This window comes from Pseudomonas sp. NFR09 (assembly GCF_900111535.1).
In the GTDB taxonomy this organism is placed as follows: domain Bacteria; phylum Pseudomonadota; class Gammaproteobacteria; order Pseudomonadales; family Pseudomonadaceae; genus Aquipseudomonas; species Aquipseudomonas extremorientalis.
Window position 1 is genome coordinate 1 of the sequence record NZ_FOIH01000001.1, and the last position, 230,686, is coordinate 230,686.

The window sequence follows — 230,686 nt, forward strand, 5'->3', positions numbered from 1 at the left end:
GCCAGTCGAACTCTGTGGAGGTCAAGGCGTGGCCCTTCTTCAATCGGCAACAAGCGGTTTTCATTCGCCTGAAAAGTTCTACTGACTTGTTCCTGCGCCCAGGCATCAAGGTAAGCGCCGCCGAGTTTACGGCACAGCGTACGCATGACTTGATACATGACTCCTATTTGAAAGGGCTAGCCAATGGCGCTACTGTGACCGTCGACGCGAGCGTTTCACTGGACGAAGCGGGGATTGAAAACAGTGCGATCAAGCTGAAGTCGGTTGCTTACAGGATTAATCGCCAGCCTGTGGTGTCAAAACACATCACTGTGGGTGCCGGTGAGCACCAGATTGTGATAACTAAAGACAGCAAAACTGCGTTTGTAAACAATCGCCAGTCAAAAACAGTGAGTGTTATTGACATAGAAAAAGCACTGGTCGTACATACAATACAAACGCCGAACAGCTTTGCAATCTCCTTAAACAATGACGGCACTAAGCTTTTAATAGGAGTAATAGCAGGCTACGCGTCAGCCGCTAATCTTGTTGCCGCTTACGACACCGCCTCCTACGCTTTGCTTAAACAAACTTTGCTATACTACAAAATGCCATTTGGCATTACCGGAATCAAGGGTACAGGCACTTATGCTTACACTTCAACCCATTACTATCATGCTGGTTCTGAACTTTATGAAATTGCAAAAATCAATACGCAAACCGGCAACGTTGAAAAATACATTCCTACGGGCACGGGGGCGGCAAGTAGCCGGCTCTGGATATCGCCCGAAAATGTCATTTACAGTTGGCTCGGCAATTGGGGGGTACGTCGACTCGATACAAGCTCAGACGCATTCATTTCCAGTGCACCTTTCCCCTCTCCTGTCAGCGACATTGCCTTCTCTAACACCGACAATAAAGGCTTCTACGTGTCGGGTTCTAGCGTGGGCACCTTTGATCGCCTGCTCAACAAGATAATAAATACAAATCAAGGCTTTAACTACGCTGTAGGAGTAGCCACTCACCCTTTTGAGGCGCTACTTTATTTAACAGAGAACGGCACTGATAAAGTACACATCTTCGACACCTCAGAAGACCAACCGAAACTTGTGAACACGCTAAGCGGCTTCAACGGCCCCCAATTTTTACAAGTGACGCCCAACGGAAAGCATCTGCTAGTCTCAAACTACCGATCGAGTACCATTGCGTTGGTCGACCTGTGACCTCCTATATGCTTGTACTCCAAAATGACAGCCCGCCCAGGACGGGACACCGCTAATAAATAAAGCCCCATATCAAAAGATACGGGGCTTTTTTACAGGTGGTGAGTTTAGGCACTCTTAGAAGTCATATCGCACCCCCACATTCACCCCCCACGGCTGGTCGACGCTCTTGCCCATGCTGCGCTCTACATCGGCGTGGACCTTCCAGTTCTTCGACACGGCCATGGCCAGACCAGCTGCCATTTCAACCCGGGTACCCGACAAATCGTTGTTGAAGCTGTGGCCGTTCACCGACACCTTGTTGCTCTGGTTGAACTCATGGGCAACGGCAGTCCGCAAGTACGGCTGCAGCACACTGCCTCCGTCCAGTTGGATGTCACGCCCGGCGGTCACACCGGCCTTGCCCACCACCGAAGCGGTACGCGCGCCCTTGGCTTGCAGGCCGTTATCCAGCTCGTAGCTCTGGCGCTGGATGATCGCCGTGGCCAACTGGCCGTAAGGTTCCACGAAGAAGCCGTCGTCCAGCTTGATGTGGCGGCCCACCTCTGCCGAAGCAGTCACTGCGTTTTGCGTGTAGTTGCCCTTGGCTTTCCTGCCGTCGCTCATCGCCACGTTGGACTCGTTGTGCAAGCGGTTGAACTTGAGCACGCCGTCGAAGTAGAAGCCGCTCTCAGCGTCCAGCCACGTGGCGTATCCACCGGCGTAGTAGCTGTTGACGGTGGCTTTGCTGCCACGGTTCAGGTCCAGGTCTGAGGTGCTGTGACCGGCCAGGAAGCCTGCCAGCCATTGGCCATCGCCACCGGACAACGGTACGTCGGCACCCAGGGTGAAACCACGCTGTGCCTGGTTGTACTGCACACCTTTATCGCGGTTGTTCACTTCAAACTTGTTGCCGTACGTTCGGCTCCACATGCCGCTCGACTTACCATCGCTGTGACGCAACTCACCCATGCGGGTACGCAGGTTGGTCATTTCACCGTAGAGCACGCTCGGCGCCGCGTTGGCCAGGGCCAGTACGGAGTGGGTGCTCGGGCTGATGACTTTATTGTCCGGGTCCAGGTACCAATCGTGGTCGCGGTTGTCACTGACCAGTCCGTAGGAATAGGTACCGACGTCCACCCGACCACCGACCAGGCTGAAGCTCGCACCGCCATCGGCAGTGCGCACGACATGCAAACGATCATCGGACAACGGGTCAGCACCGGTGCTGGCGATCAACAACTGGTGCGCGCCGGAGGAAGTACCGGTGACATTGAGAAAATCGCCGGTCAACGTCGAGAAATCCGCCTTCATGATGAAGGTACCGCCGGTGCCATTCAGGTTCGTCACGTTCAGTTGGTAAAACGCACCCGAATCGCCGAACTTGACGTTACCGCCATTCATCGACAGTTCCTTGAGTTCATCCTGGCCATCCACCAACACCCAGGTGGCGTCGCTGTTGACCGACAGCTTGTCGACGTTTTCCAGGCGACCGGTCAGGACCGCACCGTTGTTCAGGCCCACATTGGCGGTGCCACCGTTGTTGATGATGTCGCCTTTCATGGCGGCGAAATCCAGATTCAGGTCCAGGGCACTGCCGCTGCCTACCTGGATATTGCCGGCCAGGTTGCTGTTGTTGACCAGTACGTCAGCTGCGCCACCGTTGATCACCTCCAACATGTTGCCGTTGCCACCCTCCAGCGTGGTGCCATTGGCGATGGTGATAGGCGTAGTACCAACCCCCGGTGAATCCACCACGATGGCGGCACCGGTTTCCCCAACTACCCGGGTACCTTCAAGGTGAAAGCTGGCGGGTGTCGTGCCATCGGCAGTGCGGTACACATAGAGACCATTGGTGCCGCCAGTGATACTGCCGCCCTGGGCGGCCAGGTTGCCGTCGATGGCCAAAATACCGAATTCGCCACCAAGAACATCGGTACTCGTCATCTGCAGCGTACTTTCCCGCCCCAGGTTGACGCCATAGGTGGCACCTTCTATCCGGCTGTTGGACACTTGGGCGTGACTGCCTGCGGCAGCGTGCTCGCCCACGATCATCCCAATACCGCTGGCGCTGGAAATGTGAGCATCACGAATGGTTGCCTGGCTGCCGTACAATTGGACTCCGTGTTCGGAACCCGCTACGACCTCGCCGCCATTCATCTCAAAGGTCGAATTCTGCGAAGCGACGCTGAGAATCGCCGCCCCGTTGGAAATCAGTTGTGCACCGTCTTTCAAGGTGTAGCGATCAAAGTCGCTGCCTGCATCAATGACAAGCTTCTGACCTGCTCCAAGGTCCACGGCGGACACGTGAGTTGCCACCAGTGAAAAAGGCGCGATCGCCAGGATTTTGATTGCGGCAGACAAGCGCGAACGCTTGAAAAGTACATGGGTATTCATAGGGTAGAACCTCTAGTCGGATGACTGAACAAGCCAATCGATTACAGGACTCATCGACTCAGGCTTTCAGAGGCGCCGAGGTTACGTACCCGAGGAGGAACTTCATGTAGGCCGAATCTACGGCCTTGTAGGACTTTCCTTAATGAAGGATGGGCAAAGCGTTGACGCGAACCGTCAGGGCAAAACCAATAACCCCTGAGGCATTGACCTCAAGGGTTATTGGGAACGACTCAGTACATTCAGAACAGCTCGTCAGCCACAAGTACCACCGCCCAGGAGCTTACGGGTGATGTACAAAATGGAAGGATCGGACTCTCCCGGAGTGCCACCCGCTCCGACCACTTTGTAGTAAGCCTCGACACGCCCCTCGGTGACTGGGGAGATATAGGTGGCGAAAGGCACCGTAAACTCTTCGCCAGGGTGCCCGGCAAAGTGATCGATGGTGACCGTCACGGGAGGGAACTCGTATTCGTTTACTTTGACGTTCGAGTAGTAGTCATTAGGCCCATAGATCACCCACACCACGCTTACTTTGTCATCTTTCTTCAACTTGCCCGGGCTGATGATTTTGGTTTTGATACCTGACGCAACGCCATGTGCGCAATTCATGAAGCGGGTGTCGTCGCCGATACCGGAATCTATCGAATCTGGGTATTCAAGCAGTGCCAGATCTTCAATCACGAATGCTTGCACATCGATCTCGGTTGGCAATGAGTCGGTGACGTTATTGTTGGTTCCGTTATTGAGGCTGTAATGGGCGTCGTGCTCTCCATTACCGACCAAGGCAATGCCTGAGGCGGGAACCGTAATACTGAACTGTGTAGCCGTCTCATCCGGCAACGTGACGGTATAAGGCGGTGTCAACAGGGGGATGCCCTTCAGGTAGATCTGAATGCGATCACCCGCCGTTGCGCCGGTATACACATCAAAAGTGACCGTGGCATCACCCGTATCACCCGGGCCAATTTTGTTGGTCAGGCCGCCTGCCGAGGTGAGTGTGAGCAGGCCAAGGTTAGGGTTGACCGGCCCAGGACCGCCCGGATCGGGTATCAGGCCCGGTGCTGTAAGGTCCACTGAAACGTCGATCGTGGTGGAGTTCGGAGAGGGAGTACCGTTTCGAACGACATAGTAAAAAACCGCGGCAACATAGGGGGCAGTCACGCCTCCAGACGACAAAGCGGCCCATGTTATTGGAACGTCTTTAGGGAAATTTAGGTTGTTCACGGTTAAATAGAGCAGCTGCCCGTTAAAGCTGACAACGAGTTGATCGCCAATTTCATAGTTGTCGTAGCCCGTGATTTGAACATAGGCGCGATTGAGCTGAGCATCTTCCCGATCCAGCGGCGCTTCGGGCACGACAGGGTCTTGCAGGTTTGAAGGGTTGGGCTCAAGGGAAAGCGTTACATCCGTGAGGTACGGGGGAAAGGTCGTTTCATTGCCGGCGCGGTCGAGGTAGGTATACGCCATCTGATAGACGCCTGAGGACTTGGTCATTATGTCCGCGAGGGGCACGGTAACGTCTACCGGTAAATGATTGACGGGCAAATTGGTGAGAGTGGCAATCGGCGTCGAATCCGTGTAATGCCAGTAGACACGCACGCTATCGCCCACTTGAGGATCAAGCCGACCGCTGCAGGTTGCAATGAATGTGTTACCCGGCACCGCGAGCAACTCAACCGTCACTTTGCCATCGACTACCCAGGGCGGAAGCGTCGCTTTCGAAGGCCGGATCCTGGCGTGTGTGTCGTATCGGTCAATTGTAACGTTCACCGGCTCCCTCGAACTGTTAGTCGCCGGATTAAAAAACACCTCATAGGTCAGACTTTTGACACCGTGATCACCCACTTGGGCTTGAGTGAGCGTGTAAGGACGAGGCCACTGCAGGCTGGGATCGTTCAGGTTCGTGCCGAGGTCTTCACGTGGCATGATGAGCACATTATTGAGCCTGACCTCCAGTTGGTGACGCGCTCCCGGAGCGCCACCCCCTATGGTCCATTTGGGGATCTCGAACTTCAATCCTTCCAGGTAAAGCTTCTCGATATTCATCAGATTGGACTGGCCACCGGGTACATCATCCTCCGCATTCAGCACCGTTATTGGCGCAAGTGTCCCTGCTCGCGGGGCTCGGCGCGTGGATCGGGGCTCTGTCAAAACCGAGCGAACAGCCGTTTTGGAGTTTTTAGCTGCGTTGGGTGCCTTTGTACTCTTGGGTTTCTTTAAACTTGCCATCTCGGTTGACTCCGGAAGTTTAGATAACTTGTCCGTCTTGCTAACAGGTGCAAGGCCATTTCTATTAGGCACCTCCAGCATCCTTCGCACACCTGTCAACATTGACAGTTTTGAGTGTTATCGACTCAAGCATCGTCGCTGATGTTTCGCCGCACACCTTCGCAAAACGCCAAAAACAATAAGAACGTGCGCTATTTCTTTGTAAGGGGCCGGCAAACACACCTACCGAACCCCAGCATTAAGGTCGATTGTGTCCGCGTAATTTAAGCGGACGCAATTACCCTTAATATCAGGATCGCCATGCGTGAACGTAAGTCCTACTCAAAATCCTTTAAAGCCCAAGTGGTTCACGAATGCCAACAGCCCGGTGTTTCCGTGGCGGCCATCGCGATGAGTCACGGCATCAACGCTAATGTCGTGCGCCGTTGGTTACCGCTTTTTCGTGATCAGCAGGCAGTCGTGCTGCCTGCGTTTGTTCCCGTGAACGTCGCACCGGTAAATCCCAAGCCAAAGGCTCAAGCGTCGGCGGTTATTGAACTGCCATTTGGCGAGCAAACCATCACCGTGAAATGGCCTGCTTCCGACCCTGAGGGCTGCGCTCAGTTTGTCCGTGGACTTGCCCTATGATCCGCATCGACAGCATCTGGCTCGCCACCGAGCCCATGGATATGCGTGCTGGCACCGAGACCGCTCTGGCCAGGGTGATTGCGGTGTTCGGTGCGGCGAAGCCGCACTGCGCTTATCTGTTCGCCAATCGCCGTGCTACCCGCATGAAAGTCCTGGTGCATGATGGAATTGGTGTCTGGCTGGCCGCACGACGGTTGAACCAGGGTAAGTTTCACTGGCCAGGTATTCGACAAGGTTGCGAAATGGAACTGGACGCCGAACAACTTCAGGCCCTGGTGCTTGGCCTACCTTGGCAGCGTGTCGGCGCTGGAGGCACCATCACGCTGCTTTAAAATGTAATTCGCGTCTTGGCGAGCTGTCGCCAGCGATCTGCTTTGGTAAAATCCAGGGCATGACTTCCTTACCCGACCTCGACCAAATGACCCCCCGACCAACTGCGTGCGTTAGCAGCGCAGTTGATGTCGAAGGTCGACACCATGGGTAGGAAGATCCATCACGATCAGACCCTCATCGAACAGCTGACTCATGAAATCGCCGTCCTCAAGCGACACCGGTTTGCCAAGCGCAGTGAGCAGATCAGCCCGGAGCAAGGCCACTTGCTCGACGACTTGCTCAATACTGATCTTGAGGCTATCGACGCCGAATTGAGCGCACTCTTGCCGGCCCCGGCGCCAGAGCAAACACGTCAAAAACCCAAGCGTGCACCGCTGCCAGCGCAGTTTCCACGTACCGTGATTCATCACGAACAGGAAAACACGCAGTGCTCTTGCGGCTGCCAGCTTCAGCGCATCGGCGAAGATGTGAGCGAGAAGTTGGATTACACACCGGGCGTGTTCATCGTCGAACAGCATGTGCGTGGAAAATGGGCCTGCCGTCAGTGCGAAACACTGATCCAGGCGCCAGTTCCAGCTCAAGTGATCGACAAGGGGATTCCGACCGCAGGTTTGCTGGCTCATGTGATGGTGGCGAAGTTCGCTGATCACTTGCCGCTGTATCGGCAGGAGAAAATCTTTGGACGCGCCGGTTTAGCGATCCCGCGCTCAACACTGGCCCAATGGGTCGGACAGACCGGTGTACAGCTTCAAGCACTGGTTGATGCTTTGCGAGAAGCGGTTCTAGCGCAACGAGTTGTCCACGCCGACGAGACGCCGGTGCAGATGCTTGCGCCCGGTGAAAAGAAAACCCATCGAGCCTACGTTTGGGCTTACTGCACTACACCGTTTTCGGCACTTAAGGCAGTCGTCTATGACTTCAGCCCGAGTCGCGCCGGTGAGCATGCGCGTAACTTTCTGGGTTCCTGGAATGGCAAGCTGGTGTGCGATGACTTTGCTGGCTACAAAGCCGGTTCGAGAAGGGCATGACCGAAATTGGCTGCATGGCTCATGCGCGCCGCAAGTTTTTCGATCTGCACGCGGCGAATAAAAGCCAACTGGCCGAACAGGCACTGCACTCGATTGGCGGCCTGTACGAAGTTGAGCGCCAGGCACGTGAGATGAGTGACGAGGATCGCCGCCGAATACGGCAAGAAAAAGCAGCGCCGTTGGCGAAAGCACTGCACGAGTGGATGCTGACTCATCGCGATCTTGTGCCCAACGGATCAGCAACAGCCAAAGCCTTGGATTACAGCCTTAAACGCTGGGTAGCGCTGACGCGCTACTTGGAAGACGGTGCTGTGCCTATAGATAACAATGCCGTCGAAAACCAGATCAGGCCATGGGCTCTTGGGCGCTCCAACTGGTTGTTCGCCGGCTCGTTGCGCAGCGGTAAGCGGGCGGCGGCGATCATGACTCTGATCCAATCGGCGCGTATGAATGGGCATGATCCGTATGCTTATCTCAAAGATGTGCTGACGCGGCTACCGACACAGCGGGCGAGTGAGATTGACCAACTGCTGCCGCATCAGTGGGTATCTGCCTGAGTCATGCAAGGTGACTTCGGCAGACGCTTACATTTCTTTTATTAGCTCTAATGCTGCTAGTGCCGGCCCTGATTGATAACAACAAGGGGGCCTTAAGCCTAATGCCGATCAGTTAAGCCTTCTCGCTTGACCTTTGGCCGCAAGAAATCAAAATCCGATGCCTGTACTGGCATCGGATTTTTTTATGCGTCTCGCTCGGGCACTGGAACTGACCCACAACATCGCCTCCACTCCCCACTCAATCGAGGGTTTGGATTCTTTGCTCGATCCTTCTTTGGTCGAGCAGGCACTTGAGCAGGCCGGCGTAGCGACCCTGCGCAAGCGGCGCTTGCCGCTGGAAGTGATGCTTTGGTGTGTGATTTCCATGGCGTTCTTCCGGCGCATGTCGGCGTGGGATGTGGTCAGTCGCATGAACATCATGCTGCCAGGCCAGCGCCCGCTGGTTGCGCCCAGCGCCGTAGTCCAAGCCCGCCAGAGACTGGGCAGTGAGGCCGTACGACAAGTCTTCGATTTGACTCAGAAAAGTTGGCATGAGGCGGCTGGCCATCCCACTTGGGCCGGTTTGCGCCTGCTGGGTGTCGACGGGGTCGTCTGGCGAACGCCTGACACCCCCGAAAATCGAGCACGCTACGACTCGGCCAGCAACCAGCACGGCGACACCGGGTTCCCGCAGGTGCGTATGGTCTGCCAAATGGAGTTGACCAGCCATATGCTGATCGGCAGCGCGTTTGACGGTTACCGCAGCAACGAAATGAAGCTGGCTGAGCAATTGATCGAGACTACGCCAGATCACTCGCTGACTTTGTTGATCGCGGCTTCTATTCTTTGGGGCTGTTGCACCAATGGCAACAAGCGGGCACCGAGCGTCATTGGTTGATGCCACTGCGAAAAGGCGCGCAGTACGACGTTGTTCAGCGTTTGGGTCGTCAAGATGCGGTTGTCTCATTAAGCACATCGCCACAAGCCCGTAAACAATGGCCGGGGCTGCCGGAGCGTCTGATGGCGCGCCTCCTGAGCAAAACCGTCAAGGGCAAGGTATGTCAGATCCTGACGTCGATGGCCGATCCGCTGCGTTTTCCATCCGACGAAATCGTTGACCTGTACAGCCAGCGCTGGGAGATCGAGTTAGGGTTTCGGGAGATGAAGCAGACGCTGCTCAACAGCAGCTATACGTTGCGCAGCAAGACGCCCGAGATGATTGAGCAAGAGCTGTGGGGAGTGTTGCTGGGCTACAACTTGTTGCGCTATCAGATGGTGGAAATGAGTCGCCACTGTCCGGGAATCTACCCGTGTGAAATGAGCTTCACCGCATGCACCTGGGCAATTTTAGGCTTCATCAACAGTGTATCGGCCGACCGTTCCGGGAACATCCCAAAATACCTGGCCGAGCTGCATGCCTCTGCCCCGCATTATGTTCTTCCCCATCGACGGGAAGAGCGCATTTATCCTCGATCTATCAGGCTGAAATCGCCGAAATACCCGATCAAAAATAAAAATGCCAGTCAGCTTAACTGACTGGCATTAGGCCTTAAGCCCCCCTGTCATTCAACCTGTTTTCTATTGGGATTTTGATTTGCCAGGCTTCGACCGCTTACCTGCGGGCGGAGCGAGACACGTCGATCCACTAGGCCGGATAAGGTCAATCCGCGAGGGTCTGGCTGCTGACCTCCCAGTTGGGCCAGAGGCTTTATACAGGCGGTAGTAATGCAACCCAGAACCATTGGTTGGAATCAGCCCTGGCACCGTGATCAACGGGTCGAAAGGTTGGATATCCACCTCTACTACGCCGGCAATTCTGTGGGCGTCTGTCAGCTCCACTTCAAACCAGACCTGAGTCCCCGGAATAGGCGTCCCCCCACCATGGGTCGTGCGGTGACTGCTCCAGAACAACCTGACCTTATCCCCGACTTCAAAGTGAGTCGTGCTCCAGGGAATCCCCACAATGACCGCCTCATAGGGCTGAGGGACGGTGTCGCAGGTGATCCACTTATTCGGGTGATCGTTCAGCACGTTGGCTGCAAGCAGCCCCGTTAGCGTGTCCAACTCAACCCGCACTTCGGTGGCAGGGCTACGTTGATAATTGACGCCGTTGTAGGTCCAGTAATAAACGTCTACCAGTCCACCACCCGCTACGATCAAGGCCCATGGCACATACAACCGCACGTTCTGCCCGGCGACATCTCCGGGATCAACCACTTTGATATCGGCAAATGCACCGTCATTGCCCCAGAAAAGGCGCAGGTTTTCCCCCACCTCCGGATCGACGAACAAAGGCACCTCAACCAGAACAGGGCCGGGTGAGTCTGCCGGAGTGATCACGTTATCCTCAGTGACCCCTTTGACCGTTACACGCGGCAACATGGGGTTGATCGGATCGGGGCCGACCGGAGGATCACCTGCCACCGTAGCATCGACCTCAATGAAGGTGTCCGGTGAGTTTTTGGTGAGCGAACCGCGCGCAAACTGGTACCAGACCCGTACCGGGTACCGAGCGTCAAACCCGCCCGCCAGGAATATCGGCCACGCGACCTCCACAGGGATGGGCCAGATCTGTAGCGGACCTACGGTAATCGTCGCCAACACATGGGTGTTCCAACGCAGAGTAATGATATCTCCCTGCTCTGCGTCTACCACTTCGCGGATGGAGACGCTAACGCCTTGGCGGATATCATCCAGATCAATCAGGCCATCAGTTTCTGCCCGAGGCACCAAAGGCCGGAGCAAGTCTGGCAAGGAAACAAGGTTGATATCGAGCTTGACCGGATCGGAAAAAGGCCCAATGTTGCCGACACGGTCCATCAGCCGATACGACACCCACCGCTCACCGCCCCCACTGTTGCGAACAAAATCTTCGGGTATCAAGAACTGCAGCGGATCACCGTCTTCAATATGGCGCCGTTCAACGACCAAGCGGTCGACGTAATTGATATGGGGGAGGACTCCAAAGTAAACCATGACCACGTCCTCAGTGCGCATGATCATGTATCGCGGAACTTCACAGGGGATACCTGCGTCGGCGGTGAGTTCGGCATCACTCACGCCATCAAGCGTGTAGTCGTTGAATATCAATTCGGTACCCGGGTTATCCAGGTTGGGGGGGCTATCATCGACGTCAATCAGGGTTCGCTCAGACTCTCCCGTCGGCAACAATACCCCACTGATTTCGTAGTACAGCAGGCTGATACCGGGAGAATCCAACAACCATGCCGGCAGCTCTTGGGTGTAGGGGAACAGGACGGCAGGATCATAGGGACCGAAAATCTGCGCGGTATGCACATGATCGCCCTTCCAGAAGTATCGAATGTCGGTGCGCACGTTAGTGGCTGCATTATTGGGCATCCACACGCTTGGAATGGTAACTTTGAAGGGCTGGCCCCGAACTGAGAGGGGAATTTTGTGAGCGGCTTCGTCCCATAACAGCGGAAGGCCATCTTCCGGTAGTGGGCCGACCACCCCGGGTGAGGGAGCGGCACGTCCCGCTGCAGGAGTGTTCTTTTTTCTTTTGTTGGGACGGGTGTTTTTAGCGACGTTTTTTTTCTGTTGGCGCACCTTTGAGTCAGTCATCTCATTCTCCCAACGCAACCCATGATATGGCGACCTTGGGCTACTGCGCTGGCACGCACCCGCCGCCTACGGTCAGGAGAACAGTTAAAACAGAAATCGACGCCTTGGATACTGTCAGAACTAACAGGGTCCTACGGCGAAAACCTCGCTTGCGTCGTACCCAGGCGGACTCAAAGCTGCGGCACTACCCAATCAATTGCCGTTTCGCCATTCTGCTCAAGAAACTTGTTGGTCCGGCTGAAATGCCCGCAACCCAAAAACCCGCGATACGCCGACAACGGCGACGGGTGCACCGACGTCAGCACCAGGTGCTTGGTCGCGTCGATCAGCTTCTGCTTGCTCTGGGCATGCGCGCCCCACAGCAGAAACACCAGGTGCGGCTGATGTTCGCTGACCACTTCGATAATCCGATCGGTAAAGAACTGCCAGCCCTTGCCCGCATGGGCGTTGGCATTGGCGCGCTCGACGGTCATGGTGGTGTTGAGCATCAGCACGCCCTGGTCGGCCCAGCTTTGCAGGTAGCCGTGGTTGGGGATGTCGATGTTCAAGTCGCGCTTGAGCTCTTTGTAGATATTGAGCAGCGACGGCGGCGTCGGGATGCCCGGTTGCACCGAGAAGCACAAGCCGTGGGCCTGGCCGGGACCGTGGTACGGGTCCTGGCCGAGGATCACCACCTTGACCTTGTCCAGTGGCGTGGAGTTGAGCGCGTTGAAAATCAGCGGGCCGGGCGGGTAGATCTCTTTGCCGGCGGCATGTTCCTGGCGCAGGAACTCGCGCAACCGGGCCATGTACGGCAGCTCGAACTGATCCCGCAGGGCGTGTTTCCAGCTGGGTTCGAGTTTGATACGGTCGTCGTCGGTCATGGTTGAATGGTCTTGTCAAAAAGAATGAGGCGAACCCTAGGAAAGCCGACCCCGCTTGTCAATTGATCTGACACATCGACGCCACTTTCCTGCGAAGCGATCATACTCATCCTTCACCTTCTCGATTGAGGTCACGATGAACCTGCACTTCGAAGAGCTGACCGGCAGCGACGGTGCCCGCATCGGCATCGCCAGCCTCGACGCTGAAAAGTCCCTCAATGCCCTTTCCCTGCCGATGATCCTCGCCTTGAGCAGTCGCCTGGATACCTGGGCCAAAGACCCGAATATCGTCTGCGTGCTGTTGCGCGGCAACGGCCCCAAGGCCTTTTGCGCCGGTGGCGAAGTGCGCAGCCTGGCGCAGGCTTGTCGCGAAGAGCCCGGCGTGGTGCCGGCGCTGGCGGCGCAATTTTTTGCGGCGGAGTATCGCCTTGATTACCGCCTGCACACCTACCCGAAACCGGTGATTTGCTGGGGCCACGGCTATGTGCTGGGCGGCGGCATGGGTCTGCTGCAAAGTGCCGCGATCCGCATCGTCACCCCCAGCAGCCGGCTGGCCATGCCGGAGATCAGCATCGGCCTGTACCCGGACGTTGGCGCCAGTGGGTTCCTGTCGCGCCTGCCGGGCAAGCTCGGGTTGTTCCTCGGACTCACCGGTGCGCATATAAACGGGCGTGACGCGTTGGACCTGGGCCTGGCCGACCGTTTCCTGCGTGACGACCAGCAGAACGAATTGCTTGATGGCCTGCTGCAACTGAACTGGCAGGAACAGACCCCGATGCAGCTCAACAGCCTGCTCAAGGCGCTGGCCCAGGAAGCCGCCAGCCAGCAACCCGAAGCGCAATGGCTGCCGCGCCGGGCACAGATCGACGAATGGCTGGATGTAGGCGACGTGCGGTGTGCCTGGCGCGCCTTGAGCCTGCTGAGTGAGCATACCGATCCACTGTTCAGCCGTGCCGGCAAGACGTTGAGCGAAGGCTGCCCACTGACCGCCCATCTGGTGTGGGAACAGATCCAGCGCGCCCGTCACCTGTCCCTGGCCCAGGTGTTCCAGATGGAATACACCCTGAGCCTCAATTGCTGCCGTTATCCTGAATTCAGCGAAGGGGTGCGCGCGCGTTTGATCGACAAGGACCAGGCGCCCCATTGGCATTGGCCGGATATCAACGCCGTTCCTGAGGCGGTGGTGCAGGCCCACTTCGACAAGGCGTGGGAAGGTCGCCACCCGCTGGCCGACCTGTCCGATTACTGACGGCTGCGCCCCCAAAAAAAAGCGGCGCTTCATGCGCCGCTTGCCGTACAGGCCCGTCAACGGTGACCGCCGCGGCCACCTCCATGGTCGGAACCGCGACCGTGTCCACCACCATTCCCCCAATGACCTCCGCCCCAGCCCTGGTTTGGATACGGCCGGTAACCGGCACGCGGCCCGTAGTAACGCGGCGCCGGCTGGTAATAACGCGGGGCCGAGTAGTAGCGCGGTTGTGGCGCGTAGTAGCGCGGCGCGGGGTAGTAATCACGGCGGTACTGATACGCCGTGCCGCCGCCGTAGTAATACACCGGTGCCGGTGAGGTATAGACCTCGGATCGATAGTAGCTCTGGCCTCCATCGTAATAGGGCACGCAAGCGGAAAGGGTTAGACCGAGTAAAACGCTGAGCAGCAGTCGTCGATACATGGCGGCCTCCTGGACCGCGGAAGAGCGCCTCCAGCGACGCTGGAGGGCGGCACTCAACTTTCATTGAATGACGAAATATCTGACATCAAAAACTGAATCTGGTGCGTTTTCGTAATAGGTTGAAACATCTACGTGCGCTTTATCGATTCAGTAAATTTATCTGGCTCGCAACTTTCTCAATTGCGATGATGTCACTATGACATCGCCAAGGGCCAGGGAGGCTCTAGCGTGCACCCTTCGCTACCCTGCCCGGACCTGACTCATGAAAATCTCAACCAAACTGCTGCTCTCATTCCTACTGTGCGCGCTGGTCACCCTGGGGGTGGGCCTGCTGGGGATCAAAGGCGTGGTTCGCCTCTCGTCAGCGCTGGAGCTGACGTTCTCCAACAACCTGGTCTCGGTCAGCAACACGGCCGCCACCCTCAATGGCATAGTGGCCCATAACCGTGGCTTGTATCGCTTGCTGGATGCCAGCAAGGGCGACGTCTCCCCACAGGATCGCGACCGTGTGCGCCAGGATATCGCCCAGGAACTCAAGCGCAGCCAGGCTGCGTACGCCACCTACCGCGCTACGCCGCTGGAAGACGACGAACGGGCAGCGGGAGACAAGCTTGACCTGCTCTGGCCCAGCTACATCAGCAACTCCGAACGCATCATGGCGATGCTCGACGGCGGCCAGGTCGATCAGGCCCGCACCCAACTCAACACCAGCAATAACGAACTCTTCCGCCAGGCACGCGAGCTGATCCGCGTGATGATCGAGTCCAACAACCGCCAGATCAAGGAAGGCGCCATCGCTGCCGAGGAACTGCGCAACAGTGCATTGACCTGGATGATCAGCGGCATTGTGCTGGCCTTCATCATTGCGGTCATCATCGGTGTGTTGATCACCCGCCTGATCACCCGCCCCATCGCTCAAGCCGTGCAGAACGCGCAACGCATTGCCCAGGGCGACCTGACCCAGGCCATCGTCACCGAGCGCACCGACGAAGCCGGGCAACTGCTGATGGCCCTCTCGGATATGCAGGGCGGCCTGAAAAGCACCCTGGTGGAAATCGCCAACGCGTCCGACCAGCTTGCATCGGCGGCTGAAGAACTGAGTGCGGTCACCGATGAAAGCAGCCGTGGCCTGACCCGCCAGAACGATGAGATCCAACAGGCGGCCACCGCCGTCAACCAGATGACCGCCGCCGTGGACGAAGTGGCCAGCAACGCCGTCTCGACCTCTGAAGCCTCGCGCCAGGCCACCACCGAAGCCGAAGAGGGTCGCCAGCAAGTGGAACAGGCGGTGTCCGGCATGAGCTCGATGGTGGTTGAGATCAATGACTCCACGCAGTCGGTGGCAGACCTCGCCGGGCAGGTACGGGAGATCGGCAAGGTGATCGATGTGATCCGTGGTATCGCCGACCAGACCAACCTGCTGGCGCTCAATGCGGCCATTGAAGCGGCCCGTGCGGGTGAGCAAGGTCGCGGTTTTGCCGTGGTCGCCGATGAAGTGCGCGCCCTGGCCCATCGCACCCAGACGTCCACGGTCGATATCGAAAAGATGATTGGTGAAGTGCAGACCGGCGCCGACGACGCCGTCGCGGCGATGAACAAGAGCCTGACCTGGGCCAACAACACCCAGACCCTGGCGCAGAACGCCGGCGAAGCGCTGCAACGGATCACCACCAGCGTGGCGAAGATCAATGAACGCAACCTGGTGATCGCCTCGGCCTCGGAGGAACAGGCCCAGGTGGCCCGCGAAGTGGACCGCAACCTGCTGAACATCCAGGACCTGTCCACCCAGACGGCCGCCGGCGCCCATCAGACCAACGCCTCCAGCCAGGACCTGTCGCGCCTGGCCACCTCGTTCAACGTGCTGGTCAGCAAGTTCCAGCTCTGAGTGGCCTGGGCGGGGACGGCCCTGTATCGTACAGGGCCTGGCGGAATCATCCGCAACCTTGCCCGAACCAGCCCATGACCACACCCACCCTTTGCCCCGCCTGCGGTGCACGCAACGACTGCAGCCTGGCTGACCCACGTACGGTTGACCAGGCCTGCTGGTGCTACAGCGTCACCATCGACCCGGCGGTGCTCCAGGCCCTGCCCGATGAACTGCGCAACCAGGCCTGCCTGTGCCCGCGCTGTGCCCAGGTCGATGAGCAACTGCGTAGGGTTGAGCCGACGTAATGCGGGTGGATCGTTTCCTCAGTAACCTGCCGCGCTTCAATCGCAAGCAAGTGCGCCTGCTGTTGGTTGAGCGGCGTGTGGCGGTGGATGGCGTGGCCGTCAGCGACCCCCATCACGAGGTGCGGGAATTCAGCCGAGTGAGCGTTGACGATGAGGTGCTGCAGGCAGGCAAACCGGCGCGTTACTTCATGCTGCACAAGCCCCGGGGGTGCGTGAGCGCCACCTCTGATCCGCAACATCCGACGGTTCTGGATTTACTCGATGAGCCGGACAAAGGCGAATTGCACATTGCCGGTCGTCTGGACTTCAACACCACCGGCCTGATGCTGATCACCAACGACGGCCAATGGTCGCGGCGCCTGACGCAACCGCAGACCAAGTTGCCCAAGGTCTATCTCGTCGAGACCGAACAGGCTATCGGCCCCGAATACGCAATGACATTTGCCAAGGGGATGTACTTCGCCTTCGAAGACCTGACCACCCAACCTGCCGAGTTGGAGTTGCTCGGGCCGAGACGCGCTCGCTTGAGCATCATCGAAGGGCGTTATCACCAGGTGAAGCGCATGTTCGGGCACTTTGATAACAAGGTCATCGGCCTGCACCGCGAGCGCATGGGCCCCCTGGTGCTGGATGCGACCCTTGCGCCCGGCCAGTATCGGGCGCTGACTGACGACGAAATCCGACAGGTCTGACGACCGTTCAGCCGCTGATAGCAAAAAACCGCCAGGTCACCTTGCGAGGTACCGACTCGACTGCTTGAATCAGGATCACCAGTTCAAATATGACTGGCGAGTCGCCTATAACCTCCAAGAAACACCTTGCCCCGCCCGCGCTTGATCTACGGGCCTTCCAGGCAAACAGCCCGTCACAACAACACCCGTCGGCCAGCCGTCATCGGATCGACATGGGCCCTCCTTTTCCAGGCGTATGCCTACCTGTCACAAAGCTCGTGCAGAGTGATCTGCGCGCCCTACCCGCTTGCCAGGAGTCTTACGACATGAGGCCAGAAATCGCTGTGTTGGATATACAGGGTCAGTATCGGGTTTACACGGAGTTCTATCGCGCGGACGTTGCTGCAAAGACCATCATCCTGGTCAACGGCTCCATGGCCACCACGGCATCCTTCGCCCAAACCGTGAAAAGCCTGTACCCGCAGTTCAATGTGGTTTTGTACGACCAGCCCTACGCCGGTCGCTCCAAAATCCATAACCGCCATGAGCAGATGCTGACGAAGGAAGTCGAAGGCCAGATCCTGCTGGAGCTCATCGACCACTTTGCCGCTGTACATGTGCTGTCGTTTTCCTGGGGCGGTGCCGCCACCCTGGTCGCCCTCGCCCACCGGCCACGTCGCGTGGAAAAAGCCGTGATCAGCTCGTTCTCCCCAGTGATCAACGCGCCCATGCGCGACTACCTGGAACGCGGCGTCGACTACCTCGGCAACCTCGACCGCGATCGCGTCGGCCACCTGGTCAACAGCACCATCGGCAAACACCTGCCGTCACTGTTCAAGCGCTTCAACTACAAGCACGTGAGCAGCCTGGCCGAGCACGAGTATGGGCAGATGCACTTCCACATCAGCCATGTGCTCAACAGTGACCGCCTGTGCTACCTCAAGGCGGCCAGACAGATTGACATCCCGGTGTTGTTTTTGAACGGTGAATGGGACGAATACACCAGCGCCCAGGATGCCAAGCTGTTTGGCCAGCATGTGGCAAAAAGCAGCTTCAGCACGATCCAGGCCACGGGGCATTTCCTGGACATGGAGCACAAGGCCGCCTGTCGGGACAGCCGGGATGCGGTGGTGGGCTTCTTGAAACCGGAGCGCCAGGTCAGCCGATTGCGTTATCAGACCGGCCCGGCACAACATGCCTTTGCACTCTGAAACACGCCCCCTTGCAAGAGCGGGCTTGCCCGCGAAGAACGTCAACGATAACGCTCGTCTCCTGAGAGAACGTGGCGCTCTTGAGTCTTTCGCGAGCAAGCTCACTCCTGCAACGGGTTCGCTTGTCGATGTGTGAGACATCTGTAACCCACACATTTTTTTGAAGAAAAACTTCAAATCCCGGCGAACTTCTGGTACAAAGTCAGCCGCTCTGAGCGGGTATAGTTTAATGGTAGAACAGTAGCTTCCCAAGCTTCCGACGAGGGTTCGATTCCCTCTACCCGCTCCACTCAGACTCTCGTTCCGCGTCAGGTTGTCTCTGACGAGGGATGCAAAAAACCGGTCCTTTGGTGGCCGGTTTTTTTATGCGTTGAATTTGATGGGAGGGTGGCAACTGCACGCAGGCGAGTGAACCGGGTAGCTTTCGGGATACCGGCACACTTTATGCGTTGCGTGCAGTTGCCATCGAGCATGTAGCGGCTGAAAAACCATAAATAGCCTTCCCATGGTGTACAACCCAACGCGTTCCGATGAGCGTGTAGGCAACTTCGCAAGATCAGACTTCAGCGGTCAACGCGTAGATGCACATTGTGTTTTTCGGCTTTCCTCCCCCGTGGTATGGGCGGCCTGGAGTCTGTACAAGGCGTTGGCTCCTGGACCAACGCCGCCCGAGCTGGACATACCGCCAGACACTCAATCGCTTGAGTGAATTCCCCGCTGCACCACCCACGCCAACGGCAACGTCACCCCCAACATACCGGCCAGCAGCATCACCGCCACCGTCACGCCCAGCGCATCCCCCACCCCGCCGAACACCATCGGCGCCAATGCCCCGCCACCAATCGTGCCGGTGTAGAACACGGCGAACGCCTGTTCGCGTTTCTCTGCTGGTGCCAGATCGGGCACCGCACCGTACAACACCGAAGACGTGCCGTTGAGCACCAGCCCCAGCACCGGCAACATCACCATCAACCCGCTCAACGGCAGGTACACCGCCGCCACGATCAGCAGTGCCGTGCTGCCCTCCGTCAACCACACCGTCTTCATCATGCCGATGCGTGCGCCCAGGTAGCCGCAGAATAATTTGCCGAACGCACCGCCGATAAACAGCAGGGTCAGGGCCAGGCCAATACCGGCGGTGCCGGCCCCCTTGGCCTGCAGCAGAAACGGCAGGAAGGTGAGAAAACCCATGCGCACGGCGCTGTCGAGGGTGCCGGTGAGGATCAGTGCGCGTAGACCGGTGACGGAGCCTGTTCCGGTGAAGGGTTTGGCTTTTTTGGTCGAGGACGCTTCGGATGTTTGCGCAGGAATAAGCCACCACAGCAACCCCGCCGCCGCCAACCCCAGCAACCCCAGCAACGTGGCACTGGCGCGCCAACTGATCAGCGTGAGCAACAGGCCGACCAGACCGGGGATCAGGGTTTTGCCGATGTCGCCGGAGAAGTTGTACTGGGACAACGCCTGCTTGATTCCGCCACCGTCTTCGTAGGCATCGCTGATCATCGAAGACGCCAGCGGGTGTTGGCTACTGGCCCCCAGCCCACCGAGCAGCAGCGCCAGCAATAGCATCACCAGCCCGGTGGCCTGGCTCACCAACAGGTAAGCCGTGCCGGCGAGCGCGGTTCCGCCGACCAGCATCGGCACTCGACCCCAGCGTTTTGCGGCGCGGCTGGCCATGAGCTGGAACACCGCCATTATCCCGGAATAGGCACCGCGTAACAGCCCGACCTGGGCGTAGGACAAGGCGAACTGTGTTTGCCAGATCGGCAGCAGCACGTAGATGACATCGGTCAGGCCATCATGCACGGCGTGGGCGCTGCAGCCGGCGATCAGCGTGCGACGGCGGGGTGGGATGGCATTCATGGCGTCGGGATCAGTTGAGGTTTGGCGGGCCTCCAGCCGGTCAGGGCGATCAGCAAGGTCAACACCTGGAAGGTGATAATCAGCGCCACACACCCGGCCCAGCCCCAGCGTTCCCAGATCAATGCCGGGACAATGGCGCCGCAACTGCCGCCCAGGTAGTAACACGTGAGGTACACCCCCACAGCGCCTGCCTTATTGTCACGGGCCGTTGCCGTGGTGAACGCGTTGGCTGCCGACTGCGCGAGGAATACGCCGGTAGAACTGAGGGCCAGGCCCACCACGATGCACCACAAGGAAGGCACCAGCGTCAGCGCCGAGCCGCTGATGCCCAGCAGCGCAGCCACACTCAGCAGTTCGGCGTGGGGCCGGGATTTGCTGAGGCGCCCGGCGATGGGGATCACGATCAGCGCCAGCAAAAACACCATATACAGCGTGCCCAATGCAGCAGGCCCCAGGCTGAAGGGCGGTAATCCAAGGTACAAACCTGCGTAGGTAAACGCTGCGACCTGTGAGAACAACACACAAAATCCTACGGCGTAGGCAGCCAGCAAAGGCTTGCTAAAAACCGCCGAGAACGAGGGTTGAACCTTCTCTGATCGCGCACGACTCATCGGCAACAGAAACTGGATAAACCCACCCACCATCAGACTCAGCACCGCCAGCCATTCAAAGGCTTCGCGCCAGCCGACATATTCAGTCACGACGCCTGTGATGAAACGCCCGGCGAACCCACCCAGCACGGTCCCTGCCACATACAGGCTGGTGACTTCCGTCAGCGTACCGCCACGCCAGCGGTCGCCGATATACGCCACGCTGGTGGCGAATACCACCGGGATCAACACCCCCGCCACACACCGCCACACCAACACATCGGCAAAGCTGTCGGCCCAGGCGGTCATCAGTGACGGCAGCGCCAACAGCAAAGCCGCTGCGCTGATCACCGTGCGTGGTTCGAAGCGCCCGGTCAGGCGGCTGACCAACGGCGCAGTGATCGCCACGGCCAGCGTCGTCACGGTGATGCTCCACCCCGCCGCCTTGGCGCTGATGTGAAACTGCGTAGCAAATGTCTGGAGAATGCTCTGTGTGGCATACAGGTTGAGGAACGCCGCGCAGCCACACAGGAACAGGGCAAGACGGGCACAATGCAGGCGCGGTTTCATGAAACCTCTCGTTTTATTTTGTGAGGTCTTTATAGAATGGCCGGCAGGTCTTGAACCAATACCGATTTCGGACCGATCGATACCCAAGGACCAGGATGCTCGACCTACGCAAGCTGCGTTACTTTCTGACCGTCGCCGAAGAATTGCACTTCGGCCGCGCAGCCATTCGTCTGCACCTGGCGCAACCGCCGCTGACGCGACAGATCTCGGCGCTGGAAACCGAGCTGGGCTTCAAGCTGTTCGACCGCACCAGCCGCACGGTCACCCTCACCGCGCAAGGCCGCTCATTCCTGCCCTATGCACGCGGCGTACTGGAGCAGGTGGAATTGGCACAGGTGATCGCCGGCAAACTCGCGGCAGGTACGGCCGGGCAACTGGCGTTAGGCTATGTCAGCTCGATCGCACTGTCGGACCTGTTCAGCCAGGCGATCCAGGCGTTTGCCCAACGCTTTCCCGATGTGCAATTGACCCTGGTGGAATGCGCCTCGGGCAGCCTGGGTGCGCAGGTGGCAGATGGGCGGCTGGATATCGGCCTGAGTCGCCTGTTGCCCCAAGGCGAAGCGGTGCAAGCGCTGTCCCTGGGTGAAGAACGCCTGGTGGCCGCTGTGTCCAGCGACAGCCCGCTGGCCAGCCTTTCTAACGTCAGCCTGGCGCAGCTCTGTGCCTACCCGTTGATTCTGTTTCCAGCGGATTATGGCTCGGGGCTCAACCAGTCCATCGAACAGCTTTACCGGCACCACGGCCAGCCGTTACGCCCAGGCCCGACCGGGCGGCAGATCACCTCGATCATTGCGCTGGTGGCCGCCGGACAAGGCGTGGCGTTGGTGCCGGCGTGTACGCAGAGCCTGATGAATAAAGGCGTGACGTACAGGCCGTTGGTGGAAGCGGATGCGTGTGCGCAGCTGTTGGTACTGACCCGAACAGAATCAAAAAGTGTACTGGTTGATGCGTTTCTCGCAGTCATTGCACAGACGCTAAAGGTCCGGTAACGCCGCTGCAAAACCTCGCAATACCTCCTTGCGGCGCCATTCCGCCGCGCTCATACACTCTCTTGACCACCTGCCAAAACGCCGGTCATCGACCACTGGTAGGTAGAGTGTTGATAATTTCATTTCAGTGGTTATAGTCACCACCATCACACACCACAAGGAGGTGTTGTGGATAGCCGATATTTGATAGGTCACATCGTTGCGGACGGTTGGTATCTGGTACGCATCAGAGGCAGCCATCACCACTTCAAGCACCCGACAAAACCGGGGCTGGTGACGATTCCCCATCCAAAGAAGGACCTGTTGGACAAGACCGCCAAGAGCATTTTGAAACAGGCTCTGCTGAGTTAACCGTCCGTGGAGGACAACAGACATGCTTTACCCGATTGCAATTTCAACCGGCGACGACGACCACGCCTGGGGCGTGGAAGTCCCGGATATTCCCGGCTGCTACTCCGCCGGCGATGACCTGGACGACGCCATGGCCATGGCCCGCGAAGCCATTGAAGGACACTTCGAGATCTTGGCGGAAGACGGTGCACCGATTCCCAGCGCGCAAAAGGTCACCTTGCACGCCGCCAACCCTCAATATGCAGGTTGCACCTGGGCGGTGGTGGACATTGATGTCACCAAGTACCTGGGCAAGGCGCAGAAGCTGAACATCACGCTGCCCGGTTATCTGCTGAACCGCATCGATGAATATGTGCTGCACCACCCGGAAGAAAAAAGCCGTTCCGGCTTTCTGGCTTCAGCGGCACTTAAAGTGTTACAGCAGGACCACTGAACAAACCGAATTCAATCGCAAGAAACGTAGTTTCCAGTTGGGCGGCGTGGTCTAGATTCAACGCTACCCCGCCTACCCAGGAGCCCGCTCATGTCCTACGAATACAAGCTCATGCCTTCGCCTGTCGGCGTACTCACCCTCGTGGCGCGTGCTGGCAAACTCAGCGCCATCCTCTGGGCAGAAGAACGCGCCAACCGCGTGCGCCTGGGTGAACTGCACGAGGCCAATGACAGCCCGGTGTTGCTGGAGACCGAACGCCAGTTGCACGAGTACTTTGCCGGCAACCGTAACCAGTTCGAACTTGAGCTGGACTTTACCGGCACCGATTTTCAGAAGCAGGTCTGGCAGGCGCTGCTCACCATTCCCTTTGGCGAAACCCGCAGCTACAGCCAAATTGCCCAGCAGATCGGTAACCCTAAAGCCGTTCGCGCAGTGGGCGCGGCCAATGGACGTAACCCGATTTCGATCATTGCGCCGTGCCATCGGGTCATTGGCGCGTCGGGCGGCTTGACCGGGTTTGCCGGAGGGTTGAAAGCCAAGCAATATTTGCTCGCGCTTGAAGGTACTGGCCAGGTCGAATTGGCGTTTTAAGAAGCGTCGGTCAAATGTAAAAAGAAATTTCAAAGATTCCCTGCGGTCCATAACTTCATCACCCTTCCAAGGAAAACGGTCATGAAATTCTCCGCAGTCTCCCAATCCCTGTCCCGCTGGGCCGGCAGCCCGCGCACGTTCTACGCGGCAGTGGCGCTGATCCTGGCGTGGAGCTTGAGCGGGCCGTATTTCCACTACAACGACACCTGGCAACTGATCATCAATACCTCGACCACCATCATCACCTTCTTGATGGTGTTCCTGATCCAGAACACGCAGAACCGCGATAACGACATCCTGCATATCAAGATCGACGAGCTACTGCGTGTGTCCAAGGATGCACAGAATGCGGTACTTAGCCTGGATGGGCTGGATCGCAAGGAACTGGAAAAACTGCGCCAGGAATATCGCAGCATCGGCAACGCCGGCACGGTAAGCCTGAACAGCAGTTGTGGTCATGCCGCCGACGATGCGGCAGCGACCAAGACCGATTTGAACCAGGCATGAAAAAACGGCGGTTGGAGAAGATCCAGCCGCCGTTTTTTCAGTTCAGGAGACAGGCTCAACCGTCGCCTTGATGACCTTTGCCATAGGTCGACGCCAATTCACGGGCTTTTTGCAGACGCTCCTCCAGCTTGGGCAGCGTCTCATCGACCAGGGCTTTGATTTCCGGCACATCCGACGCCGCACCTTCCTGCTTGAACAGGGCGATGGCGTCTTCGTTTTCCTTCACTTGCTGCGCAGTGTAGGCCGCATCGAAGGAGTCGCCGTCCTTGAGTTCGGGCATCAGGGTTTCGGCTTTATCGACAATCTTTTCGCGCGGTGCCACGGGCAGGTCGAGCTTCTTGGCGATGGCCGCCAGGTGCTGGTTGGCCAGGGTGCGCTCGTTGATCACCTCGATGGTGTAGTCCTTGATTTCCTGGGACGAGGTCTTGGCGTGGGCCATGCGGCTGGTTTCGATATCGGCCATGCCTTTGGCCGAAGCCTGCTCGATGAATTCAGCAGGCGACTGGGCGAAAGCATTGCTGGCGCCGAGGCCCAGCAGCATCGCGAAACTGGCGGTGCGTAACCGGATAGCCATGCGGCTCATGATGGGTTCCTCCAGGGCAAAAATAGGGGCGGGGAATACACCCCGCCCTCATTTCGAATTTTGAGGGCGGTAAAGGTTTAGAAAAAACTTGTCAGTGCGACGAACGGTCATCACCGAATCAGGCGGGCTTGCCACCGTTGCAGTGTTCGCCCTCAATGGGCCGATCAGCCTTTATCGAGGGTGCGCAACTTCTGCGGCAGCCCCCACAGCAACAGCGCCGCCGCCAACAGCGCGCACACACCGATCACGTAAAGCGCCGGGGTGGTGCTGCCGGTGAGGTCCTTGATCCGCCCCACCATCACCGGGCTGACAATGCCGCCGAACTGCCCGAGGGTATTGATCACCGCAATGCCTCCCGCCGCGCCTGCACCGGCGCCGGCCAGCAACTTGGGTGGCAGGGTCCAGAAGGTCGGGATCGAGGCGATGATACCCGCGCCCAACATGCCCAGGGCGATGATCAGGAAGGTGGTGTGGTCGGCAAAAATCCCGGCACTGAAAAAGCCTATCGCCCCCAGCACCACCAGGCCGCAGACAAACTTGCGCCGCTCGCCGGTGGCATCCGACAGCCGCCCGATTACCACCATGCTGATGGCGCCGCACACATAAGGAATCGCCGTGAGCAGGCCGATCATCACCGGGCTCTGGGTGCCGGCGCTGCGGATCAATTGCGGCGCCCAGAAGTTGAGGCCGTAGGACGCCACCTGAATCAGGAAGTAGATAAAACCGAGCATCAGGAACCCGGGGATGCGGATCGCCGACAGCAGCGAACCGCCGTGCTGGTTCGGCTCATGCTTGGCGATACGGCTTGCCAGCAACGTCTTCTCTGCCGCCGTCAGCCAATGGGCGTCTTCGATGCGATCCTTGAGCAACGTCAGCACCAGCAAACCCAGGCCAATGCAAGGCAAGCCGCCGAGCAGGAACAGCCAGTGCCAGCCGCGCATTTGCAACACGCCGTCGAGGTGTTCCAGCACCAGGCCGGAGAACGGTGCACCGACCAGACCGGCAAACGCCGAGGCCAGGAACAACATCGACGTGATACGCCCACGGAAGTGCTGCGGGAACCATAAGGTCAGGTAATACAGCACGCCCGGCGCAAAACCCGCCTCCATCGCGCCGATGATGAAGCGCAGCCCATAGAACTGCCACTCCGCCGTGACAAACACCATGGCCGCCGTCGCCAGCCCCCACGACATCATGATCCGCGCAATCCAGCGCCGGGCGCCGACCTTGTACAGCATCATGTTGCTCGGCACTTCGAAGATCACATAACCCACCACGAATAGCCCGGCCCCCAGGCCATAGGCGGTGTCGCTCAGGCTCAGGTCGGCTTGCAGCTGGAACTTGGCGAAGCTGATGTTGATCCGGTCAAAAAACGCGAACAGGTAGCACACCATGATCAGCGGCATCAGGCGCCAGGCGACCTTGCTGACCAGGGCTTTTTCGGCATTGATTTCTGCGGCCGGGCGCGCGCCGGCCTGCAACGTATGAGTGCTCATGGTTTCTCTCCAGCGGGCTGCTCAGCGGCGCCCGATTGTTTTTGTTGTCTGGTACGGCGTTACAGCGTGGCGATGTAGGCCGGCGGCGCATGCAGGTCGCCGTTGCGCCCGGCCTTGGCGACCTGGCCGGGCAGGTCGTGGCCCAGCAGGGCCGGCAAGCGGCGGGACATGTGCAGCAGGTGCGGCAGATCGATCCCGGTGTGAATCCCGACTTCGTCGCACAGGTTCACCAGGTCTTCGGTGCAGATATTGCCCGACGCCCCCGGCGCAAACGGGCAGCCGCCCAAGCCGCCGAGCGCCGCGTCAAAGCGACGGGCACCGGCCTCATAAGCGGCCAGCACATTGCACAAACCCAGACCGCGAGTGTTGTGGAAATGCAGGGTCAGGTCACGGGCGGATACGCGCTGCAACACGCGCTTGACCAGGCGTTCGACCTGACGCGGATTGGCCATGCCCGTGGTGTCGGCCAGGCTGATGCCCTGGATGCCCAATTGGAGATAAGCGTCAACGATGCGCAGCACGCGGTCTTCATCGATCCTGCCCTCGAACGGGCAACCGAAGGTGGTGGCGATGCTGCCGTTGAGCCTTACCGGATGGTCGGCGGCAAAGCGCGTGATATCGCCAAACGCCGCCAACGACGCTTCACAACGCATACGCATATTGGCCAGGTTGTGGGTCTGGCTGGCGGACATCACCAGGTTCAATTCATCGGCACGGGACTCGATGGCGCGCTGCGCGCCCTTGAGGTTGGGGATCAGCGCCACGTAGATCACACCCGGTTTACGGTCGATGCCCTGGAACACCTGCTCGCCATCACGCAACGCAGGGATGGCCTTGGGCGACACGAATGAACCGGCTTCGATCCGTGAGAAACCGGCGAGGGAAAGCTGATCGATCAAGGCGATCTTGTCCGCTGTTTCGACCCAGGTCGGCTCGATTTGCAGGCCATCGCGCGGGGAGACTTCCTGCACGATCAGCGGGTCGCAATAGTCTGAAATCATTGCACCACTCCCGAGGTTTTCAGGCGTTGGATATCGGCACCGGCCAGGCCCAGGCTGCCAAGAATTTCGTCGGTGTGCTGGCCCAGGGTCGGGCCTTGCCAGTTCACGCCGCCGGGGGTTTCCGACAGTTTGGGTACGATGCCCGGCATCTTCACCGATACACCGCCGGGCAGCTCGGCATTGAGCAACATCTCACGCGCCTGGTAATGCGGGTCGCTGACGATATCCGCCACGGAGTAGATGCGTCCGGCCGGCACTTCGGCGGCTTCCAGGGCGCTGAGCACCTGCTCGATGGGCAGGTTGCTGGTCCAGTGGGTAATCGCGGCGTCGAGCAAACCGCTCTTGGCGGCGCGGCCATCGTTGTGGGCGAACTCGGGCGCTTCGGCCAGGTCGGCGCGGCCGATGGTGTGCATCAGGCGCTTGTAGATCGGGTCGCTGTTGCCGGCGATCACCACGTAGGCCCCGTCGGCGGTCAGGTAGGTGTTGGACGGCGCAATGCCCGGCAAGGCGCCGCCGCTGCGTTCACGCACATGGCCGAGCATGTCGTATTCCGGCACCAGGCTTTCCATCAGGTTGAACACGCTTTCGGCCAGGGACACATCGACAATCTGCCCATCGCCCTGGCCGGTCTTGACCCGCAGCAGCGACATCAGTGCGCCGATCACACCGTGCAGTGAAGCCAACGAATCCCCCAGGCTCACGCCGACCCGCGCCGGTGGCGAGTCCGGGTTGCCGGTGGTGTAGCGGATGCCGCCCATGGCTTCGCCGATCGCGCCGAAACCCGGACGGTCGCGATACGGGCCGGTCTGGCCATAGCCGGAGATACGCACCAGGGTCAGCTTCGGGTTGAGAGCGTGCAGCACGTCCCAGCCGAGGCCGAGCTTTTCCAGGCCGCCGGGGCGCAGGTTTTCGATGAGCACGTCGGCGTCGCCGAGCAATTGCTTGATCAGGTCCAGGCCTTCCGGGGACTTGAGGTCCAGCGCCAGGGACTTCTTGTTGCGCGATTGCAGGTACCACCACAGCGACGTGTCTTCGTACAGCTTTCGCCATTTGCGAAGTGGGTCGCCCTGGCCCATGGCTTCGATCTTGATCACCTCGGCGCCAAACTCGGCCATCAGCCGGGCGGCGAACGGCGCGGCAATCAGGGTGCCGATCTCGATCACCTTGATACCGCTCAGGGGAGCCGTCATCGGGTGTACCTCTTATTCTTGGAATGTGCGGCCAAGACTAGAGGGCCGATGCAGGAGAAATCCAACCGTCAGTTGGCAAGCAGCGTTCGCTAAACGCGAACGCTCAAATAATCGAACAACAATCGACTGACCGGTGACAGTTGGGTTTCATCGCGCACCACCAGGATCAGGCTGCGATCCGACCAATCGTCCGTCAGTGGTACGGCATGCAAACCCAGTGCGCGACCAAATAATTCATAGGCTTTCTGCGGCAGGATGCCGATGCCCATATTGGCCTGCACCATCCGGCACATCGCATCAAACCCCGGCACGTGAATGCGCAGGCGCAGCAGCTTGCCCGCCTCGCGTGCAGCCGCGTGGGTGCGCATATTGATGGAGCTGGCGGCGTGCAGGCCGACATAGTCGCTGTCGAGGGTTTCGGCGAAGGCCAGGCTTTCGCGGCTCGCCAGTGGATGATCCTTCGGCATCAGCACCACCAGTTTGTCGTGGCGATAGGTCACGCTGGGCAGGCCTTTGGTGTCGGTGTCACTGGAGCAGATCCCCAGGTCCGCGACGCCATCCAGTACGCCCTGCACCACGCCTTTGCTGGGGCGTTCTTCCAGATCGGTTTTGACTGCGGGGTGCAGTTCGGAAAAGTCCCGCAGGTCTTCCGGCAGGAACTCAATGATCGCCGACAGATTGGCCAACATCCGCACATAGCCGCGCACGCCATGGCTGTGTTCGCCCAGTTCCAGGCCCATCTTCTCGACGTTGAACAGCATCTGCCGCGCATGGTGCAGCAGGGTTTCACCGGCGGCCGTCAGGTCCATGCCCTTGGCCCGCCGCACGAACAGGCTCACGCCCAGCACCTGCTCCAGTTCCATCAAGCGCTTGCTGGCGGCGGACACGGCGATGGCTTCGCGGTTGGCGGCACGGGTCAGCGTGCCTTCCTCGAACACCGCGACGAACAACTGCAGCGTGATCAGGTCCAGCCGACGCACCAGACTCTTGTGCAGCATCAGCGACGCTCGCTGGCCAGCCGGTTGATCCCGGCCTGTTCCACCACCGGCTGCGGTGCGCCGTGGCTGGCCGCCTGCAACATGGCCCGGCCCACCGTCTCGGTACTCACCACCCAACCCGGTTTCAGCCGCCGTACAAACGACAGCAACGGCCCAAGCACGGAATAAAACCACTGATACAACGGCGTCTTCGAGCGCACGCCATGCAGCGGCTGGATCACCCCCGGCCGAAACACATACACCGCCTTGAACAGCAGGCGCAGCAAAGCGTTCTCGGTCTTGCCCTTGACCCGTGCCCACATCGACTTGCCCGCCTCGGAACTGTCGGTACCGGCGCCGGACACATAGATAAAGGTCATCTGCGGGTTGAGCCGCGCCAGGGTGCTGGCGGCGACCAGGGTGAGGTCGTAGGTGAGGTGGGTGTACCTGGCTTCATTCATGCCCGCCGATGAAACGCCGAGGCAGAAGAAACACGCATCAAAGCCTTGCAGCAGGTTTTCCAGGGGTTGGAAATCCAGCATGTCGCTGTGCAACACCTGGTGCAGCTTGCCGTGTTCCTGGGTCAGGGGCGTGCGACCGACGGCGACCACTTCCTGCACGTCGGCGGCCAGCAGGCACTCCCGCAGCACGCCCTGGCCGACCATGCCGGTGGCACCGAATAACAGAACTCTCATCCACTACTCCCTTCATCCCGCTGGTTTTGACTACCTGAGAGACAGGTCTTCGGAGGCTATCGTCACATTAGGCCCTTGCACTACCACCTTACTCAATATGGTGACAGGTGACTTCATCAAATCGTACGACGCCTCTGGGTATAGCTCGAAACACCACGATAAAAAACGCCTTGATCTCGTTACCCATTCAGTGCAGATGAATACACGCCAATGAAAATTGTAGGAAGTTACACACATCAAAATATCCGCCGACTGTCACCTCAAAAAGAAAGTCCTGACTTAACCTTCAAAAAAATTCCCATTAGTGTTATTTCTCTCCATCGCCAAGGACAGAAAAATGGAAAGCTCCAGGTCAACCAACAAATTCTCAAACTATAAAAAATCATTCAAACCTCCAACCAAGACTGGGAATCGGCCAAAGAAGGACTAACCTGTGAACTTAATGCAATCATCAAAAGCAACAACTGCTTTGTCGACCAATACGGCCGTGAACTTCAACATTTCTGCACCACCTCCTACCTCGGACTTGATTACAACCAGCAAATACTGGATGGCGCTATCGAAGGGATACTCAAAGCCAAGACCCTGCGAGTAGCGAACTCAAAAAATAGATGCAAGCTGGACATGCTCGAACAATATGAAACAGCGCTTTCAACGCTTTTCGACTCAATCTGTCTGAGCACCTTATCTTGCAGCGCGGCCAGCGCTGGATTACTGCCCTTACTTGCCAGCGGAGCGTTTACCAAAAACGTCCCCCCTACGATGATATTCGACAGACATTCTCACTATTCAATGAACTATATGAAGGCCTCCTGCGCGGATGAAACAGAAGTAATAACAGCGCCGCATAATGACATAGACTTCATTGAAGAATCATGTAAGAAACACAAGAAAGTCGCCTACGTAGCCGATGGCATCTACAGCATGGGTGGAAAAGCGGATATTGACGGTTTGATCTACCTTAAATCCCGCTATGGTCTATTTTTATATCTGGACGACTCGCATGCTCTGTCGGCTTTTGGGGAGAAAGGAAAAGGCTTCATCCGCCCTAATTTTCAAACGCTAGACGATCAAACCTTAATCGTTGCATCGCTCGGCAAATCATTCGGCGCTAGTGGAGGACTGGTTATGTTTGGTACCGAAAAACAAAAAAGTCTCATGCATCGATACGGTGGACCCAGCAACTGGTCCCAGAGTCTAAATTCTGCCGCTATTGGCGCTGGCTTTGCCTCTGTAAAAATTCACCAAACGAAGGAACTGACTCTTCTTCAAGATAAACTCCTCGCCAACATCCAATTATTTGACAGACTTATTGAAACTGCGCAGTACGGCACGAGTACTGCAATCCGTCTCGTGGCCTGCGGCGAGGCGCAACAAGCGAACACAATCGCAGCACAACTCGCCGACAGTGGCTTCTTCACGTCAGCTGTATTTTTCCCTGTTGTTCCCAGAGGAAAGGCCGCAATTCGTATAACGCTTCGAGCAGATATGACCCATGAAACAATACGTTTATTTTGCTCAAGGCTCCTGAGTCTGATAGAAGAAAATAAACGTGCTCGCTGAATTACACACGCTTCAAAAATGAAGAGTTTCAAACGGCACGATTCATATAACCCGACTTCCGACGATTTGTTCAGAACTCACGCTGGCGGTTTCCTCGTCTTGAAAAATACCACCACCCTTGTCATAGCCTGCAGTGCCGCCTTCCTCGCCCAAGTCGGCATCAGCAGCTACCTGCCCGCCGTCCCCACGATTGCACATGCACTCCCCGCCGCCGAAGACCACGTCGCGCTGGCGCTGGCGATCTACTTGGTCGGCATGGCATTGCCGATGTTGCTGTGGGGCAGCCTGGGCGAACGCTTTGGGCGTAAGCCGGTGCTGTTGGCGGCGCTCTGCGTGTATGCGCTAGCGAGTGCGGCGATTCCCTCGGCGTTCAGCGTTGAAGTCTTCTTGGCGTTGCGGCTGGTTCAAGGGTTGGGGGCAGGCGGTGTTTCGGTGATGGCGCGGGTGTTGGTGCGTGACAGCTTCAGCGGTGCATTGCTGGCAAAAGCGTTGACATGGCTGGGCATGACTTTCGTGATTGCTTTGGGCATCGGTCAATTCGTTGGGTCGTTGTTGCAGGTGGTCTTCGGCTGGGAGGCGATCTTCTACGGATTGGCGATTGGCGCAGTCGGTTTGATGCTGGTGTTGAACCGGGTGATATTCCCTGCACGGGTAAAGGTCGATACATCGGCATCTGCCTGGCGTATCTACGCCATGATCATGCAGCATCCGCCGTTTCTGCACGCGGCGTTGGTCGGTGGCCTGGGTTATGGGGTGATCATCGCCTTCAACACCTGTGCACCGTTGATTCTGCAAGGGCGTTTCGAGTGGAGCGCGGCGCAATATGGCTGGCTGGGTTGGCCAATCAGCGTGGCGTATCTGGCGGGGGCATTAATGGTCAATCGCTTCGTCGCTCGCACGGGGCGGCTGAAAATGATGGGTTGGGGCATGACCCTGGTTCTAACGGGAACGGCTGTGATGTTGCTGAGCAGTGTGTTTGCTGGCGGAATCGCTGTCTTGCTGTGGCTGCCTTACTGCGTGGCGGTGCTGGGCCAAGCGATGAGTTACCCGATCAGTTTGTCCCTGGCCAACGATGCCTCACCGGTTAGCGGCTCCTACGCCATGGCGTTGAGCGGCTTCATGCATCAGTTGATGGCCGCGTTGATCGGCGGCGTGGCGAGCCTGCTGGTGAGTCAACAGGCCTGGCCGTTGGCGGTTTTATGTGTGGTGTTGGCGGGCGCCGCATCGATATGCGTCGCCCGTTGTCGGATGGATTAAAACGCGCTGCGAAAGATCTCCTCGATCTGCCGCTGGTCCGCGCGGCGTGGGTTGGTGAGGCCGCATGCATCCTTCAACGCGTTGGTCGCCAGCAGTGGAATGTCCTGCAGTTTGGCGCCGAGTTCGCGCAACCCCGCCGGGATTTCGACGTCGTGGGCCAGGCTGCGAATCGCGGCGATGGCGGCCTGGGCGCCCTCTTCATCGGTGATGCCCTTGATGTCCGCACCCAACGCTCGGCCTACGTCGCTCAGGCGTTTGGCGCTGACGCTGGCGTTGAAGCTTTGTACGTGGGGCAACAACACCGCGTTGCACACGCCGTGGGGCAGGTCGTAGAAACCGCCCAGTTGGTGGGCCATGGCGTGTACGAAACCCAGGGATGCATTGTTGAACGCCATGCCGGCGAGGAACTGCGCGTACGCCATGTTTTCCCGTGCGGCCTTGTCGGTGCCGTCGCGAACGGCCAGGCGCAGGTTGGCGCTGATCAGTTCGATGGCCTTGATCGCACAGGCGTCGGTGATCGGTGTGGCGGCGGTGGACACGTAGGCTTCGATGGCGTGGGTCAACGCGTCCATGCCGGTGGCGGCGGTGAGGCCCTTGGGCATGCCGACCATCAGCGCCGGGTCGTTGACCGACAGCAGCGGCGTGACGTTGCGGTCGACAATGGCCATTTTCACGTGGCGGCTTTCGTCGGTGATGATGCAGAAGCGGGTCATCTCGCTGGCGGTGCCGGCGGTGGTGTTGATGGCCACCAGCGGCAGTTGCGGTTTGCTCGATTGGTCGACGCCTTCGTAGTCGCCGATATGCCCGCCGTTGGTGGCGCACAGCGCAATACCCTTGGCGCAGTCGTGGGGCGAGCCGCCGCCCAGGGACACCACGAAATCGCAGGCGCTCTGCTGCAACAGCGCCAGGCCTTTCTCGACGTTGTCCACATTGGGGTTGGGCTTGGCGCCGTCGTAGATCACCGAATCGATGTCCTGCATCGCCAGTTTCTCGGCGATCATGCTGGCTACGCCGGCCTTGGCCAGACCGGCATCGGTGACGATCAAGGCCTTGCGAAAACCGTAGTTGCGGATGGCGATCATGGCTTCGTCGAGGCAGTCGGTGCCCATGATGTTGACGGCGGGGATGAAGAAGGTGCTGCTCATGGTCAATCCTCAGAGGCTTTATGCCTACAGAATCAACCGATGACGCGTTCTGCATCTTGATCAGGATCAACGCTCGCTCGTGATAAAGTCACCGTCCAGCCGATTTCGAGTAGACCCGCCCCGATGAAGGATTTCCAGGATATAGACGCCCACCTTGAAGACTGGAGCGCACTGCGCGCGAGCCTCGACTTCAGCGGGATTCTGATCGGCAACGGCGCCAGCCGCACGATTTGGGAAGACTTTGCCTACGACTCGCTGTTCGAAAACGCTCGCACCGTCGAAGAAAAACCCCTCGGCCAATCCGAACTCAGCGTGTTCGATGCCCTGCAAACCCGCAGCTTCGAGCAGGCCCTGGGCGCGTTGAAGACCACCAGCCGGGTCAACAAGGCCCTGGCCGTCAGTTCGGCGGCACCGCGCAACCGCTATTACGCGATCAAGGAAGCGTTGATCAATACCATCCACGCCGTGCATATCCCCTGGCGCCTGGTGCAACCGTCGACGCTGGCGACCCTCAACACGGAGTTGCAGCACTACGCGACGGTGTTCACCAGCAACTACGACTTGCTCAACTACTGGGCGACCCTGCACGCGCCGGGCATCGACGATCTGTTCCGCAGCGCCGACGCCAGCTTCGACCTGCGCAACACCCGTACCGACGCCACGCGTATTTTGTACCTGCACGGCGGCCTGCACCTGGTGCGCAACCTCGACGGCACCGCGCGCAAACTGCCGACCACCGACAGCACCTTGCTCAGCAGTTTTGCGATCAACAACACCATCAAGACCCTGGACGATGTGCCGCTGTTCGTCAGCGAGGGCAAGGTGCAAGAGAAGCTCAAGACCATCCGCAGCTCGGATTACCTGTCGTTCTGTTATGAGCAACTGCTGAACCACCAGGGCGCGCTGTGCATCTTTGGCCACGAGCTGGGGGAGCAGGATCAGCACTTGGTGGATGCGATTCGCCAGGCCGATGTGACAACCCTGGCAATCTCGGTGTCGGGGCGCAGCGATGGGTTTATTCGTCAGCAGAAGCGGCGGTATTCGCAATTGTTCGACGGGGCTGGAGTGGCGCTGAAGTTCTTTGCGGCGCGTACCCATCCATTGGGTAATCCGGCGCTGTCAGTTCCTGTCGAACGCTGATCACTCTTCGCCGCTGTGCACCACCACCAATAGCTGCGCCTGCACCGGCCCCACCGAACGCAACCGATGGGGCTTCTGCGCATTGAAGTGCAATGCATCGCCCCGCTCCAGGATCACCCGTTCACTCATGAAGTCCACCTCCACCTGGCCTTCATGCACGAACAGAAACTCTTCGCCCAGATGCTCCTTGAAGGTCTTGTCGGTGAACTCCGCCGGCGGATAGATGATGAACGGCAGCAGGCTGCGTTCACTGACCTGATGGGCCAGCACCGCATAACCGGGCGAGGTGTCGGGCCGCTCATGGCTGCGCACCAGGCTGTAGCTGTCCAGGCTGACGCTGTCTTCGCTGAACAGTTCCTCGACCTTCACGTTCAATGCCTTGGCCAGTTTCAGCGCGGCGGCAATCGATGGCGTGTTGAGCCCGCGCTCGACCTTGGACAGGTAACTCTTGGTCATCCCGGACTTTTCGGCCAGGGCCTCCAGGGTGACGCCAAGTTTTTTTCTCAATAATTTCAAACGGATAGACATGCGCTGCGGTTAATCCATGCAGTAAGCGATGAGCTGTGCTTGCCAATGACACAAAGTGTCATATAGCATCTTTAGTGTCATTTGCCTTCACCCAACGACCTTGCGAGCAGCGGGAGACAGCAAATCCGACGTCCATTGAACCCTCCAAAGGACACCGATATGGCCAAGACATTAGCACTCCCGAAAGACCAACTGGTCAAGCAAGCGCTGACCCAGATGCAAAACACCCTGGCGGATAATACGTGGACCGACCGGCAAAAGCTGGCGCTCACGTGTCGCATCCTGTTCGAGAACGGCCACGACTCCGGCCTGGCCGGGCAGATCACCGCGCGCGGGCCGGAACAGGGCACCTATTACACCCAGCAACTGGGCCTGGGGTTTGACGAGATCACCGCCAGCAACCTGTTGCTGGTGAACGAGGATCTTGAGGTGCTGGAAGGCCACGGCATTCCCAACCCGGCCAACCGTTTTCACAGCTGGGTGTACCGTGGGCGGCCGGATGTGAACTGCATCATCCACACGCACCCCACGCACATCGCCGCGCTGTCGATGCTGGAAGTCCCGTTGCAGGTGTCCCATATGGATCTCTGCCCGCTATACGAAGACTGCGCGTTCCTGGAGACCTGGCCGGGTGTGCCGGTGGGCAACGAAGAAGGTGAAATCATCACCACGGCTTTGGGTGACAAACGCGCGATCCTGCTCTCGCACCACGGCCAGTTGTCCACCGGGGCGAGCATCGAGGAAGCCTGTGTGATCGCGCAGTTGATCGAGCGCGCGGCCAAGTTGCAGTTGCTGGCGATGGCGGCCGGCACCATCAAGCCGATCCTGCCGGCGCTGGGTCGCGAGGCCCATGCCTGGATTTCCCGGCCCAAGCGCCATGGCGCCGCGTTCAACTACTACGCACGGCAGAACCTGCGCCAACACGCCGATTGCCTGAACTGATCTGCCCTTTTTCGACCGGAGACTTTCCATGTCCAGCCCAACCATCCACGGCATCATCGGCTACACCATCACCCCGTTCAGCGCCGACGGCCAACGCATCGACCTCGACGCCCTGGGCCGTTCCATCGACCGCCTGATCGCCAGCGGCGTACACGCCATCGCGCCGTTGGGCAGCACCGGCGAAGGCGCCTACTTGAGTGATGCCGAGTGGGATGAAGTCAGCGCCTACAGCCTGGCCAAGATTGCCCGGCGCGTACCGACCATCGTCAGCGTGTCCGACCTGACCACCGCCAAGGCCGTGCGCCGCGCGCGCTACGCCGAGGCCAATGGCGCCGATGCGGTGATGGTGCTGCCGGCGTCTTACTGGAAGCTCAGCGAAGCGGAAATCCTCGCCCACTACGCCGCGATCGGCGACAGCATCGGCGTGCCGATCATGCTCTACAACAACCCGGCCACCAGTGGCACGGACATGTCGGTGGACTTGATCCTGCGCATCATCAAGCAAGTGGCCAACGTGACCATGGTCAAGGAGAGCACCGGGGATATCCAGCGCATGCACCAGTTGCATCGCCACAGCGACGTGCCGTTCTACAACGGCTGCAACCCGCTGGCGCTGGAGGCCTTCGTGGCGGGCGCCAAGGGTTGGTGTACGGCGGCGCCGAACCTGATCCCACAGCTCAACCTGGACTTGTACGATGCGGTATTGAGCAATGATCTGACCCAGGCCCAGGCGCTGTTTTACCGCCAGTTGCCATTGCTGGAGTTCATCCTCAAGGGCGGGTTACCGGCGACAATCAAGGCCGGGCTGCGGTTGACCGGGCTGGAAGCGGGTGATCCACGGTTGCCGGTGTTCCCATTGGCTGAAACAGCACGCAATCAATTGAAGGCGCTGCTGGACGTCGCCTGAAAAAACGCCCCGGTTCTTGCGAGCCGGGGCATTTTGGTTTTCGCGACACTTTCAAGTCTTGTCTTTGATCGTGGTCGTCGGGCCATTGGCCTTTACGCTTGCAATGCCATTGTCCCGTGCCGCTGTCGAGGAATACTGCTCGCTGGTACCAATCACTTGGTGATTGGCAGCCTTGAGGTTAAAAAACGGCTGGCCATTGCTGGCCACTTTTTTCTCATAGCGCTCGTCATGCGGGCTGTTGGTCTGCACGGAAACAATACCGTTTTCGGCTGCGTTGCGGGTGACGTAAAGCTCGCTGGTCAAAATGGTTTCTGCGTTCGCCGCCTTCAACTCGAAACGGAACTGCCCGTTGCCGCTTTTGCTTAACTCATACCATCCAGCCATGACTCTCTCCTTATCAAGTGGGATTTTGTTCACCTGCTTGTAGGATTAAAGGTCATACCCGGCTGATTACCAGCCATGGACTCAGTGAACTGTCATTTATCCGAATGACAAATGACAATAGTTCTCGATATCATTCACGACTTTTCCATGTCGTGCTTCGTCAAGAAGGATATCCATGTCTCGTCCCAAGCCCGACCCGTTGTCGGCCGATGCCTTTCGCAGGGTTTATACAGACATCCTGTATTTCCTGCGCAAACGCACGGACAACGCCAGCGACGCGGCGGACATGACCCAGGATGTCTTCACACAGTGGCTGGACTACCGCGACCGGGCCAAGGTCGAGCAGCCACGGGCGTTTCTGTTCCAGATGGCGCGCAACCTGCTGCGTGATCACTGGCGCAAACAGAAGGTACGGCACACCGTCCACTCTGATCAGGCCGAAATGGATGCGGAGCCTGTCACCGACGAGCAAAACGACCCCATGGCCGCCGCGCAACGCTTGCAACGCCTGGAACAGTTGAAAGAAGTCCTCGCCGAACTCTCGCCCCGCAGGCGAGAAGCCCTTATGCTGCACCGCTTCGAAGGCCTGAGCCAGGCGCAGATCGCCGAGCGCATGGGCATTTCGACCAGCATGGTGGAAAAGCACATCGCTTTTGCCCTGCTGCATTGCAAGCGACGCCTTCAACACGAACCCGGCACGGAGCAGCCAGAATGAACCGCCTGAGCGACACTGACGTGCAGGACATCGAAGACAGCGACGCCATCGATGCCCAAGCCGCCAGCTGGTTTGCGCGCAACCGCAATGGCGTGGGGCGTGCCGAGCGAAAAGCCTTTGCCGCCTGGCAGGCCGAGCCCGCCCATGCCCGCGCCTATGCCGAATTCGAGCAACTATGGGCAGACCTGGCCCAATTGCAGCAACTGAACAAACCCATGGCGCTGCCCAAGCGCAAACCGTCGGTGTGGCGCCCTGCCCTGGCCGTGGCCGCCGCGTTGCTGTGCGCGGTGTTGGCTACCCCTATCGGCGCGCCCCGCGAGCTGTATCACACCCAGGTCGCGGCCCATGCCAAAGGCATGCGCACCCTCAACCTGCCCGATGGCAGCACCTTGTATGTGAATGCCAACACCCGCGTACGCGTGGATTTCACCGCGCACCAGCGCATCCTGCATCTGGACAAGGGCCAGTTGTACATCGAAGTGGCCGCCGACAAGGAACGGCCGCTGTTCGTGCAAGCCGGCGAGGCCAATGTGCGCGTGGTCGGTACCGGCTTCGATGTGCGCCGCAGCCAGCAGCAACTGGTGGTCAGCGTCGCCCATGGCCAGGTCGCCTTCGAGCCGGACGCGAAAAGCCCCATCACCCTGCTGGGCGCCCGGCAACGTGCGATCTTCAGCTACGCCAAGGGCACATTGCAGCAGCAGACCCTCGCCCCCGAAGAGGTCGCCGACTGGCGCAGTGGTCACCTGGCGTTTCGCAACCGCGAGCTGGCCAGCCTGGTCGATGAGTTGAGCCTGTATCGCCCCCAGGCGCCACTGCAGGTCAGTAACACCGTGGCGCATCTGAAAGTCTCGGGCAATCTGGATGTGAATGATCCCGACGCCCTGCTCAACGCCCTGCCCGCCTTGCTGCCGGTGAAAACGGTGATGTCGACCGACGGCATCGTGAGGATCGAACCGAGCAAACAACCCCACTGAATTCTTATTTGAGAATATTTTGCATTCGCAGGTGTGGATTTTTTCAGCTGCACCGTCTTCCTCCGGTCTGAGTTCGATACGCACACCTTTTCGGCCAGTTGGCCATACCGGGGGATTTCATGTTTCGCGCGCCTTGCCACGCTTCGCACCTGTTTCTTCGACCGACCCTCTTCGCCAGCTGCCTGGTATTGAGCCTCAGTGCCCAGGCCGAGGCATTCACGCTGCCAGCCCAGGCGCTGGCCACATCCCTGAGCCAGGTGGCGCAGCAGGCTCAGCTCCAGTTGCTGTTCGACGAAGAGCTGCTCAAGAACGTGCAGGCGCCCGCGCTCAACGGCGACTTTACGCCGGAAGTGGCGATTCGTACCCTGCTGAAAAACGGCGAGTTCACCCTGATCAAGGTTGGCAGCACTTATGTCGTGCGCCCCGATGAGGGCAAGACCACCAACAGCGGCGCAATCCAACTGGACGCCTTGAGCGTGATAGGCACTGGTACCGAGGTCGACTCCAGCACCGTCGGCCGCTCGACCCTGAGCCAGGAAGACATCGACCGCTACCAGTCCAACAACATCCCCAGCCTGCTGCAGACCCTGCCCGGCGTGAGCCAGGGCGGTTCGCTGAAGCCTGGCGGCCAGACCATCAACATCCGTGGTTTTGGCGATGCCGAAGACGTGCCGCTGACCGTCGATGGCGCCACCAAGAGCGGCTTTGAGCGCTATCAACAAGGCACCGTATTCATCGAGCCCGAGCTGATCAAAAGCATTGAGGTGGAGAAAGGCCCCAACTCGCCATTCACTGGCAACGGCGGTTTCGGCGGCACGGTCAACATGACCACCAAGGACGCCCCCGACCTGCTCAAGGACGGCCGCAACAGCGGTGCGATGCTCAAATACGGTTACTCCAGCAACGACCACGAGCAGGTCTACAGCAGCGCCGTGTATGGTCGCACCGACGACGGACGCTTTGATGCCCTGGCTTACCTGACCCAACGCGACGGCGACGACATGAAGGTGGCCGCCAAATTACCCAACGAGAACAACCAATACCCGATCAACCCCCAGCGCCTGCCGAACTCCGCCCAGAACGTCGACGGCAAGCTGTTCAAGGTCAACGCCCACTTCACCGAAGAGCACGCCGTTGGCTTGTCCTACTCGCGTTCACACAGCGACCGCTGGACACCGTTTTCTGCCGCCAGCTATCCCACGCCGCCCACCCAGGCGAATATTGACCGCTATGGCTACGAAGCGGCACTCAAGCGTTTTCTGGCCCACCGCGACACCGTCGACACCACCTGGTCCGGCAAATATGAATACACCCCGCTGGACAACCCGCTGGTGGACCTGACCGTCAAGTACTCCCAGTCCAACACCGACCAGACCGACGAACGCGACGCCACGGCGTTTTTCCAACTGGCCACCGGCGGGCGCAAGATGGACACCGCCTACACCGACAAGAACCTCGACATACGCAACGTCAGCCTGTTTGATACAGGTCCCTTGCAGCATGCCGTCACGGTCGGCGGCCAAATCCGCAAGCACATCCGCGAAACCGAGATGTGGATGCCGGGTACCACGTACAACACCCCACGCTATAACTATGGGCATTTCCAGCCAGGCTTCATGCCCCATGGCAAGGTCGATACCAACAGTTTCTTCGTACAGGATGCCGTCACGCTGGGCGACGTCACCATCACGCCATCGATGCGCTACGACCATGTCCGCAACCGTGGCGAAGCCAACGATGCGCCGTACTACAGCAATCCCGACCCGTCCGTCGGCCACGATTACAGCGACCGCACCTACACCGGCTGGTCGCCGCGCGTGGCGGTGTTCTGGACCGTCAACCCGAACCTGGGGCTATTCGCCAACTGGAGCAAGACCTGGCGTGCGCCGGTGATCGACGAGCAGTACGAAGTTCAAGGCCTGGGCAACCGCACCGCCACCAGCGTCGACCTCGACCCGGAACGCATCACCTCGATCAGCGTGGGCAGCGTCAGCAGCTTCGACAACCTGATCGCCCATGACGACAACCTGCAGCTGCGCACCACCTTCTTCCACAACAAAGTCGAAGACGAGATTTTCAAGGCCACGGGTGTCGGCTGCCAGAACCAGGCCATCAATGGCGGGACCATCTCCACCGCCTGCCCGCCGGGGGCCATGTCCAACTACCGCAACATCGGCGGGCTGACCATCAAGGGCTTCGAGCTCGAATCGTTCTACAACTCCACCTACCTGTTCGGCTCGGTATCGTTCGCTTATGCCAAGGGTGACCACGAAGGTGCGTACACCAACCCGTGGGGCCCGGACGTGGCCGCGCGCGATATTCCGCCGACCAAATGGGTGCTGGTGGTGGGCACCAATATTCCGGCGTGGGATGCCCAGGTCGGCTGGACGGGCCAGTTCGTCGGGGCAACCACACGTTTGCCCAGTGATAAATACTCCGGCGGCCCTGGCAGTAGCGTGGGGGATCTGTTCTACGACCAGTACGGCAACAAGCGCTACAACACCCAGGGCCTGTTCGCCAAATGGAAACCCCAACAGGCCTATCTGAAAGGCACCGAGGTGAACTTCACCGTGGACAACCTGTTCAACAACAACTTCCGCCCGGCACTGAGCGGCGACCGCGCCTACACCAAGGGCCGTGATGCCAAGGTCAGCATCACCCGCTTCTTCTGAAAAACTGTACGGATAAATCCGCACCCAGCTGTAGGCCCGCAACCGGCGGGGGATGTGGCTAGATGGGCTTCCCTTGAAGCCCTCTCGTTTTGGTTGCCCCATGAGTTCGCGCGAAAATACCGGCATGGCCCTCGGCCTGCTGGGCGTCATCATCTTCAGCCTAACCCTGCCCTTCACCCGCATCGTGGTGCAGGAAATCCACCCGTTGCTCAACGGCCTGGGCCGAGCGTTGTTTGCGGCGATCCCGGCGGCGGCGCTGTTGTTGTGGCGCCGCGAACGCTGGCCGACCTGGCGCCAGGTGCGCGGGCTGTGCCTGGTGATCGCGGGGGTGATCCTCGGTTTCCCGGTGCTGTCAGCCTGGGCCATGCAGACCTTGCCGGCGTCCCACGGCGCATTGGTCAACGGCCTGCAACCACTGTGCGTGGCGCTGTATGCGGCGTGGCTGTCCCATGAGCGGCCATCGAAAGCTTTCTGGGCCTGCGCAGCGCTGGGCAGTGGATTGGTGTTGAGTTACGCGCTGATTACCGGCGCCGGTAGCATCCAGGCCGGTGATTTGCTGATGCTCGGTGCGATTGCGGTGGGCGGCCTGGGGTATGCAGAAGGCGGTCGATTGGCCAAGGAAATGGGCGGCTGGCAGGTGATCTGCTGGGCGCTGGTGCTGTCGACGCCGGTGCTGATCGGCCCGGTGTGGTACCTGGCGGCGCAGCATCAAGGCGCGATTTCGATGCGCGCGTGGTGGGCGTTTGGCTATGTGTCGCTGTTCTCGCAGTTCCTGGGGTTCTTTGCCTGGTACGCCGGGTTGGCCATGGGCGGGATTGCGCGGGTCAGCCAGATCCAGCTGTTGCAGATCTTCTTCACCATCGCGTTTTCGGCGCTGTTTTTTGGTGAACACATCGAGCCGATAACCTGGCTGTTTGCGTGTGGGGTAATCGTGACGGTGATGCTGGGGCGCAAGACGGCGGTGCGACCTGCGCCCGTAGCATTGGCCGATCAGGCCAGGTAACCCTCCGCGCGCAGCAGGGTTTCCAGGCAGTGTTCGGTGATGTGGTAGAACGCCTTGAGTTGCTGGATCTTCTCCAGCAACTGCGCGTTGTCCAGTGGCTCTGAGCGCTTTACGGCCAGGATCATCTTGTTCTTGTTGGTGTGCTCCAACGAGATGAACTCGAACACCTTGGTCTCATAACCGCAGGCTTCGAGGAACAACGCCCGCAAACTGTCGGTGACCATTTCGGCCTGCTGGCCCAGGTGCAGGCCGTATTGCAGCATCGGCTTGAGCAGCACCGGGCTCTGGATCTGCAGGCGGATCTGCTTGTGGCAGCACGGCGAGCACATGATGATCGACGCGCCGGAACGGATGCCGGTGTGGATCGCGTAGTCGGTGGCAATGTCGCAGGCATGCAGGGCGATCATCACCTCCAGTTCGCTGGGGGCCACGCTACGCACGTCGCCACACTTGAACACCAGCCCAGGGTGCTCAAGGCGGGCGGCGGCGGTGTTGCACAGGGCCACCATGTCTTCGCGCAATTCGACGCCGGTCACTTCGCCCTCGGCCTTGAGGGTGTTGCGCAGGTAGTCGTGGATGGCGAACGTCAGGTAGCCCTTGCCCGAGCCGAAGTCGGCAACGCGCACCGGCTGGTCCAGCTTCAGCGGTGACGAGGTCAGCGCATGGCTGAACACTTCGATGAACTTGTTGATCTGCTTCCATTTGCGCGACATCGACGGGATCAGCGCCTGCCGGGCATCAGTCACCCCCAGGTCGGCGAGGAACGGCCGGCTCAGGTCAAGGAAGCGGTTTTTCTCGCGGTTATGCTCAGCCGATGGCGCTTCGCGCAGTTGCTGCGGCTTGCTTCTGAACAGCGAGCTTTTGTTCTTCTTGCTGTATTCCAGCTGGGCTTCGTCGGTCAGCGACAGCAGGTGCGCGTTCTTGAACGGGGCCGGCAGCAACTCGGCAATCGCTGCCACACCCTCGGCCACCGGGAAGTTCTTGGTGATATCGCGGGTCTTGTAGCGGTAGACGAAGGACAGGCACGGCTGCTCCTTGACCGTTACCGGCTTGATGATCAGCCGTTGCAACTCGGCTTCATCGCCGACGTACTTGGCCAGCACCAGCTTGATAAAGGCATTCTGCGCGAGGCTTGCGCTCAGCAGTTCGATGAACTGGGCATGATGATCCGGTTGAGCAGTGACAGACATGAACAAAAACGCCTCGGGCAGGGAATGCCGGGCATTTTAGGGGGGATAGTGATTCAGGGCACGGGGTTATTTGATCAGTGGTCATTGGATGGAACACCACAGAACCCAATGTGGGAGGGGGCAAGTCGAACCGTCGCACCGCCCCTCCCACATTTTTTTGCCCAACACTGAGTTTTATTCGAGTACGACCAGGCGATTGGGCAGTTCATTGCGGGTTTGCGTCACCGGTACATGCACCTTCAACAACTCGCCACAGGCCTCGATGCACGCCACAAACCCCGCCAGCGTCTGCCCCTGCTTCACCTGCTGGGTAAACGCCTTGACGATCCCATCCCAGTTGCTGTCATCCAGGCGACTGGAAATGCCGTCATCCACCAGGATCTCCACGTACCGCTCGGCCTCGCTGACAAAAATCAGCACACCGGTGCTGCCCAGGGTGTGATGCAGGTTCTGCTCGAGGAACTGGCGTCGCGCCAGGTTGGAGGCGCGCCAGTGGCGCACCGAACGCGGGATCAACCGTGTCGTCACCTTGGGCAGGCGGAACACCAGGCACAGCACGATGAAGGTCGCCCATTGCGCCAGCAGCAAGGTGTACATGGTCAGGTAGCCCGACAGGTAATGCACCACTCCCGGCACCACCAACGCGATCAGGCTGGCCCACAGCAGCGGGATGTAGGCGTAGTCATCGGCGCGAGCGGCCAGCACGGTCACCAGCTCCGCGTCGGTGGTCTTTTCCACGCGGGCGATCGCCTCAGCGACTTGGCGCTGCTCGTGTTCAGTCAGTAATGCCATGGTTGTGCTTGCTCTCTCATTATTATCATCACCAGCCGCCTGAAGCCCCGCCACCGCCAAAGCCGCCACCGCCGCCGCGGAAACCACCGCCGCCGCCCCCGCCACCACCGCCGCGTCCGCTGCTGCTGAGAATCGCCAGCAGGATCGCGCCCACCGGCAGGCCCAGGCGATTGCACAGCCACAACACGCCGATCAGCAGGATAAACAGGCCGATGGAAAACCCGGGATTATCCTTGGCAAAGTTGGCGTCCGCCACATGGGCCGGCACGGCCAGCGGTTCGCCGCTCACCACCTGCACCATCGCCGCCACACCGTCGCTGATGCCCTGGCTGAAGTTGCCGGCCTTGAACTTGGGTGCAATCACCTGGTTGATGATCACCCACGACTGCGCATCGGTGAGCACACCTTCCAGGCCGTAGCCGACTTCGATGCGCAATTTGCGCTCATCGCGGGCGACGATCAACAGCGCGCCGTTGTCCTTGCCCTTTTGGCCGATGCCCCACTGGCGGCCCAGTTGATAACCGAAGTCCTCAATCGGCACGCCCTGCAGGTCGGGCACGGTGACCACCACGATCTGGTCGCCGGACGTCTGCTCCAGCGCCTGCAATTGCTGGGTCAGTTGCGCACGCGTGGCCGGGTCGATCATCTGGGCGTTGTCCACCACCCGCCCGGTCAGCGCCGGGAAAGTCAGCGCAGCCTGGGCCACGCCCACGCAGGCCAGAAGCCACAGCGCCAGGCCTATCCGTAATAAACGCATCGACACCTCAGCGCAGCCTTATTTGAACTTCACTTGCGGCGCTTTATCGGCATCGGCACTGGTGGCTTCAAACGTGGCGCGGACCGGCAAGTCGCTGTACATCACGCTGTGCCACAGGCGGCCAGGGAAGGTGCGGATCTCGGTGTTGTAGGCCTGCACCGCCTGGATGAAATCGCGACGGGCCACGGCGATACGGTTTTCGGTGCCTTCAAGCTGGGATTGCAGGGCCAGGAAGTTCTGGTTGGCCTTCAGGTCCGGGTAGCGCTCGGAGACCACCATCAAACGACTGAGCGCGCCGCTCAAGCCGTCCTGGGCCTGCTGGAACTGCTTGAGTTTTTCCGGGTTGTCGAGGGTGCTGGCATCCACCTGGATCGAGGTGGCCTTGGCCCGCGCTTCGATCACGGCGGTGAGGGTGTCCTGCTCATGGGCGGCATAGCCCTTGACCACTTCCACCAGGTTGGGGATCAGGTCGGCGCGGCGTTGGTACTGGTTCTGCACCTGGCCCCAGGCGGCCTTGGCCTGTTCGTCCAGGGTCGGGATGTTGTTGATGCCGCAACCGCTGAGCACCGTACCGATCAATAGCAAAACCGCGGCTTTCAAGCCCCAGCGGTAACCTTGTGCTGCTTGCATGGTGTTTCTCCTGGCGAACCTTGATGGAATTGGGCACCGGTAAGGCATAATCCGCTGCCACGACTGGATTGCATCGAATCAATCAGCTAAAAAGATGCCCACCGCTAATAAGAGTTCCGAAGTGTGCGGCATTTGTCGGTATAACACTCGAACAACAACATTACGTTCCCCACATTTTGGCAGAACAGCGCATTTTCGCTGTGCAGTGAGCCGAAAAAGGATATTCATGAAGAAGCTGTGTTTGCTCGGCCTTGTTGCCACGCTGGCCACCCACCCCGCCTGGGCAGAAACAAAGCCTGCTGCGCTCAAGGACAAGGACGCCTTCGTCAGCGACCTGCTCAAGCAGATGACCCTCGATGAGAAGATAGGCCAATTGCGCCTGATCAGCATCGGCCCCGAAATGCCCCGCGAGCTGATCCGCAAGGAAATCGCCGCCGGCCGCATCGGTGGCACGTTCAACTCCATCACCCGCCCGGAAAACCGTCCGATGCAGGACGCGGCCATGCGCAGCCGCTTGAAGATCCCGATGTTCTTCGCCTACGACGTGATCCACGGCCATCGCACCATCTTCCCGATCAGCCTGGCCCTGGCCTCCAGCTGGGACATGGACGCCATCGGCCGCTCCGGGCGCATCGCCGCCCAGGAAGCCGCCGCCGACAGCCTCGACATCACCTTCGCGCCGATGGTCGACATCTCCCGCGACCCGCGCTGGGGGCGTACCTCCGAAGGCTTCGGTGAAGACACCTATCTCGTTTCGCGCATTGCCGAAGTGATGGTCAAGGCCTTCCAGGGCGTCAGCCCCGCGAACGCCGACAGCATCATGGCCAGCGTCAAGCACTTCGCCCTGTATGGCGCGGTGGAAGGCGGCCGCGACTACAACGTGGTCGACATGAGCCCGGTCAAGATGTACCAGGATTACCTGCCGCCGTACCACGCGGCGATCAAGGCCGGTTCCGGCGGCGTGATGGTGGCGCTGAACTCGATCAACGGCGTGCCCGCCACCGCCAATACCTGGCTGATGAACGACCTGCTGCGCAAGGACTGGGGCTTCAAGGGCCTGGCCGTGAGCGACCATGGCGCGATCTTCGAGTTGATCAAGCATGGCGTGGCCAAGGATGGGCGTGAAGCCGCCAAGCTGGCGATCAAGGCCGGCATCGACATGAGCATGAACGACACGCTGTACGGCAAGGAACTGCCCGGCCTGCTCAAGTCCGGCGAGATCGAACAAAGTGACATCGACAACGCCGTGCGCGAAGTGCTCGGCGCCAAGTACGACATGGGCCTGTTCAAGGACCCGTACCTGCGCATCGGCAAGGCCGAGGATGACCCGGCCGACACCTACGCCGAAAGCCGCCTGCACCGCAGCGAGGCCCGCGACATCGCGCGCCGTAGCCTGGTGTTGCTGAAAAACCGGGACAACACCCTGCCGCTGAAAAAATCCGCGACCATCGCCCTGGTCGGTCCGTTGGCCAAGGCGCCGATCGACATGATGGGCAGCTGGGCCGCCGCCGGCAAACCCGAGCAATCGGTGACCCTGCTCGACGGCATGAACGCGGTGATCGGCGAAAAAGGCAAGATCATCTATGCCCGTGGCGCCAACATCACCAACGACAAGGCGGTGGTCGACTACCTGAACTTCCTCAACTTCGATGCGCCGGAAGTGGTCGATGACACCCGACCTGCCCAAGTGATGATTGACGAAGCGGTCAAGGCTGCCAAGGATGCCGATGTGGTGGTGGCCGCCGTGGGCGAGTCCCGTGGCATGTCCCACGAATCCTCCAGCCGCACCGACCTGAACATCCCGCAAAGCCAGCGCGACCTGATCAAAGCCCTCAAAGCCACCGGCAAGCCGCTGGTATTGGTGCTGATGAACGGTCGCCCGCTGTCGATTCTGGAAGAGAACCAACAGGCCGACGCCATCCTGGAAACCTGGTTCGCCGGCACCGAAGGCGGCAACGCCATCGCCGACGTGCTGTTCGGCGACTACAACCCGTCGGGCAAGCTGCCGATCACCTTCCCGCGTTCGGTGGGGCAGATCCCGACCTACTACAACCACCTGACCATCGGCCGACCATTCACCCCAGGCAAACCGGGCAACTACACTTCGCAGTACTTCGATGACACCACCGGGCCGCTGTTCCCGTTTGGATATGGCTTGAGCTACACCACATTCGGCCTGTCGGACATGGCGCTGTCGTCCACCACCCTGAACAAGACCGGCAAGCTCGACGCCAGCGTGACGGTGAAGAACACCGGCAAGGTCGATGGTGAAACCGTGGTGCAGCTGTATATCCAGGACGTGGCCGGTTCGATGATCCGCCCGATCAAGGAGCTGAAGAACTTCCAGAAGGTCATGCTCAAGGCTGGCGAAGAGCGCACCTTGCACTTCACCATCACCGAGGAAGACTTGAAGTTCTACAACACCCAGCTCAAGTACGCGGCGGAGCCAGGCGAGTTCAATGTGCAGATCGGGTTGGATTCCCAGGATGTGCAGCAGCAAACCTTCGAACTGCTGTAAACATGTGGGAGGGGGCTTGCCCCCGATAGCGGTGGTTCAGTCAATATTTTCAGTGACTGACACCCTGCAATCGGGGGCGAGCCCCCTCCCACATTTGCCTCCCAGTGAACTGGCTAGCCACGTCTATCCAGCAGGTTCACCACCAACCGATCAATCCACCCCCACACCCGCTGCTTCACCCGCCGCCACAACGGCCGCGACTTCCACACCTCCAGGCTCACCGCCTGGCTCTGGGCAAAATCCCGCTCGAAACTGCCCGCCACCGCCTGCGTCAATTCAGGGTCCAACGCCTCCAGGTTGGCATCCAGGTTGAAGCGCAGGTTCCAGTGGTCGAAGTTGCACGAGCCCACACTGACCCAGTCATCCACCAGCACCATCTTCAGGTGCAGGAAACACGGCTGATACTCAAAAATCTGCACGCCCGAACGCAGTAAACGTGGGTAATAACGATGCCCGGCATAGCGCACGGACGGGTGATCGGTACGCGGGCCGGTGAGCAGCAAACGCACTTCCACACCCCGCCCCGCCGCCCGGCGCAGAGCACGACGCACGCCCCAGGTCGGCAGGAAGTACGGAGTCGCCAACCAGATACGTGTCTTGCTGCTGTTCAAGGCACGGATCAACGATTGCAAAATGTCCCGGTGTTGGCGGGCATCGGCATAGGCCACACGACCCAGACCCGGTCCGGTGGCGGGCATCCTGGGTAACCGTGGCAAGCCGAAATGGGTGGCGGGTTTCCAGGCGCGGCGCGCGTTGTTGGCGTGCCATTGGCGGTCGAACAGGGCTTGCCAGTCGAGCACCAGGGGGCCGCTGATTTGCACCATCACTTCGTGCCAGTCGGCACTGTCGTTGCCCGGCGTCCAGAATTCATCGGTCACGCCGGTGCCGCCGACAAAGGCGATGTCCTGGTCGATCAACAGCAGTTTGCGATGGTCGCGGTACAGGTTGCGCATCCAGCGGCGCCAGCGCAGGCGATTGTAGAAGCGCAGTTCCACACCGGCATCGGTCAAGCGCCTGCGCAGCCCGAGGGTAAACGCCAGGCTGCCGTAATCATCGAACAGGCAGCGCACCTGCACACCGCGTTCGGCGGCCAGCACCAGCGCCTGCACCATGGCTTCGGCGCAGGCGCCGGCTTCCACCAGGTACAACTCCAGCTCGACTTGCCGCTCGGCGCGGGCGATACCCACCAGCATCTGCGGGAAAAAACTCGGCCCGTCGATCAACAACTCGAAACGGTTGGCGCTGCGCCACGGGAACACCGCGCCACTCACGTCAGCGCGCCGTAAAGATCAGCACCGCACCCACCGGCACCGACAGACTGATCGACTTGAGCCCCGCCGCCTTGCGCAGTGCGGCCACACCCGGCGCCAGGTCGAAGTCCTCGGCATGCACCACCAGCGGCTCCAGGGTGACCACCTGGAAACGCCGGTCATCCAGGCGCGTGGCCAGCAGCTCGGCGCTGTAGGTCTGGGTCTTGCCGTGCAGCGTCACCGATAACGGCAGGCGCAATTCAAGCTGCGCGCCGGGGGCCAGGTCGTTGATGGGTTGCAGGTTGATTTGCGCGTTGACCAGCGCCTCGGGGAACGTCTTGATCTCGAACAGCTGATTGCGCATGCGCTCGTCGCGCAGCGGGATGCCGCTGTTGACGGACTCCAGCTCCACCTCAAGCTGCGCCGCGCCCTTGCTGTCGACCTTGCCGTGCAACACCAGGAAGCGATGCACTTCGGCGATTTCGGTGTTCTTGGTGGTGACGAACGACAGCCGCGAGGACTCGTTATCCAGGTACCAGTCGGCATGGGCAGGCACGGCAGCGGCGGCCAACAGGGCGACAGCCAGGGGTTTGATCACAGAAGCGTTGAACATTGAAGACTCGTGGGGCGAAAAACCTGGACGAACCTTAACCGGATCGCGAGGGTTACGCCAATGCGCGCTGCACTTCGCGCACCGTCTCTTCCAGGCTGGCCATGTGCAGGTTCAACACCCGCTCAACCGGCGCCTGATGCATCGGCCAATGCAGCGCCATGCTCCCAACCAAGCGACCATTGGCGCGCACTGGCAAGGCCACGGCACGAATCAGAAACGGCAGGCGCACCGGATACTCCCAATACCCCTCGGTGCGCTGGCCAAAGCCCTGATGCTGGGTTTGTTCGCAGGCCTGGTACTGCTCGTCCGCCGCCACCTGGTCGCGGCCCGCCAAACGTTGAACCTCTTCGGCCGGCAATTGGGTCAGGCAGGCCTTGCCCATCGCTGAATGAAACAGGCTGGCGTGCTGGCCGACGATCTGGCAATTGTTCGGGTAGAGCTTGCGCAACACACTGGGAATCGCGCTTTCCATGACCTCCAGGCGCTCGCCATCAAAACAGGACAAATCCACCACCAACCCGGTGCGCTCACTGAGCTCCAGCAGCCAAGGCGCTGCGCTTTCCACCACCTGGCGCTTGAAGCGTTGCTGGGTGTCGCCGAACAAACGTTGGGCACGCAGGCGGTAACGACGATCGCTCAAGCCGCGATAGACCCAACCCTGCTCCTGCAACGTCAGCAACATGCGCGACACTGTGGCCTTGGGCAGACGTGTGAGGTAATGCAACTCCTCCAGCCCCAGGGCCTGGTGCTCGCCCAGCAACTCGACGATTGCCAGTGCGCGCTCGACCGAGCGTACGGTGCCTGTCTCCATGTTCGATCTCCCTGTTGCCGATGGATGATCATTGTTCACAGCAAGATACAGGCCCGGTCGTGGCTCAACCCGTCGATTCAAGGCACGTCGGCGGTCGACGCTGCACCCATTGCGTCAGCTGTTCATGAGCATAGGCCAATTGCAACACCGCCCGATCCGCCTGGGCCGGGCCGATTATCTGCATGCCCATGGGCAGGCCCTGGGGGTTGAAGCCCACCGGGATGCTCATGCTCGGCAGCCCCGCCAGGGTCGGGCCGATTACCACTTCCATCCAGCGGTGATAGGTGTCCATCTCACGCCCGCCAACGTGGCGCGGCCAGGGTTGCTGTGCCTCGAAAGGGAACACTTGGGCAGTCGGTAACAGCAGGAAATCGTAGTGCTCGAACAGTTTGGCGAGGGCGCGATACCACGCGCTGCGGTCCACCGACGCCTGGTACACCTGCTGGGCCGTCAGATTCAGGCCGCCCTCGACTTCCCATTGCGCTTCGGGCTTGAGCCGCGCACGTTTCTGAGGGTTGGCGTAGGCCGCGCCGAGGTTGCCGTGCACCAGCCAGTGGCGATGCACCAACCAGCTGCGCCACAGCCGCGCCATGGAAAAGTCCGGCTGACAGCTTTCCACCGTGCACCCCAACGCGATGAAATCATCGAGGGCTGATTCGCACAGGCTCAGCACACCGTCGTCCATCGGCAGGTAGCCGTTGTAATCCCCCAGCCAACCCAGGCGTGCGCCCTTGAAATCACGCTGCAAGGGCTGGCTGAACACCGTCGGATCGTCCTTGGACGACAATGGCACCCGAGGGTCATAACCCGCCTGGATACCCAGCAACCGAGCTACATCCGTCACGCTGCGGCCCATCGGGCCTTCGGTGCCCAACTGTTGCACGAACACTTCAGGCATAGGCCCGTGAGGTACGCGGCCTTGTGACGGACGCAAGCCAAACACATTGTTGAACGCCGCCGGGTTGCGCAGCGAGCCCATCATGTCGCTGCCATCGGCCACCGGCAGCATGCGCAGCGCCACGGCCACGGCCGCCCCGCCGCTGCTACCGCCGGCTACCAGGCTGGGGTCGTAGGCATTGACAGTGGTGCCGAACAGCGTGTTGTAGGTCTGCGAACCCAGGCCGAACTCCGGCACGTTGCTCTTGCCGATGATGATCGCGCCACTGGCACGCACCCGAGCCACGCTGATGGCGTCTTCAGTGGGCACGTGCTCGGCGAACAAGGGCGAACCCAGCGTCGTACGCAAGCCTTTGGTAGCCGCCAGATCCTTGATCGCCTGGGGCATGCCGTGCATCCAGCCACGTGACTGGCCCTGGTCCAACTCGCGATCACGTTCCCGCGCCTCGGCCAACACGTCATCGGCATCGCGCAGCGACACCAGCGCATTCACCCTCGGATTGAAGCGCTGAATCTGCGCCAGATAGGCCTGCACCACCTCTACGCACGACACTTGTCGCGCGTGGATTGCCCGCGACAGTTCGGTGGCATCCCAATCAACAATACTCAAGGCTTCACCTCTTTGGAAAACGGCAGTGGTCGCTTGGCCCGCGGTGCCTCATGCATGCAGTAAGTGCCCAGCAGCGTCAGCACGCAAGCGAACAAGACATAGAAGGATGGCGCGACGGGCGTGCCCAGCACTTTGGTCAGCCACGTGACGATCAACGGTGCGAAACCGCCGAACACCATGACCGCCACGTTATAGGCGACCGATACACCGGTCGAGCGAACTTCGATGGGAAACTGCTCGGCCAATGCCGTCGGTGCCGGCCCGAAAAAACCACCGATGGCTGTGCACAGCAGCACCTGCATCGCCAGCAGCCGCTCGATGGACGGTGCGGCGGCGACCCACACGTACAGCGGATAAACCATGACGAAGAATGCGAGGGTGAATGCCATCAACACCGGCCGCCGCCCCAGGCGATCCGAGAGCAGCCCGGACAGTGGAATCACCACGGTCATCAGCGCCACCGCAAACATCTGCACCATCAATACTTGGTCCAGTGGCAGACCAAGGCTTTTGTGGGCGAAGGTCGGCATGTTCACCAGCACCACATAGAACGACACCGTCGCACCACAGGCCAGGCCCATGGAGACGAGGATGCTGCGTCTGTGCTCGCGCACCACCTGCACCAGGCTCGGCGCCGGGCCGCTCGCCTGTTTGCGTGCCTCGATGAACTCCTCTGGATCTTCCATGTGCCGACGAATCCACAGGCCCACCGGGCCAATCAGCAAACCGAACACGAACGGCAAGCGCCACCCCCACAGGTCGAGGGTTTGCGGCGAAAAGAAATGCGTGACCGCCGCCACCATCGCTGCGCCGCCGAACACGGCCAGGCATTGCCCCACCAATTGCCAGGAGCCATATAAGCCCTTGCGATGGGCCGGAGCGCTTTCCACCAGAAACGCCGTTGCGCTCGCGTATTCACCGCCGGTGGCAAACCCTTGAAGCATGCGCGCCACCACGATCAACAACGGCGCGCCCATGCCGATGGCGGCGTAATTGGGCGCGAACGCGATCAATGCGATGGACACGGTCATCAGCCGGATAATCAACTGCATCGCGGCCTTGCGGCCTTTGCGGTCGGAATAGATCCCCAGCAGGATGCCCCCCACCGGGCGCATGAAAAAGCCCACGCCAAAAGTGGCCAAGGCCATCAACAGCGACGCGTACTCGTCATCCGAAGGAAAAAACTGCCGGGCAATGATGCTCGCCAGAAAGCCGTAGACAATGAAGTCATACCATTCCAGCGCATTGCCGATTACGGCTGCCACCACTTGGCGGGTGCGGGACACACCTGGTTTTGCAGTCTGCATGAGGAACACTCCATTCAACCGATCGAGGGAAAGGGTCCAGCGGCAGAAAAAGAAGATCGTCAGACAGGCTTGAGCCAGCTCTCGGCCAGCGCGCCCCAATAGGCGGCACCCGTCAGCAGGATATCGTCGTTGAAGTCATAGGCGGGGTTATGCACCATCGGCCGCGACACGCCATTGCCGATGAACAGATAGCTGCCGGGGCAGCGTTGCAGCATCCAGGCGAAGTCTTCGCTGCCCATCAGCGTGCGGGTGTTGCCGTCCACCGCATCGGCGCCTAGCAAGGCGACGCCAACCTGGCGAGCGAACTCGGTTTCTTCGGCGTGATTGACCAGCACCGGATAGGCCGGGCGGTGTTCGATCTGCGCCGTGCAGCCAAAGCTGGCAGCCTGGGTGTGGATGATGGCGAGCACGCGCTCCAGCATCTGTTCGCGCACCTTGGGGTTGAGCGCGCGCAGGCTCAGACGCAACAGCGCCTCTTGGGGAATCACATTGGCTGCCTGGCCCGCTTGCAGCGCGCCCACCGTGACCACGGCCGCTTCCTGAGTGTCGATATTGCGCGCCACCACCGTCTGCAACGCCATGACCAGGCTCGCCGCCGCTACCAACGGGTCCACCGTCAGATGTGGCATGGAGCCATGGCCGCCAACGCCTTCGAGGGTCACCGTGAGCAAGTCCTGCGACGCCATCATCGGCCCGACGCGCAACCCCAGATGCCCCGCCGGCAGCCCCGGCATGTTGTGCATGCCAAACAATCCATCGCAGGGGAAGCGCTCCAGCAAACCATCGGCCAACATGGCTTCGGCACCACCCTGGCCCTCTTCGGCAGGCTGGAAAATCAGGTTCAACGTGCCGTCGAATTGCCGCGTCGCCGCCAGGTAACGCGCGGCGCCAAGCAGCATGGTGGTGTGGCCGTCATGCCCGCAGGCATGCATGCAACCTGCGTGCTGGCTGGTGTAGGCCGCGCCGGTAGTTTCGATGATGGGCAACGCATCCATGTCAGCGCGGATGCCCAGGGTGCGCGAGCTGCTGCCATTGCGCAGCACGCCCACCACGCCGGTCTTGCCGATGCCGGTGTGCACCTCATAGCCCCATTCCCTCAGGCACTGCGCCACGAGGGCCGAGGTGCGGTTCTCTTCGAAACCGAGTTCAGGATGGGCGTGAATGTCGTGGCGCACGGCGCGCAAGTCGCCGGCAACGTCGCTGAGCCAATCCAGGATGTGCTGGTGTGGGCGCATGGTGATTCTCCTCACAGGCGGGTGTTCCCGTTCTTGTTTGCTGCACATCGCCAGATAACCGCGAAGTGTGCAGGAGGACAATCAAAGGTGGTTCCACCCTGTGGAACCTCAGGGCTCCAGGCGACACCCCTGGCGGTCGCCCAGCCACCTCGCCGTGTGCGTGCGCCCCAACCCGCTCGCCGCTACCTCACTGCGCTCCGGGTTATCACTGAACGCACTGGTCGGCACGTACTGCTTCACATACCCGCGGCAATACGCCGCCGGATTGTTCTGCACATACCGGCACGAACAGTATTCCTTGGCCGTATACGCCGCGATGATGTCGGGGAAGGCTTGCAGGTTGACGCGTTCGTGCCAGCCCCACCCCAGCAAGGCGAGCAACAGCAACAGCAACAGGCTGGTAAACGGCCGACGACGAATCATGGTTGCACCGCCGCCAGCACGCGCTTGAGCAGTTCGTTATGGCGATAGCTGCCGTCGCGGTCATCGCCGTAGCGCACGATCACCAGGTGTTCATCGGGCATCACGTATAACGCCTGGCCCCAGTGGCCGAGGGCGGCGAAGGTGTTGGCGGGGGCGTCAGGCCAGGGTCTCGACGCGCCGGTATTGAGCCACCAATGCCCACCCGGGACGGCTTCATCCTGGCCGACCTTGTATTTGTCGAAGGGCTGGCGATTGAAGGCGACCCAGTCTTTGGGCAGCAGTTGTTGATCGCCCCAACGCCCGTCCCGCGCCATCAGCAGGCCGACCCGTGCCAGGTCGCGGGCGGTGAGGTAGGCGTAGGACGAGGCGACGAAGGTTTCGTCGGCGTCGGTTTCCCAGGTGGCGTTGCGAATACCCAGCGGCTTGAACAGCGCATCCCACGGGTAACTCATATAGGCCTTGTGGCCGAGCATGCCCTTGAGGGTGGCGGACAGGATATTGGTGTCGCCGCTCGAATAACGGAACACCTGGCCCGGCTCAGCCGTCGCGTCGGTGTCAGCGGCAAAGTCGGCCATGTCACCGCGACCACGGGTGTAGAGCATCGCCACCACTGACGATTTCAGCGGGGCGTATTCGTAGTCTTCCTGCCAGTCCAGGCCCGAGGCCCAGTTCAGCAGGTCGGCCATGGTCACCTTGGGGTGTTGTTTCATCGGCGGGTAAAAGCGCGCGGCGGGATCGGAGAGTTTGAAGCGGTTCTCGCCGTAGGCCACGCCGAGCACCGTGGCCATCAGGCTTTTGCTGACCGACCAGGTCAGGTGCGGGGTGCTGGCGGTGGTGGGCGCGGCGTAGCGCTCATAGAGGATCACACCATCGCGGATCACCAACAGCGCATCGGTGCGGATGCCTTTGCGGGTGGTGTCGTCACGCGGCGGGAACGCGTAGGCATTTAGGGCATCGACAGCAGGGCCTTCGAGCGGCGTGGCCTTGAGCCAGTCCTTGTCAGGCCAGGTTTCGGCATGGGTGGCAACAGTGACAAACAGCAGGGCAACATACAACAGGCCTCTGACCATGGACGCAGACTCAAGGAACGATCAAACCCGGGAGGCTAGTCAATGCCAATGACCGTTTGAAGACACCGCTCTGTTCTTGAAGGCATACGCCACGTCAATAACCTTTGTTGGTGAAGGCCCTCCCCGCTTGCCCCAACGCTCCTCTCGCCCCTTAAACACCAAAGCGGCGTGACCGTTTGATTCAAAGACGCCCATCCGACCCTGGGCCAACTGCTCAGGCGGCACAGCCTCCACCTCGTCCCAAACACCTAGCCGCCTGAATGCATATTCAAGGCGGCCGCCGCTATTCAGCACGTGCATCGCCTCGGTAAAGCTCGCCGGGCCAGACTCCTGATACCGTTTGGCGCTGACCGCGAACATGAAATTGGCATACAACACCGTCATCGGATCTTCGCCTTTAAGCTGCGCAACAGCTGCGGCCTGTTTCAATTCGTCCTTCGTCAAGAACGTCGATTCCCCGTTTCTCAGCGTGACATGGTAGCCATCGGCCGTTTCACGCACCGAGTTGAATACGTCCGTAGGACGCTTGCCAAATTGCATCATCACCGCCTTGATCGCCGCAACAGTCGAGCAATTTGCTTTGTTCCACTGACTGAAATCGCCCCAGATATTTCCGACTTTCCCTCCACCGGTGGACGCCGCAGGTTTGTAGTCAAATAGTTTCTCTCCCGAAACATTGGGCTTTTGACTCATCTTTTCGCCATAGGTACGACCATCTTTAACCCGTGTGCCGGTATGCCCTTCCAGAGGCGCAGGGACTGAAAAGGAAGTCGGCGGGAAGGCCGATGGTGTCGTGTCAGGACGCGGGGGAAACTGCGTAGCAACGGGATTTGGCATAGGTGAGCGCTCTGAAAAGCGGAGCCTGTCTGAAGCTCCTGACAGCTTGAAGGCCCAACTGCCTTCAAACCCGGCCACTGGGTGACCAATACCCCTCATTGGGTTCCCGCGGTCTTCTGCCCTGCGGCTTGCAAGGCGCTGTCATCCAAGCGTCACCATAACTTCATGGAGATGACACCGAGCCTACATAGCCTGACTTTGGACAAACAAGTCGACCGGCCGAAAGGTGGCTGGCACTCGGAGATTCGCCATGACTCAGATCGCCCGCATCAGCGACACCGGCAATGAACGCCGTCTGCAAGCCGAACGCCTGGTTGGCGCGCAGGCGTTGCAGGAAGCCCAGGCCCTGCGGTTCAACGTGTTCAGCGGCGAGTTCAACGCCAAGCTGAAAGGCGCGGAACTGGGCCTGGACATGGATGACTATGATGTTCACTGCAGCCACATCGGTGTGCGGGACTTGAACAGCGGTCGACTGGTGGCCACCACCCGTTTGCTGGACCATCAGGCGGCCAGCACCCTGGGCCGGTTCTACAGCGAAGAAGAATTCAGCCTGCATGGCCTGCTGCACCTGCAAGGCCCGATCCTGGAGATCGGCCGCACCTGCGTCGACCCCGCTTACCGCAACGGCGGCACCATCGCGGTGTTGTGGGGCGAATTGGCCGAAGTGCTCAACCAGGGCGGCTACAGCTACCTGATGGGTTGCGCGAGCATCCCGATGCACGACGGCGGCATCCAGGCCCACGCGATCATGCAGCGCCTGCGCGAACGCTACCTGTGCAACGAACACCTGCGCGCCGAACCGAAAAAACCGCTGCCGGCGCTGGACTTGCCGTCCAACGTGATCGCCGAGATGCCGCCGTTGCTCAAGGCTTACATGCGCCTGGGTGCGAAGATCTGCGGCGAGCCGTGCTGGGATGAAGATTTCCAGGTGGCCGACGTGTTCATCCTGCTCAAGCGCGATGAACTGTGCCCGCGTTACGCGCGCCACTTCAAGGCTGCAATGTGATGAGCCGCCTGCGGGTTTACGGGCGCATTGCCCGCGTGCTGGTGGTGGTGGCGCTGGGCCTGAGCATGGCCAGTGTGTTTGGGGTGTTCGAGCGCTTGGGGATCGCCAATTCGATGGTGCGGCGCCAGCGTTGGTCGCGGTTTTTCATGGCGCGCCTGACCAACGCCCTGCCCTTTCGCGTGACGGTGCACGGCGAATTGCCAACGCAGCCGATGCTATGGGTGAGCAATCACGTGTCCTGGACCGATATTCCGCTGCTCGGCGCCGTGGCGCCGATGTCATTCCTGTCCAAGGCCGAAGTGCGCACCTGGCCGGTGGCGGGCTGGTTGGCGGCCAAGGCTGGCAGCTTGTTTATCCGCCGGGGTTCGGGCGACAGCCAGTTGATCCGCAAGCAGATGACCCGCCACCTGGAGCAACAGCACCCGCTGTTGATGTTCCCGGAAGGCACCACCACCGATGGGCGCAGCCTGCGTACGTTCCACGGGCGCCTGCTGGCCAGTGCGATCGATGCGGATGTGTCGCTGCAACCCGTGGCGATCCGTTACCTGCGTGATGGGCAAGTGGACCCGCTGGCACCCTTTATTGGCGACGATGATTTGCTCTCGCACTTGATGCGCTTGTTTGCCAATGACCAGGGCGATGTGGAAATCCATGTGCTCACGCCGATTGCCTGTGCCGGGCAGGAACGTGCGGCGCTGGCGTATCAAGCGCAGCAGGCAGTGCAGAAGGCGTTGTTCGGGCCGGTGCCGGAAGCGGAACATGTGGATGCTCGACCAGCATTCGCTGCCTGAACTCAAGTGAACACCGTTCAAATGTGGGAGGGGGCTTGCCCCCGATTGGGGTGTGTCAGTCACTGCATGCTTTGACTGAACCATTGCTATCGGGGGCAAGCCCCCTCCCACATTCAGCTTTACCTTGTCAGTTGGATCTGTGCGAATGCTTGCAGCTCGGGGTAGAACCGTCGGAAATCTTCACTCAGCGGCTCGTACAACTCTCGTAACTCGTGCACGGCATGCCCCAGTTCCTCGGGTTGTGTCAGCCGCCGCGAAATCCCCCGCAACACCTGCTCCATCACTGCAAACTCTCGGTACGAACCCAGCCAATCATCCGCCGCCATATACGGCGCAATCTGCGCCAGTCGCCCCGGCAATTGCGGTTCGGCGGCAAGCACGCGGTACACCTGCGAGGTGAAGTGTTCCAGTGGCTGGTCGGCATACAGCGCCCAATCCCGCGCCAGGCAGTGGTCGAAAAACACATCGAGGACGATCCCGGCATAACGCCTGCGGGTCAGGCTGAAGCGTGACAACGCCTCCCCCACCAGAGGGTGGCTGTCGGTGAAGCGGTCGATGGAACGATGCAGCTGGATCGCCGATTCGATTTGGGGGCTGAACTGGCCCTGCAGGCGGCCTTTGACAAAGTCGCCATAGAGGCTGCCCAGCAGTTGGGCAGGAAGTTGGCCGCCCAGGTGCAGATGTGCGAGATAATTCATGGCGCGCAGTCTACCACTGCCGTCAACGTATCGTTATAACCCGATATACCGAATGAGCCTAGGCTCAGACCAAAATCATATTGGTATATCGGGATAGACCGATTTAAAGTTCGCCTCATCGCGATATAACGCTGTACGCAACCGAGCACCTGCCATGTCCATCGACCTCGACGAAATAATAAAAGCCCTGGCACACCCAGTACGACGAGACATCCTCACCTGGCTGAAAGACCCGAAAGTGCAATTCCCCGAGCAACTGCACAACCACGAATACGGCATCTGCGCCGGGCAGATCGACCAGCGCTGCGGCTTGTCCCAGTCGACGGTATCGGCCCACCTGGCCACCCTGCAACGCGCCGGGTTGATCAGCAGCCAGAAGGCCGGCCAGTGGCACTTTTTCAAACGCAACGAGGACACCATCCAGGCCTTCCTCGCGGCGCTCACCACCGAACTCAGCGCGCACGACAGCGCCGCGTTGTAACAAGGAAACGCCAATGCCCCTCTCGCTCCTCATACTGGCCCTCAGCGCCTTCGCCATCGGCACCACCGAGTTCGTCATCATGGGCTTGTTGCCCGATGTGGCGACGGACCTGGGTGTGTCGATTCCCGGCGCCGGCTGGCTGGTGACCGGTTACGCCCTGGGCGTGGCCATCGGCGCGCCCTTCATGGCATTGGCCACCGCCAAATTGCCACGCAAGGCGGCGCTGGTAGCGTTGATGGGCATCTTCATTATCGGCAACCTGCTCTGCGCCCTGGCCAGCGACTACAACGTGCTGATGTTTGCCCGTGTGGTCACCGCGCTGTGCCACGGGGCGTTCTTCGGGATTGGTTCAGTGGTGGCGGCCAACCTGGTGCCGGCCAACAAGCGTGCTTCGGCCGTGGCCCTGATGTTCACCGGCCTGACCCTGGCCAATGTGCTCGGCGTGCCGCTGGGCACCGCGCTGGGCCAGGCAGCCGGCTGGCGCTCGACCTTCTGGGCAGTGACGGTGATTGGTGTGGTGGCGTTGATCGGCCTGATCCGCTTCCTGCCGGCCAGGCGTGACGAAGAAAAACTCGACATGCGCGCCGAACTCGCCGCCCTCAAGGGCGCCGGCATCTGGCTGTCGCTGAGCATGACCGCGCTGTTTGCCGCGTCCATGTTCACCCTATTCACCTACGTCGCGCCGCTGCTCGGCGATGTCACCGGCGTGTCGCCCAAGGGCGTGACCTGGACCCTGCTGCTGATCGGCCTGGGCCTCACCGTGGGTAACATCATCGGCGGCAAGCTGGCGGACAAGCGCCTGGGGGCCACCCTGGTCGGCGTGTTCATCAGCATGGCGGTGGTCTCCACGGCACTGACCTGGACCAGCGTCGCCGTGATCCCCACCGAAATCACCCTGTTCCTGTGGGCCACCGCCTCGTTTGCCGCCGTGCCTGCGTTGCAGATCAACGTGGTGACCTTCGGCAAGGCCGCACCGAACCTGGTGTCCACCCTGAACATCGGCGCGTTCAACATCGGCAACGCCCTGGGTGCCTGGGTGGGCGGCAGTGTGATTGCCCACGGTTTCGGCCTGACCAGCGTGCCCTTGGCCGCAGCGGCCCTGGCGATCCTCGCGCTGCTGGTGACGCTGATTACTTTCCGTCAGGGCGGCGATGCCGACCTGGCCCTCGCTACCCACCGATCAACCACTTATTAGAGAAAGGTGTTATCCCATGACGACTATTTTCGATCCGATCAAACTGGGCGACCTGGAACTGTCGAACCGCATCATCATGGCGCCGCTGACCCGCTGCCGTGCCGATGAAGGTCGCGTGCCCAACGCGCTGATGGCCGAGTACTACGTGCAACGCGCTTCCGCCGGGCTGATCCTCAGCGAAGCCACTTCCGTGACGCCGATGGGCGTGGGCTACCCGGACACCCCAGGCATCTGGTCCAACGACCAGGTGCGCGGCTGGGCCAACGTGACCAAGGCCGTGCACGGCGCGGGCGGCAAGATCTTCCTGCAACTGTGGCACGTGGGCCGTATCTCCCATGAGTCGTACCTGAACGGCGAAAGCCCGGTAGCCCCGAGCGCGATCCAGCCTAAAGGCCACGTCAGCCTGGTGCGTCCACTGGCGGACTACCCGACCCCACGCGCCCTGGAAACCGCGGAAATCGCCGACATCGTCGATGCCTACCGCACCGGTGCCGAGAACGCCAAGGCCGCGGGCTTCGACGGCGTGGAAATCCACGGCGCCAACGGTTACCTGCTCGACCAGTTCCTGCAAAGCAGCACCAACAAGCGCACCGACCAGTACGGCGGCTCCCTGGAAAACCGTGCACGCCTGCTGCTGGAAGTGACCGACGCCGCCATCGAAGTCTGGGGCGCTGGCCGCGTGGGTGTGCACCTGGCACCACGCGCCGACTCCCATGACATGGGCGATGACAACCTGGCGGAAACCTTTACCTACGTTGCCAGCGAACTGGGCAAGCGTGGCATCGCGTTTATCTGCTCCCGTGAGAAAGAAGCCGGCGACAGCCTCGGTCCACAACTCAAGAAGGCTTTCGGCGGCGTGTACATCGCCAACGAACGCTTCACCAAGGACAGCGCCAACGCCTGGCTGGCCGAAGGCAAAGCCGATGCCGTGGCGTGGGGTGTGCCGTTCATTGCCAACCCGGATTTGCCAGCGCGCTTGAAGGCTGATGCGCCATTGAATGAAGCCCGCCCAGATACTTTCTATAGCAAAGGCCCAGTGGGTTACATCGACTACCCGACGCTGGCGCTCTGATGTAATCCGCTGTTTGAGAGAGTCACGGCTTCAATGCCGTGGCACTCTTACTCCACCCTGCGTGCAGCCTCGTATACACAACTCTCCAACGGCCTTGCGCCTTCTTCAGACAGGTAATATCGAACATATCCCCGCACACGCGGATCTGACTTACACGCAGCGCGCACTTCATTATTCAGACTGGCATCCGCCTCGTAATTAAATGAAGGTTCGCTGCGGATGCTGAATATAAAAAGTCGCCCTCCTGCTTCACAAAAGACAAAAAAGCCGTCACCAGCCTTGAGCGTAGCCAACATCCTGGCCATGCTGGCAATTGTGTCGTTGATGCCGATTCAAGCTCAGGCTTATGCCGAACAGGGCCGCCTGAATGACGCCGCCAGTTGGCGCAGCGATGAGTTCAAGCTGAACTGGGGACTCGGCGCGATTGGGGCGGACTATGCTTACGCCCGTGGGTTAAGTGGCAGCGGCGTGCGCTTGGGTGTTTTTGACACCGGAACCGACTTGCGCCATGGCGAGTTTTCGGGGAAAGAGCATTACGGCTTACGCCTTGCCGAGCGAGGCTGTACCAGCGAGACGGCCTCTCGCATTGGTGATGGTTGCTATTTTACCGAAGGCGATCGCGCTCAAGTCCTGTACTTGGACAGTGCTGTCAGATACGAAGACCACGGCACTCATGTGGCTGGAACGATGGTTGCCAATCGAGACGGCAACGGCACACACGGTGTGGCCTACGCAAGTGATTTGAGCGCAATACGGCTAACCATGAATCTATTCTATGTCGGGGGAGAGTTCCTGGGCGGACGTGAGGTGCAATCCGCCCAGATACACGCCGCCTATGCGCAACTACGCGAACAGAATGCAAGGGTTGTCAACCACAGCTGGAGCTCAGGTTCGCCGCTGACTGAAGCTGAACTTGATGAAGAGCTGGCTCAGGTATACAACGCTGGTAACGATCTCGGCCAGGGTTCCAGGGACTTTGGAATCCTGCAAATCTGGGCAGCGGGCAATACCAATATTGCGAACGTATCACCTGAGAACGCGCCGCTTGCCAGCACCGAGGCCAGCCTGCCGAGGATACTGCCGGAATTGGAGCGGTACTGGCTGAGTGTGGTCAATCTGCGTCAGGACCTCACTCTGGATCTCAGCTCCAATCGTTGTGGATTCAGCAAAGAGTGGTGCCTGGCTGCCCCCGGCACAGACATCACCTCCACGACAGTCAGCGGTGACATACAGACAACATTGAGCTACGGAGCAGATGGCAAACCAAACGAACTGAAAGTCACAGGAGATCGCCCAGACTTTGATTACTCAGAGGGTACCGGTACCTCGTTCGCCGCCCCGCAGGTCAGCGGCGGCCTCGCCCTGCTGATAGAGCGTTTCCCCTACCTAGACAACCCACAAATCCGTGACGTGTTGCTCACCACCGCCACCGACCTGGGCGCGCCCGGTGTCGACGACGTGTACGGCTGGGGCATGATGAACCTGAAAAAAGCCATCGATGGCCCCGGCCAGTTGCGGGTCGACACCGACGTGAATATGGACCGTTACGCTGGTGGTACAAAAGTCTGGCAAGGCGGCGCCTGGGACGATTGGCGTAACGACATCGGCGGCCCTGGCCGTCTTGGCAAGTCCGGTGTGGGCTGGTTGCGTCTGAGCGGTGAAAACAGCTTTGCCGGGGCTACTCTCACGCAGGGTATTCTGGAGCTGGACGGCGTCAATCGCTTGAGCAGTGACGTCAAGGTAGAAGGCGGCGCGCTCATCCTCAACGGCACTCTGCACAACACTGACCTTAACGTCAGCGCGGGTCTTGCCCAGATCAACGGCAGCCAAACCGGTGCCAATACGCTGGTCGGCGCAAAAGGCACGCTAATGGGTGCCGGCACGCTGGCCAGCACTCGGGTTGAAGGCACGATCATGCCAGGTAGTGATCGCCAGGCCTTGAACATCAATGGTGATTATCAACAAGTCACCGGCTCGACGCTGGTTGCCTTGTCCCACGCGAACCCAGAGCAACCGGCGCTAAGCGTGACCGGCCAGGCCCGAGTCGACGGCGGCACGCTGCGCATGGTGCGCCAGGACGGCGCCCTGCCCTTGGGCCAGCGCTATACCATCCTGTATGCCGACAACGGTGTGAACGGTGGGTTTACGTCAATTGATCACAGCACACTTTCACCCTTCCTCAGCTTCAACCAACTACTGGACGCCAACAACCTGTGGGTCGATGTCGGGCGTGGCCGCTCACTGGCGTCGGCCGCCAACACGGCAAACCAGCGTGCCGTGGCGGATGCCGCTGACCGTGAGGCGATATCCGGGCCCTTGCCTCAGCGCCTCACTGCGCTGTTTGCTGAGCAAGCGCCGCACGCCCTGGATCAACTCAGCGGCGAATTGCATGCCAGCAGCCAGGCGGTGTTGATCGACAACAGCCGTATCGTGCGCGACGCGGCCTTGGATCGGGCCCGCAGCACGCCCGGTATGCGCAGTCGCGAGCCGCAGGCGCAACGGTCGGGCGCGTGGGTACAACTGCCTCGTCAATCAGGCGCAGCCGGCGGCGACGGCAACACAGCCCGAACAGCGCACACCACGACCGGCCTGCTGGTGGGTGTGGATCACGCCTTGGAACAAGGCACGAGGATGGGCGTGGTGCTCGGCAGTGACAATACAGACGTGAAAGCGGGCTCTCGAGGCAAGGCAAGTATTGACAGCTACCAGATCGGCCTGCACGTGGGCCATGCCTGGGACGCGTTCGGGCTGTATGCCGGCACGGCCTACGGCCAGCATGCGATTCAGACCAGACGGCGGGTCAACTTCCCCGGCATCAACGAACGCCTTTCGGCCGACTACAGTGCCCGCACCCTGCAACTGTTCACAGAAGCCAACTATCGTTTCGACCAAGGTGCCTGGGACTGGCAGCCGTATGTGCAACTGGCTCAGGTGCGCCAGCGCAGTGACGGTTTCAGTGAGCGCGGTGGCGTCAGCGCACTCAAAGGCAAAGGCTCAAAAGAAACCGTCAACCTGACCACCGGTGGCATGCGGTTCAACATTGACTTGGACAAAACGCAAATCGGCCCGTCATGGCTGAGCCTGCACGGTGGCGCAGCCTACACCCTGGCCAGCGGCGACCTGCAACCCACCACCGAGGCAGCCTGGGCCGGCGGGGCAAATCTGCAAGTGGGCGGTGCGCCGCTCAATCGCCGTACCACCCACCTCGAACTGGGCGCCACCGCCAGCCTGACCCGCGACAGCTCGCTGGAGCTGCGTTTGAGCCAGGAACGGGGCGAACGCTTGCGCGATCAAAACATCACTGCGCGGTACTCATTCAATTTTTAAGCAGCACGACTGCGCTCTAGAGTCTCAGGTCACGGTCAACGTCGCAAAATGCTGAAACGAAAAAGCCCCGGCTCGCAGGAACCGGGGCTTTTTCATGGGGCCTAGGAAACACTCCTTCACAGCCCTGCAACAAAATCGCTACAAAATACTTAGGCGGCTACCTATCAACCGCCCGCCAGCCCGTATATAAAGTCACCCCACCCATCAGTCAGAAGGACGATTGACGGTCCTTGGGCTTTACTGTTGACACAACCTGATGCAATTACGCATTTTGTCTTAATTGCGCAGGCTTGGGCTCCAGCGCAGCATGTCCAGCCCGGCGTCCACCCAGCGTTCGGCTTCCTGATGCAGTTGGAAGCTGTCGGGTACCAGCAGCCACTGGCCGATCAGCCCGTTGATGTAGGCGTGGATGCACACCGCGCCACGGGTGGTGTCGAGGTTTTCCGGAAGTTGCCCGCGATGGACCGCGTTACGCAATGTCAGGCCGATGCGCAGGTTGCATTCCTGGCTGTGGGTCTGGCGCTGGCGACGCATGTCGCACATTTCATCGGTGAATTCGCACTTATGGAACAAGATCTCGTTGATGCGCCGGGTTTTCGGGTCCAGGGCCACTTGATGGAACAAATGAATCAACAACTTGCGCATACAGCCCAGCGGGTCGAGTTCATCCTCGCTTTCACTGGCCCTGGCCAACTCGTCCAGCGGCTCATGCAGCGTGTCGAGCAGCGCCTGGAGCAAATCGGATTTATTGCTGAAATGCCAGTAGATAGCGCCCCGCGTCACACCGGCCAGCGCGGCGATATCCGCCAGCGTGGTCCGCGCCACGCCACGTTCATAGAAGGCTTGCTCGGCGGCCTGGAGAATCTGGCTGCGCGTTTCCTGAGCTTCCTCTTTGGTGCGACGAACCATGGCAGTAAAACCTCAATCGGGACACGGTGGGTGGTGGTTGGCCACCGTCTGAATCATTGTGGGACGACACCGTCATGGGCGCCGAACGTACTAAAATCGAGGCTTTGGGCGTTGCTTTGTCAACATTCCGCGAAGCCTGTCAAGAGTTTACAAACAACCATGAACGTAAGTATATTGCGTAGCAAGCTACTTATCTACTCACAGCTTGTTTTTTACCCTTCCACACTTCTTGTGCGCACCCTGCGCGCCTGACCCGAGGATCTTCATGCAACTTAAGCCAGCTGTTACCGCTCTGGTCACTGCCGTCGCCCTGGCATCGCTGCTCAGCGGATGTAAAAAGGAAGAAGCGGCTCCGCCCGCCCAAACCCCTCAGGTCGGCGTGGTCACCATTCAACCGCAAGCCTATACCCTGACGACCGAGCTGCCAGGCCGCACCACCGCCTACCGCATTGCGGAAGTTCGCCCACAGGTCAACGGCATCATTCTCAAGCGCCTGTTCAAGGAAGGTGGCGACGTGAAGGAAGGGCAACAGCTCTACCAGATCGACCCGTCGGTGTATGACGCCACCCTGAAAAGCGCACAGGCCAGCCTGACCCAGACCAAGTCCATCTCCGACCGCTACAAGCAGTTGGTCGATGAGCAGGCCGTCAGCCGTCAGGAATACGACACCGCCGTCGCCAACCGCATGACCGCGGAAGCCAACGTTCAAACCGCCCAGATCAACGTGCGCTACACCAAAGTGTTCGCGCCGATCTCCGGGCGTATCGGCCGTTCTTCGGTAACCGAAGGCGCGCTGGTCAGCAACGGCCAGGCCGATGCCATGGCCGTCATCCAGCAACTGGACCCGATCTACGTCGACGTCACGCAGTCTTCGGCCGAAATGCTGAAACTGCGCCGCGACCTGGAAAGCGGCCAGCTGGAAAAAGCCGGCGCCAACGCGGCCAAGGTCAAGCTGACCCTGGAAGACGGCACTGCCTATGGCCAGGACGGCAAGCTGGAGTTCTCCGAAGTATCGGTCGACCAGACCACCGGCTCCGTGACCCTGCGCGCCGTGTTCCCCAACCCTGACCACACCCTGCTGCCGGGCATGTTCGTGCACGCCCAGTTGCAAGCCGGCGTGAACAGCAAGGCCATCCTGGCACCGCAACAAGGCGTGACCCGTGATATCAAAGGTATCCCGACCGCCATGGTGGTGAACAAGGACAACAAGGTCGAGCAGCGTCAACTGGTGGCCAACCGCACTGCCGGCGCCTACTGGCTGGTGGAAAAAGGCCTGGACGCCGGTGACCGCGTGATCACCGAAGGCCTGCAATTCATCAAGCCGGGCATCGAAGTCAAGGTCAAGGACGCCGACAACGCCAAGCCTGCCGGTTCTGCTCCCGCTCCTGCCGCCGCTGCTGGCCAGGGGGAGTAACCCATGTCGAAATTTTTTATCGACCGTCCCATTTTCGCCTGGGTAATTGCCCTGGTGATCATGCTGGTCGGGGCATTGTCGATCCTGAAGTTGCCCATCAACCAATACCCGGCCATCGCGCCAACCGCCATCGACATCCAAGTGACCTACCCAGGCGCGTCCGCACAAACCGTGCAGGACACCGTGGTGCAGGTGATCGAGCAACAGCTCAACGGTATCGACAACCTGCGTTATGTCGCCTCGGACAGTAACTCCGACGGCAGCATGACCATCACCGCGACGTTCAACCAGGGTACCAACCCGGACATCGCCCAGGTCCAGGTGCAAAACAAGCTGAACCTGGCGACCCCGCTGCTGCCGCAAGAAGTGCAGCAGCAGGGTATCCGCGTGACCAAGTCGGTGAAGAACTTCCTGATGGTGATCGGTCTGGTGTCGGAAGACGGCAGCATGACCAAGGACGACCTGTCCAACTACATCGTGTCCAACATCCAGGACCCGATCTCGCGGACGGCAGGTGTAGGTGACTTCCAGGTGTTCGGTTCGCAGTACGCCATGCGTATCTGGCTCGACCCAGCCAAGTTGAACAACTACCAGTTGACCCCGGTCGACGTCAGCACCGCCATCGCGGCGCAGAACGTCCAGGTGGCCACCGGCCAATTGGGCGGCCTGCCTGCCCTGCCCGGTACCCAGCTGAACGCAACCATCATCGGCAAGACCCGCCTGCAGACCGCTGAAGAGTTCGGCAAGATCCTGATGAAGGTCAATACCGACGGTTCCCAGGTTCGCCTGCGTGACATCGCACGGATCGAACTGGGTGGCCAGAACTACAGCATCAGCGCACAGTTCAACGGCAAGCCGGCGTCGGGTATGGCGATCAAGCTCGCCTCGGGCGCCAACGCCCTGGACACCGCCAAGGCCATCCGTGCCACCGTGGCGTCCCTGGAACCGTTCTTCCCGCCAGGCATGAAGGCAGTGGTGCCGTATGACACCACGCCGGTGGTGACCGAATCGATCTCTGGTGTAGTCCACACCCTGGTCGAAGCGATCGTGCTGGTGTTCCTGGTGATGTTCCTGTTCCTGCAGAACTTCCGCGCCACCATCATCACCACCATGACCGTACCGGTGGTATTGCTGGGTACCTTCGGGATCCTGGCCGCGTTCGGTTTCACCATCAACACCCTGACCATGTTCGGCATGATCCTGGCCATCGGCCTGCTGGTGGACGATGCCATCGTCGTGGTGGAAAACGTCGAGCGGGTAATGGCCGAGGAACACCTGTCGCCCAAGGAGGCGACGGTCAAGTCCATGGGCCAGATCCAGGGTGCCCTGGTCGGTATTGCCCTGGTGCTGTCGGCGGTACTGTTGCCGATGGCATTCTTCGGTGGCTCCACCGGTGTGATCTACAAACAGTTCTCCATCACCATCGTTTCGGCCATGGCGTTGTCGGTACTGGTTGCCCTGATCTTCACCCCGGCCTTGTGCGCCACCATGCTCAAGCCGATCGACCCTGAGAAGCACGGCCAACCCAAGCGGGGTTTCTTCGGCTGGTTCAACCGCACCTTCGACCGTGGCGTACTGAGCTACGAGCGCGGCGTGGGCAACATGATCAAGCACAAGTTTCCAGCATTCTTCGTGTACCTGATCATCTTCGCCGGCATGATCTGGCTGTTCACCCGCATCCCGAGCGCGTTCCTGCCGGAAGAAGACCAGGGCGTGATCTTCGCCCAGGTGCAGACCCCGGTCGGTTCTTCGGCCGAACGTACGCAGAAAGTCATCGACGACATGCGTGCCTTCCTGCTCAACGACAAGGAAGGCGAGCCGGGCGAAGGCAAGGCGGTGAAGTCGGTATTCACCGTAAACGGCTTCAACTTCGCCGGTCGTGGCCAGAGTTCGGGCCTGGCGTTCGTGATGCTCAAGCCGTGGGATGAACGGGATGCGTCCACCTCGGTATTCGAAGTGGCCAAGCGTGCCCAGGGTTACTTCTTCGGAGCGTTCAAGGACGCCATGGTGTTCGCCATCGTGCCGCCTTCGGTACTGGAATTGGGTAACGCCACCGGTTTCGATGTGTTCCTGCAAGACCAGGGCGGCGTTGGCCACCAGAAGCTGATGGATGCACGCAACCAGTTCCTCGGGGCCGCCGCGCAAAGCAAGATCCTGGCGGGTGTGCGCCCCAACGGCGTGAACGATGAGCCGCAGTACGAGCTCACCGTCGACGACGAGAAGGCCAGTGCCCAGGGTATTTCGCTGTCGAGCATCAACCAGACCCTGGCGATCGCCCTGGGTGGCAGCTACGTCAACGACTTCATCGACCGTGGTCGGGTGAAGAAGGTGTACGTGCAGGGTGAAGCCGCTGGTCGCATGTCCCCAGAAGACCTGGACAAATGGTACGTGCGCAGCGACTCCGGGAAGATGGTGCCGATGTCGGCGATTTCCTCGGGCAAATGGATCTACGGTTCGCCCAAGCTCTCGCGCTACAACGGTGTAGCGGCAATGGAAATCCTCGGTACCCCGGCCCCGGGCTACAGTACCGGTGACGCCATGGCCGAAGTCGAACGTATCGCCAAGGAACTGCCGGCCGGTATCGGCTACGCGTGGACCGGGCTGTCGTACGAAGAACGTCTGTCCGGCTCCCAGGCGCCTGCGCTGTACGCGTTGTCGCTGCTGGTGGTATTCCTGTGCCTCGCGGCCCTGTACGAAAGCTGGTCTATCCCGATTGCCGTGGTGCTGGTCGTGCCGCTGGGTGTGGTAGGTGCGTTGATCGCCACCAGCATGCGCGGGTTGTCCAACGACGTGTTCTTCCAGGTGGGCCTGTTGGTGACGGTGGGCCTGGCGGCGAAAAACGCCATCCTGATCGTGGAGTTCGCCAAAGAACTTCACGAACAAGGCAAGGGCATCGTCGAGTCGGCCATCGAAGCCTCGCGGATGCGTCTGCGCCCGATCATCATGACCTCCATGGCGTTCATCCTCGGCGTATTGCCGCTGGCGATCTCCTCGGGCGCAGGTTCGGGCAGCCAGCATGCCATCGGTACCGGTGTAATCGGCGGTATGATCACGGCCACCGTGCTGGCGATCTTCTGGGTGCCGCTGTTCTTCGCAACCGTATCCGCCGCTGGCGAACGTAAAAAGACTGACACAACTGAAACCCCTAAAGAGGCTGGCCAATGAGCAAGTCGCTACTTTCCCTAGCCGTCACCGCATTCGTGCTCAGTGGCTGCTCGCTGATACCTGACTATCAGCGCCCCGAAGCGCCGGTGGCCGCACAGTTCCCGCAGGGGCCGGCGTATTCGTCGGCCCAGGCGCCGAGCCAGGCCGCTGTCGAGCAGGGCTGGAAGCAGTTTTTCCATGATCCTGCCCTGCAACAGCTGATCCAGACCGCGCTGGTGAACAACCGTGACCTGCGTGTCGCGGCCCTGAACATCGACGCCTATGCCGCGCAGTACCAGATCCAGCGCGCCGACCTGTTCCCAGCCGTGTCGGCCACGGGCAGCGGCAGCCGTTCGCGTACCCCGGCCCGCTTGTCGCAGACCGGCGAATCGACCATCAGCAGCCAATACTCGGCCGGTCTCGGGATCAGCTCGTATGAGCTGGACCTGTTCGGTCGCGTACGCAGCCTGAGTGAAGAAGCCCTGCAGAAGTACTTCGCCACCGAAGAAGCACGGCGCAGTACCCAGATCAGCCTGGTGGCCAGCGTGGCCAACGCCTACCTGACCTGGCAGGCCGACAAGGAACTGCTCAAGCTGACCCAGGACACCCTGGACGCGTACGAGCAAAGCTTCAAGCTCACCTCGCGCAGCAACGAAGTCGGCGTGGCCTCGGCCCTCGACCTGAGCCAATCGCGTACCTCGGTGGAAAACGCCCGGGTTGCCCTGGCGCGTTATACCCGCCAGGTGGCCCAGGACGAAAACAGCCTGACCCTGCTGCTGGGCACCGGCCTGCCGGCGAATATCGTCAGCAAGCCGCTGTCGGATAACCTGCTCAGCGAAGTGCCGGCCGGCTTGCCATCGGACCTGCTGCAACGTCGTCCCGACATCATGCAAGCCGAGTACAACCTCAAGGCCGCCAACGCCAACATCGGTGCGGCCCGTGCCGCGTTCTTCCCGAGCATCAGCCTGACCGCCAGCGCCGGTACCGCGAGCCCTAACCTGGGCGGCCTGTTCAAAGGCGGTTCGGGCACCTGGTCGTTCGCCCCGCAGATCAACATCCCGATCTTCAACGCCGGTAGCCTGCGCGCCAGCCTGGACTACTCGAAGATCCAGAAAGAGATCAACGTGGCCAACTACGAGAAGGCGATCCAGACCGGCTTCCAGGAAGTCTCCGACGGCCTTGCCGCACGTGAGACCTACAAGCAGCAACTGGACGCCCAGCGCGGCTTCGTCGCGGCCAACCAGGATTACTACCGCCTGGCCGAGCGTCGCTACCGCATTGGTGTCGACAGCAACCTGACGTTCCTCGATGCCCAGCGCCAACTGTTCAGTGCCCAGCAATCGCTGATCACCGACCGCCTGGCGCAACTCACCAGCGAGGTCAACCTGTACAAGGCCCTCGGCGGTGGCTGGAACGAGCAGACCGCGAAGAACGAACCGTTGAAAGAAGAAGCACCGCCACTGAAGTTGTTCTGATAACACCCGCGTCAACGAAGCCCACCTTTTGGTGGGCTTTTTGCTTTTCTGCACCGGACAACTTGCGTTCGATCATCGCCCACAACCCGCTCTCCCCCACTTTCATCGCCCCCGCGCCGCCGCGCACCATGGCCGCCACCTGCATAAACCCAATAACAACAGGTCCTTACGCCATGAGCACTTTCCACCCGCGCCAGCTTTTGCTGGCAACCGCTGTCGCCAGTCTTTCCCTGCCCGCCCTCGCCGAGGAACACGGCTTTCTCGAAGACGCCAGCGCCAACCTCAACCTGCGCAATTTCTTCTTCAACCGCAATTTCACCAACCCCACCAAGACCCAGGGCGGCGCGCAGGAGTGGACGCAGAGTTTCATCCTCGACGCCAAGTCCGGCTTTACCCAGGGCACGGTGGGTTTCGGCGTGGATGTGTTGGGGCTGTACTCGTTGAAGCTCGATGGCGGGCGTGGCACCGGGGGGACCCAACTGCTGCCGCTGGACCACGACGGCCGTCCGGCGGATGAATTCGGGCGTCTGGGCGTGGCGTTCAAGGCACGTATTTCCAAGACGGAAGTGAAAGTTGGCGAATGGATGCCGGTGCTGCCGATCCTGCGCTCGGACGATGGCCGTTCCCTGCCGCAAACCCTGCGCGGTGGCCAGATCACCTCAAAGGAGATCGACGGCCTGACGCTCTACGGTGGCCAGTTCCGCGCCAACAGCCCGCGTGACGACAGCAGCATGAGCGACCTGTCGATGTTCGGTAAAACCGCATTCACATCGGACCGCTTCAACTTCCAGGGCGGCGAATACCTGTTCAACGACAAACGCACCCAGATCGGCCTGTGGAATGCCCAGCTCAAGGACATCTACAGCCAGCAGTTCGTCAACCTGACCCACAGCCAGCCGTTGGGCGACTGGACCCTGGGCGCCAACCTCGGCTTCTTCTATGGCAAGGACGATGGCAGCGCCCGCGCCGGCGAGCTGGACAACAAGACCTGGTCCGGCCTGTTCTCCGCCAGATACGGCGGCAACACCTTCTACGTCGGCCTGCAAAAGCTCACCGGCAACAGCGCCTGGATGCGGGTCAATGGCACCAGCGGCGGCACCCTGGCCAACGACAGTTACAACAGCAGCTACGACAATGCCCAGGAGAAATCCTGGCAGGTGCGCCACGACTATAACTTCGCCGCCCTCGGCGTGCCCGGCCTGACCCTGATGAACCGCTATCTCAGCGGCAGCAACGTGCACACCGGCACCATCACCGATGGCAAGGAATGGGGCCGCGAAAGCGAATTGGGCTACACCGTGCAGAGCGGCAGCCTGAAGAACCTGACCGTGCGCTGGCGCAATTCCAGCATGCGCCGCGACTACAGTAACAACGAGTTCGATGAGAACCGATTGATCGTCAGTTACCCGATCAGCCTGCTGTAAAGCCTCATAACATTTATCCTGGGAACGATCTGAAGCGTCCGGGCAACTTCATGAGACAGGGCCAGCGCTGGCTCTCTCATAGGGATTACACATGGACGCTTCAAATCGCATTGCATGCCCCCAGATCTTCAGCAACAGCCACTACACACCCGACCCACCGCCTCAACTGACGTTCACGTCCGACAGCCCGGCTCAAGCTCATCGGCATCCCTTTCTGGATGACGGCAATTTGAAGGCCTGCGGGCAATCAGTCTGGGAGCACGACCATGGCGAAAGCATCAGCAACAGCCTGATCCTTGAAACCGGTGACAACGCGGACCAAGTCCACATCAGCCAGACCCTGCCAGGCCAGTTGGACGTGAAGGTCAATGGCCGGCTGTATCGCTTTGACAGCCACGATAAAAACGGCGAGCCACTGACCTTTCACCTCAAGACCCACGGCGGTAACGACAACATCCGCATTGACGCCAACGTGACCCAACCCATCACGGTGGATGCCGGGGACGGCAATGATCGGGTGCGCGCCGGCAGTGGCTACACCCGCCTGTTCGGCGGTCCTGGCAACGACGTACTTCACCTCGGCAGCGGCCTTGGCTACGCCGAAGGCAACGACGGCGATGACATGATCTTTGGCGGCAGCGGCGACAACGTGATCTATGGCAACAACGGCAATGACCGCCTTTACGCTGGTACCGGGCCAAAAAGCAAAACCAGCTACCTGGACGGCGGCAATGGCAATGACCGCCTGTATGCCGGCAACGGCCATACGGTGCTGCATGGCGGCGCCGATAATGACCGCTTGATCGGCCACGACCGTAGTACGTTCTATACCGGCAGCGGTCGCGACGCAGTGGTTGCCAATCACCCCGGCGACCTGATCTACGCTCAATCCGGCGATACGATCCGGCACCTCAACGACTCGATATTAACCACCGTCACACCTGACCACGCGCCGCTTGAAGGGCTTGTCATAAAAGGCTCGGCCGACTTTATCCAACGGGTCGAAGACGATCTGGCCTTGCTGCGCTGCTCCCCCCAGGGCAAACAGATGCTTGCCGAAATGAACGCGATAGCCAGGCGCAACGGCGCACCGGTGACCGTGGTGGAGGACCAGTTCGACACGGGAAGCGGCTACACCTATGGCAGCCAGGAACTTAAAACCTTGTTGCAAAACGAACGCCCGCCGGTGGTCGGCGACGATCCCAAGTGGGGTTTCATGGTGGACGGCATACCGGGGTCGCGGGCGGACCGGGCTGAAATCGTCTATAACCGCTCAGCCTTGGAAGTACTGTCCCGCAGGACATACTCACCTATCACCGTTCTCTATCACGAAATGGTCCACGCCTATAACGCCGGAAACGGCACCGCGTTGACGGGCTCGACCGTAGAGGTGGTCAACGGGGAGTCAGTTGATGTCTCCAACAGCGAACGTCAAGCCGTGGGGCTGCCGACCACCCCAGAGTATCCCCCCAACCCCAAGCCCTTCACTGAAAATGCCTTGAACGAAGAAATGGGCAAGCCGCTGCGTACCCACTATTTCGACTGAGCCTGAACACCGCTCGTTGGTCAGACGGTAACTCAACACCCGCCATCTTGCTGTATCGTGCGCGCCTGCCGCTGCTGATCCACCCAGCAGTGGCCTCCTATTCGAGCCCGCGCCCATCATGAAACCCTTCGCCATCGCATCCGCCATGCTTGCCCTGGCCCTGAGCCTCAGCGGCTGTATTGGCGCACCTGTCGCCCTGACACCCCAGACCGAGCAACGCCTGCAAGGCCAGGCGCCGATCCGTTTTCTGCTGACCTTCGATGACGGCCCCAGCGCATCGGGCTACAACAACCCGAGCCGCTCAGTGGTGGCTGACCTGGCACAAAACCCGGTACTGCCGGGGATCAAGGCGGTGTTCTTCCTGCAAACCGAAGCCTCACGCTCCGGGGGCAGCTCACGAGGCCGCAAGACCATGCAGCGCGAGTATGCGGCGGGTCACATCCTCGCCTTCCACACCGCTACGGCGTTTCATACCAACCATCGCTGGCTGAACGACGCCGAACTGGAACGCACCCTTACCCAAGGTGCCGCTGACATTGCGTCGATCACCGGCAACCCGCCGGTGCTGGTCCGCCCGCCGTTCTGGAATTACGACCGCCGCACCTTCGCCGCCTACCAGCGTCACGGCATGCAGGTGCTGCTCACGGATTTGAGTGCCAATGACGGCAAGATCTGGGGCTTCAACGGCAGCCCACGGCGCCGGGCCAATTTGTATCGGCAACTGTCGGTGGTGCGCGAACACATTGCGTTGGGCGAGTTGCCGACGGTGGATGGCGTGATCCCTGTGGTAGTGACCTTCCACGACATCAACCGCTACACCGCGCGGCATATGCAGGAGTACTTGCAGATCCTGCTGGACAGTGCACGGATCACCGGTATGAAGACCGCCGCTGAACCGTTCTACACCGACACGGCCGCCCTGCAACGTGCGGCGCTGGCACGCACGGTGAAGGACGTGAATGAACCGGTGCGTCTGCCGGGCGTGTGGAATTGGGTGTGGGATGCCGATTCCCACTGACCCCTATTCCCGCGACTCAACCCCCAACTCATCCCACACCGACTCGGCCAGATGAAAAGTGGCGTTCGCCGCCGGAATCCCGCAGTAGATCGCGCTCTGCATCAGCACTTCCTTGATCTCGGCGCGGGTCACGCCATTGCTGGCGGCGGCACGCAGGTGCAGCTTGAGTTCTTCACTGCGGTTCATGCCGATCAGCATCGCGATGGTGATCAGGCTGCGGGTATGCCGTGGCAGGCCGGGGCGGGTCCAGATATCACCCCAGGCGTGGCGGGTGATCATTTCCTGGAACTCGCTGTTGAACTCGGTCAGGGCATTGAGGCTGCGGTCGACATGGGCATCGCCCAGCACTTCGCGGCGCACTTGCAGGCCTTCGGCGTAACGTTGTTTCTCGTCCACAAACAGCTCCTCAGCGGGCCAGCAGGAATTCGATTACGCAGTCGCTGAACGCAGCGCCCGCCTGCACATTGGACAGGTGCGCCGCATAGAACTCGGCGTACTCGGCGCCCCGCACATGGTTCTGGATAAAGTGACCGCCAGCCGGTGGGGTGACCGCATCGTCGGTGCCGGCAATCACTAACGTCGGCACCTTGATCAAGGCCAGTTGCTCACGAAAATCCGCATCGCGCACCGCCGCGCAATTGGCGGCGTAACCTTCAGGCGAGGTCGCCGCGAGCATGTCGGTAATCTGCTTGGCCTGGTGCGGGTTGGCGGCTGCGAAATCAGCCGTGAACCAGCGTGCGATGGACGCATCGCGCAGCGCCACCATCGCCGCTGCGCCGTCACGCAACACCATCTCGATGCGAGGGTTCCACACCTCGGGCGTGCCGATCCTGGCGGCGGTGTTGCACACCACCAGACGGTTCAGGCGCTTGCCCGCGTTGATCCCCAGCCATTGGCCGATCAGGCCGCCCATGGACAAACCGCAGAAATGCGCGCGTTGGATATCCAGCGCATCCAGCAGCGCGATCACGTCGCGGCCGAGCTGTTCGATGCTGTACGGCCCCGGGGTGACCAGGGATTTGCCATGGCCACGGGTGTCGAAACGCAGCACGCGAAAGTGCTGGGTGAATGCCGCGATCTGGATGTCCCACATATGCAGGTCGGTGCCCAGTGAGTTGGACAACACCAGCACAGGCGCATCCACAGGCCCGTCCAGTTGGTAATGCAGGTCGCCTTCGGCGAGTTGTACAAATGCCACGGTGGTCTCCTCAAGCAAAGTGTTCGGCTACGGCGCGGGCGACCCAGGTGCAGGCCTGGCCCAGGTAGTGGGCCGGGTCGAGCAGGCGGTCCAGTTCGGCCGCCGACAGCTCGGCGGTGACTTGCGGCTCATCCGCCAGTACCGCACGCAACTGCCGTTGCTCGGTAACGGCACGCTTGCAGCAGTGTTCCAGCAAGTGGTGCGCCGTTTCCCGGCCCAGGCGTTGGGCGAGCACGCTGCTGACGGCTTCGGCCAGCACCAGGCCTTGGGTCAGGTCGAGGTTTTTGCCCATGCGCTCGGGGTCGACTTCCAACCCTTCGCTCACCAGCAGCGCCTGTTGCAGCGCGCCGGAAACCAGGCGGCAAATCTCGGGCAGGGTTTCCCATTCGGCATGCCACAGGCCCAGGCTGCGTTCGTGCTCCTGGGGCATGGCGCTGAACATCGTCGATACCAGGCCCGGCACGCGGGTGGCGGCGCCGATCAGCACGGCCGCGCCCACCGGGTTGCGCTTGTGCGGCATGGTGGACGAGCCACCCTTGCCCGGTGCCGACGGCTCGAACACCTCCGCCGCTTCGGTCTGCATCAACAGGCTGATATCGCGGCCCAGTTTGCCCAGGCTGCCGGCGATCAGGCCAAGCACGGCGGCGAACTCTACCAGCCGATCCCGCTGAGTGTGCCAGGGTTGTTCGGGCAAGGTCAGTTGCAGCTCGTCTGCCAAAGCTTCAGCCACCGGCATGGCCTGTTCGCCCAGTGCGGCCAGGGTTCCGGAGGCACCGCCGAACTGAAGCACCAGCAAGCGCGGCTTCAACTGCGTCAACCGTTGCCGACTGCGCGTCACCGCCCCCAGCCAACCGGCGATCTTCATCCCCAGGGTGACCGGCGTCGCATGTTGCAACCAGGTGCGGCCGGCCAAGGGCACGGCTGCGTAACGCTGGGCCTGGGCGGCCAGGATGTCGCCCAGGCGCGCCAGGTCGCTTTCGATCAACGCCAGCGCCCGGCGCAGTTGCAACACCAGGCCAGTGTCCATCACGTCCTGGCTGGTCGCGCCCAAATGCACATAACGTTCGGCCCCGGCGTCTTCACTGGCAATCAGCTTGCCCAGCGCCTTCACCAACGGGATCGCCGAATTCCCCGCCGTGGCAATCGCCACGCCGAGGGCATCCACGTCGTACAGCGACGCCAGGCAGGCCTGGGCAATCGGTGCGACAGCGGCCTGGGGAATCAACCCGACCCGGGCCTGGGCCCGGGCCAATCCGGCTTCGAAATCCAGCATGCCCTGCAGGCGTCCGCTGTCGCAGAACACCTCGGCCATGCTGTCCGCCGTGAAGTAAGCGTCGAACAATTGATTGCTCGTGCGCAGTGTCATAACGCGTCCCTTATAGATCGTGGTGCAGGTACGCCGCCTGTTTCGGCAGACGCAGGCTGAACAGGAAAGCGATGGCCATCATCGCCGTCACATACCAATAGAAACTGTTCTCCATGCCGATGGATTTCAGACTCAGGGCGACGAATTCCGCCGAGCCGCCGAAAATCGCATTGGCCACCGCATAGGCCAGGCCCACGCCCAAGGCGCGCACCTGAGGCGGGAACATCTCCGCTTTGACCAGGCCACTGATGGAGGTGTAGAAGCTGACAATTGCCAAAGCCAGGGTAATCAGCACAAAGGCCAGGAAAGGGCTGCTGACGGTTTTCAGGGTGAGCAGGATGGGCACGGTGAACAGCGTGCCGAGGCCCGCAAACCACAACATCGAGTTACGCCGGCCGATCTTGTCCGCCAACATGCCGAACACCGGCTGCATGCACATGTAGAGGAACAACGCACCGGTCATGATGTAGCTGGACGTCTTGGCGTGCATGCCCACCGTGTTCACCAGGTACTTCTGCATGTAGGTGGTGAAGGTATAGAAAATCAGCGAGCCGCCGGCGGTGTAACCCAGCACCGTGATGAACGCGGCCTTGTGATCGCGAAACAGCGCGGCAATGCTGCCGGCGTCCTTGTCTTCGCGGGTTTCCTTGCTGGTGGTTTCTTTCAACGTGCGCCGCAGCAACAGGGAGATCACCGCCGCAATGGCGCCGATCACGAATGGAATCCGCCAGCCCCAGGCGCGCAGTTCTTCTTCGGTAAGAAACTGCTGCAGGATCACCACCACCAGCACCGCCAGCAACTGGCCGCCGATGAGGGTCACGTACTGGAAGGACGCAAAGAACCCGCGCTGGCCCTTGAGAGCCACCTCACTCATGTAAGTCGCGGTAGTGCCGTACTCGCCACCCACGGACAAGCCTTGGAACAGTCGCGCAATCAGCAGCAGGATCGGCGCCCAGACGCCGATGTCGTTGTAGGTCGGCAAAAAGGCGATGACCAGGGAGCCGGCGCACATCATCAGCACCGAAATCATCATTGAGTTCTTACGGCCATGCTTGTCAGCCACCCGGCCAAACAGCCAGCCGCCGATGGGGCGCATCAGGAAACCGGCGGCGAATACCCCCGCCGTATTGACCAACTGGACGGTAGGGTTGTCCGACGGGAAAAACGCCGGGGCAAAGTAAATGGCACAGAAGGCGTAGACGTAGAAGTCGAACCATTCGACGAGGTTGCCGGAGGATGCCCCGACAATCGCAAAAATCCGTTTGCTGCGTTCTTCTCCGGTGTAGTGACTCGTTGTTGTTGTCATGTGGTTTCACTCAGTGGGAACGGTTATAGCCTAGACATACTTTGCAACAACCATGTTCCGCAAGAAGACTTTTGGGTAGGTGGTGCCTGAACCGGCCCCATCGGGGGCAAGCCCCCTCCCACATTTGAAAGGCGGTGCGGTCAACAGGTGGGAGGGGCTTGCCCCCGATGGGGCCCGGAAAAACCACTCAATAATCGAAGAACACCGTTTCCTTATCCGTCCCCTGCAAAATCACATTCCACTGATACACCCCCGCCGCATCCTGCCGGGCGATCAAGGTGCCACGACGCTCCGAGGGCACACACGCCAGCAACGGGTCCTGCCCATTCAGCGCCTCGCCCTCGAAATAAATCCGCGTGAGCAAGTGCTTCACCAACCCACGGGCAAACACCAGCACCACCAGGTGCGGCGCCTGGGTGGTGCCCTTCAGTCCCGGTACGGCGCCCGGCTTGATGGTGGTAAAGCGGAACCGCCCTTCGGCATCCACCGGTACCCGGCCGAACCCTTCGAAGTTCGGGTCCAGTGCCTTGTCCTGCTCATCCTCCGGGTGATCGTACTTGCCAGCGGCATTGGCCTGCCAGACTTCGAGCATGGCGTCGTTGACGACATCACCATTGCCATCCACCACCTGCCCGCTGATCGCCACGCGCTCGCCAAGGGTGGCAGCCACGGTGAGGTCTTCGCGGTTCAGCCAGGTCAGGCCGATGTGGTAATACGGCCCGACGGTGTGGGACGTGGTCGCATTGAGTGTCATCTCATTTCTCCATCGGCGTGGCGTCGCGGCCGCGCAGGACGATGTCCCAGCGGTAGCCGAGGGCATAGGAAGGAATGGTTTTTTCCAGGTCGAAACGGGCGATCAAGCGTTCCTTGGCCGAGGTGTCCGGCACGCAGTTGTAGATCGGGTCGTATTCCAGCAGCGGGTCTCCAGGGAAATACATCTGCGTGACCAGGCGCGTCAGCACGCTCGGGCCGAACAGCGAAAAGTGGACATGCGCCGGGCGCCACGCGTTGTGGTGGTTGCCCCAGGGATACGCGCCGGGCTTGATGGTCTGGAACTGGTACCAGCCGTCGGCGTCGGTGACCGTGCGGCCGGTGCCGGTGAAGTTCGGGTCCAGCGGTGCGTCGTGCAGGTCGCGCTTATGGTTGTAGCGGCCGGCGGCGTTGGCCTGCCAGATTTCCACGAGGATGCCCGGCACCGGCAGGCCGTTTTCGTCGAGCACGCGGCCGTGAATGATGATGCGTTCGCCTTGGGGCTCGCCTTCATGCTGGGCGGTGAGGTCATTGTCCTTCGGGTTGACCCGCTCGGCGCCGATGGTCGGGCCGGTGATTTCCGACAAGGAATGGGGCAGGAACACCAAGGGCTGCGACGGCGAACGCAGGTTCGTCGACTGGTAGGCCGGGTGCAGGTAATCCGGTTGAGTGCCCGCTTGCGGGCGCCGGTATCCGGGCTTGTCACTCATGGAGCAATCCTCTCTTGTTAGATGCGTTCAATCGCCAGGGCCAGGCCTTGGCCGACGCCCACGCACATGGTCGCCAGGCCTTTGCGGCCGCCGGTTTTTTCAAGCTGATGCAGCGCCGTCAGCACCAGCCGCGCGCCGCTCATGCCCAGCGGATGGCCAAGGGCAATGGCGCCGCCGTTCGGGTTGACCTGGGGTGCGTTGTCGGCAATGCCCAGCTCACGCAAGACGGCCAGGCCTTGGCTGGCGAAGGCCTCGTTGAGTTCGATCACGTCAAAGTCGGTGACGGCCAAGCCAAGGCGCTCGACCAGTTTGCGCACGGCCGGCACCGGGCCGATGCCCATCACCCGTGGCGCGACACCAGCGCTGGCCATGCCCAATACGCGAGCGCGAGCGGTCAGGCCATGTTTCTTGACCGCTTCGGCGGAAGCCAGGATCAGCGCCGCCGCACCGTCATTCACACCCGATGCATTGCCGGCGGTAACGGTCTTGTCGGGGCCATTGACTGGCTTGAGTTTGGCCAGGGCTTCCAGGGTGGTGTCCCGTGGATGCTCGTCCTGCTCTACCACGGTTTCGCCTTTTTTATGGGCGACCCGCACCGGCACGATTTCTTCGGCGAAGAAACCGGCGGCTTGCGCGGCGGCAGTGCGTTGCTGGCTGCGCAGGGCAAAGGCGTCCTGGTCGGCACGGGACACCTTGTAATCGTCGGCGACGTTATCGGCGGTCTGTGGCATCGCATCCACGCCGTACTGCTCTTTCATCAACGGGTTGATAAAACGCCAGCCGATGGTGGTGTCTTCCAGCTTCATGTTGCGCGAGAACGCCGCGTCGGCCTTGCCCATCACGAACGGCGCGCGGGACATCGACTCGACGCCGCCGGCAATCGCCAGCTCCATTTCGCCGCTGGCAATTGCACGGAAAGCGGTGCCAATCGCGTCCATCCCCGAGGCGCACAAACGGTTGAGGGTCACGCCCGGAATGCTTTCCGGCAAGCCCGCCAGCAACAGCGCCATGCGCGCCACGTTGCGGTTGTCTTCACCGGCCTGGTTGGCGCAGCCGAGGAAGACCTCATCGACTGCCGTCCAATCCACCGACGGGTTGCGCTCGATCAAGGCCTTGATCGGCAGCGCCGCCAGGTCATCAGCCCGCACGGTGGACAGGCCACCGCCAAAACGGCCGATGGGGGTACGAATGGCGTCACAGATAAATACATCGCGCATCAGGCTTCTCCCGGTGCTTGGCCATGGGCGGCCGCGGTGCGTGCTTCAAGGTCACGCAGGGCGGTCAGCTCTACATCAGTGGGTTCGGCGGTGGTGTCGACCTGCTCGGCAAACCGAATCGCCCAACCGGTGGCGGCCACCACTTGCTCGCGGGTCACGCCCGGATGCAGCGCGGTGACTACGAACTCATTTGTACCGGCTTCCGGCTCCATGATGCACAGGTCGGTAATGATCCCTACAGGCCCTGCGCCCGGCAGGCCCAGGCGCTTGCGCGAGTCGCCGCCTTCGCCGTGGCCGACCGAGGTGATGAAGTCCAGCTGGTCGACAAACGAACGCGCCGACTGCTTGAGGATGATCAGCACGCTCTTGGCCGAACCGGCGATCTCCGGCGCGCCACCGGCACCCGGCAGGCGCACTTTGGGCTGGTGGTAGTCACCCACCACGGTGGTGTTGATGTTGCCGAAGCGGTCGACCTGGGCGGCGCCGAGGAAGCCCACGTCGATGCGCCCGCCCTGCAGCCAGTAGCGGAAGATCTCGCCGGTCGGCACCACGGTGTCGGCGGTTTCCGCCAGTTCGCCATCACCGATGGACAGTGGCAGTACCGATGGCTTGGCGCCAATCGGGCCGGACTCGTAGATCAGCACCACATCTGGCGACGACGTCAGGCGCGCCAGGTTGGCCGCCTTGGACGGCAAGCCGATGCCAACGAAGCACACGGAGCCGTTCTTGAGGCGGCGCGCGGCGGCAACGGTCATCATTTCATTGGTCGAGTAAGCCATTACTTGGCCTCCTGCGCGGTGGCCAGCCTGGCCTGGAATTCGGTGAAGTCGGCGGTGCCGTGGATGTATTCGTTGATCCAGGCGGTAAAGGTCCCGCGGTCGCGGGCGATCGGGTCCCACGCCTGGTAGAAGCGGTTATCGCGCTCGTTGTAACCATGCGCGTAGGACGGGTGCGCGCCACCAGGTACATGGCACACCGCCGTCAGGGCCCAGGTCGGCAAGACGCAGCTGTTCATCGGTGCATTCAAGTCATCGACGATTTCTTCGACGGTGACGATGCAGCGCTTGGCCGCCAGGGCCGCTTCCTTCTGCACACCGAGGATGCCCCACAGCAACACATTGCCCTTGCGGTCGGCTTTTTGCGCGTGGATCACGGTGACGTCCGGTCGCACCGACGGCACCGCCGCCAGCACTTCGCCGGTGAATGGGCAGGTCACGGTCTTGATCAGCGGGTTGACCTTGGGCAGGTCGGAACCAGCGTAGGCACGCAACACCGCGAATGGCAGGCCCGACGCACCGGCGACGTAGGCATTGGCCAGGTCGGCGTGGCTGTGTTCTTCGATTTCCAGCGGTTGCGGCCATTGCTTCTCGACCGCGTCGCGCAAGCGATGCAGGGAACCCACGCCGGGGTTGCCGCCCCAGGAGAAAATCAACTTGCGGGCACAGCCGGCACCGATCAACTGGTCGTAGATCAGGTCAGGCGTCATACGCACCAGCGTCAGGTCTTTCTTGCCCTGACGAATGATTTCATGACCCGCTGCCGTAGGGATCAGATGGGTGAAGCCTTCGAGGGCGACGGTGTCGCCGTCGTTCACAAATTGCTTCACCGCGTCACGCAGCGCGAGGATTTCAGCCATGGGGTTCGGGCTCCCGGTGTGGATCGAAAAAGGCGCTGAGGTGGCGCCGAAGTGCTTGAAGATTAAGCCGGGGAAATGGGCCAAACAATCCGATAATCGACTCAGCGTTCGATTATCGAACGGATTGTTGCTTGGCTAAGCATTAGGCAAAACTCGATAACTGTGGGAGTGGGCTTACCCCCTCCCACAGGCCTCAGGTGGCGTCGGCATGGCTGACCATGCCTTTGATCACCACGGCCGTGGTGGCCAATGCGGCAGGGATCACCAGAGCGGTGAGCACTTGCTCGAAGTTCCAGCCCAGGCCCAGCAACGTCGCGCCCATCCACGCGCCGAGGATCGCGCCGAAACGGCCGATGCCGAGCATCCACGACACGCCCGTGGCACGGCCTTGAGTGGGGTAGAAACGTGCGGCCAGGGACGGCATCGCCGATTGCGCACCGTTGACACACATCCCGGCAATCAGCACCAGAGTCGCCAGTAAGGTGATACTGCCCAGGCTCTGCCCTACCGCGTAGGCAAACACCCCGGCCAGCAGGTAGAACGTGCCGATGACCTTGTGCGGATTGAACCGGTCCATCGCCCAGCCCACGCCCACCGCGCTCAACACACCACCGAACTGGAACAACGCGCCGATAAACGCGGCCTGCTCCATGCTCGCGCCGCTGTCGCGCATCAGGGTCGGCAGCCAGCTGGTGAGCAGGTACACGATCACCAGGCCCATGAAGTAGGTGAGCCACAGCAACAACGTACCGGCGCTGTAGGTGCCGGAGAAGATCACCGCAAACACGTTGCGCGCCTTGACGGTTTTTTGCTCGGGCACACTGAAACTGCTGGCTTGGGCGACGATGTTCGGCTCAATGGGCGACAAGGTTTTGCGCACCTTGTCGGTCCCCCGATTGCGCACCACCAGGTAGCGCGCCGATTCCGGCAGCCATACCAGCAACACCAGCGCCAGGATCAACGGCAGGATGCCGCCGATCAGCAGCAGGCTGTGCCAACCGAATGCCGGGATCAGCTTGGCCGAGATAAACCCGCCACCGGCCATGCCCAGGTTGAAGCCACAGAACATGCTGGTCACCAGCAACGACTTGTGGCGCTCAGGGGTGTATTCGGACAACAGCGTGGTGGCATTCGGCATGCCGGCGCCCAGGCCGAGCCCGGTCAGGAAGCGCAGCACCAGCAGTTGATCGACGTTGCTGCTGTAGGCCGACGCCAGACTGAATGCACCAAACACCAGCACCGCGCCCACCAGCACCACTTTGCGCCCGAAGCGATCCGCCAGCGGGCCGGAGCCGAGCGCGCCGAAGACCATGCCGATCAACGCGGCGCTCATCACCGGACCGAGGCTGGCGCGGTCGATGCCCCAATCCTGGGACAGCGCCGGCGCGATAAAGCCCATGGCGGCAGTGTCGAGGCCATCCAGGAAAACAATCAGGAAACACAGGATCACCACGCGCCACTGGTAACGGGACAGTGGCTGGGTGTTGATAAAGGACTGCACGTCCAAGGAAGTACCGACAGAGGGCTGATTCATTGTTTTTATTTCCACACCGATGGCGGGCTGACGACCTTGGGTCGTCGTTATTATTGAGCGCTCCCTGGAGCGCTGTCGCACAGTAATAAGCCAGGGAAAACAGCGCAATCGACCCAACCGGGATCTGTGCGGTCACCGAACAGCTTAGGCAAACAGCTGCGCACTCAACTCGCGGCTGGCACTGAGCATGCTCGGCAGGAAGCGCTGCTCCAGCTCGCTGCGGCTGACACGGCCGGCGTGGGTGCTGACGTTCAGCGCGGCCAGCACCTGGCCCGAGGCGTCATACACCGGCACCGCGATGGAGCGCAGGCCCTGCTCCAGTTCCTGGTCGACAATGCACCAGCCTTGCTGACGCACCTGTTGCAGGCAGTCGAACAGCGCGGCGGGCGTGGTCAGGGTGCGGCTGGTCTTGGTCTGCAGGTCGGCGTGGTCGAGATAATCCTGCAGCGAGGCGTCATCCAGCGCCGCGAGCAAGATGCGGCCCATGGAGGTGCAGTAGGCCGGCAGCCGTCCGCCCACCGACAGGTCCACCGAAATCAGGCGCTGGGTGGTGGCCGAACGGGCGATGTAGAGAATGTCGTCGCCTTCGAGGGTCGCCATGTTGCAGGCTTCGTGGAGTTGCTCGCTCATGCGGTCCAGATAAGGCTGGGCGGACACCGCCAGTGGCGTGGACGACAGATAGGCATGGCCCAGGGTCAGGACTTTGGGCAACAGCGAATAGGTACGCCCATCGGTAGTGGCGTAGCCGAGCTTGATCAAGGTGTGCAGGCAACGGCGCACGGCGGCGCGAGGGATTTCGGTGCGGTGGCTGATCTGGGCGATGGTGAGGTGGCGCTTGCGCTCCTGGAACGCCTGCACCACGGCCAGGCCACGGGCCAGGGAGGTCATGAAGTCCGGATCACCGGTAAACGCCTGGATACGCTTGGCCGGGGACGCAACGATCGGCGGCGCCACTGACGCGAAAGAGTTGCGCAATTGATCGTTCATGTCGAGATCCTTTGTCTTATTGTCAACCGCAGGGGAGGATTGGCCACTATTACAAGCTGCGTCAGCCGAGATGTACAAGGCAGGGCCGACAACATTGTGCGATTATCGGACGATCATTCGATTATCGCAATTTGCTCGCAACCTCCCCCTTCACCCACGACGGATTGAAAAAAAACGAGGCCTCTTATTAACGTTTGAAGTTTGGATGGATTCATGACACCCGAATGTGTGCAATTACCAATAGGCGCGTGTAACAAAACACTCATACAAAGTTGACGGTTTTTAACTTTATACCGATAGTGTTATTCAAATGCGCCGCTATAATGCACCCTGTGTACTGGTCCACCCGGTTTCATTATCGGCAACGGAGCTGGCCGCATGATGCACAGGCCGTGCATCGTCGATAGCAACTACCTGCCTTGAATGACGGCACTAGCAGTGTTCACCCATGTCTGTTTCAAACTTGAACGCTATGGCGGTTCGACTTGAAACACCCTGAGGGCGCATTCCGGCATAACGCTGCAACGTATTGACACTCAACTCAATTAGGTAACGATGTGACGAAAGATGAACTGCGCGCGGAACTTGAGCGCCAGGAGCAACGTTACAAGGACGTTTACGGCGGGGAAGTCACCACCTACGCCGCCCAGCCTGAACCTGAGCGCAAACCATGGCGCAAGCGCGCCAGCCTGCTTGACCAGGCCTTTGCACAGGAAATCCAAAAGATTGAACAGGAACTCAAAACCGAAGAGCCCTAGGCGATTCGGTTTGAGCCTCAAGGTCATGGCCCAGGTTGATGGCACTCAGCCATCAGCCAGAAATCTTGCACCCTACCAAGAACGGTAAAATTTCATACAAATGTTTCAGTCGTGACGTTTTTGTGACAATCCCCGCTTCTGGCGCCCTCTGCCATATAAATCAAAGACTTGCCCAAGCCCCGAAAACCCTGGGATGCACGCCCTTTCCGGGATTTTTTTCAGGGAAGATTGATACCGATGAGCAGCTAGTGCATCGATTACTGAGGTTTTCTGGCATAATCGCGCCCCCTTACGACCGGGTCAGAAAACCTTCATGATCGATTTATTCAGCGGACTGGATGCTTGGGTTCTCGTGAGCCTGTTGCTCGCCCTGGCCTTTGTCCTCGCCTTCGAGTTCATCAATGGCTTTCATGACACCGCTAACGCGGTGGCCACAGTCATCTATACCAAAGCCATGCCGCCGCACCTGGCCGTGTTCTTCTCCGGGGTGTTCAACTTCCTCGGCGTGTTGCTCGGTGGTGTCGGTGTCGCCTACGCCATCGTGCACTTGCTGCCGGTGGAGTTGCTGATCAATGTGAACACCGGCCATGGCCTGGCGATGGTCTTCTCTTTATTGGCGGCGGCGATCACCTGGAACCTGGGCACCTGGTACTTCGGTATCCCGGCCTCCAGCTCCCACACCCTGATCGGCTCGATCCTCGGGGTCGGCCTGGCCAACGCCCTGATCAACGACATTCCCCTGGCTGACGGTGTGAACTGGCAGAAAGCCGTGGATATCGGCGCTTCGCTGGTGTTCTCGCCGATGGCCGGCTTCCTGGTTGCAGCCCTGGTGCTGATCGGCCTGAAGTGGTGGCGTCCGCTGTCCAAGATGCACAAGACCCCGGACCAGCGCCGCAAGCTCGATGACAAGAAACACCCGCCGTTCTGGAACCGCCTGGTGCTGGTGATTTCCGCCATGGCCGTGAGTTTCGTGCACGGCTCCAACGACGGCCAGAAGGGTATCGGCCTGATCATGCTGGTGCTGATCGGTATCGTGCCGGCGCAGTTCGTGCTCGACCTGGGCAGCACCACCTACCAGATCGAACGGACCCGCGACGCCACCGTGCATTTGAGCCAGTTCTACCAGCGTAACAACGCCACGCTCGGCGAGTTCCTGGCCCTGGGCAAAAGCGTGCAGAACGACCTGCCTGGTAAGTTCCAGTGCAATCCACAGCAGACCGAGCCGACCATCAACGCGCTGGTCGACACACTCAAAGGCGTGTCCGACTATCACGCGCTGACGGCGGACCAGCGTATTGAAGTGCGCCGCTATCTGCTCTGCCTGGACGACACCGCGAAGAAAGTCGGCAAGCTGCCAGGCCTGGATGCCCGTGAGAAATCCGACCTCGACAAACTGCGCAAAGACCTGACCGCCACTACCGAATACGCCCCGTTCTGGGTGATCCTTGCCGTCGCACTGGCCTTGGGCCTGGGCACCATGGTGGGCTGGAAGCGTGTGGTACTGACCATCGGCGAGAAGATCGGCAAGCAAGGCATGACCTATGCCCAGGGCATGTCGGCACAGATCACCACCGCGACCATGATTGGCTTTGCCAACATCTTCGCGTTGCCGGTGTCGACTACCCACGTGCTGTCGTCGGGCGTGGCCGGCACCATGGTCGCCAACAAAAGCGGCCTGCAGGGCGGCACCGTGAAGACCATCCTGATGGCCTGGGTACTGACCCTGCCGGCAACCGTGGCCCTGTCGGCCGGGTTGTTCTGGTTGGCTTCCAAGGCGCTGGGCAGCTGATAAGCCGCCTGCGATAAAAAAGGTGCGATCCGCGAGGGTCGCACCTTTTTTTATGATCACTATTGGGTTAATTCAGGCGCAAAAAAAGGGCGACCGAAGTCGCCCAAAATGCCTTGCGTGCTCATGTAACCTGGAAAAACTATGGTTTTTTCCGCTTGTTCGCGTCTTTCCAGATAAAAATTCCAAACCCTACAAAAAACATCACCATCAGGCTTACCGTCAGCACTCCGGCGAACACCACATTATCGATAAACATGACCGGCCTCCTGCGCTTGCCCTGTTGCGATAGGGCTAAGTTAATGGAGAAGGCGGATTGGAAAATTGACGGGGATCAATGTCGCCCGCGACGGGGCGTAAAGAAGGGCAATAACTGACCTGCATCAATGGATGCAGGTACTTTCAACGCTTTTTTGGCTTGTTCTTCGGTTTCTTTTTAACTTTGCCGAGTGGCATTGCCTGTTCAAATGCCTGGCGGACTTCATTCAGGCGTTTGTCATTGAGGTCGTGAACGCGCTTGGCGCGCTCGGCATTCAGGTCGATCAGCTTGTCGTCTTCACTCATGGCTTGGCTTACGTCGTGGAGGGAATGACCCAATAATGCGGCCTCCCCCGCTCAACGGCAAATCAGCGGGCGACAAAAGGCAGGTCATCGCACAAAATCGCTGTTTTCCCGAACCAGGAGATTCCCCCAGGTGGCACTGCACAAGGACCTTCCGCCGCTGCTGGCGCTGCGCGCCTTCGAAGCCGTGGCGCGGCACTTGAGTTTTATCAAGGCCGCCAGCGAGTTGTCAGTGACTCAGAGCGCGCTGAGCCATCAGGTGCAAAAGCTTGAGCAGCACCTGGGCAAACCCTTGTTTATCCGACGCACCCGTGCGATCGATCTGACCACCGACGGCCAACAGTACTACGACGAAATCCGCCCAGCCCTCGATGCCATCGCCGCCGCCACACGCGCCCAACGGGTCACCCCCAGCGCCACCGTGCTGCGCATCGGCTTGCTGGCCTCCTTTGCGACCCTGTGGCTGGCGCCCCGCCTGGCAGGCTTCCTCAATCGCTACCCACATATCCAGGTGGAATTGTTGCCGGCCATTCAATTGGCAGACGTGGCAGGTGCGGAGGTCGACCTGGCCATCCGTTATGGCAAAGGCGACTGGCCCGATGTGCAGGCCACGCGACTGATGCCGGAAATCATCTCGCCGGTGTGCAGCCCGACGTTCAAGGCAACGCAAGACAGCCCATTGCTGATGGCCACTTCGCACCGCCCCTTTGAATGGACCGACTGGTCCGAGCACTATCAGGTCGACCTCGGTCACCACCCCCGCGTGATGCTGCACGACTACAACATCGTGGTCGAAGCCGCCGTGGCCGGCCAGGGCATCGCCATGGGCCGTCATCGCCTGATCGAGCGCAGGCTGCAGGACGGCAGCCTGGTGGAAGCCTTCGATTGGCCGCCCTATCACAGCGACATCGGCTACTGGTTGATCGCACCTCAAGGCACCACCAGCGAAGCCGCCGCGTGTTTCAGCCAATGGCTGAGGGAAGCCTGCACCGATACGTGAGCTTTTTCGATACATCGCGTGAGATCTATCCGTTTGTCGCGCCTCGATACAGCCAACATGCTGAAGCCTCCCGACCCAAGAGGATTCATCATGAGCGACTCCCTCCGCCAACGCGTGCAAGCCCTTGGCCTCACGCTGCCAACCCCCAGCCAGCCGATCGCCAACTACATCAACCACGTGGTCAGCCAGAATCACCTGTTCGTCTCCGGGCAAATCCCACTGGTGGATGGTAAACCCGCCTATGTGGGCCGGTTGGGCGAGTCGCTCAGCGATGCAGAAGGTGCTCAAGCAGCGGAACTCGCTGCGCTGGGCCTGCTGGGGCAGTTGAGCAATGCCCTCGGCGATGACCTGTCGCGCCTGGTGCGCACCGTGCGCCTGGGAGTATTCATCGCCAGCAGCGGCGACTTCACGCAACAGAGCGTGGTGGCCAACGGTGCCTCCAACCTGCTGGTCAATGCGCTTGGCGAGAAAGGCCGACATGTGCGCACCGCCGTTGGCGTGTCCAGCCTGCCGGCCGGTGTGGCCGTGGAGGTTGATGCGATTTTCGAGCTGCACCCATGAGCCCGCTTGAAGTCCAGCACCTGCGGGATGACACGCCCGGCTGCCAGTCCGGCATCGTGCACTTCAACCATGCCGGCGCCTCGCTGCCCAGCCAGGCAACCCTCGACGCGATCTTCGAACAACTGCAACGGGAGGCTCGCGACGGCCCGATGGAAGCCGGCGAACATGGCGCCGTGCTGGTGGAAAGAGCCCGCCGCGCCGCCGCACAACTGCTCAACGCTCCTGCCTCATCCATCGCGTTTGCCAGCAGTGGTTCGACCGCCTGGAGCCTGGCGTTCCAGGCCCTGGGCCCCTGGCAACCCGGCGACCGCATTTTGGTAGGCCGTCACGAATGGGGCGGCAACCTGGCCAGCATGGAACTGGCGGTGCAAGCGGGTGCCCGCGTGGAAGTCATCCCCTGCGATGCAAGCGGCGCGGTCTGCCCGGTGGCGTTGGAGTCGATGCTCGATGCCAGGGTAAAGCTGATCGACCTTACGTGGCTCCCGGCCAACGGCGGCCTGATCAACCCCGCCCAGGCCATCGGTGACCTGGCCAGGCGTCACGCCATCCCCTACTTCATCGACGCCGGCCAGGCCGTCGGCCAGGTGCCGGTGGACGTACAAGCATTGCAGTGCGATGTGCTCAAGTCCGCCGGAAGAAAGCACCTGCGCGGTCCACGCGGGACGGCGCTGTTGTATGTGCGGCCGGATTTCCTCGGGCGCCTGAACCCGGCCCAACGCGATGTGTTTTCGGCGCCCTGGACCGCCCAGGGTTTCGATCTGCGCAATGACGCACGGCGCTTTGAAACCAGCGAGGCATCCTTCGCCTTGCTGGCCGGGCTGGGCAATGCGCTGCAGGAGATGAATCGGCTGGGGGTCGAGCGCGCCTGGGAGAGGGTTTCGCAGACCAGCGCGCAAATCCGTGAAGCGTTGCGTGGGATTGCGGGCATTACCCTGCATGACCTGGGCACTTGCCAATCCGGCTTGATCGCCTTCAACCTCACCGGCTGGGATGCCTTTGAACTCAAGCGGCGCCTGGGCTTGAAACGCATCAATATCGGCGCCAACGGCGTGGCCTACACCCCGCTGGATATGCAGGCGCGTGGCCTGGAGAGCGTGGCGCGGATCTCGGTGAGCCCGCTCAACAACGAGCATGATATCGAGCTGCTGATAGCGGCTCTGCGTGAGTTGCGCGACTAAACCTCGACGTCCACCCAAAGGCCCTGGCGCGGTGCATCTTCGATCAGCGGCGCCACTGGCACGGTGTTGTCGGCATTCAACAAATCGCCCGGAATGGCCAGGTGCTGCTCCGGGTCTTCATCGGCTTCACGCCGGCGTCTCTGCTGTTCCTGCTGGCGGCGCTGTTCTTCGCGCAGCAAAAAGGTCGACGTCTCGGCATCGCCTTTTTTCAGGTCGATGGTGCTCTCGTTGGAGCCCGGCTGGACGGGCACCACGGGCGGGATGTCCGGCTTCTGGCGCACCGGATCGAGTTGTGACGTGACCGGCACAACGCTGACGGGCAGCATGGGTGGAAGCATAGTGATTATTCTCCTGATCAACAGGCTGTCGGCGGGTTGCAGGGTGACTTGAGCACAGGCTCGCCAACCTGTGACCCAGTCGACACTCCCAAGTGCCCGCCACCCGTCGATTCGGTTTCCGGCCCCCCACGCAAACGGAGTAGTTTTTGTCAGAGTCCTTGGGCGTGGGGGCTTGTTCCGTTAAGATAGTCGGCTTTTTCACGGCGGGAGTCAGGCAGCATGGCGCAGCAGTATCAACCGGGGCAACGCTGGATTAGTGACAGCGAAGCAGAGCTGGGGTTAGGCACCGTTCTGGCACAGGACGGGCGCTTGTTGACCGTGCTCTATCCGGCCACTGGCGACACTCGTCAGTATGCGCTACGGAATGCGCCACTCACCCGCGTGAGGTTCTCGCCGGGCGACAGCATCACCCATTTCGAAGGCTGGAAAATGACCGTGCAGGAAGTCGACGACGTCGACGGCCTGCTGGTGTACCACGGCCTCAATGGGCAGAACGAGCAGGTCACCCTGCCGGAAACCCAACTCTCCAACTTCATCCAGTTCCGCCTGGCCAGCGACCGTCTGTTCGCCGGGCAGATCGACCCGCTGGCCTGGTTCTCGCTGCGCTATCACACCCTGGAACACACCAGCCGCCAGTTGCAGTCCTCGTTGTGGGGCCTGGGTGGCGTGCGTGCGCAGCCTATCGCGCACCAACTGCACATCGCCCGTGAAGTCGCCGACCGTATCGCGCCACGGGTCTTGCTGGCGGACGAAGTGGGCCTGGGCAAGACCATCGAAGCCGGCCTGGTGATCCATCGCCAACTGTTGTCGGGCCGCGCCAACCGCGTGTTGATCCTGGTTCCGGAAAACCTGCAGCACCAATGGCTGGTGGAAATGCGCCGCCGTTTCAACCTGCAGGTGGCGCTGTTCGACGAAGAACGTTTTATCGAAAGCGATGCCACCAACCCGTTCGAAGACACCCAGCTTGCGTTGGTCGCCCTGGAGTGGCTGGTCGACGACGAGAAGGCCCAGGACGCGCTATTTGCCGCCGGCTGGGACCTGCTGGTGGTCGACGAAGCCCACCACCTGGTGTGGCATGAAGACAAGGCCAGCCCCGAGTACGCGCTGGTCGAGCAACTGGCCGAAGTGATTCCCGGCGTGCTGCTGCTCACCGCCACCCCGGAGCAATTGGGCCAGGACAGCCACTTCGCGCGCCTGCGCCTGCTCGACCCGAACCGCTTCCATGACCTCGCCGCCTTCCGCGCCGAGAGCGAGAACTATCGCCCGGTGGCCGAAGCCGTGCAGGAGCTGCTGGACAAGGGTCGCCTGTCACCTGCCGCACACAAGACCATCCAGGGTTTCCTCGGCGACGAAGGTGAAGCCCTGCTCACCGCCGTCAACGATGGCGACACCGAAGCCAGCGCGCGCCTGGTGCGTGAGCTGCTCGACCGCCACGGCACCGGCCGTGTGCTGTTCCGCAACACCCGCGCCGCCGTGCAGGGTTTCCCGGAGCGCAAGCTGCATGCCTACCCGCTGCCGAACCCGGACGAATACCTGGAGCTGCCGCTGGGCGAACACGCCGAGCTGTACCCCGAAGTCAGCTTCCAGGCGCAGCCGGACGTCGAAGAAGAAAACCGCTGGTGGCGCTTCGACCCTCGGGTCGAATGGCTGATCGACCAGCTGAAAATGCTCAAGCGCACCAAGGTCCTGGTGATCTGCGCCCACGCCGAAACTGCCATGGACCTGGAAGACGCCCTGCGCGTACGCTCCGGCATTCCGGCCACGGTGTTCCACGAGGGCATGAACATCCTCGAGCGTGACCGCGCCGCCGCCTACTTCGCCGATGAAGAGTTTGGCGCCCAGGTATTGATCTGCTCGGAAATCGGCAGTGAAGGCCGCAACTTCCAGTTCTCCCATCACCTGGTGCTGTTCGACCTGCCGTCCCACCCCGACCTGCTGGAACAGCGCATCGGCCGCCTGGACCGGATCGGCCAGAAACACGTGATCGAACTGCACGTGCCGTACCTGGAAACCAGCCCGCAAGAGCGCCTGTTCCAGTGGTACCACGAAGCGCTGAACGCGTTCCTCAACACCTGCCCGACCGGCAACGCCTTGCAGCATCAGTTCGGCCCGCGCCTGCTGCCGCTGCTGGAAAACGCCGACGACGGCGAGTGGCAAGCCCTGATCGACGAGGCCCGTGCCGAGCGCGAGCGCCTGGAAGAAGAGCTGCACACCGGTCGCGACCGCCTGCTGGAACTCAATTCCGGCGGCGCGGGTGAAGGTGATGCCCTGGTCGAAGACATCCTCGAGCAGGACGACCAGTTCGCCCTGCCGATCTACATGGAAACCCTGTTCGACGCGTTCGGTATCGACAGCGAAGACCATTCGGAAAACGCGCTGATCCTCAAGCCCAGCGAAAAAATGCTCGACGCCAGCTTCCCCCTGGGCGACGACGAAGGGGTGACCATCACCTACGACCGTAACCAGGCACTGTCCCGTGAAGACATGCAGTTCATCACCTGGGAACACCCGATGGTGCAGGGCGGCATGGACCTGGTGCTGTCCGGCTCCATGGGCAACACCGCCGTGGCGCTGATCAAGAACAAGGCGCTCAAGCCGGGCACCGTGTTGCTGGAACTGCTCTACGTCAGCGAAGTGGTTGCCCCGCGCTCCCTGCAACTGGGCCGTTACCTGCCGCCGGCCGCCCTGCGCTGCCTGTTGGATGCGAACGGCAACGACCTGTCCAGCCGCGTGTCGTTCGAAACCCTCAACGACCAGTTGGAAAGCGTGCCACGCGCCAGCGCCAACAAGTTCGTGCAGGCCCAGCGCGATCAACTCACGCCACGGATCAACGCCGGTGAAGAGAAGATCACCCCGCGCCACGCCGAGCGTGTGGCCGAAGCCAAGCGTCGCCTGGCGGCGGACACCGACGAAGAACTGGCGCGCCTGACGGCGTTGCAGGCGGTCAACCCGACCGTGCGTGACAGTGAGCTGGTGGCCCTGCGCAATCAGCGCGAGCAAGGTTTGGCCATGCTGGACAAGGCGGCGCTGCGGTTGGAAGCGATTCGGGTGTTGGTGGCGGGTTGATCACCGCCCTGCCCTGTTAAATGAAAAAGACCCGCGCAATGCGGGTCTTTTTCATTGGCCTTGGAGGCCCCATCGGGGGCAAGCCCCCTCCCACAACTGATCGGTGATCGACATGACAGCACCGTCAAATGTGGGAGGGTTCTACACCCCGATGGCGTCACCTCACTATCAGGCCGTTGCAGCAGCAGCCGGCACCTCAACCGCCCCCAACCCATCCTTCATCCGCTTGGAATCGCGCACAAAACTGCGCGACGCCTGGAACAGGAACAGCATGGTCAGGAACAACGCCACCGGAATCAGGTACATGGCATCGTGCAATCCCACCGCCTTGTAAGCCTCGGTCATCTGCTGCGCCCCCGCTGCATACATCGCCGAATGGGCAAAGTAGTCAGATAAGCCACCCACCACGATCGGCCCCATCCCGCCGCCCAGCAAATACAAGCCTGCGAAGAACAGCGCCATCGCCGTGGCCCGCAGGCGCGGCTCGACCACGTCCTGGATCGCTGTGTACACGCAGGTGTAGAAGTTGTAGGCAAACAACCAGCCCACGCTGAACAGCGCCACGAACACACCAATCTCGATGCGCCCGGCGTGCAATGCCCACGCGGTGGTCACGGTAGAGATGATCAGACTGAACGCCGCAAACAAGAGACGGCCATTGGCGACCCGCTGATGGATCTTGTCGGCAACCCAGCCGCCCAGGGTCAGGCCCACCAGGCCGGTCAGGCCAACGATCACCCCGGTGGCGACCGCAGCGTCCTGCAAGGGCATCAGGAAGTAACGCTGCAACATCGGCACCAGGAACGAATTGCAGGCGTAGGTGGCGAAGTTGAAGCACAACCCCGCCAACACCAGCCACAGGAAGGTCGGCACCGCCAGCACGCGACGGATCGGGCGGTCGACACGCTCCTGGGAAACCTGCACGGTTTCTGCCGCGCCGCGCTTGGGCTCCTTGATATAGAACATGAACACCGCCAGGATCAACCCCGGCACAGCGGCGATAAAGAACGGAGCGCGCCAGCTGTCGAACGCCTTGACCATCCAGCCGATGGTGAAGAATGCCAGCAGCAACCCCAACGGCAGGCCCAGCATGAAAATCCCCATGGCCCGCGCACGGCGGTGTGCCGGGAACAGATCGCCAATCAGCGAGTTGGCGGCCGGCGCATAGCTGGCCTCACCAATACCGATGCCCATGCGCACCAGCAGAAACGTCCAGAAACTGCCGACCAGGCCATTAACCGCCGTCAGCCCGCTCCAGGCGAACAGGCCCCAGCCCATCAGTTTGCTGCGTGAGCCGGTGTCGGCCAGCCGCCCGAGCGGTAGCCCGGCAATCGCGTAGACGATGGTGAAGGCGGTGCCGATAATCCCGAGCTGAAAGTCGCTCAGGTGCCATTCCATGCGGATTGGCTCGATGATGATCGCCGGGATGGTGCGGTCGAAGAAGTTGAACAGGTTGGCGAGGAACAGCAGGAACAGAATGCGCCAGGCATTCGCCGCTTGGGTCGAGTTCTGCATGGGTCCGTCTCTTTTATTGTTATGAGAGCTGCGATGCCCGATGCATCCTGCCCGGTACCTGCAACATAGTCAGGCAGGGCCCGGTTGTCTGTAATGATTCGTAAAGCTGATAGGGCATGATTTCGCCCGGCAACACGGGACTTTCCCCACAAAAATATAAGTGCGCGCCCCCCTTCCCAACGGCCATGGCACGGATAGAATGGCGAGCCTTCCGTAGCATCCCCAACCTACTTTTCTTATTGATGACGCCCATGTCCGAAGCCAGTCCGTGTCTGAATTGCGGTGCCTGCTGTTCACACTTTCGTGTGTCTTTCTTCTGGGGTGAGTGCGCCTCGTCGGGAGGCACGGTGCCCGATGACCTGGTGGTGCAGATCAACCCGACCCGCGTTGCAATGATCGGCACCGACCAGAAACCCGCGCGCTGCTGCAGCCTTGAGGGCGAAGTGGGCCAGGGCACCCGTTGCACGATCTACGAACAGCGCTCAAGCGTGTGCCGCGAGTTCGAGTCCTCGTGGTACGAGGGCGTGCACAACGCCGATTGTGATGCAGCCCGTGCCGCCTTTGGCCTGGCACCGCTGGAACAGCCTTTGGAACTGGCGTTGCCGATCAGCGCTTAGCATCAAACGCTATGGACGGCATGCCAAAATCGTAGCAAAGCAAAATGCCATTACTCCTTGCGCATTCTCCTATGCTTCTATACTCGACCTCATAGGTCATCGCCTCAGGCAGTGACGTGACTCTATGACGGGACATGCTATGGAATGGCTAGGTCTGCATTTTTTTACCGAGCTTCCAGAGAGCGGGCACTTATTACTCAATTGCAGTCATAACCCCTTCCTGGTGCTGCTCGCCTATCTGGTCGCTTGCGCGGCCGGCTTCGGTACGCTGGACATGGCCGAACGTGTCGGCCATGTCGAGGACGCTACCGCCAGACGTCATTGGCGCTGGCTCGGCGCCGGTTGCCTGGCAGGCGGGATCTGGTCCACCCATTTCATCAGCATGCTGGCCTTCCAGGCACCCATCGCAATCCACTACGAATTATTGATGACGTTTGCTTCGCTGTTGATTGCGTTGGTCGCCTCGTTGTTCGCCATGCAAACCCTCAGTCATTCCAACCTGCGTTTCCACCAGTACCTGCTGGCGTCGGTGTGGATGGGCATCGGCATCGCATTGATGCACTACGTCGGCATGTCTGCCATGCGCTCACAGGCCCAGGTCTATTTCGAGTCCGGACTGTTCATGGCCTCGGTGGGCATCGCCATCGGTGCCAGCCTGTCTGCGCTGTTGCTGTCGAGCTACCTGCGTACCGGCGCCGGTGTGTTCCATCAACTGCTCAAGTACGCTGCCAGCCTGGTACTCGGCGCCGGGATCCTGAGCATGCACTTTACCGGCATGGCGGCCATGCGACTCATCGTTCCCACCGGGGCCGACCTTTCGTTACCCCTGGATAACAACCCCATTCAACTGGGCCTGTCGGTGGCCGTCATCACCCTGCTGGTGATCGGCAGCAGCATCAGCGCCGCCCTGGCGGACAAGAAACTGCAGCACAAGGAACGCGACCTGCGGCGGGTCAACGCCCTGCTCAGCGAACTGGACCAGGCCCGAGCATCGCTGCAACAGGTGGCGCATTACGACGCCCTCACCAGCCTGCTCAATCGCCGCGGCTTCAACCAGATCTTTGCGGAGAAGCTCGCCGAAAAAACCGCGTCAAACGGCATGATGGCGGTGATCTTCCTCGATATCGACCACTTCAAGCGCATCAATGACAGCCTCGGGCATGACGCCGGCGACCAGTTGCTCACCGTGCTGGCCGGGCATATCAAGGGTTCGGTACGCAGCCACGCGGATGTAGTGGCGCGCTTTGGCGGCGATGAATTCTGCATCCTGATCAGCATCCACCACCGCGACGAAGCGCGGCACCTGGCCCAACGCATCATGCAGCAGATGAAAGAACCCATCGAACTGGCCGGCCGGCGCATGGTGATGACCACCAGTATTGGCATCAGCCTGTTCCCCGACGATGGCCTGACCTGCGAAGAGCTGCTGAAAACCGCCGACCTGGCGCTGTACCAGTCCAAGGACGCCGGGCGTAACAACCTGAATTTCTTCAGTTCAAACCTGAAGACCCGCGCGTTCCTCGAACTGCAACTGGAGGAAGAACTGCGCAGCGCCCTGCGCACCCGCAACCAACTGGTGTTGTTCTATCAACCGATCTTTGACATGAAACTCGGCAAGGTCACACGCCTGGAAGCCTTGGTGCGCTGGCAACATCCCCAGCATGGGTTGCTGGCGCCGGACCGGTTTATCGGTATCGCAGAAAGCAACGGGCTGATTGCCGAACTGGACCACTGGGTATTGCGCCAGGCCTGTCATGACCTGAGCCTGCTGTCTGACCGGGGCTACACCGATCTGACCATGGCGGTGAACTGCTCGGCCCTGAACCTGGCCCGTGACGAGCTGGCGGACGAAATCGAAGACGCCTTGCGCTTCAGTGGCATCGGCGCGAACCGCCTGGAACTGGAAGTCACCGAAAATGCACTGATGGGCAACATCAGCAGTACCCTGGCGTTACTGCGGCAAATCCGCGCGCTGGGCGTATCGCTGGCCATCGACGACTTTGGTACCGGCTACTCTTCCCTTGCCTACCTCAAGCGCCTGCCACTCAACACGTTGAAGATCGACCGCTCGTTTATCCAGGATATTCCCAGGTCCACCGCCGATATCGAGATTGTCCAGGCGGTTATCGGCATGGCCCATACCCTGCACCTGGAAGTCGTGACCGAAGGCGTGGAAACCCAGGCCCAGTTCGAGGTGCTGCTCAAGCATGGCTGCGATTTCGTCCAGGGTTACCTGCTGAGCCCGGCGGTGCCGGCCAGTGACATCGTTGGTGTGATGCAAGGCATCAACATGCGTAACCCGCTACACACAACCAGTACGCTGGCCGCCAAAGACATCAGTGCACCAAAGGAACCTGCCCCGGGTCGCGGTGGGTCCACGTCCATCGTCAGGCCAATTCGCTGACGCCGAATCTTTGGCATTTCGCCATCATTTGCCTAAAGAACCCCGACGAACGGCCGATTCATCAGAGTCCGGCCGTGTTCCCCCTGAAATCACAGGGGTAAAACCCAATCGTCCAGGACAAGGACGCACTGTAAAGTCGCGAACACCCATTCCGTGATGGCCCCTTGATCTGTTTCAGCCATCCGCCCAGGCACATGGCGCACAATGACTTCTAAAAATAACTCTGCCACCGTGGTATCCGATGTATTGCTCCCAGCGCCTGCGGACACCCCCCCAGGTTCAAAGTCATTGAGCACCGCCCGCCCGCTGGCCACCCAGCAATACCTGTACTTCACCGAAACCAATACCGACCGCATCCTCGACAACCTCGACGGCCTGCGCGACATGGTGTTCCCGCGCCCGCCCCACCTGGAAGGCGACAGCGACCCGCGCAACGAACAGGAATTCCCCTCGGTGTGCCTGATCGGCCTGGGCCGCTGCGGTTCGAACATCGCGCTGGACGTGGCGGAACTGGTGTACAACGCGCGCAAGTTCTACCTGAACGAATTCAGCAACGAAGATAAGTCACAGGACAAGGGTTACAGCCCGGCCCAGTGGATCCGCAACAACCTGCGCCTGGGCAGCGGCAAGGCCAGCAAACCGGTATTCCTCGTCGAGCCGCTGGTGATGCTGGGCGACCTGGACAAGGACATCGCCGGACGTATCCGCTTCTCGCGCAAGGGCGAGAAAAGCGGTTTCCTGCGCGACTACAGCAAGATGAAAATCATGGACCTGTCGGAAGTCCATGCTGGCGGCGCCGGTAACGCGCCAATCCTCGGCCAGTACCTGGCCAAGATCATCCTGAACAAAGACACCCAGCGTTTTTCCAGCCCCGACTGGAAGATGATCCACTCGTACCTGATCGACTCCTGCGGTATCAAAGCCAACCAGTCGCGCCTGTACTTCTCGATCTTCAGCGCCGGCGGCGGCACGGGTTCAGGCATGGCCTCGGAATTCGGCCTGGCCCAGCAACACTCGTACATGAACAAGACCTTCGACACCAAGCCCGCCGATGAGCACGACAGCAAGAGCGGTCACGCCTTTGTGTTCGAGCCGATCTTCACCAGCGGCATCTGCGTGCTGCCGAACATTTCCGACCACCGCAGCGAAATGTCCGAGGCGCTGCACATCAACGCCGGGCGACTGCTGTGCAAATACCTGTCGGAAGAATGGGATTTCTCGTACAACTTCGCCAATGAAGACAGCAGCGAAGCCAGCGTGAAGGGACGGATCCGGCCGTGGAACGCGATGATGCTGATCTCCAATGACATCATGCGTTATGCCGAAGAAAGCGATGACGGCAATATCCAGAACATTGACGTCAATGCCATGGAAAAACACGCCAACCAGTATATTTCCCAGCAGATCTTCAACATCCTCACCGCCCAGGCCGTGACCACCGACTACGACCAGAACTACTTCCGGCGCGCCGGCATCGACATCGGCGAAACCATTCGCCTGGATGCCAACGACCTGTTCATGAGCCTGGCCGGCCCGGTGGCGATTGCCTACGCCGAGTCCGTGGTCCCGGAAACCCCGGCGCCGTCGAACGACAAGTTCAAGGTGTTCGAGAAAGAGCCGCAGCGCCTGAACATCGACGACCTGTTCTTCCGCTCCATCGACCTGCCGCACTTCAACAAGATCACCCAGGCCATCGAAGGCATCAGCCTGTTGCCGATCGAATCCAAGCGCTACAAGGCGTCCCTGGAACAGTACAAGAACTCTGGCTACGACGCGGCCGCGCTGCATGACCTGCACTTCTTCAAGAACTGCTCGTCGGTGGTCTCGATTGTGTCGCTGCCCAAGGACTACAAGCTGTCCTACATGGACCTGAATCGGCTCAAGACCCACCTCAACAGCCTGTTCCCCAACACCACGCTCAAGCGCTACGCCCTGGTGATCGGCGCCTCGGCCAACCTGTCGCTGACCACCCTGATCGCCAAGAGCCCGTGCCTGTCGGATGACTTCCTCACATTGATCGTGGCCTTCATCAAACGCTGTTTTGCGCGCAACCCGTACCGCTTCGATGACACGCTGGATAACTCGATCCTGGACTTCATCATCCACGAGGACTTCGACGAAGATCGTATCGACGAGTTGCTCAACGAGTTCGAGAACCCGGCGAAGATCCTCGATACCAACTGGTACGCGATCAAGCCGATGTATGAGAAGAAGTACCGCGAGCTGATCAACGACAAGGAGAAGTTCGTGTCGATCAATGACATTCGCCTGTCACGGGATTGCGTGAAGAAGGCGATCAAGTACCTGCGTGAGATCTACCGCCACCGAATTGGCAAGACCAAAGTTATCTCCTTGAACAACCATACCGGCAAGACGGCTTAGACCGAGGCGCGCCCATCGCAGGCAAGCCAGCTCCCACACTTGGAATGCATTTCAAATGTGGGAGCTGGCTTGCCTGCGATGACGGCCTGTATTGCAAAAAAATGTATAGCCTTGCCACACCACGAAACAATTCTGCAGCCGTTTAGCCACCCGCCCAACTGTTCCCGTGACGCGCACGTCACCCTCGGCTGTGACCTTTCTCTACGGCAAGATGCCATCACCGCCTCAGCGGTTACTCCGCTACACACTTACCGCGGCAAAAAAGATGCACCTTTTTCGTGCGGGCTTTTATTGCGCCGCCCTTTCCTGGATCAGAATCCACGGCGAAACCACCACCGCCCACAGGCTCGGATCGCGCTCCACCAGGTCCAGCGCCCGCGTCGCAGACACTTCGCCAAGGCTCCCCGCAGCCAGCCACCCGGCGACTTTGTCGCGGTTATCCTCGGCCATGCCTTCGGCCGCTTCGATCAAATCCAGGCCAGCGTCGACCCACAATAGGGCACCCTTGGCAAAGAACGGCTCAAGCTCCTTCCAGGAAATTTCGGCAGTTTCACCGAGCAGCTTGGCATAGAGGGTGCTAGGTTCTTGCGTCATGGGAGTTCACCTGAATAAAAAATCGGCGCAATCATAACGTCGAGCGTCAGGCAGAAAAACCCAGTTGCAAATGCGTCATCGATTGAAAGGGTCAGGAAAGCCAAGGATTGCCCGGAACTCTGGCATCACCCCGCCGCAATTCTGTCTTTTTCTTTCATTTAAGCGACATACCCGGGTTTTGCCCCCAGCAGCCAGCTTTTCAAGCGATCAACCGGCGCTCTACACTGTACCGGTACAGTTGCCAGGGCACTGCCGGGGGGATATCCGAGATATCTGATCCGGTTCTGCAGCTCACAAGGCCGCTAGAACTATAAAAAATACAACAGTAAGAGTGGAGCACTATGAATAAGGCTACTAAGCAGATTTCCAAACTGTTTGCCGCTATGGTCCTGGCTGGGGTTGCCGGCCATTCGTTCGCAGCCGACACCATCAAGATCGGTATCGCAGGTCCTAAAACCGGTCCTGTGACGCAATACGGCGACATGCAATTCATGGGTGCCAAGCAAGCCATCGCCGACATCAACGCCAAGGGCGGCGTCGACGGCAAAATGCTTGAAGCCAAGGAGTACGACGACGCTTGCGATCCTAAACAAGCCGTTGCCGTGGCCAACAAAGTGGTCAACGACGGCGTCAAGTTCGTGGTCGGCCACCTCTGCTCCAGCTCCACTCAGCCAGCCTCCGACATCTATGAAGACGAAGGCGTGATCATGATCACCCCGGCTGCCACCAGCCCGGAAATCACTTCCCGTGGTTACAAACTGGTCTTCCGCACCATCGGCCTGGACAGCGCCCAAGGCCCTGCGGCCGGTAACTACATCGCCGACCACGTGAAGCCAAAAGTCGTTGCGGTCATTCACGACAAACAGCAGTACGGTGAAGGCATCGCCACCGCCGTTAAACAGACCCTCGAGAAGAAAGGCGTGAAAGTTGCCCTATTCGAAGGCATCAACGCCGGCGACAAAGACTTCGGTTCGCTCATTCAGAAGCTCAAGCAAGCCAACGTCGACTTCGTCTACTACGGCGGCTACCACCCTGAGCTGGGCCTGATCCTGCGCCAAGCCAAGGAAAAAGGCGTGAACGCCAAGTTCATGGGCCCGGAAGGTGTCGGCAACGACTCCATCTCGCAAATCGCCCAGAACGCTTCCGAAGGCCTGCTGGTTACCCTGCCGAAGTCGTTCGACACCGATCCGGCCAACAAGGCCATCGTTGAAGAGTTCACCAAGAACAAGCAGGACCCAACCGGTCCGTTCGTGTTCCCGGCCTACTCGGCTGTTGAAGTCATCGCCGGCGGTATCGCTGCCGCGAAGTCCGAAGACACCGCCAAAGTGGCTGCGGCCATCCACGCTGGCACCTTCAAGACCCCAACCGGCGACCTGAGCTTCGACGCCAAGGGCGACCTGAAGGACTTCAAGTTCGTGGTCTACGAATGGCACTTCGGTAAACCAAAAACCGAAGTTTCCCCTCAGTAAGCCAGGCGTTACTGGTCCAACAAGCCCACTGTGAGAGCAGTGGGCTTTGTTTTACGAGGTTTATGGGCCTGACACCCGCGATCCGGGCGCTGGCTCACCTGAAAATCTTAAAACCGTCACCAGCGGTTCGCTGGCAAACGCTTTGTGCAAATGTGCTCACAGAACACAGCACGGGGCCGGAACATGACTCCACCAGTGAAATGCGTATCGGGTTTTTAGGAGCGCTGTAATGCCTGAGATCTATCATTTTTTCCAAACGCTGGTTAACGGCATGACCGTTGGCAGCACCTATGCCTTGATAGCCATTGGCTACACAATGGTTTACGGCATCATTGGAATGATTAACTTCGCCCATGGCGAGGTGTACATGATTGGCTCCTACGTGGCCTTCATCGCCCTTGCCGGGCTGGCCATGCTGGGTATCCACTCCCTGCCGCTGTTGATGACCGCTGCGTTCCTTGCATCGATCGTCGTGACCAGTGCCTATGGCTACAGTATCGAGCGTGTTGCCTACCGTCCCTTGCGTGGCAGCAACCGTTTGATCCCGCTGATTTCCGCCATCGGCATGTCGATTTTCCTGCAGAACACTGTACTGCTGTCCCAGGACTCCAAGGACAAGTCCATTCCCAACCTGATTCCGGGGAGCTTCTCCTTCGGCCCGGGTGGCGCACAAGAAGTGCTGGTTTCGTACATGCAGGTCCTGGTCTTCGTCGTCACCCTGGTGGCGATGCTGGGCCTGACCCTGTTCATCTCCCGCTCCCGTCTGGGGCGTGCCTGCCGGGCCTGCGCCGAAGACATCAAGATGGCCAACCTGTTGGGCATCAACACCAACAACATCATTGCCCTGACCTTCGTGATCGGTGCTGCGCTGGCCGCCGTCGCGGCGGTGCTGCTGAGCATGCAGTACGGCGTGATCAACCCCAACGCCGGTTTCCTGGTAGGCCTAAAGGCTTTCACCGCGGCGGTATTGGGCGGCATCGGCAGTATCCCGGGCGCGATGCTCGGTGGCCTGGTGCTGGGTGTGGCTGAAGCCTTTGGTGCCGATATCTTCGGTGACCAATACAAGGACGTCGTGGCGTTCGGCCTGTTGGTTCTGGTGCTGTTGTTCCGTCCGACCGGCATCCTGGGCCGTCCGGAGGTTGAGAAAGTATGAGCAGATATCTTAAATCGGCGTTTTTCAGCGCCTTGCTGGTATGGGCCGTGGCCTTCCCGGTACTCGGCCTCAAGCTGAGCATTGTCGGCATCAACCTTGAAGTGCATGGCACAGGGCCCGTCACCCTGACCGTCATCGCCCTGTGTTCGGTGCTGATGTTCCTGCGCGTGTTGTTCAGCGATCAGTTCAATGCCTTGCTCAAGAGCAACCGTGGTCCGTTGGTATCGCCCAAGGTCAGCCAATTCCTGACCCTGCCGCGCACCCAACGCTACATCATCATTGCCCTGATCATCGCCGCGTTGATCTGGCCGTTCTTCGGCTCGCGCGGTGCGGTCGACATCGCCACCCTGATCCTTATCTACGTGTTGCTGGGCCTGGGCCTGAACATCGTGGTGGGCCTGGCCGGCCTGCTCGACCTGGGTTACGTGGGCTTCTATGCCGTGGGTGCCTACACCTATGCGCTGCTCTCACATTACCTGGGCTGGAGCTTCTGGATCTGCCTGCCACTGGCTGGCATGGCGGCGGCGACGTTCGGCTTCCTGCTGGGCTTTCCGGTGCTGCGCCTGCGCGGTGACTACCTGGCGATCGTGACCCTGGGCTTCGGTGAAATCATCCGCCTGTTCCTGCGTAACCTCACCGATATCACCGGTGGCCCCAACGGCATCAGCAGCATCCCCAAGCCAACGTTCTTCGGGCTGTCGTTCGACCGTTCCGCCGCTGAAGGCATGCAGACGTTCCACGAGTACTTCGGGATCGACTACAACCCGGTGAGCAAAGTGGTGTTCCTGTACCTGGTGGCGCTGCTGCTGGCACTGGCCGCCCTGTTCGTGATCAACCGCCTGCTGCGCATGCCCATCGGCCGTGCATGGGAAGCGCTGCGCGAAGATGAGATCGCCTGCCGCGCACTGGGCCTGAACCCGACCATCATCAAGCTCTCCGCCTTTACCCTGGGCGCTGCGTTCGCCGGTTTCGCCGGCAGCTTCTTCGCCGCGCGCCAAGGCCTGGTGACCCCGGAGTCGTTCACCTTTATCGAGTCGGCGATCATCCTCGCCATCGTGGTACTGGGGGGCATGGGCTCGCAACTGGGCGTGATCCTCGCGGCGATCGTGATGATCCTGCTACCGGAAATGATGCGTGAGTTCAGCGAATACCGCATGTTGATGTTCGGCGCCATGATGGTGCTGATGATGATCTGGCGTCCTCAAGGTTTGCTCCCGATGCAACGCCCACACATGGAGCTGCGCAAATGAGCCGCGAGATCCTGAAAGTTGAAAACTTGAGCATGCGCTTCGGCGGCTTGCTGGCGGTCAACGGCGTGGCCCTGACCGTGAAAGAGAAACAAGTGGTCGCGCTCATCGGCCCCAACGGGGCCGGCAAGACCACGGTGTTCAACTGCCTCACCGGCTTCTACAAGCCGAGCGGTGGCAGCATCCTGCTGGACGGTCAGCCGATCCAGGGCCTGGCCGGTCACGAGATCGCCCGCAAGGGCGTGGTGCGGACCTTCCAGAACGTGCGCTTGTTCAAGGACATGACGGCGGTCGAGAACCTGTTGATCGCCCAGCACCGTCACCTGAACACCAACTTCTTTGCGGGACTGTTCAAGACCCCGGCGTTCCGCAAGAGCGAGCGCGAGGCCATGGAATACGCCGAGTACTGGCTGGACAAGGTCAACCTCACCGAGTTTGCCAACCGCCCTGCTGGCACCCTGGCCTACGGTCAGCAACGTCGCCTGGAAATCGCCCGCTGCATGATGACCCGTCCGCGGATCCTGATGCTCGACGAACCGGCCGCCGGCCTGAACCCCAAGGAAACCGAAGACCTCAAGGCGCTGATCAGCGTGTTGCGTGAAGAAAACAACGCCACGGTGTTGTTGATCGAACACGACATGAAGCTGGTCATGAGCATTTCCGACCACATCGTGGTGATCAACCAGGGCACGCCTTTGGCCGACGGGACACCGGAGCAGATCCGCGACAATCCTGAAGTGATCAAAGCCTATTTGGGGGAAGCGTAAAATGCTGCAATTCGAAAACGTTTCCACTTTCTACGGCAAGATCCAGGCCCTGCACAGCGTCAACGTGGAAGTGCGCCAAGGTGAGATCGTCACGCTGATCGGTGCCAACGGCGCCGGCAAGTCGACCTTGCTGATGACCTTGTGCGGATCGCCCCAGGCCCATAGCGGCAGCATCCGCTACATGGGTGAAGAGCTGGTGGGGCAGCAGTCGTCCCACATCATGCGCAAAAGCATTGCGGTAGTGCCGGAAGGCCGCCGCGTGTTCTCGCGCCTGACGGTCGAAGAAAACCTCGCCATGGGCGGCTTCTTCACCGACAAGGGCGACTACCAGGAGCAGATGGACAAGGTGCTGCACCTGTTCCCTCGGCTCAAGGAACGCTTCAGCCAGCGCGGCGGCACCATGTCCGGCGGCGAGCAGCAAATGCTCGCCATCGGCCGGGCGCTGATGAGCAAGCCCAAGCTGTTGCTGCTGGACGAACCTTCCCTGGGCCTGGCGCCGATCATCATCCAGCAGATCTTCGACATCATCGAACAACTGCGCAAGGACGGTGTGACGGTGTTCCTGGTGGAACAGAACGCCAACCAGGCCTTGAAGATTGCTGACCGCGCCTATGTGCTGGAAAACGGCCGGGTGGTGATGCAGGGCACGGGCGAGCAGTTGCTGACCGATCCGAAGGTACGTGAAGCGTACTTGGGCGGGTAATCGTTCTGCTCCTGAAAACGGCCTTTACAGGCCGTTTTTTTATGGGTGCTAGAACGGTCATCTCGACACAACAGTTCAATTTCCTACAAAAATAAAAGAAATTTCAAAACCGTCTGTAACGTACGAATCTCGACGTTCTCTAGTAGGTTAAGCATGCATCATCGCTTCCTTGACTCACCTTATCAAACTGGAGAAACACCATGAAAACTTCGAACCGTTCCCTGTCTGCAGCTTCCCTGATCCTGGCCTTGGGTTCTGCCCTGAGCCTATCCACTCTGACCACCACCGCCCATGCTGCCGACGACATGCAAAAATGCTACGGCGTCGCTGAAGCCGGCAAGAACGATTGCGCTGCAGGCGCCGGCACTTCCTGCGCCGGTACTTCGAAAGTCAAAGACCAGGCCAACGCCTGGAAGCTGGTTCCTGCCGGCACTTGCCTCAAAACCCCGAGCTCCACCTCGCCGACCGGTTATGGCCAGGAAGCGGCATTCACCGCCAAATCCTGATCCCTCGCAAAACCTGAGTACTGATGATGACTCTTTCATCCCTGCCAGCCGTCTCCCAGGCTCAGGCGCCCGGCCTTCCCGGCCGGGCCGGACTGGGGCTCAAGCATGAGCACTTCATTGAAGTGCTCGAGACCTCACCCGATATCGGTTTTTTTGAAGTGCACGCCGAAAACTACATGGTGGCCGGCGGCCCGTTTCATCATTACCTGGGGTTGATCCGCGCACAGTACCCACTGTCCTTGCACGGTGTGGGCCTGTCCATCGGTGGCGAAGCCCCACCGGGCCGTGAGCACCTGGCACGGTTGGCGGCACTGATCGAGCGCTATCAACCTCATTCCTTTTCCGAACACCTGGCCTGGTCCAGCCACGGCCCGGTGTTTCTCAATGACCTGCTGCCCCTGGCTTACGACAACGCCACCCTGCAACGGGTGTGCGAACACGTAGACCAGGTGCAAAGCACGCTCAAGCGCACGATGCTGCTGGAAAACCCGTCGACCTACCTGCAATTCCAACGCTCCACCCTGGACGAAACCGACTTCATCAGTGAAATCATTCGCCGTACCGGCTGTGGCTTGCTGCTGGATGTGAATAACGTGTACGTGTCCTGCATCAATCATCAACGTGATCCGCAGTCCTACATCGATGCCTTGCCGTTGCACACGGTGGGAGAGATTCATCTGGCCGGGTTTGCCGAAGACACCGACAGCCTGGGTGATCGCTTGTTGATCGATGACCACGGCGCCCCTATCGATAACGCCGTGTGGCAACTCTACGAGTCGGTACTGGCACGCATCGGTCCAGTGGCAACGCTGATCGAGCGGGATAACCAGTTGCCCGCGTTCAGCGTGCTGCAAGCCGAGGCCCGACAAGCCGAATGGCATCTTTCACAGGTGACGCCATGAGCCGGCATGACGCTTTTACCGCCGCCTTGTTGGCACCCGAACTGCCTTGCCCCGATGGCCTTTTCAGCAGTAACGGCGCCGATCCGGCCAGCCGCTTCGCGGTGTACCGCAACAATGTGCACAGCTCACTGATCAACGCCTTGGCGGCGGCTTATCCCGTGACATTGCAACTGGTGGGCGACGCGTTTTTCCGCGCCATGGCCGGCCTTTATGCACAGGCGCACCCGCCCACCAGCCCATTGATGAGCGAGTACGGTAGCGCGTTCGCCTGCTTCATCGAGACGTTCGAACCGGCAGCCAGCGTGCCTTACCTCGCAGACATGGCCCGGTTGGAGCGCTTGCGGGTACAGGCCTACCACGCGGCGGACGAGCATCCCCTGGATCAGCAGACCGTACTGCAAGCGCTGCAAGGACAAGCGGAACTGGGCGAGCTGCGCCTGCAATGGCATCCCTCCCTGGCCACGCTGGATTCAGCCTATGGCGTAGTAGCGCTGTGGGCGGCGCACCAGACCGAGGGAGGTCTGGAAAACCTGGATCCCAGGCAGGCACAGAGTGCCCTGGTGTTGCGCCAGGGTCTGGAAGTCAAGGTATTCGCCGTCAGCCCTGATGCAGTGGCGTTCATCAACAGCCTGGCCCGGGGCGCGACCTTGGAAAACGCCGTGGAGCGCGCGCTTGAGGCTGACGCCCAGTTTGACTTGCACCAATGCCTGGCGCTGCTGATCAGCCACAACGCCATTACTCATCTGCATCCAGAACAAGAGGTATCGCCATGAACACTCACCCTTCGGGTCTGATCAATCAGGTCATCGCGCTTTTCGAGCAAATTCCCTACAGCCTGATCGCCTTTCTCGCGCGCTTTTCGATTGCCGCGGTGTTCTGGAAATCCGGACAAACCAAAGTCGAAGGCTTTGCCGTGGACCTGATCAACGGCACCTTCCAATTCGGTGAACCGCGCCTCGCGGCCTCGACGCTGCCGCTGTTTCGCAGCGAATACCATGTGCCGTTGCTATCGCCGGAAGTCGCAGCGCACTTGGCTGCGTTTGCCGAGCACTTTTTCCCGGTGCTGATCCTTGTCGGGTTCGCCACGCGCTTCTCGGCCCTGGCTCTGATCGGCATGACTCTGACCATTCAATTGTTTGTCTACCCGGATGCTTACCCAACCCATGGCACCTGGCTCGCGTTATTGCTGTTGCTGGTCGCGAAAGGCCCGGGTCGCTTGTCGATCGATCACCTCATCGCTCGCCGCTACCGTTAAAGGCGGTCCAGGGCTTCGCCGCTACGCTTGAACCACTCCACCAGGTAGTCGGCCAACACCTGGGTGCGACGCGGCAAGCCGCCCTGATACGGATGCACCAGGTACATCGGCATGCTGCGCGTCTGATAATCGCGCAGGAGCCAACGCAATCGGCCTTCCGCCAATTCCGTCGGCAACACGTAGGACGGCAGCCGTGCAATGCCCGCTCCCACCAGCGCAGCCTTTTTCAGCAGGTTGTAGTGGTTGGACGCAAAGGTGCCGCTGACGCGTACTCGCAGTAATTCGTGCTGCTGGTGGTACAACCACTCTTCACGGCCGCTGTAGTGGCTGTTGAGCAGGCAAGCATGGTTGGCCAGGTCGGCCGGCGTCTCAGGTTCGCCGTGTTGCTCAAGGTAAGCCGGGCTGGCGCAAGTCATCTCACGCCAGGCCAGCAACGGCTTGACCACCAGGCGCTCGCTCTCAATGGAACCTGAGCGTACCCCCAGGTCGAACCCATCTCGCGCCAGGTCTCGATAGTTGTTATTGAGCTCCAGCTCAATTTGCACCTGCGGGTATTGCTTGGAAAACTCCAGCAGCAGCCCATCAAAAAAGGTTTCCCCCAAGGACACTGGCACCGTCATGCGCACTGGCCCGGCAAGATCGTCCTTGAGCCGGGCCAATGCCTGACGTGCACGATCCACCTGCACCACCAGGGCCTGGGCCTGGGGCAACAAGGCCGCACCGGCTGCCGTCAGGCTGAGCCTGCGCGTGGTGCGGTGCAGCAACACCACAGAGAACCGCGCTTCCATCTGGCTGATACGCTTGGACAATTGCCCTTTGCTACAGCCCAGTTGCTCGGCGGCGACGGTAAAACTGCCGGCTTCGATCAGCACGGCAAAGGCTGCCAAGTCATCCATCTCGCTCATGGATTGTTTCCAAAAGAAAACCAAAGGTTGCCTATTAGCGCGTTTATCCAGCAAAAAAGCCACTCTAGACTGAACCTTCACTTACTCCCGGAGGAACAGCACCATGAAAATCCTATTGATTGGCGCCAGCGGCACCGTCGGCTCGGCGGTCAAGGCGGAACTGGCTCAGCGTCACGAGGTGATCAGCATCGGCCGCAGCAGCGGTGACTTCCAGGTGGATATCAGCGACAGCGCGTCGATCCGCAAGCTGTTCGAACAGACCGGTAAATTCGACGCCCTGGTCTGCGCAGCAGGCAGCGTGAACTTCGTGGCATTGGGCGAAATGAGCGAGAGCGATTTCGAGCTGGGCTTGCGTGACAAGCTGATGGGCCAGGTCAATCTGCTGCTGATCGGCCGTGAGTTCGCCAACGATGGTGCCTCGTTCACCTTCACCAGCGGCATCCTCAACCGCGACCCGATCCGCACCGGCGCCTCGGCTGCATTGGTCAATGGCGCCATCGATGCCTTCGTCAAAGCGGCCGCCATCGAGCTGCCACGAGGCCTGCGCGTAAATGCTGTCAGCCCGACAGTGCTGGTGGAAGCCATGGGCAGCTATGCACCGTATTTTCGTGGTTTCAAACCCGCGGCAGGTGCTGACGTGGCGTTGGCCTACGCGAAGAGTGTCGAGGGTTTGCAGACCGGGCAGACCTACATCGTCGGTTGAGCGGCAACTGTCTCAGGTGATAACTGAGACATCCACTCAACCACCAGCGCACGCGGGGCTATAAGCCTTAACGCCCCGCCCAGTTGGCTGTGAACCCGGACCGTACTTATCTGATACCCGTCTACATAAAATGTGACGTACTTTAGGTAGGCCAGCAACGTGATGGATTTTGTCCTTGCTGTCGCCTCTGGGCTCAGTGAAACATTCACTTCGACATAACCCGGCACAGGGTGCTCACTTCCCTTGAGTATCACCGAAATATCCGTGAAATCGGTGGCTGACGAGTAGGAGAGCTGGGCGGGCTCGCCTGAGAAGGCTGCATTGGCCCAGAGCATGAGCACACAGATACACCATTTGATATTCATTGCTGCTCCCACTCAAAAGAGCTCGACGTTCTCATGCCTCTCCAAACCCAAGTGTAGGAAACGCCTGATCGGCGGCGCTACTTTTCCCATCCGTTCCGGGCCGATGGTTCAAACCATGTCCCGGGCTTGTGATGCGGCGCCGGCCTGAGTAACGTGACGGCACTTGCCTGGAGACCCGATAATGCGTGCCGCCCATACCCTGTTCCTGCTTGCCCTGCTTCCCTTGTTCGCTGCCTGCCAAATGTTCGAGAGTGATCCTGCCAAGCCGTCGCTGGCCGGGCTGACGCGCATGCAGGGTGAACTGACTGCGGTTGGCGGCAAACTGCTGTTCCAGCCGTGCAACGACAAACGCAACTACGTGGTCAACGACACCGGTGGCACCAGCATCCTGCAGGAAGCGGCCTCCCTGGCCGGTCAGCAAGGCGCGTTGTTTGCCGACCTGCGCGGCAAGTTCTCCGGGGTTGCCAGCGGCACCGAGGGCAGCGTCGACCTGCAACAACTCTACCGCGTCGAGCGCTCGACCTCGGCCTGCGGCGACCCGGACTTCAAGCGCATGATCCTGCGCGCCAACGGCCACAAGCCGACCTGGGTGATGAACGTGACCGCCAAGGGCCTGGTGCTGGAACGCGAAGGCCAGCCACCACTGGCGGTGCCCTATGTGGAAGAGCAAATCGGTGACGGTCGCTTTAACCTGATGACCGAGGCCAACAATCAGCACGTGGAATTGTGGGTGGCGCCGCAGCGTTGTGTCGACCCGGTCAGCGGCAGTTTGCAACACATGACCGCCGAGTTGCGCGTCAATGGCCAGGTCCAGCGCGGTTGCGCATCGTTCGGCGGCTCGCGCGACGACTGACGCGACGCCATGCTGTTTTAACATGACGGGAAACGGTCATTGGGGCTTATAATCGCCGGTTTGCAAAACAGCCGGCCTCTCTGCCCGCCGCCTACCGGATCCCGTCATGTTACGAATCACCGAACTCAAGCTGCCCATCGACCATCCCGAAGAAGACCTGCGGCCTGCCATCGTGCAGCGCCTGGGCATCGCCAGTGATGACCTGCTCGATTTCACCCTGTTCAAACGCAGCTACGATGCGCGCAAGAAGTCGTCGGAACTGTGCTTCATCTACACCATCGACCTGAACGTAAAGGGCGAAGCCGCCCTGCTGCTCAAATTCGCCGACGACCACAACGTCAACCCGGCGCCCGATGTCAGCTACAAGGTCGTAGGCCAGGCACCGCAAGGCCTGACCGAACGCCCGATCGTCGTCGGCTTTGGCCCCTGTGGAATCTTCGCCGGGCTGCTGCTGGCGCAGATGGGCTTCAAGCCGATCATCCTCGAGCGCGGCAAGGAAGTGCGCCAGCGCACCAAGGACACCTGGGGCCTGTGGCGCAAAAGCGTGCTCAACCCCGAGTCCAACGTGCAGTTCGGTGAAGGCGGCGCCGGGACCTTTTCCGACGGCAAGCTGTACAGCCAGATCAAGGACCCGAAATTCCACGGCCGCAAAGTGCTGCACGAGTTCGTCAAGGCCGGTGCGCCGGAAGAAATCCTCTACGTCAGTAAACCGCACATCGGCACGTTCCGCCTGACCGGCGTGGTGGAAAACATGCGCGAGCAGATCATCGCCCTGGGCGGTGAAGTGCGCTTCGAGCAGCGGGTGACCGATGTGCTGATCGAAGACGGCCAGTTGAATGGGGTGGTCATTGATGGCGGCGAACAGATCCTTTCCAAACATGTGATCCTGGCCTTGGGCCATAGCGCCCGTGACACCTTCCGCATGCTCCACTCCCGTGGCGTGTACATGGAAGCCAAGCCGTTCTCGGTGGGTTTCCGTATCGAACATCCGCAGTCGCTGATCGACGCCGCGCGCCTGGGCAAATACGCCGGGCACCCGAAACTCGGCGCCGCCGACTACAAGCTGGTGCACCACGCCAAGAACGGCCGCTCGGTGTACAGCTTCTGCATGTGCCCGGGCGGCACCGTGGTGGCGGCGACTTCCGAGCCGAACCGCGTGGTCACCAACGGCATGAGCCAGTACTCGCGCAACGAGCGCAACGCCAACTCCGGCATCGTGGTCGGTATCACCCCAGAGGTGGACTACCCAGGCGGCCCGCTGGCCGGTATCGAGTTGCAGGAACGCCTGGAGTCCCACGCCTATGTCCTCGGCGGCAGCAACTACGAGGCTCCCGCACAACTGGTAGGTGATTTCATCGCTGGCAAGCCGTCCACCGCGATTGGCAGCGTGGAGCCTTCCTACAAACCTGGCGTGTCTCTTGGCGATTTGGCCCTGGCCTTGCCCGACTTCGCCATTGAAGCGATCCGCGAAGCGTTGCCAGCGTTCGAGAAGCAGATCAAGGGCTACTCGCTGCACGACGCGGTGTTGACGGGTATCGAGACGCGCACCTCATCACCGTTGCGGATCACCCGTAACGAATCGATGCAGAGCTTGAACGTGAAAGGGCTGTTCCCTGCCGGTGAAGGCGCTGGTTACGCCGGTGGGATTCTATCGGCGGGCGTGGATGGGATTCGGATTGCAGAGGCGTTGGCGCGGGATATGCTGGGGCTGCACGGCTGACACATAACCCGTAGGAGCCCGGCAAGCCGGGCTCCTACGGGTTCAGATATTGGCGCGCAAGATGCTGTCCGGCAACGGCTCGCCCCGTTCGACACTGGCAGCAACAGCCGCAATCAAACCGTCCAATTCATAACCCTGCCCCGCCAGCCAGGCCTGATCGTAGTACGTCGTCGCATACCGCTCACCACCGTCACACAATATCGCCACGATCGACCCCGACTCCCCCTCCGCTTTCATCTGCTGCGCCGCCACCAGGGCACCAATCAGGTTGGTCCCGCTGGAGCCACCGACCCGTCGTCCCAGCCGGTCGGCCAGGTAATGCATGGCCGCCAGCGACAGGGCATCCGGTACCTTGACCATCGCATCGATGACCTTGGGCAAAAACGATGCCTCGACCCGTGGTCGGCCAATGCCTTCAATCCGCGAACCGCAGTCCAGGCGCAAACTGGCATCACCACTCTGGTAGAAATCAAAGAACACCGAACGCTGCGCATCGGCACACAACACGCGGGTGCAATGCTGGCGATAACGCACATAACGACCGAGCGTAGCGGTGGTGCCGCCGGTGCCGGGGCTGGAGATCAACCAGCTCGGCTCCGGATGCTGCTCGAAACGCATTTGCTGGAAGATCGACTCGGCAATATTGTTGTTCGCCCGCCAGTCGGTGGCACGTTCGGCGTAGGTGAACTGGTCCATGAAATGACCACCGCTTTCCCGCGCCAGGCGTTCGGATTCGGCGTAGATCTGCGTGGGGTCCTGTACCAGGTGGCTCTTGCCGCCGTAGAAGGCAATCTGTGCGATTTTTTCCTGGGACGTGGTGGCTGGCATTACCGCAATAAACGGCAAACCCAGCAGACGCGCAAAGTAGGCTTCGGAAATCGCCGTCGAGCCACTGGATGCTTCGATCACCGGCGCACCAGGCTTGAGCCATCCATTACACAATGCGTACAGGAACAACGAGCGTGCCAGCCGATGCTTCAGGCTGCCGGTGGGATGGCTGGACTCGTCCTTGAAGTACAACTCGATACCCGGCAATCCTGGTAACGGCAAGGGAATCAGGTGCGTATCGGCACTACGCTGGAAGTCTGCTTCAATGATACGAATGGCTTCGCGGGCCCAGGGACGGTGGTCGCTCATGGAGAGTTTCTCTGAAGGTGTCAGCCCTGATTTTAGGGGGTTTCCTACACGCCACACAGATACAGTACCGACTCAATCAGACACACAATTGCTAGGCTTGGCGGCAACATCACCCCAGCCAGCCACTTATAACAAATAAGAATATAACTTTTGTTTTAACAACTAACGGTACGGGTTAGGGTACCCACCTATTGAACCTGGATTGGAGAGCATCCCTTGCCTCTGCGTAGCACTTTCACCCGTTTCTTCCAGCTGGAAGCCGCCAGCGGTCTGTTGTTGATCGCGGCTGCGGCCTTGGCGCTGATCATCAACAATTCACCGTTGTCGCACCTGTACAGCGCGTTTCTCGATGTGCCGGTGGTGGCGCAGATCGGCGCGCTGAAAATCGCCAAGCCCGCCCTGCTGTGGATCAATGATGGCCTGATGGCTCTGTTCTTCCTGCTGATCGGCCTGGAGGTCAAGCGCGAGTTGCTCGACGGCCACCTGTCCAAGCCCTCGCAAGTGGTGCTGCCTGGCGCCGCGGCCATCGGCGGCATGGTGGTGCCGGCGCTGATCTACTGGGCGATCAACAAGGACTACCCCGCCGCGCTTTCCGGTTGGGCGATTCCCATGGCCACCGACATTGCCTTCGCCCTCGGCGTACTGGCCTTGCTGGGCAAACGCGTGCCGGTGTCGCTGAAACTGTTCCTGATGACCCTGGCGATCATTGACGACCTCGGCGCGATCATCGTGATCGCCGTGTTCTATTCTGCCGATCTGTCCGGTGCCGCCCTGGCGGGTGCGGGCGCCTGCCTGATTGGGTTGATCGCGATGAACCGCCTGGGCGTGATCAAGCTCGGGCCGTACCTGATCGTCGGGCTGATCCTGTGGGTGTGCGTCCTAAAGAGTGGTGTGCACGCAACGCTGGCCGGTGTGACATTGGCGTTCTGCATCCCGATGCGCACCAAAAACGCCGAGCCCTCGCCGCTGCTCACGCTGGAACATGCCCTGCACCCCTGGGTGGCCTACGGCATCCTGCCGCTGTTCGCCTTTGCCAACGCCGGCGTGTCCTTGACCGGCGTAAGCCTGGAAAGCTTCACCCACCATGTGCCCATGGGCATCGCCGCGGGCCTGCTGATCGGCAAGACCATCGGTGTGTTCGGCCTTACCTGGCTGGCCATCAAGACCGGCCTGGCCGCCCTGCCCAGCGGCGCGAACTGGGGCCAGGTATTCGGCGTGGCGATCCTGTGCGGTATCGGCTTTACCATGAGCCTGTTTGTTGGCTCCCTGGCATTCGTACCGGGGGCCAGTGAGTTTGCCGGGGAAGACCGGATGGGGATTTTGACCGGGTCGATACTGGCGGCGTGTATCGGGTATGCGGTGACGGCAATGGCGAGTCGTAAAAAGGCCGCACCTCAGGTTTGAATTTGACAGCCTCGAAAACCAAAAACCCCAACCAGTCACCCGGTTGGGGTTTTGTGTTTCTACAACCGACGGTTAGCGAGTAACGCGGCTGGTACCGTCAACGGTCATGATGCGTACGCGGTCGCCGATGCGGAAGATTTCATTCTCCTGCACGGCCTGCACGTAGGCACGTATGCTGCCGTCGTCTTCGCGCACGGTGATTTCCACACCTTGGGTACGGGTCAGGCCTTCTTCGGTGGCCGAACCCAGCAGGCCGCCAGCAACAGCGCCGATCACCGCGGTCACGATACTGCCACGGCCACCGCCGATGGCACTGCCGCCAACACCGCCGATAACGGCGCCGGCAGCGCCGCCGATTGGGGTCTTGGTGCCTTCGATTTTCACCGGACGCAGGGATTCGATGGTCCCCATACGCACGGTCTGGACACGACGCGCCTCGTCACGGGAGTACGAGTCGCCGGTCAGACTCGAGGCGCAGCCACCCAGCAGCAACGACAGGGTAGTAAAGCAGGCAACCAGTAAAACAGACTTACGCATAGCATCAACTCCAAAGGACAGGTGGTCATTAAACGCTGCAGCTTGACGCCTGTCACGGCAAGCACCGCAGAAAATTGCTTTCATTCAGCCTTAGTACAGACTGCCCACACCAGAAAAACAGACGAACGGTAGCGCTGCTCTCTCAACCGGGATCTTCATGGATTACTTCATCATTGTAGTCACAACCCTTGCGGGACTGTATTTCCATGCCTGGTTGTACCTGCGCATCAGGCGTTGGATAGACCGTGACCTGGCACTGTCGCTGGCGGGTAATGATCTGCACAAGCGCACCTTCATGCTGCAACAGCTGCAAGAGGCTCGCCGCTTGAAGATCAAACGGTCCCACTTGCCTCACTGGCTGAAGAACGCGGCACAGCAGTACACGCCCGAAGCCTCTTCAATAGAGACGTCGGGGTGACAGGCATCATTCAAGCGGAGTGACGAAAGGTGCAGCTCAGGGTGCCAGGCGTTCGCGGGTCCAGTCGGCCCCTTGCAGGCGATAGTTCAGGCGGTCATGCAAGCGGCTGGCGCGGCCTTGCCAGAACTCGATGCGCTCGGGTAACAGGCGATAACCACCCCAGTGCTCCGGGCAGTCAGGCTGGGTATCGCTGAAACGCTGCTCGGTAGCCTTGAGCAGGTCCTGCAGCTCTTCCCGGTCACGGATGACCTGGCTTTGCGGAGACGCCCATGCCCCCAGGCGGCTGCCCAAGGGACGAACCTGATAATAAGCATCCGACTCTTCAGGCGTGACCTTCACCACTCGACCCTCAATGCGCACTTGGCGCTCCAGGGTCGGCCAGAAAAACGTCATGGCTGCAAACGGCCGCGCCGCAAGCTGTTGGCCCTTGGCGCTCTGATAATTGGTGAAGAAGGTAAAGCCCTGCGCATCCAGGCCCTTGAGCAACAGGATGCGGCAGTGCGGGCGACCGTCCTGGTCGACCGTGGCCAAGGTCATTGCATTGGCCTCAACCGGTGGCTGCTCGGTTTTCACCGCGTCGGCAAACCACTGGTGGAACAAGGCAAACGGCTCGCTCGGGGCCTGGGCCTCGCTCAAGCCATCCCGTGTGTAGTCACGGCGCATATCGGCCAGTGCCTGGGTCATGCGGCTTTATCCTTCTGGTTCAGCAGATCAGTTTTTCGCCTGGTCGTTTGCCGGTGCAGCAGCCTTGGCTTTGGCGGGTGCCGCTTTTTTCGCCGCTGGCTTGGCCGGGGCTTTCTTGGCCGCTGGCTTGGCAGCCGCTTTCTTGGCGGTCGAAGCCTTCTTGGCCGGGGCCTTGGCGGCTGGAGCCGGAGCTGGAACATCCTGCACCGCCACCATTTCGGCGACAGGCGGGGTCTTGCCCGACTGATATTTGCTCAGCAGCGCCAGCATGGTAGTGCGCTGGGTGAACATGATTTCCATGCGACGGTTCAAGGCGCGGCCCTGGCTGCTGTCGTTGGCGGCACGTGGCATCAGGTCGCCCATGCCGCGCAGCATCAGGCGGTCCTGCTTCAAACCGCTGAGGCTGAAGATCGAGGCGATGGACTGTGCACGCTCCTTGGTCAGCGCCTGGCTGGCCGGGGCGGTGCCGGTGGCATCGACGTGACCCAGTACCAGCACGGCAGTCTTCGGATCGGCTTCAACGGCCTTGGCAACCCGGGTGAACGGACCGAGGGTGACCGGCAGCAGCATGGCCGGGCGTTTCGGGTTGTAGGAACCATCAACCGGGGCAATCACCACGAGCACGTTGTCGCGACGCTCGAGTTGCAGGTTGCTGTCCTTGATAGCCGCACGCAGACGCGGCTCATAGTCGTCCAGCCAGGCTTGGGTGATTTTCGGGTCGGGCATCGGCACGTTGGTCACGTCGACCTTGGCCAATGGCTTGGGTTTGCTTTCGAACGGCCACCACCAGTGGGTTTCGGTGTCGGTCTTGGCGACTGCTGGGGCTGGATCAGCGGCCTTCAGGTCGGCTTTCAGGTCGGCCTTCGCATCGGCTGCCTTCTCATCGGCGCTCTTGGAGGAAAACGGCCACCAGCTGGAACCGGTGTCCGCCTTGGCGGCGGGAGCTGGAGCCGAAGCTGGTGCTGCGGCGGCGGCAGCTACCGGTGCTGCAGGCTTGACGCCTGCAGCCGGCTTGGCGTCTGGCTTGGCGTCTGGCTTAGCTTCCGGCTTGGTGTCGGCCTGGGTCAATGCGTCCTTGGTCGAGGCCTTATCGGATCCAAATGACCACCAATGCCCGCCCTCGGCATCATTTTGTGGAGTTTGTGCGCAACCGGTAATAGTGAGACATAGCGCAAGAGCCAAGGACTTGTTCGATAACATGAGATATCCACAAAATGAGAAAAAACCAGGGATCTAGATGATCCGTTAAACAGACGCTTGCAGAAGAATAAAGTTACAACTTTTCCTACAGCGTCTTCTTATAGTTGCCTTTGTAACAAAAAAACGTGAAACAGCAAGGGGTTTACAGACAACCGGCCAATATTCTGACCAACTTCTGTGCCCGCGGGTCCATAAGTACATAAGGTCCGAGTGTATTAGTCACGAAACCGAACGCAACATCATGTTCAGGATCGGCAAACCCCACCGAACCACCAGCGCCCGGATGCCCGAATGCACGTGGGCCAAGGCCGAAGGTGGCATTGGCCAACTGCGGCTGATCCAACATGCAGCCCAGGCCGAAACGGGTTTGTGTCAATAATGTTTTATCCGGACCGATGCTGTGCTCGCGAGTCAATTGTTCGAGCATGTCGGCCTCCAGCAAACTACCGTCCAACAGTCCACTATAAAAACGCGCCAGGCTGCGCGCATTGCCGTGACCATTTGCCGCCGGCTGCTGCATACGGCGCCATTCGGGTTTATTAGTGCTGGTCAGAATAGACGGTGGATTGGCAAATGCACGCGTGGTCATCGCCGTCGGTTCGCGCATCATTACTTGCAGTAGACGTTGCGCGGCTTCATCGCCCATATTGCCTTTGCTGCGCGCTATATGGGCCACGCGATAAAATTCTTCGTCCGCCAGGCCCACATGGAAGTCCAAGCCCAATGGCCGTGCGACCCGCGCCACGATGGACTCTCCCGGCCCGCGCCCATCGGCACGCCGCAGTAGCTCACCGACCAGCCAGCCGTAGGTGATCGCCTCGTAGCCATGGCCCTGGCCCGGTGTCCACCACGGGGCTTCGGCCGCCAGGGTGTCGACCATCAGTTGCCAGTCGTACAGGGCTTCGGTGGGGAGCATCTCGCGGATCGCCGGCAACCCGGCCTGATGGCACAACAACTGGCGCAGGGTGATGGTTTCTTTCCCGGCCGCGGCAAACTCCGGCCAGACGTTGGCGACCGGCGCATCCAGTTGCAACTTGCCTTCGGCCACCAATTGCAGGGCCGTGACGGCGGTAAAGGTCTTGGTACAGGAGAACAGGTTGACGATGGTGTCGCTGTGCCAGGCCTCGGCGCCGTCCTTGTCGGCGGTGCCGGCCCACAGGTCGACGACCGTTTCGCCGCCGATCTGGATGCAGAGCCCGGCACCACGCTCCTGCGGGTCATCGAACAACGCGGCGAACGCTTCACGTACCGCTTCGAACTGGAGTTCGTAATGACCCTGGATCTGCACCTGAGCGCCCTCGGAAAACATCGAAAAAAGTGGCCGACATTGTTCCAGCCCTGGTGGGTTTTGTGAACCCGTCAGCGTTCAATCAATGACCGTTCCCGGAGTGACCGCCTGCATGCCCGGCGCCCTGCCCCGGGCCTTTGCCTTCATGCCCGGCCCTGCCACCTTCGCTTTCACGCGTGGCGCCTGCCGCCTTGGCCTTTTGCGCTTCCTTGCCCAGTTGGTCGACCGCCGCCAGGTTGCTTTTGCGCACACTCTCCACAAAACCCTGGAACGGTACGTCGGTGATACCGACCAGGCCAAAGTGACCGTTTTCACCGTCCAGCAGACGCCCGGTCACCGGCTGGTCCAGGTACTGGAACCAATGCACGCCGACAATCGACGGCTCGGCCATGGCCTGCTTGAGGAAGTTGCCATACGCCGCGCCACGATCTTCTTCCCTGGCCAACTGTGTCACGCCGCCCCAGAACGGCCCACGGTCGGCCGAGCCGAAATTGAATTCGGTGATCAGCACCGGCTTGTCCAACGCCCGCAACGCGGCGAAGTCGTAGCCGTCCTGAGGCTTGAGGGTGTACATGTTGAAACTCAACACATCGCAGTACTGCGCGCAGGAGGCCACGGCTTCCGGCGTGCTGACCGCATAACGGCCACCCAGCAGCAGTTGATGGGGCGCGTGCCATTTCAGCGAGTCGGAAATGGTCTTGAAGTAGGCATCGGCGAAGGTCTTCTGGAAGTATTTGAAGTCCGCCTCGATTTCCGGGTGCTCGGGATTCGGCATCGGCGGTTCGAAACCCGGGTCCTCCATCAGCTCCCAGCCCTTCAATTCGATACCCCAGGCTTTCGACAAACCTTCTTCGTTGCGGTACTTGTCGCGCAGTTGCTTGAGGAACGCGCGCTTGGCCGGTACGTCGGTGGTCATGCGCAACGTGCCGTACGCCAAGGCGTAGCGGGATTTCGGATCATCGCCAGGGCCGGCCCAGGCCAACTCGTTGTCGGCAAAAAAGCCGATCAACCACGGGTCATCGCGGTGGTCACGGGCGGCAATCGCCACGGCGCGCTCGGTGGCCATGGCGAAACGCGGGTCGAACGGGTCGGGCATGCCGCCCCACCAGTCGGTGCCGGTGCTGATGCTGGCGTAATCGCCGACGATCGACAGCGGCAAGGTGTAGGGAACCCGGCCGGCGGTGGCCAGGCTCTCGTCGCTCCAGTTGCCGACGGTGTTGAAACCCCAGGCCTGCAAGCGGTCGAGGGTGTGAGTGACCCAACGTTTCTGGTCGAAGCCGTCACCGCCATAGGTACGCTGCAAGTTGGCGCCGTAAAAGTCATACCAACGCCCGGCACCGAAGCCACGGCCTTCCCCCGCGCCATTGCCGGTGCGGTTGTCGCCGCTGCCGTAATACTTGTCGAAGGGTTCGCCGCCCTTGGGCAGCGCGGCGAACATCCATTCACGGCCGGCCACATAGGTCTGGCTGTTGTCCGGGGCCACGGTATTGACGCCCAGGGAGTAGAACGGATGCCCTTGCGGTGTCACCAGGTACCAGCGCCCGTCGCGCTTCTCGGTACGGAAAAACCCGCTGGCGTCGAATGCCGGGCCTTTGTTCCAGCCACCGTATTGGTCCAGCGCGGATTTATCCCGCGTGGCCAGCCAACCCTGGAGCTGCTGTTGCTCCTTGGCGGCAGCGGCTTTGAGTTGTTCGTCGCTGCTGACTTTTTCCGGCCACCGCGCACGGGTGGATTGACCATAGGCATCCACCAGCTCGCTGTAGGCCGCCTTCAGCACCGGCTCGCTGTCCTGCAAGCCGAAGCGCTCCAGCAGGATGCTCTGGGCGGCGTTGGGTTTGAGCATCGACAGCGTCACCGAAACCACCTGGCTGCGGTCGATCTCGCCAGCGCTACTGGCCAGCAACACACGCTGGCCGTCCACGGTGATCGGCATCGGTGGGCCGGCCTTCATGCCCTGGCTCAGCGGCGAATTGGCCTGCAGCGGAACCAGCAAGGTCTGAGCCGGGCCGGCGGGCAGGTCGATGCGGCTGACCAGGGTCTTGCCATCCGCGCTCTGCACCTTGACGTAGAGGGTCAACGCCCAGTCCATCGCACTCTGGATGCGCAGGCTCATGGCACCCGACCGGGACCAGTCCCAGGCGCCGGTCTGCGGGCTCAGCACCAGGCTCGGTTCGGCGGCCGGGTTGAACGTGATGCGGCGCAGCACTTCGCCTTCGGGGGTTTGTTCGGCGTTGTATTGCGGCAGGCTGGCGTCCTGGGTCGCCACCTTGACCACATCGGCAGGCCGGACGAAGTTGAACAAAGTCTGTTGCCCCGCAGGCGCAGCCATCAAGGGCGCGGCGAGCAGCAAGGCAAAAAGAGCGGGCAGCGTGCGAATCATACGAACAAGGTTCTCCCAGACGGCCGATGAATGGCCTGATGAAATACAGTGAGATAGACCACGAAGTGGGCGAAACCGCCCACTGTGGCTTAAGAAATTTCGCGCCTGAAAGGCGGCAAGGCATTCAGGATAGCCTTGCCATAGCGCTGGGTGACCAGACGCCGATCAAGCAAGGTGATGGTGCCCCGGTCCTCTTCGGTACGCAGCAAGCGACCGCAGGCCTGGACCAGCTTCAAGGAAGCATCCGGCACCGAGATCTCCATGAACGGATTACCGCCCCGCGCCTCGATCCACTCGGCCAAAGCCGCCTCGACCGGATCGTCCGGCACCGAGAACGGGATCTTGGCAATCACCACGTGTTCGCAATAGGCACCCGGCAAGTCCACCCCTTCGGCGAAGCTGGCCAGGCCGAACAGCACGCTGGAGTCGCCGCCGTCTACACGCGCCTTGTGTTTGTTCAGGGTCTCCTGCTTGGACAGGTTGCCCTGGATAAACACTTGCTTGCGCCAATCACGGTCGAGGCCGTCGAACACGTCCTGCATCTGTTTGCGTGACGAGAACAGCACCAGCGTTCCGCGCGAACCTTCGACCAGCTCCGGCAGGTCGCGGATGATCGCGGCGGTGTGGGCCGCTGCGTCCCGTGGGTCGGCCTTGAGGTCCGGCACCCGCAGCACGCCCGCATCGGCGTGATGGAACGGGCTCGGCACCACGGCGGTGACGGCTTTTTTCGGCAGGCCGGCGCGCATCCGGAAGCGGTCGAAGGTGCCTAGGGCGGTCAGCGTCGCGGAAGTCACCAGGCAACCGTAGGCCACGTTCCACAGGTTGCGGCGCAGCATTTCGGCGGCCAGGATCGGGCTGGCGTTGACCTCGATATCGAACAGCGCACCGCTTTCCGACAAGGTCAGCCAGCGCGCCATGGGCGGGTTGTCTTCCGGGTCTTCGACGGTGAAGGCGGTCCACAGCTCCCAGTTGCCCTGGGAACGGGACAGCAGGCTGCCGAACAACGGGTACCATTCTTCGGCCTGGTTGCTGGCAATGCCGATATTGACCTCGCCATCCATGCCTTCTTTAAGCAAGTCAGTGAGACGGGTGAACAGGTCGGTCAGGCGTGAAAAGCCTTTCTTCAGCTCGATGCCCATCTCTCGCATGTGCTCGGGGATCAGCCCACCGACGAAACGGTGACGTGGCCGCTCACGGCCCTCGACGTCTTCACCCGGTTTGAAGTCGGCGACCTGTTCGCAGGCACTGAACATGAATTGCTGCTGGGTCTTGATCTCGCGCGCCAGCTCCGGCACCTGTTCGATCAGCTTGCCCAGGTCGCCCGGAAGCGGGTGCTGGGCCAGCAGTTTGGTGAGGTTCTTCGCGGTGGTTTCGAGCCAGTCGGCGGTGGAGCGCAGGCGCGTGTAATGGGCGAAATGGCCGATGGCCTTGTCGGGCAGGTGGTGGCCTTCGTCAAACACATAGAGGGTGTCGCGCGGGTCCGGCAACACCGCACCGCCGCCCAGGGCCAGGTCGGCCAGCACCATGTCATGGTTGGTGACGATCACATCGACCTTGCCCATGCCTTCGCGAGCCTTGTAGAAGGCGCACTGGCCGAAGTTGGGGCAATGGCGGTTGGTACACTGGCTGTGGTCGGTGGTCAGGCGCGCCCAGTCGGAATCCTCCAGGGCGGTGGGCCAGCTGTCGCGGTCACCGTCCCATTTATTGCCGGCCAGTTTCTCGATCATGCTGGTAAACAGCTTCTGGCTGGCCTCATCGACTTCGATCTTGAAGCCTTCTTCTTCGAACAGCTGGGCGGTGGCGGTTTGCGCGTGACCTTCCTGCAACAGCACGTCGAGCTTGGACAGGCACATGTAGCGGCCACGGCCTTTGGCCAGGGCGAAGGTGAAGCTCAGGCCACTGTTGCGCATCAGGTCGGGCAGGTCCTTGTAGACGATCTGCTCCTGCAGGGCGACGGTGGCGGTGGCGATCACCAGGCGCTTGCCGGCGGCCTTGGCGGTCGGGATCGCGGCCAGGCTGTAGGCCACGGTCTTGCCGGTACCGGTGCCGGCCTCGACGGCCACGACCGCGGGCTCACCCTCGCGGCGGCCTTCGTCGTCGGTGTCGATATCCCCGAGGACCTTGGCCACTTCGGCGATCATCAGGCGTTGGCCGTAGCGCGGTTTCAAGCTCTTGGCTTCGAGAAAACGCGAATAGGCACCCTGGATCGTGGTTTTGAGTTCAGTGCTGATCATGGATAGTCGGGCGCAAAAAACGCTGGATAAATTTTCAGTGGTTCGGATCGGCGGCTATCATACCCCGCTAATGAATCCCGCGCAGAACGGAGTACCACAATGACCGCGTTTAGCCTCGCTTACACCCTGCATGTATTGGCCGCCCTGGTATGGGTCGGCGGTATGTTTTTCGCCTGGATGATCCTGCGCCCCGCCGCTGTGGCGGCACTTGAAGGCCCTGCCCGGCTCAAATTATGGGCAAATGTGTTTCAACGTTTTTTCGTATGGGTGTGGATCGCCGTGGCGGTTTTGCCGATCAGCGGCATTGGCCTGCTGCACTTGCGCTTCAACGGGTTTGAGACGGCACCGCGTTATGTGCAGGTGATGATGGGTTTGTATCTGGTGATGACGGCGCTGTTTATCCGCATCCAGGCGCTGAAGTTCCCGGAGTTGCGCAAGGCAGTGGCGGCTGAGGATTGGCCGGCGGGTGCGGCGGTGCTGGGGCAGATTCGCCGATTGGTGGGCATTAACCTGATTGTGGGGTTGGTGGTGGTGGCGATTGCTTCGGCTCGGCCGATGTTCTGAGGCAGGCTTTAGTCCGCTATCGGGGGCAAGCCCCCTCCCACAGTTGGAATGCAGTCCAATTGTGGGAGGGGGCTTGCCCCGATGGCGTCAGAGCAGGCAATTCAAAGCCGCTGGATGGTCACAGTCCCCGCAGGCCCGGCCGGCCCCGGCTGCCCTTCCAAGCCTGGACGGCCTTTCTCGCCGCCATCGGCGCGGTACACCAGGCAGCCTTTGGACTGGCCGCCCTTGCCCGGCTTGCCCGCCGTGCCGGCCAATCCACCAGGACCGCCATCGACCCAGACCTTTATATGGTCAGCCGGAAATTCCTGCGGCAACTCGACCCGCACCTGCGCGCCCGACGCGCCAGGCAAGCCATCACCGCCGTTATCCCCGTTGGCACCGCGACCGGCCGAGCCCCAGGTGCACCCTGGGTCTTCGCCGTTGGCGCCATCCAGCCCGGCATAACCCTGGGCGCCGGCACCGCCACGGGCGTCCACCGAGAGTTCTTCTGCCGCCAGGGAGTTGATACGCAAGGTCAGGTCACGCCCGGACTTGGCCGGTTTTTCGTGGGTGCCGGGAGCGCCGCGGGAGGTGATCTGGCTACCGTGGTCCAATTGCGCATGGCGCACCTGCAATTGCAGAGCGGTGTTGCCGGGCACAATGGCGATACGGGCGTCGCGGCCCAGGTGCAGCTCATCCACGGAGACCTGGCTGATGTTGGCGGGAATCAGCAAGGTGCCGTAGTCCGCCACCTCCAGGCGCTCCAATTGCAACACGCTGGTGCTGTTGGGCAGGCGCATCAACGAGTTGGGTTCAACACTGACGCTCTGGGCCAGGGCAACGGGGCTGACCAACAGGGCCAACAGAAAAACCTTACGCATCATGGAGCTCCCCTGATTTTTTTCAAAAAATATTTCTAGTTTTTCTTTGGACGCACAGTAACGACTTCCGCAGGCGCTTTGCCAGTGAAGGATCAAAAAAGTTGATAAAGGGGGAGGATTGGCAGCAATGCCCCTGTGTATCCCACAGGGGCAGGGCCGTCAGCGGTTGATCTGGATTTCCGTACGACGGTTCAAGGCACGGCCTTCAGCGGTTTTGTTGTCGGCTACCGGATGGCTCTCGCCTGCACCGGTCACCGATACAAAACTGCTGCGCGGCACGCCGGACTTGATCAGGTACTCGACCACCGAATGCGCGCGTTTTTCCGAGAGTTTCTGATTGTAGGCCTCTTTGCCGACGCTGTCGGTGTGGCCACTGACCCGCAACTGGGCGCCTGGGGCTTCCTGTTTCAGGCGGGTGGCGACGGTGTCGAGCTTGGCGGTATCCGCCGCCGTCAACTTCGCCGAGTCGAACTGGAAGTGCACGTCACGGATCACGATGGTTTCCTCCTTGACCACGACCACTTCCTCAACCACGACCGGTGGCGGTACGGGCGGGCAACCATTGGCATCCACCGGCACACCTTTTGGCGTGCCCGGGCACTTGTCGCGGCTGTCCGGCACGCCATCGCCATCTTCGTCACCGTCGCCATGCACCCAGCAATAGGCGCCGGCCATACCGCCGATCAACAACGCGCCATAGCCTGCATAGGCCGAGCTTTCAGTGGCACCGATCGCCGCACCGGTCACACCGCCAACGGCGGCGCAGGTGGGCCAGTCGGTTTTTTGCAAACCTGCGCAACCTGTCAATACTCCGGTTAGCAGAACCAAGGGTAGAGCTGTCCGCATGATGCTCATCTGATTTCTCCTGAGGGGATCGGCGGGGGCCGATGAGTGGAGTAAAGACGGCTCTTTTCATCTGCGCCACTACGCCGCGCCCCCGTATTCATTGAGGATCGTCGCCCTCGTAGGAGTTTTCGCCACCGCCCGCTCTAGGCCCGCACGCTCAGCCGCGCTAGTCTCTACGGTCCTGATGTGAGGATCTCTGATGACCGCCGGTATTTCTGACCGTACACCCCAGCAGGCCCTGGCCGCCTTGCTCGACCTGCACCAGCCCAAACGCCTGTTGCTGTTGGGCGCCAGCCAGTTCCCGGCGCTGGAGGCTTTTCAAGCAGCACACCCCGGCACCCAGGTTGCTGTTGCCCCACCCGGCCCCCTGCCGGCGGAGCTGGCCGCGCAGCGTTTTGACCTGGCGCTGGTGGTGGATTGCCTGGAGCACCTGTCAAAACCGCAAGGCCTGACCCTGCTGGGCGGTATCCGCAACCTCAACGCCAGCCGCATTGCGGTGCTGGTTGACCTGGGGGCCTGCGACTGGAAGGACACCGACTTCTTCTCCCTGGCCCTGCAGGCCGGCGAGCGTTTCCAGCGTGACGAACAGGTTCTGACGCTGTTTACCTATGATCTGCTTGACTATAAACAGGTACCGGACTGGCTCAATGCCCGCTTCTGGGCCAACCCGGAAAACTTCGGAAAGTATTGGTGGTAACCCGATGAGTACATCCATTTGCCCCTGCGGCAGTGGCAACCTGCTGGATGCCTGCTGCGGCCATTATCACGCCGGGCACCCCGCGCCCTGCGCGACCGCGTTGATGCGCTCGCGCTACAGCGCCTACGTACTGGGCTTGGTGGACTATCTGGTTGCCACCACGCTGCCCGCGCAACAGCCCGGCCTGGACCGTGCCGCCATCGCCGCGTGGAGCGCCCAGAGCACCTGGCTCGGCCTTGAAGTGGAAAGCTCCGAGGTATTCGGCGGCCAGCCGGAACACGCGTTCGTGACCTTCACCGCGCGCTGGCATGACAGCACCGGCGAACATAGTCACCGCGAGCAGTCTTCTTTCGTACAGAATGACGGGCGCTGGTACTTCATCGACCCGACCGTGGAAGTGAAGACCGGACGTAACGATGCCTGCCTGTGCGGCAGCGGGCAAAAATTCAAGAAGTGTTGTTCCAGCTATCTATAGCCACCACAGGACTCACGCCATGCTCCGGATCTACAGCTTGATGCTGGCGTTAACCCTTGGCCTGACCGGCTGCGCGTCGTGGTTCGAGGACGACGCGCCGCCGCCCCACATCTCCCTGGTGAAGGTCGAAGTGGTGCGAGCCAAGCTGCTGGAGCAGAAATTCAAGCTGTACTTTCGCGTGGACAATCGCGACGACGCCGACCTGACCGTGCGTGGCCTGATCTACAAAGTGACGCTGGATGACTTTGTGCTGACCGAAGGCGAGTCCAACCAATGGCTTACCGTGCCGCCGCGCGGCCATGCCTTTTTCAAGGTGTCGGTGCGCACCAACCTCTGGCCGCAGATCCGCGATGTGGTGCAGATGCTGAAAAAACCCGACCGCCCCGTGCCCTATCGCCTCGAAGGCGAGCTGAAAACCGGATTATTCATCGGTTATGACGTGCAGGTGAATCACAATGGCGAGATAATCCCCGGCGATTTTATTCCGGAGCGACATCGATGACTCAGCAACCCCATGTCCATGGTCCTGACTGCAACCATGATCACGATCACCATGATCACGACCACGGCCATGTCCACGGCCCGAACTGCGGCCACGCTCACCAGGAGCCGGTGCGCAATGCCCTGAAGGACGTGGGCCGCAACGATCCTTGCCCGTGCGGCAGCGAGAAGAAATTCAAGAAGTGCCACGGGGCGTAAAGCCACGCTGAAGATTTAAATGTGGGAGGGGGCTTGCCCCCGATAGCGGTATACCAGTCTCCTATTCAGTGCCTGACAGCCAGCAATCGGGGGCAAGCCCCCTTCCACATTCAGTTGCGTTCCACATTCAGGATTTGCGTTGAAACACCAGTTCCACCTCAAGCCCTCCGCCGTCCCGGTTGCGCAACGCCAAACGCCCGTCATGCGCCTTGGCGATGGTGTGGGCAATGCTCAATCCCAGGCCATACCCGCCGGTCTCGGCATTGCGTGAACCTTCCACGCGATAGAACGGCTCCATCACCTGCTCCAACTGTTCCCGGGGAATCCCGGGGCCACGGTCATTGATGACGATCTTCAAGCTGTCCGCCTGGTCCTCGACCCGCACCACCACATCACGGCCATAACGCACAGCGTTCTCCAGCAGGTTCTGCACGCAACGTTTAAGGCTGCGGGCATACCCCGGCAATGGCTGCTTCGCCCGGCCTTCGATCACCACCTGCTCGCCAACGTCCTGCAAGTCCGCCTGCAGGCTTTGCAGCAAGGCGTTGATATCGATGTTCTGCCGCGTCTCGTTGATTTCGCCGCTGCTGACAAAATCCAGCGTGCTGGACACCATGTGCTCCATTTCTTCCAGATCGCTGCGAAAACGCTCCTTGGTGCGATTGTCCTCAAGCATCTCGGTGCGCAGGCGCAGTCGTGTGATCGGTGAACGCAAATCGTGGGAAATCGCCGCAAGGAAACGCGTGCGCTCGGCGATGTTGGCGATCAGCCGCTGTTGCATCGCATTAAATGCCTGGGCGGCGCGGCGAACTTCAGTGGGACCGTCCACCGACAGCGGCGGGCGCTGGATATCCCGGCCCAACGCCTCGGCGGCCTTGGTCAGGGTGTTGAGCGGGCGAATCGCCAGGCGTACCGCGACCAGCGCGATCACCACCAACACCAGCACCCGCAGCAGGTAGATGCGCATCACGTAATCGAACAGCAGGTCCAGCGGCGAGGTACTGGTCCAGCCCTGCTCTTCACTGGCATCCACCTGCAACCAGCGCCCGTCGGGCAGGCGCAGGTCGATCAAAAATTGTCCCACCACCGGTTGGGAACCGAGCAAGGTCGACAGGCCGGCGGTCTGCCCGTCGCCATCGATCAGAGACAGGCGCAACAGGATCAGGGTTTGGGCGTAACCGGTTTTTTCCGACAGCACCTTCTTGATCAATCGCTCGGTGGGCCGGTCACTGTCATGCAGGGTGCTCGGGGTGTTGCTGGCCTGGTCGCTGAGGCTCAGGCGGAAGTTTGGCGTGTCGAGCAGCTTGATCAGCACATCCGCTTGCTGTGGATCGCTGTGCACCAGGCGCACCACGTCCGCCAGGCGCGTGGCGATCAACCGCGCCGGGATTTCCAGCACCTGCCCATGGCGTCGGTCGTACCAGATGCTGCTGGTCAGGGCCTGCGCGGCGAGCATGCCGCTGACGAGAATCAGCACCAGCCGGCCGAACAGCGAACGCGGCAGCAGTCTCACGACTCCAACACCACGTCATCGGCGGTGAGCATGTAGCCCTCGTTGCGCACGGTCTTGATCAACCCTGCCGGCAATTGCGAGCGCAGGCGGCTGACGCACACATCGATGGAGCGGTCGAACGGCGTGCTGTCCTTGTCGAACACATGGTTGAGCAGAAAGTCGCGGTTCAACGGGCGATTGGGGTGCTGCAACAGCAGGCGCAACACGCGGTAATCCGAGTTGCCCAGGCTGACCACCACGCCCTGCGGCGACAGCAATTGCCGCGCCCGCGTGTCGAGTTGCCAGCCTGCGAAACGAATGCTCGGCGCTTCATCCAGGCGGGCGCGGTCGGGAAAGCTCTGTACCCGGCGCAGCACCACTTTTATCCGCACCAGCAACTCACGTGGGTCGAAGGGTTTGGGCAAGTAATCGTCGGCGCCGATTTCCAGGCCGACGATACGATCGATCAACGAGCCCTTGGCGGTGAGCATCACCACCGGCGTGTTGGAGTTAACCCGCAGTTCGCGGCAAAGGCTCAGGCCGTCTTCGCCGGGCAGCATCAGGTCGAGCACGATCAAGTCGATCACATTCAGCGCCAGGCGGCGGCGCATTTCCTTGCCGTCGGCGGCGGTGGACACCTGGAAGCCGGCGTCGCTCAGGTAGTCGCAGAGCAGTTGGCGGATTTGCGGGTCGTCGTCAACGATCAGCAGGTGGTCTTGCTTGGCCATGGGCAGTCAATCCGAAAAACGATGAAACGCAGCAAATAGCCGAAAATTCAGCCGGCAGCGCAGGCAAATGTAATGGAATGTTGTGGGAAACCCTAATCACGCATCAGCGATACAAACCTGGGGTATGGCAGGAGGAATCGCTCTTTAGACTACCGAACCTAAATGAGAGTAATTGTAATTTAGACTCGGACGCTACCATGTCATTGCCCCTATCATTGCCCACGCCTCACCGCCACACGCGGCACACCCTGGCACCGATGTTCGGTTTGCTGGCTGCCGGCAGCGTCGCACCGGTGGCCCTGGCTGACGCCCCAACCGCCACGTCCAGCGATTCGGTGTTGAGCCTGCCGGAAATCAAGATCGACGGCGAAGCCACTTCCACCTTCAAGGTGGACCGCGTCACCTCGGCCAAGATCAGCCAGCCGCTGCTGGACGCACCGCAAAGCGTGACCATCGTGCCGCAACAGGTGCTCAAGGAGCAGAACGCGCAGACCTTGCAGGAAGTGTTGCGCAATGTCCCGGGCATTACCTTTATGTCCGGCGAGGGCAACCTGGGCTGGGGCGATCTGTTTTCGATCCGCGGTTTTTCTTCCGAGCAGAGCCTGACCGTCGACGGTGTGCGCGATGCCGGCATGTCCACGCGCACCGACACCTTCAACCTGCAGCAGGCCGAAGTGTTCAAGGGCACCGGTTCCATCGAGTCCGGGGTCTCGGCCGTGGGCGGCAGCGTCAACCTGGTCAGCAAGGAAGCGCATCTGGGCGATGCCAACAAAGTCTCGGCCGGGATCGGCACCGACAGCTACCGCCGCCTCACTGCCGACCTGAATAAACAGCTGAACGACACCAGCGCCGTGCGCATCAACCTGATGAAGCACTACAACCAGGTGGCCGAACGCGACGATGTGGACTACGACCGCTGGGGCATTGCCACCTCGTTCGGCTTCGGCCTGGGCACCGACACGCGGTTGTTCATCGACACCTTCTACCAGAAAGACACCAACACCCCGGACGGCGGTGTGCCGATCCAGCGCGGCACCAACGGCGACCGCATGCCGGGCGTGAAACGCTCCAACTGGTACGGCGACTCCCACCTCTACACCCAAGAGAACAAAACCACCTCGCTCACGGCGCGCTTCGAGCATGACTTCGCCTGGAACGACGCCAACCTGCGCAACCAGACGCGCTGGGAACGCAGCGACAACTTCGCCGTGCTCTCGCCGGCGCGCTTCTTCGCCGCCAACGCCAGCGGCCAGAAGACCTGCACCGGCACCCGCTGTGCGACTTTGGGCTACACCGGCGTAGGCCCGATCAGCCAAGTGCCGGGCAGCACGGTGAATGCCTACACCGACTACGTAAACAACAGCAACACCGCCTACAGCATCCTGCGCGGCAGCGACTTTGGTTTGTCCAAGCGCTACACCATCCTGGACAACCAGACCGACTTCAATTTCAACCTCACCACCGGCAGCCTGCAGCACGCGGTGGTCAGCGGCCTGGAGTTCTATCACGAGACCTACGGCGGCCTGAAACGCAACGCCGAAGTGCCGGCCGGCAACATGCTGTTTGATATGCACGACCCCAGCCACAGCTTCGCCAGCACCTACGTGACCAAAGGCGAAGGCGACCCGCGCTCGGTGATCGACAACGCCGGTCTCTACCTGGGCGACACCCTCACCCTCAACGAGCAGTGGCAAGTACTCGGCTCGTTGCGCTACGACAACTGGCGCGCCGAAACCCGCCAGCGCGGCCAGGCGACGATCAGCAGTACCGACGGTGCCGTCAGCGGTCGGGTTGGCGCCGTGTTCAAACCGTTGCCCAATGGCAGCATCTATGTGTCCTACAGCGAGGCGGCGCAGCCCTCGGCGCTGGGCGCGTCCACCAACAACCAGATCTACGGCGCGGCCAGCACCCGTCGTTACAGCCCGGCCAAATCCAAGACCTATGAACTGGGCACCAAGTGGGACATCGCCCATGACATGCTCAACGTCACGGCGGCGATCTTCCGCACCGAACTGGACAACGCCTGGGAATACCAGGACGGCGAATCCGCCCCGGTACGCGCCCTGCCCGCCAAGCGCGTCGACGGCATCGAGCTGGGCCTGCAAGGTAATATCACCCCACGCTGGACCGCCTATAGCGGTTTCTCGGCCCTCAAGAGCACCCAGACCAAAGGCATCAACAAAGGCGCCGAAGCCAAGAACGTCCCGGACCTGACCGCCAACCTGTGGACCACCTACGCCGTCACCGACGCTCTGAGCCTCAGCTACGGCGAGCAATACGTGGGCCGGCGCCGCTACACCGACAACAAATACGTCGGGGGGTTGAACAACAACAGCAGCTACGCCGACGGCCCGTCCGGGGTCTACGCGATCTACACCCGCGACCACGAAAAAGCCCCCGGCTACTGGCTGAGCAACCTGGCCGCGCAATACAAGGTGAACAAGGACACCACGGTCAACCTCAACCTCAACAACGTGTTCAACACGTTCTATTACAGCCAGGTCGGCGCGTCCCTCGATGGCTTCCAGCTCTACGGCATTCCGGGCGCCGGGCGCACCCTCACTGCCAGCGTCGACTATGAGTTCTGAACCGTGCTGGTCGAGATCCCGGCACTGCTCAACGCCTGCGAAGTCGACACCTGCCTGGCCGCCTTGCCTCACAACCCCTTGCGGCGCTGGAGCGATACCTGATGCGCCGCCTTCACCTGGAGTTCCTGCCATGTTGAAACCCCGTAATGTCCTCAAGCTGTGCGTGCTGTTCGCCGCGCTGGTCCTCGGCCATGCCGAAACCGCTGCCGCCCATGAAGTCACCGATGTGCTGGGGCGCAAGGTCGACGTGGCGGACAACGTCAAACGCGTGGTCCTCGGTGAAGGCCGCTTGATTTCGGCGTTTGCCCTGCTGGACCGCGATGCGCCGTTCCAGCGCATCGTCGGTTGGCAGAACGATTTGAAGCTGCTGGACCAGCACACCTATAACGCCTACGTGGCGAAATTTCCCAGCGTGAAAGACATCCCGCTGATCGGCCAGGCGTCGGAACAAAGCGTCAGCGCCGAGGAAATCCTCTCGCTCAAACCCGACCTGGCGGTGTTCAGCATTTCCGGCCACGGCCCGACCGAACACAGCCCGGTCGCCGATGTGCTGGCCAAGGCGGGCATCCCGGTGCTGTTCGTCGACTTTCGCATCAACCCGGTGCAAGGCACCCACACCAGCATGAACGCGCTGGGCCAGGCGCTGGGGCGCGAAGCCCAGGCCAAGGCCTTCCTGGATTTCTATGACCAGCACCTCAAGGTCATCACCGACGCGGTCGCCACCTTGCCGGCCGGCCCGCGTCCGAGCGTGTTCCTCGAACTGCTGGCCGGCGCCTGGCAAGCCCCGGGGCACACCACGGGCAAGAGCGGCATGGGGGAAGTGATCAAGCTGGTGGGCGGGCGCAACATCGCCGCCGATGTGGTACCGGGGGCACTGGGGGATATCAGCGTGGAATACGCCTTGAAAGCGGACCCGGATATTTATGTCGCCACCGGTAACCACAAGCCGGGGCTGATCCTGGGTGCCGGCGTGAGCCATGACGAGGCGCGTGAAGCCTTTGACCGCGTATTGGCGCGCCCCGAGTTCGCCAACCTGCGTGCCATCCGCGCAGGCAATGCCCACGGCCTGTGGCATGACTTCTACAACTCGCCGTACAACCTGCTGGCGATTGAGTCGCTGGCCAAATGGGTGCATCCGCACTTGTTCGCCAAGCTGGACCCGCAGGCGACCATGGAACAGATCAACCAGCAATTCCTGGGGATGCCGTTGCAGGGTGCCTATTGGATCGACACCTCTAAATGACCACGCAAACCCTCGACCTCGCCTCAGCCACCCACGGCTATCGCCGCCTGCTGGCGCGGCGTGCCTGGCTATTGGCGCTACTGGGCATGGCGCTGGTGTGCGCCATGCTGGTGGACCTGGCCAGCGGCCCGTCCGGCATGGGCCTGCTGGCCTTGCTTGACGGGATTGCGCACCCGTCCCACCTCAGCGCCACCGACCAGGTGATCATCTGGAACGTGCGCCTGCCCTACGCGTTGATGGCGGTGCTGGTGGGCTGTGCGTTGTCGCTGGCCGGGGCGGAGATGCAGGCGATCTTGAACAACCCGCTGGCCAGCCCGTTTACCTTGGGCGTGTCGTCGGCGGCGGCGCTGGGGGCATCCCTGGTGATTGTGTTTCCGGTGACGACCTTGTGGGTGTCGGCCAACACGGCGATTTCCATTTCGGCGTTCATCTTCGCCGCCGCCTCGGTGTTTTTGCTGCAAGCCATGTCGCGCCTGCGGGGCGCCGGCGTAGAGAGCCTGGTGCTGTTCGGCATCGCCCTGGTATTCAGTTGCAACGCGGTGGTGGCTTTGTTGCAACTGGTGGCCACCGAGGACGTGCTGCAACAACTGGTGTTCTGGACCCTGGGCAGCGTGACCCGGGCCAACTGGGACAAGCTCGGTATCCTGGCCCTGGTGGTCGCGGTGGTGTTGCCGTTTTCCTTCGCCGCCGCACCGCGCCTGACCTTGCTGCGCATGGGCGAAGACCGCGCGCAAAGCTTCGGCGTGGACGTCAAGCGCCTGCGGTTTTTCTCGTTGCTGCGCATCAGCCTGTTGTCGGCTACCGCCGTGGCCTTCGTCGGCACCATCGGCTTTATCGGCCTGGTGGGTCCGCATATCGCGCGGATCCTGGTGGGTGAAGACCAGCGCTTCCTGCTGCCGGCCAGCGCCCTGACCGGCGCGCTGTTGCTGGCGCTGTCGTCGATTGCCAGCAAGCTGATCATGCCCGGTATGAGCGTGCCGGTGGGCATCGTCACGGCGTTGGTGGGCGTGCCGATTTTCGTGATGCTGGTGTTCAAGCGCGGGAGGCAGTTATGAGCGAAGGGTTAAGCGTACGCAACGCCAATGTGAGTTATGGCCGCCGGCAGATCGTGCATGACCTGAGCCTGCCGACCTTGCCCCACGGCAGCCTGACCGCCCTGATCGGCCCCAACGGCGCCGGCAAGTCCACTTTGCTGCGCGCCGTGGCCGGGCTGGAAAAGATGCACGGTGTCGTACGACTGGGTGACCTCGACCTGTCAGCCATGTCCGTGGCCGAGCGCGCCAGGCGTGTGACCTACATGCCGCAGAACCTGCCACCGGGCCTGAGCCTCAGCGTAATGGAGAGCGTGATTGCTGCGTTGCGCGTCACCTCTGTGGACGGCCTTCCATTGTCCAACGACGCCTGTCTGCGCGAAGCCTTCGAGGCATTGCAGCGCATTGGCATCGCGCACCTGGCCGATCAGTGGTTAAACACGCTGTCGGGCGGCCAACGCCAACTGGTCAGCCTCGCACAACTGATTGCACGGCGCCCCCAAGTGATGCTGCTGGACGAACCCACCAGCGCCCTCGACCTCAATTACCAATTGAAAGTCATGGAGTGCGTGCGTGGGCTGGTGCGCGAACACAACCTGATCGCCGTGGTGGTGTTGCACGACATCAACCTTGCCGCACGTTTTGCCGACCATATTGCCGTGCTGCGCCAAGGTCGCTTGTACGCCAGTGGCGCAGCAAACGAGGTGCTTAATCCGCTGTTGTTTGCCGAGGTGTATCGCGTGCGGGCGCGCATCGAGCGCTGTTCAGAGCAGTCGCTGCAGGTGTTGGTGGATGGCGCTTTTTGATTTGCTTCTAAGGGTATGCGCAAATGTTTCATTGAATTTTCGCACGCCCAACATTACCTATACCTACAGGCATCCGTTCAAGCATCACCACTTTTGGAGAGCTTCATGATCGACCTGTATTACTGGACCACCCCCAACGGCCACAAAATATCGTTGTTCCTGGAAGAAGCCGGCCTGCCCTACAAGGTGCACCCGATCAACATCGGCCAGGGTGAACAGTTCAAGCCTGACTTCCTGAAGATCGCTCCCAACAACCGCATCCCGGCCATCGTCGACCAGACCCCGACCGACGGCGGTGCACCGATTTCCCTGTTTGAGTCCGGCGCGATCCTGTTGTACCTCGCGGAAAAAACCGGCCAGTTCATTCCAAAAGACCTGCGCGGTCGCCAGGAAGTACTGCAATGGCTGTTCTGGCAAATGGGCGGCTTGGGCCCGATGGCGGGGCAGAATCATCACTTCAGCCAGTTCGCCCCGGAGAAAATCCCCTACGCGATCAAACGCTACGTGGATGAAACCGCACGCCTCTACGGGGTGCTCGACCGGCGCCTGGCGGACCGTGCGTTCGTCGCGGGCGAGGACTACAGCATTGCCGACATGGCGATCTACCCCTGGATTGTTTCCCACAAATGGCAAAGCCAGCGCCTGGAAGATTTCCCACACCTGCATCGCTGGTTCAACAGCATCAAGGAACGGCCGGCGACGGTCCGGGCGTATGAGCTGGTGCAGAAAGTCAACCCGCCCAAGTCTTGATACGCAATTGCTGAAAATAAGGCATGGCTCCCGCTTGCGTCGTTTCGCCGCGCTCACTAACGTAGCGCCTTTACTGACGCTACCCCCCCGCAGGAGCTTTGCCATGGCCTCGCCAGCCCTCTCACATTTTCTTCCCCGGTTCGGCGTTGCCGCGGCAGTGGCCAGCGCGTTAAGCCTGGCCGGTTGCCAGCTCCAGAGCACCCAGGACACCCTGCCGCCGGTTGCCGGCGTACAGCCGATCAAAGGCCTCGCGCAGAATGTATCGGTACGCCGCAATGCCCAGGGCATGCCGCTGATCGAAAGCAACACCTTCCATGACGCGCTGTTCAGCCTCGGTTACGTGCATGCCAGTGATCGCATCACCCAGATGGTCACCCTGCGCCTGCTGGCCCAGGGCCGCCTGGCGGAAATGTCCGGGCCTGAAGTGCTGGATGTCGACCGCTTCATGCGCGCGGTCAACCTGAAGAAAAGCGCCGGCGAGCTGTACAACGCCTCCAGCCCGCGTCTCAAGCGCTTCTTTGAAGTGTATGCGCGTGGCGTCAACGCCTACCTGTTCCGCTACCGCGACAAGTTGCCGCCGGACCTGGCCCAGACCGGCTACAAGCCCGAGTACTGGAAGCCGGAAGATTCGGCGCTGCTGTTCTGCCTGCTGAATTTCAGCGAGTCGGCCAACCTGCAGGAAGAGATTTCGTCGCTGGTGCTGGCGCAGAAAGTCGGCGTCGACAAACTCGCCTGGCTCACCCCTAGCGCGCCGGATGAAGCGATCCCGCTGGCCGAGGCCGAAAAACTCAAGGGCGTGAACCTGGGCCAGATCACCGGCCTGGCCGGGCTGGACGCGGTCAGCCAGCAACTGGGCAGCCTCAACGCCCTGGCGGTCACCACCTCAAGCAACTGGGCGATCGGCCCACAGCGCAGCCGCAGCGGTAAAAGCCTGCTGGCGGGCGACCTCGCCGCCCAGCCGCAGGCACCGTCGCCGTGGAGCTACGTGCAGATCCGCGCACCGAAATACCAGGCCGCCGGCGCTTCGATTGCCGGCCTGCCGACGCTGCTGTCCGGCTTCAACGGCAAAGTCGCGTGGAGCATGAGCACGGTCAAGGGCGACACCCAAGACCTGTTCCTCGAAAAAGTCAGACGCCAGGGCAGTGCGCTGTATTACGAGAACAACGGCAAATGGCTGCCGGCGGGCGTGCGTAACGAAACCTACTTCGTCAAAGGCCAGCGCTCGATCCGCGAAGTGGTGTACGAAACCCGTCACGGCGCCCTGCTCAACAGCAGCCAGGCGCTGACAACCGGTCTGGGCCTGGCCCTGCAAACCGCCGATTTCAAGGACGACAAGAGCCTGGATGCGTTCTTCGACCTGTCCCGCGCGCAAACCATCGGCAAGGCCTCGGACGCAACCCGGGAAATCCGTGCCATCGCGTTGAACATGATCTTCGCCGACGCCGGCAGCATTGGCTGGCAAGTCACCGGCCGTTTCCCCAACCGCCGCGAAGGCGAAGGCTTGCTGCCGTCGCCGGGCTGGGACACACGGTTCGACTGGGATGGCTACGCCGACGCCATGCTGCACCCCTATGACCAGGACCCGGCCCAAGGCTGGATCGGCACCGCCAACCAGCGCACCGCGCCGCGTGGCTATGGCATGCAACTGTCCAATTCCTGGGACGCCCCGGAGCGCAGCGAGCGCCTGGCGCAACTGGCCAATGCCGGCAAGCACGACAGCCGCAGCCTGATCGCCATGCAGTACGACCAGACCACCACCTTCGCCGCCAAACTCAAGAGCATGTTCCAGGCGCCGGGCATGGCCCAGCCGCTGAAACAGGCGATTGACGCACTGCCGGCGGCGGAACAGGCCAAGGCCCGTGAAGCGCTGGGTCGCCTGATGGCCTTCGACGGTCGCCTGGTGTCGACCTCCGCCGACGCTGCGCTCTATGAACTGTTCCTGCAGGAAAGCACCAAACAGATCTTCCTCGACGAGCTGGGTCCGGAAAACAGCGCCAGCTGGAAAGCCTTTGTCAGCAACGCCAGCCTGTCCTATGCCGCCCAGGCGGATCACTTGCTGGGCCGCGAAGACAGCCCGTTCTGGGATGACGTGCGTACGCCGCAGAAAGAAGACAAACCGGCGATTCTCGCCCGCAGCCTGGCCGCCGCGATCAGCGCCGGCGACAGTCAGCTGGGCGCCGACCACAAGGCCTGGCAGTGGGGCAAACTGCACACCACCACCTGGAAAAACGCCAGTGGCCAGGTGATTCGTGGCCCACTGGCCTCCGGTGGCGACCACAACACCTTGAACCCGGCGCCCTACAACTGGGGACAGGACTTCGCCACCACCCAGGTGCCCGCGCTGCGCCTGATCGTCGATTTCGGCCAGGTGGAACCGATGATGGGCCAGGGTGGCATCGGCCAGTCCGGCAACCCGGCCAGCCCGAACTATGCCAATGGCATCGACCCGTCGCTCAAGGCGCAATACCTGAGCTTCCCGATGCAGCCGCAGAACTTCGAGAAGGTGTACGGGAAGGCCAGGTTGACCCTGACACCCGGCAAGTAACCCGGCTTTCCTGAAAAACCTGGATCTAATGTGAGAGGGGGCCTGCCCCCGATTGCGGTGGGTCAGTTGCACCTTGGCTAGCTGATACACCGCTATCGGGGGCAAGCCCCCTCTCACATTTGGACTGCATGCATTCAGATAGAACTTCCCAGCCCACACCCGCCTCATAAGTAACAAGCCCACCTCCCCCGGTCACCCCATGGACCTTGTCATCGCCCGCCCCGAAGGCCTCTACTGCCCCGCCGGAGATTTCTATATCGACCCCTGGCGGCCGGTGGAACGCTCGGTCATCACCCACGCCCATGGCGACCACGCCCGCACCGGCAACCAGCACTACCTGGCGGCGGCCCCCGGCGAAGGCATCCTGCGCTCCAGGCTGGGCCAGGACATCAACCTGCAGACCCTGGCCTACGGCGAGCCACTGGTGCACCACGGCGTCACCTTGAGTTTCCACCCGGCCGGGCATGTGCTCGGCTCGGCTCAGGTGCGCCTGGAATACCAGGGCGAAGTCTGGGTCGCGTCCGGTGACTACAAGGTCGAGCCCGACGGCACTTGCGCGCCGTTCGAGCCGGTGCGCTGCCACACCTTTATCACTGAATCCACCTTCGGCCTGCCGATCTACCGCTGGCAGCCCCAGGCGCAGATCTTCGCCGGGATCAACGACTGGTGGCAGGCCAACATCGCCGCCGGCAAGGCCAGCGTGTTGTTCTGTTATTCGTTCGGCAAGGCCCAGCGTATCCTGCATGGCATTGACGCCAGCATCGGGCCCATCCTCAGCCACGGCGCGGTCGAACCGTTGAACCGGGTGTACCGCGAGGCCGGCATCCATATCCCCGAAACCCTCTACGCCGGCGACTTCAACAAGACCGACCCATTGCTGCGCCAAGCCTTGATCATCGCCCCACCCTCCGCTGGCGGCAGCAGTTGGATCAAACGCTTCGGCGACTACAGCGACGCCTTCGCCAGTGGCTGGATGCGCCTGCGCGGCACCCGGCGGCGGCGTGGAGTCGACCGGGGCTTTGTGCTCTCGGACCACGCCGATTGGCCCGGCCTGTTGTGGGCCATCGAGCAGACCGGCGCCGAGCGGGTGATGGTCACCCACGGTTCTGTCAGCGTATTGGTGCGCCATCTGCGGGAAAAAGGTCTGGATGCCCAGGGCTTCACCACCGAATACGGCGATGACGAAGAAGAGGCCGGCGCATGAAGGCCTTTGCCGAGCTGTACGCGAATCTCGACGCCACCACTTCCAGCAACGCCAAGCTGGCTGCGTTGCAAGCCTACTTCCGGGATGCCGCGCCAGAAGATGCCGCCTGGGCCGTGTATTTCCTGTCCGGCGGACGGCCACGGCAACTGGTGCCGACGCGCCTGCTGCGGGACATGGCCACAGAAGCGTCCGGCATCGAGCCGTGGCTGTTCGAGGAAAGCTACCAGTCAGTGGGTGACCTGGCGGAGACCATTTCCCTGCTGCTGCCAGAATCTACCTACACCTCAGAGGACGGCCTGGCCGTATGGCTGGAGGAAAAACTCCTGCCATTGCGCGGCTTGCCTCCCCTGGAATTGGCTGAGCGCCTGCCGGCGTTGTGGGCGCAACTGGATCAACCCAGCTTGATGGTGTGCATCAAATTGATCACCGGCAGCTTTCGCGTCGGCGTGTCCAAGTTGCTGGTTACCCGTGCCCTCGCCGCCATGGCCGATCTCGACAGCAAGCGTGTGGCGCAGCGGTTGGTGGGCTACACCGACCTGTCCAATCGTCCGACCGCTGAGGGCTACCTCAAGCTCATCGCTGCCGAATCGTCCGACGAGCATGCACAACGGGGCGGCCAGCCTTATCCGTTTTTCCTGGCTCATGGCTTGGCGCAACCGGTGGAGCAATTCGACGCGCTGCTCGGTGCCCCCACCGACTGGCAGGTGGAATGGAAATGGGATGGCATCCGCGCACAACTGGTCAAGCGCGACGGGCGCCTGTGGATCTGGTCCCGTGGCGAAGAGCTGGTCACCGAACGTTTTCCCGAACTTCACAGCCTGGTGAGTGGGTTACCGGACGGCACGGTGATCGACGGCGAGATCGTGGTGTGGAAGGACACAGTGCAACCCTTCGCCCTGCTGCAACAGCGGATCGGCCGCAAGACCTTGAGCAAGAAAGTGCTGGAGGATGCGCCGGTGGCAATCCTGGCCTACGACCTGCTGGAACATCGGGGCGACGACTGGCGCAACCATACCCAGGCCGAACGCCGCGCCCAGCTTGAGCAGGTGGTCACCCAGTGCAACCAACCGGTATTGCTCGCCTCACCGTTGCTGAACGCAACCACCTGGCAAGCGCTGGCCGAACAACGCGAAGCTTCGCGCAGCCTGGGCGTGGAAGGCATGATGCTCAAGGCCCGCGATGGCCTGTACGGCGTCGGCCGCACCAAGGACATGGGCGTGTGGTGGAAGTGGAAGGTCGACCCGTTCAGCGTCGACGCGGTGTTGATCTACGCCCAGCGCGGCCACGGTCGGCGCGCCAGCCTCTACAGCGACTACACCTTCGCGGTGTGGGACGGACCGCCCGGCAGCGAACGCTCACTGGTGCCCTTTGCCAAGGCCTATTCCGGGCTGACCGATGAAGAAATGCGCAAGGTCGACGCGATTGTGCGCAAAACCACCGTAGAGAAATTCGGCCCGGTGAGCAGTGTCACGCCCAGCATGGTGTTTGAGCTGGGGTTCGAGGGCATTGCCTTGTCCAAGCGGCACAAGAGCGGGATTGCGGTGCGGTTTCCGCGGATGTTGCGCTGGCGGCAGGATAAGGCGGTGGATGAGGCCGACAGCCTTGCCACTCTGCAAGACCTGCTGGCCTGACGCCGATCAACTGGTGGGAGGGGGCAAGCCCCCTCCAACATCTGAATTCCTTTACGACCCGAAATGGTGCACCCAGTTTTCAGCGCCCATTTTCGGGCATCTCCTACACTCAGATCTCCCTTGTCCCACCTTTTAAAACGCTCATTCGGAACTATGGTGCAGAAATTGCTACTTGTGATCCGTCTGACACCGTTCAGTAACAGTCCTAAACGCGCCACAAGCGCTTATCTTGGTTTCCAGGGATTACATAATGAAAAAAGCATTGCTGACCCTTTCTGCACTGGCTCTGTGCATGGCCGCGGGTGTAGCCACGGCCAAGGAATACAAGGAACTGCGTTTTGGTGTCGATCCGTCCTACGCGCCATTCGAATCCAAGGCAGCGGACGGCAGCCTGGTGGGCTTCGATATCGACCTGGGCAATGCGATCTGCGCCGAGCTGAAAGTGAAGTGCAAGTGGGTCGAAAGCGATTTCGACGGCATGATTCCAGGCCTGAAAGCCAACAAGTTCGACGGCGTGATTTCGTCCATGACCGTGACCCCGGTGCGTGAAAAGGCCATCGACTTCTCCAGCGAACTGTTCTCTGGCCCGACCTCGCTGGTGTTCAAGAAAGGCGCGGGCTACTCGACACCTGAGTCTCTCAAGGGCAAGTCCGTAGGCTACGAGCAGGGCACCATCCAGGAAGCCTACGCCAAGGCCGTGCTGGATAAAGCCGGTGTGACCACCAAGGCCTACGCCAACCAGGACCAGGTGTACGCCGACCTGACCTCCGGCCGTCTCGACGCCTCCGTGCAGGACATGCTGCAAGCCGAACTGGGCTTTCTGAAGTCGCCGGCCGGTGCCGGTTACGAAGTCAGCGCGGCCATCGACGACCCTTTGCTGCCGTCGAAAACCGCCATCGGTATCAAAAAAGGTAACACTGAACTGAAGGCGCTTTTGGATAAAGGTATCAAAGCGTTACACGATGATGGCACCTACGCCACCATCCAGAAGAAACACTTTGGCGATCTGAACCTGTACAGCGGCAAATAATGCCTGGAGCGCCCTTCCCTGGGAGGGGCGCTTTTTTATCGCCATAGGTCCTGATTTATGTTCGAAGAACTGTTGCAAACCCTCGGGTTGAGCGCGCTCAGCCTGAAGGGTTTCGGCCCGCTGTTGCTGCAAGGCACCTGGATGACCATCAAGTTGTCGGTGCTGTCCCTGGCCGTCAGCGTGGTGCTGGGCCTGCTCGGCGCCAGCGCCAAACTTTCCAGCCTGCCCTTCCTGCGCATCCCCGCCCAGCTCTACACCACCCTGATTCGCGGCGTGCCCGACCTGGTGCTGATGCTGCTGATTTTCTACAGCCTGCAAACCTGGCTTACCGGCCTGACCGACTTCATGGAATGGGAATACATCGAGATCGACCCGTTCAGCGCCGGGGTGATCACCCTGGGCTTTATCTACGGGGCGTATTTCACCGAGACTTTTCGCGGCGCGATCCTCGCGGTGCCCCGTGGCCAGCTGGAAGCCGCTACCGCCTATGGGCTCAAGCGCGGGCAGCGGTTTCGCTACGTGACCTTCCCGCAAATGATGCGCTTTGCCCTGCCGGGTATCGGCAATAACTGGATGGTGATGCTCAAGGCCACGGCCCTGGTGTCGATCATCGGCCTGGCCGACCTGGTCAAGGCCGCCCAGGATGCCGGCAAGAGCACCTACCAACTGTTCTACTTCCTGGTCCTCGCCGCATTGATCTACCTGTTGATCACCAGCGCGTCCAACTTCGTCTTGCGCCGCCTTGAACGTCGCTACTCCGCTGGCGCCCGGGAGGCCGTGCGATGATCGAACTCTTGCAGGAATACTGGCGCCCCTTCCTTTATAGCGACGGCCAGCACATCACCGGCCTGGCCATGACGATGTGGTTGCTCAGCGCCGCCCTGGTCATCGGCTTCCTGGTGTCAATCCCGCTGTCCATTGCCCGCGTGTCGCGCAAGCGCCTGATTCGCTGGCCGGTGCAGTTCTATACCTACCTGTTCCGGGGCACGCCGCTCTATATCCAGTTGCTGATCTGCTACACCGGCATCTACAGCCTCGCCGCCGTGCGCGAACAACCGTTGCTGGATGCGTTCTTTCGCGACGCGATGAACTGCACCATCCTGGCCTTCGCCCTCAACACCTGCGCCTACACCACGGAGATTTTCGCCGGGGCGATCCGCAGCATGGCCCATGGTGAAGTCGAGGCGGCCAAGGCCTACGGCTTGAGCGGCTGGAAGCTCTATGCCTACGTGATCATGCCATCAGCGCTGCGGCGCTCGCTGCCCTACTACAGTAATGAAGTGATTTTGATGCTGCACTCGACCACGGTGGCCTTCACCGCGACGATCCCCGACATCCTCAAAGTGGCGCGGGATGCCAACTCGGCCACCTTCATGACCTTTCAATCATTCGGTATCGCTGCGCTGATCTACCTGACCGTGACCTTTGCCCTGGTCGGTCTGTTTCGTCTGGCGGAGCGCCGTTGGCTGGCCTTTCTCGGGCCGAGCCATTAAGGAGCGTTCATGCGGCATCAGATTCATGAGTTGATCGCGCCGGTGCCCGGCACGGCACGGCAGATTCACAGTTTTCACTTCGGCCCGGAGCAGGCCGAGGGCAAGATTTACATCCAGTCATCGCTGCATGCCGATGAACTGCCGGGCATGCTGGTGGCCTGGCACCTCAAGGTGCAGTTGGCGAAATTGGCCGCCGCCGGTCGCCTGCGCAGTGAAATCGTGCTGGTGCCCATCGCCAACCCGGTCGGCCTGGAACAGGTGTTGATGGACATCCCGCTGGGCCGCTACGAACTTGAAAGCGGGCAGAACTTCAATCGCCGGTTTGTCGACCTCGGTGAAGCGGTGGGTGACCAGGTCGAGGAGTTACTCGGGGATGATCCCCGGCACAACGTCGAACGGATCCGCAGCGTGCTGTCCAGCGCCCTCGCAGAGCAAAGCGCCGACACCCAACTGCAGTCCCAGCGCCTGGTGCTGCAACGCCTGGCCTGCGACGCCGATATGGTGCTGGACCTGCATTGCGACTTCGAAGCCGTGGCGCATCTGTACACCACGCCCGAAGCCTGGCCACAGGTGGAACCGTTGGCGCGGTATATCGGTTCGGAGGCGAATTTGCTCGCCACCGACTCCGGCGGGCAATCCTTCGATGAGTGCTTCACCCTGGTGTGGTGGCAGTTGCAGCAACGCTTCGGCGAGCGCTTCCCGATCCCCATGGGCAGCTTGTCGGTGACCGTCGAGCTGCGCGGCCAAGGTGACGTCAACCATGGCCTGGCGGCGCTCGACTGCCAGGCGATCATCGATTACCTGGTTCACTTCGGCGCCATTGCCGGCGATGTCGCACCACTGCCGGACCTGCCCTACCCCGCCACGCCGCTGGCCGGCGTTGAACCGGTGGCGACGCCGGTGGGCGGCCTGCTGGTGTTCAGCGCCCTGCCCGGTGAATACCTGGAAGCCGGGCAACTGATCGCCGAAATCATCGACCCCATTACCGACCGCGTAACGCCCGTGCACTGCCAGAAGGCCGGCCTGCTTTACGCCCGTTCGCTGCGCCGCATGGCCACTGCCGGGATGGTCATCGGCCATGTCGCAGGCTTAGAGGCCTACCGCAGCGGCTACCTACTTTCGCCTTGAGGATGCACGCCCCATGTACAAATTGACCGTTGAAGGCCTGCATAAAAGCTATGGCGACAATGAGGTGCTCAAAGGTGTGTCGCTCAAGGCCAGGACCGGTGACGTGATCAGCCTGATCGGCGCCAGTGGCTCGGGCAAGAGCACTTTTTTGCGCTGCATCAACTTCCTGGAAACCCCCAACGACGGCGCGATGACCCTCGACGGCCAGCCGATCCGCATGGTCAGCGACCGCCACGGCATGCGCGTGGCCGATGACGCCGAACTGCAGCGCCTGCGTACGCGCCTGGCCATGGTGTTCCAGCACTTCAACCTGTGGAGCCACATGAGCGTGCTGGAAAACATCACCATGGCTCCGCGCCGGGTGCTGGGTTGCAGCAAGAAGGATGCCGAAGACCGTGCCCGTCGCTACCTCGACAAGGTCGGCCTGCCGGCACGCGTGGCCGATCAATACCCGGCGTTCCTGTCCGGCGGCCAGCAGCAACGCGTCGCCATCGCCCGCGCCCTGGCGATGGAGCCGGAGGTGATGCTGTTCGACGAGCCTACCTCGGCCCTCGACCCGGAGCTGGTGGGCGAAGTGTTGAAGGTGATCCAGGGCCTGGCCGAGGAAGGTCGCACCATGATCATGGTGACCCACGAGATGAGTTTTGCGCGCAAGGTGTCGAGCCAGGTGCTGTTCCTGCACAAGGGCCTGGTGGAAGAGCAAGGCGCGCCGGAGGATGTGCTGGGCAATCCGAAGAGCGAGCGTTTGCAGCAGTTCCTGAGTGGCAATTTGAAGTAAACCTTTGCGCGCTCTGGAAGGTCTGTGGAATAGACCTTCCAGAGTTCCGCCGCCCCATGGCAAAACCCATCGACTTCGCCAACCAGTGGTTTGCCGCCAAAGGCTGGAAGCCGTTCGCTTTTCAGAAAGAGGTGTGGGCGGCGGTCAAGGGCGGCCAGTCGGGGTTGCTGCATGCCAGCACCGGCGCCGGCAAGACCTACGCGCTGTGGTTTGCGGCGCTCAATCGCTTTGCCATCACTCGCCCGCCTGTTGTGGGTAAACGTAAACCACCCGCTGAACCGCTGACGGTGCTGTGGATCACGCCCATGCGTGCCCTGGCGGCCGACACCGCCCGCGCCCTCGAAGCACCGCTTGCAGCCTTGCAGATTCCCTGGAGCATCGGCCTGCGCACCGGCGACACCAGCAGCAGCGAGCGCGCTCGCCAGACCCGTCGCCAGCCGACCGCGCTGGTGACCACCCCGGAAAGCCTGACCCTGATGCTGGCCCGCGCCGACAGCCAGGTGAGCCTGGCGCACCTGCGCATGGTGATCGTGGATGAATGGCATGAATTGATCGGCAACAAGCGCGGCGTGCAGTTGCAATTGGCACTGGCGCGGCTGCGGCGCTGGCATCCGGAACTGATAGTGTGGGGCATTTCGGCGACCTTGGGTAACCAATCCCATGCCTTGGAGGTGTTAGTCCCGCAAGGCGACGGGATCAATGTACAGGGGCAAACGGCCAAAGAGTTAAAGGTCGACACCTTGCTGCCGCCGGTCGCCGAGCGCTTTCCCTGGGCCGGGCACATCGGCTTGAAGATGTTGCCCCAGGTAGTGGCCGAGGTCGAAAGCAGCAGCAGTTGCCTGGTGTTTACCAATACCCGGGCCCAGTCGGAAATCTGGTACCAGGCGTTACTGGACGCCCGGCCCGACTGGGCTGGAGTGATTGCCTTGCACCATGGCTCGCTGTCTCGGGAAACCCGCGACTGGGTGGAACGGGCGTTGAAGGATGGCCAGCTCAAGGCCGTGGTGTGCACCTCCAGCCTGGACCTGGGGGTGGACTTCCTACCGGTGGAACGGGTGCTGCAGATCGGCTCGGCCAAAGGCGTCGCACGCCTGATGCAACGCGCCGGGCGCTCGGGGCACGCGCCGGGGCGGCCCTCGCGGGTGACGCTGGTGCCGACCCACAGCCTGGAACTGGTGGAAGCGGCGGCGGCCCAGGATGCGATTGCCCAGCGGCGCATCGAAGCGCGGGAATCGCCGCACAAACCGTTGGATGTACTCGTACAACATTTGGTGAGCATGGCGCTGGGCGGTGGCTTCACGCCAGATGCGCTGCTGGCGGAAGTGCGCGGGGCCTGGGCGTACCGTGACCTCACGGACGCAGACTGGGCATGGGCCCTGGGGTTTGTGCGCCATGGCGGCCTGTCGCTGACGGCCTATCCGGATTACCGTCGCGTAGAGCCGGACGAACAGGGCGTCTGGCGTGTCCCCGATGCCCGTCTGGCGCGCCGTCACCGCATGAGCGTGGGCACCATCGTCAGTGACGCGAGCATCCATTTGAAATACTGGAGCAAGGGCGGGGGCGGCAAGAACCTGGGCAGTGTCGAAGAAGGTTTTATTGCGCGGCTCAAGCCCGGGGATGGTTTCCTGTTCGCCGGGCGTCTGCTGGAGCTGGTGCGCGTGGAAAACATGACCGCCTACGTGCGCCGCAGCACCGCCAAAAAAGCCGCCGTGCCGCGCTGGAATGGCGGGCGCATGCCACTTTCCAACGAGCTGGCCCAGGCGGTGGTGGAGCGCTTTGATGCGGCGGCGCACGGGCATTTCAAGGGGCCGGAAATGCAAGCGGTGCAACCGTTGTTACAGACGCAGTTGCGTTGGTCGGGCCTGCCGACACGCGAGCATCTGCTGGCCGAAGCGCTGAAATCGCGGGAAGGCTGGCACCTGTTTCTTTATCCGTTCGCCGGGCGCCAGGTGCACCTGGGGCTGGCGAGTCTGTTGGCGTGGCGGGTGAGCCAGGGGCAGGCGGTGACGTTTTCGATTGCCGTGAATGACTACGGGCTGGAGTTGCTGAGCGCCACGCCTGTGGATTGGCCGGTGTTGTTGAATGACACGCTGCTGAGTCCTGAGAACCTACTGGAAGACGTGGCCGCCAGCCTGAATGCCGGGGAACTAGCCCTGCGCCGCTTTCGCGAGATCGCACGCATCGCCGGGCTGGTGTTCGCCGGCTACCCCGGTGCGCCGAAAAGTACGCGGCAGGTGCAGGCGTCCAGCGGTCTGTTCTTCGAGGTGTTCAAACAGTACGACCCGCAGAACCTGTTGCTGACTCAGGCTGGGGAAGAAGTTCTGCGCGATGAGTTGGATATTCGTCGGCTGGAAGTGGCGTTGCGTCATCTGTCGGCGTTGAAGCTGGACCTGCACCGGATCGAACGGCCGACTCCCCTGGCCTTTCCGCTGCTGGTCGAGCGGATGCGCGAAAGCATGAGTTCGGAAAAACTCTCGGAGCGTATTGCAAGGATGGTCAAGGACCTGGAAAAAGTCGCGGATAACGGGAAGCGCTGATGGTCTGTTCGATAACGCTTGAGGGTGAGCAATTGTGGTTGCTGGCAGACAAGGCGATCTACTGGCCTGCGCGCGGGTGCCTGTTGATTGCCGATGCGCACTTTGGCAAGGCCTCGGCGTACCGCAGCCTGGGGCAGCCGGTGCCGCAAGGAACCACCACTGCCAATCTGGAGCGGCTGGACCGGCTGCTCGCTTCGCATGGGTGCGCGCAGGTGATCTTTCTTGGCGACTTCCTGCATGGTCCCGGCTCTCACGCCAGCGGCACCCTGGGCGCCTTGCGGGCCTGGCGCGAGCGCCATCCCGCGCTGGCCCTGACGCTGGTGCGCGGCAATCACGATAAACGCGCCGGTGACCCGCCGCTGGACCTGAGGATTGAAGTGGTTGCGGAACCACTGCTGATGGGCCCCTTTGCCTTGCAGCACGAACCTGACGCCCACCCCAGCCACCACGTGCTGGCGGGGCATGTGCATCCGGTGTACCGCTTGCGCGGCAAGGGCCGGCAAAGCCTACGGTTGCCCTGCTTTCAGATCGGGACGCGGGTCAGCTTGTTGCCGGCGTTCGGTGCGTTTACCGGTGGCTTTGCGGTGGAACAGGCCAATGACCACCGACTCTATGTGGTCGGTGATCAGGAGGTGTGGCCAGTGGGCTAGGTATCAGGCGACAGGTGCGGGTGGTGGCTCGTCCGGCAGGGTCGGCTCACCGGGTTCGGTGGGTTGTGGGTAGTCCGGCTCGGGTTGGCCGGGGATGCCGCCCCCATATGCGGGGTCGGCCATCAGGGACCAGGCCAGAACGCCAATCTGGTTGGGTTCAAGCCGGGCAAGTTCTGCGCTGATTCGCGGGTCGAGCTTCATAAGGTACTCCTCAAGCGTGGCCCGGCACGTTTTACACGCGCCGAGGCAGTACACCTAGATAGAGTCACTTTCTGCAGACTAATTCCCTTAGCATGTAAGACCTTTCGATCAAGCGCGTGGGAGGGTGACGCCGCGCTGGCCCTGGTACTTGCCGGCACGGTCTTTGTAGGACACTTCACAGGCCTCGTCGGACTGCAGGAACAGCATCTGCGCCACACCTTCGTTGGCGTAGATCTTCGCCGGCAAGGTGGTGGTGTTGGAGAACTCGAGGGTTACGTGGCCTTCCCACTCCGGCTCAAGCGGCGTCACGTTGACGATGATGCCGCAGCGCGCGTAGGTGCTTTTACCCAGGCAGATGGTCAGCACGTCACGCGGGATACGGAAGAACTCCACGGTGCGCGCCAGGGCGAAGGAGTTGGGCGGGATGATGCACACGTCGCTCTTGATGTCGACGAAGCTCTTTTCGTCGAAGTTCTTCGGATCGACGATCGCCGAGTTGATATTGGTGAACACCTTGAACTCATCGGCGCAGCGCACATCGTAGCCGTAGCTGGAAACACCGTAGGAAATCACCGGGGCATCGCCTTGGCCACGGATCTGGCGCTCGACGAACGGTTCGATCATGCCGTGCTCTTGCGCCATGCGGCGAATCCACTTGTCCGATTTGATGCTCATGGCGGGTGTCCTGAATAGCGAGGTGGAAAAATTCTGTGGGGCATCTTACCGGGGCCGGCGTTGGGGTTCAAAGGCCACGCGGCTTTTCTTGATGAACGCGCCTGCTGCTATGAGCCGCAGCCAGCGGGGCCGGGACCCGCATTGACGTGCAGGGTGACCGGAAATACCACCGCCAGTCACGAAAATGGAGAAACCTTCGGAAATACCATTGGCACGTTCCGGAAAAAGGGTTAAGGTGGCGCCACTGTGCTGCTTGTGTCACTGAGAATCTCTACACGATATGTTGAATTTCGATCCAACCATCTCCAAGAATTTTTCCTGCTCTTTGCACTCAGTCTCGGCCAGGGCTTTTCCTGAGTCGCAGTTAACTTTGTCCAAGGAGATACACCATGTCTAATCGCCAAACTGGTACCGTTAAGTGGTTCAACGATGAAAAAGGCTTCGGCTTCATCACTCCACAATCCGGTGACGACCTGTTCGTTCACTTCAAAGCTATCCAATCCGACGGCTTCAAAAGCCTGAAAGAAGGCCAACAGGTTTCTTTCATCGCTACCCGCGGTCAGAAAGGCATGCAAGCTGAAGAAGTTCAAGTTATCTAACTTGTACTGACTCAGTCAAAAAGACCCCGCCCTTAAAAGCGGGGTTTTTTTATGCCTGGGATTTGACCCTATGCCCCCTATAAGACTCTGCATAAAACCAATGTGGGAGGGGGCTTGCCCCCGATTGCGGTGTGTCAGTCAATAAAGATTTGACTGAGTCACCGCTATCGGGGGCAAGCCCCCTCCCACATTCAAGCGTTAAAGCTGGGTCGTTACTGAAACAACGACTCACTCGACAAGCCATTCTTCTCCAGGATCTCGCGCAAGCGCTTGAGCCCTTCTACCTGGATCTGCCGTACCCGCTCACGGGTCAGGCCGATCTCCAGGCCTACGTCTTCCAGGGTGCTGCTCTCATGGCCACGCAGGCCGAAGCGGCGAATCACCACCTCGCGCTGTTTGTCCGTGAGCTCCGACAACCACTGGTCAATGCTTTGGGACAGATCATCGTCCTGCAACAGCTCGCAAGGATCCGTAGGACGATCATCGGTCAGGGTGTCCAGCAGGGTTTTATCCGAATCCGGACCCAGCGAGACGTCGACCGAAGACACACGCTCGTTGAGGCCCAGCATGCGCTTGACCTCCCCTACCGGTTTTTCCAGCAGGTTGGCGATTTCTTCGGGCGAAGGTTCATGATCGAGTTTTTGAGTAAGCTCACGCGCTGCCCGCAGGTAGACGTTGAGCTCCTTGACCACATGGATCGGCAACCGGATCGTGCGGGTCTGATTCATGATCGCCCGTTCGATGGTCTGGCGAATCCACCAGGTGGCATAGGTCGAAAAGCGGAAACCCCGCTCAGGGTCGAACTTCTCCACCGCCCGGATCAGACCCAGGTTGCCTTCCTCGATCAGGTCCAACAGGGACAGCCCACGATTGACATAGCGTCGGGCGATTTTCACCACCAGGCGCAGGTTACTTTCAATCATGCGCTTGCGCCCAGCCGGATCGCCCTTTTGCGACAAGCGCGCAAAATGGACTTCTTCTTCGGGGGTCAGCAGAGGGGAAAAGCCGATTTCATTGAGATACAGCTGGGTCGCATCGAGCGCCCGTGTGTAGTCGATGTACTTGTGTTGCTTTAACGCGGTGGAGTTCTTGGATTTGGTGCGAACTGAAGGTACAGCAGGTCCCTCATTCGACATCGATTCCGTAGCGATACCGGTCTCCATCAGGAGAACCTCATCGTCGATGTCAAACTCCGGCGCTTCTTTACTGAGAGCCATTGTTATAGTCCTTTGGTGAGTTCGACCTCAAGCTCAAGCGGCGCCTTTATCCTTGGCAACGCTGGAGCCTGTTCCTTCTACGTGAGGGAACAGGCTGTGCAACATATCAACGACGGGGTAGGAATTGCAGTGGATCTACAGGCTTCCCTTGACGGCGAATCTCAAAGTGCAGTTTCACCCGGTCTGTACCAGTTGACCCCATTTCGGCAATTGTCTGTCCGACTTTGACCTGCTGCCCCTCCCGAACCAACAGCCTGCGGTTGTGACCGTAAGCACTGACGTAGGTATCGCTGTGTTTGATGATGACCAGCTCGCCGTAGCCCCGTAAACCACTCCCGGCGTACACCACTGTCCCATCAGACGCAGCTAAAACAGGCTGTCCCAAATCTCCGGCGATATCAATGCCTTTATTCAAACTACCGTTTGAAGAGAATTTTCCAATCAGCACTCCGTTTGAGGGCCATCCCCAACCGGTCGGTGCAGGCCCGGCAGGTGGCAACGGCGCGGGTGCCGGCTTGCTTGCAGGAGCGGGCGCCGCGGTGCCTGCAGGCCGGGTAATGATGGTGGTTTTGCTGGAGGACGACGGCGAAGATCCGGTGTTTGTCACAACTGCCGTAGGCGCAGAACCGGTGCGGCCGTCGAAACGAATCGTCTGACCGGGATGTATCGTGTAGGGCACGGGAATATTGTTACGGGCTGCGAGCGCCTTGTAGTCCCAGCCATACCGGAAGGCAATCGAGAACAATGTATCGCCTTTGCGCACCACGTATTGCCCGGTGGTCACCGTCGGCTTTTGCGGGACGGCATTGTTACGGTCAACCACCCGTGCGCCGCTGCTTGGCGAGCTGGAGCAGCCGACCAGCACGGAACTGAAGACGAGGCCAAGCACCAGTCGATGAAAGCTTGTTTTACTCATACGCTGCGCAAGACCTGTGAGACTCACCCGCCGCTCCCTTTGTGGTGGCTGAACATGAATGCCTGTATCAGGCTTGAAATATGACGCAAGTATAACTGGGCATTGGAGTTTTACCGGCACACGACGGAAACGAAACATTCATCGCGTTTAATTCCGACTCCCGATCATGTTGACTCGATGGACCCCGCCGTAAGACACATCCCCGCCAACAGAATTCACTGCCCGCGAACAAATGATCAGGCCAGCGGCCCATTGAGCAACGGCACAAAACGCACGGCCCCCAGCACATGCCGGGAAAAGCCTTCGTCCTCACGGATAATGAGCATCAATTGTTGCACTTCGCCGGAGCCCACCGGGATCACCAGGCGTCCGCCTGGGGCAAGTTGATCGAGCAACGCTTGCGGGATATCGGTGGCCACAGCGGTGACGATGATGCCGTTGTACGGCGCCAGCGCCGGCCAGCCTTCCCAGCCGTCACCCCAGCGGAATACCACGTTGCGCAGGTTCAACTCCACCAGACGCTCCTTGGCCCGGTCTTGCAGCACCTTGATGCGCTCGACCGAGAACACCCGCTCCACCAGTTGCGCCAGCACGGCGGTCTGGTAGCCGGAGCCGGTGCCGATTTCCAGCACCTTGTCCAACGGCCCCGCCGCCAGCAGCAGTTCGCTCATGCGCGCCACCATGTACGGTTGGGAGATGGTCTGGTTATGGCCGATGGGCAACGCTGTGTCTTCGTAGGCTCGGTGAGCCAGGGCTTCATCGACAAACAGATGGCGAGGCGTACGCCGGATCACTTCAAGCACCTGAGCGTTGGACAACCCTTCTTCGTACAGGCGCTGGATCAGGCGTTCGCGGGTACGCTGGGACGTCATCCCGATGCCGCGACGCAGCAAGTCGTCTTGTTCACGGCCCATCAGCGCAGCCCCTCCAGCCAGCCATCGAGACCACTGAAGGCATCACTGAAGGTGCGATCAAATTGCAATGGGGTAATCGACACATAGCCTTGCATCACCGCATGAAAGTCCGTGCCTTCACCGCCATCTTCGGCATCACCCGCTGCGGCAATCCAATAGCCTTCCTTGCCACGCGGGTCGACCACCTTCAACGGCGCCGCCGCACGGGCACGATGGCCCAGGCGCGTCAGCTTGATACCGCGAATATGATCAAGGGGCAGGTTGGGAATATTGACGTTGAGCACCGTACGGGGTGGCAGATCCAGAGAGCCATGGGCCTCCACCAGCTTGCGCGCGAAATGCGCAGCGGTTGCCAGGTTATCCAGTTGCCGCGAGGCAAACGAAAAGGCGAACCCAGTACGACCCAGGAAGCGCCCCTCAAGGGCCGCCGCCACGGTCCCGGAATACAGCACATCATCCCCCAGGTTTGCACCCAGGTTGATGCCCGACACCACCAGGTCCGGCGCCTGCTCCAGCAGACTGTTGATTGCCAGGTGGACGCAGTCGGTAGGCGTGCCGTTCACACTGATAAAGCCATTGGCCAGGACTTGCGGGTGCAGCGGACGGTCGAGCGTCAACGAACTGCTGGCGCCACTCTTGTCCTGGTCGGGGGCAACCACCACGCACTCGGCATAATCCTGCAGCGCAGCATAAAGCGCGGCAAGACCGGGTGCGGTGGCACCGTCATCGTTTGATATCAGAATACGCATGGGTTGTCCGTCTGCCCCACCGGCACCAGATCAACAAGCTCGCGCACCAACACAGTGGCGAAGCATCCGGCCGGCAGGACGAATTCCAATTGCAGAATGTCCAGCGAGGGATAATGCCACGTCAAACCGCCAATGGGCAGTCGAAGAATGCGACGTTCCTGGCTCATGCCGGCATTCACCAGCCAATCTCGCAGGTCGGCTTCACCAGCGGCAACCGCCTGTTCCAGCTCGAAGGTTGCACCACTGGCCGGCGAGTCGCCCTCGCCCCACTGCGGCCCGGTCGGGTGCAGGTCCAGGATTGCCAGGCGCGGGTCACTGCATTCCGCTTCGCCAGCCGGGAAAAAACTGCGGCTGTCGGTAAACGCCAGCAGGTCGCCGACCTGGGCTCGTTGCCACGAGCCATCGGCCACACGTGCCGCCAGCACTTTGTTGAACAAAAAGCTGCGGGCGGTGGACAACAACCGCGAACGCACATTGCGCTGCTCCGGCAAGGCTTTGCGGGCGGCCCACTCGCGAGCGTCCATGACATTGCCGCCGTTATGGCCAAAACGCTGGGCACCGAAATAGTTGGGAATGCCGTGTTGGGCAATCTGTTGCAACCGCGCATCGATGGCTGCGGTATCACCGGCCAACTGCGTCAGACGCAAAGTGAACCCATTGGCCGAATGCGCACCGCGCTGCAGCTTGCGCTTGTGGCGAGCGGTCTTGAGAACCTTGAGCGTGTCGTTCTCTGCCGCGCTCATGTCCGGGTCGGCCTTGCCCGGCAGTTGCACGCTGAACCATTGGCGAGTCAACGCCTGGCGATCCTTGAGCCCGGCATAGCTGACGGTGCGTAACGGCACGCCGGCCGCCCTGGCGATACGCCGCGCGGCTTCCTCGGTGTTGAGGCCGCGCTTTTCCACCCACAACCACAGGTGTTCGCCTTCGCCGGTCAGCGGAATGTCCAGCACCTCGTCAACCTGGAAGTCTTCGGCCGTCGCCTTCAGTACCGCGCTGCCCAAGGCCTCGCCATAGGCCCGAGGGCCCAGCAGTTGCAGGTCATTCATGCGCGCAGCAACAAGGCAACGGAGTGCACGGCAATGCCCTCTTCACGGCCGGTGAACCCGAGCTTTTCGGTGGTGGTGGCTTTCACGTTGACTTGATCCAGTTCAATTTGCAGGTCGGCGGCAATCAGCGCGCGCATCGACTCGATATGCGGGGCCATCTTCGGCGCCTGGGCCACGATGGTGTTGTCGACGTTGCCGACTTTCCAGCCCTTGGCATGGATCAGGCCGACCACATGGCGCAGTAAGACTCGGCTGTCCGCGCCCTTGAATGTCGGGTCGGTGTCCGGAAAGTGCTTGCCGATATCACCCAACGCCGCCGCGCCGAGCAAGGCATCGCTCAAGGCATGCAACACGACGTCGCCGTCGGAATGAGCCAGCAAACCATGGTGGTGCGCAATGCGCACGCCGCCCAGGGTGATGAAATCGCCTTCGGCGAAACGGTGCACATCGTAGCCGTGGCCAATACGCATAAAAAAACGCCCCGATTTAATTCAGGGCGTGATTCTACCTACTTTTGCCTCACATTAACCGAGCAAAGCACGGCCATGGTGTCGTAAATGGTCTTCGATGAAGCTGGCGATAAAGAAGTAGCTGTGGTCATAGCCCGGTTGCAGGCGCAGTTCCAGCGGGTGGTTGGCCGCCTTGGCTGCCTGCTGCAGGGCTTCGGGCTTGAGTTGCACGGCGAGGAAGTCGTCGCGGTCGCCCTGGTCAACCAGCAGTGGCAGCTTTTCCGTAGCTTCGCTGATCAGCACACAGGTGTCCCACTCGCGCCATTTTGAACGCTCTTCGCCCAAGTAGTGGGAGAACGCTTTCTGGCCCCACGGGCAATCCATCGGGTTGTTGATCGGCGAAAACGCCGACACCGACAGGTAGCGCCCGGGGTTGCGCAAGGCACAGACCAGCGCACCGTGGCCACCCATGGAGTGGCCGCTGATGCCACGTTTATCCGAGGCAGGGAAATGCCCTTCGATCAACGCCGGCAATTCTTGCACGACGTAGTCATACATCCGGTAGTGCTTGGCCCAGGGTTCCTGGGTGGCATTCAGATAAAAGCCGGCACCGAGACCGAAATCCCAGGCGTTATCCGGGTCGTCCGGCACACCCGGACCTCGCGGGCTGGTGTCCGGCGCCACGATGATCAACCCCAGCTCGGCAGCCATGCGCTGCGCGCCCGCCTTCTGCATGAAGTTCTCATCGGTGCAAGTGAGACCGGACAGCCAGTACAGCACCGGCAATTTGCCGCCCTGCTCCGCTTGCGGCGGCAGGTAGACAGCGAAGGTCATGTCACAACCAAGCACATCGGAATGATGCTTGTAGCGTTTATGCCAGCCGCCGAAACTCTTCTGGCACGACAGGTTTTCCAGACTCATGGCGAACCTCAGAAGTGGATGACGGTACGAATGCTCTTGCCTTCATGCATCAGGTCAAACGCTTTGTTGATGTCTTCCAGGCCCATGGTGTGGGTGATGAAGGTGTCCAGCGGGATCTCGCCGGTCTGGGCCATTTCTACGTAGCTTGGCAGTTCTGAGCGACCACGCACGCCACCGAAGGCCGAACCGCGCCAGACGCGACCGGTCACCAACTGGAATGGACGGGTGGCGATTTCCTGGCCGGCACCGGCCACGCCGATGATCACCGACTCGCCCCAGCCTTTGTGGCAGCACTCGAGGGCGGCGCGCATCAGTTGCACGTTGCCGATACATTCGAAGGAGAAGTCCACGCCGCCGTCGGTGAGGTCGACGATCACGTCCTGGATCGGACGATCGTAGTCTTTCGGGTTGATGCAGTCGGTGGCGCCCAGTTGCTTGGCGATTTCAAACTTGGCCGGGTTGATATCGATGGCGATGATGCGACCCGCCTTGGCCTTGACCGCACCGATCACTGCCGACAGGCCGATACCGCCAAGGCCGAAGATGGCCACGGTATCGCCTGGCTTGACCTTGGCGGTGTTGATTACCGCGCCGATGCCCGTGGTGACGCCGCAACCGAGCAGGCAGACTTTTTCCAGCGGCGCCTCTTTAGGAATCCTGGCCACGGAGATTTCCGGCAGCACGGTGTACTCGGAGAACGTCGAAGTGCCCATGTAGTGGAAAATCGGTTGGCCTTTGTAGGAGAAACGCGTGGTGCCATCCGGCATCAGGCCTTTGCCCTGGGTGGAACGGATGGCCTGGCACAGGTTGGTCTTGCCCGACAGGCAGAACTTGCACTTGCCGCATTCCGGGGTGTACAGCGGGATCACATGATCGCCCACGGCCACCGACGTCACGCCTTCGCCGATCGCTTCAACCACGGCACCGCCTTCGTGACCGAGGATCGACGGGAAGATGCCTTCCGGGTCGGCGCCCGACAGGGTATAGGCGTCGGTATGGCACACGCCGGACGCGACCACGCGCAACAGCACTTCACCCGCCTTGGGCATGGCGACATCCACTTCGACGATCTCAAGGGGCTTCTTGGCTTCGAAGGCTACGGCGGCGCGGGACTTGATCATCCAGGTTTCTCCAGGAGGTTAAAAAACTGAGTGTGTGAGTGTAAAACATGCCTGACTGATGAATAATCCAGGCAAAAGCAAAACTTTATTGCTGTACAGGGATAATCGACGTGCTTGAAAACCGCTGGGAAGGTATCGACGAATTTGTCGCGGTGGCCGAATGCGGCCAATTCACAGCGGCGGCGGAACGGCTGGGGGTGTCGTCTTCCCATATCAGCCGGCAGGTGGCGCGTCTGGAAGAACGCCTGCAAACCCGCTTGCTATATCGCAGTACGCGCAAAGTGACGTTGACCGAAGCAGGCCAGACGTTCCTGCAACACTGCCAACGCCTGCAGGACGGGCGTGAAGAAGCCCTGCGCGCCGTAGGTGACCTCACCAGCGAGCCCAAGGGCATGTTGCGCATGACCTGCGCGGTGGCGTATGGCGAGCGCTTTATCGTGCCGCTGGTCACCCGGTTCATGGGGCTGTATCCGCAGTTGCGGGTGGATATCGAGCTGAGCAACCGCCAGTTGGATCTGGTGCACGAAGGCCTCGACCTGGCGATCCGCCTGGGGCGTCTGCAGGATTCGCGCATGGTCGCCAGCCGACTGGCGCCGAGGCGCATGTACCTGTGTGCGTCGCCGTCCTACCTCGCTCGGTATGGTCGGCCACATAGCTTGTCGGAATTGAGCCGGCATAACTGCCTCATCGGCAGCTCGGATATCTGGCAACTGGCCCAGGACGGCCGGGAATTTTCCCAGCGCGTGCAGGGAAACTGGCGCTGCAACAGTGGGCAAGCGGTGTTGGATGCGGCGTTACAGGGCGTCGGGTTGTGCCAGTTGCCGGACTATTACGTGCTGGAGCATTTGCACAGTGGCGCGCTGGTGTCGTTGCTGGAGGCGCATCAACCGCCGAATACGGCGGTGTGGGCGCTGTATCCACAACAGAGGCATTTGTCGCCGAAGGTCAGGAAGTTGGTGGATTTCTTGAAGGAAGGGTTGGCTGAGAGGCCGGAGTACAGCAGTTGACTGTTGGTGGTTTGGACGGGCCTCATCGGGGGCAAGCCCCCCTCCCACACTTGGAATGCATTTCAATGTGGGAGGGGGCTTGCCCCCGATGAGGTCGACACGGTATCGCGGATTACCTGCGGTTGACCCACCGCAGCCGTAGCCATTCCAGATCTTCGGGCCGGGTCACCTTGATGTTGTCCGAGCGCCCTTCGATCAGGCGTGGCGACTGGCCGGACCACTCCATGGCCGAAGCTTCATCGGTAATCACCGCATCCGCCACCAGACTGTCGGCCAAGGCACGATGCAAAGCCCCAAGGCGGAACATCTGCGGCGTGTAGGCCTGCCAGATCAGGCTGCGATCGACGGTCTCGACCACACGGCCATGTTTGTCAACGCGCTTGAGAGTGTCGCGGGCCGGCACGGCCAGCAGACCACCCACAGGGTCGTTCGCCAGCTCACTTAATAACTTGTCAAGATCATCACGGCTCAGGTTCGGCCGTGCCGCATCATGCACCAACACCCAATCGTCATCACTGGCGCCCAGGGCATTGAGCTGAAGCAGCGCATTGAGCACAGACCCCGAGCGCTCGTCGCCGCCGTCCGCACGCACGATGCGCGGGTCGTTGGCACAAGGCAGGTTGGGCCAGTAAGGATCATCGACAGCAAGACTGACCACCAACCCTTTAAGGTCTGGATGGCCAAGAAAACAGCCAAGGCTGTGTTCGAGAATACTGCGCCCGCCCAGTTGCAGATATTGCTTGGGACGGTCCGCGGCCATACGGGCACCGACGCCCGCGGCAGGAATCACGGCCCAGAAGGCCGGCAAACGGCTACTCATTGGGCCAACTGGTAGAGGGTTTCACCCTCCTTGACCATGCCCAATTCATGACGAGCCCGCTCTTCAACGGTCTCCGTACCTTTTTTCAACTCAAGCACTTCGGCATCGAGGACGCGGTTGCGCTCCAGCAGGCGTTCGTTTTCGGCGTGCTGGTCGGCAATTTGCTGGGTCAGGTCTTTTACCTGCGCAAAGCTGCCATTACCCACCCATAGGCGGTACTGCAGGCCAGCCAGCAGCAAGAGCAAGACGAGGAACAACCAATTGGGACTGCGCATCGAATATCGGGTATCCAGTGAAAAAAGACCGCCATGCAAAACTTTTGCAGCAACTGATAGCACGAAGCCTGGAAAAACCAGGCTTGTGCTTGATAGCCATCAGATTAGCGTCGAAATCCACACTGTCGTGAGTTTTCCGACGCAATCCGCCGACTTTTTACCATGTTTCACCATCAACTAGCGATCAGCCGCGAAACTCGCCGCGACCGTTGTACTTGGCCTTGCCAGCCAGTTGCTCTTCGATACGCAGCAATTGGTTGTACTTGGAAACACGGTCGGAACGGCACAGGGAACCGGTCTTGATCTGGCCAGCCGAGGTGCCCACGGCCAGGTCGGCAATGGTCGAATCTTCGGTTTCGCCGGAGCGGTGCGAGATCACGGCGGTGTAGCCCGCAGCCTTGGCCATCTGGATGGCCTCCAGGGTTTCGGTCAGGGTGCCGATCTGGTTGAACTTGATCAGGATCGAGTTGGCGATCTTTTTATCGATGCCTTCTTTCAGGATCTTGGTGTTGGTCACGAACAGGTCGTCGCCCACCAGTTGGATTTTCTCGCCGATCTTGTCGGTGAGGATTTTCCAGCCGTCCCAGTCGGACTCGTCCAGGCCGTCTTCGATCGAGATGATCGGGTAGCGCTGGGTCAGGCCCTTCAGGTATTCGGCGAAACCTTCGGAGTTGAACACCTGGCCTTCGCCGGACAGGTTGTACTTACCGTCCTCGTAGAACTCGCTGGCCGCGCAGTCCAGGGCCAGGGTCACGTCGGTGCCCAGCTTGTAGCCAGCGTTGGCCACGGCTTCGGAGATCACTTTCAGTGCATCTTCGTTGGACGCCAGGTTCGGTGCAAAACCGCCTTCGTCACCCACCGCAGTGCTCAGGCCACGGGCCTTCAGCACAGCCTTGAGGTGATGGAAAATCTCGGTGCCCATGCGCAGACCTTCGGAGAAGGACTTGGCGCCGACCGGCTGTACCATGAATTCCTGGATATCGACGTTGTTATCGGCATGCTCGCCACCGTTGATGATGTTCATCATCGGTACCGGCATCGAATAGACGCCCGGGGTGCCGTTCAGGTTGGCAATGTGCGCGTACAGCGGCAGGTCCTGGTCCTGTGCGGCGGCCTTGGCGGCAGCCAAGGACACGGCGAGGATGGCGTTGGCGCCCAGGCTGCCTTTGTTTTCGGTGCCGTCGAGCTTGATCATCGCGTGGTCCAGGGCTTTCTGGTCCAGCGGGTCCTTGCCCAGCAACAGGTCACGGATCGGGCCGTTGATGTTGGCCACGGCTTTCAGTACACCTTTGCCCAGGTAACGGCCCTTGTCGCCATCACGCAGTTCCAGCGCTTCGCGCGAACCGGTAGAAGCACCGGACGGCGCGCAGGCGCTGCCGATGATGCCGTTATCGAGAAGCACGTCGGCTTCGACGGTGGGGTTGCCACGGGAGTCGAGAACTTCACGACCTTTGATGTCGACGATTTTTGCCATTGTTGTAAACACTCCAAAGTTGACGAAAACGACGCAGCTGAAGGGAATCTTTTGACCGACCGCAAGGGTGGAACAACGGGGCAGGCTTGCAGGCGACAAGGCTCAGGCCCGTAGGCCTGAGCGTAAAGCGTGGGAAAGTCTACCGGAGAAACGACGCTTACGCGGTCTCTACCGTCGGAAAACTCTTGACCAGTTCGTCCAACTGCTTGAGCTGGGCCAGGAACGGCTCCAGCTTGTCCAGGCGCAGGGCACATGGGCCGTCGCATTTGGCGTTGTCCGGGTCCGGGTGGGCTTCCAGGAACAGGCCAGCCAGGGACTGGCTGATGCCTGCCTTGGCCAGGTCCAGCACCTGGGCACGGCGCCCGCCCGCGGAATCGGCGCGACCACCGGGCATTTGCAGCGCGTGGGTCACGTCGAAGAACACTGGGTATTCGAACTGTTTCATGATGCCGAAACCAAGCATGTCCACCACGAGGTTGTTGTAGCCGAAGCTCGAACCTCGCTCGCAGAGGATCAGTTGGTCGTTACCCGCTTCCACGCACTTGTTCAGGATGTGTTTCATCTCCTGGGGCGCGAGGAACTGGGCTTTCTTGATATTGATCACAGCGCCGGTCCTGGCCATCGCGACGACCAGGTCGGTCTGGCGCGACAGGAAGGCCGGCAACTGGATGATGTCGCACACCTCGGCGACCACGGCAGCCTGCTCAGGCTCGTGGACGTCGGTGATGATCGGCACGCCGAAGGCTTGCTTGATGTCCTGGAAGATCCGCATGCCTTCTTCAAGGCCCGGGCCGCGATAGGAGGTCACGGACGAACGGTTGGCCTTGTCGAAGCTGGCCTTGAATACGTAAGGGATACCGAGCTTCTCGGTGACCTTGACGTACTCTTCACAGACCTGCATCGCCATGTCACGGCTTTCCAGCACGTTCATGCCACCGAACAGCACCATGGGCTTGTCGTTGGCAATCTCGATATCGCCTACGCGAATGATCTTCTGGGCCATCAGGGTTACGCCTTCTTCTGGTGTTGCGTCAGGGCTGCCTTGACGAAACCGCTGAACAACGGGTGACCGTCGCGCGGCGTCGAGGTGAACTCAGGGTGGAACTGGCACGCCACGAACCACGGATGATCCGGCGCCTCGACCACTTCAACCAGCGCGCCGTCACCGGAGCGACCGGAGATCTTCAGGCCGGCCTCTTTGATCTGCGGCAGCAGGTTGTTGTTCACTTCGTAGCGGTGACGGTGACGCTCGACAATCACGTCCTTGCCATAGCAGTCGTGAACCAGCGAGCCCGGCTCCAGCAGGCAGTCCTGCGCACCCAGGCGCATGGTGCCGCCCAGGTCGGAGGCTTCGGTGCGGACTTCGACGGCGCCGGTGGCATCTTCCCACTCGGTGATCAGGCCCACGACCGGGTGACCGCTCTTGCTGTCGAACTCGGTGGAGTTGGCGTCTTTCCAGCCCAGCACGTTACGGGCGAACTCGATGACAGCCACTTGCATGCCCAGGCAGATCCCCAGGTACGGCACCTTGTTTTCACGAGCGTACTGAACCGCGGTGATCTTGCCTTCCACGCCGCGCAGGCCGAAACCGCCTGGCACGAGGATCGCGTCGACACCTTCGAGCAGCGCGGTGCCCTGATTCTCGATGTCTTCGGAGTCGATGTAGCGCAGGTTGACCTTGGTACGGTTGCTGATACCCGCGTGGCTCATCGCTTCGATCAGCGACTTGTACGCGTCCAGCAGCTCCATGTACTTGCCGACCATGGCGATGGTGACTTCGTGCTCAGGGTTGAGCTTGGCGTCGACCACGGCTTCCCACTCGGACAGGTCCGCGCCGTTGCATTGCAGGCCGAAGCGCTCGACCACAAAATCGTCCAGACCTTGGGAGTGCAGGATGCCCGGGATCTTGTAGATGGTGTCGGCGTCTTCCAGCGCGATCACCGCACGTTCTTCAACGTTGGTGAATTGCGCGATCTTGCGACGCGAGGAAATGTCGATCGGGTGATCGGAGCGGCACACCAGCACGTCCGGCTGCAGGCCGATGGAACGCAGTTCCTTGACCGAGTGCTGGGTAGGCTTGGTTTTGGTCTCGCCGGCGGTGGCGATGTACGGCACCAGGGTCAGGTGCATCAGCATCGCGCGCTTGGCGCCGACTTCGAAACGCAACTGGCGGATGGCTTCGAGGAACGGTTGGGACTCGATGTCACCCACGGTGCCACCGATCTCGACCATCGCCACGTCGGCATCGCCGGCACCCTTGATGATGCGGCGCTTGATTTCGTCGGTGATGTGCGGGATCACCTGGATGGTTGCACCCAGGTAGTCACCACGGCGCTCCTTGCGCAGCACGTGCTCGTAGACACGACCGGTGGTGAAGTTGTTGTTCTGGGTCATGGTCGTGCGGATGAACCGCTCGTAGTGGCCCAGGTCCAGGTCGGTTTCGGCGCCGTCGTGGGTGACGAACACTTCACCGTGCTGGAACGGGCTCATGGTGCCCGGGTCAACGTTGATGTACGGGTCCAGCTTGAGCATGGTGACCTTAAGTCCCCGCGCCTCCAGGATGGCCGCCAATGAAGCGGAGGCAATGCCTTTCCCCAATGAAGAAACAACACCGCCCGTGACGAATATGTAGCGCGTCATGAAAAACCCTAGAAGTCTGCGTTAAAGCGGTCCGAGCCGCCGGGGAAAGCGAAGGAAGGCCGAAGCCCCCGATCACCTGCATTAATCACAGTGCACCTTTCAAAAAAACCGCCGCGTGGTGACAGACCAGCAATGAAACACCGGTACGTTGATCGCTACACATTTTTTGGAATCGCCCAGCAAAGACTGCTTGGTAATCGGCAACTGCTGCGATTCAGCCGAATCCACAGAAGTTGTATCAAGAAGGGAGCGTAGTCTACCGGAAAGGCGCTATCAGCTCAAACCTTGATCGCAGGTCTGTGGCATCCAATGTAATTGCCAGTCATCACTTGCCGCCGGCCACAGTCCCACAAGGCTGGGTGCACCCAGCAATTGCTGGCCGCGATACAGCAGCGGCAATCTGCCACGGACGAAACCCGGCAGGCCACTTTCGTTAAGCAGGCGCTTCAAATCACGCCGGCCTCGACCGGGTACGTCGAGGATTTCGCCGCCCTGGCGGTAGCGGACCTCCAGCGGGCCTGCGGGCACGCTGCCCGTGAGCGTCAACTGACCATTACCGGGTAACTCTAGTGGGTTTTGTGGATCGGACCAGCTCAGCGATGCGTCGGAAAATTCTGATCCTGCGCGAGGCAGCCACCAGATGCGCTCGCCACCGCGATGCAACTCACCGTCGGCCAGGCGCCATAGAGGTTGTGCGTCACCCCTGGCATCGCGCAGGGAATACCAGCCTGCCCAGTGGTCACTGTCGGGCAGGCGCGTCAGCGGCGTCAGCCAATGACGCAGGGCGTTGCGCTGACGGGCGTCGGAAAGCTCACGCAGCGGCGTAAGAGCCAAGGACGGCAAATTCAGCCAGGGAAAAGGGGAAGGTTGATCGGCGGCCTGCAGGTCCATCTGCGCCAGCTCATCGAGCAGGCCCTGGGCTTCACTCAGGTGTTCGGCGGTGCGCGCCAGGCTTGAGACGGCCTGAGGCCAGCGTTCCGTCAGTGCAGGAAGCACGCGGTGACGCAGGTAATTACGGGAGAAACGCAAATCTGCGTTTGAAGGGTCTTCGATCCATTTGAGCTGATACTGGCGTGCGTAGGCTTCCAACTCGTCCCTGGAGACACGCAACAATGGCCTTACCAGGTAGCCACTTGCCAATCGGCGCTGCACGGGCATCGCTGCCAACCCGCGCACCCCAGCCCCACGCAGCAGGCGGAACAACAGCGTTTCTGCCTGGTCTTCACGATGCTGGCCGGTGAGCATCACCTGCCCCGCCCCGATCACCTCGGTAAATGCCTGGTAGCGCGCATCACGGGCGGCACGCTCGAGGCTGGCGCCGGGTTGTACCTGCACGCCCATCACGCGCAAAGGCACGCCCAGGCTGTCACAGATCGACTGGCAATGAGCCGGCCACGCGTCGGCGGCAGCCTGCAGGCCGTGGTGGACATGGACAGCGCTGAGGGGTGGCAGGGTTTCGGTTTTCGCCAGGTTGGCCAGGAGGTGCAGCAGGACGGTGGAATCAAGGCCACCGGAGAGTGCGATGTGCCAGGCCGGGGCGTTGCGCCAAGGCGCTAGGATTTGCATGAGTTTGGCGGGCAGAGCCGGTTTCATGACAAGTTACCGCCTCTGGTCTGGAATACGCTCACCAAGCATACACAACGCAAATGTGGGAGGGGGCAAGCCCCCTCCCACATTTGGGTATTGCGTGGGTCTTAGAGACCGTAGCTCATCAGGCGCTCGTAACGACGAGCCAGCAGCGCTTCGTTATCCATCTTCTTGAGCATCGCCAGTTGCGAACCCAGTTCGGCACGGATGGTCGCAGCAGCAGCAGCCGGGTCACGGTGAGCGCCGCCCAATGGCTCGGCGATCACTTTGTCCACGATCCCAAGGCCTTTGAGGCGATCGGCGGTGATGCCCATGGCTTCGGCAGCGTCCGGTGCCTTTTCGGCGGTTTTCCATAGGATCGAGGCGCAACCTTCCGGCGAGATCACCGCGTAGGTCGAGTATTGCAGCATGTTCAACTGGTCGCAGACGCCGATGGCCAGTGCACCGCCGGAACCGCCTTCACCAATCACGGTGGCAATGATCGGGGTTTTCAGGCGGGCCATGACGCGCAGGTTCCAGGCGATAGCTTCGCTCTGGTTACGCTCTTCGGCGTCGATCCCCGGATAAGCGCCCGGGGTGTCGATGAAGGTCAGGATCGGCATCTTGAAGCGCTCGGCCATTTCCATCAGGCGGCACGCCTTGCGGTAGCCTTCTGGACGCGGCATGCCAAAGTTGCGGCGGACCTTCTCGCGCACTTCACGGCCTTTCTGGTGACCGATCACCATCACCGGCTGGTCGTCCAGGCGAGCGATACCGCCGACGATGGCCGCGTCGTCGGAGAAGTGGCGGTCGCCATGCAGCTCGTCGAACTCGGTGAAGATGTGCTGAATGTAGTCCAGGGTGTACGGACGGCGCGGGTGGCGAGCCAGGCGCGCAATCTGCCAGCTGGTAAGCTTGCCGAAGATGTCTTCGGTGAGCGTTTTGCTCTTGTCTTGCAGGCGGGAGATCTCATCGCCGATATTCAGCGAATTGTCATTGCCGACCAGGCGCAGCTCTTCGATCTTGGCTTGCAGGTCAGCGATCGGCTGTTCGAAATCAAGAAAATTCGGGTTCATAAGCGTCCGTCTTGGGTCGACGGCCAGGGCGTGCCTGGCCAGCCGGTTGTCTATTCGCGCCCTACCTTAAGGGAGAGGCGCGTTTAGGTCGAGATTAAATGTTTAGCCGAGGTCAGACATATCTGACCATCAACGGTATTGGAGGAAGACGTTGTCTCGCCCGAACTGGTCACGCAAAGCTTGAATCAAGCCATCAGCGGGATCGATTCGCCAGGTCTCGCCAAACTGCAACATGGCCTTGGCGTCATTGCCGGTGTACTCCATGGTCACCGGGCACGCGCCACGGTGGCGTTTGAGCAGGTCGCCCAACCAGCGTAGCTGATCGCCCTTGAGCGCTTCGGTTTTCACCTTCAAGCGCAGGCTCTCGGCCAGATTGGTGCGCGCATCTTCCATGCTCATCACCCGCTTGATCCGCAGGCGCAGGCCGCCGGAGAAGTCATCGTTGCTGACCTCCCCTTCGACGACCACCATGGCGTCGGTCTGCAACAACGACTGGGCGGAGTGGAACGCGTCGGCAAACAGCGACGCTTCGATGCGGCCCGAGCGGTCGTCGAGGGTGATAAACCCCATCTTGTCGCCCTTCTTGTTCTTCATCACCCGCAGGGCAATGATCATGCCGGCGACGGTCTGGGTGTCCCGCGCCGGTTTCAAGTCGATGATGCGCTGACGGGCGAAGCGACGGATTTCACCTTCGTATTCGTCAATCGGATGGCCGGTCAGGTACAAGCCCAGGGTATCTTTCTCACCCTTGAGGCGTTCCTTGAGGGTCAGTTCCTTGGCCTTGCGGTGGTTACCGTAGACATCCGCATCGTCTTCGACGAACAACCCGCCAAACAGGTCGGCATGGCCGCTGTCATGGGTACGTGCAGTCTGTTCGGCCGCCTTGATCGCTTCTTCCATGGCGGCGAGCAGCACCGCACGGTTACGGTCGATATTGGCCTGGTAGGCCTTCGGCTCGTCATGGAAATACGGGCCAAGACGGTCGAGCGCGCCGCTGCGGATCAGGCCATCGAGGGTTCGTTTGTTGATGCGCTTGAGGTCCACCCGTGCGCAGAAGTCGAACAGGTCCTTGAACGGACCGTCCTGGCGCGCTTCGGTAATGGCTTCCACCGGGCCTTCACCGACGCCTTTGATCGCGCCCAGGCCATAGATGATGCGGCCTTCGTCGTTTACCGTGAACTTGAACTCCGAGGCGTTCACATCCGGCGCATCAAGGCGCAGCTTCATGGTGCGCACTTCCTCGATCAAGGTCACGACCTTGTCGGTGTTGTGCATATCCGCCGAAAGTACCGCAGCCATGAACGGCGCCGGGTAGTGGGCTTTCAGCCAGGCAGTCTGGTACGACACCAGGCCGTAGGCGGCGGAGTGGGATTTGTTGAAGCCGTAACCGGCGAATTTCTCCACCAGGTCGAAGATGTTACCCGCGAGGTCGGCGTCGATATTGTTGGTCGCGCAACCTTCAATGAAACCGCCGCGCTGCTTGGCCATTTCCTCGGGTTTTTTCTTACCCATGGCTCGACGCAGCATGTCCGCGCCACCCAGGGTGTAACCGGCCATCACCTGGGCAATCTGCATCACCTGTTCCTGATACAGGATGATGCCGTAGGTCGGTGCCAATACCGGCTTGAGGCCTTCGTACTGGTAGTCCGAGTGCGGGTAGGCCAGCTCGGCGCGCCCGTGTTTACGGTTGATAAAGTCGTCCACCATGCCCGATTGCAGCGGGCCCGGACGGAACAGGGCCACCAGTGCGATCAAGTCTTCCAGGCAGTCGGGCTTGAGCTTTTTGATCAGCTCTTTCATGCCGCGCGATTCAAGCTGGAATACCGCCGTGGTTTCGGCTTTTTGCAGCAGGGTGTAGGTCGGCTTGTCGTCCAGCGGGATGAAAGCGATGTCCAGCGGTTCTTCGCCCACCTTGGCGCGGTCGCGGTTGATGGTCTTGAGCGCCCAGTCGATGATGGTCAGGGTCCGCAGGCCGAGGAAGTCGAACTTCACCAGGCCGGCCGCCTCCACGTCATCCTTGTCGAACTGGGTGACCAGGCCGTCGCCTTCTTCATCGCAATAGATCGGCGAAAAGTCAGTCAACTTTGTCGGCGCGATGACCACGCCACCCGCGTGCTTACCGACGTTACGCACCACGCCTTCAAGCTTGCGGGCCATCTCCCAGATCTCGGCCGCTTCTTCATCGACCTTGATGAAGTCGCGCAGGATTTCTTCCTGCTCGTAGGCCTTTTCCAGGGTCATGCCGACTTCGAACGGGATCATCTTCGACAGGCGATCCGCCAGGCCGTAAGACTTGCCCTGCACCCGGGCCACGTCGCGGATTACCGCTTTGGCCGCCATGGAACCGAAGGTGATGATCTGGCTTACCGCGTTGCGGCCGTATTTCTCGGCCACATATTCGATCACGCGGTCACGGCCATCCATGCAGAAGTCGACGTCGAAGTCGGGCATGGAAACCCGTTCCGGGTTCAGGAAACGTTCGAACAGCAGGTCATATTCCAACGGATCAAGGTCGGTGATCTTTTGCACATAGGCCACCAGCGAACCGGCACCTGACCCCCGGCCCGGACCAACCGGCACGCCGTTGTTCTTGGCCCACTGGATAAAGTCCATCACGATCAGGAAGTAACCGGGGAATCCCATCTGGATGATGATATCCAGCTCGAAATTCAGCCGGTCCACATAAACCTGGCGCTTGGCCTCGTAATCTTCGGTGGTGTCCCTGGGCAGCAGAACGGCCAGCCGCTCTTCCAGCCCGTCGAACGAGACTTTGCGGAAGTACTCGTCGATGGTCATGCCATCCGGAATCGGGAAGTTGGGCAGGAAGTGCTTGCCCAGCTTGACCTCGATATTGCAGCGCTTGGCGATCTCGACGGAGTTTTCCAGCGCCTCGGGCAGGTCGCTGAACAGCTCGGCCATTTCCTCAGCGCTTTTGAGGTACTGCTCTTCGCTGTAGTTCTTCGAACGACGCGGGTCATCCAGGGCCCGGCCTTCACCGATGCACACGCGGGTTTCGTGGGCTTCGAAGTCTTCCTTCTTGATGAAGCGCACGTCGTTGGTCGCCACCAGTGGCGCGCCCAGCTTGTCGGCCAGGGCCACCGCAGCGTGCAGGTGCTCTTCATCGTTGGGGCGGTTGGTCCGCTGGACTTCCAGGTAAAAACGGTCGGGGAAGACCTGCATCCATTCCCTGGCCAGCACTTCGGCTTCTTGGGGGTTGCCGCCCAGCAGCGCGATACCAATTTCGCCCTCTTTGGCGGCCGACAGCATGATCAGGCCTTCGCTGGCCTCGGCGACCCATTCGCGCTCGATGATGATCGAGCCATTGCGCTGGCCGTCAATGAAACCACGGGAAATCAGTTCAGTGAGGTTGCGGTAACCCACGCCGTTCATCGCCAGCAGGCTGATGCGGCTCAGGGGGTTATCCGGGTCTTTGTTGGACAGCCACAGGTCGGCGCCGCAGATCGGCTTGATGCCGGCGCCCATGGCGTTCTTGTAGAACTTGACCAGGGAACACATGTTGTTCTGATCGGTGACCGCCACCGCAGGCATGTTCATGCCCACCAGGGTTTTGACCAGCGGTTTGATCCGTACCAGGCCGTCGACCAGGGAGTATTCAGTGTGCAGGCGTAGGTGAACGAATGAAGCCGGCATAGTGATCTCTTATACGTGGAAACAACAAGGCCCGGATTGTACCGGGCCTTGGCAAAAACATCAGCCTCGCGACTACACCTCGCTGAGACTCTCCCGCGCCTCGCAAGCCTGGCGCACCGGAGCGAACGAGCGGCGATGGATCGGTGTCGGGCCAAGACGTGCGAGGGCTTCCAGATGAACGGGCGTCGGGTAGCCTTTATGACCGCCGATGCCATAGCCGGGATAGATCAGTTCGAAAGCCGCCATTTCACGATCACGACTGACCTTTGCCAGGATGGAGGCCGCCGCGATCGCCGGCACCTTGCTATCGCCCTTCACCACCGCTTCCGATGGCATGGCCAGTCTGGGGCAGCGGTTGCCATCGATCATCGCCAGTTTGGGCGTAATGTGCAGGCCCTCCACTGCACGCTGCATGGCGAGCATGGTGGCGTGGAGGATGTTCAGCTCGTCGATTTCCTCAACTTCGGCCCGGGCGATGTGCCAGCTCAGGGCTTTCTCGCAAATCTCGTCGTAGAGCTTTTCACGGCGCGCTTCGGTGAGTTTTTTCGAGTCGTTGAGGCCGAGGATCGGACGGTTCGGATCAAGAATCACCGCCGCCGTGACGACCGCACCGCACAAAGGTCCGCGCCCGACCTCGTCAACACCGGCTACCAGTTCGTGGGCTTGGGCAACCAGGCTGAAATCCAGGCCCATTTGCGTACTCATAACACCTCCTGCTTCTGGCCGATCAGAGTCAACACGGCGTCTGCCGCCTGGTTCGAGGCGTCACGGCGCAGTATGCGATGGATGTCGTCGAAACCACGGGTCTGTTCTTCGCCACCCTCGATCAAGGGGAGCAAGGTTTGCGCGAGCGCCTCAGGCGTTGCATCGTCCTGCAACAACTCCGGCACCAACAGGCGCTGGGCCAGCAGGTTGGGCAGGGAGATGTAAGGACTTTTGACCATGCGCTTGAGAATCCAGAACGTCAGCGGCGCCAGGCGGTAGGCCACGACCATCGGGCGCTTGTACAGCAAGGCCTCCAGCGTGGCCGTCCCCGAAGCGATCAATACCGCATCGCAGGCCGCCAGGGCCAGGTGCGATTGACCATCGAGCAGGGTCAACGGCAGGTTGCGCCCTTCCAGCAATGTCTCGATCTGCACACGCCGTTGCGGGCTTGCGCAGGGCAACACGAAACGTACGCCCGGCTTCAAGACCTGCAGACGCTCTGCGGCGTCGAAAAATACCGAGGCCAGGCGGCCGACTTCGCCGCCCCGGCTGCCCGGCATCAGCGCAACCAATGGGCCGTCGGGCAAGCCCAACTCGGCACGCGCGGCCGCGCGATCCGCCTGCAAGGGAATAGTGTCGGCCAGGGTGTGCCCGACAAACCGCACCGGCACGCCCTTTTCTTCATAGAACCGCGCTTCGAACGGCAGTAAGGTCAGCATCAGGTCGCAGCCTTCGCGGATCTTGAGCACGCGCTTCTGCCGCCATGCCCAGACGGACGGGCTGACATAGTGCACTGTCTTGATGCCGGCCTGGCGCAACTTGAGTTCGATATTGAGGGTGAAGTCCGGCGCGTCGATTCCGATAAAGACGTCCGGCTTTTCTTCGATCAGGGTCTGGATCAGCAGCTTGCGGCGGGCCAGCAGCTCGCGCAGGCGGCCCAGCACCTCGACCAACCCCATGACAGACAAACGCTCCATGGGGAAGTAGGACGTAAGCCCCTCAGCCTGCATCAGCGGGCCGCCGACGCCGATGAACTCTACCGCTGGATGCTGGGCCTTGAGGGCCCGCATAAGACCTGCACCCAGAATGTCGCCGGAAGCTTCCCCGGCCACCAGCGCGATACGCAGATTAGCCATGATCAGCGGGTGATGCCGCGAGTCGACGCCTGGATCGAGTCACGGAACACCGCGACTTCCGGGAACAACGCTGCCGGCTCGGTCAGTTGGGTCAACGCCTGGTCCACCGTGAGCCCCTGGCGGTAAACCACCTTGTAGGCGCGGCGCAGGGCGTGGATGGCTTCTTCGCTGAAACCCCGACGACGCATGCCTTCGAAGTTCATGCTACGGGCTTCGGCGGGGTTACCGAATACCGTGACGAATGCCGGAACATCCTTGCCAATGGCGGTACCCATGCCGGAAAAGCTGTGAGCACCGATATGGCAGTACTGATGCACCAGGGTGAAACCGGACAGGATTGCCCAATCGTCAACATGCACATGGCCGGCCAACGCGGTGTTATTGACCAGGATGCAATGGTTGCCGATCACGCTGTCGTGGCCGATATGGGCGTAGGCCATGACCAGGTTGTGGTCACCCAGCGTGGTCTCGGCCCGATCCTGCACTGTGCCACGGTGAATGGTCACGCCTTCACGGATGATGTTGTGATCACCGATTACCAGGCGGGTCTCTTCACCCTTGTACTTCATGTCCGGGGTGTCTTCGCCTACCGAGGAGAACTGGTAGATGCGATTGTACTTGCCAATGCGGGTCGGACCTTTGAGGATCACGTGCGGCCCGATGACAGTCCCCTCGCCGATTTCCACACCTGCGCCGATGATCGACCAGGGGCCGACCTCAACGTCGGCGGCCAGAACGGCCGACGGATCGATGATTGCGCGAGGGTCAATCAAACTCATAGTTTGCGTTCCGCACAGATGATCTCGGCAGAGCACACCGGCTTGCCATCCACCGAGGCCTGGCATTCGAACTTCCAGATCTGGCGCTTGCAGCTGATGAACTTGGCTTCCAGGATCAACTGGTCACCCGGGGTAACCGGATTGCGGAAACGCAACTTGTCGGAGCCCACGAAATAGTAAAGCGTGCCATCGGCAGGCTTGAGGTCGAGCATTTTGAAACCAAGGATACCGGCAGCCTGGGCCATCGCCTCGATGATCAACACACCCGGCATGATCGGATGCGCAGGAAAGTGACCATTGAAGAACGGTTCGTTGATGCTGACATTCTTGTAGGCACGAATGCGCTTTTCCTCGACATTGAGGTCCACTACGCGATCCACCAACAGGAACGGGTAACGGTGAGGCAGGTATTCGCGAATCTCGTTGATGTCCATCATTTCGGGGGGAAGCCTGTAATAAAGATTGGGGGCGGGCGAACTAAAAGCACGCCCCGCTAGCAAATCAAGGAGGCAGTCTAGCGGCTGTGCACACTTGATATGGAAATGGTATCAGCCTTCTGATGAAGCATTACCGCCAGGGGTCACGTCCCCAACACGCTTTTCCAGCTGTTTGAGACGTCGAGCCATGTCGTCGAGCTGCCTCAACCGTGCTGCACTCTTGCGCCATTCAGCCGCAGGCTGCATGGCGGTACCGGAAGAATAAGCACCCGGTTCGGTAATCGAGTGGGTGACCATGGTCATGCCGGTGATGAAGACGTTGTCGCAAATATCGATGTGCCCCACCAGCCCGACGCCACCGGCCAGCATGCAATGCTTGCCGATCCGGGTGCTGCCGGAGATACCCACGCATGCTGCCATGGCGGTGTGATCGCCAATCTGCACGTTGTGGGCGATCTGGATCTGGTTGTCGAGCTTTACGCCGTTGCCGATCACGGTATCGGCCAGGGCCCCGCGATCAACAGCTGTGTTCACGCCAATTTCCACGTCGTCGCCGATCAATACGCCGCCGACCTGGGCAATCTTGTTCCAGATGCCCTTGGAATTGGCAAAGCCAAAGCCTTCACCACCGATCACGGCACCTGACTGGATGACCACACGCTCACCGATACGCACGTCGTGGTACAGGGTTACGCGGGGTGCCAGCCAACCGCCTGCGCCGATTTCGCAGCGCGCACCGATAAAACAATGGGCACCAATGGTCACGCCCGCCGCAATGCGTGCACCGCTCTCGATCACCGCAAAGGCACCGACGCTGGCAGCAGGGTCAACCTGGGCATCATCGGCGATCACCGCAGACGGGTGAATACCGCTGGCGGCCTTGGGTTTCGGATCGAACAGGTGCGACACCCGCGCATACGCCAGGTATGGGTCGGCCACCACCAGCGCATCCCCGGCAAACCCTTCGGCATCAGCGGCCTTCAGCAACACGGCTGCGGCTTGGCTGTCGACCAGGTATTTACGGTATTGGGGGTTTGCGAGGAAGCTCAACTGAGCTGGGCCAGCCTCCTGCAAGGTGGCTAGCCCAGTGATTTCCTTCTCCGGGGAGCCACGCAAGGTGGCCCCCAGGAACTCGGCCAACTCGCCGAGCTTGATAGTCGCGGTCATGGCTTACTTCAGCTGGTTCATGCGCTCGATCACCTGACGGGTGATGTCGTATTGAGGCTTGACGTCGATCACAGCGCCACGCTCGAACACCAGGTCAAAGGCACCTTTCTTGATGACTTCTTCCACAGCGCTGTCGAGTTTCGGCTTCAGCTGTTTCAGCATTTCACGGTCAGCAACAGCCTTGGCTTCGTTCAGCTCCTTGGACTGGAACTGGTAGTCACGGGCCTTTTGCTTGAATTCAAGCTCCAGACGCTCGCGCTCGCCTTGCTGCATCTTGTCACCACCGGCTACCAGACGATCCTGGATGCCCTTGGCGCTGCTTTCCAGGGTCTTGAGCTTGGTCAGTTGCGGACCGAATTTTTTCTCGGCATCCACGGCGTATTTCTTGGCCGCATCGGATTCCAGCAGGGCCATCTGATAGTTCAGGACGGCGATTTTCATTTCGGCGAAGGCCGGGGTGGTTACCAGCACGGTTGCCAGCAGCACCAATTGAGTCAACTTGCGCACGATGTACTCCTACAGAATCCGTTGTCGTTATCTTGGGTCAGACGCTTAGAACGTCTGGCCGAGGGAGAATTGGAAAATCTGGGTTTCAGCGTTATCCGGTTTCTTGATCGGCATGGCCAGAGCAAAGCTCAATGGGCCAAGCGCAGTCACCCAGGTCACACCCACGCCCACGGAGCTTGCCAGATTACTCAGGCTCACGTCGTTACACTGAGTGTTGGACTTCACGCCGCTCGGGTTACGGATCTGCTCGCACTTGGAATCGAACACATTACCCACATCCCAGAATACCGAAGTACGCAGGGAGCGCTGATCTTTCACGAACGGCAGCGGGAACAGGATTTCCGCACCACCCTGGATAAGGACGTTACCACCGAACGGCAGTGGGTCGTTGTCGGAGTCCGGTACGGTGCCCTGGTTACCGGTTACACCAACACCACGGCTCGGCGTACCACGCGGGCCCAGGGTGCTGTCTTTGAAACCACGTACGGAGTTGAAGCCACCCGCATAGTAGTTCTCGTAGAACGGTAGACCATTGGTGGAGCCATAACCATCGCCATAACCCAGCTCAGTGTGCAGGCGCATGGTGTAGTTGTCGCTCAACGGCTGGAACAGCTGGCCGCGGTAGTCGAGCTTGAAGAACGACAGGTCGCTGCCCGGCGTGGTGGTTTCCAGGGTCAGGCTCTGGGAATGACCACGGGTCGCCAGTACACCTTTGTTCAGGGTCGACTCGGACCAGCCGGCGGACGCCTTGAAGTTCAGGAACTTGTCACCTTCACGACGGGTAAAGTCGAAGATTTCGTCCACGGTGTACACACCGGTCTTGATCTCATCCTGCTGCGCAGTCAAGCCGAACGTCAGGCGCGAGGTCTCGCTGATCGGGTAACCAACGTTCACGCCAGCACCAAGACTATCGATTGCATAGCTGGCTACGTCAACGTCGAGGTCTTTGTAGTCAGTGGTGCGATAAAAGGCGTTGTAGCCCAGGCTCACACCGTCAGCAGTCCAGTAGGGGTCGGTATAACCGAAGTTATATCGGCTCTGGTATTCGCTTCGGGTCAGGCCGATGGAAACTCGGTTACCGGTACCCAGGAAGTTGTTCTGGGTGATCGAACCACCGAGGATCAGGCCGGCGCTCTGTGCGAAGCCAACACTGGCGGTGATGGAGCCCGATGCCTGTTCTTCTACGGCGTAGTTCACGTCAACCTGGTCATCCACACCCGGTACGGCCGGGGTTTCGACGTTGACTTCCTTGAAGAAGCCCAGACGCTCAAGACGGGTCTTGGACTGGTCGATCAGGTAAGTCGACGCCCAGCCACCTTCCATCTGACGCATTTCACGACGCAGCACTTCGTCCGCAGACTTGGTATTGCCACGGAAATTGATACGGTTTACGTAGGCGCGCTTGCCTGGATCGACCACGAAGGTGATGTCCACGGTGTGGTCATCATCATGGGGCGTCGGCACGCCGTTGACGTTGGCGAAGGTGTAGCCTTCGTTGCCCAGGCGACGGGTGATCAGTTCGGACGTGGTGGTCATCAGCTTGCGCGAGAACACCTGGTCTTTCTGCACCAGCAACAGCGCCTTGACCTGGTCTTCAGGCACCTTCAGGTCGCCGCTCAGCTTGACGTCGCGAACCTTGTACTTCTCGCCTTCGTTGACGTTGACAGTGATGTAGACGTGCTTCTTGTCCGGGGTGATGGACACCTGGGTCGAAGCGATATCCATATTGATGTAGCCACGGTCCAGGTAGTAGGAGCGCAGGCGCTCCAGGTCACCGGACAGTTTTTCGCGGGCATACTTGTCATCGTTCTTGAAGAACGACAGCCAGTTGGTGGTCTTGAGTTCGAACAGGTCGATCAGGTCGTCATCAGAGAACTTGGTATTGCCTACCACGTTGATGTGCTGGATCGCCGCCACAGTGCCTTCGTTGATGTTGACCTTGAGGCCGACACGGTTACGCGGCTGCGGCACCACTTCCGTTTCCACGGTCGCGGAGTAGCGGCCCTGCGCAACGTACTGGCGTTGCAGCTCGTTACGCACACCTTCGAGGGTGGCGCGCTGGAAGATCTCGCCTTCGGCCAGGCCGGATTGCTTCAGACCCTTCATCAGGTCTTCAGTCGAGATCGCCTTGTTGCCTTCGATCTCGATACTGGCGACGGAAGGTCGCTCGACCACGGTGATGACCAGGACGTTGCCTTCGCGACCCAGTTGGATGTCTTGAAAGAAACCGGTTTTGAACAGCGCACGAGTGGATTCCACCAGGCGACGGTCATCAGCCTGTTCCCCAACGTTCAACGGCAAGGCACCAAAGACGCTACCCGCGGAAACCCGCTGGAGGCCGTTGACGCGAATATCGGAGATGGTGAAGGACTCGGCGTGAACTTCGGCGATCATCAATACGGTGAGAACCGCAGTTAGCAGCAGACGTTTCATGAAGTCCTTTCTTATTCCAACTGGCAATAAACAAACTGCCGCAAAATGCGGCAGATTCGCAATTCAGCGAAGCGTTACAGTCGACCCAGATCGTTGACCAGGGCTAACAACATCACCCCGACCACCAAACTGATACCGATCTGTATCCCCCAACCCTGCACCCGATCCGACAAGGGGCGACCACGCACCCACTCGACCAGATAAAACAACAGATGCCCCCCATCCAATACTGGAATGGGCAGCAAATTCAGAACCCCCAGGCTAATACTCAGATAAGCCAGGAAATTCAGGAAATCCGCGACACCCGACTGGGCAGAAGCGCCCGCCACTTTAGCAATGGTTATCGGTCCACTCAAGTTTTTTACCGAGAGCTCGCCGAACAACATTTTCTTGAGCGATTCCAGGGTCAGCACACTCATGGTCCAGGTGCGTTTCGCACCCTCGCCAATTGCCGCCAACGGCCCGAAACTCACCTCACGCACCATCGATGGCGGCCAATCGACACCCTTGACTCCAGCACCCAGGTAACCCCCGGCCGCCTTGGCTTCCCCGCGAACCGACAAGGTCACAGGGACGTCGATTTGAGCACCGTCGCGTTCAACTTTCAGCACAATTTTAGTATCAGGACGTACACGAACCAGATCGACCACCTGCTGCCAGTCACCCAATGGCTGACCATCGAGGGCCAACAGGCGATCGCCGGTTTTCAGGCCAGCAGCCTGGGCCGGACCTTTCGGATCCAGCTCGGCAAGCACCGGCGGCAAGGCCGGACGCCATGGACGTATGCCCAGGGATTTGATCGGATCAGGCTCATCTGCGCCCTTTAGCCAGTGGTCGAGAGCCAGTTCACGCGGGCTTTCGGTGGTGGAGCCCTGCTCGCGCACCACTACATTCACAGTCCCGCTTTCGCCCAGGCGACGCACCAACTGCAAATTGACTGCGCCCCAACCCGTGGTGGGTTCGCCATCAATGGAAACAATTTCCTGCCCAGCGACCAGCCCGGCCTTGGCGGCGATGCTGTCCGATTCAACCGCACCGATTACCGGACGCACCTGCTGGCTGCCCAGCATGGCCAACACCCAGAAGAACACCATCGCCAACAGGAAGTTGGCGATCGGACCCGCGGCAACAATGGCGATACGCTGACGAACGGTCTTGCGATTGAAGGATTGATCCAACTGGTCTGCAGGCACTTCGCCTTCGCGCTCATCGAGCATCTTGACGTAGCCACCCAACGGGATGGCCGCAATCACAAACTCGGTGCCACGACGGTCATGCCAGCGCAGCAGCGGCATGCCGAAGCCGACGGAAAAGCGCAATACCTTGACGCCGCAACGACGCGCCACCCAGAAGTGGCCGAATTCGTGGAAGGTGACCAGCACGCCCAGAGCAACCAGGGTGCCGACAATCATGTAAAGCGCACTCATCTAATTTCTCCGCATTCCAATCCAGTGCCTGAAGGCTCGAACCCATCCGCCCACAGGCTAACGCGTGTTGCGGCTCAACCATTGCTCTGCCAGGGCTCGAGCCTTGGTATCGGCTTCGAATACCGCCGCCAGGTCACTCACCGCCACGACAGGCTCAAGCGCCAGGACGTCCTCGATGATACTCGCGATCTGCGGAAAGCGGATGCGCCGTTCGAGAAACGCCGCCACAGCCACTTCGTTGGCCGCATTCAGCATTGCTGGCGCGCTGCCCCCCACCTCGGCCGCTTGCCGGGCCAGGCGCAGGCAAGGAAAACGCTGCTCGTCCGGCGCTTCAAAGTCCAGGCGGGCCACTGCAAACAGATCCAGCGGGGCGACACCGGAATCAATCCGCTCCGGCCAGGCCAAGGCATTGGCAATCGGCGTGCGCATATCGGGGTTACCCAACTGCGCAAGTACCGAACCGTCGACGTAATCGACCAGGGAATGAATCACACTTTGCGGGTGAATCACCACTTCGACCTGATCCGGCCGTGCATCGAACAGCCAGCACGCCTCGATCAGTTCCAGCCCCTTGTTCATCATGCTCGCCGAATCCACCGAGATCTTACGCCCCATGGACCAGTTCGGATGAGCGCATGCCTGGTCGGGCGAAACATGCTCAAGCTCGGCCAGCGGGGTTTGCCGGAACGGACCACCGGAGGCGGTCAGCAGAATCCGACGCACGCCAACCTGACCCAAACCACGCGCATAGTCGCCAGGCATGCATTGGAAGATCGCGTTGTGCTCGCTGTCGAGCGGCAGCAGCACCGCGCCGCTTTTACGCACTGCCTGCATGAAGAGCGCGCCAGACATGACCAGCGCTTCTTTGTTGGCCAGCAGGATCTTCTTGCCGGCATCTACAGCGGCCAGGGTTGGACGCAGGCCGGCGGCACCGACGATAGCGGCGACTACCGTATCCACCTCAGCGTCAGCCGAGACCTGACACAACCCCTCCTCGCCCACCAGCACTCGAGTCGCCAACCCGGCAGCCCGCAGATCATCCTGCAAGCCACGCGCCGCTCCTGCCTCAGGGACTACCACGAAGCGCGGTGCGTGGCGCACACACAAAGCCAACAGCTCGCTCAGACGGCTGAACCCAGTCAGGGCAAAGACCTGATAGCGATCAGGATGACGCGCAATCACATCCAGGGTGCTCAACCCCACCGAGCCGGTTGCACCCAGCACGGTCACTTGTTGAAGGCGGCTCACGAAGCAGTCATCCATAGCAACACAGCGAAGATCGGAATAGCCGCCGTCAGGCTGTCGATACGGTCCAACACACCACCGTGCCCGGGCAGCAGGTTACTGCTGTCCTTGATACCGGCCTGACGCTTGAACATGCTTTCGGTGAGGTCACCCACCACAGAAACAAACACGACAATGGCTGTGGCCAGCAGCGCCAGGAAGATTTCCTTCACCGCCCAGCCACGCACGACACCAACCACCAGCGCAATCACCAGTGTCAACGCCAAACCACCATAGACCCCCTCCCAGCTCTTGCCCGGACTGACCGCCGGCGCCAACTTGCGCTTGCCGAAGGCCCGACCGGAGAAGTAGGCACCGATATCAGCCCCCCATACCAGCACCATGACTGCCAGGATCAACCAGTTACCCATTGGATAACGCTTGATCTCCACCAGCCCTTGCCAAGCCGGCAAGAGGATCAGCAAACCAATCACCAGCTTGCAGGCAACGCTGGACCATTGGCCGCTGGTGCGCGGATAGGTCAGCACCAGGAACGTCGCCAGCGCCCACCACAGCACCGCCGCCCCCAACACCCAGGGCGCGAGGTCCGGCAGGATGTACAAGAGGAACGCCAGCGCGGCCACGACGGCGGCATACACCACGCGCGGCAACTGCGCGCCGAACCCGGCCAGGCGCGCCCATTCCCAGGCGCCCAGGGTGACGACCAGGCCAATGAACAGCGCAAAGCCGGAACCCTCGAGCAGGAAAAACCCGCACAAGGCGATCGGCAACAGGATCAGTGCAGTGATGATTCGTTGTTTAAGCATTTAAACCCGGGCTCCAGCTTCGATCTGCTCACTCGTTTTACCGAAGCGACGCTGACGGGAAGCGAAATCGGCCAGTGCATTACGCATGGCATCGTGTTTGAAGTCCGGCCAGAACAGGTCGGAGAAGTACAGCTCGGTATAGGCCAGCTGCCACAGCAGGAAATTACTGATGCGGTGCTCACCACCGGTCCGGATGCACAGGTCCGGCAACGGCAGGTCACCGGTCACCAGGCAGGTTTGCAACAGTTCGGGCGTGATGTCGTCGGGCCGCAGGTGCCCGGCCTGCACTTCGCGAGCCAGCCGCTGCGCTGCCTGGGCGATATCCCACTGGCCGCCGTAGTTGGCTGCGATCTGTAGCACAAAACGGTTGGCACCAGCGGTGATTGCCTCAGCCTCGCGCATGGCAGCCTGAAGTTCCGGGTGGAAGCGCGAGCGGTCGCCAATGATGCGCAGGCTGATGTTGTTGTCGTTAAGGCGCTTGGCCTCACGACGCAAGGCCTTGAAGAACAGATCCATCAAGGCACTGACTTCTTCGGCGGGCCGCTGCCAGTTCTCACTGGAGAACGCAAACAGGGTCAACACTTCGACCTTGGCCTCGGCACACACCTCGATCACAGCCCTTACCGCATCGACACCGGCTTTATGCCCGGCGACACCCGGCATAAAGCGCTTCTTCGCCCAGCGATTATTCCCATCCATGATGATCGCGACATGGCGCGGCACCACGGAGGGTACAGTCTGCTTGGTCTTTTCCATGAAGGCGTCCTGACCCCTTATACGGCCATCAGGTCCTTTTCTTTTTCTTCCGTGGCCTTGGTGATCTGGGCCTCGGCATCCTTGGTCAACTTGTCGATATCGGCGGTGGCACGACGCTCTTCGTCTTCGCTGATTTCCTTGTCCTTGACCAGTTTCTTCAGGTCACCCAAGGCATCGCGACGGATATTACGTACGGCAACACGCGCGTCTTCTGCAGCGCTGCGAGCCTGCTTGGTGAAGCCTTTGCGGGTCTCTTCAGTCAGGGCCGGCATGGAGATCAGCAGCAACTCACCCAGGTTGGTCGGGTTGAGGTTCAAACCGGCGCTCTGGATGGCCTTGTCGACAGCACCCAGCATGTTGCGCTCAAACGCTACGACTTGCAGGGTGCGCGAGTCTTTAACGGTAATGTTGGCGACGCTGCTGATAGGGGTATCGGAGCCGTAGTAAGGCACCATCACGCTGCCCAGGATGCTTGGGTGCGCCTTGCCGGTACGAATCTGGCCGAATGCATGGCTCAGAGACTCCAGGGATTTCTGCATACGCGCTTGGGCGTCTTTCTTGATTTCGTTGATCATTGTTGGCCTTCCTCGATCAGAGTCCCTTCTGCGCCGCCGTGTACGATGTTCAGCAGGGCGCCGGGCTTGTTCATGTTAAATACGCGCAGTGGCATCTTGTGGTCGCGGCACAGGCAGATAGCCGTCAGATCCATTACGCCCAGCTTGCGATCCAGTACTTCATCGTAGGTCAGATGATCGAACTTCTCGGCATGCGGGTCTTTGAATGGATCTGCGGTGTACACGCCGTCTACCTTGGTCGCCTTGAGCACCACGTCCGCATCGATCTCGATGGCGCGCAGGCAGGCTGCCGAATCGGTGGTAAAGAACGGGTTACCCGTGCCGGCCGCGAAGATCACCACTTCCTTGGAATTCAGGTGGCGCATGGCTTTGCGGCGGTCATAGTGATCGGTTACGCCGACCATGGAAATAGCCGACATCACGATAGCCGAGATATTGGCGCGCTCCAAGGCGTCACGCATGGCCAGGGCATTCATCACAGTGGCCAGCATGCCCATATGGTCGCCGGTGACCCGGTCCATGCCAGCAGCACTCAGGGCCGCGCCACGGAACAGGTTGCCACCACCGATCACCAGGCCAACCTGCACGCCGATACCGACCAGTTGGCCGACTTCCAGCGCCATGCGGTCGAGCACCTTGGGATCGATCCCGAACTCTTCCGAGCCCATCAGGGCCTCGCCGCTAAGCTTGAGTAGAATGCGTTTATAGCGAGCCTGATAACCACTGCCCTGCTGAGCCATTGCGAATCTCTCCTGCGGCGTATTTTTTAAAAATTCTTGGCGAGCCGTTTTACGGCTTGCGTTCACTCTAGCTGGACGCTGTAACAGCGCCATCGGAACACGGCTTTGTAAGCCAGTTCCGGAGGGATGCCAATTAAAATCGGCCTTCCCATTTGAAAAGAGGCTGCGCGCGTGAGCGGGCAGCCTCTTTCGGGCGACAGTTGAAAGCTGTCTTATTGCTTGGCGGCAGCCAACTGGGCAGCAACTTCTTCAGCGAAGTTGTCGACCGGCTTCTCGATGCCTTCGCCTACTTTGTAGTAAGTGAAGGAAACGATTTCAGCACCGGCTTTCTTGGCCAGTTCGCCAACCTTGATTTCAGGGTTCTTGACGAACGCCTGCTCAACCAGGCTCGCTTCAGCCAGGAACTTGCTGATACGGCCTTTGATCATGTTTTCCACGATGTTTTCTGGCTTGCCGGCGATCTTGTCGGCGTTCAGGCTCAGGAATACCGCTTTTTCACGTTCGATCGCTTCGGCAGACACTTCCGAAGGCAGCAGGAACTCAGGGTTGCTGGCAGCAACGTGCATAGCGATGTCTTTGGCCAGCTCAACGTCGCCGCCTTTCAGAACAACAGCTACACCGATTTTGTTGCCGTGCAGGTAACCACCGACGACATCACCTTCAACGCGAGTCAGGCGACGGATGTTGACGTTTTCGCCAACTTTGCCGACCAGTACCAGGCGATCAGCTTCTTGGGCTTCGATCAGAGGCTCAACGGTGGTCAGCTTCTCATCGAATGCCTTCTTGACGCTGGCAGCAACGAATGCCTTGAAGTCGTCTTGCAGGGCCAGGAAGTCGGTCTGCGAGTTCACTTCCAGCAGAACGGCGGCTTTACCGTCTTCAACCAGGGCGATAGCGCCTTCAGCAGCGACGTTGCCGGCTTTCTTGGCGGCCTTGATGGCGCCGGAAGCGCGCATGTCGTCGATGGCTTTTTCGATGTCGCCGCCAGCCTTGGTCAAGGCCTTTTTGCAATCCATCATGCCTTCGCCGGTACGCTCACGCAGTTCTTTAACCAACGCTGCAGTAATCTCTGCCATTTCAAAATCCTCTTGGATAGGTTTTCAACCATTCCACCCGATCAGACGGGCGATCAATTCTTCCCGAATCTCCCTTGTAGGCCGCTGCACGTTACAGATGATGTAGCCGCGCTGCCGACAAATGGTTTTCGAGGTGGCAAAAAGGGGGCCAAGCCCCCTTTTTGCTTACTGAGTCAACGCCAGGGCGCTAATTACTCAGCGGCAGCTACCGGAGCTTCTTCAACGAACTGCTCGGTACCGCCAGCAACGTGGTTGCGACCACGGATGACAGCGTCAGCCATCGAACCCATGTACAACTGGATAGCGCGGATTGCGTCATCGTTGCCTGGGATGATGTAGTCAACGCCTTCCGGGCTGCTGTTGGTATCGACTACGCCGATAACAGGGATGCCCAGCTTGTTGGCTTCGGTGATCGCGATGCGCTCGTGATCAACGTCGATAACGAACAGTGCGTCAGGCAGACCGCCCATGTCCTTGATACCACCCAGGGAACGATCGAGCTTTTCCAGGTCACGGGAGCGCATCAGCGCTTCTTTCTTGGTCAGCTTGGCGAAAGTACCGTCTTCGGCTTGCACTTCAAGGTCACGCAGACGCTTGATGGAAGCACGGATGGTTTTGAAGTTGGTCAGCATGCCGCCCAACCAGCGGTGATCGACGTACGGCGAACCGCAACGTGCTGCTTCTTCAGCAACGATCTTGCCAGCGGAACGCTTGGTGCCGACGAACAGAATCTTGTTTTTGCCCTGGGCCAGGCGCTCTACGAAAGTCAGCGCTTCGTTGAACATTGGCAGGGTTTTTTCAAGGTTGATGATGTGGATCTTGTTACGCGCGCCGAAAATGTACTTACCCATTTTCGGGTTCCAGTAACGGGTCTGGTGACCGAAGTGCACACCGGCCTTCAGCATATCGCGCATGTTGACTTGGGACATGATAGTTCCTTAATAAGTCGGGTTTGGCCTCCACGTATCCCAATGACCAACCAGCGGCATCAAGGCCTCCGGCACCCAGGTCATCGTGTCGACACGTGTGTGGATTTAAGCTTTGCGGGGTATCCCCGGAAAGCGGCGCATTTTATACCACAGCATCGGCAAAAACGGAACACGCAATCACATTTGCCGTCGGGCGCGTTCGTGTAACCCCTTGAATAGAGGTGACATAGCCCTACCTTATAGACAGAAGCGATCATCAGAGGCTCATGATTTGACGCCATGGTCTGTTAGAATCGCGTTTTCTGTGGCTTGTGCGAATTTTGCAACCTTTTGTCGCACGCCCGTAAACCGTATTGATTTCAGCGCGTCGCGCTAGAGAGAGCCTGTATGACCGTTAGTTTGAAAACCGCCGAAGACATCGCTGGCATGCGCATCGCCGGCAAACTGGCCGCCGACGTGCTGGAAATGATTGCCGAACACGTCAAGCCCGGCGTCACTACCGAGACCCTCAACCAGATCTGCCACGACTATATCGTCAACGTGCAGGGCGCCATCCCTGCGCCGCTGAACTACAAGGGCTTCCCCAAGTCGATCTGCACCTCGGTCAACCACGTGGTTTGCCACGGAATTCCGGGCGACAAGCCGCTGAAGGACGGCGACACCCTGAACATCGACGTCACCGTGATCAAGGACCGCTACTTCGGCGACACCAGCCGCATGTTCCACGTCGGCAACGTACCGGTCTGGGCCGAACGCCTGTCCCAGGTCACCCAGGAATGCATGTACAAGGCCATCGAGATCGTCAAGCCTGGCTGCCGCCTGGGCGACATCGGCGAAGTGATCCAGAAGCATGCTGAAAAGAACGGTTTCTCGGTGGTACGCGAGTTCTGTGGCCACGGTATCGGCACGGTCTTCCACGAAGAGCCACAGATCCTGCACTACGGCCGCGCCGGCACCGGCATGGAGCTGAAGGCAGGCATGACCTTCACCATCGAGCCGATGATCAACCAGGGCAAGGCCGACACCAAGGTGTTGGGCGACGGCTGGACGGCCATCACCAAGGACCGCAAGCTTTCGGCCCAGTGGGAACACACTTTGCTGGTCACCGAGACCGGCTACGAGATTTTCACGCTGCGCGCCGATGACACGATCCCGCGCACGTCGGGTACAACGTCGGCATAAACGTTGCTCAGGTTTTCCCCCACTGTGTTGTGACTGACTGAATAGATAGAAAGGAAAGCCGATCGATGCCCCAGGTGGATCCCGAACTCTTCGACCGTGGCCAGTTCCAGGCCGAACTGGCCCTGAAGGCGAGCCCCATCGCCGCGTTCAAGAAGGCGATCCGCCAGGCCCGCGAGGTGCTCGACGAGCGCTTTCGCAGGGGCCGGGACATCCGCCGGCTGATCGAGGACCGAGCCTGGTTCGTCGATAACATCCTGCAAAAAGCCTGGGAACAGTTCAGTTGGAGCGAAGACGCCGACATCGCCCTGGTGGCGGTCGGCGGCTACGGTCGCGGTGAGCTGCACCCTTACTCCGACATCGACCTGCTGATCCTGCTGGACAGCGCCGACCATGAGATCTTTCGCGATTCCATCGAGCGCTTTCTCACATTGTTGTGGGACATCGGCCTGGAAGTCGGCCAAAGCGTACGCTCGGTGGACGAATGCGCCGAAGAAGCCCGCGCCGACCTCACCGTCATCACCAACCTCATGGAAAGCCGTACCATCGCCGGCCCCGAGCGCCTGCGCCAGCGTATGCTTGAAGTCACCAGCACCGCGCACATGTGGCCGAGCAAGGACTTCTTCCTGGCCAAGCGCGCCGAGCAAAAGGCCCGGCACCACAAGTACAACGACACCGAATACAACCTGGAACCCAACGTCAAAGGCTCGCCGGGCGGGCTGCGGGATATCCAGACGATTCTGTGGGTTGCGCGTCGCCAGTACGGCACCCTGAACCTGCGCGCCCTGGCCGGCGAAGGCTTCCTGGTGGAAAGCGAAAACGCCCTGCTGGCCTCCTCCCAGGAATTCCTCTGGAAAGTGCGCTACGCCTTGCACATGCTGGCCGGGCGTTCCGAAGACCGCCTGCTCTTCGACCACCAGCGCTCCATCGCCACCCTGCTGGGCTTTGAAGGCGAAGACGCGAAGACCAGCATCGAAAGCTTCATGCAGCAGTACTACCGGGTGGTCATGAGCATTGCCCAGCTCAGCGACCTGATCATCCAGCATTTTGAAGAAGTGATCCTGGCCCCCGAAGACGAGGCGCCGCCGCAACCGATCAATGCGCGTTTCCAACTGCACGATGGCTATATCGAGGCGCGCAACGACAACGTGTTCCGCCGCACACCGTTTGCCATGCTGGAAATCTTCGTGCTGATGGCCCAGCAGCCGGAAATCAAAGGCGTGCGCGCCGATACCATTCGCCTGTTGCGGGAAAACCGGCACCTGATCGACGACGATTTCCGCAACGATATCCGCAACACCAGCCTGTTCATCGAGCTGTTCAAGTGCAAGATCGGCATCCACCGCAACCTGCGGCGCATGAACCGTTACGGCATCCTCGGGCGCTACCTGCCGGAGTTCGGTTTTATCGTCGGGCAGATGCAACACGATCTGTTCCACATCTATACCGTGGACGCCCACACCCTGAACCTGATCAAGCACCTGCGTAAGCTGCAGTACACCCAGGTGTCGGAGAAATTCCCGCTGGCCAGCAAATTGATGGCCAAGCTACCCAAGCCCGAGCTGATCTACCTGGCCGGCCTGTACCACGACATCGGCAAGGGCCGGCATGGCGATCACTCCGAGGTCGGTGCGGTTGATGCCGAGGCCTTCTGCCAGCGCCACCAGTTGCCGCTGTGGGACAGCCGCCTGATCGTCTGGCTGGTGCAGAACCACCTGGTGATGTCGACCACCGCCCAGCGCAAGGACTTGTCCGACCCGCAGGTGATCCACGACTTTGCGCAGATCGTCGGCGATGAAACCCGCCTCGACTACCTGTACGTGCTGACCGTCTCGGATATCAACGCGACCAACCCGACGCTGTGGAACTCGTGGCGCGCCAGTCTGCTGCGCCAACTGTACACCGAGACCAAGCGCGCCCTGCGCCGTGGCCTGGAAAACCCGGTAGACCGCGAAGAGCAGATCCGCCGCACCCAAAGCGCCGCCCTGGATATCCTGGTGCGCGGCGGCAACGACCCGGACGATGTCGAACAACTGTGGTCGCAACTGGGCGACGATTACTTCCTGCGCCACACCGCCGGTGATGTGGCCTGGCACACCGACGCGATCCTGCAGCAACCGGCCGACGGGGGCCCACTGGTGCTGATCAAGGAAACCACCCAGCGCGAATTCGAAGGCGGCACGCAGATTTTCATCTACGCGCCGGACCAGCACGACTTCTTCGCCGTGACCGTAGCGGCCATGGACCAGTTGAACCTGAACATCCATGACGCACGGGTAATCACCTCCAGCAGCCAGTTCACCCTCGACACCTATATCGTGCTCGACACCGATGGCGACTCGATCGGCGACAATCCAGCGCGCGTGAAGAAGATCCGCGAAGGCCTGACCGAGGCCCTGCGCAACCCTGACGACTACCCGACCATCATCCAGCGTCGAGTGCCGCGCCAACTCAAACACTTTGCGTTTGCGCCCCAGGTGACCATTTCCAACGACGCCCAGCGCCCGGTGACGGTGCTCGAACTGAGCGCCCCGGACCGCCCAGGCCTGCTGGCGCGTATCGGTGGGATTTTCCTGGAGTTCGACCTGTCGTTGCAGAACGCCAAGATTGCGACCCTCGGCGAACGCGTGGAAGACGTGTTCTTTATCACCGATGCCGACAACCAGCCGTTGTCCGACCCGGAGCTGTGCCTGCGGTTGCAGGAAGCGATCGTCCAGCAATTGAGCGTGACCCAGGAACCCGGCGTCGAGCTGACACGCCTGACTCTCTAAAAAACAAACAGGGCCCGTGTGCGAGGGGGCTTGCCCCCGATAGCGGTGGATCAGATAAAAATGCTTTGGCTGGCACACTGCAATCGGGGGCGAGCCCCCTCCCACATTTAGATGGCTTCGCCCAGCAGACCGCATGCCTTAAACCGAATTGAACGAGATGCCCATGAACAACGCCCTGAACCAACTGCAACCCTACCCGTTCGAGAAACTGCGCGCCCTGCTCGGCAGCGTTACGCCAAACCCGGACAAGCGCCCGATTGCGCTGTCCATCGGCGAGCCGAAGCACAAGTCTCCCACGTTCGTGGCCGAAGCGTTGAGCAACAACCTCGACCAGATGGCCGTGTACCCGACCACCCTGGGTATCCCGGCGCTGCGCGAAGCCATCGGTGCCTGGTGCGAACGTCGCTTCAACGTGCCCAAGGGCTGGCTCGACCCGGCGCGCAATATCTTGCCGGTCAACGGCACACGTGAAGCGCTGTTCGCCTTCACCCAGACCGTGGTCAACCGTGGCGACGATGCACTGGTGGTGAGCCCGAACCCGTTCTACCAGATCTACGAAGGCGCCGCGTTCCTGGCCGGGGCCAAGCCACACTACCTGCCGTGCCTGGGCGCCAATGGCTTCAACCCGGACTTCGACGCCGTGACGCCGGACATCTGGAAACGCTGCCAGATCCTGTTCCTGTGCTCGCCCGGCAACCCGACCGGCGCGCTGATCCCGGTCGACACCCTGAAAAAACTCATCGCCCTGGCCGACGAATACGACTTCGTCATCGCCGCCGACGAGTGCTACAGCGAACTGTACTTCGACGAACAAACCCCGCCGCCCGGCCTGCTGAGCGCCTGTGTCGAACTGGGTCGCCAGGACTTCAAGCGCTGCGTGGTGTTCCACAGCCTGTCCAAGCGCTCTAACCTGCCGGGCCTGCGCTCCGGTTTCGTGGCCGGCGATGCCGACATCCTCAAGGCGTTCCTGCTGTACCGCACCTACCACGGCTGCGCGATGCCGGTGCAAACCCAGCTGGCGAGCATTGCCGCCTGGCAGGATGAAGCCCACGTGCACGCCAACCGTGACCTGTATCGCGAGAAATTCGACGCGGTGCTGGCGATTCTCAAGCCGGTGCTGGATGTGCAGAGCCCGGATGGCGGCTTCTATCTGTGGCCGAATGTGAACGGCGACGATGCCGCATTCTGCCGCGATCTGTTCGTGGAAGAACATGTGACCGTGGTGCCGGGTTCGTACTTGTCCCGTGAAGTGGACGGCGCCAACCCCGGCGCTGGGCGAGTGCGTATGGCGTTGGTCGCGCCGTTGGCCGAGTGTGTGGAAGCGGCTGAGCGCATTCGCGATTTTATTCAGCGTCGCCGCTAACGGGCTTGAGGGTCATTTCACCTGACCCAGATTCGCCTCACTCATATCCAGATCCGCCAACACCTCCCTCAGCACGTCATCACCAATCTGGTGATGACGACTCAGGCTGTATAACTCCAGGCGCTGTGCCCGCAGCGCCTTGAGGCGCAATTTGCGCTCGAGCAGGTCCATCTGCCGTGCCAACGCCTGGGCTTCGGCCGAGTCGTTGAACACCTCCAATTGATGGCGATATTCCGACATCAGCCGTGCCTTGAGTTCGGTGGCGAGCGCAGCCTGGGCGGCGTCCTGGGTTTCGGGCTCAACGGGCTCTTCCGTTTCCAGCGCATGGATCGCAGCGACGGCCGTTTTTTTCCAAGCCTCGCGGACCTCTTTATGGCGTTTCTCGTCCGGGCTCTTTTCAATGCCGCGTAACAACAACGGCAAGGCGATACAGGCGGCGATCAGCGACAGGAGGATCACGCCTGCCGCGATGAAGATCAGCAGGTCGCGCTCGGGAAAGTCCTGGCCCGGCGCCAGCAGCAACGGCACCGACATCACACCGGCCAACGTCACCGCACCGCGCACACCACCCACGGTCAACAACCAGCAAGAACGGGCGGTCGGCACCAGCGTCAGCTCGCTTTTCCCACGAATCCGGCGTAACAGGCCTGACAGCCGCCAGATGCTCTGCACCCAGATAAAACGCAGCACGACCAACACCAGGAAGATCGCAATCACATCCAGGCAGCGATAAAACAGGGTCGGCCACAGTGTCGGCTCATGGCTGACCACGGCCTTGATGATGTCCGGCAGTTGCAGGCCCAGCAGCAGGAAGATCAGGCCATTGAAGGCAAACTCCAGCAGCGACCAGACGCTGCGGTTGAGCAAGCGCGTGCTGGTCTGGCGCGGTAGCAGATCAAGCCAGCTTTGCATCATGCCTGCGGCGACCGCAGACAGGATGCCCGAGGCTCCCAGGCGCTCGGCCAGCACATAGGCGGCAAAGGGCAGCAACAACATGAACACCACGTGGGTTGCCGGGTCATCCCAGCCACGGGCGATCATCCAGGCGCGCAGTCGGCCGACCAGCCAGCTCAGGGCCACGCCAACGGCCAGGCCACCGACGGCGACCAACACGAAGGTCAGGCTGGCATCCGCCAGGGAAAACACCCCGGTCAACGCCGCCGCCAGGGCAAACTTGAACGTTACCAGGCCCGATGCGTCGTTCATCAAGGCCTCGCCCTGCAACATGTGCATCAGTGGCGTAGGTAAACGATTCTGGGAAATGGCCGACACCGCCACGGCATCCGTCGGCGACAAAACCGCCGCCAGGGCGAAGGCCACCGGCAACGGGATCGTAGGCAATATCCAGTGAATGAAATAACCAGCACCGACCACCGTGAACAACACCAGCCCCACCGCAAGCGTCAGGATCGGCCCACGCAACCGCCACAACTCACGCTTGGGCATACGCCAGCCATCCGAAAACAGCAACGGTGGCAGGAACAGAAACAAGAACAGCTCCGGGTCCAGCGCCACATGCAGGCCCAGCGTCGGCCAGGCCAGCAAGGCACCGGCGGCGATCTGCACCAGGGGCAACGGCAGAGGAATGACACGCCCAACCAGACGCGAAACGCTGACCAGCATCAGCAGGATAAGAACGGTGTAGGCGGTTTGCATAACGCGGGTTTCCCGGACAATCGACTTGCAACGACACACATGAGGCAACAACTGGCCGCTGAAGTGCCATATTACCCAGCTATGTTAACCGCCTATGCTGCCTGCCGGCCTTTGCACATAAGTCGCACGCCGCATGACGAGGGGCACCCGCCCGCTGGTCGTGGCATAATCCGTGACCTTTAATTTTCACTTGGTCCAAAGGGGGGCAATTCCTTGACCGCTTCAAGCAAAACGTTGCACCTTTTCGGCATCAAAGCCTGCGACACCATGAAAAAAGCGCGCACCTGGCTCGATGAGCACGGCGTGGGCTATGAGTTCCACGACTACAAAACGGCCGGTATCGACCGCGAACACTTGACCCAATGGTGCAACGAGCACGGTTGGCAGGTGGTGTTGAACCGTGCGGGCACCACCTTTCGCAAACTCGAAGACGAACGCAAAGCCGATCTCGATCAGTCGAAAGCCATTGAATTGATGCTCGCACAACCCTCGATGATCAAGCGCCCGGTGCTCGATCTCGGTGACAGAACCCTGATTGGCTTCAAGCCAGATAGTTATTCGGCGGCCCTCAAGTAGGCCAGCCCTTTCCATTTTTGTAGAGGTAACAGCATGTCCAATTCCCTGTTCAGCCTGGGCTTCGGCGTCGGCACTCAGAACCGCCAAGGTGCTTGGCTGGAAGTGTTTTACGCACAGCCGCTGCTCAACCCATCGGCTGAAATCGTCGCGGCCATCGCGCCGATCCTCGGTTACACCGAAGGCAACCAGGCCATCACCTTCACCATCAGCCAAGCGCTGCAACTGGCCGATGCCCTCAAGAATGTCGACGCCACCCAAGCCGCGCTGCTCAACCGCCTGGCCGAAAGCCACACCCCGCTGGTCGCCACCCTGCTGGCCGAAGACGCCGCACTGACCTCCACGCCTGAGGCCTACCTCAAGCTGCACCTGCTGTCCCATCGCCTGGTCAAGCCCCACGGCCTGAGCCTGGCCGGTGTGTTCCCGCAGCTGCCGAACGTGGCCTGGACCAGCCAGGGCGCGATCGACATCAACGAACTGGCCGAACGCCAGCTGGAAGCCCGCCTGCGTGGCGAGCTGCTGGAAGTGTTCTCGGTGGACAAGTTCCCGAAAATGACCGACTACGTGGTGCCGAGCGGCGTGCGTATCGCTGATGCCGCGCGTCTGCGCCTGGGCGCCTACGTGGGCGAAGGCACCACCGTGATGCACGAAGGTTTCATCAACTTCAACGCAGGCACCGAAGGCCCGGGCATGATCGAAGGCCGTGTATCGGCAGGCGTGTTCGTCGGCAAGGGTTCGGACCTGGGTGGCGGTTGCTCCACCATGGGCACCTTGTCCGGCGGCGGCAACATCGTGATCAAGGTCGGCGAAGGCTGCCTGATCGGCGCCAACGCCGGTATCGGTATCCCGTTGGGCGACCGCAACACCGTGGAGTCGGGCCTGTACGTCACCGCCGGCACCAAGGTCGCGCTGCTGGATGAGAAAAACCAACTGGTCAAAGTGGTCAAGGCCCGTGAGCTGGCCGGCCAACCGGACCTGTTGTTCCGCCGCAACTCCGAGACCGGTGCCGTGGAGTGCAAAACCCACAAATCGGCCATCGAACTGAACGAAGCGCTGCACGCTCACAACTAAGCAGCCACTCGATGCCACTAGCGGGCCCCGACCCTGGGGCTCGCTTATACGAGTCTTGAACACCATGCTAGTGCCCTCCCCCTGGCGCGCCGATTTCCCGGCCATCGCCACCCTGCAACGGCAAGACCAGACGTACCTGGACAACGCCGCCACCACACAAAAGCCCCAGGCCCTGCTGGATGCCATCAGCCATTACTACGCCAATGGCGCAGCCAATGTGCACCGTGCCCAGCACTTGCCCGGCGCCCATGCGACCCAGGCGTTCGAAGACAGCCGCAGCAAGGTCGCGCAGTGGTTGAATGCAGGCGGCAGTGGGCAGATCGTGTTCACCCACGGCGCGACTTCTGCGCTGAACCTCTTGGCCTACGGCCTTGAGCACTTATTCAATGCGGGCGATGAGATTGTGGTCAGCGCCCTGGAACACCACGCCAACCTGCTGCCCTGGCAGCAACTGGCCAAACGCCGCGCTGCCACGCTGGTGGTGTTGCCGTTGAACGATGACGGCGTGATCGACCTGACAGCCGCCGCCGAATTGATCGGCCCGCGTACACGCCTGCTGGCGGTAAGCCAGCTATCCAACGTGCTGGGCGCCTGGCAACCCTTACAGACGCTGATCACAACGGCCAAGGCCCACGGCGCACTGACCGTGGTCGATGGCGCCCAAGGCATCGTCCACGGCCGCCACGACGTGCAGGCCCTGGGCTGCGACTTCTATGTGTTTTCCAGCCACAAGTTGTACGGGCCGGACGGCGTCGGCGTGCTGTTTGGCCGCAACGAAGCCCTGCACCACCTGCGCCACTGGCAGTTTGGCGGCGAAATGGTGCAACAGGCCGACTACCACAGCGCCAGTTTCCGCCCGGCGCCGCTGGGTTTCGAAGCGGGCACACCGCCGATTGCCGGCGTGATCGGCCTGGGCGCCAGCCTGGATTATCTGAATTCGCTGGACCAACAGGCGGTAGTGGCCCATGAAGCGGCGTTGCATGACTACCTGTTGCGTGGGCTCAAAGCGCGCAATGGCGTGCGCGTACTGGGCTCGCCGCAGGTGGCGTTGGTCAGTTTCGTCGTCGATGGCGTGCATAACGCCGATCTCGCGCACTTGCTCACCGAGCAAGGGATTGCCGTGCGCGCAGGGCACCATTGCGCGATGCCGTTGCTCAAGGCGATGCACTTGCCAGGGGCGATCCGGGTATCCCTGGCGCTGTATAACGATTCGGATGACCTGGAACGTTTCTTTGAAGCGCTGGACCAGGCGCTGGATATGTTGCGATGAGCTTGCCACCGGATGCGGCGACCGCGCTGGAAGCCTTTCAGTCCGTCGGCAGTTGGGAACAGCGCGCGCGGATGCTGATGCAGTGGGGCGAGCGGCTGCCCGCCCTGGCCGCCGAGGACAAAGTCGACGCGAATATGGTACAGGGCTGTGAAAGTCTGGTGTGGTTGGTGGGGCGTTTGCAGGACGGCCACTGGCAGTTCACCGCCAGCAGCGATGCACGGATGATTCGTGGGTTGGTAGCGCTGTTGCTGGCGCGGGTCAATGGATTATCCGCCATAGAATTGCAGGCAGTTGACCTTCCCGACTGGTTCGATCAGTTGGGCCTCTCTCGCCAACTGTCACCGTCACGCAGTAATGGCCTGAATGCCGTGCTGCAGCGTATGCGGGCATTAAGTCTTACACAAAACTAAATGTGGGAGGGGGCTTGCCCCCGATTGCAGGGCGTCAGTCACTGGATAAGTTGGCTGACCCACCGCTATCGGGGGCAAGCCCCCTCCCACATTTGAATTGTGTAGGGTTCCGAGATTTAAGTGGGCTTGACCCGCTCCGACGGCCTGCGCACCCCGGCCACAATCTTGTCCACCGCCTTGGTCGCCGCCACCATGCCGAACGTGGCCGTCACCATCATCACCGCACCAAACCCACCCGCGCAGTCCAGCTTCACGCCATCCCCGACAAAACTCTTCTGCAAACAAATGCTGCCATCCGGCTTGGGATAACGCAGTTGCTCGGTGGAAAACACGCACGGCACGCTGTAATGACGGGTCACGGTGCGTGAAAAACCATAGTCGCGACGCAAGGTAGAACGCACTTTCGAGGCCAGCGGATCGTTGAACGTGCGGTTCAGGTCGCAGACCTGGATCAACGTCGGGTCGATCTGCCCGCCGGCGCCGCCGGTGGTGATGATCTGGATCTTGCGGCGCTTGCACCAGGCGATCAGCGCAGCTTTGGCGTTGACCGCGTCAATGCAGTCGATCACGCAATCGATGTTGGGGGTGATGTATTCGGCCATGGTGTCGCGGGTCACGAAGTCGGCCACCGCATGCACCGTGCAGTGCGGGTTGATGCCGCGCAGGCGCTCGGCCATCACCTCGACCTTGGGTTTGCCCACGGTGCTGTCCAGGGCGTGCAACTGGCGGTTGCTGTTGCTGACACAGACGTCATCCAGGTCAAACAGCGAAATCTCGCCCACCCCACAACGGGCCATGGCTTCCGCCGCCCAGGAGCCTACGCCGCCGACGCCGACGATCGCCACATGGGCCGCTTTCAAGCGCTCCAGGCCTTCAATGCCATACAAGCGGGCGACGCCTGCAAACCGCGGATCTTCTGTACTCATGACCATTACCCCAAAAACCGGCGCGCATTATAGGGCTACGCAGCGACAAGTTCGAAGCTTCAAGCTACAAGTTAAGAACTAAGATGGCCTTTCGCTGACTAATGTCCGGTTTTTCTCTGCTTGCTGTACGGTCAGGGAAGGGCCGGTGTAGGATGCGCGCCGTTCGGCGCAGGCCGACACCTCTTTTCGTTCCACACCTTTTGGAACCCGAAATAGCCATGGCATCGCGTAAATTTGGACTCAACCTGGTGATCGTGCTGGCAATCGCCGCGCTGTTCACCGGCTTCTGGGCGCTGATCAACCGCCCCGTCACCACCCCCAACTGGCCCGAACAGATCTCCGGTTTTTCCTACTCGCCGTTCCAGCAAGGCCAGTTCCCACAGAAAGACCAGTACCCGACCGACGACCAGATGCGTCAAGACCTTGCGATCATGAGCAAGCTGACGGACAACATCCGCACCTACTCGGTCGACGGCACCCTGGGGGACATTCCCAAGCTGGCGGAAGAGTTCGGCCTGCGCGTGACGTTGGGGATCTGGATCAGCCCGGACCTGGAGCGCAACGAGCGAGAAATCCAGCGTGCCATCGAAATCGCCAACACCTCGCGCAGTGTGGTGCGGGTAGTGGTGGGTAACGAAGCCCTGTTCCGGGAAGAAATCACCCCTGAGGCACTGATTGTGCTGCTGGACCGGGTGCGCGCCGCCGTGAAAGTACCGGTGACGACCTCCGAGCAGTGGCACATCTGGGAAAAGAACCCGCAACTGGCCAAGCACGTCGACCTGATCGCCGCGCACATCCTGCCGTTCTGGGAATACATCCCGATGGACAAGGCCGGCCAGTATGTACTCGACCGTGCCCGTGACCTGAAGAAACTGTTCCCGAAAAAACCGCTGCTGCTGTCGGAAGTGGGCTGGCCGAGCAACGGCCGCATGCGCGGGGGTAATGAAACCTCCCCGGCCGACCAGGCGATTTACCTGCGTACGCTGGTAAACAAGCTGAACCGTCAGGGCTATAACTACTTTGTGATCGAGGCCTTCGATCAGCCGTGGAAAGTCAGCGACGAAGGCTCGGCGGGCGCCTACTGGGGCGTGTACAACGCCGCACGCCAGCAGAAATTCAACTTTGAAGGCCCCGTGGTCGCGATCCCGCAATGGCGCGTGCTGGCCATCGGTTCGGTGGTGCTCGCGCTGTTGTCGCTGACGCTGCTGATGATCGACGGCTCGGCCCTACGCCAGCGTGGCCGTACCTTCCTGACCTTTATCGCGTTCCTGTGCGGTTCGGTGCTGGTGTGGATCGGCTACGACTACAGCCAGCAATACAGCACCTGGTTCAGCGTGACCGTGGGCATTCTCCTGGCCCTCGGTGCCCTGGGCGTGTTTATCGTGTTGCTGACCGAAGCCCATGAGCTGGCGGAAGCGGTCTGGACCCACAAGCGTCGGCGTGAATTCCTGCCAGTAGTGGGAGATTCGGACTACCGCCCAAAAGTGTCGATCCACGTGCCCTGCTACAACGAGCCGCCGGAGATGGTCAAACAGACCCTCGACGCGTTGGCCGCGCTCGATTACCCGGACTACGAAGTCCTGATCATCGACAACAACACTAAGGACCCGGCCGTGTGGGAGCCGGTGCGCGACTACTGCGAAACCCTGGGCCCGCGCTTCAAGTTCTTCCATGTCGCGCCCCTGGCCGGTTTCAAAGGTGGCGCACTGAACTACCTGATCCCGCACACCGCCAAGGATGCCGAGGTGATCGCGGTGATCGACTCCGATTACTGCGTATCGCCGAACTGGCTCAAGCACATGGTGCCGCACTTCGCCGACCCGAAAATCGCCGTGGTGCAGTCGCCGCAGGATTACCGCGACCAGAACGAAAGCACCTTCAAGAAGCTCTGCTATGCGGAATACAAAGGCTTCTTCCATATCGGCATGGTCACCCGCAACGACCGCGATGCGATCATCCAGCACGGCACCATGACCATGACCCGTCGCTCGGTGCTCGAAGAACTGGGCTGGGCCGACTGGTGCATCTGCGAAGACGCCGAACTGGGCCTGCGTGTGTTCGAGAAAGGCCTGTCGGCGGCGTATTACCACGACAGCTACGGCAAGGGCCTGATGCCGGATACCTTTATCGACTTCAAGAAACAGCGTTTCCGCTGGGCCTACGGCGCGATCCAGATCATCAAGCGCCACACCGCGAGCCTGTTGCGCGGCAAGGACACCGAACTGACCCGTGGCCAGCGTTACCACTTCCTGGCGGGCTGGCTGCCGTGGGTGGCGGACGGCATGAACATCTTCTTCACCGTGGGTGCGCTGCTGTGGTCGGCGGCGATGATCATCGTGCCGACGCGGGTCGATCCGCCGCTGCTGATTTTCGCGATCCCGCCGTTGGCGCTGTTCGTGTTCAAGGTGGGCAAGATCATCTTCCTGTACCGTCGTGCGGTAGGCGTGAACTTGAAGGACGCATTCTGCGCGGCGCTGGCCGGTCTGGCGTTGTCCCACACCATCGCCAAGGCGGTGCTGTATGGCTTCTTCACCACCAGTATCCCGTTCTTCCGTACACCGAAAAACGCCGATAACCACGGCTTCTGGGTGGCGATTTCCGAAGCCCGCGAAGAGATGTTCATCATGCTGCTGTTGTGGGGCGCGGCGCTGGGGATCTACCTGGTGCAGGGCCTGCCGAGCAATGACATCCGCTTCTGGGTGGTGATGTTGCTGGTGCAGTCGCTGCCGTATGTGGCGGCGCTGGTCATGGCGTTCCTGTCTTCGCTGCCGAAACCGGCGGCGGCAACGCAACCCGCACCGGCTGCGTAAAAACTTGCGCAATGCACTAAACGGCGGCCTCTGGCCGCCGTTTTGCTATAAGATAACGGCCGTTTTATGAGTCTTGGCTCGGCCAATGCTTTGTGTGGGAGGGGGCAAGCCCCCTCCCACACTGAATCTGCGCCCCTTACGTCCTGCGCCCATCACATGCTTCCGGAGTTTCCAATGACGGCTCATGCCGACCTTTCGCCGACCCTTCAACTTGCCATCGACCTGATCCGTCGCCCCTCGGTGACGCCGATCGACGCCGATTGCCAGAAGCTGATGATGCAGCGCCTGGGCGACGCCGGTTTTGCGCTTGAGCCGATGCGCATCGAAGACGTGGACAACTTCTGGGCCACCCACGGCAAGCACGATGGCCCGGTGCTGTGCTTTGCCGGCCACACCGACGTGGTACCGACCGGCCCGGTGCAGGCGTGGCAGAACGACCCGTTCGACGCGCTGATCGATGAAAACGGCATGCTCTGCGGGCGTGGCGCAGCGGACATGAAAGGCAGCCTGGCGGCCATGCTGGTGGCGGCGGAGCGTTTTGTCGCCGACTACCCCGACCACAAGGGTTCGGTGGCTTTCCTGATCACCAGCGATGAAGAAGGCCCGGCGCACCACGGCACCAAGGCCGTGATCGAACGCCTGGCTGCACGCAAGGAACGCCTGGACTGGTGCATCGTCGGCGAACCGTCGAGCACCACGCTGGTGGGCGACGTGGTCAAGAACGGCCGTCGCGGCTCCCTCGGCGCCACCCTGACCGTGCGCGGCGTGCAAGGTCACGTAGCCTACCCGCACCTGGCAAAGAACCCGATCCACCTGGCCGCGCCGGCCCTGGCCGAACTGGCCGCCGAGCACTGGGATGACGGCAACACCTTCTTCCCGCCGACCAGCTTCCAGATTTCCAACCTCAACTCCGGCACCGGCGCGACCAACGTGATCCCCGGTGACCTGAAGGCGGTGTTCAACTTCCGTTTCTCCACCGAGTCCACCGTCGAAGGTCTGCAGCAACGGGTTGCCGAGATTCTCGACAAGCATGGCCTGGACTGGCACGTGGAATGGGCGCTGTCGGGCCTGCCGTTCCTCACCGAACCGGGCGCCTTGCTGGATGCGGTGTCGGCAAGCATCAAGGCGATCACCGGGCGTGAGACCCAGGCGTCCACCAGCGGTGGCACCTCCGATGGGCGTTTCATCGCCACCCTCGGCACCCAAGTGGTCGAGCTGGGCCCGGTCAACGCGACGATCCACCAGGTCAACGAGCGCATCCTGGCCAGCGACCTCGATGTGCTGACCGAAATCTACTACCAGACCCTGATTAAGTTGCTCGCCTGATGCTCGCCTGCCCCATTTGCAGCGCGCCGCTCAACACGGTGGACAATGGCGTGGCGTGCCCGGCCGGGCATCGTTTTGACCGTGCGCGCCAGGGTTACCTGAACCTGTTGCCGGTGCAGCACAAGAACAGCCGCGACCCGGGCGACAACCTGGCCATGGTCGAAGCGCGCCGCGATTTCCTCAACGCCGGGCACTACGCCCCGGTGGCCAGGCGCCTGGCCGAACTGGCCGCCGAACGCGCGCCGCAGCGCTGGGTCGATATCGGCTGTGGCGAGGGTTACTACACCGCGCAAATCGCCGACGCCCTGCCCCACGCCGATGGCTACGCACTGGACATTTCCAAGGAAGCGGTCAAGCGTGCATGCAAGCGCAACCCTGCGCTGACCTGGTTGATCGCCAGCATGGCCCGCGTGCCGTTGGCGTCAGGCAGCTGCCAGTTTCTCGCCAGCGTGTTCAGCCCATTGGACTGGGAAGAGGCCAAGCGCCTGCTCAGCCCCGGCGGCGGTCTGATGAAGGTCGGTCCGACCAGCGGCCACCTGATGGAATTGCGCGAGCGCTTGTACGACGAAGTGCGTGAATACACCGACGACAAGCACCTGGCCCTGGTGCCGGACGGCATGAGCCTGGCGCACAGCGAAACATTGGAATTCACGCTGAACCTGGCCGAGCCCCGGGACCGCGCCAACCTGCTGGCCATGACGCCTCACGGCTGGCGTGCCAGTGCCGAGCGCCGTGCACAAGTGATCGAGGCGGCCGAGCCGCTGGTGGTCACCGTGTCGATGCGCTACGACTATTTCGTGCTTCAATAAACACCTTTCCAATACCCGCGAATGGATTTTCGAATCCCGCAACGAGGAACATCCATGCGCCAACCCGATATCGAGATTTACCTGAAGGACGCCGACGTCGACCACAAGGCCATTGCCGCCTGGCTGGGCGCCGCCCTGGGCCCGTGCACCGATTGGGTCCAGAAAGGCCAGACCTACAAATGCAAGGCCGGCAACGTGCCGGTCACCTGGCTGCCCAAAGCCGTCGGCAAATGGAACAGCCTGTACCTGGAAAGTGACCAGACGCCGTGGGACGACGACATTGCCTGCGCCCGCGCTGCGTTTGCCGCACTGAACGTGGAAGTGCGTTGTGCACCGGGGACCTGGGTCGAGGAAGAAGGCGAAGAAAGCGCCGATACCTGGATTCGGATCAGCGTGGACGGTGAAGAGCAGATCACCTGGAAAACAGCCTGACCCCGGGTTGCAAACCCCATCAAATGTGGGAGGGGGCAAGTCGTCGCACCGCCCCTCCCACACTTGTTTTGCGATGGCCTTACAGGCCGACTACATCTTCCGCCTGCAACCCCTTCTCGCCGCTCACCACGGCGTACTCCACCTGCTGTCCCTCGGCCAGGGAGCGATGGCCTTCACCGCGAATGGCGCGGTAGTGCACGAACACATCCTTGCCGTCTTCGCGTTGAATGAAGCCATAGCCCTTTGCATCGTTGAACCATTTCACATTGCCGGTTTCACGCGTTGCCATTCTGTTTTTGCTCCCACAGTTTTTTATTGTTGGGTCAGTCGCATTGAACTGCCGAGTATAAGACAGGCTCAAAAACGATCAACTCAAGTTTACATCGCTGCTTTTTTGCCGATTTTCGGCGAATACGGCACACTACCCGCCCGAGCGCCTGCTCGGTTTTTTCCACTTGAAGCAGCACGCCTATGACCCGCTCCCCGTTCCGCCGTCTAGTGTTTGGCACCTTGCGCCGACTGTTGTACCTCTGGGTTCGCTCGGAGACGATCAACCAGTCGTCCCTAACCCTCAACCTGGACCGCAGCCGGCCGGTGTTCTACGTCCTGCAATCACCCTCCCTCACCGAATTGGCCGTGGTCGATGCCGAGTGCACCAAGGCCGGCCTGCCGCGCCCGGTGCTGCCGGTTTCGGTCGGCCCGCTGATGGAACCGGCGGCGTTCTTCTACCTCACGCCGGAACCGGACTGGCTCGGCCGCCAGGACAAGCGTGGTGCACCGCCCACGCTGACCCGCCTGGTCGATACCCTCAGCGAGCACGCCGAAGAGAATGCACAAATCATTCCGGTCAGCGTGTTCTGGGGCCAGTCCCCCGAGAGCGAGTCCAGCCCGTGGAAGCTGTTGTTTGCCGACAGCTGGGCGGTCACCGGGCGTCTACGTCGCCTGTTGAGCATCCTGATCCTGGGTCGCAAGACCCGCGTGCAATTCTCTGCGCCAATCAACCTGCGTGAATTGATCGAGCACAATAAAGGGCACGAACGCACGGTGCGCATGGCCCAACGCATCCTGCGTGTGCACTTTCGTAACCTGAAGACGGCGGTGATCGGTCCCGATCTGTCACACCGGCGCAATCTGGTGAAGGGCCTGGTCAACATGCCGCTGGTGCGCCAGGCCATCATCGACGAGGCCGAACGGGAAAAGATCAGCCCGGAAAAAGCCAAGGCCCAGGCCTTGCGCTACGGCAACGAAATCGCCTCGGACTACACCTACACCGCGATCCGCTTTCTCGAAGTGGTGCTGAGCTGGTTCTGGAACAAGATCTACGACGGCATCAAGGTCAACAACATCGAAGGCGTGCAAAAGGTTGCCCAGGGCTACGAGGTGATCTACGTCCCTTGCCACCGCAGCCATATCGATTACCTGCTGCTGTCCTACCTGCTGTTCAAGAATGGCCTGACCCCACCGCACATCGCCGCCGGGATCAACCTGAACATGCCGGTGATCGGCAGCCTGCTGCGCCGTGGCGGTGCGTTTTTCATGCGCCGCACCTTCAAGGGCAACCCGCTGTACACCTCGGTGTTCAACGAATACCTGCATACCTTGTTCACCAAGGGTTTCCCGGTGGAGTACTTCGTCGAAGGCGGACGCTCGCGTACCGGGCGCATGCTGCAGCCGAAGACCGGGATGCTGGCGATCACCCTGCGCAGCTTCCTGCGCTCATCGCGCATGCCGATCGTGTTCGTGCCGGTGTACATCGGTTATGAACGCGTACTCGAAGGTCGTACCTACATCGGTGAATTGCGCGGCGCGAGCAAGAAGAAAGAGTCGATCTTCGATATTTTCAAGGTGGTCGGCGCCCTCAAGCAGCGCTTCGGCCAGGTCGCGGTCAACTTCGGCGAACCGATCAAGCTGGCCGAATTCCTCGACAGCGAACAACCGGACTGGCGTGCCCAGGAGCTGGGGCCGAACTACAAGCCGGCCTGGCTCAACGAAACCACCAACCGCCTCGGCGAACAGGTGGCACGCCACTTGAACGAAGCCGCCGCCGTGAACCCGGTGAACCTGGTCGCCCTGGCGCTGCTGTCCACCACCCGCCTGGCCCTGGACGAACAAGCCATGGCGCGCCAGTTGGACCTGTACCTGGCGCTGTTGCGCCGTGTGCCCTACTCGCCGCACACCACCTTGCCCGAAGGTGATGGCCTGGCGCTGATCAAGCATGTGAAGGACATGGATTTGCTGTCGGAACAGAGCGATGCGTTGGGCAAGATTCTGTACCTGGACGAGCAGAACGCTGTCCTGATGACCTACTACCGCAACAATGTGCTGCACATCTTTGCCCTGCCGGCACTGCTGGCGAGTTTCTTCCAGAGCAGCTCGCGGATGAGCCGCGAGCAGATCCAGCGCTACACCCACGCGCTGTACCCGTACCTGCAATCGGAGCTGTTTATCCGCTGGTCGCTGGAAGAGCTCGATACCGTGATCGACCAGTGGCTGGAAGCCTTTGTCGAACAAGGTTTGCTGCGTTTCGAAAACAACGTATACCTGCGCCCGGCGCCGAGTTCACGGCACTTCGTGTTGCTGACGCTGCTGTCCAAGAGCATCGCCCAGACCCTGCAACGCTTCTACATGGCGATTTCGCTGCTGCTCAACAGCGGCCAGAACAGCATCAGCGCCGAAGAGCTGGAAGACCTGTGCACGATCATGGCCCAGCGCCTGTCGATCCTGCATGGCCTCAATGCCCCGGAATTCTTCGACAAGAGCCTTTTCCGACATTTCATCCAGACCTTGCTGGAACAAGATGTGCTGCGCCGCGATGACGCCGGCAAGCTGAGCTATCACGACCTGCTCGGCGAACTGGCCGAAGGCGCGGCCAAGCGCGTATTGCCAGCAGAGATTCGCCTGTCGATCCGCCAGGTGGCATTGCATCGTGTGGATGGCGCGGCCGAAATACCCATCGAACCTGAAGAAAACCGCTAGATTTGAAAAGGCGCCGGTTGGATGCCGGCGCCGTTGAAAAGGAGCGACACCATGAAAAAGATCATCCTCCTGGGCCTTACCGCCCTGCTCGGAGCCTGCCAGTCCATGAGCCCCACCCCCAAGGCCAGCCTCGATGGCGAAGTGTTCTACCTGCAACGCATCGCCCTGCCGCCAACCGCGACCTTGAGTGTCAGCCTGCAAGACGTTTCGCTGGCAGATGCACCGGCTGTGACCCTCGCCGAGCAGAAAGGCCCGATCAAAGGCCAGGTGCCGCTGCCGTTTCACCTGAGCTACGACCCGGCCCAGGTCAAACCCGGCCACAGCTACTCGGTCAGCGCTCGCATCGAAGTGGATGGCAAGCTACTGTTTATTTCCACCGAGCGACACGCTGTACAGCTCAACGGCCAGGATCCTCAACCACTGCGTCTGCGCGTTGACGCGGCGGCCCACTGAATTCGATAAAAAGGAAGCGCCCATGCTCCGTAACTCCCTTCGCCTGACTGCCCTGTGTGCCGGCCTGCTGCTCGGTGCCAACGCCATGGCCCTGGACCTCAGCAGCCTGTCCCAGGGCGACGCCAGCGGCGGCCTCAAGGACGCCCTGACCCAAGGCGCGCAGATCGCCGTGAAGCAACTGGGTGTACCCGGTGGTTTCAGCAACAACCCGGAAGTGAAGATCGGCCTGCCTGGCAAGCTGGGCAAAGTCGCCGACAAGCTGAAGATGTTCGGCATGGGTGACCAGGTCACGCAACTGGAAACCAGCATGAACAAGGCTGCTGAAACCGCCGTGACCCAGGCCCAGCCGATCCTGGTGAATGCCGTGAAGAACATGAGCGTGACGGACGCCAAGGGCATCCTCAGCGGTGGCCAGGATTCCGCTACCCAGTACCTGAACAAAAGCAGCCGTGAACAGATCCGCGCCAAGTTCCTGCCTATCGTCAAGGCGGCTACCGACAAGGTCGGCGTAGCCCAGCAGTACAATGCCCTGGCCGGAAAGGCTGCGGCTTTCGGTGCGGTGGACGCCAAAAGCGCCAATGTGGAGAGCTACGTAACCGAGCAGGCACTGGACGGTTTGTTCAAGATGATTGCCAAGCAGGAAGAAACCATTCGCGAGAACCCGGCGGCGGCGGCTACCAGTTTGGCGAAGAAGGTGTTTGGGGCGCTGTAATACCCGTAATGCCCACGGTTCAAGAAGACGTGGGCATTCGTTAAATTAACGAGAAGTCTTCAACCAGTTTTTTTGTATTTCTGCTTGATCACGCATTGAAAAAACCCATTCACGACCCTGCTTCTTCTTGACGAAGATGTTCAATTCAACAAGACCGTTCAGGACGGCTGACGCCGTGTTGTAGGAACAGCCCAGATTTTCCTTCACATTGACCGCAGTGAACTGCTTCGCGGTGCCACTCTTGGCGACCTGAAATACAGTCTTCTGTTTCTCGTTCAACTCTTTGTAAAGCCCTGACTCCCAGAGCCATTGCTCGAACGACTCAGCCTCCTTAACACTTTTTTCGTAAGACGCCTTGAAGCTATCAACCGCCCGCTGGACCACAGAGCACTGGTAGTCAATAAAGTAAGTCAGATCCAGTTCATCTGTCTCGGTATAGAGGTAAGACGTACCGTACTGAACGGCGGCATTCTTAAGCAGAACACTGATGGAGATATACCTGAATGCCGCGTAATCGCTTTTAAACATAAACCAATAAAACAACGCACGCGCCACGCGACCATTGCCATCCCGAAAAGGGTGCTCGTAACCCAGCGCAAAATGCAGAGAAATACCTTTGATCAACGGATGGAGGTAGCGGCTTGTCGTAGCGTCGTCGTGGCAGGTGTTGATCCAGTCAGCTAATCGCCCCAATCTTTTGGCGATGCCTTCTGCAGGAGGGGGCGTATGGACCACATTGCTATCACCATCTTGGACAACTACGTCATCATTTAGACGAAAGCTGCCGGGAGAATATTTGTCATCGTCAATGCCTTGAACACCCACCTCATGCATTTCAGCGATCAGTTCGGCACTGAGAGGAGCGTTTCTCTTATCCCAAGCGAAACGCATCATCCGGTAATTACCAATGATCATTTTTTCATCGGGTGTTCTGGGTAGCCGCTCTCTTTTCAACATATCTTTTGCTACGAGCGTCGTGGTTGCTGCCCCTTCCAGCTGACTGCTGCTGATGGCTTCATCTTCAATCAAATCATTGAGCAGATACTTGATGTGAGCGGCCTTCCCAATCTTGCTGCTCATGTACTCAAGTGCTGCAGTTGAGGCGTACCTGTCGACCGTGGATACCACGCGCTGTGCGGTCGGTGTCAGTAAAAACTTGCACCAGGCCTCAGGCGTACCGACGGGCAATATTTGCTGGTACAGACGAGAGCGCTCGTATTTTACGATGCCCCAGCATATCGCCTGATCCAAATGCTTTGGGAAGCGGTGACGTAGTTGATCAAAGTGTAAGTAACGCCCCTGGCTATCGGTTGGCTGAGTCAGCTTCATATAGTCAGAAAGATGCTGAAGATGGGGTTCCTGGCCAATTAAAACGAAAACCCCTTCCGGCACCCTCGGTGGCAACTTGATCATCAAAATCTCAATTTTTCGATTTCTGAGACTTGAGTACAGCAGAAAACTGCAACTATCTCAATAAACATAAAATCTGAGACGCGCGCTCCCTCAATTCACCATCGATTCCGCCAACCGCCCCACCATCAGCGTGGCAAAGCAGCCAATCGCAATAGAGGTCGCACGGTTGATCTTCAATGGCGTGAGCCAGGCCTTTTGAATTCCTTCAAAGCGGCTGCCCAGCATGATCCACCCCGCCCCCACTGGAATCACCACCAGCACCAGCGTGGCCATGAACCCGGCATAGCCGGGTAGCGTGGCAAAGGTGCCGAACGGTGCAATGAATGACACGATCAGCAATCCCTTGGGATTCATCACCGTCAGCCAGAAGAAGTACAGCCCGGAGAAACGGTCGGAACCGGGGTGGATGACACTGTTCTTACGCTGCCAAAGCTTGTAGGAGACATAGAGCAAGTAGCAGGCTGCCGCCAATTGCGTTGCCTTCAGCGCCCATGGCGAGTACGCCGACAGGTACAGCAATGCCACGCCCCATACCGAAACTTGCAGCAGGTACGCCAGGCACTCGACAAATGCCAGCCTCCACGAAGCCCGCAAGCCACACAACACACCGGCACGAAATAACAGGGTGTTGGTAGGGCCTGGGGCAAGCAACAACAACATAAGGGCTGAAACGGTGGCCAGCATGATTACGCGACGTCCTTCCTCACTCGGAACCACGCAGCATACAGGGCCGGCAAGAACAATAGTGTCAACGCCGTCGCCACTATCAACCCGCCCATGATCGCCACGGCCATCGGCCCGAAGAACACACTGCGCGACAGCGGGATCATCGCCAATACCGCCGCGAGGGCGGTCAGCACAATCGGGCGGAAGCGGCGGACGGTGGCTTCGATGATCGCTTGCCACGGTGCCAGCCCCGCCTTGATGTCCTGCTCGATCTGGTCCACCAGGATCACCGAGTTGCGCATGATCATCCCCGACAGCGCAATGGTCCCGAGCATGGCGACGAAACCGAAGGGTTGGCGGAATACCAGCAGGAACAAGGTCACCCCGATCAAGCCCAGCGGTGCCGTCAGAAACACCATCGCGGTACGCGAGAAACTGCGCAACTGCAGCATCAACAAGGTCAGCACGACCACGATAAACAGGGGCACCCCGGCTTTCACCGAGTTCTGTCCACGGGCGGAATCCTCCACCGTCCCGCCCACGTCGAGCAGGTAGCCATCCGGCAGTTCGGCCCGCACGCCTTCCAGGGTCGGCAGGATCTGCTGGACCAACGTCGCGGGCTGTTCCTTGCCGTAGATATCGGCGCGTACGGTCACCGTCGGCAAGCGGTTGCGGTGCCAGATGATGCCTTCTTCGAAACCGTATTCGAGGGTGGCAATTTGTGACAGCGCCACGCTTTTGCCATTGTCCGTCGGCACTGCCAGGCTCGGCAGCAACGAGAGTTCGGTGCGTTCGTGCACGGTGCCGCGCAGCAGGATTTCGATCAACTCGTTGTCCTCCCGGTACTGGCTGACGCTGGAACCGGTCAATGAACTCTGCAGGAATTTCGACAGGTTGGCCGTGCTCACGCCGAGGGCGCGGGCGCGGTCCTGGTCGATATTGAGGTAGACGATCTTGCTCGGTTCTTCCCAGTCCAGGTGCACGTTGACCACGTGAGGGTTTTCGCGAACCTTGGCCGCCACTTTGCGGGCGAGCGCGCGGACCTCTTCGATATGTTCGCCGGTCACACGGAACTGCACCGGGTAACCCACGGGCGGGCCGTTTTCCAGGCGGGTGACCCGTGAGCGCAGGTCGGGGAATTGTTCGTTGAGGGTTTCGATCAACCAGGTACGCAGGCTTTCGCGCTCTTCGATGGTTTTGGCCAGCACCACGAACTGGGCAAAACTGGCGGCCGGCAGTTGTTGATCCAGCGGCAGGTAGAAACGCGGCGATCCAGTACCGACATACGCCACGTAGTTGTCGATGCCGGCGTGATCCTTGAGCAGGGTTTCCAGGCGCTTGACCTGCTCGGCGGTGTTGCTCAGGGAGGCGCCTTCGGCCAGCTTCAGGTCGACCATCAGTTCCAGGCGACCGGAAGCCGGGAAGAACTGCTGCGGCACAAAACGGAATAGCGCGACCGAGCCGATAAACAGCAACAGGGTCAGGACGATCACGGTTTTGCGGCGACGCACGCACCACTCCACCAAACGCCTTACGCGCTGGTAGAACGGTGTGCCGTAGGGGTCAGGACCATCGGTGCCATGTTTGGCTGCGTGAATTTTCGCCAGGTCCGGCAGGAGCTTTTCCCCCAGGTAGGGCACAAACACTACGGCAGCCACCCACGAGGCGAGCAACGCAATGGTCACCACCTGGAAAATCGAGCGGGTGTATTCGCCGGTGCTCGACTGCGCAGTGGCAATCGGCAGGAAGCCGGCGGCGGTGATCAACGTACCGGTGAGCATCGGGAACGCGGTACTGGTCCAGGCAAAGCTGGCGGCCTTGAGCCGGTCGTAGCCCTGCTCCATTTTGATCGCCATCATCTCCACGGCGATGATCGCGTCATCCACCAGCAAGCCCAACGCCAACACCAGTGCGCCCAGGGAAATCTTGTGCAGGCCGATGCCGAGGTAATACATGGTGGCAAACGTCATCGCCAGCACCAGCGGAATCGCCAGGGCCACCACCATGCCGGTGCGCACGCCGAGAGAGAAGAAACTCACCAGCAACACGATGGCCAGCGCTTCGGCCAGTACCTGCACGAATTCGCCGACGCTGGTCTTCACCGCTGCCGGTTGGTCCGACACCTTGCGCAGCTCCATACCCGCCGGAAGGTTCTTCTGCAGGCGTGCGAATTCACCTTCCAGGGCCTTACCCAATACCAGGATGTCGCCGCCATCGCGCATCGCCACGGCCAGGCCGATGGCGTCTGCGCCCATGTAGCGCATGCGGGGTGCCGGTGGATCGTTGAACCCACGGTGGATGTCGGCCACATCACCGATGCGGAAGGTGCGGTCACCCACGCGGATCGGGAAATTGCGGATCTCTTCCACGCTCTTGAAGTTGCCCGATACACGCAGTTGCACACGTTCACTCGGGGTTTCAAAGAAGCCCGCAGTGGACACCGCATTCTGTTCCTGCAACGCCTGTTGCACCGCCGCCAAAGGCAAGCCGAGGGTGGCGAGCTTGAGGTTGGACAGCTCGATCCAGATTTTTTCATCCTGCAGGCCGAGCAACTCGACCTTGCCCACATCCGCCACGCGCTGCAGTTGGATCTGGATGCGGTCGGCGTAGTCCTTGAGCACCGCGTAGTCGAAACCGTCGCCGGTCAGGGCGTAGATATTGCCGAAGGTGGTGCCGAATTCATCGTTGAAAAACGGCCCCTGGATATCCGGCGGCAAGGTCTGGCGGATGTCGCTGATCTTCTTGCGCACCTGGTACCACAGCTCGGGGATCTGCGCCGAATGCATGGAGTCGCGGGCCATGAAGGTGACCTGGGATTCGCCGGGGCGCGAGAAGGAGACGATACGTTCGTACTCGCCGGTCTCCATGAGTTTTTTCTCGATGCGTTCGGTGACCTGCCGCGAGACTTCCTGCGCCGTTGCGCCAGGCCAGTTGGTCTTGATCACCATGGCCTTGAAGGTGAACGGCGGGTCTTCACTTTGCCCCAGCTTGGAGTAGGACAGGGTGCCGACCACTGCCAGCAGGATCATCAGGAACAGTACGATCTGGCGATTGCGCAACGCCCATTCGGAAAGATTGAAACCCATCGGGGACTACTCCTTGGCCGCCAGATTCACCACACGGTTGGAGCGGTCCACCGGGCGCACTTGCTGGCCCTCGTGAAGCACGTGCACACCGGCGGCGATCACCCAATCCGTCGGGGCCAGGCCTTCCAGGACCGGGACGGTTTTCTCACCGAAGGCACCGATGCGCACCGGCGTGCGCTTGAGCGTGTTGTCGGGCTGGACGCGCCATACGTAGGACGCACCGTTCTCCGCACTGAGGGCAGACAGCGGCACCGACAACGGAACATCGCCGTCGACCTGTATGAATACCCGTGCGCTCTGGCCCAGTTCGGCCGGGACCTTGCCGCCGGTGAACGCCACACGCGCCGCAAACGTGCGCGACTTGGGATCGGCCGCCGGTGACAGCTCGCGAATACGCCCAGTAAAACGCTGATCCGGCTGGCTCCACAACTCCACAGAGACCGGCTGGCCGATCTTGAAGCGGCCGAAACCTTGTTCCGGCAGGCTGATCAGCACTTCGCGCTCACCATCGGTCGCCAGGGTAAACACAGTTTGCCCGGCGGACACCACTTGGCCGACTTCCACCGCACGCTTGGCCACCACCCCGTCCTGAGGTGCACGCAGAACGGCATAGCCGGCCTGGTTGCTGGCCACGTCGAACTCGGCCTTGATCTGCTTGAGGCGTGCTTCACCGGATCGGTAGAGGTTTTCGGAATTGTCGTACTGGGAACGGCTGACCATCTGACGGTCCATCAGGGTCTTGTAGCGGTCGCGCTCGGCCCGCACCAGGCTCAGGTTGGCCTCAGCGGCGGCAACCTGGGCGCGGGTCGCTTCCAGTTGCAGGCGCACGTCCTGAGGGTCCAGCTCCGCCAGCGGCTGGTTGGCCTTGACCCTTTCGCCCTCCTCCACCAAACGCTTGCTGACTTTGCCACCGATGCGAAAGGCCAGGTCCGGTTCATAGCGGGCGCGCACTTCGCCGGGGTAGCTGTCCATCGATTGCGAAGAAGGCTGAGGCTGCACCACCATGGCTGGGCGGATGGTAATCTGGGCCGCTTCTTCATGGCCGCAGGCGGCCAACAGCACGACCAAACTGACAGGCAAAGCAAAGGGCAGGAAGGTGCTGCGCATGCTGTAGGACCTTTCGCAAGTAGAGCTAGGAATAATTATACTGGCGGGTATGGTATTAATACCAAACTCGCCAGTCCAGTATTAAAGGTGAAAATGTCCGACAATCCTCTGAACACCAATAGCCCCGGGCGCCCCAAGGACATGGCAAAACGCCAGGCAATCCTCGAAGCAGCGAAAATCCTGTTTTTGAGCAATGGCTACGCCAGTACCAGCATGGACGCAGTGGCACTGGAAGCCGGCGTGTCGAAACTGACCGTCTATAGCCACTTCAACGATAAAGAGACCTTGTTCACCGCCGCGGTGGTGGCCAAGTGCGAAGAACAACTGCCGGTGATGTACTTCGAGTTGCCCGAGGGCGTACCCGTACACACTGTATTGCTGAATATCGCGCGGGGGTTCCATCGGCTGATCAACAGTGAAGAGTCGGTCAACCTGCATCGTCTGATGATGACCACCGGCAACCAGGATGTGAAACTCTCACAGATCTTCTTCGAGGCCGGCCCCATGCGCATGCTGCAGGGCATGGAACGCCTGCTCGGCAAGATCGACCAGAGCGGCGCACTGAGCATCGACAAGCCATTTACGGCGGCCGAGCACTTCTTCTGCCTGCTCAAAGGCACGGCGAATTTCTGCTTGCTGTATGGCTGCGGCGGACAACTGAGCGAAGAAGCCGCCGAAGCCCATGTACAGGAGGTGGTGGGGCTGTTTATGCGGGCTTATAGGAGAGAGGCAGCGGTAAGTTGTTAGCTGCAAGCTGCAAGTTGAAAGCACTTTAGCTTGCAGCTTGTGGCTTAAGGCTTGAGTGCTTTTTTAGGGTAGATGTCATAGCGACTGGATTTGCCATCCAGCGCATGGCTCGGCTTTGGCCCGTCAATGCACGGCGCCTTGCGCGGGCGCTTGACCACCACGCGGTGGCTGGCCAGGGCCAGGGCGGCGGCCAGTAGCGCGGGGGCGTCAGGATCATCGCCAACCAGCGGCCGGAACAGGCGCATTTCCTTCTTCACCAGGGCAGTTTTCTCACGGTGCGGGAACATCGGGTCGAGGTAGATCACCTGGGGCGGCTCGCCTTCCCAGTTGCGCATCACGTCGATGGAATTGCCCTTGAGCAGCTTCATGCGCGCCACAATCGGCGCCACTTCAAAATCCTCCGCGCCGCGCGCCAGACCGTCTTCGAGCAAGGCGCCGATCAGCGGCTGGCGCTCGATCAGGCTCATCTCGCAACCCAGGCTGGCCAGTACGAAGGCGTCCTTGCCAAGGCCAGCCGTAGCGTCGAGTACCCGTGGGCGCACGCCTTGGGCGATGCCCACGGCCTTGGCGATCATCTGCCCGCTACCGCCCCCATAGAGGCGCCGATGCGCCGCGCCACCCTCGACAAAATCCACGCGCACCGGCCCCGGTGCATCAGGCCCGAGCTGTTGCAATTGCAGGCCATGCTCCCCCACTTGCAGGGAAAAGTCCGCATCCGCCTGCAGCAACGGCAAGCCAAGCCGCTGCGCCCATTGCTCGGCGCGGGCCTGGAAAAACTCGCCCAAGGCCTCGACCTGGATGCGGCTGGCCGCTGGTTGTTCGCTCATCAATCGCTACGCTCAAAAATATTAAGGATCGGCAAACAGCGGCCGATAAAAACAACAGTCAGGTATTTTGCCAGAGCTGAGCGTCGACCGAGAAAAATGTCAGACATTCTTCCCCTAACCATCGGTGTACTGCCGACCCACAACCACTACGGCCTGCGCAATACTCAAGCGCTGGCCGGGGTGAGTCATGTGTGGCAGGACTTCTTCGCCCGGGCACTGGCCGAGCAGCTCGGCGATACGCCGGACACGCTCGCCGTGCAGGCGCCAGCACCGGCGGACCCGGCGGTAGAACCCAGCGAAGGCGCCGACCTGCTGTCGCAGATCCTCACCCAGCGTGAGTGCGACGTGAAAGATACCGAGATTGCCCCGCCGGAGCCGCTGTTCCTGCCGATTGCCGAGTTCGAGACTGACTTGCTGCCACCGGCCGCCACACCGTATCCGGAAGAAGAAATCGTCGCGCAGCAACGCCAGCAGAATTTCGAAAGCGGCTGGGTCCGCCCCATCGTGCTGACGGCCGGCCAGCCGCTGCCGGAACCGGGCCCAGCCCCGGAGCCGCGCCCTCTGCACCTGCCCATCGCAGAATTCGAACTGGACCTGCTGCCTCCACCTGCCACGCCATTCCCGGAAGAAGAGCTGGTCGCGCAACAAAAGGCCCTGGATTTCGATTACTACTGGGCTCGCCCACTGGTCACCCAGAACCTGCGCCTGGCCGCCTGAGTCTCAGCGACACACCCACCAACGCCCCATATCCAGGTGGAAGTGGTTGCGGTGCGCGGCGTTGTAGTCAGGGCTCAGCACGACATTGAAATCATCACAGGCACTGTCGCGGACCTGACGCAGGAACCGCGCCTTATCGCCCTCCCCCGGCCAGTCCTTGAGCACGCTGATGCTGCGCCCATCCGCCAGGCGAAAGCCGGCAATATCCAGCGCATTGGCCGACGCATGCTGGCTGAGTCGCCCTTCGGCACGGTTATACATATTGCGACAGGCAAAGCTGCCCAGGTGATCGACCCGCGTCACTGCCTGGCCGAATACCGACTGGGCCGCCGGTTGCAAGCTGTGACGCTCAAACAGGGCGAACGCCACCGCCAGTGGGCAACTGGCGAGAAAACTGCTGCTCAGCCCCACCGCCGAACCCTGTACGCGCAAGGTATTGCGCAGGGGGCAAGCGGCATCTGCCGGCGAGTCCGCCTGATGACTGACGCGCAGGCCCGAGGTTTCCAGCACCTGGTCGCACAATGCCGGATCATCCTGCAGACGACCCAATTTGTAGCGGGTCAACACGTTAGGGGTCGCCCGCACGTCCAGCGGCGCCCATGGGTTCCAATCGGCCGGCAGTGGGACCCATCCACGCCAGACACCCACGGCAACGGCACCCGCAAGGATCAGCAGCGTGCCCATGACTTTGAAAAAACGCACCGCCTAGCCCTTGAAGAACTGGTTGGCCTGGCTGAACGGCATCTTGCGCTCGGTAAAGGTGAACGTGCCCCGTTCATAGATTTCCTGGGCTGCGCGATAGAACTCACCATAGGCGGCCAACGCCAGCGCCGAGCCGACGCTGATCCGCCGCACGCCCATCTCGCTCAACTGCGCAACGCTCAGGTTCAAGCCGCCGGACATCAACACATTCACCGGCTTGGGCGCCACGGCCTTGACCACCGCCAGCACTTCCTCGGCACTGCGCAGGGCCGGCGCATACAGCACGTCGGCACCGGCTTCGGCGTAGGCTTGCAGACGGCGGATGGTGTCGGGCAAATCCAGGCGGCCATGCAGGAGGTTTTCCGCACGGGCCGTCAGGGTGAAGGCAAAAGGCAGGCTGCGGGCGGCGGCGACGGCGGCTTCCACACGCTCGACCGAAAGTTCGAAGGGATAGATCGGGTCGGCGGCAATGCCCGTGGCGTCCTCGATAGAGCCGCCGACAATGCCGACTCCCGCTGCGCGCAGGATGGTCTGGGCGCAGCCTTCAGGGGTGTCGCTGAAGCCGTTTTCCAGGTCGGCGGCCACTGGCAACGGGGTGGCGTTGGCGATCATACCGGCATTGACCAACGTGTCCTCCAGGGACAACGCGCCTTCCGCATCCGGTCGCCCCAGGCTGAACGCGTAGCCTGCACTGGTGGTGGCCAGCGCTTCGAAACCCAGGCTGGCCAACATTACAGCGGAGCCCGCATCCCACGGGTTGGGCATCACGAATGCGCGGTCGCGCTCATGCAAGGCCTTGAAGGTTTCGGCGCGAAGGGTTTGGGCATCCATGTCAGGCTCCTGGCGGAAAAAGGAGCCCTAGAGTAACCCCAGTTGCTCCACGGCGGGGGCACGATCCAGCACGGGCAGGGGCTGCAGGCCTGGTAGGCGCGCCATCAGTTGATCGTGGAAACGCAGGGCCAGTTGCGCGGCCAGGCGGTTATCCGAGGTATGCAGGAACACGTAGGGGGTGCGCCCTTCTTCGATCCAGCCCGCGACTTTTTCCACCCATGGCATCAGGAACGAATCGTTGGCCTCCAATTCGGGATGGCCAATAAAGCGTACCTGGGGAAACTGCGTCAGCGCCGCCGGGCGGGGTGGCACCTTGGGCTTTTTGGATTGGGCGTGCAGCACGGCGGCCGAGGTGGACGTGCAACTGAACAACGCACGCGGATCCAGGCAGATGCGCTCCACGCCGCGGTCACGCAACAAACGGTTAAGCATGCGCTCGGCATCCCCCTTGGCGAAGAATTCCAGGTGGCGCACTTCCACCGCCATCGGCCGCTCCAGGCCATCGATAAAGCCTGCCAACTCCCCCAGGCGCTGCGGGGTGAAAGACGCGGGCAGTTGCAACCACAGCGGCGATACCCGCTCACCCAACGGGCTCATCAAGCCCACGAAGCTTTCCGCTGCCGGTAGCTGCTCGATCAGGTTGCCACTGTGGCTGATATCACCGGGAAATTTGGCGGTGAAGCGAAAGTCCTCAGGCATGATTTCGGCCCAGCGCTGCAGGGTGGCGGCGGAGGGGCGAGCGTAAAACGTGGTGTTGCCTTCAACGGCGTTGAAGACCTGGGAGTACAGCGCGAGGTAATCGCTGGAACGGGCATCGGCGGGGTACAGGTACTCGCGCCAGGCATTTTCACTCCAGGACGGGCAACCGAGGTAGTAAGGCAGACGCATCAGATATGGATGTCGAGGCCCAGCACTTCCATATCCCATTCGACAAAGCCGGCGGTGGTCAGGTAGCTGGCCAGGGCGGTGGCGACGCTTTTGCTCATGGAGCGCGGGAAGACCATGTCTTGCTGACGGGCGGGAAGACCGCTGATACGGGCTTGGGCGTTGGCTTGCGCATCGGCTTGGACTTCGATGAAGTCCGGCGAATCCTCGACCGACTCATCCACCTTGACGTTCGCCTTACGCGGCTTGCGCTTGATTGGGTAAGACTGTGAGGAAAAGCCATCAATACGCATGGGCGCGAACTCGCTATCAGTAATGGCATTTTGGCAGCACTGTCCGTAGTGCGCAAATGCTCTGGTGATAACTAGAACACATAATTTGAAAAAGGTTTAAAACCCAGGGAAAATTCTGACGATTGGTGCAAGTTTGGGGGATTTTAGCGCTGCTTCGCAGCCCAATGCGGGGCAAGCCCGCTCGCCACAATTAAAGGCCGCGCTCTGCCTTGGTCTGCGCCACTTTATCGCGCAGATAGACCGGCGCCGCCTGGTCGGCCGGAATCGCCTCGCCACGCGCAAAAGCAAAACGTGCCAATGTCAGCAAGTCCTCGGCATGAGGCAACATCGCCGCGTCCTGGCCCACCAACGGCACAGCGAGGCGCTCGCCATACCCCCAACCAGTACCAGCCCCGAACCAATCGCCGCTGGCGTCGGCTGGCAATTGCGATGACTCCGGCGGTTGCACGGCTTCCACGCCGACCAGACGCATCTCGCCCGCCGTTTCGCGGTAGCAACCCCAATAGACTTCATCCATGCGCGCATCGATAGCCGCCGCCACCTGATGCGCGCCATGTTCACGCAAGGCGCGCTGGGCCAGCACGGCCAGGTTGGACACCGGCAACACCGGACGCTCCAGCGCAAACGCCAGGCCCTGCACCACGCCAATGGCGATACGCACACCCGTGAATGCACCCGGTCCGCGACCGAAGGCGATGGCATCGACCGCAGCCAGAGTGGTGCCGGCGTCTTCCAGCAGTTGCTTGATCATCGGCAACAGCTTCTGCGCGTGCAGGCGCGGGATCACCTCGTAGTGGCTCGTTACCTTGCCATCGTGCAGCAAGGCAACGGAGCAAGCTTCAGTCGCGGTGTCCAGGGCCAGCAGGGTGCTCATCGGTGTAGGTGTCCAAGTCGAAAAAAAGTGCGCCAGTATAAACAACAACGGCCCGCAAGCGGGCCGTTATCCATGAAGCCGGTCGAGGGATCAGCTCAGTGCTTGCAGCACTTTGGCGGTGATCGCCTCAACCGAGCCGACGCCAGGAATGTGGCTGTACTTCGGCTTGCCTTGGGCGGCGGACAGCTTCTGGTAGAAGTCCACCAGCGGCTTGGTCTGGGAATGGTAGACCGACAGGCGATGACGCACGGTTTCTTCGGTGTCGTCTTTGCGCTGCACCAGGTCTTCGCCGGTGACGTCGTCCTTGCCTTCCACCTTTGGCGGATTGTAGACGGTGTGATACACGCGCCCCGAGGCTTCGTGGACGCGACGACCGGCGATACGCTGGACGATTTCTTCGTCTTCAACCGCGATTTCGACCACGGCATCCAGCTCGACGCCGGCCTTCACCAGGGCCTCAGCCTGGGGAATGGTGCGCGGGAAGCCGTCGAACAGGAAACCGTTCTTGCAGTCTTCCTGGCTGATGCGTTCCTTGACCAGGTTGATGATCAAGTCATCGGAAACCAGGCCACCGCTGTCCATCACGCTCTTGGCGATCAGGCCCAGCTCGGTGCCGGCCTTGACGGCCGCGCGCAGCATGTCGCCGGTGGAGATTTGTGGAATGCCGAATTTTTCAGTGATGAACTTTGCCTGAGTACCTTTACCGGCCCCGGGAGCTCCCAGCAGAATGACGCGCATTGATGTGCTCCTCAATTTTTTATAGAGATGACGCTCGGATTCGCCGCGGCGGGCCAATCGCGTAAAAATAGAATTCGGGCCGCCCAAACGGCCAAAGGCTGATCAAGATACACAGCAGGCCTTAAGCACACAAGCCGCCAAAAGTCGCAGGAACCCGTGCAGCGCTTACGTCATAGGTAGGGTGTGCCTGGGTGCAACCCGACGCCATAAACGCCGACCGCCCTTTTCAGGGCGGCCGCCGTGGTTTATCTGCAAGCCGTTGAGAACATGCAAAAAACCTTAGCCGGTATTACGCAAACCGGCGGCAATACCGGCCACGGAGACCAGCAGCGCCTGTTCCAGAGGGCTGTCCTGTGCCGCTTCCTGCTGGCGCGAACGCGCCAGCAACTCGGCCTGCAACAGGTGCAGCGGGTCGAGGTAGGTGTTGCGCAGGCGGATGAACTCCAGGGTGTCCGGGCTATGGGCCAGCAGCTGCGACTGGCCAGTCAGGCCAAGCACCACCTTGCAGGCCTGCGACAATAGGTCGCGCAAATGCGCACCCAGTGGCAACAGGTCCGGCTGCACCAGGCGCTCGTCATACAGACGGGCGATGTCGGCATCGGCCTTGGCCAGCACCATTTCCAGCATGTCGATGCGGGTGCGGAAGAACGGCCACTGCTCACGCATCTGCCCCAGCAAGTCGCCTTCACCACGTTCCAGGGCCTTGCTCAGCGCCGCTTCCCAGCCCAGCCAGGCCGGTAGCATAAGACGGGTCTGGGTCCAGCCGAAGATCCACGGAATCGCACGCAGGCTTTCAATCCCGCCCGCACGGCGCTTGGCCGGGCGGCTGCCCAACGGCAAACGGCCCAGCTCTTGTTCCGGCGTGGACTGGCGGAAATACTCGACGAACTGCGGATTCTCGCGCACCACGGCGCGGTAAGCGCTGACACCGTCTGCCGCCAATTCGTCCATCAAATGGCGCCAGGCCGGTTCGGGCGGCGGCGGTGGCAACAGGGTCGCCTCCAACACGGCGGCCAGGTAAAGGTTGAGGTTCTGCTCGGCAATATCCGGCAGGCCGAACTTGAAGCGGATCATCTCGCCCTGTTCGGTGGTACGGAAGCGCCCCGCCACCGACCCAGGCGGCTGCGACAGGATCGCCGCGTGGGCCGGGCCGCCGCCACGCCCCACGGTGCCACCACGCCCGTGGAACAACAGCAGTTCCACTTGCTGTTCACGGCAGATATCCACCAGGCGTTCCTGCGCCCGGTACTGCGCCCAGGCAGCGGCAGTGGTGCCGGCGTCCTTGGCCGAATCCGAGTAGCCGATCATCACTTCCTGCGGGCCTTGCAGCCGCGCGCGGTAGCCCGGCAGCAGCAACAGTTGCTCGATCACCGGGCCGGCGTTATCCAGGTCGGCCAGGGTTTCGAACAGCGGCACCACGCGCATCGGCCGTTGCACGCCTGACTCTTTAAGCAGCAACTGCACCGCCAGCACGTCCGACGCAGCGCCGGCCATGGAGATGACATACGAGCCCAGGGACGCCGCCGGGGCCGCGGCGATTTCCTTGCAGGTGTTGAGCACCTCGGCGGTATCCGCCGACGGTTTGAAATAACCCGGCAGCAACGGTCGACGGTTGGCCAGTTCCTTCATCAGGAAGCTGATGCGCATCTCTTCGTTCCAGTCCTCGTAGCGACCGAGACCAAGATAATCGGTGATTTCGGTCATGGCCGCGCAATGGCGACTGGAATCCTGGCGCACATCCAACCGCACCAGGAACAGGCCGAAAGTCACCGCCCGCCGCAGGCAATCGAGCAACGGCCCATCAGCGATCACGCCCATGCCGCATTCGTGCAGCGACTGGTAGCACAGCTCCAGCGGCTCCAGCAGGTCGCGGTTGTTCTGCAATACCTCGGCAGGCGCTGGCGTGCTGCTGCTCAACGCCGTATGCGCCCATTGGCGCGTGGCACGCAGGCGTTCACGCAGTTGCTTGAGCAAGGCACGATAGGGTTCGACGCTGTCGCCGACCCTGGCCTGCAACGCCGGGCTGGCGCGCTGCATCGACAGCTCGGAGGCCAGGTGATCGATATCGCGCAGGTACAGATCCGCAGCCATCCAGCGCGCCAGCAGCAACACTTCGCGGGTGACCGGTGCAGTGACATTCGGGTTGCCGTCACGATCGCCGCCCATCCAGGACGCAAAGCGGATCGGCGCCGCTTCCAGCGGCAATCGCAGGCCTGTGGCGGCGTGCAGGGCCTGGTCGGCCTTGCGCAGGTAATTGGGAATAGCGTGCCACAGCGAATGCTCGATCACCGCGAACCCCCACTTGGCTTCGTCTACCGGCGTGGGCCGGGTGCGGCGGATTTCTTCGGTGTGCCAGGCCTCGGCGATCAAGCGTTGCAGGCGCTGGCGGATCTGCTCACGCTCGGCCGTGGTGAGGTCGCGGTGATCCTGCAGTGCCAATTGGGCGGCGATGGCATCGTATTTCTGGATCAGGGTGCGGCGCGCCACTTCGGTGGGGTGGGCGGTGAGGACCAGTTCGATCTCCAGGCGCCCCAACTGGCGGGCCAGGGATTCGTTGCTGTGGCCTTCGGCTTGCAGGCGCGCCAGCAACTCAGGCAATACGCGGGATTCGAAGGGTGCCGGTTGCGACTCATCGCGTCGATGAATCAGCTGATACTGCTCGGCAATGTTGGCCAGGTTGAGGAACTGGTTGAAGGCACGGGCGACCGGTAGCAGCTCATCTTCCTGCAACTGGTTGAGGCTGGTGCTCAGTTCATCGCCTGCGCCACGGCGGTCGGCCTTGGCGCCCTTGCGGATCTGCTCGATCTTGTCGAGGAAATCATCGCCGTATTGCTCTCGAATGGTGTTGCCCAACAGTTCACCCAGCAGGTGAACATCCTCACGCAAGCGTGCATCGATATCACTCATCAGCCAATCTCCAGCCAGAAATCCGGGACGCGCAGGTTTGCCAGAGTGCCGCCAGCGCTCATTTATGACAAGACTTTAAACCTTGCGAGTTGCAGCTAGTCTCAACACTAAGTCGCCGCGTTTATCCGCGCGAGCGGCGGGTCACTCATCACCGCCTGCTATCGCAGGCTTTACTGAGGTTGCCATGAAAATCCGAGAACTGGCCCAGCATTGGGAAGAGAACGCCAAGGGTCGCCTGACCAAGACCGAGTACGCCATCCATCTGGATGTGGAAGCTGCGGCACGCCTGGCAGCGATCGCCGAGATGTACCCCAAGCGCAGCACCGAAGAACTGCTCGGCGAACTGATCGGCGCCGCACTGGAAGAGCTGGAAGCCAGCTTTCCGTATATCAAGGGGCAGCAGGTGATCGCGACTGATGAAGAGGGCGACCCGCTGTACGAAGATGTCGGCCCTACTCCGCGCTTTCTGACACTGTCGCGTCGCTATCTGCATGACTTGTCAGCAAGCAGCGACAAACCGAACCACTGAAACCCCTTGTACGCCGGACTCTTTATGGGTCCGACGTACCGCTGCGCAACGCAGAAGTTCCAAGTTTTTTCGCTGACCGAACAGTCAGATATTTTTTTAGGCAAATCGCCATCTTCTCTGAACTTTTGAAAAAAGCCTCCGGTCACAGCCAGTAAGCCATCACTTGGAACGGCCGTTTTAAAGGGCTTTTTGTACATCACCCTGAAGCCCCGGCCGAGTACCAGTGACATGGATTTTGATGTTTTTCAGGAGTTATCCAATGGAGTTGAAGACGATGAAGACCAGCACTGCCAAATCCTCGTTTAACCACCTGCGCGGGCTCAAATTGGCCGCGCTGGCAATCGGCACCAGCTTCGTTCTGGCGGGCTGCGCCGGCAACCCTCCGACCGAGCAGTACGCGGTGACCCAGTCCGCAGTCAACAGCGCAGTCAGCGCTGGCGGCACTGAGTTTGCGGCTGTGGAAATGAAGTCGGCTCAGGACAAGCTCAAAGAAGCTGAAATCGCCATGCACGACAAGAACTACGACAAAGCTCGCCAGTTGGCTGAACAAGCCGAGTGGGACGCTCGCGTCGCAGAGCGCAAGGCCCAGGCTGCCAAGGCTCAACAGGCTGTGAAGGATTCCCAGAAGGCTGTTGACGAACTGCGTAGGGAAGGCATGCGTCCGGCTGCTATCCAGCCGAAGTAAGACGCCCCTTGACTGCTTCGCACTTGATATCGAATTGAAAGGACGACACGACTATGCGTAAACAATTGATGATCCCTGCCCTGCTGGCGATGAGCGTTGCCCTGGCGGCCTGCTCCACCCCGCCTAACGCGAACCTGGAAAACGCACGGACCAACTTCTCTTCCCTGCAGACCAACCCGCAGGCCACCAAGCTCGCGGCGCTGGAGACCAAAGACGCCAGCGAATGGCTGGACAAGGCAGACAAGGCCTACCGCGACAAGGAAGACGAGAAGAAAGTTGACCAACTCGCCTACCTGACCAACCAGCGCGTTGAAGTGGCCAAAGACACCATCGTGCTGCGCGAATCCGAAGCCAAGCTGAAAAATGCCGGTGACGAACGCGCCCGCGCCCTGCTGGAAGCCCGTGACGCGCAGATCAAGCAACTGCAAGACAGCTTGAACGCCAAGCAGACCGATCGTGGCACCCTGGTGACCTTCGGTGACGTGCTGTTCGCCACCAACAAGTCCGACCTGAAATCCAGCGGCCTGGTGAACATCACCAAGCTGGCGCAGTTCCTGCGCGATAACCCGGACCGTAAAGTGATCGTCGAAGGCTACACCGACAGCACCGGTTCCGATGCGTACAACCAGAGCCTGTCGGAGCGTCGTGCGGCCTCCGTACAACGCGCACTGGCGCAACAGGGCGTGGATATCTCGCGCATCGTGACCCAGGGTTATGGCAAAGAATACCCGGTTGCCGATAACGGCAGCGTTTCCGGTCGTGCCATGAACCGCCGCGTTGAAGTAACCATCTCCAACGACAACCAGCCGGTCAAGCCACGGTCTTCCGTCGCCAACTGATGCTGGATGCCCTAAAAGCCCCGTCTATATAGACGGGGCTTTTTAATTTCTTGTGTATTTGAAAGGCACTGAGATTTTAGTAGTTGATACCCACACGGCGATTGCCGTTCTGACCAGAGTTGATGTAACTGCTGAACCCGCCGAAGTTGCCATTATTCCCATAGTTTCCGTAGTTGCCGAAACCCGCGTAGTCACCGAGCGAGTCCCTCCACCGCCCGATCATTTCATTGCCGTTCTGCCCGTGATTTGCATAGTGACTGTGTGCGCCGCGATTTCCGTTATTGCCGTAGTTACCGTAGTTACCGTTATCACGGCCACCTTGTGCACGACCCCATACCCGTTGCCCTCCCACCGTCTTCCAAGTGTGCTCATCAGAATAACGCGGATAAGATTGAGTGTAGTGGTCATATCGCGAGCCTAATCGCTGAGTCATATTGATACCCTCTCCAAACTGAATAATTTATAAACCAGGCCATAACAAGCCACACTGTATTAATACGCTCTGAACTTTGACGCCTCAGGCGCGAATGCGCTAGGCCAGGCCAGGCCAGGCCAGGCTGGGAGAACCTGGCGCTTGCGGAATTTCGAAGATTGCCGTTGCTACCGTGATTGGCATAACGGCTGCCACTTCCGCTGTTGCCGTTATTTCCATAGTTCCCGAAATTGCCGTTATTCATACTGCCGTTGCCGCTATTGACGTGCACGCCGACCTGGGATGACTTAACATCCCCGACACTCACATAATTCGTGTTGAACACATAGTTGATATGGTTGACCGTAGACGGTTGTTGCAACGCCGGCGGTTGGGCGCCGGAAAACCTTGGTTGCTGGCTCGGTTGAGAGCGGGAGTAATGAAGTGTGTTGCCGCTCCACCTGCCACCTCTACCCTGCCCTGTAAAAACATTCCATGTCGTGTGAATAGTCGCGAGGGTATTCATCAAAACCGTACTCATCAACGAGTCCAATGTCATTATTTCACTCCAAATTTA

Annotated in this window: 207 protein-coding genes, 1 tRNA gene and 3 pseudogenes; 102 read left to right on the forward strand and 109 right to left on the reverse strand. The window is 60.7% G+C overall.

Annotated elements, in window-relative coordinates:
* Positions 1-1,202 (forward strand): YncE family protein (locus BMX59_RS30385; protein ID WP_175486648.1); only part of this gene is annotated, 1,202 nt, incomplete at its 5' end.
* 117 nt (positions 1,203-1,319) lie between these two features.
* Here the strand turns inward: BMX59_RS30385 and BMX59_RS00010 are convergent.
* Entirely contained in the window at positions 1,320-3,578 is a 2,259-nt protein-coding gene (locus tag BMX59_RS00010; RefSeq protein WP_093119176.1) for an autotransporter outer membrane beta-barrel domain-containing protein, read from the reverse strand.
* Between the two features lie 252 nt (positions 3,579-3,830).
* A complete protein-coding gene (locus tag BMX59_RS00015) occupies positions 3,831-5,888 on the reverse strand; it encodes a hypothetical protein (protein ID WP_139212833.1) in 2,058 nt (685 codons plus the stop codon).
* A gap of 219 nt (positions 5,889-6,107) precedes the next feature.
* On the opposite strand from BMX59_RS00015, the gene BMX59_RS00020 reads away from it, so the two are divergent.
* The 4 genes and pseudogenes from BMX59_RS00020 (at position 6,108) to BMX59_RS00035 (ending at position 9,867) form a co-directional block, all read left to right on the forward strand.
* Complete coding sequence (locus BMX59_RS00020) at positions 6,108-6,434, forward strand: IS66-like element accessory protein TnpA (protein WP_092247174.1); 327 nt, start codon at positions 6,108-6,110, stop codon at positions 6,432-6,434.
* Positions 6,431-6,766: an IS66 family insertion sequence element accessory protein TnpB gene (gene tnpB, locus BMX59_RS30640; protein ID WP_139212834.1), complete on the forward strand. Its 336-nt coding sequence runs from the start codon at positions 6,431-6,433 to the stop codon at positions 6,764-6,766. The genes BMX59_RS00020 and tnpB overlap by 4 nt, the downstream gene beginning before the upstream one ends.
* Positions 6,767-6,825: 59 nt before the next feature.
* Positions 6,826-8,352 (forward strand): annotated as a pseudogene (locus tag BMX59_RS00030) (IS66 family transposase).
* A gap of 184 nt (positions 8,353-8,536) precedes the next feature.
* Positions 8,537-9,867 (forward strand): annotated as a pseudogene (locus BMX59_RS00035) (IS4 family transposase).
* 42 nt (positions 9,868-9,909) lie between these two features.
* Here BMX59_RS00035 and BMX59_RS00040 read toward each other — a convergent pair.
* A complete protein-coding gene (locus BMX59_RS00040) occupies positions 9,910-11,916 on the reverse strand; it encodes a hypothetical protein (RefSeq protein ID WP_139212835.1) in 2,007 nt (668 codons plus the stop codon).
* Positions 11,917-12,086: 170 nt separating this feature from the next.
* Positions 12,087-12,779 (reverse strand): uracil-DNA glycosylase, encoded by a 693-nt coding sequence (gene ung, locus BMX59_RS00045; RefSeq protein ID WP_092241372.1) that lies wholly within the window; start codon positions 12,777-12,779, stop codon positions 12,087-12,089.
* A gap of 136 nt (positions 12,780-12,915) precedes the next feature.
* On the opposite strand from ung, the gene BMX59_RS00050 reads away from it, so the two are divergent.
* The gene (locus tag BMX59_RS00050) at positions 12,916-14,028 is read left to right on the forward strand and encodes an enoyl-CoA hydratase/isomerase family protein (protein ID WP_093119181.1); all 1,113 of its coding nucleotides are present in this window, start codon (positions 12,916-12,918) and stop codon (positions 14,026-14,028) included.
* Positions 14,029-14,084: 56 nt separating this feature from the next.
* Here the strand turns inward: BMX59_RS00050 and BMX59_RS00055 are convergent, their stop codons facing one another.
* Positions 14,085-14,450: a hypothetical protein gene (locus BMX59_RS00055; protein ID WP_093119183.1), complete on the reverse strand. Its 366-nt coding sequence runs from the start codon at positions 14,448-14,450 to the stop codon at positions 14,085-14,087.
* Between the two features lie 262 nt (positions 14,451-14,712).
* Between BMX59_RS00055 and BMX59_RS00060 the strand changes: the two genes are divergently transcribed.
* The 5 genes from BMX59_RS00060 to BMX59_RS00080 all read left to right on the forward strand — a co-directional run bounded on the left by BMX59_RS00060 (position 14,713) and on the right by BMX59_RS00080 (position 18,793).
* Entirely contained in the window at positions 14,713-16,335 is a 1,623-nt protein-coding gene (locus BMX59_RS00060) for a methyl-accepting chemotaxis protein (RefSeq protein ID WP_071488922.1), read from the forward strand.
* 74 nt (positions 16,336-16,409) lie between these two features.
* The gene (locus BMX59_RS00065; protein WP_071488921.1) at positions 16,410-16,622 is read left to right on the forward strand and encodes a cysteine-rich CWC family protein; all 213 of its coding nucleotides are present in this window, start codon (positions 16,410-16,412) and stop codon (positions 16,620-16,622) included.
* Positions 16,622-17,314, forward strand: a complete 693-nt coding sequence (locus tag BMX59_RS00070) for a pseudouridine synthase (RefSeq protein ID WP_092241364.1) — start codon at positions 16,622-16,624, stop codon at positions 17,312-17,314. Before BMX59_RS00065 ends, BMX59_RS00070 begins: the two co-directional genes overlap by 1 nt.
* Before the next feature lie 305 nt (positions 17,315-17,619).
* Entirely contained in the window at positions 17,620-18,504 is an 885-nt protein-coding gene (locus BMX59_RS00075) for an alpha/beta fold hydrolase (protein WP_093119185.1), read from the forward strand.
* 215 nt (positions 18,505-18,719) lie between these two features.
* Positions 18,720-18,793, forward strand: a tRNA-Gly gene (locus BMX59_RS00080).
* Between the two features lie 404 nt (positions 18,794-19,197).
* Here BMX59_RS00080 and BMX59_RS00085 read toward each other — a convergent pair.
* Complete coding sequence (locus tag BMX59_RS00085; RefSeq protein ID WP_093119187.1) at positions 19,198-20,367, reverse strand: MFS transporter; 1,170 nt, start codon at positions 20,365-20,367, stop codon at positions 19,198-19,200.
* Positions 20,364-21,527: an MFS transporter gene (locus BMX59_RS00090; protein ID WP_093119189.1), complete on the reverse strand. Its 1,164-nt coding sequence runs from the start codon at positions 21,525-21,527 to the stop codon at positions 20,364-20,366. The genes BMX59_RS00085 and BMX59_RS00090 overlap by 4 nt, the downstream gene beginning before the upstream one ends.
* A gap of 95 nt (positions 21,528-21,622) precedes the next feature.
* Between BMX59_RS00090 and BMX59_RS00095 the strand changes: the two genes are divergently transcribed.
* From BMX59_RS00095 to BMX59_RS00115, 5 genes are all read left to right on the forward strand, one after another.
* Positions 21,623-22,516, forward strand: coding sequence for a LysR family transcriptional regulator (locus tag BMX59_RS00095; protein WP_093119191.1), 894 nt, complete (start codon positions 21,623-21,625; stop codon positions 22,514-22,516).
* Between the two features lie 168 nt (positions 22,517-22,684).
* Entirely contained in the window at positions 22,685-22,867 is a 183-nt protein-coding gene (locus tag BMX59_RS00100; protein WP_003189411.1) for a type II toxin-antitoxin system HicA family toxin, read from the forward strand.
* Positions 22,868-22,889: 22 nt separating this feature from the next.
* Positions 22,890-23,300 carry a type II toxin-antitoxin system HicB family antitoxin gene (locus tag BMX59_RS00105; RefSeq protein ID WP_071488915.1) on the forward strand — a complete coding sequence of 137 codons (411 nt, stop codon included), beginning with the start codon at positions 22,890-22,892 and terminating at the stop codon, positions 23,298-23,300.
* Between the two features lie 90 nt (positions 23,301-23,390).
* Positions 23,391-23,891, forward strand: coding sequence for a methylated-DNA--[protein]-cysteine S-methyltransferase (locus tag BMX59_RS00110; protein WP_092241352.1), 501 nt, complete (start codon positions 23,391-23,393; stop codon positions 23,889-23,891).
* An 81-nt stretch (positions 23,892-23,972) separates the two neighbouring features.
* Positions 23,973-24,398, forward strand: a complete 426-nt coding sequence (locus BMX59_RS00115) for a low affinity iron permease family protein (RefSeq protein ID WP_092241350.1) — start codon at positions 23,973-23,975, stop codon at positions 24,396-24,398.
* Between the two features lie 55 nt (positions 24,399-24,453).
* On the opposite strand, the gene BMX59_RS00120 is transcribed toward BMX59_RS00115, so the two are convergent.
* The 6 genes from BMX59_RS00120 to BMX59_RS00145 all read right to left on the reverse strand — a co-directional run bounded on the left by BMX59_RS00120 (position 24,454) and on the right by BMX59_RS00145 (position 30,340).
* Positions 24,454-24,981, reverse strand: a complete 528-nt coding sequence (locus BMX59_RS00120) for a DUF4142 domain-containing protein (protein ID WP_071488912.1) — start codon at positions 24,979-24,981, stop codon at positions 24,454-24,456.
* Between the two features lie 164 nt (positions 24,982-25,145).
* Positions 25,146-26,477: an MFS transporter gene (locus BMX59_RS00125; RefSeq protein WP_093119195.1), complete on the reverse strand. Its 1,332-nt coding sequence runs from the start codon at positions 26,475-26,477 to the stop codon at positions 25,146-25,148.
* A gap of 59 nt (positions 26,478-26,536) precedes the next feature.
* Positions 26,537-27,478, reverse strand: coding sequence for a hydroxymethylglutaryl-CoA lyase (locus tag BMX59_RS00130; protein WP_093119197.1), 942 nt, complete (start codon positions 27,476-27,478; stop codon positions 26,537-26,539).
* Positions 27,475-28,668, reverse strand: coding sequence for a CaiB/BaiF CoA transferase family protein (locus BMX59_RS00135; RefSeq protein WP_093119199.1), 1,194 nt, complete (start codon positions 28,666-28,668; stop codon positions 27,475-27,477). Before BMX59_RS00135 ends, BMX59_RS00130 begins: the two co-directional genes overlap by 4 nt.
* An 89-nt stretch (positions 28,669-28,757) precedes the next feature.
* Positions 28,758-29,666 carry a LysR family transcriptional regulator gene (locus BMX59_RS00140; RefSeq protein WP_092241342.1) on the reverse strand — a complete coding sequence of 303 codons (909 nt, stop codon included), beginning with the start codon at positions 29,664-29,666 and terminating at the stop codon, positions 28,758-28,760.
* Positions 29,666-30,340 carry an NAD(P)H-binding protein gene (locus tag BMX59_RS00145; protein WP_093119201.1) on the reverse strand — a complete coding sequence of 225 codons (675 nt, stop codon included), beginning with the start codon at positions 30,338-30,340 and terminating at the stop codon, positions 29,666-29,668. Before BMX59_RS00145 ends, BMX59_RS00140 begins: the two co-directional genes overlap by 1 nt.
* Positions 30,341-30,677: 337 nt before the next feature.
* Here BMX59_RS00145 and BMX59_RS00150 point away from each other — a divergent pair.
* Both BMX59_RS00150 and BMX59_RS00155 read left to right on the forward strand, forming a co-directional pair.
* A pseudogene (locus tag BMX59_RS00150) lies at positions 30,678-31,903 on the forward strand (aminotransferase class I/II-fold pyridoxal phosphate-dependent enzyme).
* A 99-nt stretch (positions 31,904-32,002) separates the two neighbouring features.
* A complete protein-coding gene (locus BMX59_RS00155) occupies positions 32,003-33,160 on the forward strand; it encodes an MFS transporter (protein WP_092241336.1) in 1,158 nt (385 codons plus the stop codon).
* Here BMX59_RS00155 and yiaY read toward each other — a convergent pair.
* Positions 33,157-34,305 carry an L-threonine dehydrogenase gene (gene yiaY / locus BMX59_RS00160; RefSeq protein ID WP_092241334.1) on the reverse strand — a complete coding sequence of 383 codons (1,149 nt, stop codon included), beginning with the start codon at positions 34,303-34,305 and terminating at the stop codon, positions 33,157-33,159. The genes BMX59_RS00155 and yiaY overlap by 4 nt on opposite strands.
* A 123-nt stretch (positions 34,306-34,428) precedes the next feature.
* Here yiaY and BMX59_RS00165 point away from each other — a divergent pair, with 123 nt between their 5' ends.
* Positions 34,429-35,445, forward strand: coding sequence for a DUF4917 family protein (locus BMX59_RS00165; protein ID WP_093119206.1), 1,017 nt, complete (start codon positions 34,429-34,431; stop codon positions 35,443-35,445).
* On the opposite strand, the gene BMX59_RS00170 is transcribed toward BMX59_RS00165, so the two are convergent.
* Positions 35,446-35,973, reverse strand: coding sequence for a helix-turn-helix domain-containing protein (locus BMX59_RS00170; protein WP_093119208.1), 528 nt, complete (start codon positions 35,971-35,973; stop codon positions 35,446-35,448).
* Positions 35,974-36,132: 159 nt separating this feature from the next.
* On the opposite strand from BMX59_RS00170, the gene BMX59_RS00175 reads away from it, so the two are divergent.
* Together BMX59_RS00175 and BMX59_RS00180 are read left to right on the forward strand one after the other, a co-directional pair.
* On the forward strand, positions 36,133-36,915 hold the full coding sequence (locus tag BMX59_RS00175) for an aldolase (protein WP_071488901.1): 783 nt from the start codon (positions 36,133-36,135) through the stop codon (positions 36,913-36,915).
* Positions 36,916-36,943: 28 nt separating this feature from the next.
* Positions 36,944-37,822 carry a dihydrodipicolinate synthase family protein gene (locus tag BMX59_RS00180; protein ID WP_092241328.1) on the forward strand — a complete coding sequence of 293 codons (879 nt, stop codon included), beginning with the start codon at positions 36,944-36,946 and terminating at the stop codon, positions 37,820-37,822.
* Positions 37,823-37,873: 51 nt separating this feature from the next.
* Here BMX59_RS00180 and BMX59_RS00185 read toward each other — a convergent pair whose 3' ends face one another.
* Positions 37,874-38,206: a YegP family protein gene (locus tag BMX59_RS00185; RefSeq protein WP_093119210.1), complete on the reverse strand. Its 333-nt coding sequence runs from the start codon at positions 38,204-38,206 to the stop codon at positions 37,874-37,876.
* A 175-nt stretch (positions 38,207-38,381) separates the two neighbouring features.
* Between BMX59_RS00185 and BMX59_RS00190 the strand changes: the two genes are divergently transcribed.
* The 4 genes from BMX59_RS00190 (at position 38,382) to BMX59_RS00205 (ending at position 43,570) form a co-directional block, all read left to right on the forward strand.
* Positions 38,382-38,921: an RNA polymerase sigma factor gene (locus BMX59_RS00190; RefSeq protein ID WP_093119212.1), complete on the forward strand. Its 540-nt coding sequence runs from the start codon at positions 38,382-38,384 to the stop codon at positions 38,919-38,921.
* The gene (locus tag BMX59_RS00195; RefSeq protein WP_093119214.1) at positions 38,918-39,895 is read left to right on the forward strand and encodes a FecR family protein; all 978 of its coding nucleotides are present in this window, start codon (positions 38,918-38,920) and stop codon (positions 39,893-39,895) included. Before BMX59_RS00190 ends, BMX59_RS00195 begins: the two co-directional genes overlap by 4 nt.
* A gap of 119 nt (positions 39,896-40,014) precedes the next feature.
* Positions 40,015-42,567 (forward strand): TonB-dependent receptor, encoded by a 2,553-nt coding sequence (locus BMX59_RS00200; RefSeq protein ID WP_093119216.1) that lies wholly within the window; start codon positions 40,015-40,017, stop codon positions 42,565-42,567.
* Positions 42,568-42,667: 100 nt separating this feature from the next.
* Positions 42,668-43,570, forward strand: coding sequence for a DMT family transporter (locus BMX59_RS00205; RefSeq protein ID WP_071488895.1), 903 nt, complete (start codon positions 42,668-42,670; stop codon positions 43,568-43,570).
* Here BMX59_RS00205 and BMX59_RS00210 read toward each other — a convergent pair.
* From BMX59_RS00210 to BMX59_RS00225, 4 genes are all read right to left on the reverse strand, one after another.
* Positions 43,558-44,760 (reverse strand): class I SAM-dependent methyltransferase, encoded by a 1,203-nt coding sequence (locus BMX59_RS00210; protein WP_093119218.1) that lies wholly within the window; start codon positions 44,758-44,760, stop codon positions 43,558-43,560. The genes BMX59_RS00205 and BMX59_RS00210 overlap by 13 nt on opposite strands.
* Positions 44,761-44,934: 174 nt before the next feature.
* Positions 44,935-45,552: a TPM domain-containing protein gene (locus BMX59_RS00215; protein WP_071488893.1), complete on the reverse strand. Its 618-nt coding sequence runs from the start codon at positions 45,550-45,552 to the stop codon at positions 44,935-44,937.
* 28 nt (positions 45,553-45,580) lie between these two features.
* Entirely contained in the window at positions 45,581-46,309 is a 729-nt protein-coding gene (locus BMX59_RS30935; RefSeq protein WP_092241318.1) for a TPM domain-containing protein, read from the reverse strand.
* Between the two features lie 18 nt (positions 46,310-46,327).
* Complete coding sequence (locus BMX59_RS00225) at positions 46,328-46,939, reverse strand: LemA family protein (protein WP_058425190.1); 612 nt, start codon at positions 46,937-46,939, stop codon at positions 46,328-46,330.
* A 226-nt stretch (positions 46,940-47,165) separates the two neighbouring features.
* On the opposite strand from BMX59_RS00225, the gene bglX reads away from it, so the two are divergent.
* Entirely contained in the window at positions 47,166-49,457 is a 2,292-nt protein-coding gene (gene bglX / locus BMX59_RS00230) for a beta-glucosidase BglX (protein WP_071488891.1), read from the forward strand.
* A gap of 113 nt (positions 49,458-49,570) precedes the next feature.
* On the opposite strand, the gene BMX59_RS00235 is transcribed toward bglX, so the two are convergent.
* The 9 genes from BMX59_RS00235 to BMX59_RS00275 all read right to left on the reverse strand — a co-directional run bounded on the left by BMX59_RS00235 (position 49,571) and on the right by BMX59_RS00275 (position 58,366).
* Positions 49,571-50,728 (reverse strand): phospholipase D-like domain-containing protein, encoded by a 1,158-nt coding sequence (locus tag BMX59_RS00235; protein WP_093119220.1) that lies wholly within the window; start codon positions 50,726-50,728, stop codon positions 49,571-49,573.
* A gap of 1 nt (position 50,729) precedes the next feature.
* Positions 50,730-51,320, reverse strand: coding sequence for a YceI family protein (locus BMX59_RS00240; protein ID WP_093119222.1), 591 nt, complete (start codon positions 51,318-51,320; stop codon positions 50,730-50,732).
* Positions 51,321-51,372: 52 nt separating this feature from the next.
* The gene (locus BMX59_RS00245; protein WP_071496842.1) at positions 51,373-52,131 is read right to left on the reverse strand and encodes an IclR family transcriptional regulator; all 759 of its coding nucleotides are present in this window, start codon (positions 52,129-52,131) and stop codon (positions 51,373-51,375) included.
* A gap of 64 nt (positions 52,132-52,195) precedes the next feature.
* Positions 52,196-53,638, reverse strand: a complete 1,443-nt coding sequence (locus BMX59_RS00250) for an amidase (protein ID WP_093119224.1) — start codon at positions 53,636-53,638, stop codon at positions 52,196-52,198.
* A complete protein-coding gene (locus tag BMX59_RS00255; RefSeq protein WP_092241310.1) occupies positions 53,635-54,945 on the reverse strand; it encodes a citrate-proton symporter in 1,311 nt (436 codons plus the stop codon). Before BMX59_RS00255 ends, BMX59_RS00250 begins: the two co-directional genes overlap by 4 nt.
* A 59-nt stretch (positions 54,946-55,004) precedes the next feature.
* Positions 55,005-56,180 carry a M20 aminoacylase family protein gene (locus BMX59_RS00260; RefSeq protein WP_092241308.1) on the reverse strand — a complete coding sequence of 392 codons (1,176 nt, stop codon included), beginning with the start codon at positions 56,178-56,180 and terminating at the stop codon, positions 55,005-55,007.
* Positions 56,181-56,288: 108 nt separating this feature from the next.
* On the reverse strand, positions 56,289-56,603 hold the full coding sequence (locus BMX59_RS00265) for an amidase (RefSeq protein ID WP_092241307.1): 315 nt from the start codon (positions 56,601-56,603) through the stop codon (positions 56,289-56,291).
* On the reverse strand, positions 56,600-57,673 hold the full coding sequence (locus BMX59_RS00270; protein ID WP_092241305.1) for a serine hydrolase domain-containing protein: 1,074 nt from the start codon (positions 57,671-57,673) through the stop codon (positions 56,600-56,602). Before BMX59_RS00270 ends, BMX59_RS00265 begins: the two co-directional genes overlap by 4 nt.
* A gap of 39 nt (positions 57,674-57,712) precedes the next feature.
* Positions 57,713-58,366, reverse strand: a complete 654-nt coding sequence (locus BMX59_RS00275) for a hypothetical protein (RefSeq protein WP_093119235.1) — start codon at positions 58,364-58,366, stop codon at positions 57,713-57,715.
* Positions 58,367-58,760: 394 nt separating this feature from the next.
* Here BMX59_RS00275 and olsB point away from each other — a divergent pair, with 394 nt between their 5' ends.
* Entirely contained in the window at positions 58,761-59,516 is a 756-nt protein-coding gene (gene olsB / locus BMX59_RS00280; RefSeq protein ID WP_003172415.1) for an L-ornithine N(alpha)-acyltransferase, read from the forward strand.
* Positions 59,516-60,307 (forward strand): lysophospholipid acyltransferase family protein, encoded by a 792-nt coding sequence (locus BMX59_RS00285; RefSeq protein WP_071488882.1) that lies wholly within the window; start codon positions 59,516-59,518, stop codon positions 60,305-60,307. The genes olsB and BMX59_RS00285 overlap by 1 nt, the downstream gene beginning before the upstream one ends.
* A gap of 119 nt (positions 60,308-60,426) precedes the next feature.
* Here the strand turns inward: BMX59_RS00285 and BMX59_RS00290 are convergent, their stop codons facing one another.
* Positions 60,427-61,005 carry an acyl carrier protein phosphodiesterase gene (locus BMX59_RS00290; RefSeq protein WP_093119237.1) on the reverse strand — a complete coding sequence of 193 codons (579 nt, stop codon included), beginning with the start codon at positions 61,003-61,005 and terminating at the stop codon, positions 60,427-60,429.
* Between the two features lie 154 nt (positions 61,006-61,159).
* On the opposite strand from BMX59_RS00290, the gene BMX59_RS00295 reads away from it, so the two are divergent.
* The 4 genes from BMX59_RS00295 to BMX59_RS00310 all read left to right on the forward strand — a co-directional run bounded on the left by BMX59_RS00295 (position 61,160) and on the right by BMX59_RS00310 (position 67,080).
* On the forward strand, positions 61,160-61,486 hold the full coding sequence (locus BMX59_RS00295) for an ArsR/SmtB family transcription factor (RefSeq protein ID WP_016975101.1): 327 nt from the start codon (positions 61,160-61,162) through the stop codon (positions 61,484-61,486).
* 13 nt (positions 61,487-61,499) lie between these two features.
* On the forward strand, positions 61,500-62,681 hold the full coding sequence (locus BMX59_RS00300; protein ID WP_093119239.1) for an MFS transporter: 1,182 nt from the start codon (positions 61,500-61,502) through the stop codon (positions 62,679-62,681).
* Between the two features lie 16 nt (positions 62,682-62,697).
* On the forward strand, positions 62,698-63,753 hold the full coding sequence (locus tag BMX59_RS00305; RefSeq protein ID WP_093119242.1) for an alkene reductase: 1,056 nt from the start codon (positions 62,698-62,700) through the stop codon (positions 63,751-63,753).
* Positions 63,754-64,032: 279 nt separating this feature from the next.
* On the forward strand, positions 64,033-67,080 hold the full coding sequence (locus BMX59_RS00310; protein WP_175486649.1) for an autotransporter domain-containing protein: 3,048 nt from the start codon (positions 64,033-64,035) through the stop codon (positions 67,078-67,080).
* 276 nt (positions 67,081-67,356) lie between these two features.
* Here BMX59_RS00310 and BMX59_RS00315 read toward each other — a convergent pair whose 3' ends face one another.
* Entirely contained in the window at positions 67,357-67,989 is a 633-nt protein-coding gene (locus BMX59_RS00315; RefSeq protein WP_071488878.1) for a TetR family transcriptional regulator, read from the reverse strand.
* Positions 67,990-68,254: 265 nt separating this feature from the next.
* Here BMX59_RS00315 and BMX59_RS00320 point away from each other — a divergent pair, with 265 nt between their 5' ends.
* The 6 genes from BMX59_RS00320 (at position 68,255) to BMX59_RS00345 (ending at position 78,010) form a co-directional block, all read left to right on the forward strand.
* A complete protein-coding gene (locus BMX59_RS00320; protein WP_058425202.1) occupies positions 68,255-69,403 on the forward strand; it encodes an efflux RND transporter periplasmic adaptor subunit in 1,149 nt (382 codons plus the stop codon).
* Between the two features lie 3 nt (positions 69,404-69,406).
* Positions 69,407-72,568 carry an efflux RND transporter permease subunit gene (locus BMX59_RS00325; RefSeq protein ID WP_071488877.1) on the forward strand — a complete coding sequence of 1,054 codons (3,162 nt, stop codon included), beginning with the start codon at positions 69,407-69,409 and terminating at the stop codon, positions 72,566-72,568.
* Positions 72,565-74,022 carry an AdeC/AdeK/OprM family multidrug efflux complex outer membrane factor gene (adeC, locus tag BMX59_RS00330; RefSeq protein WP_092241293.1) on the forward strand — a complete coding sequence of 486 codons (1,458 nt, stop codon included), beginning with the start codon at positions 72,565-72,567 and terminating at the stop codon, positions 74,020-74,022. Before BMX59_RS00325 ends, adeC begins: the two co-directional genes overlap by 4 nt.
* Before the next feature lie 173 nt (positions 74,023-74,195).
* Positions 74,196-75,446, forward strand: a complete 1,251-nt coding sequence (locus tag BMX59_RS00335) for an OprD family porin (RefSeq protein ID WP_092241291.1) — start codon at positions 74,196-74,198, stop codon at positions 75,444-75,446.
* Between the two features lie 91 nt (positions 75,447-75,537).
* On the forward strand, positions 75,538-76,992 hold the full coding sequence (locus BMX59_RS00340; RefSeq protein WP_093119248.1) for a M91 family zinc metallopeptidase: 1,455 nt from the start codon (positions 75,538-75,540) through the stop codon (positions 76,990-76,992).
* Positions 76,993-77,110: 118 nt separating this feature from the next.
* Positions 77,111-78,010 carry a polysaccharide deacetylase family protein gene (locus BMX59_RS00345; protein WP_093119249.1) on the forward strand — a complete coding sequence of 300 codons (900 nt, stop codon included), beginning with the start codon at positions 77,111-77,113 and terminating at the stop codon, positions 78,008-78,010.
* A 3-nt stretch (positions 78,011-78,013) separates the two neighbouring features.
* Here the strand turns inward: BMX59_RS00345 and pcaC are convergent, their stop codons facing one another.
* The 11 genes from pcaC to pcaR form a co-directional block, all read right to left on the reverse strand.
* The gene (gene pcaC, locus BMX59_RS00350) at positions 78,014-78,406 is read right to left on the reverse strand and encodes a 4-carboxymuconolactone decarboxylase (RefSeq protein WP_028619276.1); all 393 of its coding nucleotides are present in this window, start codon (positions 78,404-78,406) and stop codon (positions 78,014-78,016) included.
* 10 nt (positions 78,407-78,416) lie between these two features.
* On the reverse strand, positions 78,417-79,208 hold the full coding sequence (gene pcaD, locus BMX59_RS00355) for a 3-oxoadipate enol-lactonase (protein WP_093119251.1): 792 nt from the start codon (positions 79,206-79,208) through the stop codon (positions 78,417-78,419).
* A gap of 10 nt (positions 79,209-79,218) precedes the next feature.
* Positions 79,219-80,574, reverse strand: a complete 1,356-nt coding sequence (locus BMX59_RS00360; protein ID WP_093119253.1) for a 3-carboxy-cis,cis-muconate cycloisomerase — start codon at positions 80,572-80,574, stop codon at positions 79,219-79,221.
* 10 nt (positions 80,575-80,584) lie between these two features.
* Entirely contained in the window at positions 80,585-81,880 is a 1,296-nt protein-coding gene (locus BMX59_RS00365; protein WP_092241281.1) for an MFS family transporter, read from the reverse strand.
* Between the two features lie 187 nt (positions 81,881-82,067).
* On the reverse strand, positions 82,068-82,634 hold the full coding sequence (pcaG, locus tag BMX59_RS00370) for a protocatechuate 3,4-dioxygenase subunit alpha (protein ID WP_092241279.1): 567 nt from the start codon (positions 82,632-82,634) through the stop codon (positions 82,068-82,070).
* Position 82,635: 1 nt separating this feature from the next.
* Positions 82,636-83,340, reverse strand: a complete 705-nt coding sequence (pcaH, locus tag BMX59_RS00375) for a protocatechuate 3,4-dioxygenase subunit beta (protein WP_092241276.1) — start codon at positions 83,338-83,340, stop codon at positions 82,636-82,638.
* A gap of 17 nt (positions 83,341-83,357) precedes the next feature.
* Positions 83,358-84,560 carry a 3-oxoadipyl-CoA thiolase gene (pcaF, locus tag BMX59_RS00380; RefSeq protein ID WP_175486656.1) on the reverse strand — a complete coding sequence of 401 codons (1,203 nt, stop codon included), beginning with the start codon at positions 84,558-84,560 and terminating at the stop codon, positions 83,358-83,360.
* Positions 84,557-85,336, reverse strand: a complete 780-nt coding sequence (locus tag BMX59_RS00385) for a CoA-transferase subunit beta (RefSeq protein WP_092241272.1) — start codon at positions 85,334-85,336, stop codon at positions 84,557-84,559. Before BMX59_RS00385 ends, pcaF begins: the two co-directional genes overlap by 4 nt.
* On the reverse strand, positions 85,336-86,193 hold the full coding sequence (locus BMX59_RS00390; RefSeq protein ID WP_092241270.1) for a CoA transferase subunit A: 858 nt from the start codon (positions 86,191-86,193) through the stop codon (positions 85,336-85,338). The genes BMX59_RS00385 and BMX59_RS00390 overlap by 1 nt, the downstream gene beginning before the upstream one ends.
* 193 nt (positions 86,194-86,386) lie before the next feature.
* The gene (locus tag BMX59_RS00395) at positions 86,387-87,727 is read right to left on the reverse strand and encodes a 4-hydroxybenzoate transporter PcaK (RefSeq protein WP_092241268.1); all 1,341 of its coding nucleotides are present in this window, start codon (positions 87,725-87,727) and stop codon (positions 86,387-86,389) included.
* 144 nt (positions 87,728-87,871) lie between these two features.
* On the reverse strand, positions 87,872-88,714 hold the full coding sequence (gene pcaR / locus BMX59_RS00400) for a pca regulon transcriptional regulator PcaR (protein ID WP_071488865.1): 843 nt from the start codon (positions 88,712-88,714) through the stop codon (positions 87,872-87,874).
* A 557-nt stretch (positions 88,715-89,271) separates the two neighbouring features.
* Here pcaR and BMX59_RS00405 point away from each other — a divergent pair.
* Positions 89,272-89,472, forward strand: a complete 201-nt coding sequence (locus BMX59_RS00405) for a hypothetical protein (protein WP_003189295.1) — start codon at positions 89,272-89,274, stop codon at positions 89,470-89,472.
* A gap of 313 nt (positions 89,473-89,785) precedes the next feature.
* Positions 89,786-91,261 carry an inorganic phosphate transporter gene (locus tag BMX59_RS00410; RefSeq protein WP_092241266.1) on the forward strand — a complete coding sequence of 492 codons (1,476 nt, stop codon included), beginning with the start codon at positions 89,786-89,788 and terminating at the stop codon, positions 91,259-91,261.
* A gap of 139 nt (positions 91,262-91,400) precedes the next feature.
* On the opposite strand, the gene ccoM is transcribed toward BMX59_RS00410, so the two are convergent.
* Both ccoM and BMX59_RS30390 read right to left on the reverse strand, forming a co-directional pair.
* Positions 91,401-91,517, reverse strand: coding sequence for a cytochrome c oxidase subunit CcoM (gene ccoM / locus BMX59_RS30940; protein WP_010212341.1), 117 nt, complete (start codon positions 91,515-91,517; stop codon positions 91,401-91,403).
* Between the two features lie 143 nt (positions 91,518-91,660).
* A complete protein-coding gene (locus BMX59_RS30390) occupies positions 91,661-91,822 on the reverse strand; it encodes a hypothetical protein (RefSeq protein ID WP_017137225.1) in 162 nt (53 codons plus the stop codon).
* 130 nt (positions 91,823-91,952) lie between these two features.
* Here BMX59_RS30390 and BMX59_RS00420 point away from each other — a divergent pair, with 130 nt between their 5' ends.
* From BMX59_RS00420 to BMX59_RS00430, 3 genes are all read left to right on the forward strand, one after another.
* A complete protein-coding gene (locus tag BMX59_RS00420) occupies positions 91,953-92,819 on the forward strand; it encodes a LysR substrate-binding domain-containing protein (RefSeq protein ID WP_093119259.1) in 867 nt (288 codons plus the stop codon).
* 90 nt (positions 92,820-92,909) lie between these two features.
* A complete protein-coding gene (locus BMX59_RS00425) occupies positions 92,910-93,380 on the forward strand; it encodes a RidA family protein (RefSeq protein WP_071488861.1) in 471 nt (156 codons plus the stop codon).
* A complete protein-coding gene (locus tag BMX59_RS00430; protein ID WP_093119261.1) occupies positions 93,377-94,558 on the forward strand; it encodes an aminotransferase class V-fold PLP-dependent enzyme in 1,182 nt (393 codons plus the stop codon). Before BMX59_RS00425 ends, BMX59_RS00430 begins: the two co-directional genes overlap by 4 nt.
* Here the strand turns inward: BMX59_RS00430 and BMX59_RS00435 are convergent.
* The gene (locus BMX59_RS00435) at positions 94,555-94,896 is read right to left on the reverse strand and encodes an aspartate-semialdehyde dehydrogenase (protein WP_092241258.1); all 342 of its coding nucleotides are present in this window, start codon (positions 94,894-94,896) and stop codon (positions 94,555-94,557) included. The two genes, BMX59_RS00430 and BMX59_RS00435, sit on opposite strands and share 4 nt — an antisense overlap.
* Before the next feature lie 219 nt (positions 94,897-95,115).
* On the opposite strand from BMX59_RS00435, the gene rapA reads away from it, so the two are divergent.
* Positions 95,116-97,962: an RNA polymerase-associated protein RapA gene (gene rapA, locus BMX59_RS00440; RefSeq protein WP_071488858.1), complete on the forward strand. Its 2,847-nt coding sequence runs from the start codon at positions 95,116-95,118 to the stop codon at positions 97,960-97,962.
* Positions 97,963-98,130: 168 nt separating this feature from the next.
* On the opposite strand, the gene BMX59_RS00445 is transcribed toward rapA, so the two are convergent.
* Positions 98,131-99,477, reverse strand: coding sequence for a spinster family MFS transporter (locus tag BMX59_RS00445; protein WP_093119266.1), 1,347 nt, complete (start codon positions 99,475-99,477; stop codon positions 98,131-98,133).
* 251 nt (positions 99,478-99,728) lie between these two features.
* Here BMX59_RS00445 and BMX59_RS00455 point away from each other — a divergent pair, with 251 nt between their 5' ends.
* The 3 genes from BMX59_RS00455 (at position 99,729) to BMX59_RS00465 (ending at position 104,880) form a co-directional block, all read left to right on the forward strand.
* Positions 99,729-100,094: a YkgJ family cysteine cluster protein gene (locus tag BMX59_RS00455; protein ID WP_071488855.1), complete on the forward strand. Its 366-nt coding sequence runs from the start codon at positions 99,729-99,731 to the stop codon at positions 100,092-100,094.
* A gap of 139 nt (positions 100,095-100,233) precedes the next feature.
* On the forward strand, positions 100,234-102,498 hold the full coding sequence (locus tag BMX59_RS00460; protein WP_092241250.1) for a putative bifunctional diguanylate cyclase/phosphodiesterase: 2,265 nt from the start codon (positions 100,234-100,236) through the stop codon (positions 102,496-102,498).
* 204 nt (positions 102,499-102,702) lie between these two features.
* On the forward strand, positions 102,703-104,880 hold the full coding sequence (locus tag BMX59_RS00465; protein WP_093119269.1) for a hypothetical protein: 2,178 nt from the start codon (positions 102,703-102,705) through the stop codon (positions 104,878-104,880).
* Positions 104,881-105,168: 288 nt separating this feature from the next.
* Here the strand turns inward: BMX59_RS00465 and BMX59_RS00470 are convergent, their stop codons facing one another.
* On the reverse strand, positions 105,169-105,474 hold the full coding sequence (locus tag BMX59_RS00470; RefSeq protein WP_092241248.1) for a DUF2288 domain-containing protein: 306 nt from the start codon (positions 105,472-105,474) through the stop codon (positions 105,169-105,171).
* A 341-nt stretch (positions 105,475-105,815) separates the two neighbouring features.
* Between BMX59_RS00470 and BMX59_RS00475 the strand changes: the two genes are divergently transcribed.
* The 9 genes from BMX59_RS00475 (at position 105,816) to BMX59_RS00515 (ending at position 113,476) form a co-directional block, all read left to right on the forward strand.
* A complete protein-coding gene (locus BMX59_RS00475; RefSeq protein WP_058425228.1) occupies positions 105,816-106,943 on the forward strand; it encodes a branched-chain amino acid ABC transporter substrate-binding protein in 1,128 nt (375 codons plus the stop codon).
* 229 nt (positions 106,944-107,172) lie between these two features.
* On the forward strand, positions 107,173-108,096 hold the full coding sequence (livH, locus tag BMX59_RS00480; protein WP_071488852.1) for a high-affinity branched-chain amino acid ABC transporter permease LivH: 924 nt from the start codon (positions 107,173-107,175) through the stop codon (positions 108,094-108,096).
* The gene (locus BMX59_RS00485) at positions 108,093-109,346 is read left to right on the forward strand and encodes a high-affinity branched-chain amino acid ABC transporter permease LivM (RefSeq protein WP_058425230.1); all 1,254 of its coding nucleotides are present in this window, start codon (positions 108,093-108,095) and stop codon (positions 109,344-109,346) included. Before livH ends, BMX59_RS00485 begins: the two co-directional genes overlap by 4 nt.
* Positions 109,343-110,110: a high-affinity branched-chain amino acid ABC transporter ATP-binding protein LivG gene (livG, locus tag BMX59_RS00490; RefSeq protein WP_016975067.1), complete on the forward strand. Its 768-nt coding sequence runs from the start codon at positions 109,343-109,345 to the stop codon at positions 110,108-110,110. The genes BMX59_RS00485 and livG overlap by 4 nt, the downstream gene beginning before the upstream one ends.
* 1 nt (position 110,111) lies before the next feature.
* Positions 110,112-110,813 carry an ABC transporter ATP-binding protein gene (locus BMX59_RS00495; protein ID WP_017844798.1) on the forward strand — a complete coding sequence of 234 codons (702 nt, stop codon included), beginning with the start codon at positions 110,112-110,114 and terminating at the stop codon, positions 110,811-110,813.
* A gap of 200 nt (positions 110,814-111,013) precedes the next feature.
* The gene (locus BMX59_RS00500; RefSeq protein ID WP_092241246.1) at positions 111,014-111,319 is read left to right on the forward strand and encodes a BufA1 family periplasmic bufferin-type metallophore; all 306 of its coding nucleotides are present in this window, start codon (positions 111,014-111,016) and stop codon (positions 111,317-111,319) included.
* A gap of 23 nt (positions 111,320-111,342) precedes the next feature.
* On the forward strand, positions 111,343-112,221 hold the full coding sequence (locus BMX59_RS00505) for an MNIO family bufferin maturase (RefSeq protein ID WP_093119272.1): 879 nt from the start codon (positions 111,343-111,345) through the stop codon (positions 112,219-112,221).
* On the forward strand, positions 112,218-112,994 hold the full coding sequence (locus BMX59_RS00510; protein WP_093119274.1) for an HvfC/BufC N-terminal domain-containing protein: 777 nt from the start codon (positions 112,218-112,220) through the stop codon (positions 112,992-112,994). Before BMX59_RS00505 ends, BMX59_RS00510 begins: the two co-directional genes overlap by 4 nt.
* Entirely contained in the window at positions 112,991-113,476 is a 486-nt protein-coding gene (locus tag BMX59_RS00515; protein WP_092241240.1) for a DoxX family protein, read from the forward strand. Before BMX59_RS00510 ends, BMX59_RS00515 begins: the two co-directional genes overlap by 4 nt.
* Here BMX59_RS00515 and BMX59_RS00520 read toward each other — a convergent pair.
* Positions 113,473-114,381 carry a LysR family transcriptional regulator gene (locus tag BMX59_RS00520; protein ID WP_092241238.1) on the reverse strand — a complete coding sequence of 303 codons (909 nt, stop codon included), beginning with the start codon at positions 114,379-114,381 and terminating at the stop codon, positions 113,473-113,475. The two genes, BMX59_RS00515 and BMX59_RS00520, sit on opposite strands and share 4 nt — an antisense overlap.
* Positions 114,382-114,484: 103 nt before the next feature.
* On the opposite strand from BMX59_RS00520, the gene BMX59_RS00525 reads away from it, so the two are divergent.
* Positions 114,485-115,084 carry a short chain dehydrogenase gene (locus BMX59_RS00525; protein WP_092241236.1) on the forward strand — a complete coding sequence of 200 codons (600 nt, stop codon included), beginning with the start codon at positions 114,485-114,487 and terminating at the stop codon, positions 115,082-115,084.
* Here BMX59_RS00525 and BMX59_RS00530 read toward each other — a convergent pair.
* Entirely contained in the window at positions 115,069-115,449 is a 381-nt protein-coding gene (locus BMX59_RS00530) for a hypothetical protein (RefSeq protein WP_092241234.1), read from the reverse strand. The genes BMX59_RS00525 and BMX59_RS00530 overlap by 16 nt on opposite strands.
* Positions 115,450-115,630: 181 nt before the next feature.
* Between BMX59_RS00530 and BMX59_RS00535 the strand changes: the two genes are divergently transcribed.
* Positions 115,631-116,302: a COG3650 family protein gene (locus BMX59_RS00535; RefSeq protein ID WP_093119277.1), complete on the forward strand. Its 672-nt coding sequence runs from the start codon at positions 115,631-115,633 to the stop codon at positions 116,300-116,302.
* 106 nt (positions 116,303-116,408) lie between these two features.
* Positions 116,409-118,022 (forward strand): NAD(P)/FAD-dependent oxidoreductase, encoded by a 1,614-nt coding sequence (locus BMX59_RS00540; RefSeq protein ID WP_093119279.1) that lies wholly within the window; start codon positions 116,409-116,411, stop codon positions 118,020-118,022.
* A 42-nt stretch (positions 118,023-118,064) separates the two neighbouring features.
* Here the strand turns inward: BMX59_RS00540 and BMX59_RS00545 are convergent, their stop codons facing one another.
* Positions 118,065-119,159 (reverse strand): PLP-dependent cysteine synthase family protein, encoded by a 1,095-nt coding sequence (locus BMX59_RS00545; protein ID WP_092241228.1) that lies wholly within the window; start codon positions 119,157-119,159, stop codon positions 118,065-118,067.
* Between the two features lie 216 nt (positions 119,160-119,375).
* On the opposite strand from BMX59_RS00545, the gene nhaA reads away from it, so the two are divergent.
* Entirely contained in the window at positions 119,376-120,563 is a 1,188-nt protein-coding gene (nhaA, locus tag BMX59_RS00550) for a Na+/H+ antiporter NhaA (protein ID WP_093119282.1), read from the forward strand.
* Positions 120,564-120,635: 72 nt separating this feature from the next.
* Here the strand turns inward: nhaA and BMX59_RS00555 are convergent, their stop codons facing one another.
* Positions 120,636-121,100 carry an outer membrane lipoprotein gene (locus BMX59_RS00555; RefSeq protein WP_093119284.1) on the reverse strand — a complete coding sequence of 155 codons (465 nt, stop codon included), beginning with the start codon at positions 121,098-121,100 and terminating at the stop codon, positions 120,636-120,638.
* Between the two features lie 157 nt (positions 121,101-121,257).
* On the opposite strand from BMX59_RS00555, the gene BMX59_RS00560 reads away from it, so the two are divergent.
* The gene (locus BMX59_RS00560) at positions 121,258-121,518 is read left to right on the forward strand and encodes a hypothetical protein (protein ID WP_092241224.1); all 261 of its coding nucleotides are present in this window, start codon (positions 121,258-121,260) and stop codon (positions 121,516-121,518) included.
* 36 nt (positions 121,519-121,554) lie between these two features.
* Here BMX59_RS00560 and pdxH read toward each other — a convergent pair whose 3' ends face one another.
* The 5 genes from pdxH to dinG all read right to left on the reverse strand — a co-directional run bounded on the left by pdxH (position 121,555) and on the right by dinG (position 129,304).
* Entirely contained in the window at positions 121,555-122,202 is a 648-nt protein-coding gene (gene pdxH / locus BMX59_RS00565; protein ID WP_071488840.1) for a pyridoxamine 5'-phosphate oxidase, read from the reverse strand.
* Positions 122,203-122,229: 27 nt separating this feature from the next.
* A complete protein-coding gene (locus BMX59_RS00570; RefSeq protein WP_093119287.1) occupies positions 122,230-123,402 on the reverse strand; it encodes an OmpA family protein in 1,173 nt (390 codons plus the stop codon).
* A gap of 142 nt (positions 123,403-123,544) precedes the next feature.
* Positions 123,545-124,690, reverse strand: coding sequence for a serine hydrolase domain-containing protein (locus BMX59_RS00575; protein WP_093120056.1), 1,146 nt, complete (start codon positions 124,688-124,690; stop codon positions 123,545-123,547).
* An 82-nt stretch (positions 124,691-124,772) separates the two neighbouring features.
* Entirely contained in the window at positions 124,773-127,070 is a 2,298-nt protein-coding gene (locus BMX59_RS00580) for a beta-galactosidase (protein ID WP_093119289.1), read from the reverse strand.
* A gap of 89 nt (positions 127,071-127,159) precedes the next feature.
* Positions 127,160-129,304, reverse strand: coding sequence for an ATP-dependent DNA helicase DinG (dinG, locus tag BMX59_RS00585; RefSeq protein WP_071488837.1), 2,145 nt, complete (start codon positions 129,302-129,304; stop codon positions 127,160-127,162).
* Between the two features lie 99 nt (positions 129,305-129,403).
* Here dinG and BMX59_RS00590 point away from each other — a divergent pair, with 99 nt between their 5' ends.
* On the forward strand, positions 129,404-129,868 hold the full coding sequence (locus BMX59_RS00590) for a CopD family protein (protein WP_071488836.1): 465 nt from the start codon (positions 129,404-129,406) through the stop codon (positions 129,866-129,868).
* Positions 129,869-129,969: 101 nt separating this feature from the next.
* Here the strand turns inward: BMX59_RS00590 and BMX59_RS00595 are convergent, their stop codons facing one another.
* Positions 129,970-130,728, reverse strand: coding sequence for a hypothetical protein (locus BMX59_RS00595; protein ID WP_093120059.1), 759 nt, complete (start codon positions 130,726-130,728; stop codon positions 129,970-129,972).
* Positions 130,729-130,887: 159 nt separating this feature from the next.
* The gene (locus BMX59_RS00600; protein WP_093119291.1) at positions 130,888-131,583 is read right to left on the reverse strand and encodes a PA1041 family peptidoglycan-binding anchor lipoprotein; all 696 of its coding nucleotides are present in this window, start codon (positions 131,581-131,583) and stop codon (positions 130,888-130,890) included.
* A gap of 190 nt (positions 131,584-131,773) precedes the next feature.
* On the opposite strand from BMX59_RS00600, the gene BMX59_RS00605 reads away from it, so the two are divergent.
* From BMX59_RS00605 to BMX59_RS00620, 4 genes are read left to right on the forward strand one after another with little or no spacing between them, the layout of a single operon-like run.
* Positions 131,774-132,271, forward strand: a complete 498-nt coding sequence (locus tag BMX59_RS00605; RefSeq protein WP_071488834.1) for a DUF6231 family protein — start codon at positions 131,774-131,776, stop codon at positions 132,269-132,271.
* A gap of 4 nt (positions 132,272-132,275) precedes the next feature.
* A complete protein-coding gene (locus BMX59_RS00610; protein ID WP_058425250.1) occupies positions 132,276-132,746 on the forward strand; it encodes a YchJ family protein in 471 nt (156 codons plus the stop codon).
* 19 nt (positions 132,747-132,765) lie between these two features.
* On the forward strand, positions 132,766-133,248 hold the full coding sequence (locus BMX59_RS00615) for an LEA/WHy family protein (protein WP_093119293.1): 483 nt from the start codon (positions 132,766-132,768) through the stop codon (positions 133,246-133,248).
* Positions 133,245-133,445 carry an SEC-C metal-binding domain-containing protein gene (locus BMX59_RS00620; RefSeq protein ID WP_003189235.1) on the forward strand — a complete coding sequence of 67 codons (201 nt, stop codon included), beginning with the start codon at positions 133,245-133,247 and terminating at the stop codon, positions 133,443-133,445. The genes BMX59_RS00615 and BMX59_RS00620 overlap by 4 nt, the downstream gene beginning before the upstream one ends.
* A 127-nt stretch (positions 133,446-133,572) precedes the next feature.
* Here BMX59_RS00620 and BMX59_RS00625 read toward each other — a convergent pair whose 3' ends face one another.
* Positions 133,573-134,958 (reverse strand): ATP-binding protein, encoded by a 1,386-nt coding sequence (locus BMX59_RS00625; protein WP_093119295.1) that lies wholly within the window; start codon positions 134,956-134,958, stop codon positions 133,573-133,575.
* Entirely contained in the window at positions 134,955-135,665 is a 711-nt protein-coding gene (locus BMX59_RS00630) for a response regulator (protein ID WP_058425253.1), read from the reverse strand. Before BMX59_RS00630 ends, BMX59_RS00625 begins: the two co-directional genes overlap by 4 nt.
* Positions 135,666-135,862: 197 nt before the next feature.
* Here BMX59_RS00630 and BMX59_RS00635 point away from each other — a divergent pair, with 197 nt between their 5' ends.
* From BMX59_RS00635 to pdeM, 15 genes are all read left to right on the forward strand, one after another.
* Entirely contained in the window at positions 135,863-138,253 is a 2,391-nt protein-coding gene (locus tag BMX59_RS00635; protein WP_093119298.1) for a TonB-dependent receptor, read from the forward strand.
* Positions 138,254-138,383: 130 nt separating this feature from the next.
* Positions 138,384-139,496, forward strand: a complete 1,113-nt coding sequence (locus BMX59_RS00640) for an ABC transporter substrate-binding protein (protein ID WP_071488830.1) — start codon at positions 138,384-138,386, stop codon at positions 139,494-139,496.
* A complete protein-coding gene (locus tag BMX59_RS00645) occupies positions 139,493-140,551 on the forward strand; it encodes a FecCD family ABC transporter permease (protein ID WP_092241205.1) in 1,059 nt (352 codons plus the stop codon). Before BMX59_RS00640 ends, BMX59_RS00645 begins: the two co-directional genes overlap by 4 nt.
* On the forward strand, positions 140,548-141,333 hold the full coding sequence (locus BMX59_RS00650) for an ABC transporter ATP-binding protein (RefSeq protein ID WP_093119300.1): 786 nt from the start codon (positions 140,548-140,550) through the stop codon (positions 141,331-141,333). The genes BMX59_RS00645 and BMX59_RS00650 overlap by 4 nt, the downstream gene beginning before the upstream one ends.
* A gap of 105 nt (positions 141,334-141,438) precedes the next feature.
* Positions 141,439-142,083, forward strand: coding sequence for a glutathione binding-like protein (locus tag BMX59_RS00655; RefSeq protein ID WP_071488827.1), 645 nt, complete (start codon positions 141,439-141,441; stop codon positions 142,081-142,083).
* Positions 142,084-142,186: 103 nt separating this feature from the next.
* On the forward strand, positions 142,187-144,628 hold the full coding sequence (locus tag BMX59_RS00660) for a penicillin acylase family protein (protein ID WP_093119303.1): 2,442 nt from the start codon (positions 142,187-142,189) through the stop codon (positions 144,626-144,628).
* 199 nt (positions 144,629-144,827) lie between these two features.
* Positions 144,828-145,832: a ligase-associated DNA damage response exonuclease gene (locus tag BMX59_RS00665; RefSeq protein WP_093119306.1), complete on the forward strand. Its 1,005-nt coding sequence runs from the start codon at positions 144,828-144,830 to the stop codon at positions 145,830-145,832.
* A complete protein-coding gene (locus BMX59_RS00670; protein WP_093119308.1) occupies positions 145,829-147,463 on the forward strand; it encodes an ATP-dependent DNA ligase in 1,635 nt (544 codons plus the stop codon). Before BMX59_RS00665 ends, BMX59_RS00670 begins: the two co-directional genes overlap by 4 nt.
* A gap of 250 nt (positions 147,464-147,713) precedes the next feature.
* Positions 147,714-148,493, forward strand: coding sequence for a transporter substrate-binding domain-containing protein (locus tag BMX59_RS00675; protein WP_014717255.1), 780 nt, complete (start codon positions 147,714-147,716; stop codon positions 148,491-148,493).
* Positions 148,494-148,550: 57 nt separating this feature from the next.
* Complete coding sequence (locus BMX59_RS00680; RefSeq protein WP_071488823.1) at positions 148,551-149,279, forward strand: ABC transporter permease; 729 nt, start codon at positions 148,551-148,553, stop codon at positions 149,277-149,279.
* Positions 149,276-149,986: an ABC transporter permease gene (locus BMX59_RS00685; RefSeq protein WP_071488822.1), complete on the forward strand. Its 711-nt coding sequence runs from the start codon at positions 149,276-149,278 to the stop codon at positions 149,984-149,986. The genes BMX59_RS00680 and BMX59_RS00685 overlap by 4 nt, the downstream gene beginning before the upstream one ends.
* A 9-nt stretch (positions 149,987-149,995) precedes the next feature.
* The gene (locus BMX59_RS00690) at positions 149,996-151,114 is read left to right on the forward strand and encodes a succinylglutamate desuccinylase/aspartoacylase family protein (RefSeq protein ID WP_093119310.1); all 1,119 of its coding nucleotides are present in this window, start codon (positions 149,996-149,998) and stop codon (positions 151,112-151,114) included.
* A gap of 13 nt (positions 151,115-151,127) precedes the next feature.
* On the forward strand, positions 151,128-151,892 hold the full coding sequence (locus BMX59_RS00695) for an ABC transporter ATP-binding protein (protein WP_016973168.1): 765 nt from the start codon (positions 151,128-151,130) through the stop codon (positions 151,890-151,892).
* A gap of 56 nt (positions 151,893-151,948) precedes the next feature.
* On the forward strand, positions 151,949-154,429 hold the full coding sequence (locus BMX59_RS00700; RefSeq protein ID WP_093119312.1) for a ligase-associated DNA damage response DEXH box helicase: 2,481 nt from the start codon (positions 151,949-151,951) through the stop codon (positions 154,427-154,429).
* Positions 154,429-155,079, forward strand: a complete 651-nt coding sequence (gene pdeM / locus BMX59_RS00705; protein ID WP_093119314.1) for a ligase-associated DNA damage response endonuclease PdeM — start codon at positions 154,429-154,431, stop codon at positions 155,077-155,079. Before BMX59_RS00700 ends, pdeM begins: the two co-directional genes overlap by 1 nt.
* 3 nt (positions 155,080-155,082) lie before the next feature.
* Here the strand turns inward: pdeM and BMX59_RS00710 are convergent, their stop codons facing one another.
* Together BMX59_RS00710 and dcd are read right to left on the reverse strand one after the other, a co-directional pair.
* Positions 155,083-155,280, reverse strand: coding sequence for a hypothetical protein (locus BMX59_RS00710; RefSeq protein ID WP_058425267.1), 198 nt, complete (start codon positions 155,278-155,280; stop codon positions 155,083-155,085).
* Between the two features lie 108 nt (positions 155,281-155,388).
* A complete protein-coding gene (gene dcd, locus BMX59_RS00715; protein WP_071488817.1) occupies positions 155,389-155,955 on the reverse strand; it encodes a dCTP deaminase in 567 nt (188 codons plus the stop codon).
* A 389-nt stretch (positions 155,956-156,344) separates the two neighbouring features.
* On the opposite strand from dcd, the gene BMX59_RS00720 reads away from it, so the two are divergent.
* The gene (locus BMX59_RS00720) at positions 156,345-156,554 is read left to right on the forward strand and encodes a cold-shock protein (protein WP_002554837.1); all 210 of its coding nucleotides are present in this window, start codon (positions 156,345-156,347) and stop codon (positions 156,552-156,554) included.
* Positions 156,555-156,766: 212 nt separating this feature from the next.
* Here BMX59_RS00720 and rpoS read toward each other — a convergent pair whose 3' ends face one another.
* From rpoS to BMX59_RS00760, 8 genes are all read right to left on the reverse strand, one after another.
* Entirely contained in the window at positions 156,767-157,771 is a 1,005-nt protein-coding gene (gene rpoS / locus BMX59_RS00725; protein WP_025855149.1) for an RNA polymerase sigma factor RpoS, read from the reverse strand.
* Positions 157,772-157,877: 106 nt separating this feature from the next.
* A complete protein-coding gene (locus BMX59_RS00730) occupies positions 157,878-158,714 on the reverse strand; it encodes a peptidoglycan DD-metalloendopeptidase family protein (RefSeq protein WP_092241185.1) in 837 nt (278 codons plus the stop codon).
* 209 nt (positions 158,715-158,923) lie between these two features.
* Complete coding sequence (locus BMX59_RS00735) at positions 158,924-159,559, reverse strand: protein-L-isoaspartate(D-aspartate) O-methyltransferase (protein WP_170856035.1); 636 nt, start codon at positions 159,557-159,559, stop codon at positions 158,924-158,926.
* Between the two features lie 41 nt (positions 159,560-159,600).
* The gene (gene surE, locus BMX59_RS00740) at positions 159,601-160,350 is read right to left on the reverse strand and encodes a 5'/3'-nucleotidase SurE (RefSeq protein ID WP_071488814.1); all 750 of its coding nucleotides are present in this window, start codon (positions 160,348-160,350) and stop codon (positions 159,601-159,603) included.
* Positions 160,338-161,396 (reverse strand): tRNA pseudouridine(13) synthase TruD, encoded by a 1,059-nt coding sequence (gene truD / locus BMX59_RS00745; RefSeq protein ID WP_093119316.1) that lies wholly within the window; start codon positions 161,394-161,396, stop codon positions 160,338-160,340. Before truD ends, surE begins: the two co-directional genes overlap by 13 nt.
* Positions 161,393-161,866, reverse strand: a complete 474-nt coding sequence (gene ispF / locus BMX59_RS00750) for a 2-C-methyl-D-erythritol 2,4-cyclodiphosphate synthase (protein ID WP_012722614.1) — start codon at positions 161,864-161,866, stop codon at positions 161,393-161,395. The genes truD and ispF overlap by 4 nt, the downstream gene beginning before the upstream one ends.
* Positions 161,867-161,920: 54 nt before the next feature.
* Positions 161,921-162,766, reverse strand: a complete 846-nt coding sequence (fghA, locus tag BMX59_RS00755) for an S-formylglutathione hydrolase (RefSeq protein WP_093119319.1) — start codon at positions 162,764-162,766, stop codon at positions 161,921-161,923.
* Between the two features lie 8 nt (positions 162,767-162,774).
* Positions 162,775-163,887: an S-(hydroxymethyl)glutathione dehydrogenase/class III alcohol dehydrogenase gene (locus BMX59_RS00760; RefSeq protein WP_071488811.1), complete on the reverse strand. Its 1,113-nt coding sequence runs from the start codon at positions 163,885-163,887 to the stop codon at positions 162,775-162,777.
* Positions 163,888-163,997: 110 nt separating this feature from the next.
* Between BMX59_RS00760 and BMX59_RS00765 the strand changes: the two genes are divergently transcribed.
* Positions 163,998-164,894: a LysR substrate-binding domain-containing protein gene (locus tag BMX59_RS00765; protein WP_071488810.1), complete on the forward strand. Its 897-nt coding sequence runs from the start codon at positions 163,998-164,000 to the stop codon at positions 164,892-164,894.
* 112 nt (positions 164,895-165,006) lie between these two features.
* Here BMX59_RS00765 and ispD read toward each other — a convergent pair whose 3' ends face one another.
* The 23 genes from ispD to rpsB all read right to left on the reverse strand — a co-directional run bounded on the left by ispD (position 165,007) and on the right by rpsB (position 191,114).
* Positions 165,007-165,714: a 2-C-methyl-D-erythritol 4-phosphate cytidylyltransferase gene (gene ispD, locus BMX59_RS00770; protein WP_093119322.1), complete on the reverse strand. Its 708-nt coding sequence runs from the start codon at positions 165,712-165,714 to the stop codon at positions 165,007-165,009.
* Complete coding sequence (gene ftsB, locus BMX59_RS00775; protein ID WP_003172294.1) at positions 165,711-165,989, reverse strand: cell division protein FtsB; 279 nt, start codon at positions 165,987-165,989, stop codon at positions 165,711-165,713. The genes ispD and ftsB overlap by 4 nt, the downstream gene beginning before the upstream one ends.
* A 184-nt stretch (positions 165,990-166,173) precedes the next feature.
* Positions 166,174-167,463: a phosphopyruvate hydratase gene (gene eno / locus BMX59_RS00780; RefSeq protein WP_071488808.1), complete on the reverse strand. Its 1,290-nt coding sequence runs from the start codon at positions 167,461-167,463 to the stop codon at positions 166,174-166,176.
* Positions 167,464-167,620: 157 nt separating this feature from the next.
* Positions 167,621-168,466 (reverse strand): 3-deoxy-8-phosphooctulonate synthase, encoded by an 846-nt coding sequence (gene kdsA / locus BMX59_RS00785; protein ID WP_027604465.1) that lies wholly within the window; start codon positions 168,464-168,466, stop codon positions 167,621-167,623.
* A gap of 5 nt (positions 168,467-168,471) precedes the next feature.
* Positions 168,472-170,103 carry a CTP synthase gene (locus tag BMX59_RS00790; RefSeq protein ID WP_071488807.1) on the reverse strand — a complete coding sequence of 544 codons (1,632 nt, stop codon included), beginning with the start codon at positions 170,101-170,103 and terminating at the stop codon, positions 168,472-168,474.
* A 273-nt stretch (positions 170,104-170,376) separates the two neighbouring features.
* A complete protein-coding gene (gene tilS, locus BMX59_RS00795; protein WP_093119324.1) occupies positions 170,377-171,696 on the reverse strand; it encodes a tRNA lysidine(34) synthetase TilS in 1,320 nt (439 codons plus the stop codon).
* 101 nt (positions 171,697-171,797) lie between these two features.
* Positions 171,798-172,745 (reverse strand): acetyl-CoA carboxylase carboxyltransferase subunit alpha, encoded by a 948-nt coding sequence (locus tag BMX59_RS00800; protein WP_093119327.1) that lies wholly within the window; start codon positions 172,743-172,745, stop codon positions 171,798-171,800.
* Positions 172,746-172,874: 129 nt separating this feature from the next.
* A complete protein-coding gene (gene dnaE / locus BMX59_RS00805) occupies positions 172,875-176,396 on the reverse strand; it encodes a DNA polymerase III subunit alpha (RefSeq protein WP_071488805.1) in 3,522 nt (1,173 codons plus the stop codon).
* A gap of 72 nt (positions 176,397-176,468) precedes the next feature.
* Positions 176,469-177,101, reverse strand: coding sequence for a ribonuclease HII (gene rnhB, locus BMX59_RS00810; protein WP_071488804.1), 633 nt, complete (start codon positions 177,099-177,101; stop codon positions 176,469-176,471).
* Positions 177,098-178,237, reverse strand: a complete 1,140-nt coding sequence (gene lpxB / locus BMX59_RS00815; protein ID WP_093119329.1) for a lipid-A-disaccharide synthase — start codon at positions 178,235-178,237, stop codon at positions 177,098-177,100. Before lpxB ends, rnhB begins: the two co-directional genes overlap by 4 nt.
* A gap of 2 nt (positions 178,238-178,239) precedes the next feature.
* Entirely contained in the window at positions 178,240-179,016 is a 777-nt protein-coding gene (lpxA, locus tag BMX59_RS00820; protein ID WP_071488802.1) for an acyl-ACP--UDP-N-acetylglucosamine O-acyltransferase, read from the reverse strand.
* The gene (gene fabZ, locus BMX59_RS00825) at positions 179,013-179,453 is read right to left on the reverse strand and encodes a 3-hydroxyacyl-ACP dehydratase FabZ (protein ID WP_003172281.1); all 441 of its coding nucleotides are present in this window, start codon (positions 179,451-179,453) and stop codon (positions 179,013-179,015) included. The genes lpxA and fabZ overlap by 4 nt, the downstream gene beginning before the upstream one ends.
* A 111-nt stretch (positions 179,454-179,564) precedes the next feature.
* Complete coding sequence (gene lpxD / locus BMX59_RS00830) at positions 179,565-180,620, reverse strand: UDP-3-O-(3-hydroxymyristoyl)glucosamine N-acyltransferase (RefSeq protein ID WP_092241172.1); 1,056 nt, start codon at positions 180,618-180,620, stop codon at positions 179,565-179,567.
* Positions 180,621-180,623: 3 nt separating this feature from the next.
* Complete coding sequence (locus BMX59_RS00835; RefSeq protein WP_003172279.1) at positions 180,624-181,127, reverse strand: OmpH/Skp family outer membrane protein; 504 nt, start codon at positions 181,125-181,127, stop codon at positions 180,624-180,626.
* Between the two features lie 45 nt (positions 181,128-181,172).
* Positions 181,173-183,560: an outer membrane protein assembly factor BamA gene (gene bamA / locus BMX59_RS00840; protein ID WP_093119331.1), complete on the reverse strand. Its 2,388-nt coding sequence runs from the start codon at positions 183,558-183,560 to the stop codon at positions 181,173-181,175.
* A gap of 74 nt (positions 183,561-183,634) precedes the next feature.
* Positions 183,635-184,987 carry a sigma E protease regulator RseP gene (rseP, locus tag BMX59_RS00845; RefSeq protein WP_092241168.1) on the reverse strand — a complete coding sequence of 451 codons (1,353 nt, stop codon included), beginning with the start codon at positions 184,985-184,987 and terminating at the stop codon, positions 183,635-183,637.
* Between the two features lie 57 nt (positions 184,988-185,044).
* Positions 185,045-186,235, reverse strand: a complete 1,191-nt coding sequence (ispC, locus tag BMX59_RS00850; RefSeq protein WP_093119334.1) for a 1-deoxy-D-xylulose-5-phosphate reductoisomerase — start codon at positions 186,233-186,235, stop codon at positions 185,045-185,047.
* Entirely contained in the window at positions 186,232-187,038 is an 807-nt protein-coding gene (locus tag BMX59_RS00855) for a phosphatidate cytidylyltransferase (RefSeq protein WP_092241166.1), read from the reverse strand. Before BMX59_RS00855 ends, ispC begins: the two co-directional genes overlap by 4 nt.
* A complete protein-coding gene (gene uppS / locus BMX59_RS00860) occupies positions 187,039-187,794 on the reverse strand; it encodes a polyprenyl diphosphate synthase (RefSeq protein WP_016974405.1) in 756 nt (251 codons plus the stop codon).
* A 17-nt stretch (positions 187,795-187,811) separates the two neighbouring features.
* Complete coding sequence (gene frr / locus BMX59_RS00865; RefSeq protein ID WP_012722596.1) at positions 187,812-188,369, reverse strand: ribosome recycling factor; 558 nt, start codon at positions 188,367-188,369, stop codon at positions 187,812-187,814.
* A complete protein-coding gene (gene pyrH / locus BMX59_RS00870; protein WP_003189161.1) occupies positions 188,366-189,109 on the reverse strand; it encodes a UMP kinase in 744 nt (247 codons plus the stop codon). The genes frr and pyrH overlap by 4 nt, the downstream gene beginning before the upstream one ends.
* Before the next feature lie 212 nt (positions 189,110-189,321).
* Positions 189,322-190,185 (reverse strand): translation elongation factor Ts, encoded by an 864-nt coding sequence (tsf, locus tag BMX59_RS00875; RefSeq protein ID WP_058425287.1) that lies wholly within the window; start codon positions 190,183-190,185, stop codon positions 189,322-189,324.
* 191 nt (positions 190,186-190,376) lie between these two features.
* Complete coding sequence (gene rpsB / locus BMX59_RS00880) at positions 190,377-191,114, reverse strand: 30S ribosomal protein S2 (RefSeq protein WP_003189158.1); 738 nt, start codon at positions 191,112-191,114, stop codon at positions 190,377-190,379.
* Between the two features lie 387 nt (positions 191,115-191,501).
* On the opposite strand from rpsB, the gene map reads away from it, so the two are divergent.
* The 3 genes from map (at position 191,502) to dapC (ending at position 196,427) form a co-directional block, all read left to right on the forward strand.
* Positions 191,502-192,296, forward strand: coding sequence for a type I methionyl aminopeptidase (gene map / locus BMX59_RS00885; protein ID WP_058425288.1), 795 nt, complete (start codon positions 191,502-191,504; stop codon positions 192,294-192,296).
* A 65-nt stretch (positions 192,297-192,361) separates the two neighbouring features.
* Entirely contained in the window at positions 192,362-195,064 is a 2,703-nt protein-coding gene (locus tag BMX59_RS00890) for a [protein-PII] uridylyltransferase (RefSeq protein ID WP_092241163.1), read from the forward strand.
* Between the two features lie 163 nt (positions 195,065-195,227).
* Entirely contained in the window at positions 195,228-196,427 is a 1,200-nt protein-coding gene (gene dapC / locus BMX59_RS00895; protein WP_093119337.1) for a succinyldiaminopimelate transaminase, read from the forward strand.
* A 12-nt stretch (positions 196,428-196,439) separates the two neighbouring features.
* Here dapC and BMX59_RS00900 read toward each other — a convergent pair whose 3' ends face one another.
* Positions 196,440-198,083 carry a Na+/H+ antiporter gene (locus BMX59_RS00900; protein ID WP_071488795.1) on the reverse strand — a complete coding sequence of 548 codons (1,644 nt, stop codon included), beginning with the start codon at positions 198,081-198,083 and terminating at the stop codon, positions 196,440-196,442.
* 267 nt (positions 198,084-198,350) lie between these two features.
* Between BMX59_RS00900 and BMX59_RS00905 the strand changes: the two genes are divergently transcribed.
* The 4 genes from BMX59_RS00905 (at position 198,351) to BMX59_RS00920 (ending at position 201,407) form a co-directional block, all read left to right on the forward strand.
* Entirely contained in the window at positions 198,351-198,659 is a 309-nt protein-coding gene (locus tag BMX59_RS00905; RefSeq protein ID WP_231999482.1) for an arsenate reductase, read from the forward strand.
* 33 nt (positions 198,660-198,692) lie between these two features.
* Entirely contained in the window at positions 198,693-199,727 is a 1,035-nt protein-coding gene (dapD, locus tag BMX59_RS00910; protein WP_058425293.1) for a 2,3,4,5-tetrahydropyridine-2,6-dicarboxylate N-succinyltransferase, read from the forward strand.
* Positions 199,728-199,791: 64 nt separating this feature from the next.
* Entirely contained in the window at positions 199,792-200,997 is a 1,206-nt protein-coding gene (locus BMX59_RS00915) for an aminotransferase class V-fold PLP-dependent enzyme (RefSeq protein ID WP_093119339.1), read from the forward strand.
* On the forward strand, positions 200,994-201,407 hold the full coding sequence (locus tag BMX59_RS00920) for a SufE family protein (RefSeq protein ID WP_092241156.1): 414 nt from the start codon (positions 200,994-200,996) through the stop codon (positions 201,405-201,407). Before BMX59_RS00915 ends, BMX59_RS00920 begins: the two co-directional genes overlap by 4 nt.
* Positions 201,408-201,523: 116 nt before the next feature.
* On the opposite strand, the gene tcdA is transcribed toward BMX59_RS00920, so the two are convergent.
* The gene (tcdA, locus tag BMX59_RS00925; protein WP_083351546.1) at positions 201,524-202,339 is read right to left on the reverse strand and encodes a tRNA cyclic N6-threonylcarbamoyladenosine(37) synthase TcdA; all 816 of its coding nucleotides are present in this window, start codon (positions 202,337-202,339) and stop codon (positions 201,524-201,526) included.
* Positions 202,340-202,551: 212 nt separating this feature from the next.
* Between tcdA and BMX59_RS00930 the strand changes: the two genes are divergently transcribed.
* The 4 genes from BMX59_RS00930 to BMX59_RS00945 all read left to right on the forward strand — a co-directional run bounded on the left by BMX59_RS00930 (position 202,552) and on the right by BMX59_RS00945 (position 207,710).
* Complete coding sequence (locus BMX59_RS00930; RefSeq protein WP_092241154.1) at positions 202,552-205,143, forward strand: glycosyltransferase; 2,592 nt, start codon at positions 202,552-202,554, stop codon at positions 205,141-205,143.
* Between the two features lie 174 nt (positions 205,144-205,317).
* Positions 205,318-206,469 carry a succinyl-diaminopimelate desuccinylase gene (gene dapE / locus BMX59_RS00935; RefSeq protein ID WP_093119342.1) on the forward strand — a complete coding sequence of 384 codons (1,152 nt, stop codon included), beginning with the start codon at positions 205,318-205,320 and terminating at the stop codon, positions 206,467-206,469.
* Positions 206,469-207,278 carry a putative RNA methyltransferase gene (locus BMX59_RS00940; RefSeq protein WP_071488790.1) on the forward strand — a complete coding sequence of 270 codons (810 nt, stop codon included), beginning with the start codon at positions 206,469-206,471 and terminating at the stop codon, positions 207,276-207,278. Before dapE ends, BMX59_RS00940 begins: the two co-directional genes overlap by 1 nt.
* A 54-nt stretch (positions 207,279-207,332) precedes the next feature.
* Positions 207,333-207,710, forward strand: a complete 378-nt coding sequence (locus tag BMX59_RS00945; protein WP_058425300.1) for a hypothetical protein — start codon at positions 207,333-207,335, stop codon at positions 207,708-207,710.
* Positions 207,711-207,789: 79 nt separating this feature from the next.
* On the opposite strand, the gene BMX59_RS00950 is transcribed toward BMX59_RS00945, so the two are convergent.
* Positions 207,790-207,999 (reverse strand): cold-shock protein, encoded by a 210-nt coding sequence (locus BMX59_RS00950; RefSeq protein WP_024073812.1) that lies wholly within the window; start codon positions 207,997-207,999, stop codon positions 207,790-207,792.
* A gap of 182 nt (positions 208,000-208,181) precedes the next feature.
* Between BMX59_RS00950 and plsB the strand changes: the two genes are divergently transcribed.
* Genes plsB through BMX59_RS00965 form a run of 3 tightly spaced genes read left to right on the forward strand, consistent with a single transcriptional unit; the run spans position 208,182 to position 211,851 of the window.
* Positions 208,182-210,686 carry a glycerol-3-phosphate 1-O-acyltransferase PlsB gene (plsB, locus tag BMX59_RS00955; RefSeq protein ID WP_093119344.1) on the forward strand — a complete coding sequence of 835 codons (2,505 nt, stop codon included), beginning with the start codon at positions 208,182-208,184 and terminating at the stop codon, positions 210,684-210,686.
* A gap of 51 nt (positions 210,687-210,737) precedes the next feature.
* The gene (locus BMX59_RS00960) at positions 210,738-211,139 is read left to right on the forward strand and encodes a YbaY family lipoprotein (protein WP_093119346.1); all 402 of its coding nucleotides are present in this window, start codon (positions 210,738-210,740) and stop codon (positions 211,137-211,139) included.
* Between the two features lie 22 nt (positions 211,140-211,161).
* The gene (locus tag BMX59_RS00965; protein ID WP_071488787.1) at positions 211,162-211,851 is read left to right on the forward strand and encodes a DUF4197 domain-containing protein; all 690 of its coding nucleotides are present in this window, start codon (positions 211,162-211,164) and stop codon (positions 211,849-211,851) included.
* 45 nt (positions 211,852-211,896) lie between these two features.
* On the opposite strand, the gene BMX59_RS00970 is transcribed toward BMX59_RS00965, so the two are convergent.
* The 4 genes from BMX59_RS00970 to BMX59_RS00985 all read right to left on the reverse strand — a co-directional run bounded on the left by BMX59_RS00970 (position 211,897) and on the right by BMX59_RS00985 (position 218,123).
* Positions 211,897-213,261, reverse strand: coding sequence for a Fic family protein (locus BMX59_RS00970; RefSeq protein ID WP_371914360.1), 1,365 nt, complete (start codon positions 213,259-213,261; stop codon positions 211,897-211,899).
* Between the two features lie 93 nt (positions 213,262-213,354).
* Complete coding sequence (locus tag BMX59_RS00975) at positions 213,355-213,948, reverse strand: LysE family translocator (protein WP_071488786.1); 594 nt, start codon at positions 213,946-213,948, stop codon at positions 213,355-213,357.
* Positions 213,949-213,950: 2 nt separating this feature from the next.
* Entirely contained in the window at positions 213,951-217,016 is a 3,066-nt protein-coding gene (locus BMX59_RS00980) for an efflux RND transporter permease subunit (RefSeq protein ID WP_093119349.1), read from the reverse strand.
* A 6-nt stretch (positions 217,017-217,022) separates the two neighbouring features.
* Complete coding sequence (locus BMX59_RS00985) at positions 217,023-218,123, reverse strand: efflux RND transporter periplasmic adaptor subunit (RefSeq protein ID WP_093119351.1); 1,101 nt, start codon at positions 218,121-218,123, stop codon at positions 217,023-217,025.
* 93 nt (positions 218,124-218,216) lie between these two features.
* On the opposite strand from BMX59_RS00985, the gene BMX59_RS00990 reads away from it, so the two are divergent.
* Positions 218,217-218,870, forward strand: coding sequence for a TetR/AcrR family transcriptional regulator (locus BMX59_RS00990; protein WP_093119353.1), 654 nt, complete (start codon positions 218,217-218,219; stop codon positions 218,868-218,870).
* 44 nt (positions 218,871-218,914) lie between these two features.
* On the opposite strand, the gene BMX59_RS00995 is transcribed toward BMX59_RS00990, so the two are convergent.
* Positions 218,915-219,697, reverse strand: a complete 783-nt coding sequence (locus tag BMX59_RS00995; RefSeq protein ID WP_093119355.1) for a class I SAM-dependent methyltransferase — start codon at positions 219,695-219,697, stop codon at positions 218,915-218,917.
* A gap of 96 nt (positions 219,698-219,793) precedes the next feature.
* Here BMX59_RS00995 and BMX59_RS01000 point away from each other — a divergent pair, with 96 nt between their 5' ends.
* On the forward strand, positions 219,794-220,414 hold the full coding sequence (locus BMX59_RS01000; protein ID WP_092241138.1) for an energy transducer TonB: 621 nt from the start codon (positions 219,794-219,796) through the stop codon (positions 220,412-220,414).
* A gap of 3 nt (positions 220,415-220,417) precedes the next feature.
* Here BMX59_RS01000 and BMX59_RS01005 read toward each other — a convergent pair whose 3' ends face one another.
* The 7 genes from BMX59_RS01005 to ppc all read right to left on the reverse strand — a co-directional run bounded on the left by BMX59_RS01005 (position 220,418) and on the right by ppc (position 227,644).
* Positions 220,418-221,098, reverse strand: coding sequence for an extensin-like domain-containing protein (locus BMX59_RS01005; RefSeq protein ID WP_093120062.1), 681 nt, complete (start codon positions 221,096-221,098; stop codon positions 220,418-220,420).
* Positions 221,099-221,119: 21 nt separating this feature from the next.
* Complete coding sequence (locus BMX59_RS01010; protein WP_092241134.1) at positions 221,120-221,947, reverse strand: isocitrate lyase/PEP mutase family protein; 828 nt, start codon at positions 221,945-221,947, stop codon at positions 221,120-221,122.
* 27 nt (positions 221,948-221,974) lie between these two features.
* Positions 221,975-222,835: a DUF72 domain-containing protein gene (locus BMX59_RS01015; RefSeq protein ID WP_093119358.1), complete on the reverse strand. Its 861-nt coding sequence runs from the start codon at positions 222,833-222,835 to the stop codon at positions 221,975-221,977.
* Entirely contained in the window at positions 222,835-223,125 is a 291-nt protein-coding gene (locus BMX59_RS01020; RefSeq protein WP_093119360.1) for a hypothetical protein, read from the reverse strand. The genes BMX59_RS01015 and BMX59_RS01020 overlap by 1 nt, the downstream gene beginning before the upstream one ends.
* 190 nt (positions 223,126-223,315) lie before the next feature.
* Positions 223,316-223,999 carry a tRNA (adenosine(37)-N6)-threonylcarbamoyltransferase complex dimerization subunit type 1 TsaB gene (gene tsaB, locus BMX59_RS01025; RefSeq protein WP_092241129.1) on the reverse strand — a complete coding sequence of 228 codons (684 nt, stop codon included), beginning with the start codon at positions 223,997-223,999 and terminating at the stop codon, positions 223,316-223,318.
* Between the two features lie 90 nt (positions 224,000-224,089).
* Positions 224,090-224,737, reverse strand: coding sequence for an adenylate kinase (gene adk, locus BMX59_RS01030; protein WP_010212617.1), 648 nt, complete (start codon positions 224,735-224,737; stop codon positions 224,090-224,092).
* A gap of 279 nt (positions 224,738-225,016) precedes the next feature.
* Positions 225,017-227,644, reverse strand: coding sequence for a phosphoenolpyruvate carboxylase (gene ppc, locus BMX59_RS01035; RefSeq protein WP_092241126.1), 2,628 nt, complete (start codon positions 227,642-227,644; stop codon positions 225,017-225,019).
* Between the two features lie 184 nt (positions 227,645-227,828).
* Between ppc and BMX59_RS01040 the strand changes: the two genes are divergently transcribed.
* From BMX59_RS01040 to BMX59_RS01050, 3 genes are all read left to right on the forward strand, one after another.
* Positions 227,829-228,173 carry a pilin assembly protein gene (locus BMX59_RS01040; protein WP_092241124.1) on the forward strand — a complete coding sequence of 115 codons (345 nt, stop codon included), beginning with the start codon at positions 227,829-227,831 and terminating at the stop codon, positions 228,171-228,173.
* Between the two features lie 259 nt (positions 228,174-228,432).
* Positions 228,433-228,858 carry a DUF4398 domain-containing protein gene (locus BMX59_RS01045; protein WP_092241122.1) on the forward strand — a complete coding sequence of 142 codons (426 nt, stop codon included), beginning with the start codon at positions 228,433-228,435 and terminating at the stop codon, positions 228,856-228,858.
* 53 nt (positions 228,859-228,911) lie between these two features.
* On the forward strand, positions 228,912-229,697 hold the full coding sequence (locus tag BMX59_RS01050; RefSeq protein ID WP_071488772.1) for a lipotoxin F family OmpA-related lipoprotein LptF: 786 nt from the start codon (positions 228,912-228,914) through the stop codon (positions 229,695-229,697).
* A gap of 76 nt (positions 229,698-229,773) precedes the next feature.
* Here the strand turns inward: BMX59_RS01050 and BMX59_RS30005 are convergent, their stop codons facing one another.
* Positions 229,774-230,130, reverse strand: coding sequence for a hypothetical protein (locus tag BMX59_RS30005; protein ID WP_139212836.1), 357 nt, complete (start codon positions 230,128-230,130; stop codon positions 229,774-229,776).
* Between the last annotated feature and the right edge of the window lie 556 nt (positions 230,131-230,686).

Coding starts and splice junctions, on each gene's coding strand:
- frr (WP_012722596.1), bottom strand. CDS start 188,369: ATGATCAACGAAATCAAGAAAGACGCCCAAGCGCGTATGCAGAAATCC.
- BMX59_RS00510 (WP_093119274.1), top strand. CDS start 112,218: ATGAGCCGGCATGACGCTTTTACCGCCGCCTTGTTGGCACCCGAACTG.
- yiaY (WP_092241334.1), bottom strand. CDS start 34,305: ATGAGCAGCACCTTCTTCATCCCCGCCGTCAACATCATGGGCACCGAC.
- ispD (WP_093119322.1), bottom strand. CDS start 165,714: ATGAGTAGCCGTTTGCCGGCCTTCTGGGCCGTGATTCCTGCCGCGGGC.
- BMX59_RS00855 (WP_092241166.1), bottom strand. CDS start 187,038: ATGCTTAAACAACGAATCATCACTGCACTGATCCTGTTGCCGATCGCC.
- BMX59_RS00335 (WP_092241291.1), top strand. CDS start 74,196: ATGAGCACTTTCCACCCGCGCCAGCTTTTGCTGGCAACCGCTGTCGCC.
- BMX59_RS30390 (WP_017137225.1), bottom strand. CDS start 91,822: ATGAGTGAAGACGACAAGCTGATCGACCTGAATGCCGAGCGCGCCAAG.
- BMX59_RS00700 (WP_093119312.1), top strand. CDS start 151,949: ATGGCAAAACCCATCGACTTCGCCAACCAGTGGTTTGCCGCCAAAGGC.
- BMX59_RS00500 (WP_092241246.1), top strand. CDS start 111,014: ATGAAAACTTCGAACCGTTCCCTGTCTGCAGCTTCCCTGATCCTGGCC.
- surE (WP_071488814.1), bottom strand. CDS start 160,350: ATGCGTATTCTGATATCAAACGATGACGGTGCCACCGCACCCGGTCTT.
- BMX59_RS00555 (WP_093119284.1), bottom strand. CDS start 121,100: ATGCGTAAGTCTGTTTTACTGGTTGCCTGCTTTACTACCCTGTCGTTG.
- BMX59_RS00635 (WP_093119298.1), top strand. CDS start 135,863: ATGTCATTGCCCCTATCATTGCCCACGCCTCACCGCCACACGCGGCAC.
- BMX59_RS00475 (WP_058425228.1), top strand. CDS start 105,816: ATGAATAAGGCTACTAAGCAGATTTCCAAACTGTTTGCCGCTATGGTC.
- BMX59_RS00980 (WP_093119349.1), bottom strand. CDS start 217,016: ATGGGTTTCAATCTTTCCGAATGGGCGTTGCGCAATCGCCAGATCGTA.
- BMX59_RS00695 (WP_016973168.1), top strand. CDS start 151,128: ATGTACAAATTGACCGTTGAAGGCCTGCATAAAAGCTATGGCGACAAT.
- BMX59_RS00615 (WP_093119293.1), top strand. CDS start 132,766: ATGCTCCGGATCTACAGCTTGATGCTGGCGTTAACCCTTGGCCTGACC.
- BMX59_RS00225 (WP_058425190.1), bottom strand. CDS start 46,939: ATGCAAGCAGCACAAGGTTACCGCTGGGGCTTGAAAGCCGCGGTTTTG.
- BMX59_RS00070 (WP_092241364.1), top strand. CDS start 16,622: ATGCGGGTGGATCGTTTCCTCAGTAACCTGCCGCGCTTCAATCGCAAG.
- BMX59_RS00605 (WP_071488834.1), top strand. CDS start 131,774: ATGACCGCCGGTATTTCTGACCGTACACCCCAGCAGGCCCTGGCCGCC.
- lpxB (WP_093119329.1), bottom strand. CDS start 178,237: ATGGCTAATCTGCGTATCGCGCTGGTGGCCGGGGAAGCTTCCGGCGAC.
- BMX59_RS00165 (WP_093119206.1), top strand. CDS start 34,429: ATGAAGGATTTCCAGGATATAGACGCCCACCTTGAAGACTGGAGCGCA.
- BMX59_RS00915 (WP_093119339.1), top strand. CDS start 199,792: ATGCTAGTGCCCTCCCCCTGGCGCGCCGATTTCCCGGCCATCGCCACC.
- eno (WP_071488808.1), bottom strand. CDS start 167,463: ATGGCAAAAATCGTCGACATCAAAGGTCGTGAAGTTCTCGACTCCCGT.
- BMX59_RS01015 (WP_093119358.1), bottom strand. CDS start 222,835: ATGCGTCTGCCTTACTACCTCGGTTGCCCGTCCTGGAGTGAAAATGCC.
- BMX59_RS00360 (WP_093119253.1), bottom strand. CDS start 80,574: ATGACACTGCGCACGAGCAATCAATTGTTCGACGCTTACTTCACGGCG.
- BMX59_RS00425 (WP_071488861.1), top strand. CDS start 92,910: ATGAGCGACTCCCTCCGCCAACGCGTGCAAGCCCTTGGCCTCACGCTG.
- BMX59_RS00495 (WP_017844798.1), top strand. CDS start 110,112: ATGCTGCAATTCGAAAACGTTTCCACTTTCTACGGCAAGATCCAGGCC.
- BMX59_RS00010 (WP_093119176.1), bottom strand. CDS start 3,578: ATGAATACCCATGTACTTTTCAAGCGTTCGCGCTTGTCTGCCGCAATC.
- BMX59_RS00285 (WP_071488882.1), top strand. CDS start 59,516: ATGAGCCGCCTGCGGGTTTACGGGCGCATTGCCCGCGTGCTGGTGGTG.
- BMX59_RS00470 (WP_092241248.1), bottom strand. CDS start 105,474: ATGACGCAAGAACCTAGCACCCTCTATGCCAAGCTGCTCGGTGAAACT.
- livH (WP_071488852.1), top strand. CDS start 107,173: ATGCCTGAGATCTATCATTTTTTCCAAACGCTGGTTAACGGCATGACC.
- ppc (WP_092241126.1), bottom strand. CDS start 227,644: ATGAGTGATATCGATGCACGCTTGCGTGAGGATGTTCACCTGCTGGGT.
- BMX59_RS00345 (WP_093119249.1), top strand. CDS start 77,111: ATGAAACCCTTCGCCATCGCATCCGCCATGCTTGCCCTGGCCCTGAGC.
- BMX59_RS00665 (WP_093119306.1), top strand. CDS start 144,828: ATGGACCTTGTCATCGCCCGCCCCGAAGGCCTCTACTGCCCCGCCGGA.
- map (WP_058425288.1), top strand. CDS start 191,502: ATGACCGTTAGTTTGAAAACCGCCGAAGACATCGCTGGCATGCGCATC.
- rpsB (WP_003189158.1), bottom strand. CDS start 191,114: ATGTCCCAAGTCAACATGCGCGATATGCTGAAGGCCGGTGTGCACTTC.
- BMX59_RS00675 (WP_014717255.1), top strand. CDS start 147,714: ATGAAAAAAGCATTGCTGACCCTTTCTGCACTGGCTCTGTGCATGGCC.
- BMX59_RS00690 (WP_093119310.1), top strand. CDS start 149,996: ATGCGGCATCAGATTCATGAGTTGATCGCGCCGGTGCCCGGCACGGCA.
- BMX59_RS00900 (WP_071488795.1), bottom strand. CDS start 198,083: ATGCAAACCGCCTACACCGTTCTTATCCTGCTGATGCTGGTCAGCGTT.
- ispF (WP_012722614.1), bottom strand. CDS start 161,866: ATGCGTATTGGCCACGGCTACGATGTGCACCGTTTCGCCGAAGGCGAT.
- BMX59_RS00930 (WP_092241154.1), top strand. CDS start 202,552: ATGGCATCGCGTAAATTTGGACTCAACCTGGTGATCGTGCTGGCAATC.
- BMX59_RS00130 (WP_093119197.1), bottom strand. CDS start 27,478: ATGATTTCAGACTATTGCGACCCGCTGATCGTGCAGGAAGTCTCCCCG.
- BMX59_RS00245 (WP_071496842.1), bottom strand. CDS start 52,131: ATGGAGACAGGCACCGTACGCTCGGTCGAGCGCGCACTGGCAATCGTC.
- BMX59_RS00720 (WP_002554837.1), top strand. CDS start 156,345: ATGTCTAATCGCCAAACTGGTACCGTTAAGTGGTTCAACGATGAAAAA.
- BMX59_RS00630 (WP_058425253.1), bottom strand. CDS start 135,665: ATGGCCAAGCAAGACCACCTGCTGATCGTTGACGACGACCCGCAAATC.
- tcdA (WP_083351546.1), bottom strand. CDS start 202,339: ATGGTCATGAGTACAGAAGATCCGCGGTTTGCAGGCGTCGCCCGCTTG.
- BMX59_RS00950 (WP_024073812.1), bottom strand. CDS start 207,999: ATGGCAACGCGTGAAACCGGCAATGTGAAATGGTTCAACGATGCAAAG.
- BMX59_RS00105 (WP_071488915.1), top strand. CDS start 22,890: ATGCTTTACCCGATTGCAATTTCAACCGGCGACGACGACCACGCCTGG.
- BMX59_RS00590 (WP_071488836.1), top strand. CDS start 129,404: ATGACCGCGTTTAGCCTCGCTTACACCCTGCATGTATTGGCCGCCCTG.
- pcaG (WP_092241279.1), bottom strand. CDS start 82,634: ATGACACTCAATGCGACCACGTCCCACACCGTCGGGCCGTATTACCAC.
- rnhB (WP_071488804.1), bottom strand. CDS start 177,101: ATGAGTACGCAAATGGGCCTGGATTTCAGCCTGGTTGCCCAAGCCCAC.
- BMX59_RS00015 (WP_139212833.1), bottom strand. CDS start 5,888: ATGCTGGAGGTGCCTAATAGAAATGGCCTTGCACCTGTTAGCAAGACG.
- rapA (WP_071488858.1), top strand. CDS start 95,116: ATGGCGCAGCAGTATCAACCGGGGCAACGCTGGATTAGTGACAGCGAA.
- BMX59_RS00325 (WP_071488877.1), top strand. CDS start 69,407: ATGTCGAAATTTTTTATCGACCGTCCCATTTTCGCCTGGGTAATTGCC.
- BMX59_RS00975 (WP_071488786.1), bottom strand. CDS start 213,948: ATGCTGGCCACCGTTTCAGCCCTTATGTTGTTGTTGCTTGCCCCAGGC.
- BMX59_RS00435 (WP_092241258.1), bottom strand. CDS start 94,896: ATGCTTCCACCCATGCTGCCCGTCAGCGTTGTGCCGGTCACGTCACAA.
- BMX59_RS00390 (WP_092241270.1), bottom strand. CDS start 86,193: ATGGCTGAAATCCTCGCGCTGCGTGACGCGGTGAAGCAATTTGTGAAC.
- dnaE (WP_071488805.1), bottom strand. CDS start 176,396: ATGCCGGCTTCATTCGTTCACCTACGCCTGCACACTGAATACTCCCTG.
- tilS (WP_093119324.1), bottom strand. CDS start 171,696: ATGAAACCGGCTCTGCCCGCCAAACTCATGCAAATCCTAGCGCCTTGG.
- BMX59_RS00395 (WP_092241268.1), bottom strand. CDS start 87,727: ATGAATCAGCCCTCTGTCGGTACTTCCTTGGACGTGCAGTCCTTTATC.
- BMX59_RS00260 (WP_092241308.1), bottom strand. CDS start 56,180: ATGCGCCCACACCAGCACATCCTGGATTGGCTCAGCGACGTTGCCGGC.
- BMX59_RS00240 (WP_093119222.1), bottom strand. CDS start 51,320: ATGTTCAACGCTTCTGTGATCAAACCCCTGGCTGTCGCCCTGTTGGCC.
- pdxH (WP_071488840.1), bottom strand. CDS start 122,202: ATGACCCAGGCACTGGCCGATATGCGCCGTGACTACACACGGGATGGC.
- dinG (WP_071488837.1), bottom strand. CDS start 129,304: ATGATCAGCACTGAACTCAAAACCACGATCCAGGGTGCCTATTCGCGT.
- dapD (WP_058425293.1), top strand. CDS start 198,693: ATGTCCAATTCCCTGTTCAGCCTGGGCTTCGGCGTCGGCACTCAGAAC.
- BMX59_RS00090 (WP_093119189.1), bottom strand. CDS start 21,527: ATGAAACCGCGCCTGCATTGTGCCCGTCTTGCCCTGTTCCTGTGTGGC.
- BMX59_RS00170 (WP_093119208.1), bottom strand. CDS start 35,973: ATGTCTATCCGTTTGAAATTATTGAGAAAAAAACTTGGCGTCACCCTG.
- BMX59_RS01045 (WP_092241122.1), top strand. CDS start 228,433: ATGGAGTTGAAGACGATGAAGACCAGCACTGCCAAATCCTCGTTTAAC.
- tsaB (WP_092241129.1), bottom strand. CDS start 223,999: ATGAGCACCCTGCTGGCCCTGGACACCGCGACTGAAGCTTGCTCCGTT.
- BMX59_RS00525 (WP_092241236.1), top strand. CDS start 114,485: ATGAAAATCCTATTGATTGGCGCCAGCGGCACCGTCGGCTCGGCGGTC.
- BMX59_RS00145 (WP_093119201.1), bottom strand. CDS start 30,340: ATGAGAGTTCTGTTATTCGGTGCCACCGGCATGGTCGGCCAGGGCGTG.
- BMX59_RS00270 (WP_092241305.1), bottom strand. CDS start 57,673: ATGGTCAGAGGCCTGTTGTATGTTGCCCTGCTGTTTGTCACTGTTGCC.
- BMX59_RS00410 (WP_092241266.1), top strand. CDS start 89,786: ATGATCGATTTATTCAGCGGACTGGATGCTTGGGTTCTCGTGAGCCTG.
- BMX59_RS00800 (WP_093119327.1), bottom strand. CDS start 172,745: ATGAACCCGAATTTTCTTGATTTCGAACAGCCGATCGCTGACCTGCAA.
- BMX59_RS00040 (WP_139212835.1), bottom strand. CDS start 11,916: ATGACTGACTCAAAGGTGCGCCAACAGAAAAAAAACGTCGCTAAAAAC.
- BMX59_RS00180 (WP_092241328.1), top strand. CDS start 36,944: ATGTCCAGCCCAACCATCCACGGCATCATCGGCTACACCATCACCCCG.
- BMX59_RS00520 (WP_092241238.1), bottom strand. CDS start 114,381: ATGAGCGAGATGGATGACTTGGCAGCCTTTGCCGTGCTGATCGAAGCC.
- BMX59_RS00135 (WP_093119199.1), bottom strand. CDS start 28,668: ATGACGGCTCCCCTGAGCGGTATCAAGGTGATCGAGATCGGCACCCTG.
- BMX59_RS00560 (WP_092241224.1), top strand. CDS start 121,258: ATGGATTACTTCATCATTGTAGTCACAACCCTTGCGGGACTGTATTTC.
- BMX59_RS00365 (WP_092241281.1), bottom strand. CDS start 81,880: ATGACAACAACAACGAGTCACTACACCGGAGAAGAACGCAGCAAACGG.
- BMX59_RS00340 (WP_093119248.1), top strand. CDS start 75,538: ATGGACGCTTCAAATCGCATTGCATGCCCCCAGATCTTCAGCAACAGC.
- BMX59_RS00200 (WP_093119216.1), top strand. CDS start 40,015: ATGTTTCGCGCGCCTTGCCACGCTTCGCACCTGTTTCTTCGACCGACC.
- BMX59_RS30935 (WP_092241318.1), bottom strand. CDS start 46,309: ATGCGTTTATTACGGATAGGCCTGGCGCTGTGGCTTCTGGCCTGCGTG.
- BMX59_RS00315 (WP_071488878.1), bottom strand. CDS start 67,989: ATGGTTCGTCGCACCAAAGAGGAAGCTCAGGAAACGCGCAGCCAGATT.
- BMX59_RS01050 (WP_071488772.1), top strand. CDS start 228,912: ATGCGTAAACAATTGATGATCCCTGCCCTGCTGGCGATGAGCGTTGCC.
- BMX59_RS00115 (WP_092241350.1), top strand. CDS start 23,973: ATGAAATTCTCCGCAGTCTCCCAATCCCTGTCCCGCTGGGCCGGCAGC.
- BMX59_RS00960 (WP_093119346.1), top strand. CDS start 210,738: ATGAAAAAGATCATCCTCCTGGGCCTTACCGCCCTGCTCGGAGCCTGC.
- ftsB (WP_003172294.1), bottom strand. CDS start 165,989: ATGCGCAGTCCCAATTGGTTGTTCCTCGTCTTGCTCTTGCTGCTGGCT.
- BMX59_RS01010 (WP_092241134.1), bottom strand. CDS start 221,947: ATGGATGCCCAAACCCTTCGCGCCGAAACCTTCAAGGCCTTGCATGAG.
- pyrH (WP_003189161.1), bottom strand. CDS start 189,109: ATGGCTCAGCAGGGCAGTGGTTATCAGGCTCGCTATAAACGCATTCTA.
- tsf (WP_058425287.1), bottom strand. CDS start 190,185: ATGGCAGAGATTACTGCAGCGTTGGTTAAAGAACTGCGTGAGCGTACC.
- BMX59_RS00545 (WP_092241228.1), bottom strand. CDS start 119,159: ATGAGCGACCACCGTCCCTGGGCCCGCGAAGCCATTCGTATCATTGAA.
- BMX59_RS00215 (WP_071488893.1), bottom strand. CDS start 45,552: ATGGCATTACTGACTGAACACGAGCAGCGCCAAGTCGCTGAGGCGATC.
- BMX59_RS00460 (WP_092241250.1), top strand. CDS start 100,234: ATGGAATGGCTAGGTCTGCATTTTTTTACCGAGCTTCCAGAGAGCGGG.
- BMX59_RS00175 (WP_071488901.1), top strand. CDS start 36,133: ATGGCCAAGACATTAGCACTCCCGAAAGACCAACTGGTCAAGCAAGCG.
- BMX59_RS00255 (WP_092241310.1), bottom strand. CDS start 54,945: ATGCAGACTGCAAAACCAGGTGTGTCCCGCACCCGCCAAGTGGTGGCA.
- rseP (WP_092241168.1), bottom strand. CDS start 184,987: ATGAGTGCGCTTTACATGATTGTCGGCACCCTGGTTGCTCTGGGCGTG.
- dapC (WP_093119337.1), top strand. CDS start 195,228: ATGAACAACGCCCTGAACCAACTGCAACCCTACCCGTTCGAGAAACTG.
- bamA (WP_093119331.1), bottom strand. CDS start 183,560: ATGAAACGTCTGCTGCTAACTGCGGTTCTCACCGTATTGATGATCGCC.
- BMX59_RS00760 (WP_071488811.1), bottom strand. CDS start 163,887: ATGATCAAGTCCCGCGCCGCCGTAGCCTTCGAAGCCAAGAAGCCCCTT.
- BMX59_RS00140 (WP_092241342.1), bottom strand. CDS start 29,666: ATGCTGCACAAGAGTCTGGTGCGTCGGCTGGACCTGATCACGCTGCAG.
- BMX59_RS00940 (WP_071488790.1), top strand. CDS start 206,469: ATGCTCGCCTGCCCCATTTGCAGCGCGCCGCTCAACACGGTGGACAAT.
- lpxD (WP_092241172.1), bottom strand. CDS start 180,620: ATGACCGCGACTATCAAGCTCGGCGAGTTGGCCGAGTTCCTGGGGGCC.
- BMX59_RS00185 (WP_093119210.1), bottom strand. CDS start 38,206: ATGGCTGGATGGTATGAGTTAAGCAAAAGCGGCAACGGGCAGTTCCGT.
- BMX59_RS00455 (WP_071488855.1), top strand. CDS start 99,729: ATGTCCGAAGCCAGTCCGTGTCTGAATTGCGGTGCCTGCTGTTCACAC.
- pdeM (WP_093119314.1), top strand. CDS start 154,429: ATGGTCTGTTCGATAACGCTTGAGGGTGAGCAATTGTGGTTGCTGGCA.
- BMX59_RS00990 (WP_093119353.1), top strand. CDS start 218,217: ATGTCCGACAATCCTCTGAACACCAATAGCCCCGGGCGCCCCAAGGAC.
- BMX59_RS00085 (WP_093119187.1), bottom strand. CDS start 20,367: ATGAATGCCATCCCACCCCGCCGTCGCACGCTGATCGCCGGCTGCAGC.
- truD (WP_093119316.1), bottom strand. CDS start 161,396: ATGAATGACCTGCAACTGCTGGGCCCTCGGGCCTATGGCGAGGCCTTG.
- BMX59_RS00670 (WP_093119308.1), top strand. CDS start 145,829: ATGAAGGCCTTTGCCGAGCTGTACGCGAATCTCGACGCCACCACTTCC.
- BMX59_RS00920 (WP_092241156.1), top strand. CDS start 200,994: ATGAGCTTGCCACCGGATGCGGCGACCGCGCTGGAAGCCTTTCAGTCC.
- BMX59_RS00620 (WP_003189235.1), top strand. CDS start 133,245: ATGACTCAGCAACCCCATGTCCATGGTCCTGACTGCAACCATGATCAC.
- tnpB (WP_139212834.1), top strand. CDS start 6,431: ATGATCCGCATCGACAGCATCTGGCTCGCCACCGAGCCCATGGATATG.
- BMX59_RS00790 (WP_071488807.1), bottom strand. CDS start 170,103: ATGACGCGCTACATATTCGTCACGGGCGGTGTTGTTTCTTCATTGGGG.
- BMX59_RS00020 (WP_092247174.1), top strand. CDS start 6,108: ATGCGTGAACGTAAGTCCTACTCAAAATCCTTTAAAGCCCAAGTGGTT.
- uppS (WP_016974405.1), bottom strand. CDS start 187,794: ATGGAAAAGACCAAGCAGACTGTACCCTCCGTGGTGCCGCGCCATGTC.
- BMX59_RS00995 (WP_093119355.1), bottom strand. CDS start 219,697: ATGAGCGAACAACCAGCGGCCAGCCGCATCCAGGTCGAGGCCTTGGGC.
- fghA (WP_093119319.1), bottom strand. CDS start 162,766: ATGAGTCTGGAAAACCTGTCGTGCCAGAAGAGTTTCGGCGGCTGGCAT.
- BMX59_RS00650 (WP_093119300.1), top strand. CDS start 140,548: ATGAGCGAAGGGTTAAGCGTACGCAACGCCAATGTGAGTTATGGCCGC.
- BMX59_RS00905 (WP_231999482.1), top strand. CDS start 198,351: ATGAAAAAAGCGCGCACCTGGCTCGATGAGCACGGCGTGGGCTATGAG.
- BMX59_RS00190 (WP_093119212.1), top strand. CDS start 38,382: ATGTCTCGTCCCAAGCCCGACCCGTTGTCGGCCGATGCCTTTCGCAGG.
- BMX59_RS00640 (WP_071488830.1), top strand. CDS start 138,384: ATGTTGAAACCCCGTAATGTCCTCAAGCTGTGCGTGCTGTTCGCCGCG.
- kdsA (WP_027604465.1), bottom strand. CDS start 168,466: ATGGCCCAGAAGATCATTCGCGTAGGCGATATCGAGATTGCCAACGAC.
- BMX59_RS00125 (WP_093119195.1), bottom strand. CDS start 26,477: ATGAGCACTCATACGTTGCAGGCCGGCGCGCGCCCGGCCGCAGAAATC.
- BMX59_RS00060 (WP_071488922.1), top strand. CDS start 14,713: ATGAAAATCTCAACCAAACTGCTGCTCTCATTCCTACTGTGCGCGCTG.
- BMX59_RS00735 (WP_170856035.1), bottom strand. CDS start 159,559: ATGACGTCCCAGCGTACCCGCGAACGCCTGATCCAGCGCCTGTACGAA.
- BMX59_RS00305 (WP_093119242.1), top strand. CDS start 62,698: ATGACGACTATTTTCGATCCGATCAAACTGGGCGACCTGGAACTGTCG.
- BMX59_RS00530 (WP_092241234.1), bottom strand. CDS start 115,449: ATGAATATCAAATGGTGTATCTGTGTGCTCATGCTCTGGGCCAATGCA.
- BMX59_RS00945 (WP_058425300.1), top strand. CDS start 207,333: ATGCGCCAACCCGATATCGAGATTTACCTGAAGGACGCCGACGTCGAC.
- pcaR (WP_071488865.1), bottom strand. CDS start 88,714: ATGAACGATCAATTGCGCAACTCTTTCGCGTCAGTGGCGCCGCCGATC.
- BMX59_RS00445 (WP_093119266.1), bottom strand. CDS start 99,477: ATGCAGAACTCGACCCAAGCGGCGAATGCCTGGCGCATTCTGTTCCTG.
- BMX59_RS00505 (WP_093119272.1), top strand. CDS start 111,343: ATGATGACTCTTTCATCCCTGCCAGCCGTCTCCCAGGCTCAGGCGCCC.
- dcd (WP_071488817.1), bottom strand. CDS start 155,955: ATGAGCATCAAATCGGACAAGTGGATTCGCCGCATGGCGCAAGAGCAC.
- fabZ (WP_003172281.1), bottom strand. CDS start 179,453: ATGATGGACATCAACGAGATTCGCGAATACCTGCCTCACCGTTACCCG.
- BMX59_RS00515 (WP_092241240.1), top strand. CDS start 112,991: ATGAACACTCACCCTTCGGGTCTGATCAATCAGGTCATCGCGCTTTTC.
- BMX59_RS00985 (WP_093119351.1), bottom strand. CDS start 218,123: ATGCGCAGCACCTTCCTGCCCTTTGCTTTGCCTGTCAGTTTGGTCGTG.
- olsB (WP_003172415.1), top strand. CDS start 58,761: ATGACTCAGATCGCCCGCATCAGCGACACCGGCAATGAACGCCGTCTG.
- BMX59_RS00210 (WP_093119218.1), bottom strand. CDS start 44,760: ATGTCTGTCACTGCTCAACCGGATCATCATGCCCAGTTCATCGAACTG.
- BMX59_RS00430 (WP_093119261.1), top strand. CDS start 93,377: ATGAGCCCGCTTGAAGTCCAGCACCTGCGGGATGACACGCCCGGCTGC.
- livG (WP_016975067.1), top strand. CDS start 109,343: ATGAGCCGCGAGATCCTGAAAGTTGAAAACTTGAGCATGCGCTTCGGC.
- BMX59_RS00610 (WP_058425250.1), top strand. CDS start 132,276: ATGAGTACATCCATTTGCCCCTGCGGCAGTGGCAACCTGCTGGATGCC.
- BMX59_RS00570 (WP_093119287.1), bottom strand. CDS start 123,402: ATGTTATCGAACAAGTCCTTGGCTCTTGCGCTATGTCTCACTATTACC.
- BMX59_RS00295 (WP_016975101.1), top strand. CDS start 61,160: ATGTCCATCGACCTCGACGAAATAATAAAAGCCCTGGCACACCCAGTA.
- adeC (WP_092241293.1), top strand. CDS start 72,565: ATGAGCAAGTCGCTACTTTCCCTAGCCGTCACCGCATTCGTGCTCAGT.
- BMX59_RS00540 (WP_093119279.1), top strand. CDS start 116,409: ATGTTACGAATCACCGAACTCAAGCTGCCCATCGACCATCCCGAAGAA.
- BMX59_RS00710 (WP_058425267.1), bottom strand. CDS start 155,280: ATGAAGCTCGACCCGCGAATCAGCGCAGAACTTGCCCGGCTTGAACCC.
- BMX59_RS01000 (WP_092241138.1), top strand. CDS start 219,794: ATGTCAGACATTCTTCCCCTAACCATCGGTGTACTGCCGACCCACAAC.
- BMX59_RS00065 (WP_071488921.1), top strand. CDS start 16,410: ATGACCACACCCACCCTTTGCCCCGCCTGCGGTGCACGCAACGACTGC.
- BMX59_RS00965 (WP_071488787.1), top strand. CDS start 211,162: ATGCTCCGTAACTCCCTTCGCCTGACTGCCCTGTGTGCCGGCCTGCTG.
- BMX59_RS00485 (WP_058425230.1), top strand. CDS start 108,093: ATGAGCAGATATCTTAAATCGGCGTTTTTCAGCGCCTTGCTGGTATGG.
- BMX59_RS00600 (WP_093119291.1), bottom strand. CDS start 131,583: ATGAGCATCATGCGGACAGCTCTACCCTTGGTTCTGCTAACCGGAGTA.
- lpxA (WP_071488802.1), bottom strand. CDS start 179,016: ATGAGTTTGATTGACCCTCGCGCAATCATCGATCCGTCGGCCGTTCTG.
- BMX59_RS01005 (WP_093120062.1), bottom strand. CDS start 221,098: ATGGGCACGCTGCTGATCCTTGCGGGTGCCGTTGCCGTGGGTGTCTGG.
- BMX59_RS01020 (WP_093119360.1), bottom strand. CDS start 223,125: ATGCGTATTGATGGCTTTTCCTCACAGTCTTACCCAATCAAGCGCAAG.
- adk (WP_010212617.1), bottom strand. CDS start 224,737: ATGCGCGTCATTCTGCTGGGAGCTCCCGGGGCCGGTAAAGGTACTCAG.
- bglX (WP_071488891.1), top strand. CDS start 47,166: ATGAAGAAGCTGTGTTTGCTCGGCCTTGTTGCCACGCTGGCCACCCAC.
- BMX59_RS00120 (WP_071488912.1), bottom strand. CDS start 24,981: ATGAGCCGCATGGCTATCCGGTTACGCACCGCCAGTTTCGCGATGCTG.
- BMX59_RS00265 (WP_092241307.1), bottom strand. CDS start 56,603: ATGATTCGTCGTCGGCCGTTTACCAGCCTGTTGCTGTTGCTGTTGCTC.
- BMX59_RS00290 (WP_093119237.1), bottom strand. CDS start 61,005: ATGAATTATCTCGCACATCTGCACCTGGGCGGCCAACTTCCTGCCCAA.
- BMX59_RS00095 (WP_093119191.1), top strand. CDS start 21,623: ATGCTCGACCTACGCAAGCTGCGTTACTTTCTGACCGTCGCCGAAGAA.
- BMX59_RS00535 (WP_093119277.1), top strand. CDS start 115,631: ATGCGTGCCGCCCATACCCTGTTCCTGCTTGCCCTGCTTCCCTTGTTC.
- BMX59_RS00050 (WP_093119181.1), top strand. CDS start 12,916: ATGAACCTGCACTTCGAAGAGCTGACCGGCAGCGACGGTGCCCGCATC.
- BMX59_RS00110 (WP_092241352.1), top strand. CDS start 23,391: ATGTCCTACGAATACAAGCTCATGCCTTCGCCTGTCGGCGTACTCACC.
- BMX59_RS00320 (WP_058425202.1), top strand. CDS start 68,255: ATGCAACTTAAGCCAGCTGTTACCGCTCTGGTCACTGCCGTCGCCCTG.
- BMX59_RS00580 (WP_093119289.1), bottom strand. CDS start 127,070: ATGATTCGCACGCTGCCCGCTCTTTTTGCCTTGCTGCTCGCCGCGCCC.
- plsB (WP_093119344.1), top strand. CDS start 208,182: ATGACCCGCTCCCCGTTCCGCCGTCTAGTGTTTGGCACCTTGCGCCGA.
- BMX59_RS00645 (WP_092241205.1), top strand. CDS start 139,493: ATGACCACGCAAACCCTCGACCTCGCCTCAGCCACCCACGGCTATCGC.
- BMX59_RS00660 (WP_093119303.1), top strand. CDS start 142,187: ATGGCCTCGCCAGCCCTCTCACATTTTCTTCCCCGGTTCGGCGTTGCC.
- BMX59_RS00685 (WP_071488822.1), top strand. CDS start 149,276: ATGATCGAACTCTTGCAGGAATACTGGCGCCCCTTCCTTTATAGCGAC.
- BMX59_RS00205 (WP_071488895.1), top strand. CDS start 42,668: ATGAGTTCGCGCGAAAATACCGGCATGGCCCTCGGCCTGCTGGGCGTC.
- BMX59_RS00890 (WP_092241163.1), top strand. CDS start 192,362: ATGCCCCAGGTGGATCCCGAACTCTTCGACCGTGGCCAGTTCCAGGCC.
- BMX59_RS01040 (WP_092241124.1), top strand. CDS start 227,829: ATGAAAATCCGAGAACTGGCCCAGCATTGGGAAGAGAACGCCAAGGGT.
- BMX59_RS00655 (WP_071488827.1), top strand. CDS start 141,439: ATGATCGACCTGTATTACTGGACCACCCCCAACGGCCACAAAATATCG.
- ung (WP_092241372.1), bottom strand. CDS start 12,779: ATGACCGACGACGACCGTATCAAACTCGAACCCAGCTGGAAACACGCC.
- rpoS (WP_025855149.1), bottom strand. CDS start 157,771: ATGGCTCTCAGTAAAGAAGCGCCGGAGTTTGACATCGACGATGAGGTT.
- BMX59_RS00075 (WP_093119185.1), top strand. CDS start 17,620: ATGAGGCCAGAAATCGCTGTGTTGGATATACAGGGTCAGTATCGGGTT.
- BMX59_RS00275 (WP_093119235.1), bottom strand. CDS start 58,366: ATGAGTCAAAAGCCCAATGTTTCGGGAGAGAAACTATTTGACTACAAA.
- BMX59_RS00300 (WP_093119239.1), top strand. CDS start 61,500: ATGCCCCTCTCGCTCCTCATACTGGCCCTCAGCGCCTTCGCCATCGGC.
- BMX59_RS00680 (WP_071488823.1), top strand. CDS start 148,551: ATGTTCGAAGAACTGTTGCAAACCCTCGGGTTGAGCGCGCTCAGCCTG.
- BMX59_RS00055 (WP_093119183.1), bottom strand. CDS start 14,450: ATGTATCGACGACTGCTGCTCAGCGTTTTACTCGGTCTAACCCTTTCC.
- BMX59_RS30005 (WP_139212836.1), bottom strand. CDS start 230,130: ATGACTCAGCGATTAGGCTCGCGATATGACCACTACACTCAATCTTAT.
- BMX59_RS00385 (WP_092241272.1), bottom strand. CDS start 85,336: ATGGCTTACTCGACCAATGAAATGATGACCGTTGCCGCCGCGCGCCGC.
- BMX59_RS00465 (WP_093119269.1), top strand. CDS start 102,703: ATGACTTCTAAAAATAACTCTGCCACCGTGGTATCCGATGTATTGCTC.
- BMX59_RS00195 (WP_093119214.1), top strand. CDS start 38,918: ATGAACCGCCTGAGCGACACTGACGTGCAGGACATCGAAGACAGCGAC.
- pcaH (WP_092241276.1), bottom strand. CDS start 83,340: ATGAGTGACAAGCCCGGATACCGGCGCCCGCAAGCGGGCACTCAACCG.
- ccoM (WP_010212341.1), bottom strand. CDS start 91,517: ATGTTTATCGATAATGTGGTGTTCGCCGGAGTGCTGACGGTAAGCCTG.
- BMX59_RS00595 (WP_093120059.1), bottom strand. CDS start 130,728: ATGCGTAAGGTTTTTCTGTTGGCCCTGTTGGTCAGCCCCGTTGCCCTG.
- dapE (WP_093119342.1), top strand. CDS start 205,318: ATGACGGCTCATGCCGACCTTTCGCCGACCCTTCAACTTGCCATCGAC.